This window comes from Streptomyces sp. PSU-S4-23 (assembly GCF_055632315.1).
On sequence record NZ_JBVMUU010000002.1, the window covers coordinates 8,151,496 to 8,379,155 of the forward strand.

Sequence of the window (227,660 nt, forward strand, 5' to 3'; positions counted from 1 at the left end):
GATCCGCACGTTCATGAAGTGGGGCGAGCAGCTTCCGGCCCGCTACGACCTGTCGTCGATCGGCATGCTCGGCAGCGTCGGGGAGCCCATCAACCCCGAGGCATGGCGCTGGTACCGCAAGCACATCGGCGGCGACCGCGTGCCGGTCGTGGACACCTGGTGGCAGACCGAGACCGGCGCCGTGATGATCGCGCCCCTTCCCGGAGCCGCGCCCGCCAAGCCCGGCTCGGCACAGGCACCGCTGCCGGGCGTCTCCGCCAAGGTCGTCGACGACCAGGGCCAGGAGGTCGGCCGGGGCGAGAGCGGCTACCTCGTGCTGGACCAGCCCTGGCCGGCGATGCTGCGCGGCATCTGGGGCGACGAGGACCGCTACCGCGAGACCTACTGGGCCCGCTTCGCCCACCGCGGCCACTACTTCGCCGGCGACGGCGCCCGCTACGACGAGGACGGCGACATCTGGCTGCTGGGCCGCGTGGACGACGTCATGAACGTCTCCGGGCACCGGATCTCCACCGCCGAGGTCGAGTCGGCGCTCGTGTCGCACCCCTCGGTGGCCGAGGCCGCGGTGGTGGGGGCCTCGGACCCGACGACCGGGCAGGCGATCGTGGCCTTCGTGATCCTGCGCGCGGGCGCCACCGACGGGGACGCGGCGGAGGTGACCGCGGCGCTGCGCGAGCACGTGGCCCGGGAGATCGGTCCGATCGCCAAGCCCGGCCGGATCCTGGTGGTCCCGGAACTGCCCAAGACGCGCTCCGGGAAGATCATGCGCAGGCTGCTGCGCGACGTGGCCGAGAACCGCGAGGTCGGCGATGTCACGACGCTCGCCGACGCCTCCGTGATGGATCTGATCAACGCCGGGCTCACCGGCCGCCCCCCGCGGGCCGACTGACCTCGGCCGGCCGCCGGACACGGAGGACGGGAAGAGGAAGGGGAAGGGGAAGGGGAAGGAAACATGGGACAGCGCGGTCTGCTGTCCGGCCGGGTCGCGCTCCTCACCGGGGCGGACCCCGCCGGGACGATGAAGAAGGTGCTCCTGGCACAGGGCGCCCGGGTGGCTGTGGCGGGCGCGACAGCCGACCTCACCACCGCCACCTCCTCCTCCGATCCCGAAGGCCGGGTGCTGGCCGTCCCCTGCCGCCCCGATGATCCGGCCGCGGTGGGCCGGGCGGTCGGCACCGTCGTCCGCCGCCTGGGGCGGCTCGACCACCTGGTGAACCTGGTGGCCGTTCCGCCCCGGCCCCGGCCGCTGATCGAACTGGACCCGCTGAGCCTGCGCGACGACCTGCAGCGGGACCTCGTCACACCCCTGACCTGGATCCAGCACGCCCACCGGCGGTGGATGGCCCACCACGGCGGCACGGTGGTCACCGCCGCGACGGACGTGGTCCGGGACGGGGCGCGGGGCACCGCCCTGGCCGCGCTGACCGAACTGACCGAATGGCTGGCGGCCGAGCTGGCGCCGCGCGTCGACGTCCATGCCGTCGTGCCCAGCCCGTCGCTCGACGGGGCCCGGTACCGGGCGCACCTCGCCGACGCGCTGCCCGGGCTGCTGACCCACGCCGCGTGCTCCGGGGCGCCGGGCGGAAGGGCCCCCGGCGAGCCCGTGCTCGGCCCGGTCCTCGTCCTGTCCGACCGCTGCACACCGCCGCGCCGGGCCGCCTGACCGGGGGCGAGGCGGCCGGCCCGCCGCCTGCCGGGCGGCAAACCACCGACCGCCGCCCGGCACGGCACGCACCCGGTCGGCCCTCCCGGAGCGGGCATGGACCCCGCATCTCCACCAAACCCGGAGGCCGACCGCCCGGCCCCGTGTCCGGAACGCGTAGATCGCCGGCAAGCGTGTCGATCGCGCACGGCAGGGGACTCGTGGGGCGTGTCGCCGTACGGAGGAGCCGATGACCCTCGACATCCGCCGGCCGCCCCCGCCGGGCCCGGCCTGGATCCCGCCGGGCGTGTACGCCCCGCAGCAGGACACGTGGCTGCTGGCCAGGGCCATGCGCCGTGAGGGGATCACCCCCGGCACCGACGTCCTGGACCTGTGCACCGGCAGCGGGGTCCTGGCACTGGAGGCCGCACGGCTCGGCGCGCGCGTCACCGCGGTCGACATCTCCTGGCGGGCGGTGCTCACCACCCGGGTGAACGCCCTGCTCAGCCGGCAGAGCATGAGCGTCCGCCACGGCGACCTCGCATCGGCCGTGCCGGGACACTCCTTCGACCTGGTGGTCAGCAATCCGCCGTACGTACCGTCCCCCGGCCGCGGATCCCCGCGCGGTGCCGCGCGCGCCTGGGACGCCGGCTGGGACGGCCGCCTGCTGCTGGACCGCGTCTGCGATGCCGCGGCGGCTCTGCTGCGCCCCCGGGGCGCCCTGCTGATGGTGCACTCCGGGCTGTGCGGGGTGCAGGACACCCTGGCCCGGCTCTCCGGGGCGGGGCTCAGCCCCACGGTCACGGACCGCGTCCTGATCCCTTTCGGCCAGGTGCTGAGGTCCCGGCTGTCCTGGCTGCGGCAGCGCGGTCTGCCCGCCGACGACATGCTGGAGGAGCTGGTGGTCGTCCGTGCCGTACGAGCGTGAACGCGTCTGCCGCATCCGTGCCGACCGGGACGGCCCGTTGCTGGTCGAGGGGCCGGTGGAGGTCATCGGTCCGGACGGCGAGGCCGTCGTGTGCCGGCGGTTCGTCGTGGCGGTGTGCACCTGCCGCCGCAGCCGTACGTATCCCTGGTGCGACACCAGCCACCGGCGCCGCTGCAGGACGGGAGACGAGCGCAACCCGGCCCGGGAGGAGACGCGCGAGTGACCAGCAGCCGAGCCGAGCCACGCCGGGTGAGCCCGCCACCGCCCCTCGCCAGGGGGCCGCTGTCGGGTGCCGTGCTCGGCGCGCTGCGCGGCAGGGGCTGCCCGCCGTCACCCGCCCCGGCGGCGGACGGCGATCCCTACGGTGAGGACCTGCAGCTGGCGCTGTACGTGCTGTACGAACTGCACTACCAGGGGTTCGAGGGGGTCGAGGACGACCTGGAGTGGGATCCCGCGGTTCTCGCCCTCCGCCGTCCCCTGGAGGACCGGTTCCTGCACGCCCTGCGCGCCGACGTCCCCACCGACGCCGGCGCGCAGGAGGCGCTGGACGAACTGCAGGTCGAACCGGCCGACGACGTCGGCACCGGAGTCACCCACTTCCTGCGGAACGAGGGCCGGCTGGGCCATCTGCTGGAGTACGCCGCGCTGCGGTCGCTGTACCACCTCAAGGAGGCCGACCCGCACGCCTGGGTGATCCCCCGGCTGCACGGCAGGGCCAAGGCGGCGATGGCGGCCGTGGAGTTCGACGAGTTCGGGGCCGGACGGGCCGACGAGATCCACGCCGGCCTCTTCGCCGACCTCATGGAGGACCTGGGGCTCACCACGGCCTACGGGCACTACCTGGAGGCCGCCCCCGCGGAGATGCTCGCCACGGTCAACCTGATGTCCCTGTTCGGCCTGCACCGGAGCCTGCGCGGGGCCCTGGCGGGCCACTTCGCGGCCGTCGAGGTCACCTCGTCCCCGGGCTCGCGCCGGCTGGCCGAGGCGCTGCGCCGGGTCGGCGCGGGCGGAGCCGCCGCACGCTTCTACGACGAGCACGTGGTGGCGGACGCGGTGCACGAGCAGGTCGTACGCCACGACGTGGTCGGGGGCCTGCTGGAGAGCGAACCCGGCCTGGAGGGCGACGTCGTGTTCGGCATCCGGGCCACGGGCTTTCTCGAGGACCGGCTCGCCGCCCGCCTCCTGGATGCCTGGCGCGCCGGGCGCACCGCCCTGCGCACCCCGGTGCCGCCGCGCTGACGGCGGATGCACGTCCCGTACGCGGCGGGGAAGGCGGAGGAGCCGCGGGCCGGCGCCGTGCTCACCCGGACGGGTGTACCGCGGCGGCGCGCGAGTGTTTCGCCGAGCCGGGGTACCCGCCCCGCCGACCCGAAGGGCAATGCATGACGGCGAGCGGTCGGCGAGCACCGCAGAAGGAGGCGTTCCGTGGACCGGGACCGGGACGAACGGCCCGACGACGGCATGGACGGGGGGCGCCGGCCGTCCGCCCCGCCGGCGGCCGCGGCCCGCCGGCCCGGGGAACGGCTCGCCGACGCGGCGGACGCACGGCTGCCCGTACTGGACGGCGCCGGGCGGCTGCTGCGCAAGGCGTTCCCCGAGCACTGGTCGTTCCTGCTCGGGGAGATCGCGCTCTACAGCCTGCTCGTCCTCGTCCTGACCGGCGTGTGGCTGACCTTCTTCTTCCACCCGGAGATGCGCGAAGTCGTCTACGACGGGCGGTACGTGCCGCTACGGGGCGTCCGTATGTCGTCGGCCTTCGACTCGACCCTGCGCATCAGCTTCGATGTGCGCGGCGGCCTCCTGATCCGGCAGATGCACCACTGGGCGGCCCTGGTGTTCGTCGCCGCGATCGGCGTGCACCTGCTGCGGATCTTCTTCACGGGCGCCTTCCGCAGGCCCCGCGAGATCAACTGGGTCATCGGGGTCACCCTGTTCCTGATCTCCCTCGCCGAGGGCTTCGCGGGCTACTCGCTCCCCGACGACCTCCTCTCCGGCACGGGGCTGCGCATCGCGGAGGGCATCATGCTGTCCCTGCCGGTCGTGGGGACGTACGTGAGCATGTTCGCCTTCGGGTCGCAGTTCCCCGGAGAGGACTTCATCAGCCGCCTCTACGGCCTGCACATCCTCCTGCTGCCCGGGGCGCTGATCGGTCTGGTCACCGTGCACCTGATCCTCGTGTTCCACCTGAAGCACACTCAGTGGCGCGGACCGGGGAGGACCGGCGGGAATGTGGTGGGCAAGCCGCTCTACCCGCAGTTCACGGCCTCCTCGACGGGACTGGCCCTCACCGTCTTCGGCGTGACGGCGCTGCTCGGGGGCCTCGCCCAGATCAACCCGGTGTGGACGTACGGGCCCTACCGGCCGGACCAGGCGTCGACGGGCTCACAGCCCGACTGGTACGTCGGCTTCCTGGAGGGCGCGCTCAGGCTCGTACCGCCCTGGGAGACGAACGTCGCCGGGCACACGCTCATGTGGAACGTCCTGCTGCCGGCCGTCGTCCTGCCGGCCCTGCTGTTCCTCGTGCTGTACGCCTACCCGTTCGTCGAGCAGCGGCTGACCGGGGAGTGGCGTGAGGAACGCCACCAGTGCGACCGGCCGCGGGACCGTCCCGTGCGCACCGGGCTCGGTGCCGCCGGCATCACCTTCTACGGCGTCCTGCTGCTGGCCGGCGGCAACGACATCATCGCGGACACCTTCAAGGTCTCCCTGAACGCCCTGACTTGGATCCTGCGCGTCTGCCTGATCGTGGCTCCGGTCCTGGCCTTCCTGCTCACCCGGCGGCTGTGCCACGCCCTGCTGGCGGCGGAGCAGCAGCGCCTGACCGAGGGGGAGGAGACCGGGGAGGTCCGCCAGACCGTGGAAGGCGGCTACGAGAGCGGCCACCGGCCCGTCACCCGGTTCCCGCCCGGAGCGCCCAGGAAGCCGCTCACTCCCCACGAGTCGCGTACTGGAACGCCATCCCGAGAACGCCCCGGACCAGTACGCCGATGCCGATGAGGAACAGCCACAGCCCGTAGACCACCCCCGTGGCGGCGACGGCGAAACCCAGCGCCGTGATCACGGGCCAGGGGCTGTGCGCGGGGAAGAAGTCCAGGGGGCCGGCTCCGTCCGCCACTTCGGCGTCCGTACGGTCCTGGGGGCGGCGCCCCCGGCGCCGGTACTGCACCGCGCAGAAGAAGGACACCAGGGCGGCCATGCCGAAGGCGATGATCAGTACCGCCGTACCGGCCGGCTCGCCCGACCACGCCCCGTACAGCGCGGCGGAGGCCCCGAAGAAGAGGGCGACGCCGCCGAAGAGCAGTGCCTCGATCTTCACCGCAGTCCCTCCTCCAGAGAGTGCCGCACGGTCTCGGGGTGGTGCAGGTCGAAGGCCGGCGACTCGGACCGCACGCGCGGCAGCGCCACGAAGTTGTGGCGCGGCGGCGGGCAGGACGTCGCCCACTCGAGCGCGCGGCCGAATCCCCAGGGATCGTCCGACGTGACGCGTTCACCGTGCCGGGCGGTGTGCCAGACGTTGTACAGGAACGGCAGCGTGGAGATCCCGAGCAGGAACGCCCCCGCGGACGACAGCGTGTTGAGCAGGGTGAAGCCGTCGGCCGGGAGGTAGTCGGCGAAGCGGCGCGGCATGCCCTCCGCGCCCAGCCAGTGCTGCACCAGGAAGGTCAGCTGGAAGCCGGGGAATAACAGCCAGAAGTGCACTTTGCCCAGCCGCTCGTCCAGCATCTTCCCGGTGAACTTCGGCCACCAGAAGTAGAAGCCCGCGAACATTGCGAAGACCACGGTGCCGAAGAGCACATAGTGCAGATGCGCCACGATGAAGTACGAGTCGGTGACGTGGAAGTCGAGCGGCGGGGAGGCGATGAGGACGCCGCTGAGCCCGCCCAGGAGGAACGACACGAGGAATCCGAGCGCCCACAGCATCGGCGTCTCGAACGACAGGGACCCCCGGTGCATCGTGCCGATCCACGCGAAGAACTTGATCCCGGTCGGCACCGCGATCAGGAACGACGTCAGGGAGAAGAACGGCAGCAGCACGGCCCCGGTGGCGAACATATGGTGCGCCCACACCACCGCCGAGAGCATGGTGATCGCGATCGTCGCACCGATCATCGGCAGATAGCCGAACTGGGGCTTGCGCGAGAAGACCGGGATGATCTCCGACACGACCCCGAAGAACGGCAGCGCCACGATGTAGACCTCCGGGTGGCCGAAGAACCAGAACAGGTGCTGCCACAGCAGGGCGCCGCCGTTCGTGGCGTCGAAGATGTGCGCCCCGAACTTGCGGTCCGCCTCCAGGCCGAGCAGCGCCGCCGTGAGGACGGGGAACGCGGGCAGCACCAGGATCGAGGTGAACAGGACGTTCCAGGTGAAGATCGGCATCCGGAACATGGTCATGCCGGGGGCCCGCAGACACATGACCGTGGAGATGAAGTTGACCGCGCCGAGCGTCGTGGACACGCCCGTCACCACGAGGCCCATCACCCAGAGGTCGCCACCGGCGCCGGGGGAGTGGTACGCGCTGTTCAGCGGGGCGTAGGCGAACCAGCCGAACGACGCGGCCCCACCGGGCACCACGAATCCCGACACGACCATGAGCCCGCCGAAGAGGTACATCCAGTACGACAGGGCGTTCAGGCGCGGGAACGCCACGTCCGGGGCGCCGATCTGCAGGGGCATCACCGCGTTGGCGAACCCGGCGAACATGGGCGTCGCGAAGAGCAGCATCATCACCGTGCCGTGCACCGTGAACAGCTGGTTGTAGACGTCCTGGGACATGAACTGCAGCCCGGGACGGGCCAGCTCGGCCCGCATCCCGAGGGCCAGCAGACCGGCGAAGAGGAAGAAGCAGAAGGCCGTGACCATGTAGAGACGGCCGATCACCTTGTGATCGGTCGTCGTGCTCCAGCGCAGCAGCGCCCGGCCGAGCGAGGGCACCGGAGCGGTCTTCCGCCGGGCAGCGGGCGAGCCCTTCGCCAGTTCCGTCATCGTCCTCCTCCACGGGCCGTCGCCCCGCGCGGCCGTAGGTCCGTCGCGTGGGCCGGACGGCACGCGAGCGCAGCGCGGGTGCCCCGGCCGCGCCGCGGGAAACCGGTCCGGGCGAAGAGGGGGACGGGGAGCCGGTCCCCGGCGACGGCGCCGGTCCTGACCACGACCGTTCGCCGCGACGGTATCGCCGGGACCCCGTGGCCGACGTCGCGCCACGCCTGCCGCGGGAGGGTTCACCAGGGTGGGCCGGGGCGGACGCACGCGACTCGGAGAGCGCGGACCTCCGTGGCGTGTTCGTCCGACGGGCAGGGGTACCCGGCCGCCCATGACTACGATCTCCGTGGAAACGATCGCCTCGGATGCCGCCTGGGGCGTGCTCGGCGCCTTCGTCGGCGGCCTCGTCGTCGCCGGTGCTCTGGTGTGGGCCGTCCGGCTGGGCATCAGGGTGCGCCGCCGGGAACCGGCACCGCCGCGGCGCTCCGACCATCCGAGCGTGCCGCCCTCCGGACCGGTCGGGGCATCCCGGGAGATGAGGGAGCCGAACGAGGTGCCGCGCGCAGAGGACGAGAGCGCACGCCTCACCCCGCACGAGATCCACGCCGCCGGGAGCAAACGCAGCGAGAACCAGGACCGTCCCCGCTGGAGCCCCGGATCCGGCGGCTCGTTCGGCAGCGGCGGTTCCGGCGCGACCTGATCCGCCGGGCGGACCGGTCGCGGCACGGGAGGGTCAGGAACGCGGCCCGCGGACCCCCTCGGCGCGCTCGGCGGCGTGCTTCTCCCTGATACGGGCCGCTTCCCTGCGGACCCCGGCCTGGGTGGCGCGCTCCTTCTCCAGCCACTCGGGCGGGTTCTGCTTCAACGCCTCGATCTGCTCGGTGGTGAGCGGTTCCGTGACCCCGCCGCGTGCGAGGCCCGCGATCGACACGCCCAACTTCGCCGCGACCACGGGCCGGGGGTGCGGGCCGTTGCGTCGCAGCTCCCGCAGCCACTCGGGCGGATCGGCCTGGAGCTCGTTCAGTTCGGTGCGCGAGACGCCGCCCTCCTGGAACTCGGCGGGGGTGGCGGGGAGGTACACACCCAGCTTCTTCGCCGCGGTCGCGGGCTTCATCGTCTGGGTGGTCGGGTGGGACGTCATGCTGTCAAGACTATCGGCCGTGTCGGGGGCCTCCGACCACGCACGGTAACCTGGGGTGCGTGACAGGCTCGGCAGCATCCCCGTCGTTCCGGCTCGCCTACGTCCCCGGGGTGACGCCCGCCAAGTGGGTACGGATCTGGAACGAGCGCCTGCCCCACGTCCCACTGACGCTCGTTCAGGTACCGGCCGCCGAGGCGGCCCAGGCGCTGCGCGACGGAGCGGCGGACGCGGGGCTGGTGAGGTTGCCGGTCGACCGCACGCTCTTCAGCGCGATCCCCCTCTACACCGAGACGACGGTGGTCGTGGTCCCCAGGGACCACGTCGTGACCGCGGCGGACGAGGTGTCCGTCGGGGATCTCGCCGACGACGTGGTGTTCCACCCGCTCGACGACGTCCTCGGCTGGGACCGGCCGCCCGGGCGGCCCGCGTTCGAGCGCCCCGCCACCACGGCGGACGCCGTCGAACTCGTGGCGGCGGGTGTGGGCCTCCTCGCCGTCCCCCAGTCCCTGGCGCGGCTGCACCATCGCCGCGACCTCACCTACCGGCCGATCGTGGACGCCCCGCAGTCGAGCGTCGCGCTGTCGTGGCCGGAGGACGCGAGCACCGACCTGGTCGAGGACTTCATCGGGATCGTCCGCGGGCGGACGGTCAACAGCACACGGGGCCGCGCTTCCGCCCACACCGCCACCGCGCAGCCGCAGCGGGGGCGCCCGGACGCGGTGGACGGCCGGCGCAAGCCCGCGGCGGGGAAGACGACGGGCAAGAGCACGACGGGCACGGGCACGACGGGCAAGAGCACACGGAGCAGTTCGGGCGCCGCCAAGGGCGGCCGGCGCGGCAGGCCTCGCCGCCGGTCGTAGCCGCGCTCCGGCGAGCCGTGCGGGACGGTGGCCGCAGCCCCAGTCTGGAGATATCGGTTCCGGACCCGGAGGGCGAGATGAACACCATGCACGCGGTACGAGGACACCGGCGCGGCGGCCCGGAACAGCTGACCTACGAGGTCGCCCCGCGCCCGGTGCCGGGCGCGGGCGAGGTGCTGGTCGCCGTCCGTTCCGCCTCGATCACCCTGGGTGAGCTGGACTGGGATGCGACCTGGACCGATCGCTTGGACGGCAGCGGAAACCCCCGTGTGCCGGTCATCCCCTCCAAGGAGGTGTCCGGGGCCGTGGCCGAGGCGGGTCCCGGGGTGACGGACTGGGCCGTGGGCGACGAGGTGTACGGGCTGATCCCGTTCACCCGGGACGGGGCGGCCGCCGAGTTCACCGCCGTTCCCGCGGCCGTGCTCGCCGCCAAGCCCCCGCGGCTCGACCACGACCACGCGGCGGCGCTGCCGCTCGCCGGGCTGACGGCGTGGCAGGGCCTGGTCCGGCACGGTGGTCTGCGGCCGGGTTCCCGGGTGCTGGTGCACGGCGGCTCGGGTGGTGTCGGTTCCCTCGCGGTCCAGATCGCGGTGGCGCTGGGCGCCTCGGTCATCGCGACCGCCACCGCGGAGGGCGCCGACTTCGTCCGTGCCCTGGGGGCCGATCAGGTGGTCGACTACCGCCTGCAGCGCTTCGAGGACCACGTCAAGGACGTCGACCTGGTCCTCGACACGGTGGGCGGGGACACCCAGGAGCGCTCCTGGCGGGTGCTGCGCCCCGGCGGTGTCCTGGTGAGCATCGTGTCCCCGCCGGACCCCTCGAAGGAGGGGGGCGTGTTCTTCGTCGTCGAGCCCGACCGGGCCGGCCTGGAGGAGCTGTCCCGGCTGGTCGCCGAGGGCAGGCTGGTCCCGCGCGTGGACCGCGTGGTACCGCTGGAGCGGGCCGCGGAGGCGTACGCGGCCCTGGAGGAGAGGCACCGGCGCGGGAAGATCGTGATCGAGGTGTCGTGACCGCCGGGCCGCACGCAGGCCCGGCGCCTACGACGACGCGGCAGCCGAGTCCACCAGCCACGCGTAGGCCGCGCGCGCCGTGAACTCCTCCTGCCCGCCGCGCAGCAGCAGGTCCGCGGTCGCGAACGCCGGATCGCCGGCCTGTGCGGCCACGTACGGGATCGCGATGCACCTCATCCCGGCAGCGTGTGCGGCGGCGGCGCCCGGCGCCGCGTCCTCCAGCACCACACAGTGGGCGAAGGGCGCACCGAGGCGCCGGGCGGCCTCCAGGAAGACGTCCGGTGCCGGCTTGCCGTGCGCGACCTCGTCCGCCGAGACCGCCGCCGCGAACCAGGACGCGAGCCCCGTACCCGCCAGGATCGCCTCGATGGCCTCCGGCGACGAGCCCGAGGCCACCGCCATCGGGACCCCCTCTCCGGCCAGCAGTTCCACGAACTTCCGCATCTCCGGGTAGACCGGGGTGGAGGCGCGGGCCAGATCCAGGTAGCGGCGGTTCGTCCCGGCGAGCAACTCCTCCAGCGAGGCCTCGATGCGGTAGCGCTCCTTCCACAGTTCGAGCGTCTCCCGCGTGCTGATGCCCACGTAGCGCTGGTGCTCCGCCCAGGTGAAGCCCGTGATGCCGTGCTCGGCGAGGAGCTGCCGCCCCGCCTCGAAGTAGTTGGGCTCGCTGTCCACGAGGGTTCCGTCGAGATCGAAGATGACCGCGGTGGCGCCGAGGATGCTCATGAGGTCAAGGATGCCAAGGGGGGTGGCGGGCCCTGCCCCGGCGGCTCGCCCGGTCCGGCGGCACCGGTGCGGTCAGTTCGCGGCCGCGCGGCCGATCGACTCCACCAGCGGCAGCAGCCGGTACGGCACACGCTCACGCAGGGCCACCTCGGTCCGGGTGCGGACGACCCCGGGCAGGCTGATCAGCGTCTGGATGACGTCCTCGAGGTGGGCGTTGTCCCGGGCCACGACCCGGGTCATCAGATCGCCGCCCCCGGTGATCGAGAACGCCTCCACGATCTCCGGCACGGCCGCGAGGGCGTCGCCGACGTCGTCCAGGTGCCCCTGCGTGACCTCGATGTGCACGAACGCGAGGACGGGGTGCCCCAGCGCGGCGGGGGACAGCGAAGGGCCCGTGCCGGTGATCACACCGTCGCGCTCCAGACGGTCCAGCCGGGCCTGCAGCGTGCCGCGGGCGATGCCGAGGATGCGCGCGTACTCGCGCACACTGGTCCGCGGTTCCTGGAGCAGCAGCCGCAGGATGCGGGTGTCGAGTTCGTCGACGGCCATGGTCCGTTGGCCTCCCGTGCGTACTGACGGATCGTCTTCGACTGTACCAATGGCTCAGTCGAATATGCGTCGGTTGAGCCACTGCCTCCGAGATGCTTTCCTTGTGTCCATTGATGGCGCCGCGTAGCGCAGGACCGGTGAAGAAGCCGGAATCCGTGCCCGCGGCGCCATTCCCATGTCCTGGCGTGGTGATGACGACGTGAAGCGGGAGCGGACTGCCGACGGTGAAGAAGATGTTCAGGGCTCCGGATCCGGGGCTGTTGCGGCTGCGGGTCGCGCTGCGCGCTGTGCTCGGCATCGGCCTGGCCGTCACCGTGTGCGAGGCGGCGGGGCTGTCCCTGGCCGCCGCCGTCGCCGGAGGGCTCGCCGCGCTCCTCGCGCTGTTCACGGTCGCCGACCCGACCGTGCGGGGCCAGGCGGTCACCACCGTGCTGCTGCCCGTCGCCGGCCTGCCCGTCCTGGCGTTCGCGACCTGGCTGCACGACGTGCCCGTGGTGCGGGACACGGTCTGGCTCGCGGTGGTCTTCGCGGGTGTCCACGCCCGTCGCTGGGGGCCGCGGGGCAACGCACTCGGCATCTTCGCGTTCATGGGCTTCTTCACCGCGCAGTTCCTGCACGCCGCCCCCGGTCTGCTCCCGGAGCTGTCCGCGGCCGTGGTGCTGTCACTGGCCGCCGCGTCGGCCGTGCGGTTCGGCGTGTGGTGCGTCGAGCGCCGTACGCCCCCGCCCGCCGCGCCCGCCCCGCTCGACGGGAAGGGGCTCGCGCGGCCGGCCACCCGCCAGGCCCTCCAGGCGACCGCCGCCTGTGCCGTGGCGGTCGCGGCGGGCCAGCTGCTGTCGCAGGAGCGCTGGTACTGGGCCGTCGGCACCGTCTGGTGGATCTTCGTGAACACGGCCTCCCGCGGCGAGACCCTCGTACGCGGCTTCCGGCGCGTTCTCGGCACGGTGACCGGCATCGCCGCCGGACTCCTGATCGCCGTCCCGCTGCACGGGGCCCCGGTGCCCACGGCGGCGCTCGCCGCCGTCTGCGTGTTCGGCGTCTTCTACACGGCGGCGCCCTCCTACAGCTGGATGATCTTCTTCGTCACCGTCCTGGCGGGCCTGCTGTACGGCCTCCTGGGCGTCCTGCGCCCGGGCCTGCTCGGTCTGCGCCTCGCGGAGACGGGCGTCGGGGCACTCGCGGCCGTGCTCGCCGTCGCCTTCGTCCTGCCGATCACCACGCACGCGGTCACCGACCAGTGGGTGCGCCGGGCCGTGCAGGCGGTGCACGACTGCACCGCCGCCTCGACACGGCGGCTGGCGGGCGACGCGGAGGCGGACCCGGCGTCCCGGGCGGCGGAGCTCGACGCGCTTCTGACGCGGGTGGGGCAGGCCCTCGCGCCGCTGGTGCATCCGCTCAGTCCGCTGCGGGCCCGCAAGGCGCGGGCCCGCAGCATCCTCGCGCTGCTGGACGTGTGCGCCCGGGAGACCCGCGGGCTGGCCGCCGTCGCCGCCGACCCGGAGGCATCGCACGACGCCCGTCTCACGGCCGCGTGCCGGCGCCTCGAGGCCGCGGTGGAGACCCTGCTCGGGGCGGTGCCCGAACGCGTCCTCACGGCCCCGGTGAGTGCCCCGGCGCACCACCCCGGCGCCGAGCGGGCCCTCACCCATCTCCACGGCCTCGAACGGGCGCTGGTCGCCCTGGCCGCACCTCTGTGCGCCGCGGTGCCGGCCCGAGCCTGACCTCTTTTGGTCTAGACCTGCGCTACCGTCGTCCCGGCATGCGTCGGCGAGAGGGGACGGCAGTGGCGGACGGCAGCGGGCGGCAGCGGCGGGCATACATCGGATCGTTCACGGCGGCGGGAGGGCACGGTGTCCTCGCGGCGGACGTGGACCCCGGCAGCGGCGCGCTCACCGTCCTCGGCGCCGCGGACGGCGTACCCGATCCGTCCTACCTCGCGGTGTCCGGGGACATGCTGTACGCGGTCAGCGAGACGGCGGACGGCGCGCTCGCCGCGTACCGCCTCGGCGGCGGCACACCCGAACTCGCCGGTGCGCCCGTCCCCGTCGGCGGCAGCGGGCCCACGCACCTGAGCGTGCACGCCGGCCACGTCCTGACCGCCAACTACGGCTCCGGCAGCATCACCGCCGTCCCGCTGCGGGGCGACGGCACCGTGGCGGACGCTCCCTCCGCCGTGCTCCGGCACCGCGGGTCGGGGCCGGTCCCGCAGCGCCAGCAGGGACCGCACACCCATCAGGTGCAGCCCGACCCGAGCGGGCGGTGGGTCGTCGGAGTCGACCTGGGCACGGACTCGGTCCTCGTGTGCGTGCTGGAGGGCGGTGCGTTGCGGCTGCACCGCGAGATCGCGCTGCGTCCCGGCGCCGGGCCGCGCCACCTGGCCTTCCACCCGGACGGGGACCGCGCCTACGTCCTCAACGAACTGACCCCGACCGTCACCGTCTGCCGCTGGGACGCCGGCAGCGGCGCCCTGGAGCCGGTCGCCGAGACGCCCGTGCTGCCGGACCCGCCTGCGGGCGACGCCTATCCCTCGGGGATCGCCGTCTCGCCCGACGGGCGCTTCGTGTGGACCGCCACGCGCGGCGCGGACGTGCTGTCCCTGCTCGCGGTCGAGGGCGACACGCTGAAGCCGGTCACCACGGTGCCGTGCGGAGGCGCCTGGCCGCGCGCGATCACCTTCTCGGACGGCTTCCTGTACGTCGCAAACGAACGCTCGGGCGATGTGACCTGGTTCGCCGTGGACCCCGGGACCGGGGTGCCGCGGCGGGGCGGATCGGTCCGGGCGCCGGCGGCTTCCTGTGTCGTCCTCGGCTGAACCGGACACCGGGGGACGGCTCCTGCCGCACCGCACCGGCGACCGCCTCCACACCCCGGCCCGGGAAGGCGAGGGCCCGCTCCGTCGGAGCGGGCCCTTGGGCGTACGGCAGCCCTCGGCAGTCCTCGTGCGGCTCAGCGGGTCGGCGGCTCAGCAGCTCAGCGGGTCGGCGTGCTCTGCGGCTGCTGCGGGGCGATGCCCAGCGCCGTCGTGTACTTGGCGAGCGCCAGCTTGCCGATCGCGGGGTAGGGGCCGAGGGGCTCGGCCGCGTCGCAGCCCGCCTCCTTGGCCGCCGCGGCCAGCAGTTCCGCGTCGAGTTCCGGGCCGATCAGGTAGGGCGCGAGCGCCAGTTGCTGGGAGCCCGAGGAGCGCAGTTGCTCCGCGACGTCCGTGATCGAGCCCTCCTGGTCCAGCGCCGCCGCCATCACCGGCACGGCGAGCCGCGCGGCCAGCAGCATGCCCGTGATCCCGGCCGCCTGCACGGCCTCCTCGCCGCCCACCGAGGCGAGGATGATGCCGTCCGCGGCCGTTGCCACGGTGAACAGCCGGGCACGGTCGGCGCGGGCCAGACCGGCCTCGGACAGGCGCACGTGCAGGGCCTCGGCGAGCAGCGGGTGCGGGCCGAGCGCATCGGTCAGATCGGCCGCGACACGGCTGTCCATGACGGCCTGGCGGATCCGGCGCAGCAGCGCGCTGTCCGGACCGGCCAGCAGCGGCACCACGACGGCGACGGGGCCCTCGGGCTCCTTCGTCTCCACGCCGGCGGCGACGGCCTGTTCGTAGCGCTCGGTGCGCTCCTCGGCCGCCTTGGTGAGAACGGACTGAAGGGAGGGGAACTCGGAGCCGTCCCCGTCCAGGTAGCCGATCCGGGCGTCGAGGCCGGGCAGCTCGGAACGAGCGATGCTCACGACCTCCTCGGCGAGGCTGCGCGTGGCGGTGCTGGGCGTGCCCGGCACCGCGAGGACGAGCGCGGGCGCGCCCTCGGGAGCCGCCACGGGTTCCGGGCGGCGGTGCCGGCCGGGCTGGCGGGGTCGCGGCATTCGTACTGGCAGGCCGGATGCGGGCCCAGTGGGGGAGCTCATGGCGCCGCATGCTACTGGCTTTCTGGGCTCCCTTGTTCGGTGAGGGTGCGGGTGAGCGGTATCCGTCCTGTTTTGTCTGATGAGTTACGTGCCGATGAGATGTGATCGGTACGGTCTGACCTTTCTGTCGTGCACCGGGAGCAACACCTCTCTCCCGGCAAGGGGGGTCACTCGCCCTTTTCGGGCATCACGCACAGCAGATGTCCGTCGCGCGGGAGTTCGAGCGTGTCGTTCGCGAGTGCGAGCGCGATGCGTACGGCGCCGTGCAGAGGGTCGCCCTCCGCGGGGGCCGTCCGGGCGTGCGGCAGGCATCGCGCCAACTCCTCGCGCAGCGGCGCCACGAGCACCTCTCCCATCCTGAACAGGCCGCCCGTGCAGGCGACCAGGGGCTCACCCGCGGCGGGGCACACGGCGGCCGCGGACTCGGCCATGTTCCGGGCCGCCGCGCGCAGGATTCCGGCCGCGACCGGGTCCTCGGCCGCGCAGCCGGCCACCTCCGGAGCGAACGAGGCGAGCACCGCGGGCCGGTCGGCGCGCGGGTAGACCTTCCCGGGCAGCCCGGCGACCGGCCCGAACACCGCCTCCGCCCGCCCCAGCAGGCGATCCGAACCGCCGGGCCGTCCGTCGCGGGCGCGCAGCGCCGCCTCCAGTCCCGCCCGGCCGATCCACGCGCCGCCCCCGCAGTCGCCCAGCAGATGGCCCCAGCCGTCCGCCCGGCGCCAGCTCCTGAGGTCCGTGCCGAGCGCGATCAGACCGGTGCCCGCGGCGATCACCGCTCCGGGACGCGCGCCGAGCGCGCCCGTGTAGGCGGTGACGGCATCCGCGGCCAGCGCCACCCTGCGCACGCCGAACTCACGGGCCAGCGCCAAAGGAAGCTCCGCTCGCAGGCGGTCGCCCAGTGAGGCGAGTCCGGCCGCCCCGATCGCGACCGCACACAGCCGGGGATCACCGGCGTCGCCCAGCAACCGCCGTGCCATCGGCAGCAGTTGCGCCAGCAGATGGCCGGCGTCGATGCCGCCGTCACCCGTGCGGACCGGTTCCCCGGACAGGGCCGGGGACGTCGCGGCCGAGGCCGGACCACCGCGCGGAGCGAGCACGACCCGCAGCCCGGAACCTCCGGAGTCCACGGCGAGGACGGCCTCCGGCACCCGCCCCGACGCCCCCGCCGCCGGGCCGTCCACGAGGCCCGGTCGCCTCACGGCAGTCGCCGGTCCACCGGCTGTGGCCCCTGCCGGATCAGCAGGTCGCCGTTCGAGGGCTGGGGCAGCCCCAGGTGACCCTGGCGGACTGGCTTGATCACTGGACGCAACAGGCTCCCCTCCCTCCCGGTGGCCGACTGCGCGATCCGCTGGACCGGCTGGACCGGCCCGATGACCTCGATGAGGAGGAAGAGTAGCGCCGAGGGCGGCGTCCGTGCGCGGGGCCTGCTGCGTTGTGCGGGACCCCGGTGTGTGCCAGTAGGGTGACGCGCTGTGGCACCACGACCCTTGCATGAACTTGTCGAAGCAGGCTGGGCGAAGGCTCTTGAACCCGCGGCCGAACGTATCGCTGCGATGGGGGACTTCCTCCGGGCCGAGATAGCGGCCGGCCGGACCTACCTTCCCTCCGGAGCGAATGTCCTGCGGGCCTTCCAGCAGCCCTTCGACGACGTCCGCGTCCTGATCGTCGGTCAGGATCCCTACCCCACCCCCGGGATGGCCATCGGGCTGAGTTTCGCGGTGGCGCCCGAGGTGCGTTCGCTGCCGGGCAGTCTGGAGAACATCTTCCGGGAGATGCACTCCGACCTGGGGCTGCCCAGGCCGTCCAACGGCGATCTGACGCCATGGACGCAGCAGGGCGTGCTGCTGCTCAACAGGGCGCTGACCACGGCCCCGCGCAAGCCGGGGGCGCACCGGGGCAAGGGCTGGGAGGAGGTCACCGAGCAGGCCATCCGGGCGCTGGCGGCGCGCGGCAAGCCGCTGGTGTCCATCCTGTGGGGGCGTGACGCGCGCAATCTGCGGCCGTTGCTCGGGGATCTCCCGGCGATCGAGTCCGCCCATCCGTCGCCGATGTCGGCGGACCGCGGTTTCTTCGGTTCGCGTCCGTTCAGCCGGGCCAACGACCTGCTGACCCGGCAGGGGGCGCAGCCGGTGGACTGGCGCCTGCCGTAGCGACGGCCTCCGCCGCGTCCGGGCCTCCTCGCCTCCTCGGCTGAGTACCGGCAGGTGTGATCACCGCCTGCACCCACGGCCGGTGGGCGCACGTCAGCTGCGCCCACCCTGCCGAGCCGCCGGGCTTGGCGCCGAGGTGTGTGCCACGAGCCAGTTGCCTGACGTCCTCAGTCGACACCCGCGGCATCGGCGCTTCGGCGGTCATTCTGGTGACATGTCCGGTCGGGAGCCCAATCCCCGTGCAGCGCGGCGCAGCTGACGGCGGATTTTTTTACCGGCTCAGTGGCTCAGTCACTGAGCCACCTCTTGTACTGATCGGTAGGTGTGCCCCATCCTCGGTACGCCGGTCGCCCGCCCAGCGCGCTGCGGCGGCAGTCAGTCCTGTGTGACGTTCGCCCTGCTCCGCTTACGGGAGGTCCCGTGTTTCCCTTGCGTCTTCGTGTCTCCGCGGCCGGCTGCGCGCTGGTTCTGGGAGCGTCGGCGGTGCTGCTCTCGAGCAGCACCGCCGTTGCGGCCCCGTCGAAGCCGGTCGTCCGCGAGAGCCCGGTCCGGGAGCCGATCCGCTCCGCAGGGGCCGCCGACGCGTCCGCGGGCCCGTTCGCCGAACCGGGTTTCGCCGCCGGCTGCACCTGGCACGAGTTCGGGGAGGGGGAGCAGCCGCCGTTGTGGCTGATGTTCACCGACCCGCTGTGCGTGGAGTACAGCAAGCGGGACATCACCGTCGACGACGGAGGGGCCCTGCGGTTCCTGGTGGCCGAACCCTCCCGGTTCGCCATCGCCATGCTGACCTGCCACTACTACCAGAAGGACCACTGGAGCGTGCAGTCCACCCACGGTGCGACGCCGTGGGTGGCGTGGGACGGTCAGTACTGGTGGGACAAGTCCGCGAGCCGGGCCGGAGCCCGCCTGACCAACTTCCGCATCGACGGACACACCGTGGGCATCGGGGACGCGGTCGCCGCCCTCGAACCGGTCTTCCCCGACGTCGCCCGCGCGCTGAGCGACTACGGTCAGGCCGCGGGCGAGACCGGACTGACCGTGTCCCTGCCGTACGACCTGCGCTGCGCACTGGCCGGGTGAGTCACCATGACCGGACCCGACCGCAGATCCATCCTCAAGGCACTGGTCGCCACGCTCGCAGGAGTGTCCGCCGGTGGTTTGGACACACCCGCGGCCGCCGCCGCATCCGAGAGCTGGACGACGCAGACCCTCGAGGCGTTCGCCGACACCCTGATCCCGGGCGAGCGCCGCTTTTCCGGTGACGTGGTGGTCGCCGGGGCGGTCACCGGCCCCGGTGCGGTGCAGGCCGGTGTCGTCGCCCTCCTCGAGTCGCCCGAACTGCCGGTGGCGCCGCTGCTGCCGGCGATCGCGGCGCTGCTGGACGCCCGCGCCGTCGCCTACGCCGCACTCCGGCTGATCTGGCTGTCACCGACGCACCCGCCTTTCGTGGGCCTGTCCTTCTCCGACCGCACCGCCCTGGTCGGCGGCCTGTTCGACCCAGACGACCCGGACCGGCCGATATGGCAGGTGATGAGTCTGCTGGTGGGGCTGGCGTTCGACACCGCCGGACAGCAGGACACCGTCGAGGCCCTCGGCCAGGGCCATCCCGGACTGACGTGGCTTCGTTTCCCCGGGCCGGACCCGGACGGCCTCTGGCGTTTCCCCGACTTCTCCTACGGCCGCCCGCTCGCGGAACTCCATCCGAACACGACCGCTTCCGGGAGCCCGGCATGACGGCGCAGACCACGGACGTCCTGGTGATCGGCAGCGGCTTCGGCGGCGCGATCCCGGCCTACTACCTCGCGGCGGGCGGAGCCCGCGTCACCGTTCTGGAGCGGGGCCCCCGTGCGGCCGCCGCCGACTTCACGCATTCGATGCGCCTGGGCACGTACAACAAGATCGTGGACGTGATCCGCGGCGACGGAGTCGCGGTGGTCGCCGGCAACTGCGTCGGCGGCGGGAGCGTCGTCTACTTCGCCGCCTCACTGCGCGCACCGTCCTTCGTCTTCGAGCGCCAGGGCAACCTCGGCCGCCGGCTGTGGCCGGCCGCCCTGACCCGGGCCGCCCTCGACCCCTGGTACGACCGGGTCGAGGAGGCGCTGCCGGTCACTCGGACCGACTGGCCGGACGTGTCCTATGCGGGCGGGGTCCTGGCCGCCGCCTGCCGGCGGGCCGGACACACCTGCAATCCCGTGCCGGTGGCGGTCGACACCACCGCCTGCACCAACTGCAACTGGATGCTCTCCGGCTGCCGCTTCGACGCCAAACGCTCCCTGCTGCTCAACTATCTGCCGGCGGCGGAGGCCCATGGCGCGGACATCCGCCCGCTGCACGAGGTGCAGACCATCACCCCGTCGCCGCTGTCCGGCCATCGCTACGCCGTCGGCTACACCGTCCTGGATCCCGACGACTACAGCTGCACCGCGCAGGCCGGCGTCATCCACGCCAAGGTCGTCGTCCTCGCCGCCGGCGCCGTGGGCACGCCCGTGATCCTCCAGCGCTCCGCTCCCCTCCTCGGGGGCATCCCGGCCGCCGTGGGGCGCTACTTCTCCGGCAACGGCGACCGCGTCAGCGTCGCCGACATCGTCGAGGACAAGGCGCGCTCCCTGCTGGGCCTGTCACGTCCCGACGGTTCCGCCTACCAGGGGCTGCCCGTGGGCCGGCCCATCACCGCCGCCACCTACGACCACCTGGACCCGACCGCCCCGGAGTACAGCCGCTTCACCCTCCAGCAGATCTACTTCCCCCCGCTGACCAACGTGCTGGCCCAGAGCGCCGGGTCACCCGCCTGGTTCGGCATCGAGAAGCGGAACATGCGGGCCCGGTGGCGCTCCTGGCTCACCCTGCTGGCCATGACCGAGGACGACAACGAAGGCACCTTCGGGGCCGTCCCGCTCACCGGCAGCTTCACCCGGCTGGCGCCCGGGCTCGGACTGGGCACGATGACCTACCAGCCCACCTCCCGTACCCGCCGGGCCTGGGACCGGGCCGACACCGCCCTGCGGGACATCCTGGAGAAGGACGGCCTCTCCCGGGTCCGCCCGTGGAGCGAGGACGTGTCCGGCACCGTCACGGCCCATCCGCTCGGCTCGGCGCGGATCGGCGACGATCCCGCCACCAGTGCGCTCACCGACGGCCACGAACTACGCGGCCACAGCGGGCTGTTCGTCACCGACGGCGCCGCCGTCCCCACCTCCCTCACCGTCAACCCCTCACTGACCATCGCGGCCCTGGCCGAACGCGCCGTCGCCACGATCGCCACCCGCGCCGCCGACGCCGGGGTCGCGCTCCGCCGCGACATCCCGCTGCCCGGCCGCTGACGGGGCCGTGGCCGGCAGCGGGACCAGCAGCGGGCCACTCACCCCTTCGCCGGGCGGTGAAAGGGCTGCGAAAGACCCGGCAGCACCCGATCCGTCCGCTCTTCCGCCTGAACGCAGATGCCGCCCCGCCGCTCAGCGGCGGGGCCGGCACCTGCGCGGGTGTCCGTCTCCCGCACGACCGTCCCGTCACGGGCCCCTGCCGGGACCCCACCCCGGACAACGGGGTGCGGGACGTGCGAACCACGACTTCGCGGCATATGAAGCCCATCACCGAAGGGATCGACATGGCAATCTCCCGTCGCAGGCTCCTGACGGCTGCCGGAGTGGCCGTGGTGGCCGCGGCCATCGACGTCGGAAGCCTGCGCGCCGTGGCCAGTGCCGCATCGCCGCCGCTCGGCACCGGTGCGGCGTTCGGGCTCACCACTCTGGACCAGACGGTGCAGATCGGCCCCGACCTGGGCATGGGGTACCACGGTGTGGCCGCCGGCCCCGGCGAACCGCACCTCATCCGCAACGACTTCGCCCTCACCACCACGCCGCAGGTCACCCGGTCGCTGATCGCCTTCGCCCAGATGTCCGACCTGCACATCGTCGACGACCAGTCCCCGCTGCGCGTCGAGTGCCTCGACCGGCTCGCCGACTACGGACCCCCGCACTACAACTCGTACCCGACCGAATCGGCGTACCGCGCGCACGAATTCCTTTCGACACAGACGACCGACGCGATGTGCCGAGCCGTCCGGCAGGTCCTCCGGAGTCCGCGGACCGGCACACCGCTGGCCTTCACCGTCGTCACGGGCGACGCGGTCGACAACTGCCAGTACAACGAGTCGCGGTGGTACATCGACCTGCTCGACGGCAACACGGTGCACCCGGACTCCGGTGACCTCACCACGGACGAGAGCGTGGCGAGCGGCCGGTTCGGGACGGACACCCACTACTGGCATCCGGAAGCACAGCAGACTCCGCCCGACAACAACGCACTCCACGGCTTTCCGATCGTGAGCGGTCTGCTGAAGGGCGCCCGCAGACCGTTCACGGCGACCGGGCTGGGCATGCCCTGGTACGCCGCCTACGGCAACCACGATGCGCTCGTCCAAGGCAACGTCCCGATCGACGTTCTCCCCTTCGACCCGCTCAAGAGCATCGCCACGGGCTCCACCAAACTGACGGAGATCGAGGGACTCCCGGACGTCTTCGACAACACCACGACGTACTACCTGAACCTGCTGAAGGACATCCTGACAGGCGAGTTCACCCTCCAGACCGCCCACGTGACAAAGGACCCGTCCCGGCGGCTGCTCACGCGGAGCGACTTCATCGCCGAGCACTTCGACACCACCGGTGCCCCGCGCGGGCACGGGTTCACATCCGGCAGCGACCGGGCCTACTATGCGATCCCCTCGGGACCGAACGACATGTTCCAGTTCCTGGTGCTGGACACGACCAACACCAGCGGCGGCGCCAACGGCGCCATCGACCAGGACCAGTGGAACTGGCTGAACGCCCAGCTCCAGGCCAACAGCTCACGCTACGAACTGGACGACTCCGACGGCAGCCGGGCCAGGACGGTCGTCAACCAGCCCGGGGTGACCGACAAATTCATCGTCATCTGCTGCCATCACACGCTCGGCTCCATGGACAACACGGACAGCGGGTCCCCGTACGGCGGCACGGAACTCCGCAACCTGCTGCTGCGCTTCCCCAACGTGATACTCATGGTCGACGGCCACACGCACACCAACAACATCTGGGCCCACAAGGCTTCCTGGCCGTCCGCCATCGGCAACGGCTTCTGGGAGGTGAACACGGCCTCGCACATCGACTGGCCCATCCAGAGCCGGATCTTCGAGATCGCCGAAGGCGATGGCATCCTGTCGATCTTCACGACCATGGTCGACTCCGACGCACCGCTGTCGTGCAACGGGGACACCAGCACCCCCGCCGCACTCGCCTCGTTGGGACGCGAACTGGCGGCCAACGACCTCCAGGCGGTGGCGGCCGGTATCGGCAAGCGCCGTGGAACAGCAGACGCCCGCAACACACAACTGCTCCTCCCCGCTCCCTTTTCCCTGCCCGCCGGACGCGGCACGCCGCTTCCGAGCGCCGGCTGGCCGGTGGTTCAGCAGGGGGCGAGCGGTGAGCGGGTCAGGACCGCGCAATACCTGCTCAGCGCCCGGGGGGCCGCGCTGAGCGTGGACGGCTCCTTCGGTCCGGCCACCGACAGCGCGGTGCGGTCCTTCCAGTCCAGCCGCGGTCTGTCCGCCGACGGGATCGTCGGACCCGCGACCTGGCGGGCCCTCGCCGTCGTGATGCAGCAGGGCAGCAGCGGGCCCGCGGTGACGGCGTTGCAGCGCCAGCTCAACGCCCACGGGGCCGCGCTGAGCGTGGACGGCTCCTTCGGTCCGGCCACCGACAGCGCGGTGCGGTCCTTCCAGTCCGCACACAGCCTGCCGGCCGACGGGGTCGTCGCGTCCACGACCTGGCAGACGCTGACCGCGCTGTGACGCGGACCGCCCACGGGACTGCCGACCGGCCGACGCCGACCCGCTGGTGCCGCGGGGCGGGAACGCGGCACTGCGCGGGCGGCTGACCGGGAACGGCGCGGTACCGTCGGCGGATGGCAGGTGCGCCCCGTGGCGATCTCCAGGCCCAGCCGGGTTCGACGATCTCATGCAGCGGTCGTGGTGCCAGGGGCGTCACTGAGTGCTGCCGGTGCGGAGCTGTTCACGGTCAGGCGTCGCCTCAGCCGATCACCGCCGCTCGTACGCACAGCACGTCCGGCAGATGGGAGGCGAGTTGCCGCCAGCTGTCGCCGTCGTCCGCCGACGCGTACACCTCGCCGTTGCGGTTGCCGAAGTACACGCCCGCGGGGTCCGCGTCGTCCGTGCACAGGGCGTCGCGCAGCACCGTGCCGTAGTGGTCCTCGCGCGGCAGGCCCGCCGTGAGCGCCTCCCACGTCGCGCCCGCGTCCGTCGTGCGGAAGACGCGGCACCGGCGGTCGGCCGGGACACGGTCCGAGTCCGCGGTGATCGGGAAGACGTACGCCGTGTCCCCGCGGTGCGGATGGGCGGCCACGGCGAACCCGAACGTCGACGGCAGCCCCTCACCGATGTCCGTCCAGTGGGCGCCCGCGTCGTCGCTTCGGTACACCCCCCAGTGGTTCTGCAGATACAGCCGGTCCGGGTTCGCCGCGTCCCGGGCGATCTTGTGCACGCACTGGCCGAACTCCGGGTTCGGGTCGGGCAGGAACACCGCGGAGACACCGGAGTTGGACGGCTCCCAGCTGGCACCCCCGTCCTGGGTCCGGAACACCCCGGCCGTCGACACAGCGACCGTCACCGCCTTCGGATCCCGCTTGTCGGTGAGTACGGTGTGCAGACCTTCGCCCCCGCCGCCCGGCACCCATTTGCCGCGCGTCGGATGCTCCCACAGGGGGCGGACGAGCTCGAAGCTCTCGCCCCGGTCCTCGGAGCGGTAGAGCGCGGCCGGTTCCGTGCCCGCGTACACCACGTCCGGCTCGGCGGCGGCCGGGTGCAACTGCCATACGCGCTCCAGCGAAGCGCCCGTGTCCTTGGGGAACCGGACGGCGGGCTGCGCCGGCTCGGTCCAGGTGCGGCCCAGGTCGTCGGAGTGGAAGACGGACGGTCCCCAGTGCGAGCTGTCCCCTCCGGCCAGCAGACGCGGGGTGCCGCCCCGGGTGTCGATGGCGACCGAGTAGACGGCTTGCGCGTTGAAGCACGGACCGTCGTCGAACTCCCAGGCGCCGCCCCGTCGTCGTGCGATGAACAGTCCCTTGCGAGTACCTACGGTGAGCAGTACGTCGGCCATGCCGACCACCTCCGAAACGCCGTTGTTCCAGACATGGGCCAGTCTGCACCCCGGCACTGACAGTCACCTCCGTGTGCGGTTTCCGTGCAGGTCGGCGCCGTGTTGCCGCGAGCTGGAGGGAGATGCCGCGGCGGGCCGGGCCGGCGGGCCGGGCCGGTGGGCCGGATCCCCGTGCGCCCGGACCCGGACGCACGGGGATCCGGCCGGTTGACGGACATCACGTGAGCACGGGCCCGCCGGCACGCGTATGGGAGGGCGGCCGGGCGTGTGCCCGCGTGAGGAGGATGGCATCGATGAGACGGCCGGCATCGGTGACGGCGTTCCGCGGCCCCGCGGTGTGGCTGTGGCGGTGGCGGCGCAATCCGCTGCGGCGCCGCAGCGATGTGCTGGAGGCGTGGCTCGTGCTCGCGGTCTGGGTCCTGATCGTGGTCGGCGGCGTGCTGACGGGACTGGCGGCGACCCACGCGGTGGAGCGCGGCATGGCCCGGGAGCGGGCCGAGTGGCGCCCGGTGGTGGCCCTGCTCAGCCAGGACGCGCCGCGGGCGGCCGCCGCGACGGTGCCCCGTCCGGCACGGGTGTGGGCGAAGGTGCGCTGGACCGGAACGGACGGCTCGCCCCACTCCGGCCTGGCCCGCGTCGCCGCCGGCAGCCCGACGGGCACGGCCGTCACCGTGTGGACCGACCGTGACGGGTTTCTGGTGTCACGGCCCGCGACCGCGTCCGAGGCCCGGACGCGCGCGGCCGCGGTCGGCGTGCTGGTGGGAGTGGGCGTGGCGGCGGTCCCCTTCGCGGGCGGGCGGATCGTTCGCGGCCGGCTGGAGCGGCGCCGCATGGCGCAGTGGGACGAGGCATGGGCGCGGTTCGGGCCGACGTGGGGGCACAAGACGGGCTGACGCGGTCGTGCGGGCCGCTCGCCCAGCGGGAACGACGGGCTTCCGGACACCCGGCCGGGCACCGGCCGCCGACGGCACCGGCGTGCGGCCGACGGCACCGGATCGACAGGCAACGGCACCGGCGTGCGGCCGACGGCACCGGATCGACAGGCAACGGCACCGGCGTGCGGCCGAAGGCACCGGCCGCCGAAGGCAGCGGCGTGCGACCGAAGGCACAATCGACGGGCGACGGCACCGGCTTGCGGCCGACGGCACGGGATCGACGGCCGACGACACCGCCCAGGACGTTCGGTCCCCGGCGGGGGCCGTTCGACCCCGTGCACGGCGTCGCGCCAGGCGCGAGTCTCGTCGAGGCGGGTCACCGCGGTGGTGGCCTCTCCGCCCGGGGCGACCGGGCGGCGGGCACCGCGGAGCGGCGGGCGTGTCCGGCATGGGGACGGACGCGCCCGTCGGGGCATCGGCGGACGCACTCCGGGGCGCAGCCCCATCCCTCACCACGCCACAGCCGCACGTGACCCGGACCCGGAGGCACCGACCCGCCCACGCCCTCCTCGGGCATCGGGCGGTCTCAGGCCCGCGGGCGTTCCGCCACCGGTGGCGCGGCCGCATCGCTCCGGGCCCGGCCGGCCGGATCCGCGTCCGGCGTCCACGCGGCCGTGAGCAGGGACGCGGTGGCGGCCGAGGTGTACAGGAACGCCGCGACCCACGCCCGCGCATACGCCTCCGGATCGGCCGCGCGCAGACGGCCGAGCGGATCGTGCCGCCGGTCCGCCGCGGTCCGCGCCAGGGCCCGAACGCAGTCGGCCCCCGTCACGAGGCCCACGGTCCGCAGCCGGCGCGGGAGGTCGCCGTCCCCGGCGACCGCGACGACGGCACGCCCGCCCGCGACCGCACGCTCCACGAGCCGCCCCACCAGGTCCAGCTCCGTGGGCAGCGCAGGGGGCGCGGCCGACCCCGCGACCGCCGTGCCGACGGGCGGCAGATGCGTCCGGTTGAGCCGGCGCAGGCCCAGATCCACGCGGAACGTCTCCCCGCCGGCGTCCCGCCAGGCCGCCGCCAGCACGCGTATGCCCTGCGGCCGGTCGGGCGCCGGACGGGCCACGACCCTCAGGCGCAGCCCGTGCGCGCCGGCGAGCAGCAGCAGGTTCTCGGCGTAGGGCAGTTCGGGGCGCTCGTCCGGGGCCAGGAGCCGCACGGTGGGGCCGTCGTCCACGGCGAACCCCTCCGGCGTCATCGTCCCGGAGAGGAAGAGCAGATCACCGCCCGCCGTCCGGTCCTGCGCGGGGAGGGCGGCCCACTCCAGCGCGGCGTTCAGCTGCCGGCCCGGGGAACGCCTCCACAGCGCGTCGAGCGGCTCCTCGTACCAGTCGGCGCCCGCCGCCCGTACCGAACGGACCGTCCCGCCACTGCCGATCCGGCCGTCCGGGGAAACGGTCGCGTCGGTGAGGATCGCACCGCCACCATCGCCCAGCTCGCGCAGGGTGAGGGCGCATCCACCGGGCAGGGAGGCGCCCGCCGCCTGCGGCACCCGGTCGGCGCCGCCGGGCGCGACGTCCGACAGGGAGTGGAGGCCGCCCTGCCGGGTGAGGGCGTACGCGACCGCTCCCGCGTACCCCGACGCCGTGACCACCGGTTCGGTGAACAGCCCGTACAGCCGCAGCGACCCGGGCGATGCGTAGGCGCGGCGTGCCGTTCCGACGACGGACCGGTCGGGCGCCGCGCCGAGCCGGTGCACCACCGTCAGCAACTCCGCGAGGTCCGCGGAGAGTTCCGAGAGGCGGAACGCCGGGTCCTGGGAGGTGGCCTCCCCGAGCCGTCGGGCGACGCGCACGGCCGCGGCCGAGGCCCGGTGCAGACCGGTGACCCGCGCGGAGTGAGCGGTGTGCAGCAGCGTGGTGCGGTGGACGGTGCCGCAGCCGGCGACTCCCGCGGCCAGCACGTCGCACGCGGCGGCGCACAGGGCCAGTGCCGCGGCGGACTGCTGCGGCGTCAGGAGCAGTGCCCCGGCGTCCCCGGCAGGTGCCGCAGCCCCCCTCGTGCCCGCGTCCCCGTCGGGCCCCGCTGCCCCGGGTTCCGCCGCCTCCGGTCCTGTCGTCCCCGGTGCCCCGGTCGCCGGTTCGCCCTCCGGCCCCGGAGGGTCAGGTTCCTCCGCCAGGGGCGCCAGCGTGAGGACCGCCGCCCGGTGCAGGCACGCCGGTGCCAGCAGACAGCCGCACACCGCCGCGTCGGCCGAGGCGACCACCCCCGACGTGGTGGTCAGCGTGACCGTGGTCGAGTCGTCGACATGGACCACCACGCCCGTGTCCGTGGCCCGCACCGTCCAGTTCGCCGCCTTGACCGCCGCGGCGTCGACGCGTTTGCGCAACCGCGTGGGCAGCAGCTCCAGGGCGGCGGCGGCCACGTCCGCCGTCACCGGGGGGAGCGCGGTCACCGGTGCCCACCTCCCATCCGTTCGCCCACCCAGCGGGCCAGTTCCAGCGGGCTGAGCGCCGCCACCGGCATGCCCGCGGCCACCAACCGCCCGGCCACACCGGCCGAGTAGCGTGGCCGCCCCCGGTCGTCCAGTGACGCGCAGCCGAGGACATGGCAGCCCGCGTCGACCAGCGCCCGGACCTCGCCCAGCAGCGGCCCGACGGGACCGCCCTCCTCGAAGTCGCTGATCACGACGACGAGAGTGCGGGAGGGAACGGTCACCAGCGAGCGCGCGTGCCGCAGCCCCCGCGCGATGCTCGTCCCGCCCCCGACCCGGACCTCCAGCAGCAGCCCGAGCGGATCGTCGACCCGGTCCGTGAGATCGATGACCTCGGTCGAGAACGCCACGAAGTGCGTGCTCAGCGTCGGCACCCCCGCCACCACGGACGCGGTCAGCGCCGCCCAGATCGTGGACGCCTCCATCGACCCGGACACGTCGACGACCAGCACCAGGCGCCAGTCCGCCGCCTTGCGGGCCCGGGTGCGGAACACGGGCCGTTCCGGCAGCACCGCCACGGCCCCCGTCGCCGGATCCCGGCGGGCGGTGGCGAGATTCGCCCGGACGGTACGCGCCAGGTCCAGCGGGCCCCCCGGTCTGCGGCTGGGGCGCGGATGGGCCAGACCGGTGAGCGCGGGCCGCAGCCGGGCGGCGAGCGCCTGCGTCAGCTCGCGCACCAGCCGCGCCACCAACGGCCGCAACCGGGCGAGCTGCTGCTCGGGCATGCCGCCCGCGTACGACAGGACCGTGCGCAGCAGTTCCACGGAGGGCCGTGCCGCCGCCGGGTCCATCTCCAGCAGGGCGTCGGCCCGCCCGGCGTCCGCCGCCGCGGCCAGCACCTCCTCGCGCACCCCCGGCCCGAACAGCGCCGCCAGCTCCTGGGACCAGCTGCGCACGTCCGGGTACGGCGGTGCGCCGCCCCCGCCCGCGCCGACGGCCTCCTCACCGCGGGAGCCCTCGCCCCTCCCGCTCCCGTACAACTCGTCCAGCGCCGAGGCGATCCGCCCCGCCCGCCCGGTCAGCTCCCGGGCCCGGCCCAGGAGGAGACGCCACCGCTCACCCGGGGCGAGACCCCCCGGCCCTGCGGGTGCTGCCGGTCCCGGCGCCCGCGGCGCGGCGGCGGCCGGTTCACGCTCCGCCGTCGCCGTCGCCGTCGCCGTCGCCGTCGCCGTCGCCGTCGCCGTCGCCGTCGCCGTCGCCGTCGCCGTCGCCCGGGCGTCCGGCCCCGGCCCCGGCGCCGGTGCACAGCCGGCTGCCGCCACAGGGCCGTCGGTGCCGGCTGCCGTCGCAGGCCGGCCGGTGCCCGCCACGGGTACGGCCCATCCGGCCGCCGCGAGCGCCTCGCGTCCCGCCAGATCCGCCGCGGCCATCAGGGCCAGCAATCCGGGCGCCGCGACCGGATCCGGCAACACGCCCACCGCGGCGCCGGTGCGGTCCTCCACGGCCGCCAGCATCCGTGAGCGCGCCGCCGGGGACAGGACGTCGAAGCCGGCGCGCAGGGCGGGGAGGCGGTCGAGGAAGGACCGGTCGTCGAGGGACTCGATCCGTTCCACGAGCGGGTCCAGCGCCTGCCCGGTCTCCAGCAGCGGGCCCGCCGCGAGCAGGGTGCCGCGCAGGAACTCCGCCAGATCCGTTCGGAGCTCCGGCGTCGCCGCCGCGTCCACCCGCGAGGCCAGCCGGGCGCCGAAGCCGGCGGCGTCCCGCTGTCCCAGCAGCACGCGCGCGGCGCCCGCGGCGCCCCGGATCGACGGGGTCCCCTCCGCGTCCAGCCGCGCCAGCGCATCGGCGAGGCGCAGCCCCCCGCCCGCCCCGTCGACCCGGGTGGCGAGGTCCACGAGGGCCCGCGCGTCGGCCGGATCGGCGGATCCCGCCAGACCGTCGAGCGCGCGCACCCCCGCCGCACCGAGCTGCTCGGAGGCCGCCCGCACACGCTCCGCCTCCCAGTCCGCGGGCAGCCCCGGCACATGCCCGGCGGCCAGGCGGTTCAGCAGATCGAGCCCGTCGAGCAGTTCGGGCAGGGTCCCGGTCGCGGGGAGGAGTTCGGCAACCTCCGGGAGGCGTTCGGCGGCGAGCGCCGGCAGGGCGCAACGGGCCGCGTCCGCGAGCCCGGCGATCACCTGGGCCGCGGTCGGTCCGCCGTCGCGCCGCTCGGTGGCCCGCCGCCGGCCGAGGACTCCGGCGGCGGCCTGCTCCAGGGTCACCCCGTGCACGCCGGCGACATCGAGCATCGCCGCGGTCGACGGCGTCCATCGGACGGCCCACCGGGTGGTGAGCGCGGACGACTCGCCCACCCCCGTGACGCCGGTCTCCTCGCCGTACGGGATACCGCAGACGGTCATGCGGCGCAGACAGACCTCGCGCCGCCGGTCCGGTGCGGAACGGAGTGGGTCGAGCCGGAGTTCGCGCCGGTCCGGGGCGGCGGGGGACGGCAGGGACAGCTCCGTGAGCAGTGCCTCGACCGCCGGGCCGAGGCCGGATCTCGGGGTCCCGGGCGCGAGACGGCCCTGCCGGTCGCCGACGAGGACGCGCTCCATGACGGTGGCCACCGTCCGGCCCCTGCCCAGGAGCTGCCCCTGGGTGAGGACGGTCTGCACCGCCTCGACCAGCTCTCCGCGCCCCGCGGCGGGCAGGCCGCGCAGCGCCGCGAGGTCCCGGGCGACCCGGACCACTTCCCGGGCGTCGGCGGGGCCGCTGGGATGCCCGGCGTCGCGCACCCCGGCACAGATCCGTACGGCCGTCCGGGTCAGCAGGTCCTCCAGCCGCTCCGGATCCCCGCCGGCCTGGAACACGCCGCGCTGCCACTCCGGGTCCCGGATGCCCGCCGGGTATCCGGAGCGTTCGTCGAGCAGGGCGTACGTGTACGGCACCAGGGACGTCGTCACACGGGGACCCGGCTCGCCGGCCCCGGGGGCCCCGGCGGGCGCGGAGGGCCGGGGCACGGCCGACGGAGGCTCCTCCGGGGCCGTCCCGGCGGCCCGGACGGCGACCGCCCCCGCCGCGCCCACCAGGGCCGGCGCGTGGAACGCACCGATGACCGCCGCCGTGCGCCGGCCCGGCCATTCGGCCAGCCGACGCCGCATGGCGGCCTCCCGGCGCAGATCGCGGGGACTCACCTGCCCGGTGTCGGTGCGCAGCGCCCAGCCGACGAGCAGGGCGGCCCGGCGCAGCTCCTCCGGTGCGGCGCCGGGCGCGCACGACTCGACGAGCCGTGCCCACAGGTCGTCCTCCGTGCGCCCGCCGGCTCGTGCACGCAGGGCCGCGGTCAGCCGTCCCGACGTGGAACGTGCCCCCTCCTCGTGGGCGGGCGGGCACACGGCCGGCCCGTCCGTCTCCCGCCGCGCGAGCGGCAGATCGAACGGAACCACGGGGACGCCGGCCTCCCGCGCCCACCGGATCGCCGCCAGCTCCGGAGAGAACTCGGCGAAGGGCAGGAACACGAGTCCGCCGTCCTCCCCGCTGCCCGCGAGCGCCACCGGCGGCACCGTCGCCGGATCCGCGAGATGCTCCAGCCACGGGGCGAAGTCCTCGGGCAGCTCCACGAACACCACCTCCGGAGCTGCCCCGGCCAGCATCGCCGGAACGGCGGCCGCCAGCGCGGGGGAGTGGTGCCGCACGCCGATCAGGAAGGGCGCACGGCACCGCGCCAGAGCCTCACCCGCCGCCGCGGGCGCCTCCACCGGGGGCGGGCACCCGTCTCCCGGCTCCGGGGCCGCGGAGCCGCCGTCAGCCGAGTTCATCGCGCAGCTCCCACAACGTCCGCCACAGCGCGGCCCCCTGCTCCGCGCGCCGTCGCACCGGACCGTCCCAGTAGCCCAGCAGCCGGGCGTGGTCGGCCGGGTCGTCCTTGCGGACCGTGCCGAGCAGATGCCCCGGCAGCGTGCGCACCACATCCCGGCCGTCGCCCAGATAGGCCGCGCCCAGTCCCATGGACGTGGCCACCTGCACCGCCTCCGCCGTCGACATCACCGTGGTGGGGCGCTCCACCTCCCAGCCCTCCGCGCTCCGCCCGGACCGAAGGTCACGGAACGCCGTGACCAGGGCCTGCAGGACCGTGTCGTCCACGGCGAATCCGGCCCCGGAACGCTCCAGCGCCGCGGTGGCCCGGCTGCGCACCAGCTCCGTCTCCGCGTCCAGGTCGTCGATCGGGCCGACCGTCTCGAAGTTGAAGCGGCGCTTGAGCGCGGCGGACATCTCGGACACGCCCCGGTCGCGCAGGTTGGCCGTGGCGATCAGGGTGAACCCGGGCACCGCGTGCACCACGCCGCCGTCCACCTCCTGGCCCGCCAGCTCGGGCACGGACACGCGCCGTTCGGACAGCAGCGAGACCAGCGCGTCCTGCACCTCGGGCAGACAGCGGGTGACCTCCTCGACCCGGGCCACCGCACCCCGTTCCATCGCGGTCAGCACGGGCGACGGCACCAGGGCCTCGCGGCTCGGGCCCTTGGCGAGCAGCATCGCGTAGTTCCAGCCGTAGCGGAGCTGGTCCTCCGTGGTGCCCGCGGTGCCCTGCACCGTGAGGGTGCTGGTGCCGCACACCGCGGCCGCCAGCAACTCGGACAGCATGGACTTGGCCGTGCCCGGCTCGCCGACCAGCAGCAGGCCGCGCTCCCCGGCGAGCGTCACCACACAGCGCTCGACAAGCCCCCGGTCTCCCACGAACTTCCGTGACACGACACAGCGCCGGCCGTCCGGGCCGGTCAGCTCCTCGCCGTCCGAACCGCACACGAACGTCACGACGGCACGCGGGGTGAGCCGCCAGCGGGGCGGCCGCGGCCCGTCGTCGTACGCCGCGAGGAATTCGAGTTCCCGCGCGTAACGGTCCTCGGGCAGCTCGATCTGCCGTGTGCTCATCGGTTGCCCCCGCTCCTGCCGCGCCGGCCGCCCCGCCCCGCGAACTCCTCGAACGCCGGCGCGTCCCCCTCGACGACCCTGCGCCAGGCCAGCGCGAACTGTTCGGGCACCGGGCGGTCCGGCACCACCACCACCCCGTGTCCCGGCGGCAGCAGCGGCGTCTTCCAGCTCTCGACGGGCAACTGCGGGGCCCTGGCCTCCAGCCAGCCGCCGGGCAGGAACTGCGAACGCCCGGCGCGGGCCCGCTTCGCCTCCACCACCAGCCCCGCGGCGGCCAGCTCTGCCCTGGCCTTCTTGAGGCGGGCCGGTTTCCAGCCGGTCCAGGCCGCCTGGTTGCGGTCCGTCGGATCGGGCAGCGCCAGCAGCATCAGGTAGATCCCCGCCGCGTCCTGCGACAGCCCGAACCGCTGCGCAGCCTCGGCGACCAGCTCCGGCGCGCTGCGCGTCGGGTCCTGCGCCGCACCGGGCGGGCCGTCCGCCGTGACCAGCGCGGTGAAGCCGTCGCTCAGCAGCGTCCGCAGCGCCCGCAGTTCCGGGGTCGGCCGGCCCACCGCGGCGAGCAGCTTCAGCGCGGGATGGTCGGAGCCGCCGTCCTCGGTCAGGACGGCCGAGGGCCGCACCCACACCGTGTCCCACCCGTGCGCCACCGGTGCGAGCACGATCGCCGAGCCGGCGCGCACCACACCGTCGGGGCCCGCGCCACCCTCTGGGGGCAGCCCGAACGCCTCCCGGATACGGCCCGACGCCGCGTTCCCGTCGAGGTCCCAGGTGACCTGGAGATCGAGCAGCAGCCCCGGGTCGGCGAGCCGCTCGCGCAGGAGGCCCGCCGTGCGCGGCAGCACGGGCCGCAGCGGATCCCCGTACGGCAGCCGGTAGGCGAGCCAGCCGAGCATGCCGACGTACGCGGCGAGGTCCCGGCCCGTCAGCAGCGCGCGCGGATCCGCCGCCTGGATGCCGTCGTCGAAACGCTGTTCGGTGCGCCCCGTCAGCTCCGGCCGCAGGGCGGGGTTGAGGACCGAGTCGAGTATCCGGCCGGGGCCGATCTCGGCGACCACCCGGGCGACCAGCTCGGGCGGAGCGGCCAGACGCTTCCCCCACCGTTCGATCCACAGCCCTGTCGGCGGCTCCAGGTCGAAGCCCTCGTCCCACAGCCGCCGCACGACGTCGGGATCACGGGGCAGCAGTGCCGCAACGCACATCTGCCGCTCGGCCAACGTCAGTTCGGCCAGAGCGCCGCGTGCCGCCTGTGCCTCCGCGCTCTTCGCGCCGAGCGGCCGCAGGAAGTCGGCCGACAGCAGGCCCTGCCTGCCGTACGCCGTGATTCCCGGCAGCCCGAGCAGCAGCAGGGCGCCCGTGACCGAGCCGATCCCGACCCGGTCGGCGAAGTCCCGTGCCTGTCCGGGCCGGTACGGAAGTGCGCCGCGCTCCCGTACGAGTGTCACGAGCCGGCGCAGCGACGGCGCCCACGCACCGTCGTCGGCGGTGCCCCGCACCTGCGCGTCGACGAGCGCGAGGCCCTCCCAGGGGCCGAAGGCACCGGCCGGGTCGTACTCCACGGCGTTCCAGTACGCGTCGTCGCCCTCGACCTTCTGGCAGGACAGGATCAGCAGCCGGCGCGCACCCTGGGCCACCAGCTCGCCGAGCCGCTCCGGTCGCTCGGAGCGCGACGCCTTCAGCTGCACCACCCGCAGCCGGCCGCGCGGATCGACGAGCACCGAGTCGCCGCCCACCGACAGCACCGCGTCGAGGAATTCGAGCAGGGCGGCGCGGTGCGCGTCGTCCGTCGCCGGAGAGGCGGCACGCAGCCCGAGCGCGACCATCCCCGGCCCGATCAGCGTCGGCCAGTCCACGCCCGTGCCCGCCTGCGGGACCTTGCCGGCCGGTGTGTCCGGACCGAACGCCCCCCGCAGCGCGCGGAAGTGGTCCATCACGGCGGTGGCCTGTTGCGGCCGTCCGTAGGAGTAGCCGTAGTAGTACTGCTGGCCGCACAGCGCCTGCATCGCCTCGCGCAGCACATGGTCGTGGGCGTGGCGCACGGTCTCCTCGGCGTCCTGCGGCGCCGTCGCGGCGCGCCGGGCCCGCTCGGCGAGCGTGGCGATCCGCCGTGCGCAGCGGGCGGCCTCCTCCACCAGCCCGGCCACACCCCGGGCCAGCCGCTCGTCCCGCACGGCGGGCAGCAGCCGCGCCACGGCCTGGGCCGGAGTCTCGCCGTCGCGGACGGCGTCCAGCAGCGCCGCGGCGTCCTCGTCGGTGAGGACCCGCAGCGCGGCGGAACCCCGCTCGTCGCGGGGACGCAGCGCATGCCAGTACCACACCGGCGGCACCAGGGGGGTACCGGCCGCGTGAGCGCCGCCCTGCCGGCCCTCCTGGAGGCGGGCCACGGCCACACCGTCCGCGTCGTACAGGTCGATGGACGTGTGGTTCCGGCGTGGCCGCAGGGGGTGCACGACGGCACCGCCCGGCAGCCGCAGGGGCGGCAGGGGGACGCCCTCGCCCGTGGCCGGGCTCCGCGTCCCGTCCACGGAACAGGCCGTCCACGTGCCGGACTTCTCGTCGTGCGTCACCCACCAGCCGAGCAGACCGTCCTTGCAGCCGAACGGCGAGCCCTCCAGACCGGGGCGCACCGGCAGCAGACGGCACTCGGACGGGGACAGGCGCACGCCCGGCCGGGTGCCGGCGAGTGCGGATTCGAAGAACGCCGGCACCGACGCCCGTCCGCGTTTCGCCGACGCCGGGTCGTACGCGTACCAGCTCCCCTCGTGCAGCACCCAGTGGGAGATGCCGTCCGAGGCCAGCTCGCGGCGCTGCTCCGCGAACGAGGTGTCCCCGGCGCGCACCGGGCGTCCGCCGAAGCAGCGGCCGCCGTCGGGCAGTTCCAGTGACACGGGTTCGTTGCCGTACCATCCGGCGGGCAGCCCGATCGGGGTGAACACATCGGCGGGCCGGCCGGACCAGGAGGCCCGCCGCTCCGGCCCGTACCCGGACGCGATCAGCCACTGCCCGTCCACGAACCGCACGGTGGGCTCGCCGTGGTGGGTTCCCTTGGACGGCAGGGTCAGCACCCGTGAGTCGAGGAGGGCGTCCGGGCCGACCAGCGCCACCTGGGTGCCGACGCGGACGATCAGCGCGGGCCAGGCGTCCGCGCACTGGTACCAGACGTCGCGCGGATGCGCGTGGGGCTGTCGCGTCGCGGGCGCGACCGTGCCGAAGGTGCCGAGGGCCTCCTCCAGCGCGGGCCAGCCCAGTTCGTCGAGGACGCCGGCGCGCAGCGTGCGGCCCAGCACCGGAGCCGGGTCGAAGCCGGTGATCCGGTCCACCGCGTCCGCCGCCGTGGCCAGCACCGCGGGAGCCGAGAAGCGGGTCACCCTGGTCAGCAGGTCGTCGAGGCCCGGCAGCCCCAGCGGGCGCATGACGTCCTCGGCGCGATCCGCCAGCCAGCCGGCCAGCGCGGTGCGGAGCACGGGGTGCGCGGCGAGCGGCTTCAGCCGGGCCGAGGGACCGGCCCCGGGCCCGTCCATGAGCGTGAGGCGCTCGACGCCCTTGCGGAGCAGGGGAATCAGCCGGGGGTCCGCCGCGACGGCCGCCAGGTCCCGGCGGCCCTCGCTGTCGTCGGCGAGCCAGTACTGCAGCTCCAGCTCGTCGGTCCTCGGATCGGGGCCGGCCACGGTGACGCCCGCCGCCAGCGCGGTGTCGAGCAGGTCGAGGTCGACCGCCGTGTGGTAGCCGGCCTCACGCAGCAGCCGCACCGGGCGGCCGTCGGCGATCAGCCGCGGCGCCAGCCGTTCCACCAGGGCGAGTTCCTGGGGCAGCCGCCTCTTCGGCCGCCAGCCGCGCTGCCGGTGCCTCGCCCACGCGGTCAGCCAGCCGGCCGCGTCCACCGTGCCGTCCAGCAGCAGATCGATCGCCCCGCACCGGTCCAGGAGCGCGAGCCACGCCGCGTCGAACTCCTCCTGGTGCTCGCCCGTCGTGGCCGGCAGCAGCGCGAGCAGCCGCTCCCCGACCGCACGGTCGTCGTGGGCCAGGTCGGCCAGCGTGGGCAGCGCGGCCTTCCAGAAGCTGCCCGCGGCGCGGTTCATGACACCGGAGTGGATGATCTCGGCGAGCAGCGCCCGCTCCTCGGCGCGGGCGTCGAGCCCCGCCGCCTTCGCCAGCCGGCGCAGGTCCTCCAGCATGCCCGCGTACGGGGCGATCCCGGCCGCGCAGCGCTGCAGCGACAGGGTCCGGAACTGCTCGTACGCATCCTCGCCCGACAGCCGGGCGGCCAGTCCCTTGGCGTGGTCGCGCAGCGCCTTGCCGCTCAGTGCACCGGCACCCGCGAACTCCAGGAACACCTCCCGCAGCCGCTCCTCGTCCACCGCGAGTGCGTGCCGCTGCTCGGCGGCGCGCGCCTTCCCGAAGAACGACGAGGCGTGCTGACGCGACTCGGCCGCCAGGAACAGCCGCGCCACCTGCTCGTAGTAGGTCGGCAGGAAGTGCGGCACGAGCGGTCCAGGCGCGCGCCGATCTCGTCGAAGCCGTCCTTCGCGTGTCCGGGTCTGGTGGCCACCAGGCGGGCCAGGCGCTCCATCTCCTTGACGACGGCGAGCGCGTGATGCCCGTTCGCCGGGTCGTTGACCAGCGCCCAGGCCGGAAAACCGAGCGACTGCCGCCTGACCCGGCCCACCGGCACCGGTGTCCCGGCCGTGAACCCCAGGTACTCCAGTGCGAGGTCCTCGGCCGCACCGGTCGCCTCCGGCACCAGCCGCACCACCGTGCGCCCCTCCAGCACCGGGTGCTCGTAGGACCGAGCGGTCAGCACGTCTCCGATGCTCTCGCCCAGCGGCAGGACACCGCCGGACGCCAGCAGTTCGTCCCCGCTCACAGTTCCCCCTCGTCGTCGTTCTTCACCACACGGCCCGCGTGCACCAGCGCGGCCATGCGCACGCCCTCCGACCAGGCCACCGGGCCCACTTCGCGCAGGTGCAGACGCCGTCCGTCGCCGCCGCGCCACTCCAGGCCGCCGGTGAGCGCCTCGAACTCCGGGTACTCATCGCCGAGCCAGTACGCCGCCTCCAGGGGGACGCCGGCGTCGATCAGCGGGCAGACCGCGTATCCGCCGCGCACGCGGTAGCCGTACGACGCCGCCCGTGCCGTCGCGTGCCGCAACTGGTCGAATCGCGCGTTGGCGTGGGCGCCCCACTCCTGGGCGTCGTCCGCCAGATCCTCCGGCTTCGCCCAGACCTCCCGGAACAGCTGGGCCACCCCCTGCTCGACCCCCAGGTCGGCCGCGAACTCCCGCAGGTCGTCGAGGTCTTCGAGGAGAACCGGGTGCGGTATCAGCACCCTCTCGCCGTCCAGCCGCACCGAATCGCCGTCCAGGTCCACGACACCCAGGCCCCGTTCGGGATCCGCTTCGCGCAGGAACCCGGCGCGTTCCATGTCGGCGCTGCCGTCGGCGTCGACGGGCGCTACCACCAGGTCGCGCAGGGCCGCCCGCCACGCCGTGTCGGGCCAGACCTGGGCGAGCAACCGCGCCGGCACCGGCAGGGACCGCACGAGCCAGGTGTCCGCCTGGGTGCGGCACTCCTGCTCATGCCGCTCCAGCCATTCCGCCAGCTGCCGCAGCCGGACGACCTCCGCGTCGTCCCGCAGCTTGGCGGGAACCTGCTTCAGCGCCCGCCCCGCGGCGTTCCGGCAGCGCACCTGCGCGCCGTCCAACGTGACGGCATACCCGTCCGATGTCTCGATCCAGCCCATGCCAAGAGCCCTCCCCGACGATCCTTCCGGCGATGGTGATCACAGTAGGGGAGGGGACTGACAACGCCTCGCGGGCGGCGGTGGAAGGGGCGCCGGCCTGGGGTCGGCCGGCCCGCGACGAGGGCGTCGCGGCAGGCGCGCAACGGCCGTTCGGCCATGAGGCGCCCCGGCCCGCCGTCACCGACGGCCCGCGCACGGCCGTCGCGGTGCGGCCGGTTCCCAGTGGTGCCCCGCGCGCGCCGCCGGCGTTCCTACGCCAGCGACAGGAAGAGCTTCTCCAGGCGCGCCCGCACCTGCTCGCGGTCCTCCGCCGGCTTCGTGTCGTCCTCGCCGTCGAGGAGGCACTGCTGCAGACCGGTCGCGATGATCGCGAAGCCGGCCCGGTCGAGGGCGCGCGACGCGGCGGCGAGCTGGGTGACCACGTCCTCGCAGTCGCGGCCTTCCTCGATCATCCGGATCACGCCGGATATCTGGCCCTGCGCACGGCGCAGTCGGTTCAGCACGGCTCGTAGCTCGGCGCCCGCGAGATCCAGGTCCACGCTCACTCCTCAGACATACCCCTCGGGGTAATCTACCCCGCTTCGGGGTATCAGCGACAATCAAGGATGACAGGGATGCCCGGCGGCGGGACAACCGGGCCGGGTGGGACCGCCGGCTCAGACCGAGCGGTGGTACTGCTCCGGAACCCGTACTCCGACGCCCAGTTCGCGGGCCGCGAGGCGGGCGAACGAAGGATTGCGCAGGAGTTCGCGGCCGAGGAACACCGCGTCCGCCTCGCCGCCGACCAGAATCTTCTCGGCCTGCCCGGCCTCGGTGATGAGCCCGACCGCGGCGACCGGCAGCGATGTCTCCGCCTTCACGCGGGCGGCGAAGGGGACCTGGTACCCGGGGCCCGCCGGGACGTGCACACCCGCGGCGTTGCCGCCGGTCGAGACATCGAGGAGGTCCACGCCGTGGGCCTGGAGATCGGCCGCGAAGCGGACGGTGTCGTCGGCCGTCCACCCGTTCTCGCCCAGCCAGTCGGTGGCGGAGACGCGGAAGAACAGCGGCTTGTCGTCCGGCCACACCTCCCGCACGGCGTCGACGACTTCGAGCGGGAAACGGGTGCGGTTCTCGTACGAGCCGCCGTAGGCGTCCGTGCGGTGGTTGGAGTGCGGGGAGAGGAACTCGTTGAGCAGGTAGCCGTGCGCGCCGTGGATCTCGACGACCTCGAAGCCCGCGGCCAGTGCGCGGCGGGCCGCGTCCGCGAACCGGCCCACGATGTCCCTGATGCCGTCCGCGGTCAGCTCGGTGGGCACGGGGTGCTCCGCCGTGAAGGAGAGCGGGCTGGGGGCGACCGGCTGCCACCCGTGGGCGTCCGGGCCGACGGGCGCACCGCCCTTCCAGGTGCGGTCGGTCGACGCCTTGCGGCCGCTGTGCGCGAGTTGGACCGCCGGCACCGTGCCCTGCTCCGTGAGGAAACGTGTGATCCGGCGGAACGCCTCGGCCTGTGCGTCGTTCCAGAGGCCCAGGTCGTAGGGGGAGATGCGGCCCTCGGGGGAGACGGCCGTCGCCTCGACGACGATCAGTCCGGTGCCGCCGGTCGCCCGCGCCGCGTAGTGCGCGAAGTGCCAGTCCCGGGGCGCGCCCGTTCCGGGGCCCTCCGGTGCCGCCGAGTACTGGCACATGGGAGGCATCCAGATGCGGTTCGGGATGGTCGTGTCGCGCAGGGTGAACGGCTCGAACAGCGTGCTCACGGCGGACTCCATTCGGTGCGGGGTCGACGGACGCTCGTACGATAGGCATCGTAGTACGGTGAATGTCAAACTACGACAGGTCTCGTACAATGAGGGAGCCCCCGGTTCACCTCCCGGACGCACTGGAGCCGTCGTGACCACAGCCGCCCCCGCCACCAGCAGCCGCGACCTTCCGCACCCGGCGCGCGACGAGATCCGCCTGGAGGCCGTGCTGCACGCGTTGTCCGACCCCGTGCGGCTCCAGATCGTGCGTGAGCTCGCCGCCGACGGCGACGAGCTCACCTGTTCGCAGTTCGGCCTGCCCGTCACCAAGTCCACGACCACGCACCACTTCCGGGTGCTGCGCGAGAGCGGCGTGATCCGGCAGACCTACCGGGGCACGGCCAAGATGAACGTCCTGCGCAGGGACGACCTAGACGGCCTCTTCCCGGGACTCCTCGACGCCCTGCTCGCCGCCGCCGCTCACCAGGCCGACCGCGCCGGAGGCCGCACCGGCGGCTGAACCCGCCTTCGAGGGAAGGTGGTTGAAGAGCAGGTTCAACACGATCGCGGTCAGGCACCCGGCGCTGATCCCGCTGTTCATCACCGTCTGGAACCAGTCGGGGAACTTCCCGTACACCGTCGGCACGCCGACCGGCAGCATGCCGACCGCCAGCGAGACGGCCACCACGGTCAGGTTGTGGTTGCCCTTGAAGTCCACCTGCGCCAGCGTGCGCAGCCCGGCGGCGGCGACCGTCCCGAACATCACCAGGCCGGCGCCGCCCAGCACCGGCGCCGGAACGGCCGCGACCACCGCGCCCAGCTTGGGCAGCAGGCCCAGGACCACGAGGATGCCCCCGGCGGCCGCCACGACCCAGCGGCTGCGCACCCGGGTCATGCCGACCAGGCCGACGTTCTGCGCGTACGCCGTGTACGGGAAGGTGTTGAAGACACCGCCGAGGACCGTGGAGAGCCCGTCGGCCCGCAGCCCGTCCGCGAGCGACCGCGGCTCGGCCCTCCGGCCGGTCATCTCGCCGACCGCGATCAGGTCACCGGTCGTCTCGGTCATCGTCACCAGGGCCACCACCAGCATCGAGGCGATCGCGGAGGCGTGGAAGACCGGCGTGCCGAAGTGGAAGGGCGTGCTGATCCCGGCCCAGTCGGCCTCCCGGACCCCGCCGAAGTCCGTGAACCCGGACGGCACCGCGACGGCGAGCCCCACCGCGATGCCGGTCAGCACCGCGATCCGGCTCAGGAAGGCCGGCGCGAACCGCTGCACTCCGAGCACCACCACCAGCACGAAGGCCGCCAGCGCCAGGTTCTTCGGCTCCCCGAAGTCCTTCGAACCCTGCCCGCCCGCGGCCCAGTTGCCCGCCACCGGCAGCAAGGAGACACCGATGATCAGGATCACCGTGCCCGTGACGAGCGGCGGGAAGAAGCGCAGCAGCCTGCCGAAGACCGGTGCCAGCAGCACGATCGCGAGACCCGCCACGATCACCGAGCCGTAGATCGCGGGAAGTCCGCCGCCGGTGGTGCCGATGAGCACCATGGGGGAGACGGCGGCGAACGTGCAGCCCTGCATGATCGGCAGCCGCACGCCGAAGCGCCAGAAGCCGACGCACTGGATGAGCGTGGCTATGCCGCACACCAGCAGGTCCGCGGTGATGAGATAGGCGAGGTCCGCGGCCGGCAGCCGCATGGCCCCGCCCACGATCAGGGGGACGGCCACCGCGCCCGCGTACATCGCGAGCACGTGCTGCAGTCCGAAGGCGGCCAGGTGGCGCAGGGGCGGGACCTCGTCGACGGGGTGCACGGGTGTCATGGTTGCCATGGGCGCTCCAGAGCGGTGCTGGGCAGGGGACGCGGGACAGCACGAGACCGTAGGAGGCTTGAACAGTTTGTTGATGTCGCGGGTGTTGCCGGTGTGTCACGGCGGCCGGGCGCACCCCGTTCCCGCGCTGCTCAGGACGGGCCGCCGCCGTGGGCCGCCGCCATGAGGGACTGCCAGTCGGGGATTTTGACGACCCGTCGGCCCAGCGAGGCCCCGAGCTCCGCCTCCGCCCGCTCGATCGCCAGCCATCCCGCCCACTCCACGGGTGCCAGGCCGTCCGCGCGCAGCGCACGGAGCGCGTCGTCGGGCACGTCACGTCGTACGAGTACCGGCGCGTCCGCCAGCAGCGACTCCGCCGTCTCCTTCGCGCAGGAGCGGTTCGTGCCGATGACACCCGTCGGTCCGCGCTTGATCCACCCCGCCACGTACTCGCCCGTCGAGACCGCCCCGTCGCGCAGCACCCGTCCCACCCGATGCGGCACGGTGCCGGTCTCCGGGTCGAACGGCATCCCCTCCAGCGGCACTCCGCGATAGCCGACCGAGCGCAGCACCAGCTGGGTCTCGATGTCCTCGTAGCGGCCGGTACCCCTCACTCCGCCGTGACCGTCCGGAACCGTCCGCTCGAAACGCGCCGCCGTGACGCGGCCTGTGCCCGGCCCGAGCGGGGAGGCTCCGTCATCGGCGAGCAGTCCGGCCGGGCGCAGGAAGAACCGCAGCCGGATCCGGCGCGGGGCGCCGCGCGGCGGTGTCGCGGCCCAGCCTCGCAGCACCTCGACGTTGCGGCGCTGGCCGGCCGGCAGCGCGGACGGATCGGTGTACGCGGGATCGAGCGCCAGCTCCTCCTCGTCCACGATGACGTCGGTGTCCGGCAGGGCGCCCAGCTCACGCAGTTCCTTGGTGGTGAAGCGGGCCTGCGAGGGGCCGCGCCGCCCCACCATGTGGATCTCCGTGACGCCGCTGGCGGCCAGTGCGGTGAGCGCCGCCTGCGGCATGTCGGTGGGGCTCAGCTCCGTCGCCCCGCGGGCCAGGATGCGGGTCACGTCGACCGCGACGTTCCCGACCCCGATCACCACGGCCTTGCGTGCGCCCAGCAGGAAGCCGTCGGCGCCGGCGTCCGGGTGCGCGCTGTACCACGACACGAACTCGGTCGCCGACCAGCTGCCGGGCAGTTCCTCGCCCGGGATGCCGAGACGCCGGTCGGTCGCGGCTCCCACGCAGTAGACCACGGCGTGGTACAGCTCGCGCAGCCGGGCGGGCGGCACCCCGCCGGTTCCCACGGGGACGCCGCCCAGGAACCGGACCCGCTCGTGCTCGAGGACCGTCCGCAGATTCCCCTGCAGCGACTTGATCTTCTCGTGGTCGGGCGCGACTCCGTACCGCACCAGCCCGTACGGGCACGGCAGCCGGTCGAGGACGTCGACGCGCACCTCGGGATCCTGCTGGACAAGGCTCTGGGCGGTGTAGACCCCGCTCGGCCCTGAACCGACGACGGCGACACGCAGCACGGCGGAACTCCCTCGGCGGAGGAGATCGCTTGATGCCTCCAGCATGGCACCGCACGCCGCAGGAAGGGAGAAGGGAGGAGCGGCGGGCGTGGCGCTGGGCCGACGGGGTGCGGCGCACGCCCTTCCCGTGCGTGGCTCGTCGCCGGGTGTGTGATCATTCGCTTACGTTGCGTATGTGCTGGAAGCGTCCTTTCGGGATTTTTCTGAGCGTTATCGATCGTATGGGGCCGTATCCGTATGGCCCGCATGGGAAGTGCAGGAGCGCGAGAACCACACGACGTGGTTCGCCGTGCGGCTGGACTTCCCCGACGGGGGCGGGGTCGACGTCCTCGCCGTGGTGGGCGGCGGATGCGTGGGGATCGAGGAGGTACGGGCCCAGCCGCCTCTGTCCCTCGACGACCTGGCGGCGCTCGCCGACTGGATCGAGAAGCCCTTGCTGGAGGCGTGCGGAGCGGCGGAGTGCCCGCCCCGCGAATCCGTGCCCGGCGAATCCGTGCCCGGCGAGTCCGTGCCCGGCGAGTCCGTGCCCGGCGAGTCCGCGCCCCGCGAGTCCGCGCCCCGCGAGCCGCCCGGGGATTCGCCGGGGTGCGCCCACCCCGCCCCGCCGTCCGCGCTCGAGGGGTGGCGCCTCGTCGCCGAGGAGTACCTGGCGGCCCAGGGGCAGGGCGCCGACCCGGTGCTCGCCGTGATGGCCGCGACGGGGCACAGCCGCCGCAGGTCGCTGAAACTGATCGGCGGCGCCCGCGACGCGGGAATGCTGACCCCCCGTCACGCACGGCCCTGAACACCGGCGCGGGCGCGGCGCCGACGCGAGCCGGCCGGCCCGTCACGGCAGGGCGCGCATCCTGCCGGTCTCGCTCCTCTGCCTCATCCCGGTCAAGGGCCGGGATTCCCGGCTCCTGGTCGGCGTACCACTACAACGGCTACGTCTACTCGAACGACATCGCCGGGGGCTCAGACCCAGCCGGACTACTTCGACTGACCGTTCCCCTGCGGGCGGCGGCTCTCCGTCGCGAAGAACCGCGACAGATCCGTGTCGGGTGCGCCGCCGGTCCCCTCGGGGCCCGGTGGCGCACCCATCGTCCAGTCGAGGCCGTACCGTTCGAACAGCTCGGCCCGCAGCACGGGCACCGGCATCGGAACGCCCGGCACCAGTGCCGCGTAGACCGCGCCCATCAGCAGTGCCCGCAGCATCGGATAGTCGCTGTCCGGGTCCGGCGACCCCAGCCGTGTGACCGTGTCCCGCAGCAGTTCCGCCAGCCGCTGCTGCTCGGGGCACTGCACGAAACCCTCGGCCTGCAGGATTCCGGCCATGTGCTGACGCATGAGGACCGTGTGATGGACGGTCAGGCCGAGGATCGCGTCGACGGCCCGTGCCATGCGCTCCCGGCCGTCCTCGGTGCGCGGCTCGCGCTCCAGCGCCTCTTCCAGGGTGCGGTGCATCAGGCGGTGCACGGCCGACTGCAGGAGCTGACGCTTCCCGGGGAAGTAGTACGACACCAGGCCCCGCGCGGAGCCGGCGCGGTCCGCGATGTCGCCGAGCGTCGTCGCGTCGTAACCGCGCTCGCCGACGAGCTCCACCGCAGCCTGCAGAAGCCGTTCGCGGGAACGCCGCCGCAATTCTTCATTGACCGAGGCGCTGCGGGGGGACATGCTGGACTCCTGCGTTGACTGGCTGCCAGCCAACTATACTCAACGCATCCCGGATCCCGTCCCGACGGGGCGGCTCCGGGTGGCGTCTGCCCTGGGCCACGCGGGGGATGGTCCAGGGCGGTCGCATGCCCGCGCGCAAGCCGGTCGGTCGACCGTGCGGCCTCGGGAGCGAGCCACGGCCGTGTGCGCGTCGGGCAGGCCCGGCGCAGGTGTCGCAGAGCCGCCGAACCGTCCCTAGAGTGGGCACGAGTCGGGAGGAGGCTGACCCCTATGGATCAAGACCAGATCCTGGCGAGGATCACGGCGATGGTGGACGAGGAGCACGCCTTGCGTGACGCGCTGTCGGCCGGCCGGATCGACAGCGAGACGGAGCACGAACGGCTCGCGCGGCTGGAACGCGCGCTGGACCAGTGCTGGGACCTGCTGCGTCAGCGACGCGCCAGGGCCGAGTTCGGTGGGAACCCCGACGACGCCCGGGTTCGCCCGTCGTCCCAGGTCGAGAACTACGAGGGCTGACCAACCGGGCCGACGGCCACAGGGGCCGGACAACCCGGCCGGCCGGTTCAGCCGAGCAGGTCCAGGACGGGACGGAGACCGTCCGGGCGCTCGGTGACCAGGCGGTGGTCGACGAAGTACACGGCACAGCCCAGGTCCGCCGCCCCGCCGTCGGCGCGGCGGTCGTCGCCGACCATCAGGACGTCCCGCGGGTCGACCCCGAGCGCCTCGCAGGCCACGGCGAACAGCCGTGTGTCGGGCTTCTGGATGCCGTGTTCGTACGACAGCACGTAGGCGTCGACGTACGGGTCCATGCCGTGGTCCCGGAAGACAGGGCGCAGATCCCAGCCGATGTTGCTGACCACGCCGACGGCCACCCCGCGCTCGCGCAGCGCGCCCAGCACCTCGGCGGTGTCGGGGTACGGCTGCCAGGCGGCGGGTGTCATATGGCGGTCGTAGAGGGCGTCGTGGAGTCCCGGGTCCGGTAGCCGCACCCGTCGCGAGAGACCGGTGTACGCGGCCCGGTGTGCCTCGGCGGTGCGGTCCCGGACCGCCCACAGCGCGGCGAGGTCGTCCGGCAGCGGTCCCGTGGGGAAGGCGCCGCCGGCCAGCGCGCCCGCCGACTCCAACTGCTGCGCCGCGCGGACCAGATCGGGCTCGGGCAGGGCGACGCCGCTCTCCGCCAGCACCGCACGCAGCCACGACTCGCTCGACTCGATGCGGAAGAGGGTCCCGGAGAAGTCGAAGAGCACGCCTTTGATCGCCATGGACCGATCCTTCGGGAGGCGTGCGGGCGGGTCAAGAACGCCCTTCCCGCCGATCCGCCGGCCGCCCTGGTCCCCGCCACCGCTCGTACGACGCCACCGCGAGCGTGACCAGCAGGGCGCCGAACAGCCAGCCGCCCACCACGTCCGACGGCCAGTGCACCCCGAGCCAGACACGGGTCAGCCCGACACCGAGGACGGAGACCACGGCAGCCGCGAGCGCCGTGCGCCACACGACGCCCCTGGCGCCGTGCCGGCGAAGGAGCCACAGCAGCAGGCCGCACACGACCGTCGCCGTCATGGCGTGACCGGAGGGGAAGGCCGCGTTGTGCGCGGAGTCGACGGGATCCGGCCAGACGGGGCGTCGCCGGCCGACGGCGGCCTTGAGGGACTGCTGCGCCAGCGCCCCCAGGGCGACGGCGCCCGCCACCCACAGGGCGAGCACCCGCGCCCGGTACCGCCACAGCAGCCAGAGCGCCGCGGCCCCACCCAGCATGCGCATGGTCGTCGGGTCCCACACCCAGTCCGTGAGGATGCGGAACGCGTGGGTGAGCCCGGGCTCGCCCACCGCGCGGCGGTGGGCGGCGCGCGCGACCCCGCCGTCCAGTGCCATGAGCGGGTGCCAGGAGACGGCGACCAGCACCAGGAGCACCACCGACGGCACGGTCAGTGCGGCGGCCGTGAGCGCCGCGGTCCGCGGGCTCGGCCGACGGGGTGGCGATTCCACGGGCGCGAGGTGCATACCGTGATCCTCGCCGACACGCGGGGCCCGGGGCCAGCCCGGTGCTCCCGGCGACTCCCGCGAGGGCGGCTGCCGCGGCCCCCGCTACCCCAGTGCGCGCAGCCCCGGCACGAACGTCACGAGTACGGGGATCGCCGGCACCAGCGCCGCGGTCGCCGTCAGCCGCAGCCGGTGCACCGCCGGCAGGCGGTTGGGGGGAGTGAGGAGGCGGTGGACACGCTCCGGGACGTTGGCCTCCGGAGTGGGGCAGGGGCCGAACACACCGCGGTCCTCGTTCAGTCCCACCAGCGCGAGCGCGGTCGTGAGCCGGCCGTGTCGGCGCGACGCCATGTCGTCGGCGGCGAGTTCCACCAGGCGGTGCATCTCGTCGCGGAACGCCGCGAAGACCGGCACCTGCGGAAAGCCGGTGGCGAGCGCCGCCGAGACGTGCAGCAGCCAGTGGTGCCGGGCCCGCGCGTGCCCCTGTTCGTGGGCGAGCACCGCGTCCAGCTGCCTGCCCTTGAGCCGGCGCAACGCGGCCGTCGTGATCACCAGCCGGGGCGTGGCGCCGGGCAGCCACCAGGCGTCGGGCCGCTCTCCCTCCAGGACCACCAGCCGGTCGCTGCCGGGCTCCTCACCGGGCAGCAGCGGGGCGCGTACGAGCAGTCCGGCCCGGCTGTGGCGGCGAAGGGCACGGGCCCGGGCGACCTCACGGACCAGCATCACCGCGCTCCAGGCCCCACCGCAGGCGAGCACCACCGCCGTCGCCGCGGCCCACGGGCTCCCGGTGCTGAACCCGTAGGCCTCCACGACCGAGTGCGGCGCGGGGGCGAACACATGGCCCCGCACGGCGGCCCAGGCGGCGGCCGCGCTCAACGTCATCGAGAGGGCGCAGGACACCAGGACGGCCGCCACCATGCACTGCCACACCCACAGCGCGACCACCGGTTCCCGGTCCAGCCACTGCGCCCGGGCGAGCAGCCGCGGAGTGAGCACGGCGGTCAAGGCGCCGAGCAGCAACAGTGCCGCGGGGACCATCATGAACAAAGCCTAAGAGCCGTGCGGTGCCATGGGATATGGAGGGATGAGGCAATGTGACGCACACCACGGTTTCGTACACCCCGGATCGGCGGCCGGGATGTCCTCGCCGCCCCCTCTCACAGTGCGAGCAGCATCGCCAGCATCCCCATGGCCATGGCCAGGCGGCACACACGCGCGAGTTCGGGCCGGTCGCCCCAGCCGACGGAGCGCGTGCCCGCAGTGGCCACCGCCGTGACCGGCACCAGCCGCATCCCCGACCACAGCACATACCCCGCGAAGTACAGCAGGAGCACCCCGGTGAGGGGCGGGACCCCGCCGTGCCCGTGGTGCCCGGGGGAGGCGGCCATCGCCACCGCCATGTAGACCATGGCCAGCGCGCCCACCAGGTGGTGCAGATGGTGGGCGCTGGTGCGCGCCGCCCACAGCGACCGCACCGCCGCGCCGCCGAAGACCGCCGCGTAGGCGATCCAGGCCCCGGGGGGCGGCGCCGCCACCGTCGCGGGCACGGCCATCAGCGCCATCCCGAAACCCATCACCGCCTCGCTGCCCGCGGTCCGCCGCTGTTCCTCGACACTGCTGCGCAGACGCAGCAGGCAGTAGGCGCCGGTCGCCGCGCACAGTGCGACGAGCAGCCAGCCGGGCGAAGCCGGTCCGTGCACCGCCCACCTCCCCCGCTCGACGGGCTCGAACGGTCGTAAACAGTCGTAAGGTGGACATGCCCTCCATCGGCGATGCGCAAGCGAGCGCACGGAGGTACGCGGCGGTACACGGGGGAGCACGGCGGCCGTGACCTGGGACGGTGGCCGCCCCAGAGATGTTTCACGAGTAAAACACCTGTTAATGTTTCCGCATGAGCAGTGCGATCCCGTCTCCGGTCTCCCGTGTGCGCCCCCTGCCCCTCTCCGGCCTTCTGCGGCTCGGCAGGCCCTCCGAGATCTGGTTCAAGCCCGCGCTGAGCGTGGTCGTGGCGGCCGCGCCGCCGAACCTGACGCTGGTCGCGCTGGGCCGTCTCGACCTGGCGGCCTACACGATGGCGGGTTCGCTCTGCGCCCTCTACGCGCACAACCGCCCGTACGCGGCCCGGGCGCGCACCCTCGTCCGGGTCGTCCTCGGCATGCTCGCCGGTCTCACCGTCGCCCTGGTCGCCGCGTCACTCACCACCGACGTGGTCGTGCTGGTGACCGTCGGAGCCGTGCTCGCGGCCTTCCACAAGACGCTCTGCGACGCCACCCGCATCGGGCCGCCCGGCAATGTGATCTTCACTTTCGTCAGTTCGGGATCCCTGTTCGCGCCGCAGACCCTCGGACAGGTGCCCGGCCATGTCGCGCTGGCCGCCGCGGCGGGGGCGTGGTCGTGGACCGTCGGCATGGCCCCCGGTCTGATGCGGCCGCACGGACCCGAGCGCCGCGCCACTGCCCACGCCCTGCGGTCGGCCGCCGGGTTCGCCGAGACCGGGCAGGCCGCTGCCCGTGCGGGCGCGGCGGCCGCCGTGCACACCGCCCGGCAGTCGCTGCGGTCCACCGGCCCCCGATCGGAGCACCGAGACGCCCTTGAGCGGCTCGTCATCCGCGCAGAGGCGGCGCTCGCGGCGCCCGACGACGCCGATCCCGCACGGCTGCGCGCCTGGGCCGGCGCCCTGCGCGGTACCGGGTCCGTTCCCCGGCCGGGCGACCTCGCCGGGGCCGGCGCGGGCGGCCCCGCCGGGTCCGGCGACGATCTCGTCGGCGCCGAGGCAGGATGCGACGGCCCGCCGCCGCCCCCGCTGCACCGCCGGCTGGGCCCCCTCGCCCCCCTCGCACTGCGCACCGCCCTGGGCTGCGTCCTCGCCGGCTACGCCGCACTCGCGCTGGGCGTCGGCCGCCCCTACTGGGCGCTGGTCACCGCCGCCTCCCTCCACCAGGCCAACGTCACCCTCACCTGGAGCCGCGGCGTCCAGCGCGTCATCGGCAACCTCACCGGCGTCCTGCTCTTCGCGGCCATCACCCCGCTCGCCCACCTCGGTCCCCTGGCCCTCGTGCTGTGCGGTCTCGCCCTCAACTTCGGCGCCGAGGCGCTGATCAGCCGCAACTACTGGCTCGGGAGTGTCTTCGTGACCCCGATGGCCCTGCTCATCACCGAGTTCGCCTGTTACCAGCAGGCCGGCGGGCTGATGGCCGACCGGGTCCTGGACACCCTCATCGGGGCGGGGGCCGGATTCGCCGCCGCGGTCGCCGTCACCAACCGACGCGCGGGCGACCGCGTCGAGCACGCCCTCACCGCCGTGGAGCGCGCCCGTCGGCACGCGGCCGAAGTGCTGGCCGCCGAGCACCGCCCGGCCGGCGCCCTGGAGGCCGCGCGTCGTGGTCTGGTCGCCGCCGTCGTGGACCTGCGCGCCGCGGCGGACACCGCGGCCGGCGAGTGGTGGCAGCGCGCCCTGCCGGCCGAGCGGGTGCTGCGCGCCGAACAGGCCGGACACCGTACGCTCGCCGCGACGGTACGACGGCGGCGACCCCACATCTCGGAAGGCACACACGTATGACGGCGGCGAAAGGGCGGGCGACGACGGGGAACGGCGCGGCCGGCCGGACGGCCGCGGGCGCCGGTGCGCAGGGGCGGGGCGAACGGAAGGCCGGGGTCAACGGGCCGGAGGGACAGGGGACACCGGCAGGCGCAGGCGCAGGCGCAGGTGTCGGGGCGGCGGCGGCCGCGGGGCGGGACGCCGGGGCGCGCGAACCGGCCGGGCGCACACCGGCGGGCGACATCGTCGCCGCCGTCGTACGCCAGTGGCGGACCGTGCGCCCCGACATCGACACCGGCCCCATGGAGGTCATCGGCCGCATCAACCGCTGCGCCGCCCTGCTGCAGCAGGCCGAGGACGCGCCCCTGCGCCGCGCCGGGCTGACCCGTGCCGAGTTCGACGTCCTGGGCACGCTGCGGCGCACGGGCCATGAGCTCACCCCCGGCGAGATCGCCCGCGAGACGTTCTCCTCCGGTGCCGCCGTCACCAAGCGACTCAAGCAGCTCACCGAACGCGGCCTGGTCGAGCGGCGCGGGGACGCCCGTGACCGCCGAGTCGCCCACGTCCGCCTCACCGGCGCGGGCCGCGACCTCGTCGACGGCGTCCTGCCCGAGCAACTGGCCTACGAGACCGCGGTCCTGTCCGGGCTCGACGGCGACGGGCAGCGCGAACTCGCCGCGCTGCTCGGCGAACTGCTCGTCCAGCTGGAGGGCCGGCTCGGCGCGCCCCGCCGCTGACGTGCGACCGGCCGGTACCGAACGGCGCGGCGCCCGGCACCGGCCCGGGCGGCCGCCCGGTGCCTCAGATGCCCGGGCGGTAGCGCAGGGGGTGGTCGGCCGGGACCTCCACCAGCACGATCTGTGTGCCGTCCGGGTCCCTGATCCACATCTCGATCAGCCCCCACGGCTCCCTGACGGGCGGCCTCAGGATGTCGACCCCGTTGCCCGCCAGCTCCTCGTGCGCGGCCGTCACGTCCGGGACCTGCAGCCAGAGCTTCAGCGCGGGCGACGGCGGGGCGTCACCGCGACCCGCCACCTCCAGGAAGCCACCGCCCAGGAAGTACACGACCCCGCGCTCGGGACCCGTACCGAACTCCCGGTAGACGGCGAGCCCCAGCTTTCCGCCGTAGAAGGCACGCGAGCGCTCCGGGTCGGTGGGTCGCAGGAGGGTGCGGCTGCTCAGTACGTGGACCATGCAGGCGCAGACTAGCGGGACGGTTACTCTCGCAGATGCCCGACTCGCGCCACAGAAGACGGAGAAGCACCCCATGGACAGCCTTGCCGGCGACCCCACCACCATGAACGGACTGACCTTCCGCGACGCCACCGAGGCGGACGTCGACGCGTTGGTCGCGCTGGTCGAGTCGGCATACCGCGGCGACTCCAGCCGGGCCGGCTGGACCACCGAGGCGGACATCCTGGAGGGGCAGCGCACCGATCCCGAGGGGGTGCTGGACGTCATCGAGGCGCCGGACAGCCGGCTGCTCACCGTCGAGCGCGACGGAGCGGTCATCGCCTGCTGCCAGCTCGAACACCGCGGCGACCACGCCTACTTCGGCATGTTCGCGGTCAGCCCGACGCTCCAGGGCGCGGGCCTCGGCAAGGTGATCATCGCCGAGGCGGAGCGGACGGCCCGTGCCACCTGGGGCGTGACGGAGATGCAGATGACCGTGATATCCGTCCGGGAGGATCTCATCGCCTGGTACGAGCGGCGCGGCTACCGCCGTACGGGCAGGATGAGCCCCTTCCCGTACGGCGACGAGCGCTTCGGCATTCCGCAGCGCGCCGACCTGCAGTTCGAGCTGCTGGTCAAGTCCCTGGTCTGAGGGACGCGGCACCCGGGCGGGCATCCGCCGGGGGCGGTTCCCCAGCGGTCACGCGGTGAAGCGGCCGGTGCGCTTGATCTCCGGGTAGTCGGTGGTCGCGCCGTCCAGCTCCAGCGCGCGCACCAGCCGCAGATGTTCCTGGGTGTTCACGACCCAGCCGATGACCCTCAGGTCCGCCTTGCGCGCGTGCTCGACGACCTCGAGGGTCAGCCGGCGGATGTTGAGGCAGACGGCGGTGGCACCCGCGTCCGCCGCGCGTTCCACGACATCGGTGCCGTAGCGGCCGGCGATCAGCGCGGTGCGCACGCCCGGCACCAGCCGGGCGACCTCGGCGAGCGCGGCGTCGTGGAAGGACGACACCTCGACCCGGCCGGCCAGGTCCCTGCGGCGCATCACGTCGGCCAGCGCCCGCGCCGCGGCCACGTCCTTGATCTCCGCCTGGAGCGGTGCCTTCACCGCGTCCAGGACCTCCTCGAAGACGGGGACCCGCTCACCACGGCCCGCGTCGAGCGCGCGCAGTTCGGCGAGGGTCTTCTCGGAGATGGGCCCGGTGCCGTCGGTCGTCCGGTCCACCTCGGCGTCGTGCATGATCACTAGGGCGCCGTCCTTGCTCAGATGCAGATCCAGCTCGATGACGTCGAGGCCCGCGCGCTCGGCGGCGACGAAGGACCGGAGGGTGTTCTCGGGTTCGACACCCATGACTCCGCGGTGACCGATGGTGAGGAAGTTCAAGGTTCAACTCGCTTCCGTCGACGGCGGCTCGGCTGTCGCGCGTGGCGCTCCCGTACCCGCGCGGCACGGCCGCAGCCTAGTGGCCCGGCTGCGCGCTGAACCCGCTCGTTCACGAGGCAATGGGCGTACGGCACGGGGCCGATCCGCGCCGGGCGGCCCGGTGCGCCTCACCTCCGGGTGGGCGCGTCGCGCGGGTGTTGACCCGAGGCTCGGGCGACCCGGGGCCCGCGTCGGGAACGCGCGCCTCCACCGACCGCCGGGCGGAGCCCGATGTCGTCGAACACGGGGCATGCGGCAGGAAAAAGAGCGGTGGAGGCGGGGGCATGCAGGAATATTTGCTGACCACCCCCTTGCTGGGGGAAACCTTCTGTGCTTACGGTGTCCTTACGCGAGGTTCTCCCGTGGAGGATGGGTTATGACGGAAATGCTTGTGCAGGTGGGTTCGGAGGAGCGGGTTCCTCCGCAGAGCAGGGTGGTGGACCATCCGGCTTGGCCCGTGCTCAAGGACGCCGTCGAACAGATCCGGCCGTGGCAGGCCGAGGACGGCTCGATCGACTTCGACGCCGAGGGTGCACCGGATCGCGTGGACGCCGAGTCCGCGGTGCGCCGCGCGGCGCGGGCCGTCGAGGAGCTGTCCCCGCTGCTGCCGCACGACGCCGCCTACCACGAGGCGCTCGTGAAGGATCTGCGCCGCTGGGCCGACGAGGGCTTCCAGGTGCCGGACTTCCTGGACTCGCTGATGGCCTTCCAGCCCGCCGCGATCCGCCGGGACGGCCTCCAGCACCTGGTCGTCTTCCCGATGTACACGCAGAACGGCAACGCCGACCGCAACCTCGAAGCGGTCGTCCTGCGCATGGTCTGGCCCGAGTGGCTCGCCGAACTGGAGGCCACCCGGTACGACAACCCGCTGTTCTGCGGCATCACCTTCGAGGACTTCACTGGGGGCTACGACACCAACTCGGCCGTCCTCTTCCCCGAGACCGTCGCCGTGCGCGAGACCCCCGAGAACTTCACCTGGGGTGCGATCTTCTGCGACCGCGAGGCCGCGCGCTTCCGCCGGGTCACCGAGGCCGCCGTCGGCATCCTCGGTCTCGACCTGCCCGAGGACATCGCGGAGATGGTCCACGACCAGGAGCGCTGCCAGCAGGCGTTCGTCCTGTGGGACATGATCCACGACCGCGCCCACAGCCACGGCGATCTGCCGTTCGACCCGTTCATGATCAAGCAGCGCCAGCCGTTCTGGATGTACGGCCTCGAGGAGCTGCGCTGCGACCTCACCGCCTTCAAGGAGGCCGTGCGGCTGGAGGCCGACGGCTTCCCGCAGGGCCGTGACGTGCAGTACGCGGTGCTCTTCGACCGCATGTTCCGCTTCCCGGTCACCGGTGAGCGCGTCCGCAACTACGACGGCCTCGGCGGCCAGTTGCTCTTCGCCTATCTGCACCGGCACGATGTCGTCCGGTGGACCGACAACAAGCTCTCCATCGACTGGCGGCGTGCCCCGCAGGCCACCAACCGGCTGTGCGACGCGATCGAGACGCTGTACCGGGAGGGCATCGACCGCCCCAAGCTCGTCCACTGGCTCAAGGCGTACGAACTGGTCTCCGCCTACCTCTCGCCGCACCCCGCCTCCCGCTGGGCCAAGGGCGCGGACGCCCTGGACCTGACGCAGCCGCCGCGCAAACTCGTGGACGACGTGCTTCCGGACGAGTTTCCGCTCAGCATGTTCTATGAGGCGCTCGCCAAGAAGCTCAAGAACGTGATTGCCTCGACGAAGGGCATCACCGCGGAGGCCGCCGAGCGAGCCGCCGCGTGAGCGCCCTGCGCACGAGCGACAGTGACGCTGCCCAGGAGGCGAGGAGCATGGGGAACGGGAACGGGGCACTGAGCGGCTCCGTGATCGCGGTGGCCGGCGCGGGCGGACCCGCCGGCCGGGCGACGCTGCTGCGGCTCGCCGAGGCGGGAGCAGTCGTCGTCGGGTCCGACAACAACCCCGAGCGGCTGGCGGAGTCCGTGGACGCGGCACGCTACGCGCACGGCGGGGCCACGGTCGTGGGGGAGAAGGTCGACCTGCTCGATCTGCAGTCGACCCGCGACTGGGCGGAGCACATCGAGAAGGAGTTCGGCCGGGTGGACGGCCTGGTCCACCTCGTCGGCGGCTGGCGTGGCGGCTCCGCGTTCACGCACACCGGCCTGTCCGACTGGGACCTGCTGGAGAGGCTGCTCATCCGCACCGTTCAGCACACCTCGCTCGCCTTCTTCGACGCGCTGCAGCGCAGCGACCGCGGACGGTACGTCCTGATCAGCGCCGCGGGCGCGTCCCGGCCGACCGCCGGGAACGCGGCGTACGCCGCCGCGAAGGCCGCGGCCGAGGCGTGGACCCTGGCCATGGCCGACGGCTTCCGCAAGACCGCGGGTGAGGGCGGCCCGACCTCCGCGGCCACCATTCTGGTGGTGAAGGCGTTGGTGCACGACGCGATGCGCGCCGAGCGTCCGCACGCGCAGTTCGCGGGTTTCACCGATGTCGAGGACCTGGCCGAGGCCATCGCCGGGGTCTGGGAGAAGTCCGCCGCCGAAGTGAACGGGAACCGCCTGTGGCTGACCGAGAAGCCGTGAACCCTCCGAAGACCGACGCGCGTCGGCATCACGACCCGGAGGCCCGCGGTTTCGCCAGCGACAACTACGCGGGCGCCCACCCGGAGGTGCTCGCCGCCCTGGCCCTGGCCAACGGTGGGCACCAGGTCGCGTACGGTGAGGACGTCTACACCGAGAACCTCCAGCGGATCGTCCGTGGGCACTTCGGCGCCACGGCGGAGGCGTTCCCGGTCTTCAACGGAACCGGTGCGAACGTCGTCGCGCTCCAGGCGGTCACCGACCGCTGGGGCGCGGTGATCTGCGCGGAGAGCGCGCACATCAACGTCGACGAGGGCGGCGCCCCCGAGCGCATGGGCGGGCTCAAACTGCTCACCGTGCCCACGCCCGACGGCAAGCTCACCCCCGAGCTGATCGACCGGCAGGCGTGGGGGTGGGAGGACGAACACCGCGCCATGCCGCAGGTCGTCTCGATCGCCCAGAGCACGGAGCTCGGTACCCTCTACACGCCCCAGGAGATTCGCGCGATCTGCGAGCACGCCCATGCCCGCGGTATGAAGGTGCACCTGGACGGCTCCCGGATAGCCAACGCCGCCGCCTCCCTCAACGTCCCGATGCGGACCTTCACCAACGCGGTCGGCGTGGACATCCTCTCCTTCGGCGGGACGAAGAACGGCGCGATCTTCGGGGAGGCGGTCGTCGTCATCAACCAGGACGCCGTGCGCCGCATGAAGCACCTGCGCAAGATGTCCATGCAGCTGGCCTCCAAGATGCGCTTCGTGTCGGTCCAGTTGGAGGCGCTGCTCGCCAAGGACCTGTGGCTGCGCAACGCACGCCATGCCAACGAGATGGCCCAGCGCCTCGCCGAGGGTGTCCGGGCCGTGCACGGGGTGGAGATCCTCTACCCGGTGCAGGCCAACGCCGTCTTCGCGCGACTGCCGCACGAGGTGAGCGAGCGCCTTCAGAAGCGCTTCCGGTTCTACTTCTGGGACGAGGCCGCGGGCGAGGTCCGCTGGATGTGCGCGTTCGACACGACCGAGGACGACGTGGACCGGTTCGTGGCGGCACTCAAGGAGGAGATGGCGAGGTAGCGCTCCGGCGATGCATAAGTATGCGGCTGATCGAAAAGTCATTGACTCTCGATCGGTCGCATTCCTATGCTCTGCCTCATGGAGCTGATCCAGCAAACCCCCGATCTGTCCGCTTATTTGGCTGCTGATGAGGTCATCGACCACCATCACCCGCTCGTGCGCGAGACGGCCGCGCGTCTCGCGGCCCAGGTGGCTGACTCGTATGCCTATGCGCAAGCCGCCTATGAGTTCGTGCGTGACGCCATTCCGCACTCCGACGACAGCGGCGACCTGCGGGTCACCTGGCGGGCCTCCGACGTCCTGGAGTGGTGCACCGGCGTCTGTTACGCGAAGGCGCACGCCCTGACGGCCCTTCTGCGGGCCGAGGACATCCCGGCGGCGCTGTGCTACCAGCGGCTCCGGCTCGACGGCGGCGGCCATGCCGTGCACGGTCTGGTCGCCGTGCGGTTCCACGGCGCCTGGCACCGGCAGGACCCCCGCGGCAACAAGCCCGGTGTCGACGCCCGGTTCTCCCTCCAGGGCGAGCGGCTCGCCTGGATCCCGGAGGAAAAGTTCAACGAGGTGGACTATCCGGTGCTGTACGCTGAACCGCATCCGGTCGTGGTGAACGTCCTCAAGGCCGCCCCCGACCGGCCTTCCCTCTGGAAGACGCTCCCCACCGCACTCTGAGGCAGACCATGACTCTCACCCTGACCGTGTCCGACGAGGTACGCGCCCTCGCGCCCGGCTTCACGCATGTCGCGATCGAGGCGGCCGGGCTCGTCAACGGTCCCAGCACCGGGGCCACCTCGGCACTGCTCGACGACGCCGCACGCCGGCTCGCCGCGCGCCTGGACGGGCGCGCCCCGCACGAGGACCCGCACATGGCGGCCTGGCGTGCGGTGTACTCGGCCTTCGGCGCCAAGCCGTCCCGCACCCGCAACTCCGCCGAGGCGCTCGCCAAGAGGGCCCTGTCGGATGCCGGCCTGCCCCGCGTCAACGTGCTCGTCGACGTCTACAACGCGATCAGCGTCGCCCATCTCATTCCGGTCGGCGGCGAGGACCTCCACCGCATCCAGGGCCGCATGCGGCTCGTACGGGCCACGGGTGAGGAGGACTTCGTGACCGTCGTCGCGGGTGAGGAGGCCGTCGAGCGTCCCGAGGCCGGTGAGGTGGTCTGGTGCGACGACGCCGGTGTGACCTGCCGCCGCTGGAACTGGCGGCAGGGTCCGCGCACCCGGCTCACCGAGGAGACCACCTCGGCGGTCTTCCTGCTGGAGGGCCTGACTCCGATGCCGGCCGCCGACGTCGAGAAGGCCGCCGCCGAACTCGCCGACCTGCTGGAGCGTTTCAGCCCCGGGGCCCGGATCGCCGTCCGCGACCCCGCCTGACCCGCCTCAGTGCGCCTCGGCCCCGCGCAGCTGCTCCGGGGTCGGCGCCGTGCCACCGAGGTGGGCCGGCATCCACCATGTGTCGTCCGGACCCTTGGGGCGTACGGGGTAGGCGCGTTGCGCGGCCTCCAGCAGCTCCTGGACGCGCTCGCGCAACTGGCGGGTGAGCGCGCCCGCGTAGCTGTCGCGGGACGCCTCGATGGCCTCGCCGACCCGGATCGTGACGGGGGTGTGGCTGCGCTTGAAGTTGCGCGGGTGCCCCTTCGTCCACAGCCGCTGCGTGCCCCACAGGGCCATCGGAACCAGCGGGACGCCTGCCTCCTGGGCCAGGCGCACGGCACCGGACTTGAAGCTCTTCAGGGTGAAGGACTGTGAGATGGTCGCCTCGGGGAAGACCCCGACGATTTCGCCCGACCTCAGCGAGTCCAGCGCGTGGGCGTACGCCGCCTCGCCCTGCTGGCGGTCCACCGGGATGTGCTTCATGGCGCGCATCAGGGGACCGGAGATCTTGTGCCGGAAGACGGACTCCTTGGCCATGAAGCGCACCAGACGCTTCTGCGGCAGCGCGGCCAGGCCGTCGAAGATGAAGTCCAGATAGCTGATGTGGTTGCTCACCAGGACCGCCCCGCCCGAGCGCGGGATGTTCTCCGAGCCCTTGCAGTCGATCTTCAGGTCCCACACCTTGAACATCGTGAGGGCGAGACCGATGACGGGACGGTAGACAAGCTCAGCCATGGGCGGGACGGACCCTTCTCTCTGCCTGGGAAGGGACTCCCGGCGGGAAGTTACGCAGCCGTAGGTTACGGCATCCCGCCGATCGTCCCCCATGACGGACGGGTGGGCCAGCCCTGGTGCGGGTGAACGGCGAGATCCTCGTCACGTCGGCCGAGCGGCCCACTTCCGCATTCTCCCCCCGGCCCCACCGCGCGCGTACCGCGACCCGCCGTACGGGCCGGCCCGGCCCACCCGCCGGGCGTCACCGGCCGGGAGTGTGAGGGGACGGGAATCCCCGGCGGCCGTCCCGTGCTGGAGTGTCCGGGAACGCGGGGACACCACACCGGCGGCGGAGCGGGAGAGGGCGGAGAGCGGGCATGCGCGGGCGCGACGACGGAAAGCGGCTCGGTGCGGCCGAGTTGGGGCAGGGACTCGGCGAACGGGCGACGCTGGTCCAGTTCTCCAGTGCCTTCTGCGCCCCCTGCCGGGCAACACGACGGGTTCTCGCCGAGGTGGCCGCCATGGTGCCCGGCGTCACCCATGTGGAGATCGACGCCGAGCAGCGGCTCGAACTCGTCCGCGCGCTGGGCGTCCTCAGGACCCCGACCGTGCTCGTCCTGGACGCGGACGGACGGATCGTGCGCCGCGCCACGGGGCAGCCCCGCAAGGCCGATGTGATCGCCGCCCTCGGCGAGGCGGTCTGACGTCCCCCGGGGCGAGGGCCGCGCCGCGCCGGCGGCGGGTGACACATCTCCCAGATGCCGGAACGCGCTTGACTGCGCGCACCACCTATCGTCAGCCTGACCGTATGCCCCCGGAACTCCTTCTTCTCGAGCGTGTCCACCTGGATCCGGCCCGCACCGCGAGTGCGTGTTGTCCGGCTCGCTGAACTCCCCGGATCCTCGTCACCTCCCGCAGAAGGACAGTTCCATGACGGCCATACCCGGCCTCGGTACTCCTCGGCTCGCCTCCCCGGACCTCTTGCGCTCCGCCTTCCGGCGGCATGCGGCCGGAGTCGCCGTGATCACCGCCCAGGGCGGCGGAGGCCCGGTCGGCTTCACCGCGACCTCCCTCACCTCCGTCTCCGCCGAGCCCCCGCTCGTCTCCTTCGGCATAGGCACCCGGTCCTCCTGCTGGCCGGTCGTCTCCGAGGCCGACCACATCGGGGTGCATGTGCTCGGTGAGCACCAGGAAGCCCTGGCCGGCACCTTCGCGCGCAGCGGCGCGGACCGCTTCGCGGCGCCCACCGGCTGGCGGGAGGGCCCCGAGGGCGTCCCCCTGCTGGACGGTGTGCTCGCCTGGCTCGTCTGCCGCGTGGTGACCCGGGTGCCCGCCGGAGACCATCGCGTCGTCATCGCCGAAGTCGTCGTGGGGGATCCCTCGGGGACGGGACGGCCGCTCCTCTACCACCAGGGGCGCTTCAACGGCCTGCGCGACTGAACTTACTGGTCGGTTACTGAGCGTTGCCAAGGTCACAGTTCAAAGCGCTTGCTTAGTGGGCATCCAGTGGGTGTACTGGCGAGTAATATTTCGGTCGGAGCGCGGGGTCGCCCCGACCGGGATCGGCCGCTTCAGGCGCCTATGCTGCCTGGAAGAAGGCAGCCCAGAAATGACGATGCAGTAGGAGAGCCGGCGTGAGCTTGAGGATCGTTGTCACTGTGAAGTACGTGCCCGACGCCACTGGCGACCGGCACTTCGCCGATGACCTGACCGTCGACCGGGACGACGTGGACGGGCTGCTCTCCGAGCTCGACGAGTACGCGGTCGAGCAGGCCCTGCAGATCGCCGAGAACGCCGACGACGCCGAGGTCACCGTGCTGACGGTGGGTCCGGAGGACGCCAAGGACGCGCTGCGCAAGGCCCTGTCGATGGGCGCCGACAAGGCGATCCACGTGGAGGACGACGACCTGCACGGCACCGACGCGATCGGTACCTCGCTGGTGCTGGCCAAGGCGATCGAGAAGGCCGGCTACGACCTCGTGGTCTCCGGCATGGCGTCGACGGACGGCACGATGGGCGTCGTGCCGGCGCTGCTGGCCGAGCGGCTGGGCGTGCCGCAGGTGACCCTCCTCTCGGAGGTCTCCGTCGAGGACGGCGTGGTCAAGGGCCGCCGCGACGGCGACGCCGCTTCCGAGCGGCTGGAGGCCTCCCTGCCGGCCGTCGTGTCGGTCACCGACCAGTCGGGCGAGGCCCGGTACCCGTCCTTCAAGGGCATCATGGCGGCCAAGAAGAAGCCGGTTCAGTCCTGGGACCTGGAGGACCTCGAGATCGAGGCCGAGGAGGTCGGTCTCGAGGGTGCGTGGACCGCGGTCGAGTCCGCGGCCGAGCGTCCGGCGCGTTCCGCGGGCACGATCGTCAAGGACGAGGGCGAGGGCGGCAAGCAGCTCGCTGAGTTCCTCGCGAGCCAGAAGTTCATCTAGGGCTCATCAGCCTGACCGCCCCCCAGATTCGTCATCCGCAAGGAGATCCATCCCATGGCTGAAGTTCTCGTCTACGTCGACCACGTGGACGGTGCCGTCCGCAAGCCCACCCTGGAGCTGCTGACCCTGGCCCGCCGTGTCGGCGAGCCGGTCGCCGTCGCGCTCGGCTCCGGTGCCGGGAACACCGCGTCCACGCTCGCCGAGCACGGCGCGGTGAAGGTCCTCACCCACGAGGCCACCGAGTACGCCGACTACCTGGTCGTGCCCAAGGTGGACGCGCTGCAGGCCGCCGTCGAGGCCGTCTCCCCGGCCGCCGTTCTCGTCCCGTCCTCCGCCGAGGGCAAGGAGATCGCCGCGCGGCTCGCGCTGCGCATCGGCTCGGGCATCATCACCGACGCCGTGGACCTGGAGGCCGGCGACGAGGGCCCGGTGGCCACGCAGTCGGCGTTCGCCGCGTCCTTCACCACCAAGTCCCGGGTGTCCAAGGGCACCCCGGTCATCACCGTCAAGCCGAACTCGGCGCCGGTGGAGTCCGCCCCCGCCGCGGGTGCGGTCGAGGCGCTGTCCGTGTCCTTCTCGGACCAGGCGACGGGCACCAAGGTCACCGCGCGGACGCCGCGCGAGTCGACGGGGCGTCCGGAGCTGACCGAGGCCGCGATCGTGGTCTCCGGTGGCCGCGGTGTCAACGGCGCGGAGAACTTCGCCGTCATCGAGGCGCTCGCCGACGAGCTCGGCGCGGCCGTCGGTGCCTCGCGCGCCGCGGTGGACGCGGGCTGGTACCCGCACACCAACCAGGTCGGCCAGACGGGCAAGTCCGTCTCGCCGCAGCTGTACATCGCCTCCGGCATCTCGGGCGCGATCCAGCACCGGGCCGGTATGCAGACGTCCAAGACGATCGTGGCGATCAACAAGGACGCCGAGGCGCCGATCTTCGACCTGGTCGACTACGGCGTGGTCGGTGACCTGTTCGACGTGGTTCCGCAGCTCACCGAGGAGATCAAGACCCGCAAGGGCTGAGCGGCTTCGCGTGCGGAGGGCCCCTGCGACCGTGTGACGGTCGCGGGGGCCTTTCCTCATCCCAGCGTCAGCGACGCCTGCACGGGGAGGTGGTCGCTGGGGTATCGGCCCTCCTGCGTGAAGGGGTTGACCGACGCCCAGTGGGCGGTCACGCCGGGCGTGGCCAGGATCCAGTCGATGCGATCGCCGTACGGTGTCGGCGGGTTGTAGTCGTGGAGGGTGCCGTACGGCGCGGTGCGTTCGGCGGCGGCGTCCCAGGTGTCGACGAGGCCGGCGCCCAGCAGGGTGTCGTAGACCGGGTTCTTGTGCGCCGGGGCGTTGAAGTCTCCGGTCACCACGAGGGGCAGGGAGCGGTCGAGCCCGGCGATCCGGTCGGCGATGAGCGAGGCGGCACGCGCGCGTGCGTACTGGCTCGCGTTGTCCAGGTGGGTGTTGAGGGCGTAGAACTCCCGCCGCGACTGACGCAGTTCACGGAAACGGACCCAGGTGACCATGCGGATGCGGGCGCCGCCCCAGGTGTTCGAGCCGATCAGACCGGGCGTGTCGGAGAGCCAGAAGTGGTCGTACTCCACCGGGGCGAGCCGGCGCGTGTCGTAGAAGACGCTGACGAACTCGTCGCGGCTGCCGCCCGCGCGGCCCGTGCCGATCCACTCGTAGTCCGGTCCCAGATCGGCCGCGATGTCGCGCACTTGGGCGTAGAGGCCCTCCTGGGTGCCGATGAGGTGCGGCCGCTCCCGGCGCAGCAGCGCCCGCATCACGGGGCGCCGGGCCGCCCAGTTGTGGGGTCCGCCGGTGCCCGCGCGGCGCAGGTTGAACGACATGACCTCGAGGTGGCGGTGGTGCCGGTCCGTGGCCGAGGCGCGCTGCAGGGGCAGCGCCGCGCTGGACAGAGGCAGGGTGACCGCGGCCGCCAGGGCGGTCCGCAGGCCCAGGCGGCGGGTGACTCGGCTGGGGTGGGGCACGGGGGGCTCCTTCGGTGACGGGTGCCGGACGGGCCGTGCGCGCCGCGGGGTGACAGAGCCGGATCAGATAGGCGTGAACATGGCAAAGGGTGACCGTTCCCCATGGAAGAGGAGGCGTGCCGTGTGCGCAAGGGGGTGTTGACCGGCGGTGAGCCTCTGGATAGCTTCGCTCAACGGATTGTTGATTCCGTGGGGCGGAAAGCGGGAGGGTGAGGCATGGGTCGAGCCCGGCAGGAGAGGGTGACAACGAGCCTCGCCGGCGCCGTCAGTGAGGAGATCAGTGCCTCACTCGCGCCGGTCGACGCGGAGTTGGAGCGCCGCTACCCCGGCGATCCCGGCAGCCGCCAGCCCGTCCACACGGTCTACGTGCCCGGTGACGTCTTCGCCGCCGGCACCATCCGCGACTGGGGAGACCGGGCCCTCGCCGCCCTCGACCGGCATGCTCCGGACGCCACCGCACTGGCCGCCGTGCTCGGCCTCGCGGACCGGCTCGCCGAGCCCGTCCACGACCGCGTCCGCGCCAAGCTGGAGCGCGAGCCCGTCGAGGACCTGCGCGTCGACTTCGAGGACGGCTACGGGCCGCGGCCCGACGCGGAGGAGGACCGGGCGGCGGCCCGCGCGGCCCGGCTGATCGCCGAGGCGTACGAGAGCGGCACGGCCGCCCCGTACATGGGCATCCGCATGAAGTGCATGGAGGCGCCGGTGCGCGACCGGGGCATCCGCACACTCGACGTCTTCCTGACGGGACTGATGGAGGCAGGCGGCCTCCCGGACGGGCTCGTGCTCACCCTGCCCAAGGTCACGTACGCGGAACAGGTCACCGCCATGGTGAGGCTGCTGGAGGAGTTCGAGAAGACCCACGGGCTCACGCCCGGGCGGATCGGCTTCGAGATCCAGATCGAGACCAGCCAGGCCATCCTCGCGGCCGACGGCACCGCGACCGTCGCGCGCATGATCCAGGCCGCCCGGGGGCGCGCCACCGGACTGCACTACGGCACCTTCGACTACAGCGCCTGCCTCGGCGTGTCCGCCGCCCACCAGGCCAGTGACCACCCGGCCGCCGATCACGCCAAGGCGGTCATGCAGGTGGCGGCGGCGGGCACCGGTGTACGTGTCTGCGACGGCTCCACGAACGTCCTGCCGGTCGGCCCGACGGACCGGGTGCACGACGCGTGGCGGCTGCACTACGGGCTCACCCGACGGGCCCTGGCCCGCGCCTACTATCAGGGCTGGGACATGCACCCCGGCCACCTCCCGACCCGATACGCGGCGGTGTTCGCCTTCTACCGCGAGGGTTTCGAGCAGACCGCGGCCCGCCTGGCCCGCTACACGGCCCGCGCCGGCGGCGACGTCATGGACGAGCCGGCGACCGCCAGAGCGCTGAGCGGCCATCTGCTGCGCGGACTGGACTGCGGCGCGCTCGACACCGCCGAGGTCGCCGGGGCCACCGGCCTGACCCGAGCGGGCCTGGAGCATCTGGCGGCACGGAGGCGGGGGGAGCCGGCGGTGCCGGCGTGAGGACGCGCACCGAACGGGCACGGCGTCACGCGCCGCGGCGTCCTGCGCCGCCCGGACGGCGGCCGGCCGGTGCCCGGCCGGGCATGCCGGGTCGGCCGGCGCAGGGCGTGAGGCGGTGCGGTGCCTCCGCCGCCGGGGCACCACCCGGGCGCCCCCTCGTGCGGGGCCCGCGCTTTTTCCACAGCGTTCCCAGGCCCGCGGTGCCCACCCCGTAATGTGGTCCCCACGCACGGGAAGGCCACAGGAACGGGGCAGGCGGTGTCTTCGGGGGAGAACGAGCGGGCGGACGGCGCGGGCGGACTTCTGGCCGGCCGCTACCGGATCGTGGCGCGGCTGGGACGCGGCGGTATGGGTGTCGTCTGGCGCGCCGTCGACGAGGTCCTCGACCGCGAGGTCGCCGTCAAGGAGCTGCGGACGTACTCCGACGCCGGCGGAACCGAGTTGGCGTCCCTGGGGCTGCGCATGCGGCGCGAGGCGCGCGCCGCGGCGCGGGTGCGCCACCCCGGGGTCATCGCCGTGCACGACGTGGCGCAGGTGGACGGCCGGCCACTGATCGTCATGGAGCTGATCGACGGACCGTCGCTCGACGACGTGCTGCGCGAGCGGGGCACCCTCGACCCCCGTGAGGCCGCCTCCATCGGCGCCGAGGTCATGGACGCGCTGGCGGCCGCACATCGCGTGGGTGTGCTGCACCGCGACGTGAAGCCGGGCAACATCCTGCTGGACCGCTCGGGCCGGGTCGTCCTCACCGACTTCGGCATCGCCACCATGGAGGACCCGGGCGACGGGTCGGCCACCCATCTGACCCGCAGTGGCGAACTCGTCGGCTCCCTGGACTACCTGGCGCCCGAGCGGGCCCAGGGCGACGACCCCGGCCCGGCCTCCGACGTCTGGTCCCTGGGCGCCACGCTGTACGCGGCGGTCGAGGGTTCCTCGCCCTTCCGCCGCACCTCCACCTGGTCCACGCTCAACGCCATCGTGATCGAGCCGCTCCCGGAGCCCGTGCGGGCGGGACCGCTGGGTCCCGTCCTGCGCCGCCTGATGGACAAGCGGCCCGAGTCCCGGCCGGACGCGGACCAGGCGCGCGAACTGCTGGAGGCCGTCGCCCACTCGCCCGGCGGGGACGTGCCGACGAGGGGGCTGCGCGTTCCCGGGACACGTCCGCGCGAGGCGACGGAGCGTGGCGTCGCGGTCCCACCACCGGGGTTCGGTCCGGCGGAGCGGGGGCCCGCCGGATTCGGGCCCCCCGTGGCGCCACCGGGCTATGGGCCGCCGCAGCAGGGAGCCGCCGGGTTCGGCCCTCCCGCCCCGGTGCCCCCAGCGGCCCCGGTGCCTCCTGCCCCGTCTCCGGACGCCACGGGGGCCGTGGCCGGGACGGACTCCGCGCCGCGCCGCCGCAGGGGCCGTGCCCTCCTCGCCGCTGCGGCCGTCATCGCCGTCGCTGCCGCGGCCGGCGTGACCGTGGCGGTGCTCGACGGCCCCGACGGCACGAAGGCCACGGCGCACGGCTCGTCCCCGCGCTCCGCCGACGCGGGCTCCTCTCCGGGCGCCACCCGGGCTTCCGTGGACCTGTCGGACGACCCGGTGCCCAGCGGCCGCGGCCCCACGAAGTCCGCGTCCCCGACGGGGGAGCCGACAGCCACGAGCGCGTCCCGGCCCGCACCCGGAGCGACCGCGACCCCGTCGAGGACGGCGGGCGCCGGCACGACCGGCGGAGGTTCGGGCGGCGGCTCCACGGGCGGCGGCTCCGGCGGCGGTTCGACCCCCGCCGCGGCGTGCACCGCGACAGGCGGCGGCAAGTACGACTGCCAGGTCTGGCGCACGGCCACGTCGTACACCGCTGCCGGCGCCGAGGCCGGTGTCCTCAACGCGGGCACCAACTATTTCTACTGCCAGCGGAACCTGGGCCGCCGGGAGACCTACGGCCAGTGGACCAACGTCTGGTGGGCGAAGACCGACGACGACAGCGGCAACACGAACGTCTACGTCAGCGACGTCTACATCAGGGGCGGCGACAACGACGCCCCGGTCCCCGGTCTCCCGGTCTGCTGACCTCGGGAGGAACCGGCGGTGACCGGTCGGGACTTCGCCCTTGCCGGTTTCCAGGACCGGCGAGGGCGAGAGGCTTCGCCCGGGCCGCCGCGCGGGACTCCGGCGCCGGGCGCGGCTCGCGGCGCGGGTGTTCCCCGTGCGGTGCCCGCGTGTGACGGCCCGCGTGTGCTGACACCCGGTGCGATGGCCCGCGTTCAGTCGGCCGGTGGCAGCTCGCCCGAGCCGCGGGTGATCAGCCGCGTCGGGAGCACGATGCGCTCCGGGGTGATGAGCGTGCCGTCGAGCTGGCGGAAGAGGCGTTCGGCCGCCGTGCGGCCGAGGGCGGCGGCGTCCTGGGCGACGACCGTGACCCCCGGCTTGAGAAGGTCGGCCAGCTCGATGTCGTCGAAGCCCACGAGAGCCACGGGGCGGTGGTGCCCGGCCAGGACGCGGACGACGGTGACGGTGACGCGGTTGTTCCCCGCGAAGATGGCGGTGACGGGGGCGGGGCCCGCGAGCATCTCCTCGGCGGCGCACCGCACCCGCTCCGGATCGGTGACGCCCAGGGACATCCAGGAGTCCTCGACCGGTATGCCGGCGTCCTCCATGGCGGTCCGGTAGCCCCGCAGCCGCTCGGCCGCGGTGTGGATGCGCGGCATGTCTCCGATGAAACCGATCCGGCGGTGGCCGTGCGCGATGAGGTGGGCGACCCCGTCGCGGGCGCCGCCGAAGCTGTCGGACAGCACCACGTCGGCGTCGATCCTCCCGGCGGGGCGGTCCACGAACACCGTGGCGACGCCCGCCTTGATCTCGGGTTCCAGATAGCGGTGGTCGTCACCGGCCGGGATGATCACCAGGCCGTCCACGCGTCGTGCGCACAGCGCCAGCACGAGCTCCTGCTCGCGGTCGGGGTCCTCCGCGCTGGAACCGTTGATCAGCAGGGCGCCGTGGGCCCGGGCGACCTCCTCGACGGCGCGGCTCAGCGGCCCGTAGAAGGGGTCCGCGAGGTCCTCCAGGACGAGGCCGATGCTCGCGGTGCGGCCCTTGCGCAGCACCCGCGCGCTGTCGTTGCGGCGGAAGCCCAGGGCGTCGATGGCCTCCTGCACCCGGCGCTCGGTGTCCGGGGTGACACCGGGCTCGCCGTTGACCACGCGGGAGACCGTCTTCAGTCCCACACCGGCGCGCGCTGCCACGTCCTTCATGGTGGGACGGTTGCCGTAGCGGTTCTCGGGCCGGCGGCCGGTCTGGGGCACGATGCGCTGTCCTGTCCTGTCGTCCACGGGGATGCGGCGGTCCACGGGGTTGTATGAGGATGTGGCGTCGAGCATAGAGCCTGGACAACGTTGTCAGATGCACGGGAGACTGTCCACCGCAATCTCCGGCCTGCGCCTTCCCCCAGAGGCGCCCCCTGCCCTTCCCCGGCCGGAGGCTCGGACCCCGCTGCGGCGCCGCCGGACGTCGGGGCCGCTACAACTCGGCATTGGGAGATCTGACACTGATGCACACCGACCTCGTGGCCGCGCTCGACATCGGCGGCACCAAGATCGCCGGAGCGCTGGTGGACGGCCACGGCCGGATCCTGGTGCGCGCGCAGCGCGCGACGCCCGCACAGGAGGACGGCGACACCGTGATGGGGGCCGTGGACGAAGTGATGGGGCAACTGACCCGCTCCTCCCTCTGGGGCAGGGCGCGTGCCGTCGGCATCGGCAGCGCGGGCCCGGTGGACGCCTCCACCGGCACGGTGAGCCCGGTCAACGTACCGGGCTGGCGTGACTACCCGCTGGTCGAGCGGGTCCGGGCGGCGACGGGCGGCCTGCCCGTGGAGCTGATCGGCGACGGAGTGGCCATCACGGCCGCCGAGCACTGGCAGGGCGCCGCCCGTGGCCACGACAACGCGCTGTGCATGGTGGTCTCCACGGGCGTCGGCGGCGGGCTGGTCCTGGGCGGGCGGCTGTATCCCGGTCCGACCGGCAACGCGGGCCACATCGGGCACATCAGCGTCGACCTGGACGGCGACCCCTGCCCGTGCGGTTCCCGCGGCTGCGTGGAGCGCATCGCGAGCGGGCCCAACATCGCGCGCCGTGCGCTGGAGGGCGGCTGGCAGCCGGGCCCCGACGGCGACACCTCGGCGGCCGCGGTGGCCGCCGCCGCCCGCGCGGGCGATTCGGTCGCCGTGGCGTCCTTCGAGCGGGCCGCCCAGGCGCTGGCCGCGGGCATCGCCGCGACCGCGACGCTCGTCGAGATCGACATCGCGGTCGTCGGCGGGGGAGTGGGCAAGGCCGGCGACATCCTCCTCGCGCCGCTGCGCAAGGCCCTGGCCGGCTACGCCACTCTCTCCTTCGTGCAGCGCCTGACCGTGGCGCCCGCACTGATGGGCACGGACGCGGGCCTGGTGGGCGCGGCCGCGGCGGCCCTGCGCGGCCGGGAGAGCACGCCGACGGCGAACGCCGCGACCTGAGCGACGCGGCCGGGCCACCGGAGGCAGGGCCGTGGGTGCACCCGGGCGGCGGTCGTGGGGGGTGTGTCCGGCGCGGCGGGCCGCCGCCTCGTGTCCGGGGACGTGCCCGGCAGGGGTGGCACCCGCGCAGGAGGCGTCCCCGGCGCGGGATCGCGCCGGGGACAGCGCGTCGACGCGCTCAGCAACTCAGCTTCGCCTCCGCCCAGTCGGCGTGGTCCGAGTCGATGCCGTCGCCCCCGTCGGTGACGACGAGGCGGACCACCTGGGCACCCGTCACGTCCGCGCTGAGCGGTTGCGCGGGCATCGCGTTGGTCAGCACCCCGGTGGAGGCGGCCTTCGTGCCGTCCGCCCACACCTCGAAGGCGACCGTGCCGGCTCCGCCCTTCTCGTCGTCCACGCCGACGTCCGCCGTGACCGTCTCGCACACCCCGCCCGTGAAGTACGCGATGTCGCTCTCGGCGTGCGCGCCGAGCCCCTTGGCGTAGACGACGCGCGGTCATGTTCGTTCGAGGCGGCGTTGTGAAGCGGGGCCGGCATCCGCGCAGCACCGTGCGTGACCCTCGGCGGATTCCGCAGTTGAACGGGGCATGAAGAAGCGCAGCATGCTCGCCATCGCCTCCCTCGCCACCGGCTTCGTCGTGGCCGCCGTCACTCCGTCCCACGCCGCCGACCACGAGGGGATCGGGGATCTGAACGTCAGGGACACCCTGAGCACCGTCGACCACACCCTCGGCCAGGACAGCCTCGCGATGGACGAGGACGTGTCGGGGCACAACGGCTGACGGCCGGCCGGGGCGATCCAGCCGGATGCGCCGCCCCGGCCGTCACCCGGCCGTCGTCGCCGCGCTTCGTGGCGAACGCGGTCCCGCGCGGCCCGGCGACACCACGAAGCGAAACGCCTCGCCCTCGGCGAGCCCGGACGGGTCCACGGCCGTCCGCCGGCCGATCGACCCGCCGGGCCCACCGGGCCCACCGGCGCGCGGCGGTGCGTCTTCGGGGCCGCCCGCCCGGGGGCCCGAACGTCGCCTCACGCGACAGTGGTGCCCCAGGGGTCAGCCGGCTCTCGCGGATCGGTCCAAGGCGTCACAGTAGGCGGAGAGCTGACCGGCTGCGTACAACTGGGCCGTTCCTCGGGACGTGAGGTCGCGCCGCCACCCCTCCAGCGTCCTGGCCAGCGCTTCGGGGCTGCCGGCGTCGCGGAGTTCTCCGAGGACGGTGGCGATGGCGCTCAGGCTCTGGCCTCCCCGGCGCAGCAGGTGCGCCAGTTCGGCGTCGCGCACGTCCCGTGCGAGGTACTGGCGGTACCCGGTGCGCGGGTCACGTCGCGGGGTGAGGACCCCGGCGCGTTCCCAGGTGCGCAGGGTGGCCGGGTCGAGCCCGAGACGGCGGGCGAGTTCACCGATGCTGTACGGCGCCCGGGCGCCGGTCGCCGCGTCCGGCGTGGCGGCTCCGAGATGCGAGAGCGCCGCTTCGACGGTTCGCAGCGTGCTGCGGTCGCGAGCCAGGAGGGCGTGCCCGTCGTCGACGCACTCCAGTGCCTCGTCGAGCCGGCCGCCGGTGACGGCACGCATGATGCGCCGGCTCGTCGAGTGGCCGAAGGCAGGGACGAGCGCCAGGTAGGCCGCGAGGCCGGCGGCATGGGTGGCGGTGTAGTCCCGGTACCCCGTCCGGCCACGGTGAGCGGGCGGGATGATGCCGGCGTCCTCGTAGTTGCGGACCGCCTGCGTGGACAGGCCGTGCCGACGAGCCAGGTCCACGGGCCGCACATGACCTCCGGTTGAGGGTTTCGACGCGGGTGGGCGGGTGAACGGGCGCAAAGTCTCCACCGGGCGTTCAAGGATACGATTCAGGGACATGGGACAGAGCACACACACCGTGTCCGGCGACTTCGACCTGACGATGGACGAACTGCGCGTTGTGGCCCGCTACGTGGTTCGGCACGCGGAGGACGTCCTGCCGGTCTTCGAGCAGGCTGTTCCCGGTGATCCGCGCCCCCGTGCGGCGGTCGAGGCGGCCTGGGCGTTCATCGACGGCGCAGACAGGACGAAAGTGCAGCGCGTCGCGTCCCTCGACGCTCATCGAGCCGCCAGGTGCGCACCCTCGGAAACCGCGCGGCTGGCCGCGCGATCCGCCGGCGACGCCGCATCGGCCGCGTATCTGCACCCCATCGCGCGGGCCGGTCAGGTCGGCCATATCCTGCGAGCCTCCGCGAGCGCTGCGCGCATCGGGGAGCTGGAGGCGGGCGGTGACCCCGCGATCGGGGATGCGCTGCTGGAGCGGTCGCGGCGGCGCGCGACACCGGTGCTCATCGATGTGCTCCGCCGCTACCCGCCCGCGCCGAGCGGCGGCAATCGGGTCACGCGGCTGATGAGCACCCTGGACCGTTCCCTGCGCCAGGTGGTTGACGGGTGTACGTCGTGATCCTGCCGAAGGTGCGGGACCCTCGCTTCGTGACGATCCGCCGTGGTGGGACCCTCACTGATGCGGATCACCGTCTCCTCGCTCTGTGGGCGGCCTCCTGTGCGGAGCACGTCCTCGGCCTGTTCGAGTCGGCCCGGCCCGGGGACCCGCGACCGCGCCAGGCGATCGAGCATGCCCGGGCCTGGGCGCGCGGCGAGGTCGGGATGATGCAGGCTCGCGCGGCGGGCGGACATGCGATGGGGGCGGCCAGGGACCTGCGTGGGGCGGCACGGCATGCCGCGTACGCCGCCGGCCAGGCCGGGGCCGTCGCCCACGTCGCCGCGCACGAACTCGGCGCGGCCGCCTACGCGATCAAGGCTGCGCGTGCCGCCGCACCGGAAACCCTGAGCGGGGCCGCGGGGCGACTCGAGTGCCGGTGGCAGCGCGACCAGCTCCCGGAGGAGATCCGCGACCTCGTGCTCGATGACCAGAGGTTGCGCAACGGCGTCTGCTGGTCGGTGTTCGACTGCTGAAGCCGAACACGGCCGTTGCCGACCGTCGTTCGCCGGTCGGCCGAACGTCCCCGCCTCGACGCCGGCGATCTTCCTGGCCGCCGCCGCGGCGCGCCGGCCGTCCCACGCGCCCTCATCAGCGCCGGGTTTCCGTGGCAGGCTGGAGCGGGCAAGCCACAGGGGGCCAACAGAAGAGGGGGAACCGTGATCGTCTGGATCAACGGTGCGTTCGGTGCGGGAAAGACGGCAACCGCACGGGAACTGATCGAACTGATCCCGAACAGCGCGCTCTTCGACCCCGAGGTCATCGGCGGAGCGCTCGCGCACCTGCTGCCGCCCAAACGCCTCGCCGAGGCCGGCGACTTCCAGGACCTGCCGATCTGGCGACGGCTCGTGATCGACACCGCCGCCGCGATGCTCGGCGAACTCGGCGGTGTCCTCGTGGTTCCGATGACCCTGCTGCGCCAGGAGTACCGCGACGAGATCTTCGGCGGTCTCGCCGCCCGGCGCATCCCCGTACGCCATGTGCTTCTCGCCCCGGCCGAAACGATCCTGCGCGAGCGGATAGCCGGCCGGGAGGTCCCGCCCGACCTCCCCGACGGGGAGATGCGGGTCCGCCAGTGGTCGTACGACCACATCGAGCCCTATCGCGCCGCCCTCGCCGCCTGGCTCGCCGCCGACGCGCACCCCGTGGACACCAGCGCCCTCACCCCGTACGAGACGGCCCTGAGGATCGCCGATGCCGTCCGCAGCGGCGACGTGCCCGTCTGCGACATCGTGCAGACCCCGGAACCCACCGCGGAGACCGTCGCCGCCGGTGTGCTCCTCTTCGACGAGCAGGACCGCGTGCTGCTCGTCGACCCCACCTACAAGGCCGGCTGGGAGTTCCCCGGCGGTGTCGTCGAACCCGGCGAGGCCCCCGCCCGCGCGGGTATGCGCGAGGTCGCCGAGGAGACCGGCGTCACGCTGGAGGAGGTCCCCCGGCTCCTCGTCGTGGACTGGGAGCCGCCCGCGCCGCCCGGCTACGGCGGCCTGCGCCTCCTCTTCGACGGCGGACGCCTCGACAGCGGCGAAGCCGGCCGCCTCCTGCTGCCCGGGCCCGAGCTGCGCGACTGGCGGTTCGTCACCGAGGAGGAAGCGGCCCATCTCCTTCCCCCCGTGCGCTACGCACGGCTCCGCTGGGCGCTGCGGGCCCGCGAACGAGGCGCGGCACTTTACCTGGAGGCGGGTGTACCGCACGGCTGGGCCGCACCCGAAAGCCCTGATGGCGCGTGAGATCGACGGTGTGTCCGACGCCGCCGGCATGGTCCCGGCTTTGCCCGGCATGTGTGGTTCCTAGAGACAAAGTACGCCGAATTGACGCCGGCCCGGTATGAATCGGGAACCGTGCGCAGGCTCCGAACCGCCTTACGGTAAGGGCGCAGCTCATCTCTCTGGCGGCCATCCGCCGCCCTGACAAGCCGGATCGACCTCCGGTCGAAGGAGGGACATGCGCGCACACTCATCGGCCCTCACCCGGGGCCTCGCGCTCGCCGCCGGGCTCACCCTGGCCCTGGCCGCCTGCAGCAGCAGCGGTGGAAACGGTTCCCACGCGAGCGGCTCAGCAGGACTCTCGTCCTGCGGGACCCAGGGCAAGGCCAACACCTGCAACTCCGGTGCCACCAAGTCCGGCGGCTCGTTCACCTACACGCTGGAGAAGAACATCCAGCAGTGGAACGTGCAGGACTCCAACGGCAACACCTTCGAGAACGGCGAGGCCCTCGGGGTCGTCCTGCCCCAGGTCTTCGTCCCCCAGCCCGACTTCACCGTCTCCCTCAACACCGACCTGGTGACCTCGGCGACCCAGACGAGCACCAGCCCGCAGACCTTCGTCTACAAGATCAACCCGAAGGCGTCGTGGAACGACGGCACGCCGATCACGGCCGACGACTTCGTCTACTACTGGCGCACCAACAACGGCAAGGACTGTCCGCCGCCTCCGGCGAGCGACTCCACGCAGACCAAGGGCTGTCTGCCGCAGAGCACCGCCGGCTACGACCGCATCAGGTCGGTCACCGGCTCCGACGGCGGCAAGACCGTCACCGTCGTGATGGACAAGCCGTTCTCCGACTGGAAGCAGCTGTTCGGCGCGGGCTACCCGCTGTACCCGGCGCACGTCGCCGAGAAGCTCTCCGGCGCCAAGGCCGGTGACGCCGCCCATATGACGGCCGCCCAGATGACGCAGGGCTGGCAGTACTTCCAGAAGACCCCGCCCAGCAAGTACCCGACGGCAGGCCCGTACCGGATGCAGGACTGGACGGACAACGACCACGCCACATACGTCCCCGACCCCAAGTGGTGGGGCGCGCACAAGCCGACCCTGCAACGGCTGGTCTTCAAGGTGATCACGGACGCCACGCAGGAGCCGACCGCTCTGCGCAACAACGAGGTGCAGGGGATCTACCCGCAGCCCGAGGTCGACCTGGTCAAGCAGATCAAGGACATCCCGAACGTCACGTACACCATCGGCTCCGGGCTGACCTGGGAGCACTTCGACCTCAACCTGCGCAATCCGGTGATCGGCAAGTACACGGCGCTGCGGCAGGCGATGTTCACGGCCATCAGCATCAAGGACATCGTGGCCAAGACGGTCGGCCAGTTCGATCCGAAGGTGAAGCAGCTCGGCAGCCACAACTACGTTCCCGGGCAGGCGGGTTACCAGGACCTGGTCACCGGTACGGGGCAGGGCTCGGGTGATCTCGCCAAGGCCAGGAAGTACCTGACCGACGCCGGGTTCGGCGGAGTCGGAACGGCGCTGAAGACCCCGGACGGCAAGACCGTCGGCCCCTTCAACTGCCGCTACACCACCGGCAACCAGATCCGGCAGAGCGAGTGCCAGATCCTGCAGAGCGACCTCGCGAGCCTCGGCATCAAGGTCACCATCAAGCCGATCGGCGCGGCCGACCTCGGCACGGTTCTCACCGGACACCAGTACGACATCATCGTCTTCGCCTGGGTCGCCTCCCCGTTCCCGAGCGCCAACGCGCAGCAGAACTGGGTCACCGGAGGCGGCGGCAACTACGGCGGGTACAGCAACAAGCAGGTCGACACGCTGGTCGCCGAGGCCGTGGGAGAGACCGACGCCGCCAAGGCGGCCACGCTCCTGAACCAGGCGGACACCATCATGGCGAAGGACGCCTACGTCCTGCCGCTGTACCAGAAGCCGACGTTCCTCGCGGTGCAGACCCGGTTCGTGAACATGCGGGACAACGCCACGAACGTGGGCCCGCCGTACAACACCGCCGAGTGGGGCCTGAAGAAGTAGCCCCGTCGAGCGGGGGCGCGAAGCGTCAGCCCGCTCCCCCGCACAGGTGCAAGAGCCCGGCCCCGGTGACTCCGGGGCCGGGCCGCCACCGGACGCCATCCCGCACCGGCCGGCATCCCGACGGCCTCCGAGAGAAGACCGCATGTTCGCCTACACCGTGCGCCGCATTCTCGTCTCCATACCCGTCCTGATCGTCTCGACGTTCATCGTGTTCCTCGTCGTCGTCAACTCCGGCGATCCCGTCGCCAACTTCGCCACATCACGCCAGCCCGCCCCGAGCAAGGCAGCCGTCGCCGCGTTCGCCCGGCACATCCACGCCGACCAACCGGTCGCCGAGCGCTACTGGAACTGGATCACGGGGGTCCTGCACGGCGACTTCGGCCCGTCCGTCCAGGCCAACCTGGACATCGGGCACGACCTGTTCACCCGCTTCCGGGTGACCGTCACCCTGGTCGCCGCCGCGATGGTCCTCGCCCTGCTGCTGGCCGTGCTGTTCGGCGTGTTCAGCGCGATCCGCCAGTACTCCGCCGCCGACTACCTCATCACCTTCCTCGGCTTCCTGTTCCTCGCCATGCCCGTGTTCTGGTTCGCCGTGCTGCTGAAACAGGCGGGGATCTGGTTCAACGAGAACACCGGGAGCCAGTTCCTCGGCACGATCGGCGAGAAGTCCCCGTACCTCGACGTCGACACCACCTGGAACCGGTTCAGCGACCGCGTCGGCCACCTGGTCCTGCCCACCGTCACCCTCGCCCTGGTCTCCTTCGCCTCCTGGACCCGCTACACCCGCGCCTCCATGCTGGAGGTGCTGGACAGCGACTACGTCCGGCTCGCCCGCGCCAAGGGGCTGCGCCGCGGCAAGGTCATGACCCGGCACGCCCTGCGCACCGCACTCATCCCGCTGACCACCGTCACCGCCCTCGACATCGCGATCATCCTCGGCGGCGCCGTGGTCACCGAGACGATCTTCCAGTGGCACGGCATGGGCGAGATGCTCGTCCAGGCGGCCACCACCGTCGACGTCTACCGGACGATGGCGTGGCTGCTGCTGTCCGCCGTGGTCGTCATCGGGTTCAACCTCGTCGCCGATCTGCTCTACGCCGTACTCGACCCGAGGATCCGCTATGACTGACATCGAGGCACCGGGGTCCGCGGGCACCCAACAGCCCCGTGCCGAGCACGAGTTCACCGTCAGGCAGCGCAGCCAGACCCATCTGGTCCTGCGCCGCTTCGTACGCCACCGTGCCGCGATGATCAGCCTGGTGGTCTTCGCGCTGATCGTGCTCTGGGCGTTCATCGGCCCGCACCTGTGGCACTACTCGTACCAGAAGTACACCTCCGACAACTCCCAGGCGCCCAGCTGGAAGCATCCGTTCGGCACCAACTCCTCCGGATACGACGCCTACGCCCAGGTCATGCGCGGCACCCAGACCTCACTCAAGATCGCCATCCTGATCGCGCTCGGCTCGACCCTGGCCGGCGCGGTCTGGGGCGCCGTCGCCGGGTTCTACCGGGGCATCGTCGACGCCGTCATGATGCGCATCGCCGATCTCGTGCTCACCCTGCCGCTGTTCGCCATCGCCCTGGTCATCTCCTCCCGCAGCGGCGGCTCCTGGTACTGGATCGCCCTCGTCATCGCCGGACTGACCTGGGCCTATGTCTCCCGGGTCGTGCGCTCCACCGTGCTGTCGCTGCGCGAGAAGGAGTTCGTCGAGGCGGCACGCGCGCTCGGAGCCTCCGATGCGCGGATCATCGTCCGGCATCTGCTGCCGAACGCCCTCGGCCCGATCATCGTCAACGCCACCGTACTGGTGGCCACCGGCATCCTCACCGAGACCGCCCTGTCCTTCCTCGGCTTCGGCGTCCAGCCGCCCGACACCTCCCTCGGCCTGCTCGTCGCCCAGGCGCAGACGGCGGTGGACACTCGCCCGTGGCTCTTCTACATCCCCGGCGCCTTCATCATCGCGATCGCCCTGACCATCAACTTCATCGGTGACGGGCTGCGCGACGCCTTCGATCCCCGGCAGCAAAGGGTGCGACAGTGACCACCACGAGCAGTGAGGGCGTCCGGACGGGCGCCGCCACGGACGCCGTCCTGGACGTCGACGGCCTCGGCGTGGAGTTCCCGACCGAGGACGGGATCGTGCGGGCCGTCCGCGGCGTCGGCTACCGCCTCGGCCGGGGCGAATCGCTCGGCATCGTCGGCGAGTCCGGGTCCGGCAAGTCCGTCACCGCCATGGCCGTGATGGGACTCCTGCCGACCGGCGCCCGGGTACGAGGCTCGGTGCGGTTCGAGGGAAACGAACTGCTCGGGCTGTCCGACGCGCGGCTGTCGGAGATCCGCGGCAGCGGTATCGCGATGATCTTCCAGGACCCGATGACCTCGCTCAACCCCGTCTACACCGTGGGCTACCAGATCATCGAGACCCTGCAACGGCACCACCCGGGCCTCAACGGCCGGGCGGCCCGCAGGCGCGCGGTCGAGCTGCTGGGCACGGTCGGCATCCCCGGCCCCGAACGCCGCGTCGACAGCTATCCGCACGAACTGTCGGGCGGCATGCGCCAGCGGGTGGTCATCGCCATCGCCATCGCCAACGACCCGGACGTCATCATCGCCGACGAGCCGACCACCGCCCTGGACGTCACCGTGCAGGCGCAGATCCTCGACGCCCTCGAAACGGCCCGTGAACGGACCGGAGCGGCCCTCGTCCTCATCACCCACGATCTCGGCGTGGTGGCCGGCCACACCGACCGGGTCGCCGTGATGTATGCGGGCCGTATCGTGGAGACGGGTTCGGTCGAGGACATCTTCTACACGCCGCGCATGCCCTACACCCTCGGCCTGCTCGGCTCGCTGCCCCGGCTGGACCGGGAGGAGGAGCGTCTCACCCCGATCAACGGATCGCCGCCCTCGCTGCTGAACCTGCCGCCCGGCTGCCCGTTCGCCCCCCGCTGCCCCCTGCGCCGCGACCTCTGCGACAGCGACGAGCCGCCGCTGCGCCCGGCCGGGCACGACGGCCACCTCAGCGCCTGCCACTTCGCCGACGACCTCGTCGGCACCGGCGCCGGGCAGGTCTTCGACACGGTGGGCGCCGACTCCGAGGCGCTGGCCCGCTTCGCCGACGCGACCCCCACCGGGACCCCCGAGGAGGACTCCCCATGAGCGCGCCCGCGCAGACCGCCGCCCCGCTGCCCCCGCTCCCCGGCCACGGCGGCAGCGGCGAGCCCGTCCTCCAGGTCCGCGACCTGGTCAAGCACTTCCCGGTCATGTCCCGCGGCGTGGTGCGCAGACGGGTGGGCGATGTGCACGCCGTCTGCGGGGTGTCCTTCGACCTGTACGGGAACGAGACCCTGGGCCTGGTCGGGGAGTCGGGCTCCGGCAAGACGACGGTCTCCCGCACGCTGCTGGGCCTGGAGAAGGCGACCTCGGGCCGGGTCCACTACCGGGGCCGCGACCTGACCGGCCTGAGCAGACGCCGGATGCGGCCACTGCGGCGCGAGTTGCAGATCGTCTTCCAGGACCCGTACGCCTCCCTGGACCCGCGGATCTCCGTGCACGAGATCGTCGCCGAACCCCTCCGCATCCACGGGCGGTACGGCCCCGGCGCGCCCGAGGAGGTGAGCGAACTGCTCCGCCTGGTCGGGCTCAACCCCGAACACGGCAACCGCTTCGCGCACGAGTTCTCCGGCGGCCAGCGCCAGCGCATCGGGATCGCCCGCGCGCTGGCGCTGCGCCCCGCAGTGATCGTCCTGGACGAACCGGTGTCGGCCCTGGACGTGTCGATCCAGGCGGGCATCCTCAACCTGCTGAAGGACCTGCAGGACGAACTCGGACTGTCCTTCCTCTTCGTGGCCCATGACCTGTCGGTGATGCGGCACGTGGCCGACCGGGTCGCCGTCATGTACCTGGGCCGCCTGGTGGAGATCGCCCCGGCGCGCGAGCTCTTCGCCCGGCCCGCGCACCCCTACACCCAGGCCCTCGTCTCGGCCATCCCGCTGCCCGACCCGCGCAAGGAACGGTCCAGGAAACGCATCGTGATCCAGGGCGACATACCGAGCCCGATCCGCCCCCCGAGCGGCTGCCGCTTCCGCACGCGCTGCCCCGTGTTCGCGAACCGGCTGACCGACAGCGCGCGCACGGCCTGCGTCGAACAGGTCCCGGAGCTGATCGACCGCGGCGCCGGCAACCCGGTCGCCTGCCACTACGCGGAGCGGGTGGAACTCCTGTAGGCCACCCGGAGCGCCTCGTACGGTGCGGTGTCGGCCGGCTCTCCTCCCGGAGCCGGCCGCTGAAGCCGGCCATGGCGGCGGTCAGGGACACGTACCGGGTGATGATCCCGGCGGCGGTGCGCGGGATGCCGCCCGGCCGCTCGCCCCACGGTGAGTGCCGCTGCGGTGTCGCTGCGGTGTCGCTGCGGGCGGCCACGCGCGCACGTGGGACATGGTCTCCATCGTCAGGGCCGGGCGGCGTACCTGTCCGCCGAAGCCCGGAGTGCGGCCGCGGCGCGCCCGACGACCGGATCGCCGTGGCCGAAGCAGGCCACGTCCGTGTCGAGGGTCGCCAGCCGGCGGAAGGAGGCGACGGCTTCGGTCCGGTCCAGATTGAACACACCGAGCATCACCGCGCCGTCGACCGGAGACGCGGCCACGGCGTCCCCGGCGAACAGCACACCGTGCTCCGGGAGATGCACAGCGACGCTGCCGTGCGTGTGTCCGGGGACGGGGACGACGCGGGCGCCGCCGCCGAAGCCGAGGACGTCGCCGCCGGACAGCTCCGTGACGCTCTTCGGGTGTACGACGCCGCCCCGGGGCAGACGCCTCGTCGCCTCCGCGTGAATCGGCCGCTCCCACTCCTCCAGGACCGGCGGGGGGCCCGGGGCCTCCCCCCGCACCATGGGCGCGTCCTCGTGATGGACCAGCACCTCGGCGCCGCTCAGTGCGGCGACCTCGCCCGCCCCACCCGCGTGGTCCTCGTGGAAGTGGGTGAGCACGATCCGCCGCACGGCCCCGGGAGACAGTCCGAGCGAGGCGATCGCCCGGGCGATCGCCTCACCGGAGCCCCGCGGCCCGGCGTCGATGAGCGTCAACTCGTCCGCCTCGCGCCAGAGATACGCCTGGCCGACCGGGAAACGCAGGAGGTGGAGACGGGGGAGCAGCTCGACGACGTCCATGGGACGACCCTAGGAGGCCCCTCGCCCGCCGGTGACGGGCCTTGGCTGTGGGCAGAGCGTGGGCAGAGCGTGGGCAGAGCGTCTCAGCCGGCCGCGTAGGCGCGCAGGAACAGGGCCACCGCCACCGACAGGCGCTCCAGCTCGTCGGGGGACACGCTCTCGTTGACCGCGTGGATCTGCGCCTCCGGCTCGCTCAGTCCGATGAGGAGGATCTCCGCCCGGGGATACAGCGACGCGAGGGTGTTGCACAGCGGGATGGAGCCGCCCTGGCCCGCGTGCTGCATCCGCCGGCCCGGATAGGCGACCGCCATCGCCTCCGCCATCGCCGTGTAGGCCGGGCTGGAGGTGTCCGCGCGGAACGCCTGCCCCTGCCCGACCTGCTCCGTGGTCACCCGGGCGCCCCACGGCGTGTGCGTCCGGAGGTGGGCCTCCAGCAGCTTGCTCGCCTCCGCCGCGTCCACCCCCGGCGGCACCCGCAGGCTGACCAGTGCGCGGGCGCTCGCCTGCACGGACGGGGTCGCGCCCACGACCGGCGGGCAGTCGATGCCGAGGACGGTCACGGCGGGGCGCGCCCAGAGGCGGTCGGCGACCGAGCCGGAACCGATCAGCTCGACCCCGTCGAGCACCTTGGCGTCGTCGCGGAACTGCCCTTCGTCGTACTCGAGGCCGTCCCACCGCGCCTCGCGGGCCAGCCCCTCCACGGTCGTCGAACCGTCCTCGTCCCGCAGCGAGTCCAGTACGCGGATGAGCGCGGCCAGCGCGTCGGGCGCGGCCCCGCCGAACTGGCCGGAGTGCAGGTTGCCTTCGAGGGTGTCGACCTGCACGCGGACGAGGGTCATGCCGCGGAGCGTCGAGGTGACGGTCGGCAGGCCGACGCGGAAGTTGCCCGTGTCGCCGATGACGACGGCGTCCGCCGCGAGCAGGTCCGGGTGCTCCTCGGCGTACCGCTCCAGACCGCCCGTGCCCTGTTCCTCCGAGCCCTCGACGATCACCTTGACGTGCACGGGCACGCCGCCGTTCGCCTTGAGCGCGCGCAATGCCAGCAGATGCATGATGAGGCCGCCCTTGCAGTCGGCCGCGCCGCGCCCGTACCAGCGCCCGTCGCGCTCGGTCAGCTCGAAGGGCGGAGTGGCCCACGCCGACTCGTCGAGCGGCGGCTGCACGTCGTAGTGCGCGTACAGCAGAACCGTCTTCGCGCCCTGCGGGCCGGGCAGATGCCCGTACACGGACTGCGTGCCGTCCGGGGTGTCGAGCACCGCCACGTCCTGGAAGCCCTCGGCGCGCAGCGTGCCGGCGACCCAGCGCGCGGCGCCCTCGCTCTCGCTCCTCGGGAACTGGTCGAAGTCCGCCACCGACTTGAAGGCCACCAGTTCGGTGAGCTCTTCCTTCGCCCGGGGTATCAGCGAGGCGACGGTCCCGGCGATCGGATTCGACGACATGGGCACGCTCCTTGTGGGTGCGACGGTGTACCGGTCAGTACTTCTGTGTGCAGGGTCCTGCGGGGTGGAGGCGCCTCCTGGTGTGCGGAGCGCGTACCGAGCCGATCCTCCCACAGCGGCCTGCGGCGATACCCGCCGTAGTATGCGGGAGACAGGTGCGGCAGGCGGCTTGATCGGGAGCAGTAGACCATCGTGAGCAGCGAGAACTCTTCGGCGGACGGCGTGCAGCGGGTGTGGGACGTGGTCGTGGTGGGCGCGGGGCCCGCGGGGGCCTCGGCCGCGTACGCGGCGGCGGTCGCGGGACGCAGCGTGCTGTTGCTGGAGAAGGCGGAACTGCCCCGCTACAAGACGTGCGGCGGCGGCATCATCGGTCCCTCACGCGATGCCCTGCCGCCCGGCTTCGAGCTGCCGTTGCGCGACCGGGTGTACGCGGTCACCTTCTCGAACAACGGTCGCTTCACCCGCACCCGCCGCTCCCGGCAGATGCTGTTCGGGCTGGTCAACCGCCCGGAGTTCGACCAGCAGCTCGTCGAGCACGCCCAGAAGGCCGGCGCGGAACTGCGTACGGGCGCGACGGTCTCGCGCGTCGAGCAGCACGGCTCGGCGGTGCCCGACCGGCGCACGGTCGCCGTTGTGCTGCAGGGCGGTGAGACGCTGCTGGCCCGGGCCGTGGTCGGCGCGGACGGCAGCGCCAGCCGGATAGGAGCGCACGTCGGCGTGAAGCTCGACCAGGTCGACCTGGGGCTGGAAGCGGAGATCCCGGTCCCCGAGACCGTCGCCGAGGACTGGCAGGGGCGGGTGCTCATCGACTGGGGACCGATGCCCGGCAGCTACGGCTGGGTCTTCCCCAAGGGGGACACGCTCACGGTGGGTGTGATCTGCGCCCGTGGTGAAGGCGCCGCGACCAAGAGGTACTTGGAGGACTTCATCGCCCGGCTCGGCCTCGCTGGCTTCGAACCGAGCATCTCGTCGGGGCACTTGACGCGCTGCCGTGCCGACGACTCTCCGCTGTCGCGGGGACGGGTGCTGGTGTGCGGGGACGCGGCGGGGCTGCTGGAGCCGTGGACCCGCGAGGGGATCTCGTTCGCGCTGCGGTCCGGACGGCTGGCGGGGGAGTGGGCGGTTCGGATCGCCGAGGCGCACGACGCCGTGGACACGCGCCGTCAGGCGCTGAACTACGCGTTCGCCGTCAAGGCCGGCCTGGGCGTCGAGATGAGCGTCGGCAAGCGCCTGCTGACCGTGTTCGAGCGCCGGCCCGGTCTCTTCCACGCGGCGCTGACCGGCTTCCGCCCCGCCTGGAAGGCGTTCAAGGACATCACCCAGGGCGCCACGACCCTGGGGGAGATCGTCCGTACCCGCCCCATCGCCCAGCGCGCCCTGTCCATGCTGGACCGCGGGGCCGCGGGCGACACGGTCAGCTCGTGACCGTGATGCGGAAGACGGGGTGGTCGGGGGCGATGCGGCGCAGGTCGGCGTCCGGCGAATCGGGACCGACTCCGTTGAAGAAGACCCCGACCTCGGCCTTCCAGCGCTTGAGATAGGCGCGCAGGAGCGGAACCTTGTCGTCGTCGGCGACCTCGGTGGCGGTGAACACGTCCACGTGCTTGCCCAGCCGCAGTTCGCCGCCGCCGGCCGCGCGCATGTTGTGGGTCCACTGGACATGGCCGCGCGGGGCGAGCAGATAGTCCTGGCCGTCCACCGTCAGCAGGTTGACGGGGGTGGTCCGCCACTGGCCGCTCTTGCGGCCGCGGACCGCCAGGACGCGGGAGCCCCAGACGCTGATGCCGCGGCGGGTCATCCAGGCCACGGCGCGGTTGAGGACGTTGACCGTGAACCAGCCGGGCTTCTGAACGTGCGTGGACATGGGAGCCGTCCTCCTGGCGGAAAAGTGTGAGCAGTGCTCTCGGTTGAGAGCAGTATGCGCGAGATCGGTGCTCCAAAGCAAGAGCGGTGCTCTCGATCGCGTGCGGCGCTCTCGGTTTCGGTGGCGGCGAGCGAACGGCGCGTGGGTGGTAGGTATGCGACGGGCTCTCGAGTAGGGCCTGGTGGGTGCTGGTGGTCGCCGGTGAGCGCCGCTCTTTTCGCAGAGCAGCGCTCTCCTTTGTGTGCACTGCTCCGATTTCATGTCACACTGCCTTCATGACCACAGTACGAGGAGCCCGCGCCCGCGCCCGGATCGAAGTCACCGCCGCCATCAAGGACGAGGCGCGCCGGCAGCTCGCCGCGGAAGGCGCCGCCAGGCTCTCGCTGCGGGCCGTCGCGCGCGAACTCGGCATGGTCTCCTCCGCGCTCTACCGCTACTTCCCCAGCCGCGACGACCTGCTCACCGCGCTGATCATCGACGCCTACGACTCACTCGGCGAGGCCGCCGAGACCGCGCACGCCAAGGCCGGAGACATCGCCCCCGCGCGGCGGTGGGTCACCGTGTGCGAGGCCGTGCGCGCGTGGGCGCTGACGCATCCGCACGAGTACGCGCTGATCTACGGCTCGCCCGTCCCCGGGTACTCCGCGCCCGAGACCACCATCCCGGCCGCGTCCCGCGTGGGGCTGCTTCTGATCGGCATCGTGCGTGACGCCCACCGGCGGCGGGGTGTGGCCCGTACCCCGTTGCCCGCCGAGTTGCAGCCCGAGGCCCGGCGCATGGCCGCCGACCTGGCGCCCGACCTGCCGCCGGAGGTGGTCACGGCCCTGGTCGCCTCCTGGGCGCAGCTGTACGGACTGGTCGGGTTCGAGCTGTTCGGGCAGTTCAACAGGGTGGTGGAGGACCGCGAGGCGTTCTTCCGGCACGCGGCGGCGCAACTCGCGCACGGCGTCGGCCTGGTGTTCTCCTAGCGCGCCGCCGGCCGCGTGGCCGTGGCGCACGCCGCGCGGGCGGGCACGGGCGTACTCCCCGGGGAGTATGTGTGATCACCTCGCCCGGGCGACGTCGGCCGCAGCCGGCAGCGTCTAGCGTGCAGTCCATGGAGGAGCAGCACACGGACGTGGCCCGGCGGTGGCCCGGGCCACCGTGGTGGAACCGGCGGCGCGACGAGCCCCACGGCTCCCGCCTCCCCTGGCGCTCCACGGTGCTGCTCACCGCCTTCGTGACCGTCGGCTCGCATGCCGCCGCGCACGATCAGCGGGGCGAGCGCGCCCACCTCGGCCTCGTCGCGCATCTGCTGCTCCTGGTGGCCTCGGGGGCCCTGCTGTGGCGGCAGCGGCATCCCGTGCCCGTCGTGTTCGTCACGACCGGGGCCGCGATGGTCTACCTGGGCGCCGGATATCCGTACGGCCCCGTCTTCCTCACCGTCGCCGTCGCCTGCTTCAGCGCCCTTGTCGCCGGGCACCGCACGGCCGTGTGGGCGGCCGGCGGGATGTTCTGGGCCGGGCACGTGCTGGTGTCGCACTGGCTGTACCGGTGGCTTCCGCCGCCCGGTGACCCGGCCGCCTCCTGGGGGCAGGAGCTGATCACCGCCACCTGGGTGGTGGCCGTCGTCGCGGTGGCGGAACTGGTGCGGATCCGGCGCGAGCAGTGGGCGCGCGAGCGGGCCGAACGGGCGCAGGCCGCGCGGCGGCGCGCGGACGAGGAGCGGCTGCGCATCGCCCGCGAACTCCACGACGTGCTGGCCCACAGCATCTCCGTGATCAACGTCCAGGCGGGCGTGGGCCTCGCGCTGCTCGACTCCGACCCGGAACAGGCGCGCACGGCGCTGGCCACCATCAAGGCGGCGAGCAAGGAGGCGCTCGGGGAGGTGCGCCAGGTCCTCGACACACTCCGGGCGCCCGGGGACGCGCCGCGTGCGCCCGCGCCCGGACTCGGGCGGCTGGGGGAACTCGTCGAGCAGGCGGCCGGCGCCGGGCTCACGGTCACGGTCGACGGGGCGGCGCCGAGGCTCGCGCCGGGTGCCGACCTCGCGGCGTTCCGTATCGTCCAGGAGGCCCTCACCAATGTCGTACGGCACTCCGGTTCGCGGCACGCGCGGGTGCGCGTCGACTGCGCGGACGGCGCGCTGCGCCTGTGTGTCGACGACGACGGGCCCCCGACGGGAGCCGACGCGGGCGGCAGCGGCAACGGCCTGGCCGGGATGCGGGAGCGGGCCGCGGCCTTCGGCGGCACCATCGAGGCGGGCCCGCGCCCCGGCGGCGGGTTCCGGGTGCTGGCCGTACTGCCGTTGACGGTGTCGTCCGAGGAGTCACCGGAGGACGGCAAGGACAGGAAGGAGGACCGGTGATCCGCGTACTGCTCGCCGATGACCAGTCCCTGGTCAGGGCCGGGTTCAAGGCGCTGCTCGACGCACAGCCGGACATCGGCGTGGCCGGGGAGGCCGCCGACGGCGGCGAGGCGCTGCGCAAGGTGCGCGAACTGCGGCCCGACGTCGTGCTGATGGACATCCGCATGCCGCTGGTCGACGGGCTCGTCGCGACCCGCGGCATCACCGGGGACCCGGCCCTGGAGGATGTGAAGGTGGTCATGCTCACCACCTTCGAGCTGGACGAGTACGTTTTCGAAGCGATCCGCTCCGGCGCCTCCGGTTTCCTCGTCAAGGACACCGAACCGGAGGAACTCCTGCGTGCCGTACGGGCGGTGGTCGCGGGGGACGCCCTGTTGTCACCGAGTGTGACCCGGCGGCTGATCGCCGAGTTCGCGGCCCGCTCGAAGGAGCCTGCGGCCGCCGCGTCGCTCGCCGAACTCACCGAGCGGGAACGGGAGGTGATGGCCCTGGTCGGCATGGGGCTGTCCAACGACGAGATCGCCCGGCGTCTGGTCGTCAGCCCGCTCACGGCCAAGACCCACGTCAGCCGCACCATGGTCAAGCTGGGCGCCCGCGACCGGGCCCAACTCGTGGTCCTGGCCTACGAGTCGGGGCTGGTGCGGCCGGGCTGGCTGGGCTGAGCCCCGGCGCCCCGCCCGAAGCGCACCAGCACGCTGATGACGCGGGCGGCGAAGAGCACGCAGGCCGCGGTGGTTGCCGAGGCGACCAGCGCATGCCGCGCTCCGTCCGACAGGTCGAAGGCGAAGGCGGGCCCCGCCACGGCCCCGAACGCCAGGGCCGCTGCGAACACCGCGCTGCACAGCGCGTATCCGATCTCGACGGTGAGGGCGTCCCGCTCGGCCTGAGTGCGCCGCCTGCGGGACGGGAGCGGACGTCCCGCGTGGTTCTCCATGCACCGAGTCAAACAGGCGTGTGCCCGGCGCGGCAACCGACCCGCCGGGCGCACTCAGTCGCGGACCGCCACCGGCTCCGCCTCCGTCTGCTCCCGAGGCGAGCGGGCGACCACCGCGCAGCCGCACCGATCAGCAGCATGCCCGGCAGGGCGCACTGAGCCGGAGCCGGCGCGGATGCCGGCCGGCTGGCGGACTCTCCCCGTGTGCTCAGGCCCAGACCACCGCGGACTTCTCGCGCCACAGGCCGGCGACCGAGGCGTCGCCTGTCACGCGCGGGAACGGCGCCCGGTTCCACAGCGACAGATACAGCTGGGCGAGGGGCCCGGTCACCTCGCAGTCCGCGTCCGCGGCATCGCCCGCTTCGGTCACGGGCGGCTCGGCCGACAGGCGTACGGTCCACACGGCGCCGTCGGCGTCCGTGGCCCGCACCCGCAGCACGCGCGGTTCCTCGCTGCGCACCCGGCTCCTGGAGCGGCCGTGGAAGCCGCGCAGCAGCTCCTCGATGCCGTCGGCCGCGAAGTCCGGGGCGATTGCGGTGGGTGTGCCGCCGCGCGCCGACTCCGCGTCGATCCGGTGCACGGCGGTCTCATGGGCCTGCCGCCGGGCCCAGAAGGCGAGCGGCGAGGGCGCCGGCAGGAAGTGCCAGCACTGTACGTCGGCCTCGGCGTGGGAGAGGGTACCGACGAGGTGGCGGTGGCCCTCTCGGAACCAGGCCACGAGTTCCGCGCCGTCCAGGTCCGGCAGGCCGCCGCCGGGGTGTGACGAGGTGCGCCGCTCGCCGACGAAGGCCGCCGCCCAGCGGTGCACCATACCCGTGTGCCGAAGCAGGTCCCGCACCTGCCACTCCGGGCAGGTCGGCACCGTGGCGTCGCACCCCGCCTCCTCGGCCGCGTCGGCCAGCAGCCGGCCGTCCCGGTCCAGGGCCTCGATGAACTCGGCGGTCTCCATGGGGTGAGTGTGCCGCATGGGGCGGCCGCGCAGGAGAGGGGGCGGGGGCCCGCGTGGATCAACGGTGCAGTACGTCCGGGCCCGCCGGCCACCGGGTGGTGGTGCCACGGTCGGTCTTGTCGGCCTGCTCCATCCGTGCGCACCCCCGCGCGGCTGCCGCAGGCGGGGTGCGGGATCCGGGAAGAGTAGGTGTTCCGGCCGGAGCTGCCCGGCACAGTCGTCGAAGGAGACCCCCGTGAGCGTCGGGCTGATCAACGGCCTCCCCGGCCACCCTCTCTTCGTCCACGGCGCGGTCGTGCTGGTTCCGCTGACGGCGCTGGCGCTCGTCCTCTGCGCCGTGTGGCCCGCGATGGCGCGCCGGCTCGGGTGGATGCTTCCCGCGCTGGGCCTGGTCGCACTCGCCCTGGTGGTGCTGACCACCGAATCCGGCGAGTGGCTGGAGGAGCGGGTGAAGGAGACCCCGCTGGTGGAGGATCATGCCGAGATGGGAGAGGGGCTGACCCCCTGGGTCATCGCCCTCGTGGTGCTCGCGGTCGTCGTGTGGTGGCTGGGCCGCGCCGCCAGCCGACGGCCCTACGGTGAGGATGCGGTCGGCGGTCCCGCCGGGGGAGGCCCCACCGGGGGCCGGGCCTCCACCACGGCCCGGCTGGCCGCTTCCGTTCCGGTGCGGATCGTGGTGGTGGTGCTGGCCCTGGCGGCGAGCGTCGGCGCGGTCGTCCAGGCGTACCGGATCGGCGACTCGGGGGCGAAGGCGGTCTGGGAGGGTAAGTTCTCGACGGGCGAGCCGGGCGAGAAGGGCTGATCACGGGCGGACGGCGGCCGCGCGGCGCACCCCGTGTCCGATCGCCGAGGCGAGGGCGGCCAGCGCCGCCACGCTCGTCAGCGCGGCGGGCAGCGAGTACCAGTCCGTCATGAACCCGATCGCGGGCGGGCCGAGGAGCATGCCGCCGTAGCCGAGCGTCGAGGCGACGGCGACCCCGCCGGGACCCGCGAGCGCGCCGGCCCGCTCCACGGCGATCGGGAAGATGTTGGCGAGGCCGAGACCGGTGACCGCGAAGCCGAGCAGTGCCGCCCACACCGACGGAGCGAGCGAGCCGAGCAGCATCCCGGCCGCCGCCGTGGCGCCGCCCGACACGACCGTGCGCATCGGCCCGAGCCGTTCCAGGAGGACCGTGCCGCCGAGCCGCCCCAGCGCCATGGCCAGTGCGAAGCAGGAATAGCCGGCCGCCGCCACACCCGGATGCGCCCCGAGGTCCTGTTCCAGGTACAGGGCCCCCCAGTCCGCCAGCGCACCCTCGCCGTACGCCGTGCAGAGCGCGATCAGCCCGAAGACCGTCACCAGACCCCGGGTACGGGGGTCCGGGCGGCGCGGTGCGCGCTCGCCGGGCGGCCGTACCCGGTCAGGGGGCGCCGACGGTCCCGGCGGCACCGGCGGCCTCAGGCGCAGGAGGCAGCGCCCGGCGACCGCGGTCACCGACAGGCCGAGGACGGTGAGCCCGAGGAGGTGCCGCAGGGGGGACACGGAGTTCGCGACCAGCCCGCCGAGCCCGGCGCCCGTCATGCCGCCCAGGCTGAACGCCGCGTGGAAGCCGGGCATGATCGGCCGCCGGAGCGCGGCGACGAGGTCGACGGCGGCGCTGTTGAAGGCGACGTTGATGCCGCCGTACGCCATGCCGAAGACCAGCAGCGCCGCGCCGAGTTCGGGAGCGGAACGGGTGAGCGGCGGCAGGGCGACGCTCAGGGACAGCAGGACGGCGCAGACCACGGTGACGGGATGGCTGCCGTGACGGCGGCACAGACGGCCGGTGAGCGTCATGGTGACCACGGCGCCCGCGGAGACGCAGAGGAGGGCGAGGCCGAGGGCGCCGGCGGAGGCGTTCGTCCGGTCCTTGATGGCGGGGATGCGAACGACCCAGCCGGCGAACACGAAGCCGTCGAGGGCGAAGAAGGCGGTCAGGGCGAGGCGGAGCCGGGTCAGGTCGCCGTCCGGCACGGCGCTGTGCGGGCGGACTTTGTTTATTGGCGGCACAAAACCAAGGTAGGGGCCGTCCTGGGACACGGCAAGGGAGTTGCCTGGCGCTCGGGGACGGCGCGGAGGCGGCGGCCGTGTCACGGCCCGAGGGCCGCATGTCCGAAGGACGGCCACGGCGGTGCCGGAGCGGCCGGTCTCGCCAGATGTACGGTCCCGCCGTGGACAGGCCGGTGGGCGGCCCTCAGCCCAAGGCCCGGTCGAGGTTGAACGCCGCGCTGATCAGCCCGAGGTGGGTGAACGCCTGTGGGAAGTTGCCCTGTTGCTCGCCGGTGGGGCTGATCTCCTCGGCGTACAGCCCCAGATGGTTGGCGTACGTCAGCATCTTCTCGAAGGCCAGCCGCGCCTCGTCGAGGCGGCCGGCGCGGACCAGTGCCTCGACGTACCAGAACGAACAGATGGAGAACGTCCCCTCGTCGCCCCGCACACCGTCCGGGCTCGACCTCGGGTCGTAGCGGTAGACCAGTGAGTCGGACACCAGCTCCCGGCCGAGGGAGTCCAGCGTGGACAGCCACTTGGGATCGGTGGGCGCGATGAACTTGGCCAGCGGCATCATGAGCACCGCCGCGTCGAGCACATCACCCTGCTCGTGCTGCACGAACGCCTGGCGCTCGGCGGACCAGCCCCGCTGCATGATCCGCCGGTAGACCGTGTCACGGCACTCCAGCCAGCGGACCAGATCGGCGGGCAGGCCGCGACGGCGCGCCATCCGGATGGCGCGCTCGATCGCCACCCAGCACATCAGCCGCGAGTACAGGAAGTTCTTGCGGCCGCCGCGCGTCTCCCAGACGCCCTCGTCGGGCTGGTCCCAGTGCGCGCAGACCCAGTCCACCAGCGCGCAGACGTGGTCCCACTGGTCGCTGGAGATCGGCTGCGCCCACTTGTCGTAGAGGTAGACCGAGTCGATGAGGGCGCCGTAGATGTCGAGTTGGAGCTGCTCGGCCGCCGCGTTGCCGATACGCACCGGCGCCGCCCCGCGATGGCCCTCCAGATGGTCGAGTTCGTGCTCGGGCAGGTCGGTGCGGCCGTCGATCCCGTACATGATCTGCAGCGGGCCGGACGGTCCTCCGTCTCCGGACGTGATGTGCCGGGTCACGAACGCCATGAACGCCTCCGCCTCGCCGGTGAAGCCCAGGCGCAGCAGGGCGTAGACGCAGAAGGCCGCGTCACGCACCCATACGTAGCGGTAGTCCCAGTTGCGTTCGCCGCCGAGCCGCTCGGGGAGGCTGGTCGTCGGCGCGGCGACGATCGCACCGGTCGGCGCATAGGTGAGCAGCTTCAGCGTGAGGGCGGAGCGGTGCACCATCTCCCGCCACCGGCCGCGGTAGCGCGAGGCGGACAGCCAGTTCCGCCAGTACGCCACCGTGGTGCAGAACTGCTGCTGCGCCTCCAGACGCGCGCACCTGCGCGGCCCGAGCTCCTCTCCGACCTGGTCCAGCGCGAAGACCGCCGACTCGCCCTCGGAGAGTTTGAAGTCCGCCCAGGTGTCCAGGTCGTCGCCTTCGAGGGCCACGGTGGCGGTCAGGGCCAGCGACAGGTCGGCGGACTCGAAGACCGCGACGTCGCCGAGCACCCGGACGGTGTGCGACCGGGTGCCGTAGTGGAACCGCGGGGCCACCCGCGCCCGGAACGGGATGGCGCCGCGCACGCACAGCACCCGCCGGATCAGCCGGTGGCGTTCGGCCTCCACCGACCCCGCGCCGACGGGCATGAAGTCCTGTACTTCGCCGACGCCGTCCTCGGTGAAGAACCGCGTGATCAGGACGTTGGTGTCGGGGAAGTAGAACTGCTTGGTGCGCGCCGGCACGGTCGCGCAGAGTTCGAAGCATCCGCCCCGGTCCGCGTCCAGGATCGAGGCGAAGACGCTGGGGGCGTCGAACGACGGGCAGCAGTACCAGTCGATGGTGCCGTTCGAACCGACCAGGGCCACGGTCCGCAGATCCCCGATCAGGCCGTGCTCGGCGATCGGCAGATACCGGGAGGCACCCCGCACGTACTGGTCGACCGGCGTCTCGGCCATCGCAGCCTCCCTGCCACCCGGCGTGCCACGGCGCCTCCCAGCTTAGGCGCAGCGGGCGAGGCCGCCACCGGGAGCGCGGCGGACGGCCCGGCTCCGTCAGACGAGGAGCACCCGCACGCCCGCCTCCTCGAACCGCCGGACCGTCTCCGCTTCCGCCGCCGCGTCCGTGACCAGCGTGTCCACCGACTCCACCGGGCAGATCCGGGCGAAGGCGCGCTGCCCCAGCTTGCTGGAGTCCGCGGCGACGACGACCCGCTCGGCGCGCTCGCACAGCAGACGGTTGATCGCGGCCTCCGCCTCGTCGTGCGCGGCCGCGCCGTGCGTGACGTCCAGGGCCACCACGCCGAGCACGGCCACGTCGACGGTGATCTGGCCGAGGACGCAGTCCGCGAGCGGGCCGATGAGCTCGTACGACTGCGGGCGCGCGACCCCGCCCGTCACCACGATCTTGAACTGGGGCCGCACGGCCAGCTCGTTGGCGATGTTCAGCGCATTGGTGACGACGGTGAGCGCGGGGGAGCCCGACGAGCCCGGCGCCAGGTCGCCGCGCACCGCCAGGGCCCGGGCCACCTCCGTGGTGGTCGTGCCTCCGGTGAGCCCCACCGCCTCGCCCGCTGCGATCAGGCCGGCGACCGCGGTGGCGATGCGCTGCTTCTCGGAGGCGTGGCGGGCCGTCTTGTAGCGCAGCGGAAGTTCGTAGGAGACGCCGTGCACCACCGCGCCGCCCCGGGTGCGCACCAGCATCTGCTGCTCGGCCAGCCGGTCGAAGTCGCGGCGGATCGTCGCGGCCGACACCTCCAGCTCGGCCGCCGCCTGCTCGACATCCAGCCGGCCGCGCTCGACGAGCAGTTCCAGCAGTGCCTTCCAGCGCGCGTCGCGCGACATCCGCACTCTCCGTTCCTCGGCCTCCGGGTGACCCTAGCGCACCGTATCTCCGATCGAATGCTTGATGGTGATCGGAAGCGGGCAATATCTTGCATGAACAAGCACAGCGGACGGTCCGGCATGACCTACGTCGCGGAGGGCGCGGTATGACCTACGTCGAGGACGAGCTGACCAGCCAGCCCGAGTGCTGGACCCGCGCGGCCGCGGGAGCGGCCGCGTACAAGGACGCGCTGCCCGCGGTGGGGGAGCGCGTGGCGGTCGTGGGATGCGGAACCTCGTACTTCATGGCGCAGTCCGCCGCCGTGCTGCGCGAGCGGGCCGGGCAGGGCGAGACGGACGCCTTCGCGGCCTCCGAGTTCCCGTACGGACGCGCCTACGACCGGGTGGTCGCCCTCACCCGGTCCGGCACCACCACCGAGGTCCTCGAACTCCTCGGACGGCTCGGCGGGCGGATCCGTACCACCGCGATCACCGCCGACCCGCACACGCCCGTGACGGACGTGGCCGACGACCCGGTCGTGCTCGAGTACGCCGACGAACGGTCCGTCGTCCAGACCCGGTTCGCCACCACCGCCCTCACCCTGCTCCGCGCCCACCTCGGACTGCACAGGGACGCCGTGGTCGCCGACGCCCGCACCGCTCTGGACCTCCCGCTGCCCGAAGGACTCGCCGGCTGCTCGCAGTTCACCTTCCTCGGCCGCGGCTGGACGGTCGGCCTCGCGCACGAGGCCGGGCTGAAGATGAGGGAGGCCGCGCAGGCGTGGACTGAGGCGTATCCGGCGATGGAGTACCGGCACGGCCCCATCAGCATCACCACCCGCGGGACCGCCGTCTGGATGCTCGGCGACGCGCCCGGGGGACTGGCCGGACAGGTGCGGGAGACCGGCGGGCTGTGGGTGGCCGGGCACCTCGACCCGCTCGCCGAACTCGTCCGCGTCCACCGGCTCGCGGCCGCCGTGGCCGTCGCACGCGGCCTCGACCCCGACCGGCCGCGCCATCTGACCCGTTCCGTGATCCTGAGCCCCACCGCCGACCACGCGGAGACCCCGTGAGCAGCGAGGACAGGAGAACGTGGACGAGTACGGGCCCCAGGGGCGGTCCGTGCTCGGTGAGAAGGAGGAGCCATGACCCTCGCAGCCACCGGTGAGCTGGTCGCCGCCGCCGCCGTGGCGGAGCGTGGTGCCGTCGCCGCGTTCAACATCATCACCCTGGAGCACATCGAGGCGGTGATCGCGGGCGCGGAGGCGGCGGACGCCCCGGTGGTGCTCCAAGTCAGCGAGAACACCGTCAAGTTCCGTCACGGGCGGCTGCTGCCGCTCGCCCGGGCCGCCGCTGCGGCCGCCGCACGCGCCGCCGTGCCGGTCGCCCTCCACCTCGACCACGTCCACAGCGGCGACCTGCTCCGGCAGGCGCCCGACGCCGGGTTCAGCTCCGTGATGTACGACGCCGCCCGGCTGCCCTACGAGGAGAACCTCGCCGCCACCCGCGCCGCGGCCGACTGGGCCCACGCCCAAGGGCTCTGGATCGAGGCCGAGTTGGGGCAGGTCGGCGGCAAGAACGGCGAACCGCCGCCCGACCCGCACGCCCCCGGCGCCCGGACCGATCCGGGGGAGGCGGCCTCCTTCGTGGCGGATGCGGGGGTGGACGCCCTGGCCGTCGCGGTCGGCAGCACCCATGCCATGACGACTCGCACGGCCGCACTCGACCACGGCCTGCTCAAGCGGCTGAGCGCCGCGCTCGACGTACCGCTCGTGCTGCACGGCTCGTCCGGGCTGCCGGACGGCGAACTGAGGGCGGCGGTCGCCGGCGGCATCGCGAAGGTCAACATCGGGACCGCCCTGAACGTCGCGATGACCGGCGCGGTCCGGGAGTCCCTCGCCGCGCGTCCCGAGGCGGTCGACGCGCGCGGATACCTCGGGGCCGGGCGGGATGCGATGGCCCGCACCGTGGCCCTCCTCATCACCGTGCTCCGGGACCGTGACGCACACTCGGCAGCGCACGTGTCCCCATGAGCCCACCCGGTACCGTCCGGCCGCCGCTATGTCCTGACGGCCTTCAGGACCACGAACTTCGCGTCGCTCGCGACCAGTTCGCACCTGCCGAAGAGATGGCGCAGCTTCACGTGGTAGCCCAGGTGGCGGTTGCCGACCACCCACAACTCGCCGCCCGGGCGCAGGACTCGCCGCGCCCCCGTGAACATGCGCCGGGCCGTGGCGTCCGTCGTCGCCTGGTGGGAGTGGAACGGCGGGTTGTTGAGCACGAGGTCGACGCTCGCGTCGGGCACCCCCGCCAGGCCGTCGCCCACGAGGAACTCCGCCGCCCCCCGCGCGTTGTCCCGGTAGGTCGCCGCCGCTGAGGCCACCGCCTGGTACGACTCGTCGACGAAGAGCACCTCGGCCTGCGGATCGGCCAGCGCGGCGGCCAGCCCGACGATCCCGTTGCCGCAGCCCAGGTCGACGACCCGTCCGCCGCCCGTGCCACGCGGCAGGTGCCGCAGGAAGAACCGGGTCCCGACGTCGAGGCGGTCCGCGCAGAAGACGCCCGCGTGGTTGGTGACGGTGCGACCGGACACCGGTCCGATGCCGTCGGGGAGCCGGTACCGGTACGGCCAGGGGTTCGTGCCCCGTTCGAGGCCCGGGTCCGGGGTGCAGAAGACGAGCCGTGCCTTCTGCTCGGCGAGCGAGGTGCGGGTGGGCCCGAGGATCCGCTCGAACAGCCTCAGCGTCGAGGTGTGGATCTCCTTGACCATGCCCGTGCCGATGACCACCGTGCCCTCGTGCACCCCGGGCGCCAGCCGGTGCAGCTGGTCCTCCAGCAGCGCGAGGCTCTTCGGGATCCGCACGAGGAGGACGTCGATCCGGGACGGCGGATCGTCCCGGGTGGTCAGGAGCCGTACGGCACCCGCCTCGACGCCGGCCCGCGCGAGGTTCGCACGGGTCGCCTCGCGGGCCAGGAACGAGTCGGTGATCTGCGTGGGACGGTGCGCCGCGAGCGCCGTGGTGAGCGCGCCCCACCGGTCGCCGACGACCACGACCTCGCCGCTGAGGGGGATTCCGCCGGCCGCGAGGTGCCGCAGCAGATACGCGTCGGACGCGTCCCAGGCGCGCAGGCGGTCACGGGGGTCCTCCGGGAAGCGGGTCAGCGTGTACGCGCCCCAGGGCGTGGTCAGAGGGTCGTTCATCGCCGTCCAGGCTAGCCGAGCCGCAGGTCGGCCCCGTCCCCGGCCGGAGGGCGCGGTCCCGCCGGCCCGGATCCGTGATGATGGGGTCATGGACGCCGAGCTGTTTCCGCGAGCCCGCAGACCGGCCGCACCCGGCGCGGTCCACGGGCGGGCCCGGGCGCGCCCCTTCCCGCACGTGGAGCCGTACGGCGGGGACCTGTTCGCCGGCGGCGCGGCCCCGGAGCCGATCATGGGAGACTCGCCCTCATGAACGGCAAGGCAGGCCCTCGGGCGGCAGGGGAAGGGAACACGCGCACGCGCCTGGACCGGGGGCGCGGCGCGCTCGGTCCCGCGCTGGAACTGGTCCACACCGGCCGTGCGCCGACGCGCGCCGTGCTCACCGCCGAGCTGGGTGTCACCCGCGCGACCGCCGGAGCGGTGGCCGCCGAACTGGAGGCACTGGGCCTGATCCGGGTCGACGCGCACCCGGGGGCCGCCGCCGGTGCGCAGGGACGGCCCTCGCACCGGCTCGCGGTCGCCGAGGACGGGCCCGTCGCGCTCGCGGCCCAGGTGCACGCGGACGGCTTCCGGGCCGCACTCGTGGGGCTCGGCGGCCGGATCGTCGCGACCGCGCCCCGCTGCGAGACCGTCGACGCCGACCCGGCGAAGGTGCTCGGCGCGGTGGTCGACGCGGGCGCCGAGTTGCTGCGCGAGACCGGCCGGCGCTGTGTGGGCGCGGGTCTCGCCGTGCCGTCCGCGGTCGCCGAGCCCGAGGGCCTCGCCCTGAACCCCCTCCACCTCGACTGGCCCGCGGGCGCGCCCGTCCGCGAGATATTCGCCGGGCGTGTGCGCGCCGCGGGCATCACCGGGCCCGCGTTCGCCGCCAACGACGTCAACCTGGCCGCACTCGCCGAGCACCGGCACGGCGCCGGCCGCGGGTCCCGGGATCTGCTGTGCGTGGCCACCGGACACCGGGGGGTGGGCGGCGCGCTGGTACTGGACGGGCGGCTGCACACCGGCAGTTCGGGGCTCGCGCTGGAGGTCGGGCACCTCACCGTCAACCCCGAGGGGCGCCCCTGCCACTGCGGCAGCCGCGGCTGCCTCGACGTGGAGGCGGACCCGCTGGCCCTGCTCGCGGCGGCGGGCCGCGAGGCCGGCCCCGAGGTCTCCCAGCTCCAGCAGGCCAACGACCTCATCCGCACGGGATACCGGACGGACCCGGACGTCCGTACCGCCGTCGGGACGCTGATCGACCGGCTGGGCCTCGGCCTCGCCGGGCTCGTCAACATCCTCAACCCGGACCGCATCATCCTCGGCGGACTGCACCGCACCCTGTTCGACGCCGACCCCGAGCGGCTGCGGGCCGTCGTCGCCGACCGCAGCCTGTGGGGCCGCAGCGGCGGCGTTCCGATCCTGGCCTGCACACTCGACCACAACAGCCTGGTCGGGGCGGCCGAGTTGGCGTGGCAGCCGGTGCTGGACGATCCGCTGGCGGCCCTCGCCTGAGCGGCGGGCCCCCGGCGATCGGGGCGCCCGTCGCGTGGTGCGCCTCGGCCGCCGCGGTCATCGTCCAGCGGGCGTGCGCGTCGAGGGCGTGGAAGCCGCCCGCGACAGCGGGGGGTGCGCATCGCCGAGGACCGTGCGGACACGGATCACCACTGCCGTCCTCGCGGCAGCCCGCCCCGCCCAGGGGCCGACACGTGCAGCACCTGGAAGACCTCCCCGGCGGCCTCCGGGGTGCCGTGGTCCCAGAGCGAGAAGTGCACCAGCTCCCAGCGGCGCGGATCGGCGGCCGCCGCCGCGAGCACCGCGCCGTCCTGCGCGGCGAGCCGCCCGGTCTCACGCACGGCGCCCTCCATGACGTCGGACAGCCGCACCCCCTCCGGCACCTGCTGCCGCCGCCGCACGGCGACGACGGCGGGCGAGCCGGCGGCGGCTCCCTCCTCGTACGCCAGCCCCGTCCACTGCTGGACCTCCGGACGACCGAAGTCGCTCACGAGCCCCTGGAAGGCGCCGCCCCACAGGAAGGAGTTCATGCCCTCCACGGTGTTCCACAGGTAGAACGGGGCGTACTGGTTGACCGGCGAGCCGTGCACACCCCGCTCGCGCATCAGGTAGACCTTGACGCCGAGGCCGCCCCAGTCGTCGAGGACATGCCCGACACGGGAGACGCGGCCGCGGATGACGCCCATGTCGTAGTCGGCGGGCAGGGTCAGCTCGTACTGCATGGCATGCAACGGATGCCTCCTCGGGCGGTGGTGTCGTCGGGGCCGGCGAGTGGGCTCCACTCGGTGCTCGTGCCGTCCTCGGTCGCCTCGCGGACCGCGAGGTGCGTCACGAAGGCGCGGGGACAGGTTCCGTGCCGGTGCCGGTGCCGGTGCCGGTGCCGTGCGCCGGGCTCGCGCCGTCTCGCGACGCGCACGCGGTACTCCTCAGGAAGCCGCTCGGAGAAGGGAGAGCAGGCCCCGCACCCCGGCGTCGAAGGCCGCCGGTGAACCCGAGGCGCGGGCCAGCACATAGCCGCCCTGGACGGTCGACAGGATCGTCGCCGCGATCTCCCCGGCAACCAGGGAGGGCGCGAACTGGCCCTGTTCCTTGCCCTCTTCGACGATTTCGGCGAGCCGCTCGCGCAGCCAGTCGATCGTCTCGTCCACGGGGCCGCGCAGATCGTCGCTCGCGACCACGTCCGGGTCCATCGTCAGCCGGCCGATGGGGCAGCCGCGCAGCACGTCACGCTCACGCCGCAGATACGCCTCGATCCGCTCGTACGGCGTTCCGGGCCCGCCGAGTACGCCCAGCGCGGTGGCGCGCATGTCCTCGGCGGTGCGGCGGATCGCGGCGAGCGCCAGGTCCGGCTTGCCCTTGAAGTGGTGGTACATGCTGCCTTGGCCGGCGCCCGCGCGCTCAAGGATCGCCTTGGGGCTCGTGCCCACGTAGCCGCGCTCCCACAGCAGTTCGCGGGTGGACTCGATCAGTCGCTCCGGGGTGCTCATGCCGGCACTGTACATACTAGTAGTTACAGATTCCAGCCTCGTGTCTCGTCGGGCCCGGGAGCGGCGGGTGGACGCCCGCCTGCTCCCGCTACTCCCGGCGGGGTATCCGCACTGCCGCCGGCCGTACGACGACACGCACCCCCTTCCGCCGCGAGTCTCGAGGTATCACCGCAGAACCGACCGAGGAGATGACCCGCGATGCAGACCCTGGCCCATTGGGGCGGCGGCCCCGGCCCCTGGATCCTGTTCCTCCCGCTGATCTGGGCGGCTGTCGTACTCGGCGCCGTGGCCGTCCTGCGCCGCGCCGGCTGGCGGGGCCGTGGCGCACCGTGGCGCGCGATGGACGGCCGTCCGGCGGGCGACTCGCCGATCGCCGTCCTCGGCCGCCGCTTCGCCTCCGGCGAGATCGACGAGGACGAGTACTGGCGCCGGCTCTCCGTCCTGGACGAGCAGTTCGGCCGTACGGGCAAGCGCGATGCCGCATGACCTTCCGCCCGTCACCCGCCGCCCCGGGCGCTCACGCCGGCGATCCCCGAACGCACCCGCGGATTCGGCCCGTCGGGGACCGTCGGGCCGCCGGCCGGAACCCCCGTCCCGGCTGCGGACCGTGCTCCGCCCGGAGCCGGTGCTCCTCGGGCGGCACCGCGAAGGCGGTGCCGGAGGCCGCGCCGGACGCCTCCGCCACCCCTCGGGGCGGCGGAGCGCGGCGGGCCTCACGACGGTGCCCCCGCCGGGCTGCCTCCGGCCCGGCGAGGGCCCGTCCGGTCCTCTTGTGCGGCAGGGTCACCGCCCGGTCAGCCGGCAACGGTGGACCGGGCGGGAGCGTGTTCCGCCGTGCGGTCGCCGACCGCGAGGGCGCGGGCCGGCGCTTCGAGGGGTTTCTCGTACGGCGTCAGGGCCGGCACCGGACGGGTGGGCGCCGACGCCGGTGCGGGGAGCGTGAACCAGACGACCTTGCCCGAGTCGCCGTCCGGGCGCGCCCCCCAGCTGTCGGCCACCGCCGCGACCATCGCCAGACCGCGTCCGCTGGTGGCCGTGCCGTCCGCCTCGCGCAGTTCGGGCAGGCGCGGGTCGTGATCGTGCACCGAGACGGTGAGCCGGTCGAGCAGCAACTCCATCTCCACGGTGCACGTCTTGTCGGGCCGGGCGTGCAGGTGGACGTTCGTCAACAGCTCCGTCACACCGAGCGCGGCCCGGTCGATCAGGGGATCGAGGTGCCAGTAGCGCAACTGCGCCGATACGATTCTGCGGACCTGGCCGATCCGCGACGGCAGGGCTTGGAGCTCCACCGTGCAGTGCCTGCTTGGCTGGCTGATCACGGCTGCGACTCCCCGAATTGAGTCCGGAAGACGACGGGATCGGATCCAGCAGGAGGGCTGGCCTGCGTGCCGCCTGCTGTGCGGCGGAGTACTCCGGCCGCTGGGTGCGGAACGGCTTCGTACGGGGGCCGCCCGCGGTCGTGACCGGCGGGCTGGTTCTTCAGCGTAATCGCCGGTAAACCGAGAGTGATGTGAGACCAGCGTGGCGCACCGGGTGACGTCCTGCAACTCGCGCCCACGCTCAGCCGTCGCGCCCGCCCGCCTTGCGGATCGCCTCGATGAACCGCCGCGCCGACGAGGGCCGCGGCCGTCCCGCAGCGGGGTCCCGGTCGCCGAGGGTCAGCGAATAGCGGGTGCCGTTGACATCGGCCAACGCCCGGTCCTCCGGCGCGAACCAGGGCTTCGACGCGCGCACGGCCCGCACCGGGGCACTGTCGATCTCGCTGCCGTAACTCGTGAGCAGCCGCAGCCTGCCGTCCCTGATGCGGACCTCTCCGGCCCGGGTGAGGGACCGCAGCCCCTTCCCGATCCGGACACCCGTGGCCGTGAACTCCGGCTCCGCCATCCTGCCCCGCCCCCTTGCGCATGCGGCCGTGCCCGTCCGGGATCCCGCGCGGGACGCGATCCGGCGTGGCCCCGACCGAGCCCGGTCGTGATCCAGTGTCCATCCCCGTACGGGCCGGTGGCGCGCGGTTGCCCGGAGGCACCGGCAGGCGGCCCATGCCGTGCAGTCTGCCCGCGGCCGACCGCTCGCACCAGTGCGCACGGCGGGCTCACGCGGGGCATCCGGCGCACTCGCGTGAATGCGCCCCCGCCGTTCCCCGCCCTGTGCCACAGGGTGCCTTTGAGTCGCCCAAAGATGCGTTTATGCAGGTGAGAAGCGTTTTGGAGGTGTCTATCATCGAGGCGTCCGACCGCGTGAACCGGCGTCGGCACCCCTCGGTAAGGAGCCCCCGCCGTGACCACCCCCCATATCGCCCGCCCCGGCGAGACCCTCGACGTCGACCGCAGTGACGCCGAGTACCGCGGCTGGCTCAAGGACGCCGTCCGCAAGATCCAGGGCGACGCCAACCGCTCGGCCGACACGCACCTGCTGCGGTTCCCGCTGCCCGAGCACTGGGGTGTCGACCTGTACCTGAAGGACGAGTCCACCCACCCCACCGGCAGTCTCAAGCACCGCCTCGCCCGGTCCCTGTTCCTGTACGGCCTGTGCAACGGCTGGATCCGGCCGGGGCGCCCGGTGATCGAGGCGTCCAGTGGTTCGACGGCCGTCTCCGAGGCGTACTTCGCCAAGCTCGTCGGCGTGCCCTTCATCGCGGTGATGCCGCGCACGACGAGTGCCGAGAAGTGCCGCCTCATCGAGTTCCACGGCGGACGGTGCCACTTCGTCGACGACCCGCGCAGGATGTACGAGGAGTCGGCCGCCCTCGCGGCGGAGACCGGCGGCCACTACATGGACCAGTTCACCTACGCCGAACGGGCCACGGACTGGCGCGGCAACAACAACATCGCCGAGTCCGTCTTCCGCCAGCTGGAGCTGGAGCGGTTCCCGCAGCCCGAGTGGATCGTCGCCACGGCCGGAACCGGCGGCACCTCGGCGACCATCGCCCGGTACGTCCGCTACATGCAGTACGACACCCGGGTCTGCGTGGCCGATCCGGAGAACTCGTGCTTCTTCGACGGGTGGACGGCCGGCGATCAGGACGTCACCTGCGACGGCGGCTCGCGCATCGAGGGCATCGGCCGGCCGCGGATGGAACCCAGTTTCCTGCCGGGCGCCGTCGACCGGATGATGAAGGTCCCGGACGCGGCCGCCGTCGCCGCGGTGCGGGCCCTGGAGGGGGCCATGGGCCGCAAGGCGGGCGGCTCGACCGGCACGGGACTGTGGAGCGCGCTGAAGATCGTCGCGGAGATGGTGGCCGGAGGGCGGACGGGCAGCGTGGTGACCCTGCTGTGCGATCCGGGCGACCGCTACCTGGACAAGTACTACTCCGACGCGTGGCTCGCCGGGCAGGGGCTCGACATCGCGCCCTACACCGCGGCGATCGAGTCCCTGCTGGCGACCGGGGTGTGGCCGGACTGAGGCCCGTCAGGCGTTCTGTGCGGCCAGCCGGCGGTCCAGCGCCGTCACCGCGCCGCGGAAGGCGCGCCCCAGACCCGTCCGCGCCGCCTTCAGCGCGAAACGGAACACCGCGGTCCCATCGCCCGCGAAGGTCCACTGCACCCGGGTGCCCGTGCCGGCGGGCGTGAGCCGCCACTCCTCCAGAAGAGCGTGCACGCCGGGCGCGTTCGTCTCGTCGACCCGGTACGCGTACACCTCGTTCGGCGTGGCCGCCACCACCGTCTCCCGGAAGCGGATGCCGCCCGTCAGGCGCACCTCGCGCCCGGCGCCCTCGTCGACGGGCCGGGCGGAGGCCACCGCGGCGAACCACTCGCTCCAGCCGGGAACGTCCTCGGCCAGGGCCCGGAAGACCACTTCGGGGGATGCCGCGACCTCGCGCGCGAACACCAGCCGCACGGGAGCTGACTGCGCGAAGTCGAGTCCCACCGGACGCAGACGGGGTGCCATGGACGGACAACCTCCTCGCGGGAAACGAACGTCCCCGGACGGAAGCGGTGCCGCCGGGCGGCGCCACCATAGCTGGCGAACCGTCAGATGTCTGCAGTGTCCCCGGGTTCCTCCCCGGCCACCACCAGCTGTCTGAGGTGCTCGCTGATCTCCTCCCGCGCCTCGGCCGGCAGCCCGGCATCGGTGACCAGCGTGTCCACCTGTTCCAGCGCGGCGAACGAACTCAGGCCCACCGTGCCCCACTTGGTGTGGTCCGCGACCACCACCACACGCCGTGCGGACTGCACCAGCCTCCGGTTGGTCTCGGCCTCCGCCAGGTTCGGCGTCGACAGGCCGGCCTCCGGCGATATCCCGTGCACACCGAGGAACAGCACATCGAAGTGGAGGGACGCGATCGCCTGGTCGGCCACCGGCCCCACCAGTGAGTCGGAGGGCGTGCGCACCCCGCCGGTCAGCACCACCGTCGCCGCGCCCTGCCGCTGGCCCGAGGTGCGCTGCGCCGAGTGGAAGACATCGGCCACCCGCACCGAGTTGGTGACGACGGTCAGATCCGGCACGTCCAGAAGGTGGTGGGCCAGCGCGTACGTCGTCGTGCCGCCGGACAGGGCGATCGCCGTGCCCGGCGCGACCAGCTCGGCCGCGGCCCGCGCGATGTCCTCCTTGGCCGTCAGCTCCATGCCCGACTTGGCCTCGAACCCCGGCTCGTGCGTGCTCGCCTCCACCACCGGCACCGCGCCGCCGTGCACCTTCTCCAGCACGCCCTGCCGGGCGAGCGCGTCGAGGTCGCGGCGGACCGTCATGTCGGAGACGCCGAGCTTGCGCGTCAGCTCGTTCACACGGACGCCGCCGCGCCGCCGCACCTCGTCCAGGATCAGGGCGCGTCGCTGCTCCGCGAGGAGGTTCTGATTCTCACTCACGTCCGCTCCGCTCCCTTTCGCCCGACCACGTCCGACACGCCACTCGCACCGGCTCCGACGAGGTCATTCTCCCGTCACCGGTGGCAGGACGTCTCATCCTCGCACGGGTCGCCGCCGCGGGCGCCACCCCCCGTGCCCGAGGGCCGCCATCCGCGGCCGGGCGCGCTCACCCGTATCGGGGAGATTCCGTGACAGCAGGTGTGCACGCCGGTGACAGCGGAGATCCTGTGCCTGCACACGACACACGGTACGCAGCGCGGGGGAAGAGCAGAACAGTGGAGCGTGCACGGGAAGCACAGGAACACGAGGGGGAGCCGGACGGCGCCGGCCGGCGGTCCGCGACGGCCGCCCCCGCCCTGGAACTCCTGGTCCACGGCGTGGGAGGCACCACGCCCGAGGAGATGCTGGGCGATCCGCGGACGGTCCGGATCACCGGCGACGGGACGGCCGCCGTGTACCGGCGGGCCGACGACGCCGACGCGGAGCGGCGCCCCGAGGACTACCGGGGCCGTCCCGTGCCCGAGGCGTACGTGTGGTGCAACCTCACGTCCGGAAACTCCGCGCGCGCCCTGTGGCTGTTGCTGCTGCCGTTCATGGTGGCCAACCTCGCGCACTGGATGCGCCCCACGACGACCGGCCGGCCGCGGACCGTCCGGCTCTACGGGCTGATCGTCCGGCTCCTGGGACTCAGCCTGACCGTGCTGCTGGTGGCGGCGGCCTGCGAGGTGGCCCTGGACCTGGGCGCCTGGCAGTGCGCGGGCACACACGCGTGCGCCGCGCGCCACCCGTGGCTCGGCTTCCTCTCACCCGCCGGCGCCGACGCCGGCTGGTGGAGCCCGCCGGGCCGGCGCCTCGCCCTGGCGTCGCTGGTGCCCATGGCGCTCACCCTCCTGCTCTGGTACCTCTCGCACCGCACCTGGAGCGCCTACGAGTCCCAGCAGCCGGTCTCCCGCACGGCCGAACCCGGCGAGGAGGAACACAGCACCGCGCTCGGCCGGCCCGGGTTCTGGTACGGGCGCCGGCTGGTGGCCCGGCTGCGCGCCGCGCACACCGCCGCGGGCCTCCTGACCGTCGCGGCCGCGCTCGGCAGCGCCGCCGCCCGCCACGACCGCCGCCATGGAGCGGTCGCGCTGCAGTCCCTGGGGTGGCTGGTGGTGTCGGCTCTCCTCGCCGGCGCGGTGGCTGTGGTCTGGGTGGTGTGCAGCCGGGGCCGCACCGAGCAGCGGCTCGACCGCGACCTCGACCGGAGGCTGGTGCGGTGGCTGCCCCGGGGGGCGCTCGCCGTGCTCCTCCTGACCATGGTGTACGCCGGCTGGTCGCGCCCCGGCTGGCGGTCGGCGGGCCGGCTGCCGGGCGACACGACGTTCGGCGCGCTAGCCCTCGTGCAGGGAGCCCTGGTCGTCGCGCTCGGCGTCGTCGCCCACGTCCTGCACCGTGCCCGTCCCGACACGCGCACCGCGATGCGCGGCCAGGCCGGGCCCGCCGTCGCCATGCTGGCCTGTGCGCTCGGCGGCGTGATGTCCGGCGGCGTGGCCCAGCGGGTCGCCGACTGGCTGGACGGCACCGGGCAGACCATGCCCGGCCCGCCCGTCGTGCTCACCTGGCAGGCGTCCACCATCCCGCCCCTGCTCCTCGTCCTGCTCGTCCTGTCCGGCTGGCTGGCCTGGCGCACCTGGCTGCTGCGGCGCGCCGAGACCGGAGCGGTCGAACGCGACCATCCGGGCGAGCCCGGCGACCCGGCCCGCACCCTGCGGATCGCGGGCACGCGCGCGATGGCCGCCCTCACCGACCGGGCGCCGCTCATCGTCGGCCTCATGTCCGCGGTGACGCTGGTGCTGGGCGCGGCGGCCCTGGTGGGGGCCTTCGCCGCCAACGACACGCCGGAAGGGGCGGCGCGCGGCACGGGCCCCCTCGTCCGGGGCGCCGCCGGGACTGCGCAGGGGCTCGGCTCCTGGCTGATCGGCGTGGGCTTCCTGCTCTTCGTCACCTGGGGCCGGCGCGCCTACAAGGACGCGTCCGCGCGCCGCACCATCGGCATCCTGTGGGACGTCGGCACGTTCTGGCCGCGCGCCGCACACCCCTTCGCCCCGCCCTGCTACGCCGAGCGTGCCGTGCCGGACCTGACCTGGCGCATGGCGGCCTGGACGGGCACCACCGGGGGGCGGCTGGTCCTGTCGGGCCACTCCCAGGGCAGCGTGCTGGCGGCGGCCGCGGCCTGGCAGCTGGGGCCCTCCGCCCGCAAGAGAGTGGCACTGCTGACCTACGGCTCGCCGCTGGAGCGGTTGTACGGGCGCTGGTTCCCGGCGTACTTCGGCCCGGCCTCGCTCAGCTCCCTGCACCGCGAGGTCGACTGCTGGCGCAATCTGTTCCGCCGCACCGATCCGATCGGCGGCCCCATCGCGCTGCCCGGCGACTGCGGCCCACAGGTGGACCGCGCACCGCTCAGGGACCCCCTCGCCTACGGCCGCACGAAAGCGCACCCGCTGCCGGCCCCGATCCTCGGGCACAGCGACTACCAGGCGGACCCGGCGTTCGCCGAGGAGCGCAGACGGCTGCTGGCACGGCTGCGGCCGGGGCTGCCGGGACCGCGGCCCGCGGACGCGCCCGCCGGAGCGGAGCCCGCGGAACCGGACACCGGGCCCGGGGAGGCGCGTCCAGGGCCGGGCACGTAGCCCGGGTGTGCCTCCCGCGCCGGGCGCCGCGGCCGCCGGGCCGCGGGCCCGAACGAACGGGCGGCTCAGGGCAGCTCCGGCAGATCCTCCGGGTAGAGCAGCGTCAGGTCGTCCGTGCTGGTCTCGGCCAACTGGGCGACCCGGCCGGCGTGCCGCTCCACCATCGCCTCGAACGTCTGGCGCGCCGTACGGCCGTTGCCGAACGCCGGTCCCTTCGGGATCGCGGTGAAGTACTTCAGCAGCGCCTCGCCGGTTCCCGGTCCCAGCCGGTACTCGTGCTCCTCGGCCTGCTGCTCCACGATCCGCAGCAGTTCCTCGGCGCCGTAGTCGCCGAAGGTGATGGTCCGTGAGAAGCGGGACGCCACCCCGGGGTTGACGGACAGGAACCGTTCCATCTCGGCCGTGTACCCCGCGACGATCACCACGACCGCTTCGCGGTGGTCCTCCATCAGCTTCACCAGCGTGTCGATCGCCTCACGCCCGAAGTCGCGCCCGGAGTCCTCCGGCGACAGCGCGTACGCCTCGTCGATGAACAGCACTCCGCCGCGCGCCCGGTCGAAGGCCTCCTGGGTGCGGATCGCGGTGGAGCCGATGTGCTCGCCCACCAGGTCGACCCGGGACACCTCGACGAGATGGCCCTTCTCCAGGACACCGAGGGAGGCCAGGATCTCGCCGTAGAGACGGGCGACCGTCGTCTTGCCGGTGCCGGGGGAGCCCGTGAACACGAGATGCCGTCGCACGGACGCCGCCTTCAGCCCAGCCTGCTGCCGGCGGCGCCCGACCTCGATCATGTCGGTGAGGGCGCGCACCTCGCGCTTGACGCTCTCCAGGCCCACCAGGGCGTCGAGTTCCCCGAGCACGTCCTCCGAGGTGCGCGCGGGCTCCCCGGGCTCCTGGGCGGCCGTGACGTAGGACTCCTGCTCGGTGCTGCGCTGACCGGGGATGGCGCCCAGCAGGCCGGAGGACACGCTCGCCGTCTGGACGGCGGCCTCCTGGGCCACCACGGGCCGCAGTCCGGCGCTCTCGTCGCTGGTGCAGTCCTCGACGACGGCGCCGCCGCCACCGGGCGCGTCCGGTCCGCCGTCCGCGAACTCGTAGCCCCCGCGTGCGCACCGCTCCGTACGGCACTTCCTGAGCGTGGCCCGGCAGCCGTCGATCACATGGAAGCCGTAGCCGCCGCTGCCCGTGACCCGGCAGTTCAGGAAGCTGCCCCGGGCACCCGCCGAGACGTAGAAGCCCGCCTCCGCCGGTGATGTCACCGTGCAGCGCTCGATGGTGGGGTCGGCGCCCTTGGTGACGATCACCCCCGTCTGGGTGCCGTCGACGGTGCATCCGGACAGCGTGCCGCCGCTGCCGTGGTCCCGGAACCAGGCGCCCGTCGCCGCGTCCCGGATCCGGCAGTCGTCGAGCTGGGCGGTGGCGCCGTCGCTCACCGACACCGCCGTGTTGCGCACCTGCGTGAGGTCGCTGTCCACGACGTCCGCGCGCGAACCGCGGTCGAGGACGAACAGCGCGTCCGGCACGTCGTGCACCCGGCAGGACTCGAGCAGGGCGGTCGCGCCGTCGCTGACCCACACCGCGGGGTAGTCACCGGTGCTGTCGAAGATCTCGCACTGGTTGGCGTCCACGCGGGTGCCCGGGTCCCACACCGACAGGCCATTGCGCCCGAACTGCCGCACCGTTGTGCGGGTCAGCGTGAGCACCGAGCGGGACCGCAGGTCGACCGCGTTCTCCGGGACGTCGTGGATGCGGCAGTCGGCGAGGGTCAGCACCGCGTCGGTGTCGAGCGTGACGCCGTCGGCGGTTGTGCGGTGGACGTCGCAGTCCGTCAGGTGCGCCGTGGCCCGCCCGGTGACCTGCACACCGGAGCCCCGGATCTCGTACACCTCGCAACCGACCGCCTCCAGCGCGGAGTTCTCGCCGGTCGCCGACAGGCCCGCACCGGAGGTGTGGTGCACACGGCAGCGTTCCAGCCGCGGGTGCGCGCCACCGCGGACCGCGATGCCCGACTGGGCCGCGGCCACGACCTCGCACTCCTCGAACACCCCGCCGCCTCCGTCCACGACGGCGATGCCGATGCCGGCCGGGTTGTCGACCGTGCAGCGCCGGACCGCGGGGCGGGCGCCGCCGCGGACCTCTATGCCGGCCGCGGACCGCGTCATGATGCGCAGGTCCGCCAGCTCCGGCGCGCCCTCCTCCACGAGCAGGGCGGGCGCGGCCGCGTCCTGGCCCTCGATGTGCAGGTCCTGGACCACGGCGGAGGCCCGCACGGTCAGCGGCACCCCGTCGATGGGCGCGATGCGCACGGAGCCGGCGGAGCCCTCGGGCCCGCGCAGCGTCACCGCCCGCTGGACGACGAGGTTCTCCCGGTAGGTGCCGGGAGCCACGGTGAGGACGTCCCCGTCCCCCGCGGCCTCCAGGGCGGCGGCGAGCGACGCGTACTCACCCGTGCGGCGCCGCCACCGCGATGTGCCGGTGTGCGTCACCTGGACCGTGCCCTGTGCCATGGCGCTGCTGTGCCCCCACCTCGGTGCTCACGCGGGTTCTCGTGAAGAAGCCGGACAGCCGATCGGCCCGGCCGGTCCACCGTAGCGTGCGCGGACGTGCCCGGTTGACCGGAGTCGGAAGGCCGTCAACTGCCCGTGCCGGTCCGGCCCCAGTCGGGGCCGGCCCTGTCCCATGCCTGGTCCCACCGCGCGTACCGGCGGCGCACCATGCGCCAGACGATCAGCCGGCGGCCGCCTTCGATGAGCCCCGCGGCCATCGCGGCCACACCGAAACCGGCCAGCACGGCATGGGTCGTCGCGGTGGCGCCGTCCAGCGGGCGGGCCACTATTCGGCCGTGGTCGTCGGTCCAGAGCCTGAAGTGGTCCCCCGGGTGGGGGGATCTGAGGCCGGCCAGGACCGGGCCGTGCCGCGTGGTGCCGTCCGGCGCGGTCCAGTCGGCGAGCACACGGCTGTGGGCGTCCCGCGCCGAGGAGGACTCGGGATCCGGGTCCAGCGGGCCACCCGCCAGCTTCTTGACGACGGTGGCCGCCACCAGGTGGCGGGTGCGCCACTGGTCCCGGACCGACCGCTGCAGGGAGTCGTCGGCGGCCGACCCGACCACGTACCCGGCGACGGGCGCGGCGACGAGGATCAGCAGCAGCGCGACGAGCGCCACCCAGGACTCGACCAGATCGGTCGTACGGCGCAGCGGATTGTGCCGCCAGCGCCACAGACCGCCGATTGCGCGCACCGTCCCGCACCCCCTTCCGCGTCCGTGACAACCCCCGCACCCGGCCGTTCACGCCCCAGGACGGCGAAGAGGGCGCGACATCACCCTTCTTCCGTCCCACGGGCCTCTCGTGAACTTCTCACCTCCCCACAACGACCGTGCACGGCCCGCGGGTTCCCCTGGGGGTGCCGCATCACGGATCTTTCTCGGCCAGACCGGGGAAGGGGCTCTGGTCCGGAACATGGCGGGGAGCCGGGGAGCCGGGGAGCCGGGGAGCCGGGGAGCCGGGGAGCCGGGGAGCCGGGGAAAGGGACGCGGCGCGACACGGTCACCGGACCGGCCGGAGGGCCGGAGCGGGTCCGCTGCCGCTCCGGTCGAGGACCGTGACCCGATCGCCGACGCGGACGGTGCCGGGTGTCTCCGGCACCAGGTTCTGCCCGAAGACCAGCCGTCCGCCGAAGCGGCGGTGGCGGCCCAGGGAGCGCAGCGGCTCCTGGCCGCGCGCGCCGGTGGCCTGGTCCGTGGTGGTCACGACGCAGCGTCCGCACATCGTGGCGACCCGGAGGACGACCTCGCCGACGGCGATCCGCTTCCAGCCGTCCTCCGCCCACGACGCGGTGCCGTCCACCACGAGATTGGGCCGGAACCGGTTCATGGGCAGCGGCCCCTCATGGGGGTGGTCGCCCCGCGCGATCAGGGAGTTGAGCGCGTCCAGGGACGCCACCGTGGTGAGCAGCAGCGGGTAGCCGTCGGCCAGGCTCACGGTTTCGCCGGGGCGTCCGTAGGCCGGGTCGACGGGGCGGCGGACGGCGGGGTCGTCGAGATGGACGAGGGTCACGTCCTCGCCGAGGTAGGCGCTGAACCAGGCACTCGCCCCGGAGCCGGCGGGGACCGTCTCGATCTCCTCCCCCGCCCACGTGGCGGTGGTCGTACCGGCCGGCCCGGGTACGGCGACGGTCAGCGGCTCCAGGCCGGGTGCGGACACACGGACCCCGCCGCCGGGCAGAAGCTCGGCGGCGGCCAACGCCAGGCGTGGACGCTCCCGTTGGGTGACGATCCTGCCCGCCGCGTCGATCAGCGCCCAGCGCCGGTCCCCGTCCAGCCCCCATGGCTCCACCACGGCCTCGCGGGGGGACTGGCCCCGCAGCGCTTTGACCGGGTGAACGTGGATCGAGCGCAGCACTGGAGTCGGCATGAGGCCATCGTGTCATCCGGCACCGACGGCCCCATGCCGTGCGGCGGATCAGTATCCGCGGTACTGCTGCCCGTTGTTGTACGGGTCCTGGTACGGCGCCGGGGCCGGGCGCGGCGCCGCTGGGCGCATCGCCTCGTACCCCGTGCCCGTGGCCATCGGGCGTGGCGGCTGCATCTGCTGGGGACCCGGGTAGCCGCGCGGGCCCGCCTGCTGCGGGATGTACGCGGTCGGGGCCTGCTGCAGCGGCGCGGGCTGGGGAGCCTGCGGGTAGCCGTAGGAGGGGGCCTGGTGGGAGGGGCCGGCGGGCAGCGCGGGCAGCGCCGACGGCAGTGCGGGCAGATTGCTGCCCGGCGTCTCATAGGCGGAGGGAACCCGGATCGGAGCGATCTGCGGAGTGCCCCGCTCGGCGACGAGCGAGTCGTAGATCGGAGTGTCCGGGAAGGGCGACGCGGAGTAGTAGCCGCCGCCATAAGTGGAGCGGGGGGAGGTCATGCCACATAAGTTAAGCCCACGATGTGCTGGTTGGGGAGACCGATAAGAGGGTTGTTTTCCGTGTCCTGGGTGACGTGGGATCCCCAATGCGAGCGAACTCGGCAAAAAAGGGCAGCAAACGGGGTCTGGATCGTGTAAAGGCCGAGTTCCGGGAGGGTTACCGGGGGTTGAGCGGAGGGATGAGCGGCGGACTTCCGGTATCGGTCATGGGAGTTCGGCGCCCGGGGGAATAGGTTGGCCGGAACGGATGCAACGGACCGCCGGGCCTCGTTCCCGGCACGGCGACACCTGATGGGGGCGGACATGTCAATGCCGAAAGGGTCGAATCTTCAGGTGCCGACGACGGCACTGCGCGTCGAATTGGGCTGGCGTTCCGGGCCGGGTGTGCCCGACGCGGACGCCTCGGCGCTGCTGCTGGTCGCCGGGAGGGTCCGCGACGACGGCGACTTCGTCTTCTACAACCAGGCCGCGCACCCCTCGGGCGCCGTCCGCCACGAGGGCAAGCGGGACGTGGGCGGCCAGGTGACGGACTCACTCCTCGTGGACCTCGCGCGTCTGGAGCCGACGATCGAGACCGTGGTGCTCGCGGCCTCCGCCGACGGCGGCACCTTCGGGCAGGTGCCCGGTCTGTCCATCCGTGTGCTCGACGCGCAGCGGGGCACCGAGGTCGCACGCTTCGACCCCGCCGCGACCGTCGAGACCGCGTTCGTGCTCGGCGAGTTCTACCGCCGCCAGGGAGCCTGGAAGTTCCGCGCGGTGGGACAGGGCTACAGCAGTGGACTGGAGGGCCTGGCCACGGACTACGGGATCACGGTGGACGAGCCGCAGCACGCGGCGCCCCCGTCCGCGCCCGTCACCCGTGTCGACTGGCCGGCGCCGCCGGTCACCGTGTCTCCGCCGCCCGCGCCGCCCGCGCCGCCCGTCCCCGCACCCGCGCCGCCGCCCGCCGGCCCGTACGGCACCCCGCCAGCCGCCGGCCCCTACGGCACCCCGCCGCCCGCCGGCCCGTACGGTGCCACTCCGCCCGCCGGCCCTCACGGTGCACCGCCCCCCAACGGCCCGTACGCCGCCACCCCGCCGCCCACCGTCAGCCTCAGCAAGGTCACGCTCACCAAACAGGCCCCCTCGGTCTCGCTGGCCAAGCAGGGCGGCACATCCGGTGCCCTGCGCGTGAACCTCAACTGGCAGATGCGCAAACAGTTCTCGGGATGGGGCAGGAAGCGCGGCCGGGCGGTGGCCGTGCACGCGGACCTCGACCTGGACCTGTGCGCCCTGTACGAGCTGTCCGACGGCAGGAAGGGCGTCGTCCAGGCGCTCGGCAACGCCTTCGGCGCACTGCACCAGCCCCCGTACATCCACCTCGACGGCGACGACCGGACCGGCGCCGTCGAGACCGGCGAGAACCTCACCGTCAACCTCGACCACAAGCAGAGCTTCCGGCGCATCCTCATCTTCGTGACGATCTACGAAGGCGCCCGGTCCTTCGCCGACCTGCACGCCACGGTCACGCTCCAGCCGCAGCACGGCGCGCCCATCGAGTTCTTCCTCGACGAGTGCACGGTGCCCTCGACCGTGTGCGCGCTCGCCCTCATCACCAGCACCGGCGGCGACCTGGTCGTCCAGCGCGAGGCCCGCTACCTGGTCCCGGAGCGCGGCGTCAGCCCGCAGCGCACCGTCGACCACGCCTACGGGTGGGGCATGAACTGGACCCCCGGCAGGAAGTGACCCCGCCGCTCACCGTTCGTCGAGGGCGGCGTCCGGACGTGCGTAGGTGCGGCCCTTCCAGGCCGCACCGCGCCCCCTGTAGTGCTGTACCGCCGAATCGACCGTCATGAGGAGGTACAGGGCCGCGGTCACCGGCAGCAACGGCGCCAGCCACAGCGGCTGGCGGTAGTAGCGCAGCATGGGGACGTACGTCGCCGTCATCACCACTTTCGCGAGCCCGCCGAGCACCATCGCCGCGACGTCGTCCGTGACGAGCCCCGCGACCAGCGCCACGGACGGCACCAGGTAGACGAGGACGAGCCCGAGCACCGTCCCGGCGAGCAGCAGCGGACTGTGCCGGAGCTGGGCATAGGCACTGCGCGAGACCATCCGCCACAGGTCGTGCAGCCGTGGATACGGGCGCACGCTGTCGACCCGGTCGGCCAGCCCGAGCCAGATGCGCCCGCCGCCGTCCTTGACCGCCCGCGCGAGCGCCACGTCGTCGATGACGGCGCCCCGGACGGCGTCGGGGATCCGCGCCCGCTCGGCGGCGTCGGCGCGCAGCAGCACGCAGCCGCCCGCCGCGGCCGCCGTCCGCGATCCTTCCCGCGCGACCCGGCGGAACGGATACAGCTGGGAGAAGAAGTACACGAAGGCGGGTACGACGAGCCGCTCCCACATGCTCTCCACCCGCAGCCGGGCCATCTGCGAGACGAGATCGAAACCGCCGGTGCGCGCCGCCGCCACCAAGGAACGCAAGGTGTCGGGCGCGTGCGCGATGTCGGCGTCCGTCAGGAGCAGATACTCGGGTGCCCGCGCGCGGGCCAGTCCGATTCCGTGGCGCACGGCCCACAGCTTGCCGGTCCACCCCGCGGGGGGCTCGCCCGGAGAGCCGACCGTCAGCGGCAGTCCGCCGTGCCGGCCGGCCAGTTCACGGGCCAGCTCCCCGGTGCCGTCCGAACTGCCGTCGTCGATGAGGAAGACCTCGGCGTGCCCCGGATACTCCTGGGCCAGCAACGAGGGAAGACTCCGCGGGAGTACGGCGGCCTCGTCCCGCGCCGGTACGACGACGCAGACGGACGGCCACGTCTGCGGGTCCCGGCGGGGCGGCAGCCGCAGATCCGTACGCCAGAAGAACCCCTGGCCCAGCAGCAGCCACAACCAGGCGGCCAGTGACACGGCGGTGATCCACACAAGGGCACTCACCCGTCGAAGTCTGCCCCACCACGGGGCCCGTCGGGGCTCATCGTCTATCGTTGCCGGGTGAAGATCGCGCTGATGGACTCCGGAATCGGACTGCTGCCGGCCGCCGCGGCGGTGCGGCGTCTGCGGCCTGACGCAGATCTCGTGCTCTCCCTGGACCCCGACGGCATGCCCTGGGGGCCGCGGACTCCCGAGGACCTCACACGGCGCGCCCTGGACGTCGCCGAGGCAGCCGCGGCACACGAGCCCGACGTGCTGATCGTCGGCTGCAACACGGCGTCCGTGCACGCCCTGCCCGCCCTGCGCGCCCTCCTGGAGCCGACCGTGCCCGTCATCGGCACCGTCCCGGCGATCAAGCCGGCCGCGGCGGGCGGCGGTCCGGTCGCGATCTGGGCGACACCGGCCACCACCGGCAGTCCCTACCAGCGCGGTCTGATCCGGGACTTCGCGGACGGAGTCGAGGTCACCGAGGTCCCGTGCCCCGGACTCGCCGACGCGGTGGAGCAGGCGGACGAGGCGGCCATCGACGCGGCCGTCGCGGCGGCCGCGGCACGCACTCCGGCCGAGGTCACGACCCTCGTCCTGGGCTGCACCCACTACGAACTGGTCGCCGAGCGCATCCGCGCCGCCGTCCAGCAGCCGGGCCGCCCCCCGCTCGTCCTGCACGGCTCCGCCGGTGCCGTGGCGGCGCAGGCGCTGCGCCGGATCGGGGCGGGCCCCGCGCCGGAGGCCCCCCGGGGCGCGGGGGTGACGGTGCTGCTCAGCGGGCGCGGGGGTCAGCTGCCCGCCGCGGCGCTGGCGTACGGCGAGGGCAGGCTTCTGCGGACGGCCCTCGATGTGAGGTGAGTCATCGTCCGGCCGGGGTGGCCGCCGCGCAACCGGGTGCCCACGCTCCGGAACCTGGGTACGCTCAAGACATGAGGGACCTCCCCCACGGTGACACGGCCACGCCCCCCGACATCTGGACGGGGCGGGCGACCAACCGCCTCCAGTGGCTTCTGTCCCTCGCCGGTGCGGCCTTCATGGCTCTCGGCATCGAACTGGCCGTCGACTCCGCCTGGACCTCCGGCATCGCGCCGCTCGTCATGTCCGTGGTGGGCTGCATCGCGGCCGGGCTGCTGGTCCTCTTCGGCACGCTCGCTTTCGTGCACGTCGCGGTGAAGGTCGACCACGAGTGCCTCGAGGTGCGCTGCGGCCACATCGGTGTGCCGCGCCGCCGCATCCCCCTCGCACATGTGGCCCGCGCGGAATTCGTCCCCCGGGTCACCCCGCGCCAGTGGGGCGGCTGGGGCTACCGCTGGCGGCCGGAGAAGGGCACCGCCGTCGTCGTGCGGCGGGGTGAGGGCGTCGCCCTGCGCCTCTGGGACGGCCACACCTTCACGATCACCGTGGACAACGCCGAGACGGCGGTACGCGTCATCCGCGCCCGGCTGCGGTCGAGCCTGCCCGGCGCCACGCACTGAGACGCGCGGGAGGGCGACGCGCCGTCTCGGCGCGGTCCCGGGCGGTGGCTCACGGCTGCGACGGCCCGCTCCGCTTCCGCTGCCCCTCGTCCCTGAGCGGGCGTGCCGTCGCGATCCCGGCCAGCACCCCGGCCCCCACCGTCACCGTCGTGAAACTCAGCGCGTTGCCGACCGACGCGATCACCGCCAGCGCGGTCAGGGCGGCGCCCGCAGTGAGGGCGATCGGTGTGGGCCGCGACGTGCGCCACAGCGCGTACAGGACCCAGCAGAAGACCGCCACGAGCAGTGCCACCCCGGTCAGCCCCTGTTCGGCGGCCTGCTGCAGGGGCGCGGAGTGGGGCTTGCTGTCGGGCGGGAGCGACTGGGCGGCCGTGGGGCTCAGTTCACCGAAGCGCCCGGGCCCCGCGCCGAGCGCCGGATCCCGGACGGTGAGGGTGAGCGCGTCGTGCCAGAGCCGTACCCGGTGCCGGCTGAACTGGTCCTCCAGCACGGTCCTCAGGCCCTGCGGCAGGGCGCCTTCGGCAACCGCCCAGGTCGTCCCCGTCGCCAGGGCCGCCACCAGGGCGAGCACGGTCAGAGCCGGGCCGCGGCGACGCGCCCGTCCGGCGGCGAGCGAGCACAGCAGCACGCCGGCGCACGCGGCGAGGCCCGTGAGGGAGCCGAGCGCCGCCGCGATCACCGCGAAGGCCGCGGCCGACAGTCGCAGCACCAGGCGGTATCCCGGGGCTCCGGCTGCCCACGCGGCGCAGCATGCCGCCCCTGACGAGAGCGCCAGCAGGGCGGCGGTCGCACCGGTGTGCCCGAGCGGGGCGGCGAACTGCGGGCCCGCCGTGATGTGCGGCGCGGCGAGCGCGAGTCCGAGGCCGGTGAAGGCACCGACGGCCGGGGCGGCGACCGGCAGCAGCGCGCCCAGGATCCGCCCCGACGCGTAGCCGGCGGCGACCGCGAGCACCGCGAGCAGCACGCCCTCGGGCCGGCCGCCGTGTGCGGCGGCCGTGATCAGCGCCCAGGCCGCACACGCGCCGAGCATCAGGACGCCCGTCGTGTCCGAAACGTTTCGTCTGTCGTCTTCCGTGTCCCCGGCCCCCGCCGTGGATGCCGTCCGCGTGCTTTCCACCCCGCCGCCCCCCTGTGACGGGCCCCGACGCTCGTGCCGTATCCGGCCGCACGTCAGAGGCTCGGGCACACGGTAACGGGTGATGCGCCGGTTTGTGGACGAGTTGCGCGGGAACCTTTCCCGGCCGCCGCGGCCGTCACGCGGGGATGCGGCCGGCGCGGGCTCCCCGCACGGCGGCCGTGTTCACCGCCGCGCCTCGGTACCAGGCGGGGGAGTGTGCGCTCGCAGATGGTCGAGCAGCAGGCGGTTGAGCGTCTCGGGTGCCTCCTCGGGTACCCAGTGGCTGACGCCCTGGAGGGTCTCGAAGCGGTACGGTCCGTCGACCCACTGCCGTGTCTGCCGCGCGGCCGCCGGCCCGAACGCGCTGTCCTCGGTGCTCCAGACGTACAGCGTGGGCACCTCGATGGCGCCGATCGCACGGTCGGGGCGGCCGGCCCGGTACCAGTTCAGCGCCGCGGTGAGGGCGCCCGGCCGGGACAGGTGCCGTATGTACGCCTCGACGGCGGCCTGCGGGACCTTTCCGGAGTAGCAGGCGCGAAGCTCCCCGGCACCGTCCGCGAGCATGTGCTCCTCGGTCGCGGGCGTCTCGCGCCAGTCGATCATGTAGCGCGACCGCTCGCGCTGGTCCCGGTCGGTGCGCAGGGCGGTGGCCAGCGCGCCGGGATGCGGGGTCGAGACCACCGTCAGGGTCCGTACGCGGCCGGGGTGGGCGTCGGCGGTCCACCACGCCACCGCGCCTCCCCAGTCATGGCCGACCAGGTCGAACGACGCCCAGCCCAGTTCCTCCGCGATGGCGGCCACGTCGTCGACCAGGACGTCGACGCGGTAGTCCTCGGGCCGCTCGGGGCGGACCCCGGGGGAGTAGCCGCGCTGGTCGGGTGCCACCACCCGGTGGCCGTGCGCGGCCAGCGCCGCGATCTGGCGTTCCCACGCCCGCCCCGTCTGCGGGAAGCCGTGCAGCAACAGCACCGGACGGCCCCCGACCGGACCCGCCGCGATCGCGTCGAACACGCCCGCGGCGGTGGAGATGCTCAGCTCGTTCACGATCCGCCCTTCGATACCGACTGGTCGGTCAGCCTTCAGTCGCCGGCGTGGATTGTCAAGGCCGAGGCGCGACGGCCGTCCGGGGCCGGAGAGTCCCGTGGAACCCCGGCGCCCTCATATGTGAAGCGCCGTGAGGCTTATGAGGAGATGAGCCGCCGGGAGCTTCCCCGGCGCACTTCCGCCGTGCACAGTCAAGAGCCGCCGAGGAGGCCTGGGGGCGCACCCGGTGCCGGGGGCGCCGCCGTCCTGCTCCGCGGCGCACACGGGGTACTCCGCTTCGCCGTCGGGAGGACAGTTGATGGGAGCCCACCACCGCCCGCAGCCGCAGGAGACCGCCGCCGGGCCCGGCGGCCCCGGGCGCCGGACCTTCCTGGGCTATCTGGTGGCCGCCTCGACGCTGACCGCCGCAGCCCGGCTGGGCGAGGACATCCTCGCCCCCGCGGACGCGGCCGCGGTGGTGCCCTCCGTGCCGGGCCCGGCCGAGATCTACGACCTCAACGACATGCTCACCCACGCCACCCTGCCCACCGCGAACCTGATCACGGTCCGGATCGGCACCGACGGCACCGCCTCCTTCGCCCTGCCGCGGGCCGAGGTCGGGCAGGGCATCACCACGTCCAGCGCCATGCTCATCGCGGAGGAACTGGACCTGCCGCTGGAGCGGGTCCGTGTCTCGCTCGCCGACGCACGGCCCGAGCTGGTGTTCAATCAGCTCACCGGCGGCTCGAACACCACGATCTCCACCTTCACGCCGATCCGGGTCGCGGCCGCCGTCGCCCGCGGCCGGCTCCTGCAGGCGGCGGCCCTGGAACTGGGAGAGGCGATCGGCACCCTGACCGCAAAGGTGGGGAGCATCACCTCCAGCGCGAGCGGCCGGAGCCTCACCTACGGCGAACTGGCCGAGAAGGCAGCCGCACTGACGACGACCCAGGTCGCCGTCACCCTCAAGGAGCCGTCCGAGTTCACGGTCATCGGGACCGCGCGGCGGCGCATCGACGCGCTTGAGGCGGTCACCGGACGCAAGAAGTTCGCGATGGACCTGCATGTGCCGGGCGCCCTGCCGGCCATGGTGTGCAGGCCGCCGACGATCAACGGCACGGTCCGCTCGGTGGAGAACCTGGACGAGGTACGGGTGCTGCCCGGCATCACCGACGTCGTGCCGGTCTCCACGGGCGTCGCCGTCCGCGGCCGTACCTTCGGGCAGTGCATCGACGCCGTCCGCGCCCTGAGGGTCACCTGGAATCCGGGCACCGCCGAGGGCCGGTCCGACGCCACGATCCGAGACGAGCTCCGCGCGGCCGAACTCCCGCTCCCCGCCCTCGATCTGCTCACCAGGTCCGTCGACGCGCGCTTCACCTTCCACTTCGCCAGCAACAGTGCGCTGGAGACCAACTGCGCCATCGCCGACGTCCGGGAGGACTCCGCCGAGATCTGGGCGAGCCTGAAGTCACCGATCACCGCGCGGGAGCAGATCGCGGTGAAGCTGGGGCTGCCGCCCGCCGCGGTCTCGGTCCACGTGACCGAGGGCGGTGGCTCCTTCGGGCGGAAGCTGTTCTACGACGCGGCCGCCGAGGCCGCGGAGATCTCCCGGGCGATGGGCAAGCCGGTCAAGCTGATGTGGCACCGCACCGACGACTTCCGGCAGGGCCGCGTCCATCCCATGTCGACCTCGAGGGTCCGGGCCGGCTACGCGCTCGGCGAGGTGCTCACCTACGATCAGCGCCACACCTCCATAGCCACCGACTTCGGCCATGGCGTCGGCGAGATCATCACCTCCGAGGCCGCGCGGCTGCCCGTGGGCGACCTCACGTTCTCCGAGACCATCTTCACGCTGACCCAGCAGACGCCCTACGACTTCGGGGTCGTCACCCAGCTCCTCAGCGAGACCGACAAGGGCTTCAACACCGGTTCCATGCGCAACATCTACTCGCCCAATGTGCGGTGCGCGCAGGAGCTGGTGGTGGACGAGCTGGCGAAACGGATGCGCAAGGACGCCTATCTGTTCCGCCGCTCCTTCCTGAAGGACGAGCGGGCCCGGGCCGTCCTGGACAAGGCCGCGGAGGTTGGCCGCTGGGGCCGGAGCATGCCCGCTGGCACGGCGCAGGGCATCGCGCTCCACCCCGAGTACCACGCCTACGTGGCGGTGCTCGCCGAGATCGACTGCCGGCCGGAGACCACGGGCCGCACGATCCGCGACGCGTACACCGGACCCCGTGTCACCAAGGTCGTCTGCGCCGTCGACGTGGGGCTCGCCGTCAACCCCCGCGGACTGGAGGCCCAGATGATGGGAGGCATCATGGACGGCATCGCCATCACGCTCAGCTCCGGCCTCCACCTGGACAACGGGCACTATCTGGAAGGCAGTTGGGACAACTACTTCTACACGCGCCAGTGGAACACGCCGCCGGAGCTGGAGATCGTCGTCATGCCGCCGACCACCGGAACACCCGGCGGCGCCGGGGAACTGGCCGTGGCGGGAGCGATGGCGGCGGTGGCCTGCGCCTACGGCCGAGCCACCGGCACGATGCCGACGGTCTTCCCGGTCAACCACGGTGGCCCGCTCGGCTTCGACCCGCTCCCGACCACCCCGCCGGTCCCCGCGTCCCCCACCGACGGCCTGAGCCGCGCCTTCTAGGAGCCCACGTGCCCGAACACACCTTCATCCTCAACGGCACGACCGTGACCGTGGACATCGAGGACGACGTACGGCTGCTGTGGGTGCTGCGCGACGTCCTGGGCATCACCGGACCGAAGTACGGCTGCGGGCTCGGTGTGTGCCAGGCCTGCACCAGCCACATCAACGGCAAGGCGTTCAACCCCTGTTCGGTGCCGGTGAAGGACATCGGGCCGGACGACGAGATCACCACCATCGAGGGCCTGCCCGCAACCGTCGGCAGGCCGCTGCACCCGATGCAGGAGGCGTGGCTGGAGTACGACGTCGCCCAGTGCGGCTACTGCCAGCCGGGTCAGATCATGACCGCCGTCGCGAAGGTCCGCCAGGCCCGGGAGGAAGGGCGCGAGATCGGCGAGGCCGACCTGGACGAGATCCGCAACGTCTGCCGCTGCGGAACGTACCACCGCATACGAGAGGCGATCCTGGCCGCGGCGAAGAAGCAGTGAGGCGGGGCAGGGGGCGGCGCCGCGCGCTGCCTCGCCTCAGCCGCACCACGCGCTGACGCTCCCTGTTCCCCCTGCGGGGCGCCGGCCGGAACGGCATGCGGTGAGACGGCCTGCCGGCTTCCGCCGGCGGCTGCCGCATGCCGTTCCCGTACCGGCTCCCGGCTCCGCGGCGCGCCCGTCCGGGATTCCCTGTGCATTAATTGACCGTGGATTGCGAATTCTTGACCGGGCGTTTCCTTCGTTTTTCCAACGGCCTTGGAGTCGTGATGTTTATGGGGCCGAGAGGGCGGCATGCGGCCTGCCGCCGCTGGTCCGGCGACCGGCCCGGGGCATCCGGTCACCCCCATCGATCTGGTGGCTGACCAGCGACAACAGTGCTTCGGTGGGGGCGGTCGGCGTCGTGGGCAGGGGAACCGCGGCCACTTTCCTGTAAGAAGACTATGAGTCCCATTGACGTGAACCCGTCACTGCTGATTTGCTTCTCCGCGTCTGACAGCACATCACACGAACCACCAGCGAAAACGCAGCGGGAATTAACTCGCCGCCTTTCACTTCCGTCCCGTCCAGGACGAGAGTTCCACGCGGAATGCAACACCGTGGGTGGGTTCCCCAGTTGCCGGGCGTACCGCCCGTGCAGCCACCCCGGTACCGGCGCGGCCTCTCGTCCTGTCCTGCGGCGGAACCGGCACCGGCGCAGACGGCCGGAGCCGTATGCCTGCCGTGATGTGCCTCGTAGACGCCCCACGCAGTCGACCTCCGCCGGACCACGGCGGGGTCTGTACGCAGAAAGGATCCCATCACCCATGGGAGATCCCCACATCCGCGGCGCGGTCCGAGCGACCCTGACCGGTCTTGCGTCGCTGTCCCTTCTCACCGGTGTGGCACTGGCCTCCATACCCCAGGCGGAAGCCGCCACCCAGGCCGCGGGCCAGACCGCGAGAGCAAACCCCTACAGCCCGTCCTACCAGCACCCGTACCGGCACGGCGCCGTACCGACCATCCAGCGGCACGCCAAGATGAAGTCCTGGGCGGCCCAGCACCCCGCCGCCGCAGCGGCGACCGGGCCGGAGACACTCTCCTACGGCGGCGGCGTCGACGGCATCGGCGTCCAGAGCGGCCACTCCAAGGTCTACCTGGTCTTCTACGGCTCCCAGTGGGGCACGCAGGGCACCGACGGCAACGGCGACGCCACGTTCTCCGGTGACCCGGACGGCGCTGCTCCAGTCGCCCAGGAGATGTTCAAGGACATCGGTACCGGCAATGAGCGGTGGTCCGCCGACCTCACCCAGTGGTGCGACGGGCCCAACGTGTCGGCGGGCGCCACCAGCTGCCCGTCCAACGCGAACTTCATCCCGTACCAGAGCGGCGGCGTCCTGTCCGGCGTGTGGTACGACAACTCGGCCGCGTCCCCGAGTGCCGCGACCGGGCACCAGCTGGGCGCCGAGGCCGTCAAGGCGGCCGGTCACTTCGGCAACACCACCGCCGCGTCGAACCGCGACGCCTACTACGTCGTCCTGTCGCCCCACAACACCAACCCGGACAGCTACCAGGGCAACTACTGCGCCTGGCACGACTGGAACGGCGACACCACCCTGACCGGCGGTGCGGTGTCCTCCTCCTACGGCGACATCGCGTTCAGCAACCAGCCGTACAACATGGACTCCGGCGCCGGCTGCGGCGTGGGCTTCGTCAACTCGCCCGGAACGCTCGACGGGTGGACCATGACGCTGGGCCACGAGTGGCAGGAGATGATGTCGGACCAGAACCCGGCCGGCGGCTGGACCAACCAGACCGGCAGCTCGTACAACGGCCAGGAGAACGCCGACGAATGCGCCTGGCTCTCGCCCGGCACCACGGGCGGGGCGGCCAACGTCACCATGGGCACCGGCACCTTCGCCGAGCAGGCGAGCTGGTCGAACGACACCAACGCCTGCGCCATGTCGCACGCGATCGTCGGCGGCGGCGGCGGTGGCGGAGGCACCCTCACCAACGGCACCTTCGAGACCGGAAGCCTGTCGAGCTGGACCACCAGCGGCACCACCTCCGCCAGCACCTCGGCGGCGCACAGCGGCAGCTACGGCGCACTGGTCGGCTCGAGCAGCCCGACCAGCACCTCCTCGGTCTCCCAGAGCTTCACGGCGCCGTCCGGCACCAGCAAGGTCTCCTTCTGGTACAACGTCACCTGCCCGGACACGGTGACCTACGACTGGGCCACGGCCACGCTCCAGGACACCACGGCCGGCACCACCACGACGCTGCTCGCCAAGACCTGCACCCAGGGTGCGGGCTGGAAGCAGGTCTCCGGCACGGTGACCGCGGGCCACAACTACACCCTCACGCTCACCAACAAGGACGACAACTACGCGGGTGACGCGACGTACACCTACTACGACGACGTGACCGTCTCCTGACCCCCGCACGTCGTACGGTGGGGGCGGGTCACCGGCCCGCCCCCACCGCCGTCCTTCCGGCCCGTCCGGGTGGCATCAACAGGAGGGCCCATGCCCCGTTCACCGGTCCGCCACCGCCCCGCCCGGTGCGCGCTGCGCGCCGGGCTCGCCGCCGTGGCCGCAGCCGCCGCGACGGGTGTCCTGGGCGGCTGTTCGTCCGGTCCCGCCGGACCGCCGGCCTCCCCGCCGTCGTCGAGCCGTCCCGCCCCGGCGGCCTCGGCCACACCCTCCTCCGGGCCGGTCGTCCTCGACGAACGGGCACGGGGGACCACGGTCCGCGTGCCCACCGGCACACGCGTCGTGGTGCGCCTGCACAGCACCTACTGGTCGACCCCCGCCGGCTCGGACCCGCGGGTCCTGGCCCCCGCCGGGGCCGGAACCACCCCGGCCGGCACCTGCCGGCCCGGTGCCGGCTGCGGCGTCTCCTCCGCGGAGTTCACCGCCCGCCGGTCCGGCACCGCGCTCGTCACCGCCCGACGGGACTCGTGCGGCGAGGCGATGCGCTGTCCGCCGGGCCAGGGACGCTACGAGGTCACCGTGGCCGTCACCCCGTAGCCCGGTGATCGCGCAGGGGGAGCGGGGCGCGCGGCGGTGGGGCCGACGCCGGGATCCGCTCCAGGACGCCGCCCGCGAACACGTCGTACAGCGGCAGCGTCTCCAGATGGACGTAGCCGATGTGGCAGTCGCACACGGAGCGGGGACAGGGACGCGGGCCCAGCGCCCGGCGGTACGTGCCGTCGTAGAGATTGCCCAGTTCGGCGCGGACGAAGTGGCAGCGGCGGACCGTACCGTCACCGTCGACGGAGATCACGGACTCGCCGGTGCGGCAGGGCAGGCCCGCGCTCGTGTGCGGGTACCGGCTGTAGGGGAAGAGCGGGTCCAGCGCCGTCCACCGGTCGGCCTGCGCGTCGTCGTAGGTGTGGCCCTCGGCGGCGTTGACCCACAGATACACATGCTCCGGCAGGTCGGCGCGCAGCCGTCGGGCCGCTTCGAGGTGTTCCGGCAGCCCGACGATGCCGACACTGAAGCGGACCTGGCGGTCGGCCAGTTCCCGGCACCTGGCCAGGAAGCGGTCGTACGGGGTCTGACCCGGGTGGTACGTGCACCACAGGGCCAGGGTGCCGAGGTCGGCGTCGGCGAGCCAGTCGGTGCGGCAGCTGAGGTTGGTCTGTATGGCGACGCGACGGACATGGGGGCGATGGGACAGCTCGGCCAGGGCACGCCGGTACCAGGAGCGCACCAGGCCCTCTCCCCAGGGGGTGAAGAGGACCGAGAGCCGGTCGGTGGTCCGGGCCGCGGCCCAGTCTGTGAATCTCTCCAGGCAGGCACGGTCGGTGCGGAGCTGCTCCCGGCTGTCGCGGCGCTTGGCGAAGGGGCAGTACGGGCAGTCGTAGTCGCACGAGGCCAGCGGGCCCCGGTACAGGAGGGTCAGGTCCATGTGACGTGGCCTCACTTCCTCTCGTAGGCGGCCATGGCGTCCCGCACGGCCGGTGAGAACAGCTCAGGACCGATCGCGTCGGAATGGGCCAGGCCCTCGGGGGTCAGCCGCAGGGCCGGGGCGTGCGGGTCCGCGTCCTCCAGCCAGCCCCTCTCGGCGAACCGGGTCAGTTCGCGTCCGAAGTCGTCGGCCGGTGCGCGGCCGCCGAAACGGGCGCGGTAGCCGGCGACGTCGAGGCCCTCGGCCTGCAGGAGCGACTGCAGCAGATGGCGGCGTCTGGCCTCGTCCGCGTCGATGCGCCGTCCGTACTCGGCGTGGGCGAAGTCGCTGCCCGGGCGGGAGACGTAGTCGTCGATGATGGAGCGGATCTCGTGCATGCCGACCGCGTAGTCGAACGAGTAGTGCAGCCCCGCGGTGTACGAACGGGCGCCGCAGCCCAGGCCGATCATGCCGTCGGTCTGGCACGCGTAGTCGTCCGCCCCCTGCGGCGGTGCGTCCGCGCGGCGGAACATCCGCATGGACTGCTGGCCGTAGCCATGGGCGACGAGATGGTCGCGGCCCAGGCGGTACAGGCGCAGGCGCTGCTCGTCCCAGGCCGGGTCGGCGTCGCCGACGCGGCGGCCGAGGCCGGTCAGGGGCCGGACGTAGAGGGGGTAGAGGTACACCTCCTCGGGGCTCCAGGCCAGGGCGGCGTCCAGCGACCGCAGCCAGGTCTCCGCGGTCTGTCCGTCGATGCCGTAGATCAGGTCGATGTTGAGCACCGGGATCCGGGCGTCACGGATACGGCCCAGGGCGGCCTCGACGTCGGCCCGCCGCTGCGGCCGTACGGCCGCACGGGCCTCGGCGTCGTCGAAGCTCTGCACCCCGAGGCTCACCCGGGTGGCCCCGCGTGCGGCCAGCACCTCCAGCCGGTCGGCGGTGGCCGTGGCGGGCGAGGCCTCCACCGACAGCGGGACGGCCCGCAGGTCGGCGCCCATGCGGTGTTCCGCGATGTCGCACAGCCGCTCGAGTTCGGCGGCGGTGAGGAAGGTGGGCGTGCCGCCGCCGAAGGCCGCCGTGGCGAACCGCACCGGCCCGCGTGCGCCCAGCGCCTCCCGCACGGCAGCCGCCTGCCGGTCCAGGGCGTCCAGGTAGGCGCCGGTCAGCCCGTCGGCGGCGCCGATACGGGTGAACAGGTTGCAGAATCCGCAGCGGACCTCGCAGAACGGGATGTGCAGGTAGAGGGAGAGGGCGTCCTTGGGCTCCCCGGCCCACAGTGTGCTCAGGAGCGGGCGGTCCGGGAGCTTGCGGTAGGCGGTCTTGTGCGGGTAGGCGTACACATAGCTCTGGTAGGGGCGCACCGGCGGCAGGCGGTCGCCGTGCGGGTGCGGGCCGGTCGCGGTGGCGGTGGTCATCGGGCGGCCTCGGCGGGAACGGGCGAACGCTCCAGGAAGAAGTGGGCGTAGGGCACGGTCCACACGGACGGGTGACCGATGCGGTGACCGGTGTAGCCGTCGTCGCCGTACGCGGTGCCGTGGTCGGAGCAGACGATGGCGAAGCAGCGGCGCCTGCGGCTCATGGCGGCGAACAGCCGGCCGATGTGCCGGTCGACGTACTCCAGGGCGGCGGCATGCGTCGCGCGGGAGTCGCCGTCCTCGCGTGTCGCGCCGGGCAGATGGAACCAGTTGGGCTGGTGCAGGGCGGCGACGTTGACGAAGAGGAACAGGCGCCGCTCGTGCGGCAGCCGGCGCACCACCCGCTCCGCGCAGGCGACCTGCGACTCGAACGAGGTGGGCGAGGCGACCCCGAACTCCGGCTCCCAGTGGGACTCCTGGAACAGCCCGGGGAGCACCGAGCCGAGGGGGCCCTGCTTGTTGAAGAAGCCGACCCCGCCGATGCACACGGTGTGGTAGCCCGCCTCGGCCAGGCCGGAGACCAGGTCCGGGGTGTCATAGACATATGTGCGCTCGGCCGTGGTCTCGCTGCCCGCGAAGGCCGCCGCGAACAGGCGCGGGTGCGGGCCCGGCGCGGCGGGCGTGGGCAGGAACCCGGCGAAGATCGCCTGGTGGGAGGCGTAGGTGAAACTGCCGGGAGCGTGCCGCTCCTCCCAGCGTCCGCCCGGCAGACGGCGGGCCAGATGCGGTGTGCGTCCGGCCGCGGCCAGGTCGGCGGCGACGTCGTGGCGCAGGGTGTCGAGGGTGACCACGAGGATGTCGTGGCTGCCGACGATCTCGTTCATGTCCGGCTCGCCCGCCGCAGGGAGGGACCCGGGCACACCGGGACCACCGCGCGGGGCGTGCGGCAAGGGCGTCGGCTCAGGCGCTGACATGGATGTTTCCCGTTCTGTGCTGGTGGTGCGGATCGGTCCGGCGGGCGCACGGGACGGTGCCGGGCGCAGCGGCGGTGGTGCCGCGCAGGACGGCGGCCACCTGGGCCGCGTAGGTGTCGAGCCCTTCCGCTCCGCTGCCCGGCAGTCCCGTCAGCCGGGGCAGCAGGTCGCCGAAGGCGTTGACCTCACCGACCGCGACCCGGCGCCAGCCGACGGCGGGCAGCAGGTCGACACCGACGCACAGGGTGCGCGGGAAGCAGGCCGCGGCCCGCTCGCAGACGGCGAGGACTTCGGCCCAGCGGCCGCCCGCGGTCTCGACGGCCTCCCGAGCGGCGTCGAGGTCGCCGCGGCGGCCGCCGAGGTGGAGGTTGGTCAGGGGCGAGGCGCTGGTGCGTACCACCGCGTGGGTGGCGCGGCCGTCCACGACGACGATCCGCAGGTCCGCGGCACGGCCCCGCTGGGACGCCTTGGGCAGCCAGCGCTCCAGGTGCAGGCCGTCGGGGGCCAGTGCGTCCACGATCGCCGCGATGTGCTCCTCCCGTTCGTACCGGCGTACCGCGAGGGAGTTGAACAGACGCCCGTCCGGGGCGAGTTCGACGGAGGTGGTGGCCCGGACCCGGCCGCCGCCGGACGACTCGACGGCCAGGACGCCGGACGCCGAGGAGCCGTGCGCGGGCTTGACGAACAGCCGCGGCATCCGGTGCTCGCGCATCAGGGCGCGTACGTCGTCCCAGCCGCGCACCGCCGCGCCCTCGGGCCCCGACGTGGGCGACTCGGGTACCGGCACCCCGGCCGCGGCGAGGACGGCATGGCAGCGCCGCTTGTCGAACAGCACCGCCAGGTCGTCCACGTCGTCGAGGCGGACTCCTCCCCGCAGGCCGCGCAGCGCCGTCATGAAGCGGGCGTACCAGCGGGCCGAGCCCTCGACCCTGGTGGGGTCGGGTACGCCGCGCAGCAACAGGTCGACGACGGGGTTCTCGCCGGGCGAGTCGACCCGGACGACCTCCCCGTCGTCGAAGCCGGCTCCGCCCGAACGCAGCACCCGCTCCCACGGGACGACGCGGGGCGCGGGCAGGCCGGCCGCGCGCACGGCCTCACCGAACAGGGCCACCCTGCGGTTCTCCGGGTTGCCGACGACCGCGAAACGCACGCGCGGGCCGCCGCGATCGCTGTCGTCGTCCCTGTCCGTGTCCCCGTCCGTGTGCTTGTCCCTCGGTGCCGTGGCACCGGGGCCCGTGTCACTCGCCGACGGCGACATAGCGGTGCACCGTGCCGTCGTCGTCCTGGTCCTCGTCGGCGTCGTCCGGATCGAGGTCCACATCGACGCCCGCGGGTTCGAGCGTCTCCCGTATGCGCCGCTGGAGGGGCTCGCTGATGTAGTGGTGATGCAGGTCGAGCGACGTCAGATGCGTCAGCGGCTGGCCCGCGAGCAGCGCGGCGGCGCCCTCGTCGCTCAGGGTGCCCATGGACAGGTCCAGCACGTCCAGCCGGGCGACCACCGGGGCGGCCGCGACCGCCGCGGCGACGTCGTCCTGGATCTCACTGTTGCGCAGGGCCAGGTGGCGCAGGCGCGGAAGCCGCGCACCGGACAGGATCGGTTCCAGGTCGGATGCCTCGCTGTCGGCGCCGTACCAGGAGGTGCCCAGCCACAGGTCGAGGTGTTCCAGCGCGGGCAGTTCGCTGCCGCCGATGCCGCGCACGACGCCCACGGGCAGACCGCCGGTCTCCACGGTCAGTTTGCGCAGCCCGTCGTGGCGCAGCGCGGAGAAACCCAGCCCCGTTCCCCCGCGCACGCTGAACTCCTCCAACTCCGGGAAACCGGCCAGGAGTCCGGAGACATCCGTCTGATGGATCCAGGAGATCTCACACTCCTCGAAGACGATGTCGCCGAGGAACAGCGCGCGGAGCGCGGGCAACCGGTCACGTGCCGCCAGCAGGGACTCGACCACGGCGGTCGGCGCCGTGTCGTACGCCTCCTTCCAGGCGCCGACGATGAGGGCGCGCACCCGCGTCGTGTCGACCGCGGAGCAGAAACGGGCGAACGCGTCCTCCCACTCCTCGTCGGCGTCGTATACGTCGCTGGTGACGCGCCAGGCCACGGCGCCGGCTTCGGGCAGCTCCGCCGTCACGTCGGGGCCGGGGAAAGTGAAGGCGGGGAGGCCGTACAGCTCCTCCAGGTGGCTGCCGATGGTCATGCGGACTGCTCCTGACGTGCGGTGGATACGGTTCGGGGTGGTGCCGGGCGCGGCGCTCCCGGACGCCGCGTGCGGCGCCGTCCGCGACGCGTGCAGCAGTTCTAGCAACAGCCACTGACAGTGCGCGGGGCGGGGCATCGTTCCGGACCGCTGTCAGTGGCGGCTCGTACTGTCTCGGTATGGCTGCGGTGCGCGGTGCGCCGAGCCGGAGGGGAGAACCGTGTACCGGCAGGGAGACGTGCTGATCGTGCCCGTCGCGGACGAGGCGGTACCGCCCCATGTTCCGCACGCGCAGAAGGAGCCGCGTGACCCGCGGGGCCGGCTCGTGCTGGCCCTGGGAGAGGTCACCGGCCATGCCCACGCGGTCGTCGGACCGGGTGAACTCGTGCGTGAGCCGGGGCCGTTCGGGCCGCTGCTGCTGCACCTGCCCGAGGGCGGGCGGGTCGTCCACGAGGAGCACGCGGCGATACCCCTGCCGAAGGGGTGGTACCGGGTGATCCGGCAGCGGGAGTACGTCCCGGGGTCCGTGCGGATCGTGGCCGACTGACGGCGCGGTGATCGGCTGGGTGGCGCAACAGACGAGACGAAGGGGGAGTTGACGATGTCCATGGCTCTGGAGGCGACCGGGGTGGCGACGGCCGGCGGATCCGGCGGCGACGGGGACGGGGTCCGCCCGGACACGGTGCGGCAGTGGCGGGAGTGCGCGGCGGCCGTCCGGCCCGCGGACCGGGCCACGGCGGAGGCCGGTATACGGCTGGCGTACCGGCGGGCCGGGCTGGCGGAGCCGGACCGCGTGGTCTGGGCGGGGTCGCCGAGGGAAGGCGTGACGCTGGTGCGGGGACTGGCCGACCCGGGACCGAGCGTGCGTGAGGCGGTGCGGACAGCACCGTGGGCGGCCGAACGGCGCCGTGTACACGAGGAGTTGGGCGCGGCGGGCTGGTCGGAGCACTGGTCGGCGACCGGTGGCCGGCTGTGGGACGCCACGCAGGCACTGGTCGACCGGATCCGCAGGGGCGTGCTCGACGACCTCGCCGCCGACGACCCCGGCACTGTGACCGAGGTCCGGCTGATCCTGCTGGACGCGGTACTCGGACAGCACGATGCTCCCTGGCTGGCCGCCCTCGCCGCCGACGGGCCGCCGCTCGACGGCCTGGCGCAGGTGTGCCGCAGCGCCGGCTGGTGGTGGCCGTTCGAGAAGGTGGCGGTGGTGTGCGAACGTCCCGTGGCCCTGCACCGCGACGAGGCCGGCCGGCTCGACCACGGCGGCGGGCCCGCTCTGGCCTTCCCCGACGGCTTCGCCCTGTACGCCTGGCGTGGCATGCCGGTGCCGCCCGCCTTCCTGGCGACGCTCCCCTCGCTGACACCGGAGCGGATACGGGCCGAGGAGAACGCCGAGTTGCGGCGCGTCATGCTCGAGTACTACGGCTACGACCGCTACTTGAGCGACTCCGGTGCCCGGCCCGTCCACCGGGACGAGACCGGCACCCTCTGGCGCATCGAACTGTCCGGGGACGAGCCGGTGGTGATGGTGGAGGTCCTCAACTCGACCCCGGAACCCGACGGCACCCACCGCACCTACTGGCTCCGCGTACCCCCCACGACACGGGAGGCCAGAGAGGGGGTCGCGTGGACGTTCGGCCTGCGCCCCGAGGTGTACGCACCCGTACGGGAGACATGACCGGGAGGTACGGCACCCGGCCAGCCCCGCCGGCGGTCACCGGCCCCGGTTCGCGTCGTCCGGGATGAGCTGCTCGGTCCAGATGCACTTGCCCGATTCGGTGTAGCGGGTGCCCCAGCGATGGGAGAGGGCGGCGACGAGCTGGAGACCACGGCCTCCCTCGTCGGTGGCGCCGGCGCGGCGGACATGGGGGGTGGTCAGACTGGAGTCGGAGACCTCGCAGATGAGGGTGCGGCTGCGGAGCAGCCGCAGCTGGATGGGGCCCTTGGCGTGGCGGATGACGTTGCCGATGAGTTCGCTGGCGAGCAGTTCGGTGGTCATGGTGAGCTCGTCCAGACCCCACACGCCCAGCCGCTCGCGGATGAGCCGGCGGGCCTGGCCGGCGGCGACGGGGTCGTCGGGAAGGCTCCAGAGGGCGATGTCCTCGGGCCTGAGGCGGTGCACACGGGTCATCAGCAGGACCGCGTCATCGTCCGAGCTGCCCTCGGGGAGCAGGGCGGCGGTGACCAGGTCGCTGAGGGCGTCGAGGTCTTCCTGCTGGCCGGAACCGGTGGTGGACAGGGCGTGGGCGAGGCGGCCCATGCCGAGATCGAGGTCCCGGTTGACCCCTCCGACCAGGCCGTCGGTGTAGAGGACCAGCACGCCACCGTCGGTCAGGCGGCAGCTGGCGGTGATGAACGGCGGGACCGCGGACCCGAGGGGCGGGTTGGGGGCGGTGGGGAAGAAGGAGACGGTGCCGTCGGGAAGGACGGCGGCGGGCGGCGGATGGCCCGCGTTGGCGTAGCAGAACTCCCCGGTGACGGGGTCGTAGATGCCGTACACGCAGGTGGCGAAGCGGTCGTTGCCCAGGTCGCCGACGATGTCGTTGAGGCGGGCCAGCAGGTCCTCGGGGGGCAGTTCGAGGTGGGCGAGGGTGCGCACCGCCGTACGCAGGCGTCCCATGGCGGCGGCTTCGGGCAGCCCGTGGCCCATGACGTCGCCGACGACCAGGGCGACCCGGTCCGCGGACAGGGGGATGACGTCGTACCAGTCGCCGCCGATCTCGGCCCCCTGTCCGGCGGGCAGATAGCGGGCGGCGGCGGTGACCGCGGGCAGCGAGGGCAGTTCCCGGGGGAGCAGGCCGCGCTGGAGCTCGCGGGCGCGGGTGGTGGCCGAGTCGTACAGCCGGGCCCGCCCCAGGGCCTGGGCGACCAGGCCGCTCACGGCGTTCAGCAGCGTGTGATCGTCCTCGTCGAAGCTGCGTGACCCGGTCCACGAGATGGTGAGGCCGCCGATGGGGTGGCCCGAGACGATCAGCGGCAGGAAGGCCAGGGTCTCCTGCGGCATACCGGCCGCGAAGTCGGCCAGCTTCGGGTAGCGGGTGGCGAAGTCCTTCTGCGTCGTGGTGAACACCGGGGCGCGGGTCTGGATCGCCTCGCCCACGGGAGTGGCGGCGGTCGGCGTGGTGGGCGGCGGGCCGTGGAAGCGTTCCAGGGGGCCGGGCGGAAAGCGGTTCAGGAAATCGGGTGGAAGTCCGACGGAGCCGACGACGCCGAGGTGGCCGTCCTCCACTGCCGTGATCAGCATTCCGGTGGCGTCGAAGAACGGCAGCGCCGTCTCGGCGACGGCGTTCACCACGTCCTGGGCGGTGACCGTCTCGGTGAGGGTCCGGGTGATCGCGGAGACGAAGGAGGCCCGCTCGGCGGCGGCCCGGTCGGCTTCCTCACGCCGGTGTTTCTCCGTGACGTCGGTGATGTAGAGGGCGAGCCCGTCGGGGCTGGGGATGAGCCGCAGATGGCTCCAGCGACCGTCGGCCGGCAGCGGCGCGTCGTGTTCGGCGGGCCCGCCCGCGGCGGCGGCCTCGCGGCACCAGCCCGCAAGGCGTGGTACCCCGCACACGGCCGGTACCTCCCACAGGAACCGGCCCAGCAGGCACTGGGCGGGGCCGAGCACGCGCTCGGCCGCCGCGTTGACGAACCGGATCCGCCCGTCACTCGTGGCGGATAGGAACCCGTCGCTCATGTGCAGCAGGGCACGGCCCACCGACTCCAGCGAGGCGTGGGCCTCGGTGACGTTCCAGGCGACCCCGGCCATGCCGGCCGGTTCCCCGCCCTCCCCGGAGACGGTGTGGCCGCGGCTGCGCATCCAGGAGTAGCCGCCGTCCGTGCCACGCACTCGGTACTCGATGTCGAACAGACCGCGGGCGCGGATGGTCCGGTCGGCCTCCGCCACCACCCAGGACAGGTCGTCGGGGTGAATGTGGGTGGCCAGGGATTCGATCGTGTAGGCGAAGTCTCCGCGGTCGATGCCCATCGCGTCGAGCAGGTCCGCGTCCACTTTCATGTCCCCGCTGCGCAGATCCCACTCCCAGTTCCCTCCGGCCGCGGACTCGGGCACTCTGTCCCGGCCCGGTCCCGACTCCTGCAGCAGCGCGGGCAGCACGCCTTCCGGGCCGGGCGGTGCCAGCCGCAGCCGACTCCCCGCCCACCGGGCCACCTCCAGGAGGAACGTCTGCTGGGCGGCTACGGGTGCGCGGTGGCCGGACACGAGGACGGACAGGGTGCCGAGGGTGCCTTCCGGGCCGGGAATCGGCACCGCTGCCACCCCGGCGTCCGGTGGGACTCCGGGGGCAGGGGGGACGGTGGGCGCGCGGCGGCCGAACGCCTGCTCGGGCACGGCGGCCGCGGGTGAGAAGGCGGCCGTGTTCCGCTGTGTGGCCCGGGCGGGGGCCGCCGGGCCGTCCTCGGAGATGTTCTCCCAGAGCCGGGTGTACGCCGGGGGCAGGCCGCTGCTCGCCACCAGCCGCAGCCCTCGGGTGATGTCCCGCACGCGTATGTGGGCCATGCCGCCCAGCGCTCCGAGCTCGGCCGTCGCCTGCTGCAGGGCGAACTGCAGCATCTGGGCGTCCCCCAGATGGTCGTCCATGGCATCGAGGAGGCGCAGCCGGTCGGCCCGAACGCGATCAGGCCCTTCCCGGAGGTCTTCGCGATGTGCGGCTTGCGCGGCCATGCTGGACTCCCGATCGGTCCTCTCCCGACACGCCAGGCACGCTCACCCGGCGACCAAGGATCCCGGCCGGTCGGTGATCACCGGGCATGTCTGGGACATACTTCACCATAACGTCGTATCCAGGGCGGGTGCGAACAGCGTGGGGCCTCCCCCGGGGGGCCTCCCCGGGGCCTTCGCGGACGAGGACGTGCTGCTCGACCTGCGCCGTACACGGCCTGGCACCCTCCTCGTGCCGTGGTGCACTCGCCGGCTAGGGGGCGACCGGGTCCCGGCCGTCCACCAGGCCCAGGCGGAAGAGGCTCTCGGCGGTGTCGACGATGGTTGTCGCCGCGTCGCGCGGCGCCCAGCCCAGCACGGAGCGCGCCTTGCCGGTGTCCAGACGGGGAACCTCGCCCAGCCGGCCGGCCGTCTCCCGCAGCGCGGGGTCGGTGCGGGCCGCCTCACGGACCTGCTCGGCGCTCAGTTCCACGGTCGGCACACGTGCGGCCCGTTCACCGAGGCCGTCGGCCAGTATGCGGGCCATCTGCAGGAAACTGATCGCCTCGCCGCTGCCGGCCAGGAAACGCTCGCCGGCCGCGGCGGGGTGCGTCATGGCGCGCAGGTGCAGTTCGGCGACGTCGCGGACGTCCACCACACCGAAGTACACGGGCGGGACGGCCGGTACAGCCCCCTCCAGCATCGCCTTGACGAAGCCGATCGAGGCGGAGAGCCGGGGGCCGAGCACGGGCCCGAAGATCCCGCTCGGATTGACGACCGCCAGTTCCAGGCCGTCCCCTTCGGCGGCGACGAAGTCCCAGGCCGCCCGTTCGGCGATGGTCTTGGACCTGACGTAGGCGCTGTTGTCGTCGGCCGGGTCGGTCCAGTCGGTCTCGTCGTACCTGCCGCTCGCCTTGCGGCTGTAACCCACCGCGGCGAACGACGAGGTCAGCACCACGCGCCGCACACCGCCCCGCCGCGCGGACCGCAGCACCCGCAGTGCGCCGTCCCGCGCCGGGACGATCACATCGTCGTCATGGGCGGGCCGGCCGCCGGGGAACGGCGACGCCACATGCAGGACGTGGGCGCAGCCCGCGACCGCGTCGTCCCACCCGTCGTCCGCCGCCAGGTCGGCGTGGACGATCTCCAGCCTCCCGTCCGGGTCGACACCGTCGACCTCCAGCGCGGCCCGCACGTCCGCCGCGCGGTCGGGCGACCGCACCGTGGTGCGCACCCGGTGGCCCTCCCGCAGCAGGAGGGCTACCGAGTGCGATCCCAGGTACCCATTGCCGCCGGTCACCAGAACAAGATCATTGTCAGCTTGCTGTTTCACGTCGTTCCCACGTATGTCGATGAGTCTTCAGCGGAGCTCGCGCATGACCGGCACGATCTCCTCCACCGCACGGCGTTCGGCCGCCGTGTCGCCGCGCTCACGCGCGTCCCACAGATCGGCCTTGAGCTGCAGATAGCGCAGCCGGACCCGCATGCGCTCCATCTCCTGGGCGACCCGGTCGGCGTTGCGCCGGAACAGCTCGCGCAGCTGTCCGGCCGACCCGTCCTCCTCGGCCAGATGCCGGAGGTAGGCCCGCATGTCCTGCACGCTCACCCCGGTCGCCCGCAGACACCCGAGCGCCTCGATGGTCTCCACCGCGGTGGCGCTGTAGCGGCGGTGACCACTGCTCTCGTCCCGGTCCACCGGGTCGATGAGGCCGATCTTCTCGTAGTAGCGCAGTGTCGGCTCCGACAGACCGCTGAGCCTGGACACCTCCTGGATCGTCATCGGGGAGGCGTCCGCACCCCTCTGTGTCGCTGCCATGCAATCGAGTCTCGGACACTTCAAGCGCTTGAAGTCAAGCCGGCCGGGGCGCCGGACCGGCGGCGCTGTCGGGGCCATGGTCACGCGCCGTAGACTCCCCGGGTGACTGTCAGCACAACTTCCGTGGGCGAGCCGGAACTGCTCGAACCCGGCGTCGCACCCGCGCCTCGCGGTGCCCGCCGCATACGCAGCCTCGTTCCGGCCCTCGCCGCGTCGCTCTCCGGAGTGCTGCTCTACGTCAGTTTTCCGCCCCGTACCGTGTGGTGGCTGGCCCTCCCGGCCTTCGCCGTCTTCGGCTGGACGCTGCGCGACCGCACCTGGAGGGCGGCCCTCGGCCTCGGTTACCTGTTCGGCCTGGGCTTCCTGCTGCCGCTGCTGGTGTGGACCGGTGTCGAGGTCGGCTCCGGCCCGTGGCTCGCGCTCGTCGCGGTGGAGGCGGTCTTCGTCGCGCTCGTCGGCGCGGGCGTCGCGCTGGTGTCCCGGCTGCCCGCCTGGCCGGTGTGGGCAGCGGCGGTGTGGATCGCGGGAGAGGCGGCACGCGCGCGTGTGCCGTTCGGCGGCTTCCCGTGGGGGAAGATCGCCTTCGGGCAGGCGGACGGCGTGTTCCTGCCGCTCGCGGCGGTGGGCGGCACCCCCGTGCTCGGTTTCGCGGTCGTGCTGTGCGGGTTCGGGCTGTACGAGATCGTTCGCCTGGTCGTGGACGGCCGGCGCACCGGGGGCATGCCACGGCGCGGGGCGGCCGTCGCTGCGCTGCTGAGCGTCGCCGTTCCCGTGGCGGGCGCGGCCGCCGCGCGCACCCTGGTCAGCGACGAGGCGGAGAACGGCACCGCGACCGTCGCGGTCGTCCAGGGCAACGTGCCGCGCTCCGGACTCGAGTTCAACGCCCAGCGGCGCGCGGTTCTCGACCACCACGCGCGCGAGACCGAGCGCCTGGCCGCGAAGGTCAGGGCCGGCACGGTCCCGCGGCCCGACCTCGTACTGTGGCCCGAGAACTCCTCCGACATCGACCCGTTCGCCAACCCGGACGCCGCCGCCGTGATCAGCCGGGCCGCGAGGGCGATCGGCGTGCCCGTGTCGGTCGGCGGTGTCGTCGAGCGCGACGGCAGGCTCTACAACGAGCAGATCCTGTGGGACCCCCGGAAGGGACCCGTCGACACCTACGACAAGCGGCAGGTGCAGCCCTTCGGCGAGTACCTCCCGCTGCGCTCGCTGCTCGGTGTCATCAACAAGAACTGGACGTCGATGGTCCGCCAGGACTTCAGCCGCGGGCACAAGCCCGGCGTGTTCACCATGGCGGACGCCAAGGTGGGTCTCGTCACCTGCTACGAGGCCGCCTTCGACTGGACGGTGCGCACGACCGTGACCGACGGCGCGCAGCTGATCTCGGTGCCCAGCAACAACGCGACCTTCGACCGCAGCGAGATGACCTACCAGCAGCTCGCCATGTCGCGCGTCCGGGCGGTGGAGCACAGCCGTACCGTCACCGTGCCGGTGACCAGCGGCGTCAGCGCCGTCATCATGCCGGACGGGAGGATCACCCAGCGCACGGCGATGTTCGTGGCCGACTCCCTCGTCCAGAAGGTCCCGCTGCGCTCCTCCGAGACGCCCGCCACGCGGCTCGGCGTCCTGCCCGAGGAGGTCCTGGTGCTGGTCGCGGCGGGCGGCCTCGGCTGGGCGGTGTCAGCGTCGGTCCGCCGCCGTCGTGGGCGCGGTGCCGGGGACGTCCGTCTCGATGACGAGGGGGCCGTGGAACCGGCCCGCTAGGGTCGCCCCATGGCTACTCCCGAATTCATCCGAGCGGTCCGGGCCTTCGCCGGTCATCAGCTGCTGCTGCTCCCGGGTGTCACCGCCGTCGTCTTCGACGACGAGGGCCGAGTGCTGCTCGGGCGCCGCTCCGACACCGGCAGATGGTCGCTGATCGGCGGCATCCCGGAGCCGGGGGAGCAGCCGGCGGCCTGTGTCGTGCGAGAGGTGTACGAGGAGACGGCCGTACGGTGCGTCGCCGACCGGGTCGTCCTCGTCCAGGCGCTGGACCCGGTGACGTACCCGAACCGGGATCAGTGCCAGTACATGGACATCACCTTCCGCTGCCGGGCCGTCGGCGGCGAGGCGCGCGTCAACGACGACGAGTCGCTGGAGGTCGGCTGGTTCGCGGTGGACGCGCTGCCGGAGCTGCACCGGTTCGGACGGTTCCGGATCAAGCAGGCGCTCTTGGAAGCACCCACATGGTTCGACCCCACGAATCCACTATGAAGTATGGGTGGTGACCATATGTGGTGGGGCATGAGCGCTGCCTAGGGTCATCGCATGACCGTGCCCCCCTCCCACCCGAGCCCCCTCGCCGCCCCCCTCGACCTGGGCGGTCGCACCGCGCTCGTCACCGGCGCCGCCGGTGGCATCGGCCGCGCCTGCGCGCTGCGGCTGGCCGCCGCAGGCGCCAAGGTGAGAGCGGTCGACCGGGACGCCGCCGGGCTCGACGCCCTCGCCGGCGCGGCCCACGGCCTGCCGGGCACCGTCGAGCCGCACGTTCTGGACCTCACCGACCTGGACGCGGCCGAGCTCGCCGCCGCCGGCACCGACGTCCTGGTCAACAACGCCGGGCTCCAACTGGTGCGGCCGATCGAGGAGTACCCGCCCGACGTCTTCCACACCGTCCTGACCGTGATGCTGGAAGCCCCGTTCCGGCTCATGCGCGGGGCGCTGCCCCATATGTACGGGCAGGGCTGGGGCCGCATCGTCAACGTGTCGTCGGTCCACGGGCTGCGCGCCTCCGCCTTCAAGTCGGCGTACGTCGCCGCCAAGCACGGGCTCGAAGGGCTGTCGAAGACCGCCGCCCTGGAAGGAGCCCCCCACGGCGTCACATCGAACTGTGTGAACCCGGCCTATGTGCGTACCCCCCTGGTCGAGAAGCAGCTGGCCGACCAGGCGCGGGCGCACGGGATTCCCGAGGAGCGCGTGCTGTCCGAGGTGCTGCTCCAGGACAGCGCCGTCAAACGGCTGATCGAGCCGGAGGAGGTCGCCGAGGCGGTGGCCTACCTGTGCAGTCCGCAGGCGTCCTTCGTGACCGGTGCCTCGCTGGTCCTCGACGGTGGCTGGACCGCGCACTGAGCGGCGACGTCCCACGAGTTGTCCACAGGCCTGGCGGGCACGGCCCCGTCGTGGGCCATCCTGGGGGCATGTCTCGCGATCACGTACAGTCCGCGGAGCGCCCCGGCACCGGTGCCGAGGCGCCGTTCCTGGAACTCCTGGCCCGGGGCGCGTCGGCCGACGCATACGAGCAGCCGGTGCTGCTCGCCCGCGCCGAGGGCCTGCCCGCCGAGCGCATCGGCGCCCTGGAGGAGGCCAGACGGCTGGCGTTGCGCGTGCGCGCGGAGATGGAAGGCCGACGCCGCCGCGAGGCGGAGCTGTCCGCCCTTTTCGAGACCGCCCACGACCTGGCGGGGCTGCGTGACCTCGACGCCGTCCTGCCCGCGATCGTGCAGCGCGCCCGGTCGCTGCTGAGCACCGACGTGGCGTATCTGACCCTGCACGACGAGGCCGCGGGCGACACCTACATGAGGGTCACCGAGGGCTCGGTCGCCGCGCGCTTCCAGCAGCTCAGGCTCGGCATGGGGGAGGGGCTCGGCGGCCTCGTCGCCCAGACCGCCCGCCCCTACGTGACACCCGACTACTTCGAGGACGACCGCTTCCAGCACACCCGGACGATCGACACGGGCGTGCGCGACGAGGGGCTGGTGGCGATCCTCGGCGTGCCCCTGATGATCGGCCCTCAGGTCATCGGGGTCCTGTTCGCCGCGGACCGGCGGGCCCGGGTCTTCGAGCGGGAGGAGATCGCGCTCCTCGGCTCGTTCGCCGCCCTGGCCGCCGCGGCCATCGACACCGCGAACCTGCTCACCGAGACGCGTTCGGCCCTGGACCGGCTCGCCCGCGCCAACGAGATCATCCGCGACCGCAGCGCGGTGATCGAGCGTGCCTCGGAGGTCCACGACCGGCTCGCCGAACTTGTCCTGCGCGGCGGCGGCGTCCACGACGTGGCCGCCGCCGTCTCCCAGGTCCTCGACGGCACCGTCGAGTTCGCCGAGGCGGACTCCGCCCCGTCCTCGGCCCTGGAGGCGTCCCGCGCCGAGGGCCACGCCGTGCGGCACGGCCGCGACTGGGTCGCCGCCGTGGCGGCCGGCGGAGAACTGCTCGGCGCGCTGGTCCTGCGCGGACATCCCGGGCTCGACCCCGTGGACCAGCGCACGCTGGAGCGTGCGGCGACGGTCACCTCCCTGCTCCTGCTCGCCCGCCGCTCGGCGGCCGAGGCCGAGCAGCGCGTCCGCGGTGAGCTGCTGGACGACCTCCTCGACGTCCGCGACCGGGACCCGAGGCTGCTGCGCGAGCGGGCCGCCCGGCTGCGTGCCGATCTCGACGCCACCCATGTGGTGCTGGCCGCCCGCCTCGACACGGCGACCGGAGACGCCGCCCAGGAGGCGGACGCACGCAGGCGCCTGTGGTCCGCAGCCTCCCACCTCGCGGCCACCCGGCAGGGGCTCGCCGCCGCCCGCGACGGAGGCACGGTTCTGCTGCTGCCCCTCGACCCGGGCGACACGGCTACGGAGCTGGCCCGCCGCACCGCCCGCCAGCTCGGCACGGCCGTGCACGAGGAGGTCACCGTCGGCGCCTCCGCACCCGTGCGGGACCTCGCCGCCCGTCCGGACGCAGTCGCCGCGGCCTACGCCGAGGGACAGCGGTGCCTGGACGCCCTGCGCCTGCTGGGCCGCGCCGGGGACGGGGCCGCCGCCGACGACTTCGGTTTCCTCGGGCTGCTGCTCGCCGGGGACCGCGACATCGCCGGCTATGTACGGCGCACGATCGGCCAGGTCATCGCCTATGACGAACGGCGCGGCACCGATCTGGTCCGCACCCTCGACGCCTACTTCTCCTGCGGGATGAGCCCGGCGCGCACCAAGGACGAGCTGCACGTCCATGTGAACACGGTGGCGCAGCGCCTGGAGCGGGTGGGCCGGCTGCTCGGCGACGACTGGCAGAGCCCGGCCCGCGCCCTGGAGATACAACTGGCGTTGCGCCTGCACCGGCTGTCGGCGACGACCCGGCACTGACCGGGACGCCGTACCGGACCGGACGCCTGGCAGCCGGGGACGGGGCCTCGTGCTGCCCACCGGCGGGGACACCCGCCGCGACACGCGTGCCGGCCCCGTGCACGCACGCGCACGGGGCCACTCACGGACCGCGTCTCAGACGGTGCGCGCATCCGCCGCGTGCGCCCCCGCCGGTTCCGCGTCCGGCTCGGACTCCACCCGGGCCAGATCGCGGTGCCGGGTCTCCTCCGCGACGCCCACCGCGACCAGGGTCAGCACGGCCGCCGCGATCACGTACAGGGCGATCGGCGTCGAGCTGCCGTAGTCGGACAGCAGCGCGGTCGCGATCAGCGGGGCGGGCGCGCCGGCCGCCACCGAGGCGAACTGGGCGCCGATGGACGCACCCGAGTAGCGCATGCGGGTCGCGAACATCTCGGAGAAGAAGGCCGCCTGGGGCGCGTACATCGCCCCGTGCAGCACCAGACCGACCGTCACGGCGAGGACCAGGCTGCCGAAGCCGCCCGTGTCGATCAGCGAGAAGAAGGGGAACATCCACAGGCCGATCCCGGCCGCGCCCAGCAGATAGACGGGCCGGCGCCCGATCCGGTCGGAGAGCGCGCCCCACGCCGGGATCACGGCGAAGTGCACGGCGGAGGCGATCAGCACGGCGTTGAGGGCGGTCTGCTTGGAGACGTCGGCCTGCGTGGTGGCGTAGACGAGGATGAAGGCGGTGATCACGTAGTAGCTGATGTTCTCCGCCATGCGTGCGCCCATGGCCACCAGGACGTCCCGCCAGTGGTGGCGCAGCACGGAGACCAGTGGCAGCTTCTCCGCGGCGGCGTCCGTGGCCGCCTTGCGGGCCTCAGCCTGCTCCAGGGCCTGCTGGAACACGGGCGACTCGTCGACGGACAGACGGATCCACAGACCGACGACCACCAGCACGCCGGACAGGAGGAACGGGATGCGCCAGCCCCATGAGCCGAACGCGCTGTCCGAGAGGACGGCGGTCAGCAGCGACAGCACACCCGTGGCCAGGAGCTGCCCGGCGGGCGCGCCGGTCTGCGGCCAGGAGGCCCAGAAGCCGCGCCGCCGCGCGTCGCCGTGCTCCGACACGAGCAGGACGGCGCCGCCCCACTCGCCGCCGAGCGCGAAGCCCTGCACCAGGCGCAGTGTCGTGAGCAGGACCGGAGCGGCGGTGCCGACCGTCGCGTGGGTGGGCAGCAGACCGATCGCGAAGGTCGCCCCGCCCATCAGCAGCAGGCTCAGCACCAGCAGCTTCTTGCGCCCCAGCCGGTCGCCGTAGTGCCCGAAGACCAGCGCGCCGAGCGGACGCGCCGCGAACCCGACCGCGTAGGTGAGGAACGACAGCAGCGTGCCGACCAGCGGGTCGGAGCCCGGGAAGAACAGCTTGTTGAAGACGAGCGCGGCGGCGGATCCGTAGAGGAAGAAGTCGTACCACTCGATGGTGGTGCCGATGAGGCTGGCGGCGACGATGCGGGGCAGGTTCGCGGGGGCCGGGGACGTCGGTGGAGCGGGTGCTGCGGAGGCCATGTGCGCCACTTCCTCGTGTGCGGTGGGGACGGGTACGTGTCGGCACACGGTAGGAAGACGCAGGTCGGGCGCACATGTGGTGGAGCTATATAGTTCGCCAGCGGGGTGTAAGCGCAGCCCCTATATCGGCCTCCGGATGCGCGGTCGGCCGGCGGGGTCAGACCGGCAGCAGGCGGCTGATCAGTCCGCTGAGCTGCCGGGTGTTGCGGCACTCGTGCATCTCGACGAGTTCGGCGTAGGCGGGCGCGGCGGAGTCGCCGGTGCCCCACTGCGAGCGCGGCTCGGGGTTGAGCCAGTAGAGGCGGCGCGCCTGTGCGGAGAGCTGCCGCACGGCCGCCAGGTTGGGGTCGCTCATGTTCGTACGGGCGTCACCCAGGACGAACACGGTCGTCCTGGCTCCCACGGCGTCGGCGTACCGCCCGGTGAACTCGCCGAAGGCGACGCCGTAGTCGCTGCTGCCGTGCCAGCCCGTCAGCGTGGCCTCCGAGCGGATCCTGGCGCCCAGTCCCGCCGGATCGGCGGCGCCCGGTGCCAGCATCCCGGTCACCTCGTCGATCCGGTTCACGAAGGCGAACACCCGCACCTTGCTGAACTGGTCACGCAGCGCCTGCACCAGCAGCATCGTGAAGTCGGAGAATCCCGACACGGAGCCCGACACATCGCACAGCAGCACCAGCTCCGGCCGCACCGGGCGGCGCCGGCGCAGCACGGGACGCATCGGCACCCCGCCCGTCGACAGCGACCCGCGCAGCGTCCGCCGCAGATCGATGGTGCCGCGGGCGGCGCGCCGGCGGCGGGCGGCCAGCCGGGTGGCCAGTTTGCGCGCGAGCGGCTGCACAGTCCTGCGCAACTCGGCGAGCTGCGCCTTTCCCGCGTACAGGAAGTCGACCCGGTCTGCCGTACCGGCCACGGCCCTTCGCGCGATCTCGTCCCGGCCGCGCCGCTCGGCGACCCGGCGCCGGGCCTCCACCGCGACCTGTGCCCGGAAGAACTCGATGCGCCGACGGATCTCGTCGTCGAGCAGCCGGTCGGCGAACCCCGTCCCGCCGGCCTGGGCCCTGAGGGAGTCGCGTACGCGCGCCAGCAGCGTCTGCGGACGGATCCGGTCGAGCGTCTGGGACGACGACCAGCCGCCCGACCCCGCGGAGGACCCGTACCCGCCGAAGCCGTCCACCGCCTCGGCCGCCAACCGCGCCATCATCGCCCGGTCGTCGGCCGCGAGAGCGTCCGCGAGCCGGTCGCGCAGGCCCTCCCGGTCCGCGGAGCCCCCGGTGTCCGGTGCCCCGACGCGCAGCGGGAAGTACACCTCGAAGACCGGATCGAACACCCGCCGCTGCCCCGCGTTGTGCAGCAGTGCGGCTGCCAGCCCTTCGCGCAGCCGCTCCCGGTCCGCCAGGCCGAGCGCCTCCACCGTCCGCGCGGCGTCCACGGTCTCGCCGGTTCCGATCCGTAGGCCGTGCGAGCGCAGCGCGCCGACGAGCCCCGTCAGCCGCTCGCTGAGACCCGCCCCGGGCACTGCGGCGGTCATACGGCGTCCAGGTCGAGCTTGGCCGCGGCCTTGAGGATGTCGTCCTGATGCTTGAGGAGGACGCCGAGGCTGCCGCGTACGACGGTCTCGTCGAGGGTGCCGGCTCCGAGCGCGACCAGCGTGTGCGCCCAGTCGATGGTCTCGGCGACCGACGGGACCTTCCGCAGATCCATCGCACGCAGCGCCCCGACCACCCGTACCAGGGAATCGGCCAGCGCCTCGTCGAGGCCCGGCACCTTCAGACGGACGATGCTGCGTTCCAGCTCCGCCTCGGGGAAGCCGATGTGGAGGAAGAGGCAACGGCGGCGCAGCGCCTCGGACAGCTCGCGGCTCGCGTTCGACGTGAGGACCACGAAGGGACGGCTGGTCGCGGTGATCGTCCCCAGCTCCGGGACGGTGACCTGGAAGTCGCTGAGCACTTCGAGCAGCAGGCCCTCCACCTCGACGTCGGCCTTGTCGGTCTCGTCGATCAGCAGCACCTTCGGGTCGTCTCCGCGGATCGCGGTCAGCAGCGGACGCGGCAGCAGGAATTCCTCGCTGAAGATGTCCGTGCGCGTCTCGTCCCATGTCTCGTCACGGCCCGCGCTGATGCGCAGCAGTTGCTTGGCGTGGTTCCACTCGTACAGGGCCCGTGATTCGTCGACGCCTTCATAGCACTGCAGCCGCACCAGCCGGGCCCCGGCGACCTGCGCGACGGCCTTGGCGAGTTCCGTCTTGCCGACGCCGGCCGGGCCCTCCACCAGAAGGGGCTTGCCGAGCCGGTCGGCCAGGAAGACGGTCGTGGCGACGGCGGGCGAGGCCAGATAGCCGGTTTCGGCGAGACGGGCGGAGACGTCGTCGACGGATGTGAACAGCAACGGGGCCCCCAGCTGAAGCGTGGCGGAAGTCGGCGGGCCCATCTAAGCGCTTGTTCAGGGCGCGTGTCACGTGTGACGGCGCCCACGGAGAAGAAGCGGAAGGCCGTCTCCGCGCCGCATGCGCGAGCGTAGTCTTTTGTTGGCGCCCGGCACCCTTGACAGCGTGCGTACTGTTTCGCGACGTTTGAGCCTTGCCGAGCATTTCGGGACGCGGACAGCGCGTCACAGGGGGGAGCACCGTCCATGCGATCCATGAGCACTCGTCACCATGCCGTGCCGGCCTGCGCCGGCGCCGCCCGCAGGTTCCTCGCGGAGGGTGTGGAAGGGCGGTTGATGTGAGATGGACATCACCATCCACGGAGCCGGCGAGCTGAGCGACCCGCTTCGCCGGGCCTGGCACCAGGCCATGGACGCGTCGCCCGTATACGCCAACCCTTTCCTGGCACCGGAGTTCGCGCTCGGGATCGGCAGGTACCGCGCCGGGGCACGGGTGGCCGTCCTGCGCGAGGACGGCCGGCCCGTCGGGTTCTTCCCCTACGAGCGCAACGCCCTCGGCGTGGGCCGGGCCATCGGTCTCGGCCTGTCCGACTGCCAGGCCCTCGTACACGCCCCCGGCGTCTCCTGGGACGCCCAGGACCTGCTGCGGGCCTGCGGGTTGTCCATCTTCGAGTTCGACCACCTCGTCGCGGAGCAGGAGCCGTTCGGCAGACATGTCACGGGGACCTTCGCCTCACCGGTGATCGACGTGAAGCCGGGCGACGGCGACTACCCGCAGTGGCTGCGCGGCGCCTACCCGGGGCTGGCCAAGACGGTGCTGAAGAAGGAACGCCGTCTGGGGCGCGACCTGGGCGAGGTGCGGTTCGTCGCCGACGAGCGCGATCCGCGGGCGCTGCGCACACTCATGCGGTGGAAGTCCGCCCAGTACCGCCGGACGGGACGGATGGACCGGTTCTCCCGGCCGTGGATCGTCGGCCTGGTGGACCATCTGTTCCGTATCCGCGAGGAGCACTTCACCGGCGTGCTGTCGGTGCTGTACGCCGGCGACCGGCCGGTGGCCGCGCACTTCGGGCCGAGATCGAGCACGGTGCTCGCGGCCTGGTTCACCGCCTACGACCCGGAACTGCGCTACTACTCGCCCGGGCTGACGATGCACCTTCGGCTGGCCGAGGCGGCGGCCCGGCACGGCGTGACCCTCGTGGACCTCGGACGAGGCGACAAGGAGTACAAGGACTGGCTCAAGACCCGCGAACTGCGCGTGGGCGAAGGGTTCGTGGCCCGGCCCCATCCGGTGGCCGCGGCCTACCGGATGTGGCGCAGACCGGTGCGCGGCCTGCGCAACACCGTCCTGGCCCATCCGCGGCTGCGGGAACCGGCCGACCGGGTCCTGAAGACGGTCGGCACCCTGCGCACGTCGCACGGCGGCACGGACTCCGGCCGAGCGGGATCCTGCACCCGCTGAGCGGCACTGCGCAGGCGCCCCGTACCCGTACCCGTACCCTGCCGCGTCCGCGCCGCGCCCGCGTGCCGGTCTATGCCGATGCGGCGAGGCCGCTGCGATGGGCGAAGACGACGAGCTGGGCGCGGTCGCGGGCGCCGACCTTGACCATGGCGCGGTTCACATGCGTCTTCACGGTGGCCGGGCTGAGCACGAGCCGCCCGGCGATCTCGTCGTTGGACAGCCCGGTCGCCACGAGTGCGGTGATCTGCCGCTCCCGGTCGGTGAGCGCCTCCAGCCCGCGGCGGGCCCTGTCGTCCAGGGGCTCCGGAGTGCTGGGACCGGCGAGGAACCGGCTGATGAGGCTTCGGGTCGCGGCGGGGGACAGCAGCGCGTCGCCCCGGCTGACCGTACGGACCGCCTGCAGCAGTTCCTCCGCCTCGGCGCTCTTGCCCAGGAAGCCGCTGGCCCCGGCGCGCAGCGCCTCGAAGACGTACTCGTCGATCTCGAAGGTGGTCAGGATCAGGACCTTCACCCCGGCGAGGTCCTCGTCACCGGTGATCAGACGGGTCGCCGCGAGACCGTCGAGGACCGGCATCCGGATGTCCATCAGGACCAGGTCGGCCTGGGCGGCCTTGGCCAGCCGCACCGCTTCGCGTCCGTCGCCCGCCTCGCCGACGACCTCGATGTCCGGCGCCGGTTCGAGCAGGGACTTGAAGCCGGTGCGCACCAGGGGCTGATCGTCGGCGATGACTACGCGGATGGTCACGGGGCGGCCTCCGGAGTGAGGTCGAGGGGCTGGTAGGGCAGGTCCGCGGCCACCTGGAACGTGCCGTCCGGACGTGGACCGGCGGTGAAGCGCCCGCCGAGGGCGAGGACCCGTTCGCGCATGCCCACGATGCCGTGCCGGCCGGTCGGCACCCGGCCCGGGGGACGTGCGCGTCCCCCGGCCGCTCGCCCGCCCCCCAGGTCGTCGACGGTGATGCGCAGCTCCTGCCGGTCGTAGCGCAGGACGAGGCGCGCCTTCCGCCGGCCCGAGTGCTTGTACACGTTGGTGAGCGACTCCTGGATCACCCGGTACGCGGTGAGATCGGCCGCGGGCGCCAAGGGGACGACGGTGCCGTCGACGTGGCGGTCGACGTCCAGGCCGGAGGCGCGCAGCGCGGCGAGCAGTTCCTCCAGCCCGTCCAGTCCGGGGGCGGGTATCGCGGTGGGTGCGACGGCGTCCCCCGGTTGCCTCAGCAGGCTCACCGTGTCGCGCAGTTCCCCCAGCGCCCTGCGGCTGGCGGACTTCACATGGCCGAGCGCCTCGCGGGCCGCCGTGGCGTCGCCGTCGAGCGCCTGCCCGGCGACGTTGGACTGCACGCTGATGAGCGCCAGATGGTGCCCGACGCTGTCGTGCAGGTCGCGGGCGATGCGCAGCCGCTCCTCGGTGACCCGGCGCTGTGCGTCCCGCTCGCGCTCGCGTTCCGCGCGCTCCGCGCGCCCCTCGACCTCGGCGAGGTAGGCGCGGCGGTTGCGGGAGGAGTCGCCCGCCGCGATCGCCAGACCTCCGAGCGCGATGAACGCCAGGTTCTGCGGGCCCAGCAGCGCCGGCTTGTGCGCCGCGTGGAGGAGGGCGAGCGCGGCCACCGCGGACGCCCCCAGGATCAGGCCGCGCCGGCGCTCCACGAGGTCGGCGACCGTGTAGAGGGCGATCAGCGGGGCCAGCAGGACCAGCACCCCGCCGGTGCCGCGGTTCTGGGCGAGGAACACCTCCGCGGCCCCCGCGCTGACCGCCAGGGTCTCCAGCGGGCGACGGCGCCGGGCGGCCAGCACCCCGCAGGCGAGGGCGACGTACCCGAGCGCCACGGTGCGGTTGCCCACGGCGGCGGCGGAACGCCCGGCGAACGTCGTCACCGCCGTGGCGGCGAAGACGGCACAGGCGATCGCCGCGTCCGCCAGATGCGCATGCCGGCGGACCGCGCCACGCAGGTGGCCGATGGCATTCATGCCTTCACGATAGGCGGGCGCGCCCGGCCCGCCGTCGGCCGTGCGCGGCAGCCCGGCCTACTCCGGGCGCGGTAGACGGCGGCGCCGGCCACTGCGTACGCGGTGGCCGAGGTTGCCGTGCCGGGGCGACGACACGCCACCCACGGGTCGGGGACGGTGGTCGCGGCGCCTGGGGGGGCGCCGCGACCACCTCATCGACACCGACGAAAAGGGGAGAACCCCGATGCACCCGATCTTTACGCCGGTCCCGCACCGGAGGACGTCATGAACGCCGGCGTCACCGTCGACGGCCTGACCAAGCGGTACGGCGCGGTGACCGCCGTCGACGGACTGACCTTCGAGGTCGAGCCGGGCGTGGTGACCGGGTTCCTCGGCCCCAACGGGGCAGGCAAGACCACCACACTGCGCATGCTCCTGGGCCTGGTGCGGCCCACCGCGGGCAGGGCCCTGATCGACGGTCTCCGCTACGCCGAACTGGACGCGCCGAGAAGGGCCGTGGGCGCGGTGCTGGAGGCGACCGGGTTCCATCCCGGCCGGCGCGGACGCGACCACCTGCGGATCCTCGCCCGGGCCGGCGGAATCCCTCGTGCACGCGTTGAGGAGGTACTGGACCGGGTCGGGCTGGCCGAGGCCGCGCACCGGCGGGTGGGCGGTTACTCCCTCGGCATGCGGCAACGGCTCGGTCTGGCCGGCGCCCTGCTCGGCGACCCGGGCGTGCTCGTCCTGGACGAACCCGCCAACGGCCTGGACCCGGCGGGCATGGCCGAACTGCGGGAGCTGCTGCGCGACCTGGCCGGCGAGGGTCGCACCGTCCTGATGTCCAGCCATGTGCTGAGCGAGGTGGAGCAGACCGTGGACCGCGTGGTCATCGTCGCGGGCGGCACGCTGCGCTACGCGGGCCCGCTGGCCGAACTGACCGGAGCGAAGGGGGAGACGCTCGAAGCGGCGTTCCTCCGGCTGACGTCCACCCGGGATTCCGACCCCGTGCCCGGCGCCGCGACCGCGCCGGCCCGCGGCTGAGCGCGAGGAGCGAGCACCATGAACACCCTGATCCGTACCGAGGTACTGAAACTGCGCACCGTCCGCAGCCCGTGGCTGCTGCTGGCGGCCTCTCCGCTGCTGGTCGCCGCGGGCGTCAGCGGCCTCGTGGTCTCCGGCAAGGACGTGCACGACCCGGCCATGCAGAGCCAGGCGCTCGCCCACGTGGGCGTGGCCTCGCTCTTCACGCTGGTCTTCGGGATCCTCGCGGTCGCCGGGGAGTACCGGCACAGGACGATCACCGACACCTACCTGAGCACCCCTTCCCGCGGCCGTGTCGTCGGCGCGAAGCTGCTGGTCCACGCCGTCTTCGGTGCCCTCTCCGGCGTGGTGAGCGGCCTCGTGGGCCTGCTCGTCGCCGCGGCCTGGTGGGCGGGCAAGGACGTGGCCTTCGCATGGGCGGACTCGTCGATGTGGACCACGATCGGCGGCGGCATCGCCTGGAACGCCGCGTTCGCCGCCATCGGCGTCGGAGTAGGGGCGCTCATCCGTGGCGTCGTCGGCGCGGTCGCCGCCGCGCTGGCGTGGGTCGCCCTGGTCGAGGGCATCGTCGGTCAGCTGATCGGCGACCTGGCCCGCTGGCTGCCCTTCAACGCCGGCCAGGCGCTCGGCGCCGGAGCCAAGGCCATCGGGTCCCAGGACCTGCTGCCGCGCTGGGGCGGCGGCACCGTCCTCGCGGTCTACACGCTTGTCTTCGCGGTCCTCGCCGTCACCACGTCCATGCGACGCGACGTGTCCTGACCACCGGGACCTTCGCGGACACCGCTCCCCGGTGCACCACGTGCACCGGGGGCCGGGAGCGACCGCAGCCGTTCCCCGTCCCCGGCGTCCGGGGCGTCCGGCGTCCGGTGTCCGCCCTGTGCGGATGCACAATCGCGTGGCCCGATCCCGCGTCACCGTTCCATCGACCCCGCCGCAACGGCTCGCGCACACTGCCGGGAAACATCGGGTCGCCCAAGGAGCACAGCCATGAGGACATACAGCGGGCACTTCATCGACGGGACGTGGACGCAGCCGCGGAACGCCGACGTGATCGAGGTCGTCAACCCCGCGGACGAGCGCGTGATCGGCTCGATCCCGGCCGGTACGCCCGAGGACGTCGACCGGGCCGTGCGCGCGGCCGCCCGGGCGTTCGAGGAGTGGTCCAGGGCGACTCCCGAGGTCCGCGCGGACTATCTGCGGCGGATCCACGAGGCGCTGGAGGAGCGTGCGGAGGACATCGCGCGCCTGGTGGCGAGCGAGGTCGGCACCCCCGTCCAGGAGAGCCGCGTCCTGCAGTCCGGACTGCCCGTGTTCACCTTCGGCCACGCCGCCGAACTGGCGACCGGTTTCGACTTCGGGCCGGAGGAGATCGGCAACTCCCACGTCGTGCGCGAGCCCGTCGGCGTCGTCGGCTGCATCACGCCGTGGAACTTCCCGCTGCACCAGGTCTCCCTGAAGGTGGCGCTCGCGCTGGCCGCGGGCTGCACCGTCGTGCTCAAGCCCTCCGAGGTGGCCCCGCTGTCGGCCATGCTCCTGGCGGAGATCGCCGAGTCCGTGGGGCTGCCCGCCGGAGTGTTCAACGTGGTGACCGGATACGGCCCGGTGGTGGGCGAGGCACTGGTGGCCCACCCCGACGTGGCGATGGTCTCCTTCACCGGATCGACCCGGGCCGGCCGGCGTGTGGCGGCTCTCGCGGCGGAGACCGTCAAGAAGGTGGCGCTCGAACTCGGCGGCAAGTCCCCCAACATCATCCTGGACGACGCCGACCTGGAGGCCGCGGTCACCGACGGTGTGGCAAAGTGCTACCTCAACTCCGGTCAGACCTGCATCGCCCTCACCCGCATGCTCGTCCCGCGGGAGAGGCTGGAGGAGGCCGGGCGGATCGCCGCCCAGGTGGCACGCGGCTACCGTGTCGGCGACCCACAGGACGAGGAGACGCAGATCGGCCCCATGGTCTCCGACGTCCAGCTCAAGCGCGTACGCGACTACATCGCGGCCGGGATCGCCGAGGGGGCGACCCTGCTCACGGGAGGCCCCGACGCGCCGCACGAGGGGCCCGGCTACTTCGTGGCCCCCACCGTCTTCAGCGACGTGACCAACGACATGACCATCGCCCGCGAGGAGATCTTCGGGCCCGTGCTGTCGATCCTTCCCTACGACTCCGAGGAGGATGCCGTCGCCATCGCCAACGACACGCCCTACGGTCTCGCCGGCGCCGTCTGGTCGGGCGACCCCGAGCGGGCACGGGCCGTCGCCCGCCGGATCCGGGCCGGGATGGTCGACGTGAACGGCGGCGCGTTCAACCCCCTCGCCCCGTTCGGCGGTTACAAGCAGTCCGGCGTGGGGCGGGAGGCCGGGCGCCTGGGCTTCGAGGAGTTCCTGGAGACCAAGGCCATCCAGCACTGACCGCCCGCCGAACGCCGCCCGCCGGACGCCGCCCGCCGCCCGCCTGACGCAGGAGCGCCGTCCGCGGGCTGCCGGCCGCCCGAGAGAGGACACACCATGTACGACTACATCATCGTGGGCGCGGGATCCGCGGGCTGCGTGCTCGCCGCCAGGCTCAGCGAGGACCCGGACGTGCGCGTCCTGCTCGTGGAGGCCGGCCCGGCCGACGACGCGCAGGAGATCCACGTTCCGGCCGCCTTCGCGAAGCTGTTCCGCAGTAAGTACGACTGGGACTACCTGACGGAACCCGAGCCGGGTCTCGACGGACGCCGGCGCTATCTGCCGCGCGGCCGCATGCTCGGCGGCTCCTCGTCGATGAACGCCATGATCTACATCCGCGGCAACCGCCGCGACTACGACGCCTGGGCCGCCGCCGGAGCCAAGGGGTGGGGCTGGGACGACGTCCTGCCGTACTTCCTGCGCTCCGAGGACCATCACGGCGGAGCCTCCGCATGGCACGGCGCCGGCGGCCCGCTCCCGGTCAGCCCCGGACGGTCCCGCAGCCCCCTCGTCGACGCCTTCGTGGCTGCGGCGCGCCAGGCGGGGCACCCGTTCAACCCCGACTTCAACGGTCCCGAGCAGGACGGCGTCGGCTACTACGAGCTGACCCAGCGCGACGGCATGCGGTGCAGCACGGCCGTCGCCTACCTGCGGCCCGCCGTGGAACGCCCCAACCTCTCCGTGCTCACCGGAGCGCAGTGCACCAGGATCCTCTTCGACGGGGAACGCGCCGTCGGCGTCGAGCTGGACGAGGGCGGGCCGGCACGGGAGATCCGGTGCGAGCGGGAGGTGATCCTCTCGGCGGGCGCCTACAACTCACCGCAGCTGCTCATGCTCTCCGGCATCGGCGTCGCCGACGACCTCGCGGCCCTCGGCATCACACCCAGGGCCGACCTGCCGGTGGGCGAGAACCTGCAGGACCATCCGCACCTGGCCGTGGTCCACCTCACCGGCACCGAGTCCCTGCTCACCGCGGAGACGCCGGAGAACGTACGGCTGCTGGAGAGCGAAGGGCGCGGGCCCCTCACCTCGAACGTCGGTGAGGGCGGCGGGTTCTTCCGGACCACCGGCGGTCTCGACGCCCCCGACGTGCAGATCCACGCCGTGCCGGCGATGTTCCACCAGGAGGGGTTGGGAGCGGCCACCGACCACGCCTTCCACATCGGCGCGGTACTGCTCGCCCCCACCAGCCGCGGAAAGGTCCTGCTGCGGTCGGCGCTGCCCAGTGCCAAGCCGCGCATCCTGCACAACTACCTGGCCACCGAGGAGGACCGGGCCGCGGCGGTACGCGCCCTGCGGCTGGTGCGGGACATCGCCGGACGGCCCGCCCTGCGGGAGCACCGCCGGTCGGACTTCCTGACACCCGCGTCCGACGGCGACGCCGACCTGCTGGCGTACGCACGGCGCGAACTGCAGACCCTGTACCACCCCACGAGCACCTGCGCGATCGGCCCCGTCGTCGACCCCGAGCTGCGGGTGCACGGTGTGTCGGGGCTGCGGGTGGTGGACGCCTCGGTCATGCCGACCGTCGTCCGGGGCAACACCAACGCGCCCACGATCATGATCGCGGAGCGCGCCGCGGACCTCATCCGCGGAACGGTGGCCACCGCCTGACGCCGGCGGCCCCTCGTCACCGCCCCCTCGTGTGGTTACTCTGCCAGTGGCCCGGCCGGGACCGGGCCACTGGCCCGTCGTGGTGGGACCCTCCGCGCGGCGGTCCCGCTCACCTCGCTGCGGGAGCCCGAATGACTGCCACCTCTCACGACGACGGCGTACGCGCCGACGACCGTCTGCGCGGCTTGATCGATGTGCTGTTGCCGGGAATCGACCGGTTCGCCGACGTGCTCACCCGCCGGATCACGGAGGAGGAGGACGCCTATCGCGATCACGGCCAGGTGAAGTACGGCCAGCTGCGCGCCTCCTGTGCCGACAATCTGCACTCCATGGTCAGCCAGCTGGGCCGGGACGCCCTCGATCTGCGCGTTCCGCAGGACACCGGCCGTTTCAAGGCCGAGCACGAGGTGCCGCTGTCGGCGGTGACCCACGCCTACCGGCTCGCCGGGCGCTTCCTGTGGGAGTGCGCCCTGGCCGAGGCGGGAGACGCCGTCACCCGGGAGATGCCGCACGTCGCCACCGCGGTCTGGTCGGTCAGTGACGCCTTCACCGATGCGGTGGCGGTGGCCTACCGCGAGGCCATGTCCGAAAGGGCCCACCGGGACCGGCAGGTCAGGAGCCTGCTGCTGGCCGCGCTGCTCGACGGCAGGCTGGACGAGGGCGCGCACCTGTGGGAGTGCGCGGACGCGCTGCGGCTGCCGCAGCGCGGCGTCTTCGCGGTGGTCAGCGCCGAGAGAAGGGCCGGCGGCGGTGCGGCGGACGAGGACGCGCTGCACGACGTGGAGGGCGCACTGCGTGCCCTCGGTATCTGGTCGGTCTGGCGCCTGGAGGACGACGCCCAGGTGGGGCTGCTCTCGCTGCGGTCCCCACGGAGCCTTGCGCAGGCCATGGACCTCATGCGCAGGCGCGGCGCCGGACGGGTGGGGGTGAGCACCCTCTTCCACGGACTGGAGCAGGCGCCGGGCGCCTACCGCCAGGCGCGTCTGGCCTGCGCCTGTGTCGAGCCGGGCGTTCGCGACGTGGCCTCCTACGGTGACGCGCCGGTACGGCTGATGGTGGTGAGCGCCCCCGACTCCGCCCAGCACGCGGTGCGCGAGGTGCTCAGTCCCGTTCTCGGCCTTCCGGCCCACGAACGGGACGTGCTGCTGGAGACGCTGAGCCGGTGGTTCGACTCGGGCGGGTCCGCCACCGAGACCGCCGCGCGGATGTACTGCCACCGCAACACCGTGACCCACCGGCTGCGGCGGGTGCAGGAACTCACCGGGCGTTCGGCCGCCGACCCGGTGGGGGCGAGCGAGATCCACCTGGCGCTGGAGGCGCACCGGCTGCTGACGGGGCCTCGGCCCACGGGGCCCGCCGATCCGGCCGATCCGGCCGGTCCCGCCGGTCCGTGAGACGCGGGCGTTCCGGGACATGGGCGTCCCCCCGTCCGTGAGGACGGGGGGACGCCGGACGCCCATGCCGGTGACGGCGTTCAGGGGATCGGTACATCACCCGCCGCGTACCCGTGCTGCGAGACGGATCCGGTACCCGCTCCCAGCAGGACCCGGGCCTCCACATCCGCGTACGCGGCACCGCCCCGTTCCCTCCCGTCGAGGACGGAGCCCAGCCAGCCGAGCAGGAAGCCGAGCGGGACGGACACCACCGCCGGGTTGCTGAGGGGGAAGACGGCGAAGTCCATGTCCGGCAGCAACGCGGCCGGATCTCCGGACAGGGCGGGGGAGAGCAGCACCAGCAGCACCGAGGACAGCAGTCCCCCGTAGATGCTCCAGAGCGCTCCCCTGGTGGTGAAGCCCTTCCAGTACAGGTGGTACAGCAGCGCCGGCAGGATCGCGGAGGCGGCGACGGCGAAGGCCAGACCCACCAGGAACGAGATGTTCTGGCCCTGCGCGTACATGGACAGCCCCGTCGCGGTGAGCCCGATCAGCAGCACACCGCCCCTGGCGACCAGGAGTTCACTCTTCTCCGAGGCCCTGCCGCCCCTCAGCCCGACCTGGTAGAGGTCGTGCGCCAGCGCGGTCGACGCGGCCAGCACGATCCCGGCGACCACCGCGAGGATGGTGGTGAAGGCGACACAGGAGATCAGGGTGAGCAGGAACGCGCCGCCGAGCGACTCGGCCAGCAGCAGGACGGCGGAGTTGCCCGTGGGGCTGTCGGCCGCGATGGCCCCCCGTCCGAGCAGCGCCACCGCGCCGAAGCCCAGCACACCGGCCGCCAGGCAGAACGCCACCGTCAGCCCGGTCGCCCAGGTGACCGATCCACGGGCCGCCCGTGCCGTGGGCACCGCCCTGAGCCGCATGAGCAGGTGCGGCAGCCCCGCGGCTCCCAGCAGCACCGCCAGTTGCATGCTCAGCGAGTCGAGCCGGCCCACACCGTCGTCGCCGTAGCGGATACCGGGCCGCAGGAAGTCGGCGCCCAGACCGCTGTGGCTGGCCGCCCGGCTCAGCAGGGCGGCGGGGTTCCAGCCGTAGCGGGACATGACGAGGAGGGCCAGGTACCCGCCCCCGCCGAGCAGCACCACGGCCTTGACCAGTTGCACGGCCGTGGTCGCCCGCATGCCGCCGATCACCACGTAGATCACCATGAGGATGCCGAGCGCCCCCACCATGATCTGCCGTGCGCCGATGCTGTCCAGGCCCAGGATCGGGGCGGCGAGCGCCCCGGCGCCGACCAGTTGGGCGATCACGTACACCAGGGAGATGACGAGGGTGGCGGTTCCCGCGGCCAGATGCACGGACCGGGGACGCAGACGCCGCCCCAGGCTGTCGCCGATCGTGTAGCGCCCGGTGCTGTGGAAGGGCTCGGCGATCAGCAGGAGCATGACGACCCAGGCGACGATCGGTCCCAGGAGGTAGGGGATGCCGTCGTACCCCGCCAGCGCGACCACGCCGGGGGAACCGAGCAGGGTGGCGGCCGACATGTAGTCGCCGAAGAGGGCCAGACCGTTGCGCGCCGGGGTGAGCCGGCCGTCGCTGACGTAGAAGTCGCCCGGGGTGACCCGGTCCGTCGTCACCCACAGGGCCAGGAACAGAGCGCTGGTCACGAAGACGGCGAAGACCACGAACACGGGGAACGCGCCGGAGGCTCCCAGAGACACGGCAAGGCTCATCGCGCCTCACCCCGCTCGTCGAGCCGGTCCCGCAACTGCGAGCGGTCGGGGTCGAGCCGGGTCCTGGCATGGCGGGTGTACCACCGGACCGCCCAGACGGTGGTGACGCACTGCAGGAGGCTCAGGGCCAGACCGGTGTTCAGCGGTCCCGCGATCGGTACGGCCATGACGCCGCGCGCCTCGCTGGCCAGCAGGCCGTTCAGCAGGTAGAGCGCGATCACGGCGCCCGTGACGGTGAAGACCGGGCGCCGGTGTGCCGCCCGCAGACGCAGCAGGGCCGGTTCGGTCTGGAGCCGCTCGGCGACGGGCGGGGCCGTGGCCCGGTGTGCGGCGGGGCGGTCAGGGGGCACCGGCCCCCACGACGGGCCGGGACCCGGCCGGTGGCCGGGTCCCCTCGACGGCCCCTGTCCCTGCCAGGGACCGTCGCCGTGCCAGTGGCCCGACCCTTGTCCGGGACCGTCGCCGTGCCAGTGGCCCGACCCTTGTCCGGGACCGTCGCCGTGCCAGTGGCCCGACCCTTGTCCGGGACCGTCGCCGTGCCAGTGGCCCGACCCTTGCCCGGAACCGTCGCCGTGCCAGGGACCGGACCCCTGACCGGACCCCTGACCGGACCCCTGACCGGACCCCTGACCGGACCCCTGACCGGAACCGTCGCCGTGCCAAGGACCCGCACCCAGCCCAGGACCGGACCCCCGCCGGGGGTCGGGTCTGCGTCGCGGGGGCGGTGGTGGCGGGAACGCCGGGCTCATGACGTCCCTCCCAGCCGTTCCGCGCGGGCGGTGCCGGCCGGGTCGCGAGCGAGCTCCCGTGCCATGCGATGGGCCCAGCGGCGCCGTTCGCCCTGCCGGCGGCCGCCCGACGCGGCCTCCTCGCACAGCGCTCGGGTGTACCGGCCGGCCAGCTCGTGCCGTCCGCCGACGCGTTCGACGGTCTCGGCGATGGCTTGGAGCAACTCCGCGTCGGAATACAGGGACTCGTGATCGAGCCGGCTCAGATACAGGGCCGACACCGACTGAGGATCCCCTTCGGAGGGCAGGGTCATGCGGCTCATGACAGTTCCTCGGGCAGGTGGATGGATGGTCCCGGACGGAGCGCCGCTCACGAGATGACGTCGACGGCCAGCTCCCCGTCCGCGTACTGCTTGCGCAGCGTCTTCTTGTCGAACTTGCCGACGGACGTCTTGGGCACCGCGCCGAGAAGCGCCCAGCGCTCCGGCACCTGCCAGGCGGCCACCTTGCCGGCGAGGAACCGCCGCAGTTCGTCGTGCGTGACCCCGCTGCCGTCCCGGAGCACGACCGTGGCCAGGGGACGCTCCCCCCATTTGTCGTCCGGGACCGCGACGACGCAGGCCTCGGCCACCGCAGGGTGCGCCATGAGGTGGTTCTCCAGCTCGACGGACGAGATCCACTCCCCACCGGACTTGATCACGTCCTTGACCCGGTCGGTGAGGGTGAGGAAGCCGTCGGCGCTGATGGTTCCGACGTCACCGGTGCGCAGCCAGCCGTCGTGGAACTTCTCCGGGTCGTCGTCGAGGTGGTACGAGCCGGTGATCCAGGGACCGCGCACCTCCAGCTCGCCGACGCTCCGCCCGTCCCAGGGCAGAACGGCACCGTCCTGGCCGATGAGCCGGGCCTCCACCGGCGCCGGGAAGCGTCCCTGGCTGAGGCGGTAGCGCCAGGCGTCCTCCGCGTCGGCGCCCTCGGGGGCGCGGGCCAGGGCGCCCAGCGGCGAGACCTCGGTCATTCCCCACGCGTGCAGCAGCCGGATCCCCAACTCGTCCTCGTAGGCCCGCATCAGTGAGGGCGGGCAGGACGAGCCGCCGACGACGGCCTCCCGGAGGCTGGAGATGTCGGCCTCGGGGTGCTGCCGGACGTGGTCGGCCAGTCCCTGCCACACCGTGGGCACACCCGCGCCCTTGTTGGGGCGGGAGGCGGCGATGAACCGGGCGAGCGGTGCGGGTGCCAGGAACCGGTCCGGCATGGCGAGCGAGGCCCCGGTGAGGAAGGCCGCGTACGGCAGGCCCCATGCCTGGGCGTGGAACTGCGGGACGATGGCGAGCAGGCGGTCCGCGGCGGAGATGTTCATGAGGTCCGGCAGACTGATGCCCAGCGAGTGCAGGTACAGCGAGCGGTGGCTGTAGACGACGCCCTTGGGGTTGCCCGTCGTGCCGGAGGTGTAGCACATGGCCGCCGCCTGGTTCTCGTCCAGGTCCGGCCAGTCGTACGTCCCGGGCCGGTCCGCCAGCAGCCGCCCGTAGTCGTGGACGGCCACCGGACCGCCGTCGGGCAGAAGAGAGGAATCCGCCTCGCCGTTGACGATGACGTGCCGCACCGTGCGCATGCCGGGCAGCAGCGCGGTGAAGACGGGCAGCAGGGAACCGTCGACGATGACGACCGTGTCTTCGGCGTGGTCGGCGATATAGGTGAGCTGCTCGGGGAAGAGGCGGATGTTCAGGGGGTGGATCACGGCGCCCATGGCGGGCACGGCCAGGTACGCCTCCAGGTGCTCCTGGTTGTTCCACATGAAGGTGGCCACCCGGTCACCGGGGCGCACGCCGAGGCCGGCCAGGGCGTGGGCGAGCGCGGCGGCGTTGCGGCCGACCGTTGCGTAGTCGGCGCTGCGGGTGCCGCCGCCGGTGGCGGTGACGACCTCACTGCCGCTGTGCAGCGTCATGCCGTTCTCCAGCAGCCTGCGGACGAGCAGGGGCACGGCCTGCATGGTGCTGGGGATGACCTGGGGGCTGGGCATGTGCGTGGGTGTTCCTTCGGTGTCGGCGTCGGTGAGCGGCTCCGTCACGTCACCGACCGTTGCGGCTCTTGCCGCGATCCTGGGCCCCTCCGTCGGGTGCGGGTAGCTCCAGGGGGAGGTATGAGTTCGGAGGTCTCCGTTCGGAGATGGTCACCGCCGTGGCGACGGGGGAGGATGCGGAAGCGGAGCGCACCTGTCGCTTCTGGTCCGCCGGCGGGAGACGACCTACCATGACGAACGTGTCAGACGGGAGCCGGGACCGGCCGTTGCCTGGCGTCCTGTTCGAGCTCACCGAGGGATACGGCGAGATCATCGCGCTGCTCGACCAGTCCGCCGCCATGCGCCGCATCGTGGACGACGTGCCCGAGCTGAGCGGGGTCGACGTCGCGTGGGTGGGGGAACCGGACGGCGCCGACCGGCTGGTGCTCGGGCATGTCGTGCATGCCCGCACGCCCGCGGTGGACGGTCTGGTCGTGTCCGCCGGGTGCGGGCTGGGCGGGCAGGTCATGCTCCGGCGCCGCCCCCTGTGGGTCAGTGACTACCGGCGCTCCGACACCATCACCCACCACTTCAACGCCCAGGCGGAGACGGAGGGCCTCGGCGCGATGATCGCGGTCCCCGTCATCCATGACGACCGGCTGCTGGGCGTCCTGTACGGCTCGAACCGGGAGACCTCCGTGTTCAGTGACCGGACGACCCAGGCGCTGGAACAGGCGGCGAGCCGGGCCGCGGCCGCCGCCGTCGTGGCGGAGCGTGCCCGTCACGCGGCCGAGGTGGCGGTGCACGAAGAACGGCGCCGGCTCGCGCTGGACCTGCACGACACGGTGGGGGCCATGCTGTTCACCCTGGGGACCGGCATCCGCACGCTGGCCGAGGAACTGCCGGCCGGGGACGCCGTGTCGGCGCGTCTGGGAGACCTGGAGGAGCAGGCGATCCAGGCGGCCGCCGCGTTGCGCGTGTCGCTGCACGCGCTGCACGCGCCGCCGGAGGAGGTCGCGCTCGGCGTCGCGCTGCGTGCCGACTGCAAGGCCTTCCAGCAGCGCACCGGCGTGATCGCCCGGCTGATCATGGTGACCGAGGTGCCGGGACTGCCCGCGGTCCGGATCAAGGCACTGACCGACGCGGCGCGGGAGGCACTGCTCAACGTCGAGAAGCATGCGCGCGCCCGCTCCGTCGTGATGAGCGTGTTCAGGCAGTCCGGGGGTGTGTGCGTGACCATCGCCGACGACGGGGCCGGTCTGCCCTCCGAGGACGCCTCGCACCGCGGCATCGGCCTGTCCACCATGTCGGAGCGACTGGAACGCGTCGGCGGCCGGGTCAGCGTCGGCGGCAACGAGGACGGCGGCGTGACCGTCCAGGCGTGGGTGCCGGCGTGAACGAACCGACGGTACGCGTCCTGGTCGTGGACGACCACCCCATCGTCCGTGACGGTGTCGCCCTGGCGCTGGGCAACGCCTCCTGGATCACGGTCTCCGGATACGCGAGTTCGGGCCGGGACGCGATCAGTGAGACGGAGCGGCTGGTGCCCGACGTGGTCCTGCTGGACCTGCGCCTGCCCGACATGCTCGCCCCCGAGGTCGTCCGCGAGCTGCGGACCCGCGTACCCGGTGTCAAAGTCGTGATCTTCACCGCCTATCCCGAGCATGCCGCTCTGGAGGACGCGCTGAACGCCGGGGCGCACGCGGTGGTCGTGAAGGACGCCGAGAGGTCGGACCTGGTGGACGTCGTCCGCCGGGTCCATGCCGGGGAACGGGTGGTGCGCACCAGCCCGGACAACCTCCTCAGCGCGCTGCTGAACCGGAAGCTCAAGGACAGCGGCCTCACCCGCCGCGAGTACGAGATCCTGCGCCGGGTGGCGATGGGCGAGACGAACCAGGAGATCGCGGACGTGCTCGGTCTGACCCGGAACACCGTCAAGACCTATATCCAGCGGACGCTGGAGAAGCTGGGTGCCCGCAACCGGGTGGAGGCCCTGGCGCGGGCGAGCGAGCGCGGGATCCTCTAGCGGCCCCACCGGCACCGGCCCGCCGGGCGGCTGACGCCGCGGCGGGCCCGGCCACGGGCGAGGGGCTCCGGGGTGACCGGCGGCCTACCGGGCTGCGCCGTCGCGCGGGGAGACGACGAGTGCCGCACCCAGCCCCGTCAGGAGTGCGCCCAGGCCGGTGACCAGCGACGTCACTTCCCATGCCTGGTAGGCGGACATGAGGGAGGCGCGCAGCGTCTCGCCCATGAACGCGGTCTGGCGGAGGTCGGACAGCTTCTCGTCGTCCCCGGCGGCGTGCAGTTCCGCGGTGATCTCGGAGTAGGTGCGGCCGTCGGTCGCACGGGCCAGGCTCCCCTTGATCATTTCCGCGAAGACGCGGGCCTGGGGTCCGGTCTCGACGGGCCGGCCGGCAAGATCGGCGAGGTGGGCGGGAAGTCCGCGCCGCGGAAAGAAGATCTTCTGGGCGGTCAGCTCCGCGCGGATGTCCTTGCGGCCGCCGCGGCCGCGCCACAGCATCACCGGCCCGGCGGCCAGCATGGCCGCGCCCACCGCCTTGAGCAGGGCGTCGGCTCCGCGGTTCGTCACTGTCATGGGTGTTCTTCCTCGGGTGGGGACAGGGGCTGTCCGGCTCGTCGAAGGCTGGGGGAGGCGATGACCGCTCGTGGCGCCGCCCGGGGGCGCCGGCCCGGGTGCGCGGACCGGAGCGCATGGACGGGCGGGGGTCCTTCTCACCCGCGGCCCGGAGGCGGTGATCCGTGCCGTCCGCAGGCGCAGAGGCGCCGGACGCCGGACGCCTGCGTCCACCTCGCCGCGCGGCGGCACGACGTCGTGTTCGTCGCGGCGGCCCGGCAGACCGGGGCGGCCACGGCATCGTGCCGCCATCTGGAGCGGGACGGACACCACCGTGCCGGTCCTCGTCCGGCGGCCGGCCGGAGCCACCGCCCTCGCGCGTTGTCGCCGTTCCCCATGGGACCGAACCGTAGAGCAGCCCGTCGCGGCGGGACCCGGCCGAAGCGCCCACGTCGTACGGCCGACCGGCCCTATCTCCTGTGGTGTCCCGCGGTACCGGTGGCCCCGGACGCCGTCCCGCACGGACGGTCCCCGCCCCGCCAGGGACCAAGGTCCCGGATGCCGGGGCCGAACGGCCCACCCCATACGGGAGGAACGGCCCGGACAGCGGGAAGGCGGTGAGGTTAGCCTCGCCTTGCTTGTATGCGGCTTGTCTGCGGCGCCCGGCCGGTTCGTCCGGGCACACGGTGAGGGAGGCAGGAATGCGTGGAGGCGGCACGGACGCCGGGGAGACCGCCGGCCCACCGGCGACGGCGGCCCCCGCCGGCCGGGTACGGCCCCTGGCCGATCTGCCGCCCGGCGCCCGGGCCGTCGTGGTCGCCGTGGTCGACGCGGACCCGGGACGGACGACCGCGACGGTCCGCCGGCTGGGCGATCTCGGATTCACGCCCGGCTCGGTGGTGGAGGTGGTGCGCCGGGCACCGTTGCGCGACCCGGTCGTCTACCGGGTCAAGGACTACGAGGTGTGCCTGCGCCGCACCGAGGCCGCGTGGGTGCACACGATCGAGACGGACCGATGACCGCGGGCTGCCACGGCGCCGTCGAGCCGGGGGACATCGCGGCGGAGGAGTGCCGGATCGCCCTGGTCGGCAGCCCCAACTCCGGCAAGAGCAGCATCTTCAACGGTCTGACCGGCCTGAACACCAAGACCGGCAACTATCCGGGAGTGACTGTCTCCCGGTTCGTGGGCACCTGCCGAACCGGAGCGGGCGGATGCCTGGTCGAGGACCTGCCCGGCACGTACAGCCTGACCCCCCTCAGCCCGGACGAACAGGTCGCGGTCGACGTGCTCGACGGCCGGACGGAGCACACCGCCCGCCCGGACGCGCTGCTCGTCGTGGTGGACGCCACCACGCTGCGGCGGTCCCTGGGCCTGGTCGCACAGGTCCTGGCACGCGGCCTGCCGGCCTGCGTCGTGGTCACGTTCATGGACGAACTGACGCAACGCCAGGGGCACCTGGACATAGACGCGTTCGCGCAGGCCCTCGGCGTGCCCGTGGTGCCGGTGATCGGTCACCGCGGGCGCGGGCTGGAGCAGCTGCGCGACCGGCTCACCACCTGGCAGACCTGGGCGTCCCCGCCCCTCGCGCCGCCCACCGAGCCGGGCGAGCGGGACGCCTGGGCGGAGTCGGTGCTCGCCTTCGCGGATTACCGGGCGCCCGAGGTGCATCGGGTCACCCGGCGCATCGACGGGATCCTGCTGCATCCGCTGTGGGGCACGGTCGTGTTCTTCGCGGTGATGGTGCTCTTCTTCCAGACCGTGTTCACCCTCGCCGCGCCGCTCCAGGGCTCTGTCGAGGCCCTGTTCGGATGGCTGTCGGGCCTGGTCAGGGAGCACGTGGGCAACCGGTGGCTGTCCGGCCTGCTCGGCGACGCCCTCATCGGCGGCGTCGGCGGCGTGCTGGTCTTCGTCCCGCAGATCCTCCTGCTGTTCCTCTTGCTCGCTCTGTTCGAGGGCGTCGGCTACATGTCGCGGGCCGCCTTCCTCATGGACCGGGTGATGGCCCGTGCCGGTCTGGAAGGCCGTGCCTTCGTGGCGCTGCTGTCGTCGTTCGCCTGCGCGGTCCCCGGCATCATGGCCACCCGTACCCTGCCCTCCGCCAAGGACCGTCTGGCGACCATGATGGCCGCCCCGCTGGTGACCTGCTCGGCGCGGCTGCCGGTCTACGTCCTGCTCATCGGCCTGCTGGTCGACCCCTCGGACCACGTCGGGCCGTTCGGCGCACAGGGCCTGATCATGTTCGGCCTGTATCTGCTCGGCGCCGTCTCGGCGATGGCGGCCGCCTGGGTGTTCAAGAAGATCGGGGACCTCCGCGGCCCGCTGGTGCCGTTCTTCATGGAGATGCCGCCCTACCGGCTGCCCGCGCCGCGCGCGGTGCTGATCGCCATGGGCTCCTCCGTACGCGCCTTCCTGCGCAAGTGCACGACCGTCATCGTGGCCACCAGCATCGGGTTGTGGCTGCTGCTGAACCTGCCGCTGCACTCGGCGGCGCAGATGCGCGCCGACGGGGTCGACACCTCCAGCCACGTCGCCGTGACCGCGTACACCGTCGACCACAGCTACGCCGCGGACCTCGGCCGGCTGGTCGGCCCCGTCTTCGACCCGCTGGGCTTCGACTGGCGCATCAACGTCGGTGTGCTGTCGGCCCAGTCGGCCCGGGAGACCTTCGTCGCCACCCTCGGGCAGGTCGCGGCCGCCGAGGACCCGGTGCAGCCGAAGCAGGCGCTGCGGACCATGACGTACCCCGACGGACCGCGGGCCGGGCAGCCCGTCTTCACCGCGCCGACCATCGCCGCGCTGCTGGTCTACTTCTCGTACGCGCTGCAGTGCACGGCCACCGTCGCCGTCATACGACGGGAGACCGGCACCTGGAAGTGGCCGGCGATCGCCTTCACCTACCTGACCGCGGTGGCCTGGCTCATGGCCTACGCGGTCCGCACGGTCACGGCCGCGCTGGGCGGGTGAGCAACGGATGGTTCCCCTTCACCCGCAGCACGTTCCCGGCCGGCCCGACCGGCTGCGCTGGGTCGTCCCGGCCGGCGCGCTTCCCCGCACCGGTCCGCTGGGGAGGGTTCCCGCCCCCTTGGCCGCGCTGCTCGCCGACGGCACCCTCGCCTCCGTCACGGCGGAGCCCGCCGCCCTCGTCACCACCCTCGGCCGGGGCCGTTCCTGGCCGGGCGAGGGTGCCCGGGTCCGCACCGCGCTCCACGCCGCCCTCGACGACCGCGCCGGATGGACCCCGGCCGTGGACGACGACGCGGCGGGCACCGATGACGCGGGCACCGATGACGCGGGCGACGACCGCGCGGACGACGACGCGCGCCTGTACCGCACCGCGAGCGAGCTCCTGGCCGGTGCGGTCGGCCAGTTCGCCCTCTCCCACGGCGGCGTCATCGAACTGGTCGGGGTCCGCGGGGGTGTGGTCACCGTCCGGCTCGCCGGGGCCTGCCGCGGCTGCCCGGCCGCCCGGATCACCCTGCACCAGCGCCTGGAACGGCAGCTGCGCCGTCGCTGCCCCGACCTGGTGGCCGTGAAGGACGCCGGGGCCCCGCGGACCTGACGCAGAGGTCCGCTTATTAGACAGCGCGTCATATTACTGAACCGTAACCTTCCTGGTGCTACCCGGGGTAACGCCTGCGCGGATACTTTTCAGGCGAACCACTTCCAGGCGGCGCGGCCACACCCCGGCGGGACGACCGGGTGACTCGCGCCGCCACGCCTCTGTGCCCGAGCCGGCTCCCACGGACCGGGCGCGGAAGACGCTCCCCGCCCGTCGCTCCCCAGGAGGTTCGCCATGCCCGCACGCAGACGGGTCCTCGCCACCGCAGTGGCCGCTGCCGCCTGCCTCGGCGCCCAAGCGCTCTCGGGCACCGCCGCCACCGCGGCGGACACCGTCGTGTCCCGCGGTGTCACCATCCCCGCGTTCTACAACCCGCCGGCCACACTGCCCGCCGCGAACGGCGCCGTCGTCCGTAGCGAACCCCTCCCGCTGGCCCTGAGCCTGCCCGGCATCAACGGGCAGCTGCCGGGCCGGGCGACCCGGCTGATGTACAAGTCCACCGACGCGAACGGGCAGCCGGTGGCGGTCACCGGCGCCTACATCGAACCCACGGCCGACTGGACGGGCGGCGGGCCCCGCCCCCTGGTCGTGGTGGCGCCCGGCACGATGGGACAGGGGGACCAGTGCGCCGCGTCGCTGGGCCTCGAACACCCGGTGCTCCTCAACGGCCAGACGATGTCCGTCGGTTACGAGGACGTGTCGATCTACCGTCTTCTCTCCTCCGGTGTCGCGGTGGTCGTCAGCGACTACGTCGGGCTCGGCGCGACCGACCGGCTGCACACCTACGTCAACCGGGTCGACGAGGCGCACGCCGTGCTGGACGCCGCCCGTGCCGCTCGCTCGCTCGGCGGGGCCTCGGTCACCTCCGCCTCCCGGGTGGGACTCTACGGCTACAGCCAGGGCGGCGGCGCGACGGCCGCCGCGGCCGAACTCCAGCCCTCCTACGCCCCCGACGTCACCCTGTCCGGGACGTACTCCGGTGCGCCGCCCGCCGATCTGACTGAGGTCACCAAGGCCATCGACGGCAGTGAACTGGCCGGGGCCCTGGGCTGGTCGCTCAACGGGTTCCTGCAGTCCGACCCGTCCCTGCGGCCCATCGCGGACGCGCACCTCAACGCCGCGGGCAAGGCGGCCCTCGCCGATCTGTCGACCATGTGCGTCGGCGACGCCCTGCTCGGCTACGGGTTCTCGCGCAGTACGAAGTGGACGACCGACGGGACATCCCTCAGCGACATCATCGCCGCCACACCCGCACTCCAGGCGTTTCTCGACGAACAGCGCATCGGCCTGCTGAAGCCGGCCGGGCCCGTGCGGGTCGCGACCGGCGTCAGCGACAATCTCGTTCCCCACGCGCAGGCCCGCCGCCTCGCCGTCGACTGGTGCCGCAAGGGCGCCGACGTCACGTACAAGGCGGTCGTCCTGCCGGATGTCGGCAGCGCCCTGCTCAACCACTTCGCGCCGCTGCTGACGGACCAGGGCGACGCCGTCTCGTGGCTGACCGGCCGGCTGTCCGGCAAGCCGGCCACCTCCAACTGCTGGAGCATGCCGGTACAGCCCTGACCGGCGGTACCCGCCGGCCTGAGGCGGGCGCGGTGCCGCCGGCCGGCAGGCCCGGCCGGCGGCACCACGAGCGGTACGCCCCTGCCTCAGACCGCCGGGGCCGGATAGGTCGGGTACTCCGCCCCGGAGACGTACTGGACGACGCGGATGACCTGGCAGGAGTAGCCGAACTCGTTGTCGTACCAGAGGTAGAGGATCGCGTTGTCGCCCTCGACCTTGGTGGCGCCCGCGTCGACGATCGAGGCGTGGCGCGAGCCGATGAAGTCGCTGGAGACCGCGTCAGGGGCGCTGATGAAGTCGATCTGGCGCCTGAGCGGCGAGGTCAGCGACACCTCACGCAGATAGTCGAGGACCTCCTCGCGGGTCGTCTCGCGCCCGAGCTGCAGGTTGAGGATCGCGATCGAGACGTCCGGCACCGGGACACGGATCGAGCTGCCGGTGATCTTCGCGTTGAGGTCCGGCAGCGCCTTGGCGACGGCGGAGGCGGCACCGGTCTCGGTGATGACCATGTTGAGCGGCGCCGAGCGGCCGCGGCGGTCGGACTTGTGGTAGTTGTCCAGCAGGTTCTGGTCGTTGGTGAACGAGTGGACCGTCTCCACGTGGCCGCGCAGGACGCCGTACTCGTCCGCCATCGCCTTCAGCGGCGGGACGATCGCGTTGGTGGTGCAGGACGCACACGACAGGATCTGCTCGTCGGGCTTGACGGTGTCGTGGTTGACGCCGTGGACGATGTTGGGGACGTCGCCCTTGCCCGGCGCGGTCAGGACGACCTTGTCGATGCCGGGGCGCAGATGCTTCGACAGGCCCTCGCGGTCGCGCCACTTGCCGGTGTTGTCGATGAGGATGGCGTCCTTGATGCCGTACGCCGTGTAGTCCACCGACGTCGGGTCGTCGGAGTAGATCACCTTGATCTCATGGCCGTTGGCGACGATCGTGCTGTTCGCCTCGTCGACGGTGATCGTGCCGTGGAACTGACCGTGGATCGAGTCGCGGCGCAGCAGCGAGGCCCGCTTGACCAGGTCCTGGCCGGCGGCCTGGCGGACGACGATGGCGCGCAGCCGCAGGCCGTTGCCCGAACCGGCCTTCTCGATGAGCAGACGGGCGAGGAGCCGGCCGATGCGGCCGAACCCGTAGAGGACGACATCACGCGACTCGCGGCTCTCGATCTTGTTGGCGCCCGTCGCGCCGGCCACGGCCTCGGCGGTGAACGCCTCCACCGACAGACCGCGGTCGTCGGTCCTGTACGTCGCCGCGAGCATGCCGATGTCGATCTGGGAGGGGCCGAGGTCCAGCGTGGTGAGGGCCTGGAGGAACGGCATGGTCTCGGTGACCGACAGTTCCTCCCCGGCGATCTGCCGGGCGAACCGGTGGGTTTTGAGGATGCTGACCACCGACTTGTTCACCAAGGAGCGGCTGTGGAGCAGGACCGTGACGTCCCGCTCCCTGTGCAGCTTCCCGATGATCGGGATCATCGACTCCGCGGTCTCCTCGCGGTACTTCCAGTTGGTGAACGAGTCCTCGTAGACAGTCACAGGTTTATCTTTCGAGCTAGGCGGTGCTCACATGCTAGCTCCCTGCTGGTCCGGGTCTTGAGACGGGCTCCCCGAGGGCCCGTGCCCCGCGGCGAGTGAGGGGAGGAGACTGTGAGCGTTGTCACGGTTGATGCGACGGCGCTGCTCCTCGTCGAGGGCCGGGTCGTTGTCGAGCGACGGCGCGGTGACGCCGGTGACCAGGTGGGACGGGGTGGGGGGCCAGTCGCTGCCGTAGAGGATCCGGGAGGAACCCACGGCGGACAGCAGGGTCGGCGTGGCCGACGGCGACATGGGCCCGGCCGTGTCGTAGTAGAACCGGTGCAGGTAGTCGCGGACCCGCGCCGGTTCCACCTTCGGCGTCAGGCAGTGGGCGAAGAGTTCGACGCGGCTCGCGATGTAGGGGAGGAAGCCGCCTCCGTGCGGCAGGATGAACGTGAGATTCGGGTAGCGGTCCAGGGTCCCGTTCACGATGAGACTGATGGCCGCCTGGGTGGTGTCCATCAGGAAGTCGCACAGGAACGGCGGGACGCCGTCGAGTCCTCCCCCGCCTCCGGGCACCTCCATCGGGTGTGTGCTGATCACGGCCGAGCGTTCGTCGAGTTCCGCCAGGATCCTCCCGTGGGAGGGATGGCCCAGATGGACGCCTCCGACGCTCGTCCGGACGCTGACCCCGACCGCCCCGAGCTCGTCCATTCCGTAACCGACCGACCAGGCCGACAGGTCGGGGCTCTCCAGGAAGACCGGGGTGTAGAACGCAAAGCGATCGGGGTGGCCGGCGACGAGGTCGCCGGCGGAGCGCAGGGCGACGCGGGCGCTCTCCTTGCGCGCCTTCGGGTCCCGGAGCCTTCCCAGCATGGCGACGGTCAGCACGCTGGTCCGGATGCCCGCGCCGTCCATCACCGCGAGAGCCGTGTCGAGGTCCCACCGGGTCCAGGGCGGCAGGTTCCGGCGCTGGACGATGTCGTTCCGCTCGGCCCAGTCGAGCCATTCCGGTGCGGTGTAGTGATGGTGGACGTCCACTCGCGCCCGGCGCGCATCGCCGTCCGCCGGCGCGTCGTTGTCCCTGTCGGCCCCCGGGGCCGCCTCCGCGGTCGTCTGCAGCGGTGCCATGGTCAGCGCCCGAGAATCCGCAGCAGAACGTCGGTCAGCGACCTCTCCATGTCCGAGGGCTCGTCATCGGTCCGCCATGCGACGAAGCCGTCCGGCCGCACGAGGACCGCGCCCTCCGGTGTCGTGCCGTGCACCGACGACCACTCCGGACCGTCGCCGGTGTCCAGGTCGTATCCCGCGCCGCCGCCGATGGTGTAGGAGTCGAGGGGCACATCGAGCTTCGCACCCACGCTCCGGGCGGCGGCGCGCCAGCCGGGGCGCTCACAGAGCAGGACGAACGACCGCTCGTACAGATCGATGGTGGACACGGTCGCCCCGTCGCGGGCGACCCACATGTGCGGCGCACGCGTACCGGGCTCGGCGCTCAACCGCAGTCGGTCCGGGATGAGGGGCTCGTCCGCGGGCGCGCCGATCACCGCCGCCGAGACATAGCGGTAGCCCAGCGCTGTGGTCATCAGGTCGGTGGCCTCGTTCGACGCCGACCTCGCCGTGTAGCCGGGGTGCTGTTCCCGGGCCGCCTGCTCCGTGGCGCGCGCGCTCGTCGCCTGCGCCACCGGCCGGCGTTCGGCCTCGTAACTGTCCAGCAGGGCGGGGTCCGCCCAGCCGCGCAGCACCGCGGCGATCTTCCAGGCGAGATTGTGCGCGTCCTGGATACCGGTGTTGGAGCCGAACGCGCCCGTCGGCGGCATTTCGTGGGCGGAATCGCCCATGAGGAACACCCGTCCGTCGCGATAGCTGTTCGCCACGCGGTCCGCAGCGTGCCAGGGGGCCTTTCCGGTGACCTCGACATCCAGGTCGCGCACTCCGGCCGCCGCCCGGATGTGCTCGACGCACCGGTCGTCGGTGAAGTGGTCCAGTGTCTGGCCGCGCTCGGGGAACCACGGCAGATGGAAGACCCACTGCTCCTCGTTGTCCACGGGCAGCAGGACCCCCTCGCCGTCCGGGTCGGTGACGTAGCAGACCACGAAGAGCTGCTCTCCCGCCACCTCGCGCAGCAGCTTGCTGCGGAAGGTGATGCTGATGTTGTGGAACAGATCTCCCGATCCCGAGTGCTCGATACCGAGCCGCTGGCGCACAGGGCTGCGGGGGCCGTCGGCGGCGAAGAGGTAGTCCGCCGTCACCGTGGAGATCTCACCGGAATCCCTGGCCTGGACGACGGCCCGCACGCCGTGGGCGTCCTGTGTGAACGACAGCAGCTCCGTGCTGAAGCGCACGTCCCCGCCCAGGTCACGGGCACCCTGCAGCAGTACGGGTTCCAGGTCGTTCTGACTGCAGGCGCACCGGACCGTCGAACAGAGGTCGGCCTCGGGCGGCCGGCCCGTGATCCGTGCCGAAAGCCATCGCCGGCTCCCGCCGCGCAGGGTGTCCACCTGAAGAATTCCATGGTTCTTCGACAGGGTGGCCGCGGCTTTCCGGATCTGCGGTTCGAGCCCCGCGGTCCGGAAGAGTTCCATGGTCCGCATGTTGTTGCCGCGGCCACGCGGATGTGCCGACGTGGCCGCATGGCGTTCGACGACACGGTGCCGGATGCCGAGACGTCCGAGGAAAACGGATGCGGACAAGCCTACGAGCGAGCCCCCTACGACCAGGACGGGCACGTAGTCGTCGCCGCGTTCATTCATGGGGTGTTCTCCTCTGCGGTCAGCAGCCTTGCGAGGAAGCGGCCCGGGCTGCCATGGCTGGGTCCCTGTCCTTTTGCCACGCGGTGCCGGGCCATATCCGGCAGTCACCCGAACAGCGAGCCAACTTTCAGCCCGACCACCATCGCGGTACTACGGCGGCCGACGCCCGGCCCGTCCCGCACCGTCGATCGGGTGAATCGCGTTTGTGGCCGGGACCCGGCCGGGGAATGAGTGACCGAACCTCAGGCATCGCTGTCCCGTGGCCGCGACGCGAACCCCTCAGAAAGGCGGGAAAATGACTCAGCTCGACGAACGGGACGGCGTGGAATCGACGGAGCAGGCGATCGCGGCGGCATCGCGCGGCTCGGCCGCCTACCGCGCCGATCCCCATCCGGTGTACGCGCGCCTGCGCGAGTCGGCCCCCGTGTGCCGCCTGTCTCCGCCGCACGGCGTGGACACCTACCTGATCACGCGGTACGACGACGCCAAGGCCGCCCTGACGGATCCGCGCATCAGCAAGGACATGTACGCGGCCATGGACGCCTACCACACCATCTTCGGTGACTCGTCCATCGCCCTGGACGACAACATGCTCTTCGCGGACCCGCCCAAACACACCCGGCTGCGCCGCATCGTCAACAGTGCGTTCAGTCCCCGCCGTATCGAATCCCTGCGCCCCCGCATCCAGGAGATCGCCGACGAACTGCTGGGAAGCTGCTCCACGAGTGCCCCCATCGACCTGCTGTCGTCGTTCGCCTTCCCGCTCCCGCTCATCGTGATCTGCGAACTCCTGGGAATTCCCGAGGGCGAGCGGGCGGACATGCAGAAATGGTGCGCCGTGGTGGCGCGCACGGGATTCAGCAAAGAGGACAAGGAGAAACTGGCGCTGGCCGAAGGGGCGCTGCGGGAGTATTTCGTGGAACTCATCGCGCGCAGGCGCCGGGAACCGACGGACGATCTTCTGGGCGCGCTCATCCGGACCCAGGACGAGCAGGGGGCCATGACCGACGGCGAGCTGCTGTCGACCCTGTGGGTGCTGCTCTTCGCCGGCCACAAGACGACGGCGTACCTCATCGGCAACGCCGTGTTCAACCTGTTGACCCATCGCGATCAGCTCCAGGCGGTCCTGGCGGAGCCGGAACTCCTGCCGAACGCGATCGAGGAGATCATCCGCTACGAGGGCTCCGTCGAGAACGCGACGTTCCGGCACGCGCTTGAGGACATCACGCTCAGGGACACCACCATCCCCAAGGGCTCACTCGTCCAGGTGTCGGTGGCTTCCGCCAACCGGGACCCGGAGAGGTTCGCCTCACCCGACACCTTCGACGTGCGGAGGCAGGGACTGCAGAGTTCCCACCTCGGCTTCGGCAGCGGTCCCCACTACTGCCTCGGCGCGCCCCTGGCCAGGATGGAGATGCGGATCGCGTTGACCACGCTCTTCGAGAGGTTCCCCGCCATCGATCTCGCCGTTTCCCCGGACGAGGCGGAGTGGCTGAAGGTGCCCTTCCCCGCCTTCCGGGGACTGGAGAGGCTTCCGGTCGCCCTGGAGCCGTCGCGGACGCCCCTCCGCTGATCAGCCGATCGCCGGACTGGGCGTCGGGGAGACGGTGTTCACGTTCAGGTCGGGTCGGGGGGTGAGGACCACGACCGGCGCGCCGGGTGCGGGCGGTGGCGGGGTGAGCTGCTCATTGGGAAGCTTCGGCGGGGTGGTCTGCTGGAAGAGGACCTGGTCGAAGTTGACCACCCCGGTCTTCTCCAGCACCGTGATGTGGTCGAGGACGGTGTCGTTGGCCAGGTCGGCGAGCTGACGCACAAGGGTGTTTTTGGTGGTGGCGCGGATCTTGGCGATGGTCGGGAAGATCTGACCGTGGGTCACGCGCATGATGTTGGCGGCCGTGGTGTCGAACTCCCTGCCGGAGGCGGCCTGCGAGGTCGCCACGAACTGCTGCTGCTGCGGGGTGGCCTGGTTGGGCAGGGTGATACCCAGCTCCGGGGCGATCTTGCGGCACAGCTCGTCGAGTCCGGCGTGACCGACGACCAGGTGTTTGCCGGCCTCCTTCATCTCCGGCGTCGAGCCCTTCGCCATGGCCAGTTCGCCGAGCGGGTACTCCCACAGCCCGGCCGAGCGGACCTTGACGACGAAGTCGCGGTCGGCCTCGGTCAGGGGGCCGTAACGGGTGCTGGCGATGACGAGGTTCGGGGAGCCGGACGTGGTCTGGACGCCGAGCATGGCGGGGTAGGCGAGGGCGATGAGGGTCAGGCCCAGCGCACCGACGACGACGGCTGTTCCTCCCGCTGCGCGCGAGACGGGCATAGTGCCTCCCGAGGTGTGGAGCGTGTGTGCCAGGAGATACGGATGTATCCGGTGGATCGATCATTGCCCGGGGTAAAACTTGCACGCGACTATGTGGTGTGCGTCACACGGTGACGGTGTGGCCACCGCTTCGTCCGTGTCCGGCCGTGCCCCCGGCGGCCTTGCCCCTGGGGCGAGCCGACGGCCGTGCCACTGCCCTGTGCCGTGTGCATGGTGCCGCTTCCACCCCGGGCGCCGGGCGGTGGTCGGCCGTCGGCTCGGTTCCCCCGCTTGAGGATGGCACAGCCCGGCGCCGGTGGTTCGGGGGAATGCCCGGACGCGTGACTCCGCTTGGGGCAGCGCCCGGTGACAGGTGCGCGGGCGCCGGTGCCGGCACGGTCATGGGAAGGGAAAATCTGTTCCGATCATTCGCCTGGGCAGGCAGTTCGGCGCGATAGAAAGGAGCCATGCCGGAGCGTGAAACCCTCATGACGGGCATGGACGACGTGGACGCGGTCACGCGCGCGGTGCTGACCGCGTCACGGTTGCTGGTCGCGGTCTCCGCTCGTTCGCTGGCCGCGGTCGAGGACCGGGTCACCCTGCCCCAGTTCCGGATGCTGGTGGTGCTGTCGATGCGCGGCGCCACGAAGCTGGTCGCTCTGGCGGACCTGCTGCAGGTGGCGCCGTCGACGGCGATGCGCATGGTGGACCGACTGATCGCCGCCGGGCTGGCCGACCGTCAGGTCAACCCGGACAACCGCCGTGAGACCCTGCTGCGGCTGACCGACGAGGGGCGGCGGACGGTCGTGGACGTCACCGCGCGGCGCCGTGCCGAGATCGCCGCGATCGTCGAGCGGCTGGGTCCCGGGCAACGGGCCGCGCTGGTCGAGGCGTTGACCGCGTTCAACGAGGCGGGCGGGGAGCCACCGGTCCCGGTCTCGAACGCCCTGGGGGCCCATCCGCTGGGCTGGACCGATACCGGCCGCCCCTGAGGGGAGCACGGCGGACGGTCCTGGTGCCGGACACCGGCAGTCCGTCCGGCACCGGGAGCGGAGGGGAGCCGAGCCGCCCGGTAGGTGGCGCCTGGGGCGAGCAAGGGGGCGGAGGGTGTTCCGGGGCGCGCTGCGCGCCGATTCCCCGTCGGACCGGGCCGTCGGCCCGGCGCGGCTGCGGTCTACCGGGTCAGTGTGCACAGCGCCGCACTGAGACCGCCCGCGCCGGCCAGAAGCGCGCAGGCGAAGGCGGCGTGGGTCTTGAGCAGGGCGCGCCGGAGGACGGCGTAGCGGGCTTCGTACTCCTCTCGCAGTTCTCCGGCGCGCCGCGTGATGGTGGTCAGTATCTGGCGTGTGACGTCGAGGCGTTGGCCGATGTAGTGGCGTGTGAGGTCTTCGGCCTGCTCCGTGGTCAGCCAGGGGAGCCGTGCGCAGAGGGACTCGGCCTCCCGGTGTGCGGTGTCGTACTCGGCGCGGGCGAGGAGGTAGCCCTCGACCTCGGCGGCGAGTGCGCGTCCCTGGTCCGAGGGGGCTCTGTCGTCCGGGCCGCCCGTCACGGCAGGTTTCCCTCGCGCCCCCGGCTCTCGGTCACGCCGCTCTCGCCGGCGTACTCGCGGTAGCCGATCTCGGCCACGTCGGGATGGTGCAGCTCGAAGGCGGGGGACTCGGAGCGGATCCGGGGCAGGGTGGTGAAGTTGTGCCGCGGCGGTGGGCAGGAGGTCGCCCACTCCAGCGAACGTCCGTATCCCCAGGGGTCGTCGACCTCGACGCGTTTGCCGTACTTGGCGGTCTTCCACACGTTGTACAGGAACGGCAGGGTGGACAGGCCGAGCAGGAAGGAGCCGATGCTCGAGACGGTGTTCAGCGCGGTGAAGCCGTCGGCCGAGAGGTAGTCGGCGTAGCGGCGGGGCATGCCTTCGACACCGAGCCAGTGCTGGATGAGGAAGGTGAGCTGGAAGCCGATGAAGACGGTCCAGAAGTGGATCTTGCCCAGCCGTTCGTCGAGCATCTTGCCGGTCATCTTCGGCCACCAGAAGTGGTACGCGGCGAACGTCGCGAACACGATCGTGCCGAAGAGCGTGTAGTGGAAGTGGGCGACCACGAAGTAGCCGTCGGTGACGTGCCAGTCCATCGGCGGCGAGGCGAGGAAGATTCCGGTCAGCCCGCCGAAGAGGAAGGTGACCAGGAAGCCCATCGTCCACAGCATGGGCGTCTCGAAGGACAGCGAGCCCCGCCACAGGGTGCCGATCCAGTTGAAGAACTTCACACCGGTGGGTACGGCGATCATGAAGGAGAGGAAGGAGAAGAACGGCAGCAGGACGGCGCCGGTGGCGAACATATGGTGGGCCCACACGCTCATGGACAGGCCCGTGATGGTGATCGTCGCGCCGACCAGGCCCATGTAGCCGAAGATCGGCTTGCGTGAGAAGACCGGGATGATCTCGCTGACCACGCCGAAGAACGGCAGTGCCAGGACGTAGACCTCCGGGTGGCCGAAGAACCAGAACAGGTGCTGGAACAGGATCGGTCCGCCGTTCTCGGGGTTGTAGATCTGGGCGCCGAACCGGCGGTCGAACTCCAGGGCCAGCAGGGTCGCCGCGAGCGGGGGGAAGACGAGCACGATCAGGACCGAGGTCAGCAGGGCGTTCCAGGTGAAGATCGGCATGCGGAACATCGTCAGACCGGGCGCGCGCATGCACAGGATCGTGGTCAGGAAGTTGACCGCGCCGAGAATGGTGCCGACCCCGGAGAACCCGAGCCCCAGGATCCACAGGTCGCCGCCGAGCTGCGGCGTGTGGATGTGGCCGCTGAGCGGGGTGTAGGCCGTCCAGCCGAAGTCGGCGGCCCCCTGCGGGGTGAGGAAGCCGCTGAGCGCGATCAGGCTGCCGAAGAGGAACATCCAGTAGCCGAGCATGTTCAGCCGGGGGAACGCCACGTCGGGCGCCCCGATCTGCAGGGGCATCACCACGTTGGTGAACCCGACGAACGTCGGCGTCGCGAACAGCAGCAGCATCACCGTGCCGTGCATCGTGAACAACTGGTTGTACTGCTCGTTGGACATGATCTGCAGGCCGGGCCGTGCCAGCTCCGCCCGCAGCATCAGCGCCATCACCCCGCCGGCCAGGAAGAACACGAACGCGGTGACCAGGTACATCTGCCCGATCTTCTTGTGGTCCGTCGTGGTCAGCCAGGACACGATGGCGTGGCCGGCCCTCCGACGTCCTTCGACCGGTGCGAGTGCGACCGGTTCCGTCTGTGTGGCCATCAAAAACCCCGAACCGTTGAAAAACGCCATGGATGGGAATTCATGCGGATAAAGATCCCGTAACCGGGCCTGGTGTGCACGCGCATGCGGCCAATTGGGTCTTCGTGTCGGGCCGCGGGGGAGGACGGCCGCCGCCGCGGCCCCGTGGCGGAGGCGGGCCCTCGGCCGGACGGGACGTCACGGGCCCCGGCCCGTCACTCGGCCCTGGTGCCGTGCTCCGCCAGCGGGCCCACCGCCAGCCCCGCCGCGCGGCAGCCGTCGACGATGCCGGGCAGCGCCCCCAGCGCCGCCCGCCAGCAGCCCGGGGCGGAGACCCGGTCGGAGTCGTGCAGCAGCAGGGTCCCCCCGCCGTGCAGGCCGGCGCCGACCAGGGCGCGCACGGACTCGGGCGTCGCCGCGGCACTCCAGTCCCTGGCCCAGGCGGTCCACAGGACGGGCCGCAGCCCGGTCCTGCGGGCCGCCGTCCACCGCGCCGTCGTGAGAATCCCGTACGGCGGGCGGTACCACTGCGGCCGACGCCCCCCGATCTCGTGGACCGCCCGGACCGCGCGGACGAGCCCCGCCCTCTCCCGGGCGGCGGCGGGCAGCCAGGGGCGGTCGTGGGCCCAGCCGTGCACCGCGAGTTCGTGCCCCCGCTCGGCGGTTTCGCGGGTCAGCGCCGGATGCCGTACGACGCTCTCGCCCAGCACGAAGAAGGTGGCCCGCACGCCGAGGTCGTCCAGCGCGTCGAGGAAACGCGGGGTCGACCCCGGATCGGGGCCGTCGTCGAACGTGAGAGCGACATGGTCGGGGCGGCCGACACCGGCGAGCCCCGGGAAGAGACGCAGCCGCGGGCCCGGCAGCCAGGTCAGGGCCGGGCCGATGTGCGCGGCCGTGACGGCGGCGAGCGGCGCCAGCGCGACGGCGGTCTGCCGGGCGCGACACAGGCACGGGGGGAGAGACACCGGGTCGTCCGCCTCCTTCTCGTCCCAAGTCCGTCCGTACGCCGCCCCACCGGCGTGTGTCACGACCGCTGCGGCGCCGGCTCCTGGGCGCCCGGACCCGGTCCGTCCGGTCCCGTCGGAGCGACGTCCCAGGTGCCGCTGACCGACAGGGCGCCGGCCAGCCCGATGCTCCCCGCCCCGATGAGCGCGACACCGACCACCTCGGGCAGCACGCGCACCCCGAGGGCGATCTGCTCGTCGAACAGCACCCCGCCGAGCACCACACTGGTCAGGGCGTCACCGAGGGTGAGAGCCGGCTGGGACGCCGTCAGGGTCCCGGCCCGCAGCGCCCCTTGCAACAGCAGGAAGCCGATCAGTCCGACGCCGACCGTGGCGTAGGGCGGCCACTGCGCCAGCACGCTGCCCGGCCCGTGTGCCAGCCGGCCCGTGACCTCCTTGAGCAGCGCGGCCGTGGCGGAGAACGACACGGCGGACGACAGCCCGAGCAGCGCGGCCCGCGGCGCGCCCCTCACCAGGAAGGACACCGCGGCGAGGGCGGCGATCACGCACAGCACCGTGCCTCCCGTCGGCAGCCAGCGCCCCGGCCACCCGGTGGACCGGCCGGTGGAGGGGGCGGCCGCGCCCAGGAAGAGGGCCAGGCCGGCGGCGAGCGCCGCGAACGCCAGCCAGGTCCGGCGGCTCGGACGGTGATGGAAGACCACACCGCCGACGGCGAGGGTGAACAGCAACTCACTGGCCTGCAGCGGCTGGACCACGGCCAGGCTGCCCGTGGCCAGCGCGGCCGCCTGCAGCACCGTGGTCAGCGCGAGCAGGCCCGCGCCCGCCACCCAGTGCGGTCGTCGCAGGACATGCGCCAGCCAGCGCACGGCGTGCCGCAGCCCGGGGCCGCCGGGTTCGGCCGCCGCCGCCCGCCGCTGCAGGACGGAGGCCGAGGCGTTGGTCAGCGCCGAGAGCAGCGCGAGGACGACGGTGAGGGCGCTCACCTGCCGCTCATCCGTACTTGGCGGCGAGCCGCCGGTACAGGGCGGGCGCTGCGCCGTGCACCCGCGCGGGCAGGCGCAGCCAGCCGGGGACGTAGACCTCGTCCCTGCCCCGGCGGACCGCGCACCAGACGGCGTCCGCCACGCGCTCGGGGGGCACGGGCCTCGGCCACGACCGCCGGTAGGGAACGCCCCGGCGCTCGAAGAACGGTGTGTCCACCACCCCTGCGACCACATGGGTGATTCCCACGCCCGTACCGCGCAGTTCGTACCGCAGGGCGTCGGAGAACGCGGCGAGCGCCGCCTTGGCGGCGGAGTACACGGCCTCGCCGCGGACGCTGACGACGCCCGCCAGCGATCCGACCAGCACCACGCGCCCGGAGCCGGCCGCGACCATGTGCGGCAGCAGATGCCGTACCAGGCGCACCGTGCTCAGCAGATCCACGTCGATCACGTCGTCGATCGCCGGCCGGGGCATGGCGCCGAAGTCGCCGGCCCAGCCGATCCCGGCGCAGGCCACCAGCAGGTCCACCCGGCCGGCGCGCCGGAGGGCGAACTCGGCCAGCCGCCGTTCGGCACCCGCGTGGGTGAGATCCGCGGGAAAGGCGGCGGCCGACGCCTGCTCGGCGACGCGCGCGAGTCGCGCCGTGTCACGCCCGTTGAGCACCAGGTGCCAGTCGTCCTCGGCGGCCAGCCGGCGCGCCACGGCGGCGCCGATGCCGGACGACGCGCCGGTCACCAGCGCTGTGCCCCGACGGGCGGCCCGGCCGGCGGGCGACCGGCGGTCGGCGGGGCCTGCGGCCGGGTCAGGGTCTCCTTCGGACAGCGCGGGCGTGGATCGAGCGCGGGAGGGAGCTTGGGACATGACGGCTGACCTCGGCTGCGAAGGCGAACCCCGGACGGCGGGCGGGATGCGGACGCTCCCGGGTTCGTACGGGAGGAGGCGGACGGGCGGGACCCGCTCGCCTCGGGTCTGTCGGAACGCAAAGTGGGCGGACGTTTCGGGGAGCACGGCAGGGACAATGGGTACCAATGTGAACATCTTCCCCTGTGTGTCCGCGTCGGGCGACGCGAGCGACCGGAACCCCGCCGCACGGTCCGCGCCGGGGGCGCGGCGGGTTCTGATCATCAGCGCGAGCATGGGGGCCGGACACGACACGGTGGCCGCCGAACTCGCGCGCCGCCTGCGGGAGCACGGCCACCGGACAGCGGTGGTGGACGTGCTGCGGCTGCTGCCGTACGGCCTGGGCGGCGGACTGCGCGCCTTCTACCAGGCGTCGGTACGGCACTTTCCCTGGGCCTACGGTGGCCTCTACCACGTGTTCCTCCGCCGCGGAACCGGCCGCCGCCCCAGCGGCGTCCCGCTGGCCCGGCTCGCCGCCGGCCGCCTCGCGCGTCTGGCGGACCGCACCGGTGCGGACCTCGTGGTCCCCGTCTTCCATCTCGCCGCGCAGCTGACGGGCGATCTCCGCTCCCGGGGGCTGCTCCGGGCGCCGAGCGCCGTCTTCCTCATCGACTTCGCCGTCCACCGGCAGTGGCTCCACCCCGGCAACGACCGCTACCTCTGCCTCACCGACGAAGCGGCGCGCGCGGTGCGCGAGGACATCGCCACGCCCGCCGACACGACCGGTCCGGTCGTGGCCCCCGCCTTCTCCGCACCCGCCCCCGGGGCGGAGCAGTGGTCACGGCGCTTCGCCCTCCACGGTCCCGGGCGCCCGCCCGTCCTGCTCTCCGCGGGCGCGTGGGGGGCCGGCTCCCGCCTCGCGGCGACCGCCGCCCTGCTGGCCGGGCGCGGCTTCCTCCCGGTGGTGCTGTGCGGCCGCAACGACCGGCTGCGCGGCCGGCTGCCCCAGCACCCGGGCGTCCTCACCCTGGGCTGGGTCGCCGACATGCCCGGCCTGATGCGTGCCGCCCGCGCCCTGGTGGACAACGCGGCCGGGCAGACCGCCGTCCAGGCCCTCGCCGCGGGTCTGCCGGTGGTGGGATACCGCCCGCTGCCCGGCCACGGCGCGGACGGCGTACGGCGGATGGCCGCCCTCGGCCTCTCCGACCTGGCCGCCGACGAGTCCGGCCTGCTCGGCGCGCTGGAGCGGCTCACCGCACCCGGTCCCGACCGGGAACGCCGGGTCCGCCAAGGCCGGGCGCTCTTCCGCGACGACCTGATGACGCGGCTGGCCCAGCTCCTCGAAGCGGCCGGTCCATGACCCTCCCCGCCGTTTACTGGGACGGCCCGCGGGTCACCCGGTGGTGACGGCAGGGACATGTCCCGAGGAGTGGCGTCATGACGCTGGTGGCCGCACTGGACGAGTGCCGCATCGACGGTGTCGACGTTCACGCCTTCGAGGTCCCCACGGACGGCCCGGACGGCAAGGAGCAGGACGGCACCCTGGAATGGGAGTCCACGACCCTCGTCCTGGTACGGGTGCACGGCGGCGGGAGGACCGGGCTGGGGTACACGTACGGAGACGTGTCGGTCGCCTCGTTCATCTGCTCGCAACTGGTCCCGCTGCTGCGCGGGGACCGCGCCTGCCCGCCGCCGGCCTTGTGGCGGCGGATGGGCGAGCGGATCCGCAACGCCGGGCGCCCCGGAGTCGGCTTCATGGCGCTGTCCGCGGTGGACGTGGCCCTGTGGGACCTCAAGGCCAGGCTGCTGGGACTCCCGTTGATCCATGTGCTCCCGGCCCACCACGACAGGGTCCCGGTCTACGGAAGCGGGGGCTTCACGAACTACCCGCTCGACCGCCTCGCCGGCCAGGCCGCCGGATGGGCCGGCCAGGGCATCACCCGGGTGAAGCTGAAGACCTCGCGGGAGCCCGAACGTGATCCGCAGCGGCTGACCGCCGTGCGCGAGGCGGTCGGTGACGGGACGGAGGTCTTCACCGACGCCAACGGCGCGCTCGGCCGCAAGGAGGCGCTCTACTGGGCGCGCAGGTTCCACGACGAGTGGGACGTGCGGTGGTTCGAGGAACCCGTCAGCTCCGCGGACCTGACGGGCCTGCGGCTGCTGCGCGAACGGGGGCCGGAGCGGGTGGACATCGCCGCGGGCGAGTACGCCTTCACCCTGCGGGACTTCGTCAGCCTCGCGGACGGCCCCGCGGTGGACTGCCTCCAGGCGGACGTCACCCGCTGCGGCGGGATCACGGGGGTGCTGGAGGTCGCGGGCCTGTCCGCGGCACAGCACCTCGACCTGTCCGCGCACTGCGCCCCGGCCGTTTCCGCCCATGCCTTCTGCGCGGTGCGCCGGCTGCGGCACCTGGAGTACTTCCACGACCATGTGCGCGTCGAGCGCCTGCTGTTCGACGGCACCCTGTCGCCGGTCGGCGGCACACTGCGGCCCGACACCGGCCGTCCGGGGCTCGGCCTGGACGTCAAGTGGGCCGACGCGGAGCGCTACCGCGTGCAGGGAGCGCGACCGGCCTGAACGGGCGGGCACCGGGGGGCCGCTCCGGCGTGTCGTCGCTCCGGCCCGGCGCCGTCGCGGCGTGTCGTGCGGCCGGCCGTGGGCACTGGGAGACGATGGGGCTTCCCCGGACAGCCCCGACAGGCCGGGCCGGAGAGGGAGTGGCTGCATGGAGCGGCGGGTCACACGGGAAAAGGCCGGCGAGGCGGCCGACGCGCGACGCCGCGTCCCCCGTACCGACGCCGTCCTGGGCGACCCCCGCCTCGCGGAAGCGGCGCGCCGGCTGGGGCCGGGCGTGGTCAAGACGGCGGTCCGGCAGGCGCAGCAGCAGGCGCGCGACGGCACCATCCCACCGGAGCAGGTACGGGAGACGGCCCTCGCCCTGCTGCCGCCCACGGTCGGCGGACTGCGGCCGGTGATCAACGCCACCGGGGTACTGCTGCACACCAACCTCGGGCGGGCGCCGCTGTCCCCGGCGGCCCGCCGGGCCGTGCAGGAGGCGGCCGGGGCCACGGACGTCGAACTGGACCTGCCGACCGGCGCACGGGCCCGCCGCGGGCGCACCGCCCTGGCCGCGCTGTGCGGGCGTGTCCCGTCCGCCGGTGCCGCGCACGTCGTCAACAACGGCGCCGCCGCCCTGGTCCTGGCCGCCACCGCGCTCGCCGCGGGAAAGGACATCGTCATCAGCCGCGGCGAGATGGTCGAGATCGGGGACGGTTTCCGGCTGCCGGACCTGCTCGTCTCCACCGGGGCCCGGCTCCGCGAGGTCGGCACCACCAACCGCACGACGGCCGCCGACTACGCCGCCGCGATCGGCCCGGACACGGGTTTCGTGCTGAAGGTGCACCCCTCCAACTTCCGCATCACCGGGTTCACGCGTGCCGCCGGGACCGGTGAACTGGCGGCGCTGGGCGTGCCCGTGGTCGTCGACATCGGCTCCGGGCTGCTCGCCCCGCATCCGCTGCTGCCCGAAGAGCCCGATGCGGAGAGCCAGTTGACGGCGGGCGCCGCCCTCGTCACCGCCAGTGGGGACAAGCTCCTCGGCGGCCCCCAGTGCGGGCTGCTGCTCGGAGCGGAGCCCGTGGTCCGCACCGTGTCCCGCCATCCCCTGGCCCGCGCGCTGCGCGTGGACAAGCTGACCCTGGCCGCCCTGGAGGCGACCCTGACCGGCCCCGACACGCCGACCGCCGCCGCACTGGCCGCCGACCCGGCGGGGCTCGTGCGCCGCGCCGAAGGGCTCGCCTCGGCCCTCGGCGCGCACGGCATCGACGTACGTGCCGTCGGGAGCGCCGCCACGGTGGGCGGCGGCGGGGCCCCGGGCGTGACGCTGCCCAGCGCGGCCCTGTCCCTGCCGGAGCCGTACGCGGCCGCCCTGCGCACGGGCCACGTTCCCGTCGTCGGGCGTCTGGAGGCGGGGCGGTGCCTGCTCGATCTGCGGGCGGTGCCGCCGCGGGACGACGAACGGCTGGCCGAGGCCGTGCGCTCGGCCGCGGGGAGGTAGGCGCCGTGCGGGTGCTGGCCACCGCCGGGCACGTGGACCACGGCAAGTCCGCCCTGGTGCGGGCGCTGACCGGGATGGAACCCGACCGCTTCGAGGAGGAGCGGCGCAGGGGGCTGACCCTCGACCTCGGATTCGTATGGACCCGGCTCGGCCCCGACGGGAGCCATCTCGCCTTCGTGGACGTGCCGGGCCACGAGAGGTTCGTCCCCACCATGCTGGCCGGGGTCGGACCCGTCCCCGCCGTGCTGTTCGCGGTCGCCGCCGACCAGGGCTGGCAGCCGCAGTCGCAGGAGCACCTGGCGATCCTCGACGCGCTCGGGGTGCGGCACGCCGTGCTCGCGGTGACCCGCAGCGACCTGGCGGACCCCGCCCCCGTGCGCGCCGACGCCGTCGCACGCATGGCGGCCACCTCGCTCGGCCGGGTGCCGTCCGTCGCGGTGAGCGCGGTCACCGGCGCCGGGCTGGACGAACTGCGCACGCGGCTGGACCGGCTGGCCGGCTCGCTGCCCGACCCGCCGGCCGACGCGGACGTGCGGCTGTGGCTGGACCGCGCCTTCACGGTGCGCGGTCACGGCACCGTGGTGACGGGCACGCTCGGTGCGGGCACCCTGCGCGTCGGCGACCACCTGGTGACCGGGGACGGTTCGGCCGTGCTGCGGGTGCGCGGGCTGCAGTGCCTGCACGAGGAGCGGTCCGCCGTCAGCGGTGTGGCGCGCGTGGCCGTGAACGTGCACGGCCCCCGTGACGGCTTGCTGCGCCGGGGACAGGTGCTGCTGTCACCGGACCGCTGGCTGCGCACCGGCCTGATCGACGTCCGGGTCACCGGGGAGCCGGTCGGCGAGCTGCCCCGGACGGCCACCCTGCACATCGGCACGGCCGCCGTGCCGGTGACCGTCCGCCTGCTCGGTGAGGACACCGCCCGACTGACCCTCGTCCGGGAACTGCCCCTGCGCGTCGGGGACCGTGCGGTCCTGCGCGAGCCGGGCGGCCGGCGCACACCCTGCGGCGTCACCGTCCTGGACGTGCGCCCCCCACCGCTGACGCGACGAGGGGCCGGACGGGCCCGGGCGGCGGAGCTGGCGGCCATGACCGGCCGGCCCGACGGCGCGGCGGAACTCCGGCGGCGCGGCCTCGTACGCCGCTCGGAGCTGCTGGCGATGGGAGTGCCCCCACCCACCGCGCCCGTCACCGGGGACTGGCTGGCCGACGAGGCCCACTGGGCGGGACTGAGGGAGCGCCTGGCCGCCGAGGTGGAGCGCCACGCACAGCGGCACCCCCTGGAGCCCGGCCTGCCGGCCGAGGCGGCCCGCCGCCTGCTCGAACTGCCCGACCGGGCCCTGGTCGACGCGCTCGCCGAGACGCCGGGCACCGGGGAACTACGGTGCCGGCAGGGCCGGTTGTACGGTCCCGGCGGCGTCCGGCCGGCACTGCCGCCGACCGTCCGGGCAGCCGTCGGCGCCCTGCGGCGCGAGCTGGCACGGGCACCGTTCCAAGCGCCGGAAGCAGGTCGCCTCGGCGAACTGGGTCTCGACCGCAAGGCGGTGGCCGCCGCCGTCTCGGCGGGGGCACTGCTGAGGGTCGGCGACGGCATCCTGCTGCTGCCGGGCGCGGACGCCCGAGCCGTCGCCGTACTCGCCCGTCTGCCGCAGCCGTTCACCCTGAGCGAGGCACGGCGGGCCCTCGGCACCACACGCAGGGTGGCCGTGCCGCTGCTGGAGTACCTGGACGCCCACGGGCACACGGAACGCGTGGACGATCAGCGCCGCCGCTGCCGGACCGGTGTGAGGAGCGGAGGCGGACGGGAATCGAACCCGCCTGCCCGAGATCCTCGGGCACCTCGGTTTTGAAGACCGGGAGGGCCACCAGGCACCCACACGCCTCCACCACCCGCCAGGCTACCCAGAAGTCCCGGCACCATCCGCGACCCACCCAGGAGAGCCCGCATGACCTCGACGCGCGAAACGCCCGTACGGCTCACGCAGTTCGCCCACGGCGGCGGCTGCGCCTGCAAGATCCCGCCGGGTGAACTGGAGGACGTGCTCGGCGCGTTGTCCGCCGCGCTCCCGCCCACGACAGACTTCCCGCTTCTCGTCGGGGCGGCCACCGGCGACGACGCGGCCGTCGTCACGCTGCCCGGGCGGGACGGCGCGGCGGAGCGGGCGGTGGTGTCCACCGCCGACTTCTTCACCCCCGTCGTCGACGATCCCTACGACTGGGGGCGCATCGCCGCGGCCAACGCCCTGTCCGACGTGTACGCGATGGGCGGCCGTCCGGTCCTGGCCGTCAACCTCCTCGCCTGGCCCCGCGACGTCCTGCCGTTCGACCTGGCCCGCGAGGTGCTGCGCGGCGGACTGGACGTCGCCGCCGAGGCGGGCTGCCATGTGGGAGGCGGCCACAGCGTGGACGACCCCGAACCGAAGTACGGGATGGCCGTCACCGGCCTGGCCGACCCCTCCCGGCTGCTGCGCAACGACACCGGCCGCCCCGGCATGCCGCTGTCGCTCACCAAACCCCTCGGCCTGGGCGTGCTCAACAACCGCCACAAGGCCACCGGGGAGCGGTTCGGCCACGCCGTGGCCACGATGGCGGCCCTCAACCGGGACGCGGCCGCCGCGGCCCTGGCCGCCGGTGCGGTGTGCGCCACCGACGTGACCGGCTTCGGGTTCCTCGGCCACCTGCACAAGCTGGCCCGGGCGTCCGGGGTGACCGCCGTGGTCGACACCGCCGCCGTGCCCTACCTGGACGGGGCCCGGGAGGCGGTGCGAGCCGGGTACGTCAGCGGCGGCACCCGGCGCAACCTGGAGTGGGTGGCGACCAGCACGGACTTCGGGACCACCGACGCGGACACCCGGCTGCTCCTGGCCGATGCCCAGACCTCGGGCGGCCTGCTGGTGGCGGGGGAGGTGCCCGGGGCCCCGGTGGTGGGGGAACTCGTCGCGCGCGGACCGCACTCGGTCGTGCTCCGCTGACCCCGGCGGCCCGGCCCGCGCACGGCCGCGACCGGCGGGGTCAGGGTTCCGTGCCGGTGCGCTCGTCGATACCGGCGCGCGCCCGGTAGACGCGGACCAGCTCCACCGCCGCCGGGCCCCGGGGGCGGCGGCCCGGCCGGATGTCGACGGCGAACGCCTTGGCCTCCTGGATATGGGTGTTCGGGTCGAGCGACATGTGCAGCAGCTCGTTGGCGGCGTCGCCCGTGCTGTAGCCGTTCGGCCCCCAGTGGTAGGGCAGCCCCACCTGGTGCAGGGTGCGCCCGTGCACGGTCAGCGGCGGCACGCGGTCGGTGACCAGCACCCGTGCCTCGATCACGGCCCGGGCGCTGACGATCGTCGCCCATCCGGTGTGCTCCAGCCCCCGCTCGGCGGCGAGCCCGGGTGACACCTCGCAGAAGAACTCCGGCTGCAGCTCCGCCAGATAGGGCTGCCAGCGGGACATGCCGCCCGCGGTGTGGTGCTCGGTGAGCCGGTAGGTGGTGGCGACGTACGGGAACACCTCCGAGCCCGGCTCGGTGCCGCTGGGCTGGTAGCGGTTGTCCGGATGCGGTGGCAGCAACTGCCGCACCGGGTTGCGCTGCCGCCCGTACAGCAGGTTGGGGAAGGGCGAGTCCTGCGGCTCGTAGTGGGTGGGCAGCGGTCCGTCGGTGAGCCCGGCGGGCACGAACAGCCATGCCTTGCCGTCGGCCTGCATGATGAACGGGTCGGTGCCCGAGAGCGCCGCGGGCCCGGTCGCGTCCCGCGGGGCCCGGTGGCCGGGTGGCTTGTCCTTCGCGAAGTCGGGGACGTCGTGGCCCGTCCACCGCCCCTCCTCCGCGTCCCACCACACCAGCGCCTTGCGCTCGCTCCACGGCCTGCCGTCGGGGTCCGCCGAGGCGCGGTTGTAGAGGATGCGGCGGTTGGCCGGCCAGGCCCAGCCCCACTCGCTCGCGATCCAGTCCTGCCGCCCGCCGGGCTCGCGGCGAGCCGCCCGGTTGACGCCGTCGGCGTGGACCCCGCAGTAGATCCAGCAGCCGCAGGCGGTGGAACCGTCGTCCTTGAGCTGCTCGTAGGAGGCCAGCGGGTTCCCCTCGGCGTCGCGCCCGTTGATCTCGGCGAGGACGGCCTCCGCGTCCGGCTCCGCCGTCTCGCCCTGGGTGGGATAGTCCCAGGTGAGGTCGAGCACCGGCCGGTCCACCGGGTCGGTGGACCCGGCGAGCCTGTCCCGGATGATCCGCCCGAGGTGGAAGGTGAACCACAGGTCGCTGCGCGCCTCGCCCGGCGGTTCGACGGCCTGGTGGTGCCACTGCAGCAGGCGCTGGGTGTTGGTGAAGCTGCCGTCCTTCTCGGTGTGTGCGGCGGCCGGCAGGAAGAACACCTCGGTGCCGATGTCCTCCGTGCGCAGCTCTCCCGTCTCGATCTCCGGGCCGTCCTTCCACCAGGTGGCCGACTCGATCAGGGAGAAGTCCCGTACGACGAGCCAGTCCAGGCAGGCCATGCCCAGCCGCTGCATCTTCGAGTTGGCCGAGCCGACCGCGGGGTTCTCGCCCATGAGGAAGTACCCCTTGCAGGTTCCCTCCAGCTGGGCCATGACCGTTTCATAGGTGGAGTGGGATCCGGTCAGCCGCGGCAGGTAGTCGAAGCAGAAGTCGTTCTCCGCCGTCGCGGCCTTCCCCCAGTACGCCTTGAGCAGGCTCACCAGGTAGGCGCGCATGTTGCCCCAGTAGCCCTTGCGCGCGGCTTCCGCCTGCACGAACGCGTCCAGGTCCTCGTTCTTGTGCGCGTGCGGCATCGGGATGTAGCCGGGCAGCAGGTTGAAGAGGGTGGGGATGTCCGTCGACCCCTGGATGGAGGCGTGCCCGCGCAGCGCGAGGATGCCGCCGCCCGGCCGGCCGATGTTGCCGAGCAGGCTCTGCAGCACGGCGGCGCCGCGGATGTACTGCACGCCCACGGTGTGCTGGGTCCAGCCGACCGCGTAGGCGAAGGCCGTGGTCCGTTCCCGGCCGGAGTTGTCCGTGACGAGCTCGCACACCTGGCGGAACAGGTCCTGCGGCACCCCGCAGATCCGCTCGACCGTCTCGGGTGTGTAGCGGGCGTAGTGCCGCTTGAGCACCTGGAAGACGCAGCGCGGATGGGTCAGGGTCTCGTCCCGCTCGGGCTCGCCCTCGCCGAGGGCCGCGCCGCCCGCCCCGTGGGCCTCACCCCGCGCGGCCTCGGCCACCGAGCTGCCGCCGCCGGTGCGTTCCCCGTACTCCTGGTCGCGTGCGCCCGAGGCCGCCTGCACCTCCGTGCCCGCGTACTGCCAGCTGCTGTTGTCGTAGCTGCGGGTCTTGGGGTCGAGGCCGGAGAAGACGCCGTCGAGGTCCTCGGTGTCCCGGAAGTCCTCGCGCAGCACCACGGGAGCGTTGGTGTAGGCCACCACGTACTCGCGGAAGTACTTCCCGTTCTGCAGGACGTAGTTGATCAGCCCGCCGAGGAAGGCGATGTCCGAGCCGGCGCGCAGCGGCACGTGCAGGTCCGCCAGCGCACTGGTCCGGGTGAACCGCGGGTCGACGTGGATCACCTTCGCTCCGCGGGCCTTGGCCTCCATCACCCACTGGAACCCGACGGGATGACACTCGGCCATGTTCGAGCCCTGGATGACGATGCAGTCGGCGTTCTGCAGGTCCTGCTGGAAGGTGGTCGCGCCGCCGCGGCCGAACGAGGTTCCCAGACCGGGAACGGTGGAGGAGTGTCAAACGCGCGCCTGGTTCTCGATCTGAATGGCTCCCAGGGCCGTGAACAGCTTCTTGATCAGGTAGTTCTCTTCGTTGTCCAGCGTGGCCCCGCCCAGGCTGGCGATGCCGAGCGTGCGCCGGGTGCGGGTCCCGTCGACCTCCCACTGCCAGCCGGAGCGGCGCGCCGCGATCACCCGGTCGGCGATCATGTCCATCGCCGTGGCGAGGTCGAGGCGCTCCCACTCGGTGCCGTACGGCCGCCGGTACAGCACATGGTGCTCGCGGGCGCCGCCGGTGGTCAGCTGCAGGCTGGCCGAGCCCTTGGGGCACAGCCGGCCGCGCGAGATCGGCGAGTCCGGGTCGCCCTCGATCTGCGTGACCCGCCCGCCCTCGACGTACACGTTCTGGCCGCAGCCCACGGCGCAGTACGGGCACACCGACTTCACCACCCGGTCCGCGGTGGCGACCCGGGGGGTGAGCCGCTCGCTGGCCGGGCTCTTGGCGGCGGCGCCCCGGCCGAGCGGGTCCGTCCCCTTGAGCTGGCGGTAGACCGGCCAGGAGCCGATCCATGTGCGTACGCCCACGACGTGTGCCCTCCGTGCTGCTCGGTGCGGTCCGTCCGGTCGTTCACGGTGCCCTGAGCCGGGCCTCCGGGCCTCCGGTCGCCCGGAGCCCGGCGCTCACGGTCCTCCTGCGGCAGATTGTGCCGCGACCGGGCGGTCACGGCATCCTCGGACGCCTCTGCCCCGCCCGGAGTACCCGCCGCCCGGCCGGAGAAACCGGTGTCGTGCGCGCCCGCCTCAACGGCCTCGGGCCTCCAGCCGCTCCCGCTGCGGTACGACGGTGTACCCCGGATCCTTCGCGGAGGCCACTCCGGCGTGGAACACGGCGAACCGCAGCGCCGCGGAGCCCGTCAGCAGGGCCGCGCCGGCCGCCGCCGCCAGACGCCGGCTGCGTCGCCGGCCCGCGAACACCGTCAGCGCGGCGCCGCTCGCGGTGAGCGCCTCCGCACAGCGCAGCAGCGCGTGCGGCCTGCCCTGCTCGTAGGGCCCGGCCGTCAGGCCCATGCGTCGCTTCATCACCTGGAACGCGCCCAGTTCGAGGCCGGCCCCCAGCACCGCCATGCGGCGCGCGGGCCCCGCCTGCGCGACCGGGGCTGCGGCCAGGGCCAGTCCGGCCGCCGCGGTCGCGGCGGACCCCGCGAAGACGAACGGCATCTCCCGGTACCCGTCGTGCCAGGTGGGCACCGCGGTGTCGGAGAGCAGGACGGCCGTGTACGTGGCGACGGCCGGGCCGAGGACGGCGCCGGCCGCCGTGGCCGCGGCGCCGACGACGCGGTGGCGGCCCGCGACGTCGGTGGCGGCGGCCACCACCGTGAGCGGGGCGTAACCGGCCAGCAGCCACGACCCCGTGTTCATCGGGGAGGTCGGCTTCAGGATGCGGAGCATGTTGAGGAAACGGGCGGGGCGGCCGAGGTCGTGCACGAGGGCGGCCAGCGACACGGAGATCGCTCCCGCCGCGCCCAGCTTCGCCGTCCGTGCCAGGACCGGACGTCCGGTCGCCTGGCCTCCGGCGGCCAGCAGGGACGACGCGCCGGCGAGCCCTCCGAGGTACAGGTAGCCGGCGATGTCCAGGGCCCGCCAGGTCGGCTCGTTCAGGACCGGCCGGCCGTAGTACGAGGAGAAGCGGGCCTCCGGCACCACGGGCTGCTCGCCGCGTCCCCGGCGCCGCCGGCGGCGCCCGGTGCCTGCCCCCGTGACGGCGTCCCGCCCGGGCCGCGCCCCCTGCGTCCCGTCACGGGTGACGTCCGAACCGGGCATCACGGCCTCCCGGCGAAGCCGACGACGGCCATCGCGGCGAGCGCGGCGGCGGCCGCGGCCGCGTGCCGCCACATGTCCGGCAGATCCCGGGTGGTGACGACCGGGTCGGGCGGCAGACCGTAGACCTCCGGCTCGTCCAGCAGCAGGAAGAACGCGCCGTCGCCGCCGACACCGTCGTCGGGGCTCTCGCCGTACAGGCGGGCATCGGTGACGCCCGCCGCGTGCAACCGGTCGACGCGGGCCGCCGCCCGCCGCCGCAGCTCCTCCAGGGGGCCGAACTGGATGGACTCGGTGGGACACGCCTTCGCGCAGGCCGGGTCCAGGCCGACGCCGAGCCGGTCGTAGCACAAGGTGCACTTCCAGGCGCGCCCGTCGCCGCGGCGCTGGTCGATGACGCCGTACGGGCACGCGGGCACGCAGTAGCCGCAGCCGTTGCAGATGTCCTCCTGCACGACGACCGTGCCGAACTCGGTGCGGAACAGCGACCCGGTGGGACACACATCGAGGCAGGCCGCGTGCGTGCAGTGCTTGCAGACGTCCGAGGCCATCAGCCAGCGCAGCTCGGTGCGTCCGTCGGGCGCGACCGGCGAGACGGGGCCGGGGGAGGGCTGCGGGGCGCCCAGGCGCCGCGCGGCGTCGAACACGTCGACGTCCCGCCGGCCGGCGTCCGGCTCCCGCCCGTCCGGCGGCGTGCGCTGCTCGATGAAGGCCACGTGCCGCCAGGTGTCCGCGCCGAGCCGCTGGGTGTTGTCGTAGGACATGCCGGTCAGTTCGAGGCCGTCCTCGGGCACGGAGTTCCACTCTTTGCACGCCACTTCGCACGCCTTGCAGCCGATGCACACGGAGGTGTCCGTGAAGAAGCCCATGCGGGGCGGGGGTTCGGTGTGCCCGGCCGCCCCGCCCGCTTCCGCAGCACTGCCGTGGGCCATGACCGAACCTCCTCGCTCCGTGCCCGCCTTCCCACCGTCGCCTGTGCACGGCGAGCCACCCTCGGTGGTCCTTCGAGCCTGGCACGGGTGTCCCCGGGCCGCGCGCTCAAACAGGCGGGGCCTCGCCGCCGACGCGACCCGGCGCGGCTCGACGGGGTCCGGACCCTCGACCGGGCCGTCGGGGGTCAGGCGCCGACGTAGGCCGCGAGGTGCTCGCCGGTGAGGGTGGAGCGTGCGGCGACGAGGTCGGCGGGTGTGCCCTCGAAGACGATCCGGCCGCCGTCGTGGCCGGCACCGGGGCCGAGGTCGATGATCCAGTCGGCGTGCGCCATGACCGCCTGGTGGTGTTCGACGACGATGACCGACTTCCCGGAGTCGACGAGCCGGTCCAGCAGGGCGAGCAACTGCTCGACGTCGGCGAGGTGCAGGCCGGCGGTGGGCTCGTCGAGGACGTAGACGCCGCCCTTCTCGGCCATGTGGGTGGCCAGCTTGAGCCGCTGCCGCTCGCCGCCGGACAGCGTGGTGAGCGGCTGGCCGAGGGTGAGATAGCCGAGCCCGACGTCGGCGAGCCGGCCGAGGATCGTGTGCGCGGCCGGTGTGCGGGCCTCACCGGCGCCGAAGAACTCCTCGGCCTCGGTCACCGGCATCGCCAGCACCTCGCTGATGTCGCGGCCGCCGAGGTGGTGGTGGAGCACCGCTGCCTGGAACCGCTTCCCCTCGCAGTCCTCGCAGGTGGTGGCGACACCGGCCATCATCGCCAGGTCGGTGTAGACGACGCCGGCGCCGTTGCAGGTGGGGCAGGCGCCCTCGGAGTTGGAGCTGAACAGCGCCGGCTTCACGCCGTTGGCCTTCGCGAACGCCTTGCGGATCGGGTCGAGCAGTCCCGTGTAGGTCGCCGGGTTGCTCCGCCGGGAGCCGCGGATCGTGCCCTGGTCGACCGACACCACCCCCGCACCGGCGGGGATCGACCCGTGCACGAGCGAGCTCTTGCCGGAGCCGGCCACGCCGGTGACGACGGCGAGCACCCCGAGCGGGATGTCGACGTCGACGTCGCGCAGGTTGTTCGCCGTCGCGCCGTGGATCTCCAGCACGCCGGTGGGCTTGCGCACCGTCTCCTTCAGGCGTGCCCGGTCGTCGAAGTGGCGGCCGGTGAGGGTGCCGCCCGCCCGCAGCCCCTCGACGGTGCCCTCGAAGCAGACGGTGCCGCCCGCCGTGCCGGCGCCGGGGCCCAGGTCGACGACGTGGTCGGCGATCGCGATCACCTCCGGCTTGTGCTCCACGACGAGCACCGTGTTGCCCTTGTCCCGCAGCCGCAGCAGCAGCTCGTTCATCCGCTGGATGTCATGGGGGTGCAGGCCCGTGGTGGGCTCGTCGAAGACGTAGGTGACGTCGGTGAGCGAGGAGCCGAGATGGCGGATCATCTTGACGCGCTGCGCCTCGCCGCCCGACAGGGTGCCCGAGGGCCGGGCGAGCGCGAGGTAGCCGAGGCCGATCTCCGTGAACGAGTCGAGCGTCTGCTGCAGCGCCGCGAGCAGCGGCGCCACCGACGGCTCGTCGAGGCCGCGGACCCATTGGGCCAGGTCGCTGATCTGCATCGCGCAGGCGTCGGCGATGCTGACGCCCTCGATCTTCGACGACCTGGCCCCCTCGCTCAGCCGGGTGCCGCCGCAGTCGGGACAGGCGGTGAACGTGACCGCACGGTCCACGAACTCCCGGATGTGCGGCTGCATCGACTCCCGGTCCTTGGAGAGCATCGACTTCTGGATCCGCGGGATCAGCCCCTCGTAGGTCATGTTGATGCCCGCGATCTTCATCCGCGTCGGCTCGCGGTGCAGGAAGTCGTGCAGCTCCTGCGTGGTGTACGCGCGGATCGGCTTGTCCGGGTCGACGAGGCCCGACTCGCTGTAGAGCCGGTGGTTCCAGCCCCCCGACTTGTAGCCGGGGATGGTCATCGCGCCCTCGGCGAGCGACTTGGAGTCGTCGTAGAGCTGGGTGAGGTCGACGTCGGAGACCGTGCCGCGGCCTTCGCAGCGCGGGCACATGCCGCCGGTGATGCGGAAGCTGCGGCGCTCCTTCACCGTCTGTCCGCCGCGCTCCACGGTGACCGCGCCCGCTCCGCTGATCGAGGCGACATTGAAGGAGAACGCCTTGGGCGAGCCGATGTGCGGCCGCCCGAGCCGGCTGAAGAGGATGCGCAGCATCGCGTTGGCGTCGGTGACGGTGCCGACCGTGGAGCGGGGGTCGCCCCCGAGCCGCTGCTGGTCGACGACGATCGCGGTCGTCAGCCCGTCGAGGACGTCGACCTCGGGCCGCGCCAGCGTCGGCATGAAACCCTGTACGAACGCGCTGTAGGTCTCGTTGATCAGCCGCTGCGACTCCGCGGCGATCGTGTTGAACACCAGCGAGCTCTTGCCCGAGCCGGAGACGCCGGTGAACACCGTCAGCCGGCGCTTGGGGATCTCGATGCTGACGTCCTTGAGGTTGTTCTCGCGCGCGCCGTGCACGCGGATCAGATCGTGACTGTCCGCAGCGTGCGGCGCAGACGACCGCGTGTCCGTCCCCGTGGCCATGCTCATGCTCTCTCCTCAAGGGTGATGCCCGTGGCGGTCAGGCTATGTGCGGCTCGGTGATCGGCGCTTCTCGATTCCTGATCGGTTCCGGAAGATGCGAGAATCGACAGGGTCCGGATGGCATGGACGGCGCCGCCCGCGCACCCGGTGCGGCCGGATTCCCGTACGCCGGGGACGCCGTTCGTCCTCCGCGCGGTGGCCCCGCGTGCCCGCGCCGGGCCCCGGAGAAGGGAGCGATGCTGTGCGTTTCCCCAACCGCCGGCAGGCCGGCCGGGAGCTGGCCGCCAGGCTGCTGGAACGGGCGGCCGGCGGCGATCTCGCCGACGTGATCGTGCTCGCGCTGCCACGCGGCGGCGTTCCGGTCGGGGCGGAGATCGCCCGGGCCCTGAAGGTTCCGCTGGACGTGCTGGTCGTCTCCACGATCGGGGTGCCCGGTGCCCCGGAGATCGGCATCGGGGCACTCGTCGGCGAGGAACCGCCGCTGTTCGACCCGGTGGGTCTGGAGGCGATGCATCTGGACGAGCACAAGCTCGGCTCGGAGGTGGCGGGGGAACGGACCGCACTGCACCGGCGCGAAGGGCTCTACCGGGCCGGACGACCCGCTCCACGGGTCCGCGGGCGCAGCGTGGTGCTCGTCGCCGACGGGCTGACCACCGGCATCACCGCACGTGCGGCCCTGCGCCATCTGCGGCACCGGGAGCCCGGGCGCCTCGTCCTGGCCGTGCCGGTCTGCGGCCCCGGCGTCGCCGACGCGCTGCGCGCCGAAGCCGACGAGGTGATCTGCCTGCGCCGGCCGCCTCGTCTGAGGTCCGTGGGGGAGGGGTACGCGGAGTTCGAACCGGTCTCCGACCAGGAGGTGCTCGACGCGCTGCGGGAACTCCACCCGGCGGTGTGAGCGGCCTCTGGCCCGTCGCGCGCGTGGGCCGTTCGGGCGCGGGTACCCGCAGTGACCGGACGTCGGGACGTCCGGGCCGCGGGGAGACGACAGCCGCGGGGAGATGACAGTCGCGGGGAGATGAGAGCGATGATCTCCGAGATGGTGATGGTCCCGGCGGAACACGCCGTGCTCGCCGGCGACCTGGTCGTGCCCGCCCGGGTGCCTGCGGTGGTGGTGTTCGCACACGGCAGCGGCAGCTCCCGGCACAGTGTGGGCAACCGGGCGGTCGCGGCGGAACTGCACCGGGCGGGACTGGGCACCTTGCTCATGGACCTGCTCACCGAGCGCGAGGAGCGCGAGGACGCGGCGACGGCCGAGCACCGCTTCGACATCCCGCTGCTGAGCGGACGCCTGGTCGCCGCCGTCGACTGGCTGGCGCAGCAGCCGGAGACCGGGGGACTCCCGGTCGGTCTGCTCGGGGCCGACACCGGGGCGGCCGCCGCACTGGTGGCGGCCGCGGAGCGGCGGGACCGGGTGTGCGCGGTCGTCTCCCGGGGCGGGCGGCCGGACCTGGCGGGCGACGACCTGGACCGGGTCCGGGCACCGGTCCTCCTCGTCGTGGGAGGCGGCGACCAGACGGTCCTCGACCTCAACCGGGAGGCCGCCGCGAGGCTCTCGGCCCCGCACGAGCTCCATGTCGTGCCGGGTGCCACCCACCTCTTCCAGGAGCCCGGTGCCCTGGAGGAGGTGGCGGAGGCCGCCGGACGATGGATCCTGGCCCAGGGGAGGGCCGGATGACCCGGTGCCCCGGCCGCGACGGCACCCCGGGCCGGCGCCGCCGTCCGTGAGCATGAGGTGAACCCCGGAGGAAAACCCGGTGCCCTCCCTCCGTGTGGGATGTCCGGGCGTGCGCGGCTGTCTAGCATGAGGTGATCGCGCCCGGCACGCGGGCGTGATCGGCACGTTCGCACGTCGTCCGGGGGAGGCGCGGAAGGAATGCCGGTTCCCGGCCGCACATCACGGCGGGCCCGACTCTGGGCCGCCGGGGGACTCCTCCTCGCCGCCGCGCTCGTGGCGGCACTGCTCGCCGCGGCCCTCGGCGGCGGCCGCACCGGCGCCGGCGCGGCCGCAGGCGACGGGCTTCCGCACACCACCGTCGAGGTGTCGCCGAGCCGCTGTGGACGCGGCTGGGACAGGCCGGGCCCCGGGGTGCAGGTCTTCGACCTGCACAACACCTCCGACGGGCCCGCCGAGGTGTACCTGGAGGACCCGGGCAGCCGGCTGGTGTACGGCGAGGTGGAGGGGCTGGCCCCCGGCACGACACGGCAGTTGACGGTACGACTCGGCAAGGGGGAGTACGCCTTCGAGTGCGTGCCCGACGACGCCGACGCGGTCGTCGGGCCCACCGTGCGCCTCACCCGGGGGCACGGCGGCCCGGGGGCGGCCCCCGTCACCGAGCACGACCTGATCCCCCCGGCGATCGCCTACCAGACGTGGGTCGGCCGCGGCCTCGACGAGGTGGTGCGGGGGACCTCGCGGCTGCGGGACGCGATCGACCGCGGGGACCTCAGAGGGGCCCGTACCGCCTGGCTGCCGGCGCACCTCGCCTACGAGCGGCTCGGCGCGGCCTACGGTGCCTTCGGCGACGCCGGCGAGCGGATCGACAGGACGGACGCGGGACTGCCCCACGGCGTCCACGACCCGTCCTTCACGGGCTTCCACCGCATCGAGTACGGGCTGTGGCACGGCGAGCCGGCCCACTCCCTGCGCGCCCCGGCGGCCGCCCTCCTCAAGGACGCCGCCGCGCTGCGCCGCAGTTGGGCGCAGACCCGCATGGACCCGGCCCAACTCGGGCTGCGGGCCCACGAGATCCTGGAGGACACCCTGCGGTCCGAGCTGACCGGGCGCACCGACTACGGCAGCGGCAGCAGCCTCGCGACGGCCGGAGCCGACCTCGACGGCACGCGCGCCGTCCTGTCCCGGCTGCGTCCCCTGCTCACCACCCGGTACGCGGATCTGCCGCGCCTCGACGGGGCGGTGGCCCGGGCACGGCGCCTCCTGGACGGCTTCCGCCACGGCGGTCGCTGGACGCCCCTCGACCACCTGCGGCGCGCCCGGCGCGAACAACTCGACGCGGTCCTCGGCGACCTGGTGGAGCGGCTTGCCCCGGTGGCGACGCTGTGCGATCCGCGGAGGACGGCATGACGACGGCGCGCGGAACGGGCGGGGTCGGCCGACGCGGCTTCCTGCGCGGCGCGGCCCTGGCCGGGGCCGGGCTCGTGGCGGGGGGAGCGGCCGCCCCGGGCGCGGTGGACGGCGCGGGTGCGCCCGCCGCCGTGCCCTTCCACGGGCCCCACCAGCGTTCGGTGCTCGCCGCGCCGCACCGGGTCAGCGCGTTCACCGCGTTCGACGTGACCGCCCAGAACCGCGCGGAACTCACCGACCTCCTGCGCACCCTCACGGCCCGCGCCCGCTTCCTGGCCTCGGGCGGAACACCCGAGCCCGTCGGCATCACCGGGCCGCCCGCCGACTCCGGCGTCCTGGGCGCCCGCGTACCGTCCGGTGCGCTCGCGGTCACCGTCGGAGTCGGCGCCGCGCTCTTCGACGACCGCTTCGGCCTCGCCGCGCACCGCCCGCGCCGGCTCACGGCCATGCCGACCTTCCCCGACGACGACCTGCGCCCCGGGTGGTGCCACGGCGACCTCAGCCTCCACCTGCACGCCGAGGAACCGGACATCGTGCTGCACGCACTGCGCGACATCGCCCGGCACACCCGCGGCGGACTGCAGGTCCGCTGGCGCCTCGACGGCTTCACCAGCCCGCCCCGGCCCTCCGGAACCCCCCGCAATCTCATGGGATTCAAGGACGGCACGGCCAACCCCGACGTCACCAGCGCCCATGAGATGGACCGCCTGGTGTGGGTGGGCGGGGGCGCGGGCGAGCCGGACTGGGCGGTCGGGGGCAGCTACCAGGTCGTGCGGCTGATCCGCATGCTCGTGGAGTTCTGGGACCGGGTCTCCCTCGGCGAACAGGAGCGGATCTTCGGCCGGGCCCGCGAGTCGGGCGCGCCCCTCGACGGCGACGCCGAGCACGACGCACCGGACTACGCCGACGACCCCAAGGGCGAAGTCATCCCGCTGGACAGCCACATACGGCTGGCCAACCCGCGCACGGCGGACACCGCCGGCCAGCGGATCCTGCGCCGCGCCTACAACTACGACCGGGGCACGGACGTCAACGGCGACCTCGACATGGGCCTGCTGTTCTGCTGCTACCAGCAGGATCCGGTCCGTCAGTTCGAGGCCGTGCAGCGTCGCCTGGCAGGTGAGCCCCTCACCGACTACATCAAGCCGTTCGGCGGCGGCTACTTCTTCGCCCTGCCCGGCGTGCGGGACGCCGCCGACTGGTACGGACGCGCCCTCCTCGGCTGAACCTGTCCGGACAACTCGCCCGCCTCGTTGGTCAATACACGGTCAAGCTTTGGCCGCGCTTTCCTGACCCGGTGTTCACTGCGGGGTCATCATGGCTCCGCCCGGGCGCCGACCGCCCGGCGGAGCATCCTGATCCGTACCGCGCAAGACATCCGTGTCCGGAGGGTAACCAGCATGGGCAGCACAAGAAGACGAGCGGCGATACGGACTGTGGGGGCGTTCGTGGGCGCGGCCGCGCTCACGGTGCTCGGCGGCAACACGCCCACCTGGGCCGCCGCGTCCTTCGGGCAGCACCACGGCCATCCCTCGACGGCCACGCCGATCAAGCACGTGGTCGTCCTCTTCGGCGAGAACATCTCCTTCGACCACTACTTCGCGACCTATCCCAAGGCGGCGAACAGCGACGGCACCACGTTCACGGCGTCGAAGCGGACCCCGAAGGACATCGACACGCTCGCGCACGCGGGGCTGCTCACGAAGAACCCGAACCAGTACCCGCCCAAGCGGCTCGCCCCGTCGCAGGCCATGACCTGCGACCAGAACCACTCCTACGGGCCCGAGCAGTACGCCGCCGACGGCGGCAAGGCCGACAAGTACGTGGAGAACACCGAGGTCGGCAAGTGCAGCGGCGGCCTGTTCGGCGAGCCGGGCCTGGTGATGGACTACTACGACGGCAACACCGTCACCGCGCTGTGGAACTACGCCCAGCACTACTCCCTCAACGACCGCTCCTTCAGCTCGGTCTACGGCCCGTCCACGCCCGGCGCGCTCAACCTGGTCTCCGGTCAGACGCACGGCGTGGTCTCCACGGACCCCGCCTCCGGCACCGAGAACCCCAAGCAGACCTCGACGCCCGACCCGTACACCGTCAAGTCCCCCGACGCCCAGGGTGTCGGCACGGTCGTCAACGATCCGGACCCGGCGTACGACGACTGCTCCGGCAAGGACCACACCAGCAGCAACGCCCTCGCGGCGATGCAGGGCCGCAACATCGGTGATGTGCTGAACGCCCGGAACGTCAGCTGGGGTTGGTTCCAGGGCGGCTTCCGCCCGTCCGCCGCATGGGACGGCGAGCAGGGCCACTACGCCAAGTGCGACACCACGCACACCAACGTCGGCGGGGCCTCGGTCGTGGACTACAGCCCGCACCACTCGCCCTTCCAGTACTACAAGTCGACGTCCAACCCGCACCACCTGCCTCCGCGGAGCGTCGACGAGATCGGCCACGCCGGCCAGGCCAACCACAACTACGACCTGACCGACTTCGACGCCGCGCTCAAGGCGGGCAAGCTCCCCGCCGTCAGCTTCGTGAAGGCCGCCGCGTACCAGGACGGCCACGCCGCCTACTCCGACCCGATCGACGAGCAGCACTTCCTCGTCGACCGGATCAACGCGATCCAGAGCGCACCGCAGTGGAAGTCCACCGCCGTCGTCATCGCCTACGACGACTCCGACGGCTGGTACGACCACGCCTACGTCGCGCCGCGCAACGGCTCCACGGACACCTCGCTCGGCTCCAACGGCAAGGCCACCGACAGCCCGGCCTGCCAGGCCGGCCCGGCGGCGTCGGGCGGTTACGCGGACCGCTGCGGGCCCGGCACCCGTCAGCCGCTGCTCGTGGTGTCCCCGTACAGCAAGGTCGACAGGGTCGACCACACGCTGACCGACCAGTCCTCGATCATCCGCTTCATCGAGGACAACTGGCACACGGGCCGGATCGGTGACCACTCCTTCGACGCCACGGCCGGGTCGCTGTCGGGCATGTTCGACTTCCGGCACCCCAACAACAGGCAGGTCCTGCTGAACGCGGACGGCTCGGTCAGGTCGGTCGGCCCGGTGCGCCCGGTGAAGGCCGTGGCCACCGGCATCACCCCGGGCCCGGCGATGCAGAACACGGCGGCGGCCACGGACGCCTCCTCGTTCCCCGGTGTCCCGGTGGGCATCGCGGCGGGCGCCCTCGTGGCGGCCGGCGCCACGGGCACGTACCTCACCCTGCGCCGCAGGCAGCGCGGCACCGCCTGACTCGCGGACACGGCGGGCGGCGGCCCCGGGGGTACCCGGGGCCGCCGCCCGCCGTGGGCGTATCGCGGCGGGGCGGTGCCGGCCAGTGTGCCGCCGTCCGGCTCCACCATGGAGATCCGGCTCAACCGACCGGCGGATGAGCCTACTTGACGCTTTCCGGTGGGTACGCCACGGCATGGTGGCGTGTTCAATCATCTCTGTCGCGCACGGACGGCCCCACATCCCAGGAGGCACCCACCGTGATTGCCGTTCCCGAACCGGAACTCACCGAACGCGAACTGATCGAGCGGGCGATGGCGCTGCGGCCCCGTCTGCTCGAACGCCAGGAGGAGACCGAGCGGCTGACGCACTATCCCCAGGACACCCACGAGGCGTTCCTGCGGGCCGGCTTCTACCGCATGCTCCAGCCACGCCGCTACGGCGGCTACGAGTGCGGGCTGCCCGCCTTCTACCGCGTGGTCACCGAGGTCGCGCGCGGCTGCCCCTCCACCGGCTGGGCGCTGTCGCTGACGGCCGCGCACGTCCTCCAGGTCGCCTCCGTCTTCGACGAGCGGGCCCAGGACGAGGTCTTCGGCTCCGACGGGGACTTCAGAGCCGCCTCCACGGTGCTCCCGATCGGTGTGGCCCGGCCCGACGGCGACGGGCACGTCGTCCTCGACGGCACCTGGCCCTACTCCTCGGGCGCCCCGTACTCCACGCACTACGTCGGCCAGACGCTGCGCGCTCCGGAGAAGCCCGGAGACCCGCCCGGGCCGCTCGTCCTGTTCGTCGCGCCCCGCGCGATCTGGACCGTGGTCGACGACTGGCACGGCGTCCTCGGCCTGCGCGGCAGCGGGTCCAACAGCATCCGCATCGAGGAGGGGCGGCTGCCCGGGTACCTCACACGCGAGGCGAGCCTGCTCGATCTGCCCGTCGAGGGCGGCACACCCGGCTCCAAGCTGCACGGCAACCCCATGTACGCGGGCCGGGCGCCCAGTTTCTTCCACGGGGAGCTCGCCGCCATCATGATCGGCACGGCGTACGCGGCCGCCGACGAATACGCGCGCATCGTCGCCGAGCGCCCCCTGGCGGCCGACCCCGCGCGCACCCGCGCCCACCTGCCCGACTACCAGCGCCACCTCGGCGAGGCGCTCGCAGCGGTCCACACCGCCCAGGCGGCGCTGCAGCGGTGCGCCGAGGACTGGATGGAGACCTGCCGGCGCAACGTCTCCGGGGAGGCCCCCTTCACCACCGCCGAGGACAACCGGCTGGCGCTGGTCTTCCTGACCGCGGGGCGCATGGCCTGGGACGCGCTCCAGGGCATCCTCTTCCGCACGGCCGGCTCCCGGCACGCCCGTGACGGCGCCCGGATGCAGCGCTACTTCCGCGACGCGGCGACGTACTGGACGCACGTCGGGGCGTCGATGGCGGAGCCGCTGTACCGCCGCGTGGGCTGCGACCGGCTCGGACTGCCGTCGGACGGCATTCCCCTGATCGCCTGACCGCGTCCGGGCGGCCGGGTTCCGGGCGGCCGGGTTCCGGGCCGGGGAAAGATCCGGTACGGGCGGCATGATTGCCCCGGCCCCGGGCGGGTACGCGACGGGAGCCTGCCCGGAGCCGCCGGTTCCGGAGTGTGCCCGTCCGCCACGACCTGGGGATCTGACCATGGACATACCCAAGAACGACAGCCACTCGACCGCGGCTCAGGCGGCACTCACCACCCTCGCGGTGGACGCCGAGGACTCCGAGGCGCTGGACACGCTGGCCGGGAGCGACGTACTGGTGCCCGTGCCGGACGACGTGACCGAGGAGGACGCCACCGACCCGAACGCCGTGGCGCTGCCCGTCCTGGAGCAGCCGGACGGCGAGCAGGCGGTGCCCGTGTTCACCTCCGAGACGGAGATGACCGACCTGTTGCCGTTCGTCTCCCGCTATCGCCTCGTGCCGCTCGGCGCGCTCGCCGCCCAGTGGCCCACCGATGAGCTGCTGCTCACCATCGACGCGGCCTCGCCCCACGGGCTGACCCTCGACTCCGAGGGGGTCCGCACCCTGCTGGCCAGGCCGCAGGGGTGAGCACGGAAGGGTCCGTCCGGTGGGCGGACCCTTGTCCGGCGCGGGGCGGTTCAGGCCGGCGGGGGCTCCGCGACCAGCGTGCGGGACAGGACCTCGCGTTGCAGCGGGAGTACGCGGGTGTGCAGTTCGCGGCCCTTGCCGGTCAGGGCGACCCACACCCCGCGCCGGTCCTCCTCGCACACGGAACGCCGCACCAGGCCGTCCTTCTCCAGCCGGCCGATCAGCCGGGACAGGGCGCTCTGGCTCAGATGGACCCGCCCGGCGATGTTCTGCACCCGGCACTGGTCGCCCTCTGCGGGGGCCTCGGCGGCCAGGATGTCGAGCACCTCGAAGTCGCTGGCGCCGAGCCCGTGGGGGTGCAGCACACGGTCGATCTCGCACATGGTGCGCGCGTGCAGGGCCAGGATGTCCCGCCACTGCTCCTCGAGCCGGGCACCGGCCGTCTTCGCTGACATACCCGCACGGTAACAGAAGGCGGCATTTTTGTTTACCGTGCAACTAGTGTAGTGGTCAGTGAGACGCCCTACGCGGCGGGGTCCTGGGTGAGCCCCACGAGGTTGCCGTCCGGGTCCTTCACCGACGCGATCAGCTTGCCGCCGCCCACGTCCCGCACGTCCTGCAGCAGTTCGGCCCCCGCCTCCAGCAGGGCCGTGAGGCGGGCCCTGATGTCGGAGACGGTCCAGTACGGCACGGGGCCGGTCATTCCCGCGGCGTGCCCGTTCGGGTCGAGGCCCACGTCCTGTCCCGCGTCCCGGAAGCCGACGTAGTACGGCTCGTCCGCGTACGGTTCCACCTCCAGCAGCGCGCTGAACAGGGCCTTGGCCCGGGCGAGGTCCTTGACGGGGTAGATGATCGTTTTCAGGCCGGCGGTCATGGGGTGCTCCTCCGTGGTACGCGGTCCGGCGTCGTTCGCCGGCGGTTTCACGCTAGGGCGGGGGAGCGGGGTGTGGCTTCTCGAATCCTGACCGGTTGGATTCCGCCCACTCAGGATGCCGGCCGGGCCGCCGCCGGCCGGTGCGACGCGGGCCGGTGGAACGTGGGCCGGTGCGACGCGGGCCGAGCCGCCGGCTCAGGCCGACTCGCGTCTGACCAGCTCCGTCGGCAGGATCACCGCCGCCGGGTCCTCCCCGCCTATCTGCGCCAGCAGCACCCGCACCATCTCGTTGCTGATCCGGTCCCATGGCTGGCGGATGGTGGTGAGCGCGGGCCTCACCGCGGTCGCTGCGGGAGAGTCGTCGAACCCCCCGACCGCCACGTCCTCGGGGACCCGGCGGCCCGCCCGCTGGAGCGCGGTCAGCACGCCCTGCGCCATCAGGTCGGACGCCACGAACACCGCGTCCATGTCCGGCACCCGCGCCAGGAGCCGCTCGGCGCCCGCCTCGCCGCCGGCCCGGCTGTAGTCGCCCGGCACCACGAGCTTCTCGTCGATCTCGACGCCCGCCTCGGTGAGCACCTCCTTGTAGCCCGCGAGCCGCTCGACACCGCCCGGCGTGTCCAGCGGACCGGTGACGACACCGATCCGCCGCCGCCCCAACGACAGCAGATGGCGCACCATGTCCCGGGCGCCGTCCCGGTCGTCCGCAGCCACATAGCTCACCTTGGAGCCGAGCCCGAGGGGTTTGCCGCACGCGACCAGCGGCACGCCCGCCTCACGCAGTTCCTCGGCGACCGGGTCCCCGGAGTGGCTGGAGACCAGCAGCACCCCGTCGACGTGGCCCGCGGTGATGTACCGCGTGATGCGCCGCCGTTCGTCCTTGGTCCCGGCGAGCATCAGCAGGAGGGGGACGTCGTGCGCGGCCAGCGCCTGAGTGCAGCCGCGCAGCAGGACGTTGAAGTTGGGGTCCTCGAAGAACCTCTCCTGCGGTTCGGTCAGCAGGAAGCCGATCGAGTCCGAGCGGCCGGTGATCAGGGAGCGCGCGTGCCGGTTGACGACGTACCCCGTCTTGCGGATGGCGGCGTTGACCGCCTCCTGCGCGGACGGGCTCACATAGTGTCCGCCGTTGAGCACGCGCGAGACGGTCCCGCGTGAGACACCCGCCTCACGCGCGACGTCGTGGATCGTCGGCGGTCTGCGCCGGCCCCCCGGATTGTTCATGGTCATGACTTTACGGCTCCGGAGAGCAGATCGAGGCTCCAGAAGCGCTGGACGACGAGGAAGAGAGCGATCAGCGGGATGATCGCCAGCAGGGCGCCGGTGACGACCAGGGTGTAGAGCGCGGGCCGGCTGTTGCCCTGGGCGAGCAGGGTGAACAGGCCGAGCGTCATGGGGAACTTCTCGTCGTCGCTCAGCATGATGTACGGCAGCAGGAAGTTGTTCCAGATCGCCACGAACTGGAAGAGGAAGATCGTCACCAGGCCGGGCACCATCATCGGCAGGCCGATCCGCGCGAAGATCCGCCACTCCCCGGCCCCGTCCATCCGCCCTGCCTCCACCACATCGGCCGGCACGGCCGCGGCGGCGTAGATCCTCCCCAGGTAGACGCCGTACGGGGAGAGGACCAGCGGCAGCATCACGGAGGCGTAGGAGTCGGTGAGGTCCGCCTCGGCCAGCAGCAGGTACTGGGGTATGGCCAGGATCACGGGCGGCATCAGCACGCCCGCCAGCAGGATGTTGAAGACGGTCTCACGTCCGCGGAAGCGGTAGACGGCGAGGGCGTAGCCGGAGACGGCGGAGACCGCGGTCGACAGCAGCGCTCCCACCCCCGCGTACAGGGCCGAGTTGCCCATCCACTGCCAGTAGACGCCGTCGCGGTAGGCGTTGAGGTCCGCGAGGTTTCCGGCGAGACCCGTGCCCGGCAGGAGAGTGAAGGTGGAGAAGAGTTCCTCGCCCGACTTGGTGGCGGCCATGACCACCCAGGCGACGGGCAGCAGGCAGTACGCCGCGCCGAGCAGGAGCGCGACGGTGGGGACGAGGGCGATACGGCGGCGCGGCGACGGCCCCTGGGCGGTGCCGGGTGTGGCGCCGGCCGCGGGGGCCGCCTTCCGGACGGCGAGGGCACTCATCGGGCCTCCTCCTGCCGGGAACGGGCGTTCGCGACGCGCAGGAACCCGAAGGACAGGACGAGGGTGGCGACGGCGATGATCACGGCCTGGGCGGCCGCCGAGTAGATGTCGTTGTTGCCGAAGGCGTCCTGATAGACCTTCATCAGCGGACTCCAGGTGGTGGAGACGGAGTTGGTGAGCGGCCTGAGGGTGGTCGGCTCGGCGAAGACCTGGAGCGTCGCGATGATCGAGAAGAAGAAGGTGAGCACCAGCGAGGGAGCCACCATCGGGATCTTGACGCGCAGCGCGATCTGGAGCTGCGAGCAGCCGTCGAGCTTCGCCGCCTCGTACACCTCGGCCGGGATGGCCCGGAGCGATGTGTAGATGACGATCATGTTGAAGCCGGTGCCGCCCCAGACCGCGATGTTGGCCAGCGCGACGAACAGCGGCCCGCCGTCCAGCAGATCGGGCTGGGGCAGGCCCGCACGGTCGAGCAGGAAGAAGAAGGGGCTCACGCTCGGCAGGTACAGGAAGCCCCACAGCAGAGCCGCGATCACGCCGGGGATGGCGTAGGGAAGGAAGATCGCCAGCCGGGTGAAGGAGGTGAACCGCACCCGCTCGGTGTCCAGCATCAGGGCGAAGAGCAGCGCCGAGCCCAGCATCACGGGGACGACGATGGCGCCGTAGCCGAGAACGCGCAGCGCGCCGCCGACCAGTTCCGAGTCGGAGAGTGCGGCGGTGTAGTTGGACAGCCCCGTCCACACCTCGCGGCGGGCACCGGACCCCAGCCCCAGGCCCTTGACCTCGACCTTGCGGAGGCTGAGGTAGACCGCGTACCCGATGGGCAGGACGAAGAACAGCAGGAACAGCACGGCGGCGGGGAGAAGGAACGCGTACGGAGCACGCCGTACACGTCCGCTGACGGCGCGGGTGCGGGCGCGGGGCGCACGGCCGGAACCGCGCGCCCTCCCGCCGGTGTTGTCGTCGCTGGTGCCGGACATCACTCGGCGACCTCGAAGCCCTGCTTCTTCAGGTCGGCGACGGTGTCGTCCTGCATGGCGGCCAGTGCGCCGCCGAACGCGGCCGTGCTCTTGTCCTTGGCGGCCTTGCCGAAGGCGTCCCTGAAGGTGGTGTAGGCGACGTTGACGTTGGGGCCCCAGGCGGATGCCGCGGTGGTCTTCGCGATCTCGGCGGCCCTGGTGTAGAAGTCCGGCTGGTTGGAGAAGAAGGCCGGGGCCTTCGACAGGGCGCCACCGGTCTGGGCGGCGGTGGCGGCGGGGTAGATGCCGCCCTCCTTCACCATCGCGGCGAGCGCCTCCTCATCGGTGTTCAGCCAGGTGGCGAACCTGGCCGCGGCATCCTTGTGCCGAGAGTCGTTGGTGATGCCGGTGGAGGAGCCGCCCCAGCTGCCGGTCGTGCTCTCGCCCGCGCTCCACTGCGGCAGCGGGGCCATCGCCCACTTGCCCGCGGTGTCCGGGGCCGCGGTGGTCAGCACGCCGGGGGCCCAGACCGCGCTGACCCAGGCGATCTGCCCGCCGGTGTTGAGCGCCTTGTTCCAGGCCGGGGTGTACATCGGCTGGTTGTCGATCGCGCCCTCCTCGACGAGACCGCCCCAGAAGTCGGCGACCTTCCGCGTGGCCGCGTCGTCGATGCCGACCTTCCACTTCTCACCGGCGCTGGTCCACCACCTGGCGCCGGCCTGCTGGGCGAGGCCCGCGAACAGGCCCGGGTCGTTGGAGGAGAAGGTGGTCAGGGACTTGGAGGGGTCCTTCTTCCTGAGCTCGCGGGCGGTCCGGGCGAACTCGTCCCACGTGGTGGGGACGGTCAGGCCGTACTTCTTGAAGAGATCGGCGCGGTAGTAGAACATCAGCGGCCCCGAGTCCTGGGGGACCGCGTAGGCGCTGCCGGTGCCGAGGGTGACCTGCTGCCAGATGCCGGGGGCGAACTTGCCCCGGGCGTCCTTCACGTCCTTCGTGATGTCGGCGAGGACGTCATTGCTCACGAGGGTGGGGATGGCCTGGTACTCGGCCTGCACCAGGTCGGGAGCCTTCTTGGCCTTGGCCGCCGTGATGATCTTCGTGACCAGTTCGTCGCCGGAGGCCTGCTTCTTCACGGTGACCTGGATCTCCGGGTGCTTCTTGTTCCAGATCGCGGCGACCTTGTCCATGCCGGGCGCCCAGGCCCAGTAGGTCAGCGAGACGGGCCCGGAACCGCCCGCGTCCTTGTCCCCGGAACCCGAGCCGGAGCCGCAGGCAGTGAGTGCGGTGGCCCCGAGGGCCACGGAGATCGAGGCGGCCATGAGGCGTCGGCGCAACGTGAAGTGCATGAGCGTGTCTCCCCTGACGAGAGGGCCTGAAGGCATGGGATCGGCAGACCGGACATGAGCGGCTCGTGTCTGTGAGCGTTCACAGTAGAGAAACGTCCGGGACACTTGTCAATGGTTGTTGCTGTGCGGTTATGTTGGACTCACACCGCCGACGCTGTGTGTGCACGTTCCCAAATGATCGAGCAGCGGGAGTCTTCCATGCCGGACACCACCCCCAGGGGCCTCACCGGGCTCGCCTTCGGTGGGGACTACAACCCCGAGCAGTGGCCGGAGAGCGTCTGGCACGAGGACGTGCGGCTCATGCGCGAGGCGGGCGTGACGATGGTCAGCGTCGGGATCTTCTCCTGGGCGCTGCTGGAACCCTCACCCGGTGTCTTCGAGTTCGGCCGGCTGGACCGCGTCCTGGACCTGCTGCACGAGAACGGCATCCGCGTCGACCTCGGCACTCCCACGGTGGCGCCGCCCGCCTGGTTCTACCGGGCGCATCCCGACGCGCTGCCCGTGACGGCCGACGGCACCCGCTACGAGTTCGGGTCCCGCGGCGCGATCTGCCACAGCAACGCCGACTACCGGGCGGCCGCCGCGGCCATCACCACCCGGCTCGCGACGCGGTACGGCGACCACCCCGCGCTCGCGCTGTGGCACGTGCACAACGAGTACGGCGTCCCCGTCTCCGCCTGCTACTGCGACTCCTGCGCCGCGCACTTCCGCCGCTGGCTCGCGGACGCATACGGCACGGTCGACACGCTCAACGAGGCATGGGGCACGGCCTTCTGGGGCCAGCGCTACACGGACTTCGCCCAGATCAACCCGCCGCGCGCCACCCCCACGGTCGGCAACCCGGCCCAGGCGCTGGACTACAGGCGGTTCGCCGACGCCACCATGCGCGAGAACTTCGTGCGGGAACGGGACATCCTGCACCGCCACTCGCCGGGGGTCCCCGTCACCACCAACTTCATGACCGCGCTGAGCCAGTGCGACTCGATCGACTACTGGGCCTGGGGCCGCGAGGTCGACCTCGTCACCAACGACCACTACCTGATCACCGACGGCCGCCGCACCCACGTCAACCTCGCGATGGCCGCCGACCTCACCCGCTCCGTCGCGGGCGGCGCACCCTGGCTGCTGCTCGAGCACTCCACCTCGGGCGTCAGCTGGCAGCCCCGCAACCCCGCCAAGGCACCCGGCCAGATGGCCCGCAACTCCCTCGCCCACGTGGCCCGCGGATCCGACGGCGCCCTGTTCTTCCAGTGGCGGCAGTCCCGGCGCGGCGCCGAGAAGTTCCACTCCGCGATGCTGCCGCACGGCGGAACCGGCACCAGGGTGTGGCGCGAGGTCGTCGAACTCGGCGCCGGTCTCGGCTCGCTGGCCGCGGCCCGCGGTACCCGCACGCAGGCCGACGTGGCCGTGCTGTGGGACTGGCACTCCTGGTGGGCGCAGAACCTGCAGTGGCGCCCGAGTGAGGACCACGAAGCGCGCGAGCGCGCCGACGCCTTCTACGAGGCCCTCTACGACCACCACCTCACGGTCGACTTCGCCCATCCCGAAGCCGACTTGTCGGCCTATCCCCTTGTCGTCGTACCCGCGCTGTACCTGATGACGGAGGCGGCAGGCGACAACCTCAGGTCGTACGTCGACAACGGCGGCACCCTCCTCGTGTCGTACTTCTCCGGCATCGTCGACCAGCACGACGCGGTCCACGAGGGCCCCTGCCCGGGCGCCCTGCGGGACGTCCTGGGCCTGACCGTCGAGGAGTTCTCGCCACTGCTGGAGGACGAGCGGGTACGCGTCACCGGTCTCGACGGCAGCGAGCTGAGCGGCGACGTGTGGACCGAGTTCGTGGTCCCTCGCGGCGCCGAGACCCTCTGGACGTACGCGGACGGGCTCGCCGCCGGTCACCCCGCCATCACCCGGCACCGGCTCGGCGGGGGCTCCGCCTGGTACGTGTCGACCCGGCTCGCCGGGCGCGACCTCGCGGCACTGGTCGGCCGCGTCGCGGACGACGCGGGAATCGCGCCGCCCGCCGGCCTCGCGCAGGACGTCGAGGTGGTGCGCCGGGCAGGGGAGCCGGGCACGTTCCTGTTCGCGATCAACCACGCCGCGCACGACGCCAAGGTGCCGCTGGAGGCGCCCGGCACGGAACTGCTCACCGGCGAGCGCGCCGCGGGGCACCTCGCCGTGCCCGCGGGATCCGTCAGGGTCGTGCGGCTCGACGACTGACCCGCGCGCCGCACCGCCGCGGCCGCCCCCTCGTACTCCGGCCGGAAGTGGAGGCTCCGGCCGGTCCGGGTGGCGCCGTGCCCGCTCTACGGGCACGGCGCCACCGTCTCTCACCCGAATCGGGCCCCCACTGCGTCCAAGGGACGACGGCGGGCGGGCCGCCGGCGTGCCGTCTACGGCGCGTAGACCTGGTCCAGCCGGTGGATGGCGCCGTCGTCTCCGGTCTGGTACTTGAACACCAGACCGGAGTCGGGGTGCGCCTTGACCCAGTCGATCAGCTCCTGCACGCCGATCCGCCGGTTCTCGCTGCTGTCGGTGACGGGATTGGTGGCCGTGACGTACGCCGCCTGGTCGAGGGCCCAGCGGCTGTCCTCACCCGTGACCACGAACGGCACCCCGTCGCCGTCCGTCCCGGGGCATCCCCAGGCCCCGTGCTGGATCACGAGATTCACCTTCCCGGTGCTGCCGTCGAGTTCCTCGACGCGGTACAGGGCGAACTCGTCGGGATCGACGTGGTCCGGGTCCGGCGGTTCGCTGACACAGCCGGCGGACGGTGACGCGCCGCCCGTGGCCGGTGCGGCCGGCTTGGCCTTCGGCTTCCCGGCCGGAGTGCCGCCGCCGGCCGCGCCGGAGGACGAGGTGGCCGTGACGCCCGTGCTCGGCACCACGTCGGGCTTCGCGGAGGGCGTGCCGCCGGAGGCGGCCGAGGCGCTCGCACGCGGCGACGCGTGGGCACCGGCGGTGGCCCCGCCCTCCCGGCACCCGGCCAGCACGGCGGTCAGCGCCACGGCCGTGAGTGCGACGACGGCAGGTCTGAGGCGGTCGGTTTTCATCCGGGACGGTCCCCCCTTGTCGCGGGCGGCCCGGTCGGCCGCACCCCCGGGCCGGACCGTAACAACGCCCCCCGCCGCGCCGCAGCACCGCGACGGCCGGTGTCACAGAGCCGGGACACGGCGGTCACAGGGTGCGGATCATGTGACGACGGCGGCGCTCACTGCTCGCCGGCGCCCTCGTCCGCCCGGTACGTCTTGGTCCAGGTGGCCCCGCAGCGGCAGCGGGACATCTCGACCAGGTCCCCGTCCTCGCTCACACTCAGACCGTTCGCAACGCGAACGTGGACATGCTCACCCATAAGGCGTCTCCTCGGAACCGGCGGGCATCCATTGAACGAAACGCCGGGACGGTCACCCAGAGAGCGCCCACATACTGAGACGGGAGGACACGCCGCCGGAGGGAGACCGGGGCGGATGGGACCGACGCGGCCAACCCCTGGCGGCAGGCGTCGCCGGTTCCCGGGGAAACGGATCCGTCGGCGGCGGCGACGGCCGGGAGGCCCGGCAGGTGAACCCCGCTGCCCCCTGCGCCGTGTGCCGTCTGCGCGCTCAGCGCCGCCGCCCGGCCGCCCCCGCCTGCTCCCGCAGCTTCGCCGCCCGCTCACGGGGGTCGTACTTCGGTCCGACACCCTCCACCAGCACCACGTCGCCCTGGATGTGGTCGGTCCGCAGCCGCAGGATCTCCTGGTAGGCGGGGGAGGCGTACCACGCGCGGGCCTCGGCCAGGCCGGGGAACTCGATCAGCACCATGCTGCCGGGCCAGGTGCCCTCCACCACCTCGGCCGGCGGGCCGTGGATGACGAAGCGCCCGTGGAACGGGTCGAGGGTGGCCTGGATGCGCTCCAGGTACTCCAGGATGTCGGGGTGGTGACGACGACTGCGCAGATGCGCGAAGCCATAGGCGGACACGTCGGGCTCCTCCGCTCGCTCCTCCGCGGTCCCGTGCGGGACGACGCCCCGAACGTAGTCACGAGGGCCCGTGCACGGCGATTACCCCTGAGGTCATGGCCGCCGTCACCGACGCGGGCCGCGCCGGCTCCGCGGCACCGTCGCGTGGCCCTGAACCGGCCGCACCCAAACACGGACACGAGGACCGCCCCCCCGGCTGGCCGCCGCGAGGGAGGCGGGCGGCAAACCGGCTGGCGGCGGGCGATACCGGGCGCCGCAGGTGGGGCCGTACCGGCACTGCTGCCGCGGCCCCTCGTCGCGGGGCTGCCGGACCGCCTGCGCGAGCGGCGGGAGCCCCGACCCGGACGGGAGCCGAGGGACGTGTGAGGCGGCACGCCGACCGGGTGCGGACACGGTCGGCGGGACCCCCGGCCGTCAGGGGCCATGGGCGCTCGGCCGCTTCGTGCGGTTTCCCGGCCGGACCAGCACGGCGGTGCGCGGCCCGCGCCCTCGGCGTTACCCTGTTCCCCGGCCGCGATCATGTCTCGCGGCGCGGTGGTGGGGCCCGCCGTACCCGAACCGCGGCAGCGCCGCCGCCAACGGTCCCTACTTGCGATCGAGCCTGCCTCCGGCAGGGCCCCGGCGAGTAGGAGAAGTACTTCCATGAGCGTCCCGCACCCCAACAGCGTCGGCGAGCCAGGTGCCGCCACGCCCGTGGCCGAGCCCCGGCCGTCGCCCTGGCACGGTCAGGGCCCCGTCGTGGCGGTCGTCGCCCTCGGCGGCGGCGTCGGCGCCACGGCCCGTTACGCCGCCTCGCTGCTGTGGCCCGCGCCCACCGGCGGATTCCCCTGGGCGGTCTTCTGGGTCAATCTCGCCGGCTGTGCCGTGATCGGCGTCTTCATGGTCGTGATCACCGATGTGTGGGCGGCCCACCGGCTGGTGCGGCCGTTCTTCGGCACGGGCGTCCTCGGGGGCTTCACCACCTTCTCGACGTACGCCGTCGACATCCAGAGACTGATCGACGCGGACCATCCGCGCACCGCGCTCGCCTATCTGTTCGCGACCCTGCTCGGGGCCCTCGCGGCGGTCTGGCTCGCGGTGGCGGCGACCCGCCGTGCCCTGGCGTGGCGGCAGCGATGAACGAGACCTTCGACCGGCGGCCCGCGGAGGCGGCGATGACAGAACTGACCGGCAGGGCCCTGCGCCTGACCGTTTTCGTCGGTGAGAACGACACATGGCACCACAAGCCCCTGTACGCCGAGATCGTGCACCGCGCGCACGCCGCCGGACTGGCCGGCGCGAGCGTCTTCCGGGGCATCGAGGGCTTCGGCGCCTCCTCGCTGATCCACACCTCCCGGCTGCTGTCGCTGAGCGAGGACCTGCCGGTGGCAGTCATCGTCGTCGACGGCGAGGAACGCGTCCGCGCGTTCCTCCCGCAGCTCGACGAACTGGTCACCGAGGGGCTGGTGACCCTCGACGAGTGCGAGGTCATCAGGTACGTGGGACGGGGCGGTGCCCCGCACCGGGCACACGGGAAAGGTGAGAAGTCGTTGTGAACTGGCTGCTGGTGATCGCCGGTGCCATGGCGGGCGCGCCCCTGCGCTACCTCACCGACCGCGCGGTGCAGCTCAGGCACGACACGGTCTTCCCGTGGGGCACCCTGGTCGTGAACATCGCGGGCTGTTTCGTCCTCGGCCTGGTGACCGGTGCGGCCTCCGCCGGCCATGCCTCACCCCACCTGCAGCTTCTGCTCGGCACGGGGCTGTGCGGAGCGCTGACCACGTACTCGACCTTCTCCTACGAGACCCTTCGGCTGACCGAGACCGGGGCGGGGTTCTACGCTGCCGCCAACGTCGTCGCGAGCGTGACAGCCGGCCTCGGTGCTGCCTTTGCCGGGGTCCTGGCCGCCCGGGCTCTGTGACCCCGGTCGGCGGCTGTCACCGGCTCGTAGTAAAACCTTCTAGAGCACCACCGTCTACAGCACTGTCGACCAACTTCTCAGAACTGGATCCCATGAGCGCCATCAACGTCGGTCAGGCCGTCGTCCTCGGAGTCGTCGAGGGGGTGACCGAATTCCTCCCCGTGTCCTCGACCGGCCATCTCAAGATCGCCGAGGGGCTGATGGGGATCCCCGTCGACGACCAGGCCGTCGTCGGCTTCTCCGCCGTCATCCAGGTCGGCGCGATCGCGGCCGTGCTCGTGTACTTCTTCAAGGACATCGTGCGGATCGTCTCGGCGTGGTTCCGGGGTCTGCTCCACCGCGAGGAGCGGCAGAACCACGACTACAGGTTCGCCTGGTGGGTGATCGCCGCGACCGTCCCGATCGTCGTGGTGGGCCTGGCCGCCAAGCCGCTCATCGACGGCCCGCTCGCCTCGCTGTGGGTCGTGGCGGCGTCGCTGATCGTCGGCAGCGGTGTGATGTGGGCGGCGGACCAGATGGGCCGGCACAAGCGGGGTGAGGACGACACCTCGTTCAAGGACGCGATGCTCGTCGGTTCCTCGCAGATCCTCGCGCTGCTCTTCCCCGGCTTCTCCCGCTCCGGCGCCACGATGTCCACCGCGCTCATCCTCGACCTGGACCGTGTCGCCGCCACCCGCCTCTCCTTCTTCCTCGGCATCCCGGCCCTCACCGGCGCCGGCATCTACGAACTCAAGGACGCCCTGGGTACGGGGGCGGGCGCCGCGCCGCTCGCCGTCGGCACCATCGTCTCGTTCGTGGTCGCGTACGCCTCGATCGCCTGGCTGCTGAAGTTCGTCGCCAAGCACTCCTTCAACGCCTTCGTGATCTACCGGATCATCGTCGGCGTGGTGCTGCTGGGCCTGCTCTCGGCGGGCATGCTCGACTGAGGGCACCGCTCGCCCTCCGGGGTGCGAGGCCGGCCGCCGGGTCTCGCGCCCCCCGACGGTCTGCCGGCGCGCACCTTGACAGCTCCCTCCGGTCTCCCCGAGGATCGGCTCGTGAACCTGTCAGACAGCCAGACAGGTGGTCCGGGGGCCCGGCGTGTCAGCGCCATGGAGGCGGTCCTGGGCCACCTGCGCCACGCCATCGAGCACGGTGAGTACGCCGTCGGGGACAAACTCCCCTCCGAGGCGGAACTGTGCCGGACCCTCGAGGTCAGCCGCCCCGTGCTGCGCGAGGCCCTGCGCGCCCTGCAGACCATGGGCCTGACCGTCTCCCGGACCGGCAAAGGCACCTTCGTCGTCGCCGACACCGTCGAGGACCCCACCTTCGGCGACTACGCGGCCAGCGACCTGATGGAGGTGCGCCGCCACATCGAGATCCCGGTCGCCGGATACGCGGCCCTGCGCCGCACCCCGGAGAACCTCGACCGCCTGGCCCACCTCCTGGACCGGATGGAGCGGGAGACGGACACCACCGCGTGGGTCGCGATGGACACGCTCTTCCATCTCACCGTGGCCGAGGCCGCCCAGAACCCGGTGTTCCGCCGCGTGATCGAGGAGATCCGGGACGCGCTCGCGCGCCAGTCGGCCTTCCTCAACGAACTGGGCGGCCGGCGCGAACAGTCCAACCGCGAGCACCGGGCGATCGTCGAGGCACTGACCGACGGATGCGAGCACGACGCGGTCCAGGCCATGACCCACCACCTCGACCGCGTCCGGACGAGCCTCGGCGACATCGTGCGTCACCGGTCCGCGGACGGGCCCTCCGACGGCGGACCCGCGGCGTGAACGAGCGGTCGCCGAGCCCCCGTAAGTCCCTTGAGCCTCCCGAGGTGAAGGTGTGAACCACGCAGTGCTGAACGCACGTCCGGCATCGGGGGCGCCCGTGATCCGGGAGCCCCGCCACGTCCCCGTCGCCCACCTCATACGCGGCGGAATCGTCGAAGGCGTCCACTACGGCTCGGTCGTCGTCCTGGGCGCCGGCGGAAGGGCGGAGCTGCGGCTCGGTGACATCGAGGCCGCCTTCCACCCCCGCTCGGCACTCAAGCCGGTGCAGGCCGTCGCCATGGTGCGCGCCGGGCTGCCGCTCACCGGGGAACTGCTGTCGCTGGCCGCGGCCAGCCACTCCGGCGAGGAGCGGCACCTGGCGGGCGTCCGCCGGATCCTGGGGGCGGCCGGTGCCACCGAGGACGACCTGCGCAACGTGCCCGACCTGCCGTACGACCCGGCCGTGCGCGACGCCTGGGTGCGCGAGGGGCGCCCGCCGTCCCGGCTGGCCCAGAACTGCTCCGGCAAACACGCGGCCATGCTGTACACCTGCACGGTCAACGGCTGGCCGCTGGAGGACTACCTCGACCCCGCCCATCCGCTCCAGCGGGCCGTCGCCGGCACCGTCGAGGACCTGACCGGACAGGCGGTCGCCGGGGTGACCGTCGACGGCTGCGGCGCGCCCCTGTTCTCCGTGTCGCTGTACGGGCTGGCGCGCGCCGCGGCCCGGATCACCGCCGCACCGGCCGGCACCCCCGAGGCACGGGTGGCGGACGCGATGCGCGCCCACGCCGAGATGGCCTCCGGCTCCGGGCGTGACATCGCCGCGCTGATGCGGGCCGTGCCCGGGCTGCTGGCCAAGGACGGCTTCGAAGGGGTCCAGGTCGCCGCCCTGCCGGACGGCCGGGCCGTCGCCGTGAAGATCGCCGACGGGGCGGACCGGGCGCGCGTCCCGGTCGCGGCCGCGGCCCTGGCCCGCGCGGGGGTCGACCCGGCGGCGCTCGCCGCCTTCGCGGGCCAGCCGCTGCTCGGCGGGGGCGAGCCGGTCGGCCGCGTCCGGCCGGTCGGCGAGCTCGGCCCGCGCGGCCGGGCGTGCGCCTGACCGACCCGCTCACCTCCGGGAGGGAATCCGCACCCCCACGACCACGATCTTCGCGGTGCGCGGGCTTCTCCAAGGCCCCCGGCCGCCGCACGCCGTGCGTGGGGAGCCCCGGCCTCGACGAGCGCGGCAACGCGGAGTGACCCGGGCTGCGGCCCTGCACCTCCTCACCACGCTGACGGGCCTGTCGGTGTGCTGAGGCGCGGGCCGGGGCCTTCCCCGGGCACGTCGGCCACCCGGGCACGTCGGCCACCCGGGCACGCCGGCCACCCGGGCACGCCGGCCACCCGGGCACGCCGGCCACCCGCACACGCCGTCACACGCACACGCCGGTCACGCGCAGGCCGCCCCGGCGAGGGGCGGGCGTCGCCTCCCGGCCACTCCGCGTTGACACGCTGCGCGGGTGTTGGCCATGGCTTTTCCCGTCGATCTCCGCCGCTGCCAGGCCCTCGGTCTGGCCGGTACCGCCTTTCTCGCGCTGGGCGGTGAGACCGCCGGGGCGCTTCCGGCCGCGGACCTGGTCCCTCCCGACTCCGCGCGGGCCGCGCTCGGACTCGTGGGGGTGTACTTCGGTGTGGTCCTGCTGATCGCCGCGTGGGCGCTGCTCGGCCGGGTGGTGCGCGGGCCCGAACCACCCACCCCGCGCGCCCTGCTGCTGGTCCTGGCCGCCTGGGCGGCCCCTCTGCTGCTCGCGCCACCGCTGTTCAGCCGGGACGTGTACAGCTATCTCGCCCAGGGCGCCATGGTCGACGCCCACATCGACGTCTACACGCACGGACCCGCGCGGCTCGGCGGCCCGCTGGCCGCCGAGGTCGCGCCGGTGTGGCGGGACACCGCGGCCCCCTACGGGCCCGTCTTCCTCGCCGTCGCCTCCGGGCTGTCCGGCCTCACCCGGGGCCAACTGCCCGCCGGGCTCCTTGGCATGCGGCTGGTGGCACTCGGCGGCGTGGCCCTCATGGCGGCGGCGCTGCCGAGGCTGGCCCGGCAGTGCGGAGCCGATCCGGCCGCCGCGCTGTGGCTGGGCGCCCTCAACCCGCTGGTGCTGCTCCACCTGGTGGCCGGCGCCCACAACGACGCCATCATGCTCGGACTGCTCGGCGTCGGCCTGCTCGCCGCCCGCGGCCGGCTGCATCTGCTCGGTGTCGTCCTGGTCACCCTCGCCGCGCTGGTCAAGGTCCCCGCCGTACTGGGGCTGCCGGCCGTGATCGCGCTGCGGCGGCACGCCGGCTTCGCGCGGGCGGTGACCACGACGGCGGCCGCCGCGCTCGCCACCACGGTCGTGGCGACCGCCGTCACGGGCACGGGATACGGCTGGATAGCGGCCCTGAAGACCCCCGTCTCACCGCACAACTGGTCGCCCACCAGCGTCCTCGGCCGGATCACGGGAGACCTGCTGGACCGGCTCGGCAGCGGCCTCGCACCCTTCGCGGTCCCGGTCTGGCACGCGGCCGGACTCCTCGCGACCACGATCGCGGTCCTGTTCATCTGGCTGCGGCTGCGGCCCGCGCCGGTCTACGCGCTCGGCCTGAGCCTCGCCGCCGTCGCCGTCCTCGGCCCGGCGATCCGCCCCTGGTACGCCCTGTGGGGGCTGTTCCTCATCGCCGCCGCGGCCCCCAGCGCCTCCGTACGCCGGCGGGTGGCCGCCGCCACGGCCGTCCTCGCGCTCGCCGTGCTGCCCAGCGGTGGCCCGCCGGACCTCGCCCAGGTGGTCCTCGCCGTCTCCGGCGCGGTCCTCGCGGCGGTCGTGCTCTGGCAGGCGCACCAGGCCGCCCAGGCGCCGGTACCGGGACGGACCGCGTGAGACCACCCGGCACCGGGAGGGGACGGCTGGCCCTCGTCCTGTGCCTGGCCGCCGCCGTGGCCGTCTTCACCGCCACGGTGCCGCTGCTGCGCGGCTGGTTCGACCTGCGCGTCTACCACGGCACCGTGGACGCCTGGGTGCACCACGGGGGCCACATCTACGACTACCGGGTGCCGGGGACGGCGTACGGGTTCACCTACCCGCCGTTCGCCGCGCTCGGCATGCTGCCGATGGCGTTCGTCGGCCTGGACACGGCGATCCTGCTCACCCTGCTGCTCAACCTCGCCGCCGTCGCCGTCGTGCTGTGGATCCTCGCCGGCCGCGACCTCGGCCGCCACGGCTGGTTCGGCTGGTCCCTGGCCGCATGCGCGCTGGCGCTGTTCGAACCCGTCCGGGACACCTTCTCCTTCGGGCAGGTCAACCTCCTGCTGCTGGCCCTGGTGCTCGCCGACGCCCGGCTGCTGTCCACCGGGCGCGGGCGCTGGGCCGGTGCCGGCATCGGACTCGCCGCGGCCGTCAAGCTCACCCCCGCGCTCTTCGTCGGCCTGCTGCTGCTCGCCCGCCGATGGCGAGCCGCCGCGACGGCGACCGCCGTCGCCGCGGCCGCGACCGCGCTCGCGGCCTGGGCGGCGCCGGACGCCTCCCGCTTCTACTGGACGCACGCGCTCTGGGACACCGGCCGCGTCGGCCGCCTGGACTACGTCTCCAACCAGTCCCTGCAGGGCGTCCTCGCCCGGCTCACGGCACCGGCCGAGCCCGGCCGTGCCGCCTGGGAGGCCGCCGTCGCCCTGGTCCTCGCGGTGTGGCTGTGGCGCACGCACCGTGCGCTGCGGGGCGGCGACCTGCGGGCCGCCTTCGCCCTCACCGGGCTCGCCGCCTGCCTGGTCAGCCCGATCACCTGGGTGCACCATCTCGTGTGGCTGCTGCCGTCGTTCGCCGTGCTCGTGCACGCGCGCCGGCTGCGCATCGCCGGTGCCCTGTACGCGGTGCTGTGCAGCAGCGTGGTGTGGCTGTGGTTCGACGACCCGTCGGGGATCGACGGCTTCCTCGGCAGCAACACCTATGTGTGGATCACCCTGGGGCTGCTGCTGGGGCTGCCGGTGGGTCACCCGCGTGTCGGCCCGCCGCCCCTGCGACGCCTCGTGAACGCCACCGCGCCCGCGCCCACCGCGGCCGCCACCGCGAGCGTCCCGGTGGTCTCCGGCCAGCCGGGTCCGTCGTCCCCGGCCGCCGCCCTGACGGCGGGGGCCGTTCGCGCCGAGGACCGCTCCGGCGGCAGCGAGCCGACCGGCCGGACGCGTCCCACGGCGGCGAATCCCCAGTCGAGCAGCGAGCGGGCCTCCTCGTAGACCCGGAAGCCGCCGCGTTCCTGCGGGTTCATCACCGTCACCAGGAGGGTGCGCCCGCCGCGGCGCGCCGCGGTCACGAGGGTGTTGCCCGCGTTGCTGGTGTAGCCGTTCTTGATGCCGAGCAGCCCCGGATAGGCCGCCACGCCGTCGGCGCCCGTCAGCAGCCGGTTGGTGTTCACGATCTCGTACGATCCGCTGTTGCCGGGGAAGCTCGACGCGACGGTGGCGCAGTAGCGGGCGAAGTCCGGATCGCGCAGCCCGGCCCGGCCGAACACGGCGAGGTCGTACGCCGACGACACCTGGCCCGGAGCGTCGTACCCGTCCGGCGAGACGACATGGGTGTCGAGGGCGCCCAGCGCCCGGGCCTTGGCCTGCATCTGACGGACCGTGGTCTCCACGCCGCCGTTGAGCGAGGCCAGCACATGCACGGCGTCGTTGCCGGAGTGCAGGAACACACCCTTCCACAGATCGCTCACCCGGTAGGTCTGCCCCTCGCTGACCCCGACGAGGCTGCTGCCGGCTCCGATACCCCTCAGCTCCCCTCCCGTGACGGTGTGCCGGGTGCCGCCGGGCAGTTTCGGCAGCACGGTGAGCGCGAAGAGCGTCTTGAGGGTGCTGGCGGGCGGCAGGGGGAGGTGCGCGTCGTGCGCGGCGAGCACCTCGCCGGTGCCGGCGTCGGCGACCAGCCACGACAGCGCCGACACGTCCGGGACCTCGGGTGCACCCCCGCGCGGCAGCACATGGGTCCCGGGCCCGTACAGGAGCGGCGGCTGGGAGGCCGTGGGCCGTGGAGCGCCCGGGTCGGTACGCGCGCGGGCGGCGGCAGGCTGCGGGGCGAGGGCCAGCGCGCCGACCGCGCAGAGGGCGCAGCAGGAGACGGCGGCACGGGATGGGAATCCGATGGTCATATGGATCACGGTAGGAACGGAGGCCGTGTACGCCCGGATTCCTTGGACCGATGGGGCGGACGTGCACCCGGATGCCGCACAACGCCGGGTCCGGCGGGTCATCCGGACGGCAGCGTGGGCCGGATGTGGCGCAGGAAGGCCGCGTTGTCGGGCGTGGCCCGCATCCGTTCCAGCACGGTCTCCAGGTTCGCCTGCCCGTCGCGCGACTGCAGGGCGCGGCGCAGTCCGCGTACCGCTGTCAACTCCGCCGCCGGCAGCAGGAGTTCCTCGCGGCGGGTGCCGGACGGGGTGATGTCGACGGCGGGGAAGACGCGGCGTGCGGCCAGCGCGCGGTCGAGGCGGAGCTCCATGTTGCCGGTGCCCTTGAGCTCCTCGAAGAAGAAGTCGTCGGCGCGCGATCCGGTCTCGACCAGAGCGGTGGCGAGGATGGTGAGCGAACCGCCCTCCTCGGTCAGGCGCGCGGCGCCGAACAGCCGCTTCGGGCCCTGCAGGGCGGTCGCGTCGACGCCGCCGCTGAGGGTGCGGCCGCCGGCGGCGGCCGCGTTGTTGTGCGCCCGGCACAGCCGGGTCAGCGAGTCGAGCAGGACGACGACGTCCTGCCCCTGCTCGACGAGCCGCCTGGCCCGCTCGACGACCAGGTCGGCGAGCGCGATGTGCTGTTTCGGGGTGCGGTCGAACGTGGAGGCGTACACCTCGCCGCGCACCGAGCGCCGCATGTCCGTGACTTCCTCGGGCCGCTCGTCGAGCAGCACCACCATCAGGTGGCACTCGGGGTGGTTGCCGGCGACCGCTGCGGCGATCTGCTGGAGCAGGACGGTCTTGCCGGTCTTGGGCGGGGCGACGATCAGCCCGCGCTGGCCCTTGCCGACGGGCGCGACCAGGTCGATGAGCCGCCCGGACAGGCCCGCGGCGCGATGTTCGAGCCGCAGCCGCTCACGCGGATGCAGCGGGGTCAGGTCCCGGAAGTGCGGACGGCCGCGCAGCTCGTCGGGCGTGCGCCCGTTGATCCGCTCGACCTCGGCGAGGGAGCGCTGCCCGCCGCGGGCGCCGACGAGGGTGTCGCCCTTGCGCAGCCCGTGGCGGCGGACGAGCGCCGGGGGGACCTGGAGGTCGGCGGGCGAGGCCAGGCAGCTCTCGGCCCGCAGGTGCCCCTTTCCGCTCCCGTCGATGTCGAGGACACCGGTGACGAGCTGGGGCGGGAGTTCCTGCTGTACAGGGGGGTGTTCGAGGGTGGTGGTCATGGGCGGTCCTTTCGGAGGCGGAACGCGGGGAAGGAAAGGGAGGAGAGGCCGGGAGGCGGCATGGTCACGCCTCGGTACGGCGGGGAGCATCACCTCGGGTACGGCGGGAACACGCTGCTCGCGAGGTGTTGCCGGGAAGCTGACGCACCGGCCGGAAACGGCGGGAGGATCAGCGAACTGGGGAAGAACTGGCACCGGCGCCCGACAGGGGGCGTACACAGGTGCTGACAGCACTGTAGCACCCGCCGCAGGGGGCGGGGGTGATGAGCGGACACGCGGCCGCCGGATGAATGGTCAACGCATCGGCGACGCCGTGCATTCCCCGGGGCGCCGAAGGCCGGGAGGAACGCGGCTGCGACCTTCGCATGCCCGTCTCCGGCAGGAACCTCGGCCAGGGGTGTCGATTCGGCGCAGCACCGTTCGTCGGTGGGGTGTAGGAAGCTCATGAGGACCGGGAGGAACCATGAAATACATGCTGCTCGTCTGCGGCGACGACACCGCCGACGCCTCCGGCATGGCGCCCGTCGAACCCTGGGTCGAGGAGCACGGCGTCCGCCGCGGCGTCCGTCTGTACGGACACCGGCTGCGGCTGCCCGCCGAGGCGGTCACCGTGCGCGTGCGCGACGGCGAAGTACTGTGCACCGACGGGCCGTTCGCCGAGACGAAGGAGTACGTCGCCGGGTTCGACGTCCTCGAGTGCGCCAGCCTGGAAGAGGCCGTGGAGGTCGCCGCGCGGCATCCCGTGGCGACGATCGGGGCCATGGAGGTGCGCCCCTTCTGGGACGAGGGGGACGAGGGCGCCGAGGCCGCGGTCCGCCAACTCGACGCGGAGCTGACGGAGGCCGCCCGTGAGCGGGACGTCGACCGGCTGATGGCCTGCTACGCGCTGGACGTCGAGGCGTTCCACCCGACGAGCGGTGCCGGGCGGTCGGGAGTCGGCGCACTCCGCAAGACCGTCGAGGCATGGTTCGCCGCCCTCACCGGCCCGGTGCGGCGCGAGGTTCTCGCGTTCCGTCTGCACCCGGGCGAGGGCACCGCCTTCGGCCACGCACTCGTCCGGATCCGCGGCACCCACGTGAGCGGTGAGCCGCTGGACCGCGTGGTCCGGGTGACCACGGGCTACCGTGACGCCGGTTTCCGGTGGCTGATCGCCCATGAACACGTCTCGGTCCCGCCCACCGCCGACACCACCAAGGAGCGGTCATGAAATACGCCCTGTTCATCTGCACCCCCGTCGGCGGCGAGGAGCTGAGCCCCGAAGAGATCGCCGACGACCCGCGCTTCACCGCCTACATCGAGGAGGTGCGCAGCCGCGACGTCGTCAAGGGCGGTGCCCGCCTGCGGCCGTCCGCCGACGCCACCACCGTGCGCGTCCACGGCGACGAGGTGCTGCTCAGCGACGGCCCGTTCGCGGAGACCAAGGAGTACATCGCGGGCATCGACTTCATCGAGGTCGCCGACCTCGACGAGGCCATCGCCCTCGCCTCCCGGCATCCTGCCGCACTGGGGGGCGGCTCGGTCGAGGTGCGGCCGGTCTGGGAGTGAACGACACGGACGCCGTAGAGAAGGCGGTCGCCGCCGCCTTCCGGGAGGAGTGGGGCCAGGTCGTCGCCACCCTGATCAGGACGACCGGCGACTGGGACCTCGCCGAGGAGTGCGCTCAGGACGCCTTCACGCAGGCCCTCGACCGGTGGCGGCGCGACGGTGTGCCGCGCCGCCCCGGCGCCTGGCTGACCACGACGGCCCGCAACCGCGCCCTCGACGTGCTGCGCCGTGAGGCGGTGGGAGCGCAGAAACTCCGGGAGGCAGCGGTGCTCGGGCGCCACGAGGAGCCCTACGACGACAGCGGGGTGCACGACGACCGGCTGCGGCTCATCTTCACCTGCTGCCATCCGGCGCTGCCCATCGAGGCTAGGGTCGCGCTGACGCTCCGCACCCTCGCGGGGCTGACCACGCCCGAGATCGCGCGGGCGTTCCTCGTCCCGGAGACGACGATGGCGCAGCGCCTCGTCCGCGCCAAGCGGAAGATCCGCAACGCCGGCATCCCCTACCGGGTGCCGCCCGCGCACCTCCTGCCGGAGCGCACGGCGGGTGTGCTCGGGGTGATCTACCTGCTCTTCAACGAGGGCTACGCGGCCACCGCGGGGGCCGACCTGGTGCGCACGGACCTGTGCGCGGAGGCCCTGCGGCTGGCCCGTGTCCTCGCCCGGCTGATGCCGGACGAGCCGGAGGTCCTGGGCCTGCTGGCGCTCCTGCTGCTGCACGACGCGCGGCGGGCGGCCCGGATCGACGCGGCCGGTGACGCGGTGACCCTGGAGGACCAGGACCGCACGGCCTGGGACCGGGCCGCGATCGACGAGGGAACCGTGCTGCTGGAGACCGCGCTGCGCCGCGGCCGCCCGGGCCCCTACCAGATCCAGGCGGCCATCGCGGCCTGCCACACGACGGCGGCCACGGCCGCGGAGACCGACTGGGCCGACATCGCCGCGCTGTACGGCGAGCTCCGGCGCCACCTTCCCTCACCCGTCGTCCGGCTGAACCACGCGGTCGCCGTGGGCATGGCCGAGGGCCCCGAGGCCGGCCTGGCGCTCGTGGCGGAGCTGGAGCGGGAAGGGGGCCTCGCCGGCTACCACCTGCTCCCCGCCACCCGTGCCGACCTGCTGCGCCGCATGGGCCGCCGGGAGGAGGCCGCGGAGGCGTACGACCGTGCGCTGGAGCTGGTGGAGAACGATGCGGAGCGGCGATTCCTGGAGCGCCGGCTCGCGGAGTGTCGATCGGTGTGACGGCCGATCGTCGGTGGGGCGGCAGCACCCCGACGACATGACACCGGAGTCCTCATGACCACCGCTCGCACCCTCGCCCGGCGCGCAGGCAAGGCCGTCGCCCGCATCGTCCGCCTCCACCCCCGTCCGCACCGCGCGCCCGACACGGCGAAGTCCCCCGTGGCGGAGCCCGATACGGCGGAGCCCGACGCGGCGGAGCCCGCCCCGTCGACGCCCGGCATCTGGCTCGCGGGCATCCGGCTCAGAGGCTGACCTGCCGGCCGTCCAGCGCGTTCGTGATCGCCTGCACCCCGCCGTGCGCCGCGTAGCCGCCGTCCACCGTGATCTCCGCGCCGTTGACGTACGCCGACTCGTCGGACAGCAGGTACACCACCAGCGGGGCCACCTCCTCCGCGCCGCCCGCGCGGCCCAGCGGCGTCATCGCCAGGTGGGCCCGGACGAACACCGGGTTCGCGGCCGCCATCAGCGGGGTCTCGATGTACCCGGGGTGGGTCGCGTTCGTACGGATCCCCCGCGGTCCCAGCTCCAGGGCGGCCACCTCCGACAGGCCCCGCAGCGCCCACTTGCTGGTCGTGTACGCGGCCGCGTGGTGGGCCGTCAGACCGGCGACCGAGCCCACGTTCACGATCGACGCGCCGACGGGCATCACCGGCGCGAGCGCCTGGATGCCCAGCAGCGGGCCGGTGGTGTTGACCGCGATCGCCCGCTTCCAGTCGGCGAGCGCGACCTCGCTGAGCCGCGCCCGCATCGAGCGTGACCACCTCTACCACCTCGCGGGCCGCCCGGTGCGGGCACGGCCGCCTCGCACGTACACCCCGGCATGCTCGATCTGCTCGGTCGTCTGACGTCGACACCCGCGCAGGTCATCACCGATCAGATCTGCGGGCAGCCGCCGCCCGGAGGGATGCCAAGGACGCCGAGGCCAATGCGATGATCGGTTCGCTGCTCGACGTCTCCCGTGAATTCGCCGAGCTGTGGGCCGACCACGACGTGGCGTTCCGGCGGGACGACCGCAAGCGCCTCGTCCACCCCGCACTCGGCCTGATCGAGGTCAACTGCCTCAACCTGTTCAGCGAGGACGGCCGGCAGCGGCTGCTCTGGTTCACCCCCGAGGTCGGCACCGACAGCGCCGGTCTGCTCGACCTGCTCACAGTCGTCGGTACCCAGGACATCACCGCTCCGACACGCTGAGGGCCTCACCCGGTACGGCACCGACGGCCGGCCCGATCCCCCGACCGAGTGCGGGCGGGCCGCCCGACGACCGCATCCGGCCAGGTGTCACCGCCTTGCCACCGGGCCCTGTCGTCACATTCCGGTCCGCCGTGCGACGCGATGCACGCTCCCCCAGCTCTTCGAGCGGGGGTATCCCCACTCGCCGCGCCGGGGCCAGACCGCGGTGCCCGCACGACGCCGCGCGGCCCGCCCCGCGCGGCCCGCCCATCGGGTGGACGACGGGAATGCGACGACAGGGCCTAGAAGGCTCATGAAGATCTTGGTGTTCTGGCCCCGCCGCGTGAGCGGTGGGGCCAGACTCGTTTTGTGGTGATGGGGGAATGGGCCGGGGAGACGGTCGGGCCGGATGTGTGGGAGACCTGCCGGGAGTTGATCCCGGCAGGGAGTGTGTTCGCGTTCCTGGCCGAGCACCGTGGTGCGCTGTTCCCGGCG

At 73.2% G+C, this 227,660-nt stretch carries 200 protein-coding genes, 1 tRNA gene and 6 pseudogenes (2 of these 207 only partly in view); 111 read left to right on the forward strand and 96 right to left on the reverse strand.

All coding sequences use genetic code 11. The features are described 5' to 3' along the window. The 6 genes from acs to qcrB form a co-directional block, all read left to right on the forward strand. On the forward strand, positions 1–889 hold the 3' portion of the coding sequence (gene acs, locus ACZ79I_RS36825; RefSeq protein ID WP_471503660.1) for an acetate--CoA ligase. 1,061 nt of this gene lie to the left of the window's left edge; 889 of the gene's 1,950 nt are visible here — the last part of the coding sequence; its start codon lies off the left edge, out of view; it ends in the stop codon at positions 887–889. A gap of 63 nt (positions 890–952) precedes the next feature. Next, positions 953–1,663, forward strand: coding sequence for an SDR family oxidoreductase (locus ACZ79I_RS36830; protein ID WP_471503662.1), 711 nt, complete (start codon positions 953–955; stop codon positions 1,661–1,663). Between the two features lie 229 nt (positions 1,664–1,892). Further along, a complete protein-coding gene (locus ACZ79I_RS36835; protein WP_471503664.1) occupies positions 1,893–2,570 on the forward strand; it encodes a HemK2/MTQ2 family protein methyltransferase in 678 nt (225 codons plus the stop codon). Next, positions 2,554–2,793, forward strand: coding sequence for a CDGSH iron-sulfur domain-containing protein (locus tag ACZ79I_RS36840; RefSeq protein ID WP_471503666.1), 240 nt, complete (start codon positions 2,554–2,556; stop codon positions 2,791–2,793). Before ACZ79I_RS36835 ends, ACZ79I_RS36840 begins: the two co-directional genes overlap by 17 nt. Then, positions 2,790–3,809: an iron-containing redox enzyme family protein gene (locus tag ACZ79I_RS36845; RefSeq protein WP_471503668.1), complete on the forward strand. Its 1,020-nt coding sequence runs from the start codon at positions 2,790–2,792 to the stop codon at positions 3,807–3,809. Before ACZ79I_RS36840 ends, ACZ79I_RS36845 begins: the two co-directional genes overlap by 4 nt. 222 nt (positions 3,810–4,031) lie before the next feature. After that, positions 4,032–5,567 (forward strand): cytochrome bc1 complex cytochrome b subunit, encoded by a 1,536-nt coding sequence (gene qcrB / locus ACZ79I_RS36850; protein WP_471505459.1) that lies wholly within the window; start codon positions 4,032–4,034, stop codon positions 5,565–5,567. On the opposite strand, the gene ctaF is transcribed toward qcrB, so the two are convergent. Both ctaF and ctaD (ACZ79I_RS36860) read right to left on the reverse strand, forming a co-directional pair. Further along, the gene (gene ctaF / locus ACZ79I_RS36855; protein ID WP_471503670.1) at positions 5,497–5,886 is read right to left on the reverse strand and encodes an aa3-type cytochrome oxidase subunit IV; all 390 of its coding nucleotides are present in this window, start codon (positions 5,884–5,886) and stop codon (positions 5,497–5,499) included. The two genes, qcrB and ctaF, sit on opposite strands and share 71 nt — an antisense overlap. After that, entirely contained in the window at positions 5,883–7,556 is a 1,674-nt protein-coding gene (ctaD, locus tag ACZ79I_RS36860; RefSeq protein ID WP_471503672.1) for an aa3-type cytochrome oxidase subunit I, read from the reverse strand. The genes ctaF and ctaD (ACZ79I_RS36860) overlap by 4 nt, the downstream gene beginning before the upstream one ends. 325 nt (positions 7,557–7,881) lie before the next feature. Here ctaD (ACZ79I_RS36860) and ACZ79I_RS36865 point away from each other — a divergent pair, with 325 nt between their 5' ends. Beyond that, the gene (locus ACZ79I_RS36865; protein ID WP_471503674.1) at positions 7,882–8,250 is read left to right on the forward strand and encodes a DUF6479 family protein; all 369 of its coding nucleotides are present in this window, start codon (positions 7,882–7,884) and stop codon (positions 8,248–8,250) included. 33 nt (positions 8,251–8,283) lie between these two features. Here ACZ79I_RS36865 and ACZ79I_RS36870 read toward each other — a convergent pair whose 3' ends face one another. After that, positions 8,284–8,691 (reverse strand): DUF5997 family protein, encoded by a 408-nt coding sequence (locus ACZ79I_RS36870; protein WP_471503676.1) that lies wholly within the window; start codon positions 8,689–8,691, stop codon positions 8,284–8,286. Positions 8,692–8,750: 59 nt separating this feature from the next. Here ACZ79I_RS36870 and ACZ79I_RS36875 point away from each other — a divergent pair, with 59 nt between their 5' ends. Together ACZ79I_RS36875 and ACZ79I_RS36880 are read left to right on the forward strand one after the other, a co-directional pair. After that, a complete protein-coding gene (locus ACZ79I_RS36875) occupies positions 8,751–9,551 on the forward strand; it encodes a LysR substrate-binding domain-containing protein (RefSeq protein ID WP_471503678.1) in 801 nt (266 codons plus the stop codon). Positions 9,552–9,628: 77 nt separating this feature from the next. Then, a complete protein-coding gene (locus tag ACZ79I_RS36880) occupies positions 9,629–10,561 on the forward strand; it encodes an NADP-dependent oxidoreductase (protein ID WP_471503679.1) in 933 nt (310 codons plus the stop codon). Positions 10,562–10,588: 27 nt separating this feature from the next. Here the strand turns inward: ACZ79I_RS36880 and ACZ79I_RS36885 are convergent, their stop codons facing one another. After that, on the reverse strand, positions 10,589–11,287 hold the full coding sequence (locus ACZ79I_RS36885) for an HAD family hydrolase (RefSeq protein ID WP_471503681.1): 699 nt from the start codon (positions 11,285–11,287) through the stop codon (positions 10,589–10,591). 72 nt (positions 11,288–11,359) lie between these two features. Continuing rightward, on the reverse strand, positions 11,360–11,836 hold the full coding sequence (locus ACZ79I_RS36890) for an Lrp/AsnC family transcriptional regulator (RefSeq protein WP_471503683.1): 477 nt from the start codon (positions 11,834–11,836) through the stop codon (positions 11,360–11,362). 233 nt (positions 11,837–12,069) lie between these two features. Here ACZ79I_RS36890 and ACZ79I_RS36895 point away from each other — a divergent pair, with 233 nt between their 5' ends. Continuing rightward, a complete protein-coding gene (locus ACZ79I_RS36895; protein ID WP_471503685.1) occupies positions 12,070–13,557 on the forward strand; it encodes an FUSC family protein in 1,488 nt (495 codons plus the stop codon). Positions 13,558–13,619: 62 nt separating this feature from the next. Beyond that, the gene (locus ACZ79I_RS36900; protein WP_471503687.1) at positions 13,620–14,648 is read left to right on the forward strand and encodes a lactonase family protein; all 1,029 of its coding nucleotides are present in this window, start codon (positions 13,620–13,622) and stop codon (positions 14,646–14,648) included. Positions 14,649–14,806: 158 nt separating this feature from the next. Here ACZ79I_RS36900 and ACZ79I_RS36905 read toward each other — a convergent pair whose 3' ends face one another. Both ACZ79I_RS36905 and ACZ79I_RS36910 read right to left on the reverse strand, forming a co-directional pair. Beyond that, the gene (locus ACZ79I_RS36905; protein WP_471503689.1) at positions 14,807–15,730 is read right to left on the reverse strand and encodes a sirohydrochlorin chelatase; all 924 of its coding nucleotides are present in this window, start codon (positions 15,728–15,730) and stop codon (positions 14,807–14,809) included. Between the two features lie 167 nt (positions 15,731–15,897). Further along, positions 15,898–16,929, reverse strand: coding sequence for an N-acetylglucosamine kinase (locus ACZ79I_RS36910; RefSeq protein WP_471503691.1), 1,032 nt, complete (start codon positions 16,927–16,929; stop codon positions 15,898–15,900). Positions 16,930–17,202: 273 nt separating this feature from the next. Between ACZ79I_RS36910 and ACZ79I_RS36915 the strand changes: the two genes are divergently transcribed. The 5 genes from ACZ79I_RS36915 to ACZ79I_RS36935 all read left to right on the forward strand — a co-directional run bounded on the left by ACZ79I_RS36915 (position 17,203) and on the right by ACZ79I_RS36935 (position 23,707). Next, entirely contained in the window at positions 17,203–17,880 is a 678-nt protein-coding gene (locus ACZ79I_RS36915) for a uracil-DNA glycosylase (protein ID WP_471503693.1), read from the forward strand. A 483-nt stretch (positions 17,881–18,363) separates the two neighbouring features. Further along, positions 18,364–18,960, forward strand: coding sequence for a hypothetical protein (locus ACZ79I_RS36920; protein ID WP_471503694.1), 597 nt, complete (start codon positions 18,364–18,366; stop codon positions 18,958–18,960). A gap of 6 nt (positions 18,961–18,966) precedes the next feature. Continuing rightward, complete coding sequence (locus tag ACZ79I_RS36925) at positions 18,967–19,614, forward strand: DUF5987 family protein (RefSeq protein WP_471503696.1); 648 nt, start codon at positions 18,967–18,969, stop codon at positions 19,612–19,614. Then, on the forward strand, positions 19,611–21,200 hold the full coding sequence (locus ACZ79I_RS36930) for an FAD-dependent oxidoreductase (protein ID WP_471503698.1): 1,590 nt from the start codon (positions 19,611–19,613) through the stop codon (positions 21,198–21,200). Before ACZ79I_RS36925 ends, ACZ79I_RS36930 begins: the two co-directional genes overlap by 4 nt. Positions 21,201–21,484: 284 nt before the next feature. Next, the gene (locus ACZ79I_RS36935; RefSeq protein WP_471503700.1) at positions 21,485–23,707 is read left to right on the forward strand and encodes a TIGR03767 family metallophosphoesterase; all 2,223 of its coding nucleotides are present in this window, start codon (positions 21,485–21,487) and stop codon (positions 23,705–23,707) included. 238 nt (positions 23,708–23,945) lie between these two features. Here ACZ79I_RS36935 and ACZ79I_RS36940 read toward each other — a convergent pair whose 3' ends face one another. Beyond that, entirely contained in the window at positions 23,946–25,088 is a 1,143-nt protein-coding gene (locus tag ACZ79I_RS36940) for a WD40/YVTN/BNR-like repeat-containing protein (protein WP_471503701.1), read from the reverse strand. Positions 25,089–25,324: 236 nt separating this feature from the next. On the opposite strand from ACZ79I_RS36940, the gene ACZ79I_RS36945 reads away from it, so the two are divergent. Beyond that, a complete protein-coding gene (locus ACZ79I_RS36945; protein ID WP_471503703.1) occupies positions 25,325–25,924 on the forward strand; it encodes an Rv1733c family protein in 600 nt (199 codons plus the stop codon). A gap of 568 nt (positions 25,925–26,492) precedes the next feature. Here ACZ79I_RS36945 and ACZ79I_RS36950 read toward each other — a convergent pair. The 7 genes from ACZ79I_RS36950 to ACZ79I_RS36980 all read right to left on the reverse strand — a co-directional run bounded on the left by ACZ79I_RS36950 (position 26,493) and on the right by ACZ79I_RS36980 (position 40,717). After that, positions 26,493–28,355 (reverse strand): hypothetical protein, encoded by a 1,863-nt coding sequence (locus tag ACZ79I_RS36950; protein ID WP_471503705.1) that lies wholly within the window; start codon positions 28,353–28,355, stop codon positions 26,493–26,495. Further along, complete coding sequence (locus ACZ79I_RS36955) at positions 28,352–32,131, reverse strand: vWA domain-containing protein (RefSeq protein WP_471503707.1); 3,780 nt, start codon at positions 32,129–32,131, stop codon at positions 28,352–28,354. The genes ACZ79I_RS36950 and ACZ79I_RS36955 overlap by 4 nt, the downstream gene beginning before the upstream one ends. Then, positions 32,118–33,245: an ATP-binding protein gene (locus ACZ79I_RS36960; protein WP_471503709.1), complete on the reverse strand. Its 1,128-nt coding sequence runs from the start codon at positions 33,243–33,245 to the stop codon at positions 32,118–32,120. The genes ACZ79I_RS36955 and ACZ79I_RS36960 overlap by 14 nt, the downstream gene beginning before the upstream one ends. Continuing rightward, positions 33,242–37,726 carry a hypothetical protein gene (locus tag ACZ79I_RS36965; RefSeq protein ID WP_471503711.1) on the reverse strand — a complete coding sequence of 1,495 codons (4,485 nt, stop codon included), beginning with the start codon at positions 37,724–37,726 and terminating at the stop codon, positions 33,242–33,244. Before ACZ79I_RS36965 ends, ACZ79I_RS36960 begins: the two co-directional genes overlap by 4 nt. 376 nt (positions 37,727–38,102) lie before the next feature. After that, on the reverse strand, positions 38,103–38,981 hold the full coding sequence (locus ACZ79I_RS36970; RefSeq protein WP_471503713.1) for a DUF4132 domain-containing protein: 879 nt from the start codon (positions 38,979–38,981) through the stop codon (positions 38,103–38,105). A 251-nt stretch (positions 38,982–39,232) separates the two neighbouring features. Beyond that, positions 39,233–39,520 carry a metal-sensitive transcriptional regulator gene (locus tag ACZ79I_RS36975; protein WP_471503715.1) on the reverse strand — a complete coding sequence of 96 codons (288 nt, stop codon included), beginning with the start codon at positions 39,518–39,520 and terminating at the stop codon, positions 39,233–39,235. A 117-nt stretch (positions 39,521–39,637) separates the two neighbouring features. Next, complete coding sequence (locus ACZ79I_RS36980; RefSeq protein ID WP_471503717.1) at positions 39,638–40,717, reverse strand: NADH:flavin oxidoreductase/NADH oxidase; 1,080 nt, start codon at positions 40,715–40,717, stop codon at positions 39,638–39,640. A 133-nt stretch (positions 40,718–40,850) separates the two neighbouring features. Here ACZ79I_RS36980 and ACZ79I_RS36985 point away from each other — a divergent pair, with 133 nt between their 5' ends. Then, entirely contained in the window at positions 40,851–41,219 is a 369-nt protein-coding gene (locus ACZ79I_RS36985) for an ArsR/SmtB family transcription factor (protein WP_471503719.1), read from the forward strand. On the opposite strand, the gene ACZ79I_RS36990 is transcribed toward ACZ79I_RS36985, so the two are convergent. After that, entirely contained in the window at positions 41,130–42,527 is a 1,398-nt protein-coding gene (locus ACZ79I_RS36990; RefSeq protein ID WP_471503721.1) for a nucleobase:cation symporter-2 family protein, read from the reverse strand. The genes ACZ79I_RS36985 and ACZ79I_RS36990 overlap by 90 nt on opposite strands. Before the next feature lie 131 nt (positions 42,528–42,658). Continuing rightward, positions 42,659–44,032: an FAD-dependent oxidoreductase gene (locus ACZ79I_RS36995; protein WP_471503723.1), complete on the reverse strand. Its 1,374-nt coding sequence runs from the start codon at positions 44,030–44,032 to the stop codon at positions 42,659–42,661. A gap of 175 nt (positions 44,033–44,207) precedes the next feature. Here ACZ79I_RS36995 and ACZ79I_RS37000 point away from each other — a divergent pair, with 175 nt between their 5' ends. Further along, the gene (locus tag ACZ79I_RS37000) at positions 44,208–44,816 is read left to right on the forward strand and encodes a DUF6214 family protein (RefSeq protein WP_471503725.1); all 609 of its coding nucleotides are present in this window, start codon (positions 44,208–44,210) and stop codon (positions 44,814–44,816) included. 185 nt (positions 44,817–45,001) lie between these two features. Here ACZ79I_RS37000 and ACZ79I_RS37005 read toward each other — a convergent pair whose 3' ends face one another. Continuing rightward, positions 45,002–45,685 (reverse strand): TetR/AcrR family transcriptional regulator, encoded by a 684-nt coding sequence (locus tag ACZ79I_RS37005; protein ID WP_471503727.1) that lies wholly within the window; start codon positions 45,683–45,685, stop codon positions 45,002–45,004. Positions 45,686–45,955: 270 nt separating this feature from the next. On the opposite strand from ACZ79I_RS37005, the gene ACZ79I_RS37010 reads away from it, so the two are divergent. Next, entirely contained in the window at positions 45,956–46,201 is a 246-nt protein-coding gene (locus ACZ79I_RS37010; protein ID WP_381079106.1) for a DUF2630 family protein, read from the forward strand. 47 nt (positions 46,202–46,248) lie between these two features. Here the strand turns inward: ACZ79I_RS37010 and ACZ79I_RS37015 are convergent, their stop codons facing one another. From ACZ79I_RS37015 to ACZ79I_RS37030, 4 genes are all read right to left on the reverse strand, one after another. Then, a complete protein-coding gene (locus tag ACZ79I_RS37015; protein ID WP_471503729.1) occupies positions 46,249–46,947 on the reverse strand; it encodes an HAD family hydrolase in 699 nt (232 codons plus the stop codon). Between the two features lie 31 nt (positions 46,948–46,978). Then, entirely contained in the window at positions 46,979–47,686 is a 708-nt protein-coding gene (locus tag ACZ79I_RS37020) for a phosphatase PAP2 family protein (RefSeq protein ID WP_471503732.1), read from the reverse strand. An 84-nt stretch (positions 47,687–47,770) separates the two neighbouring features. Further along, entirely contained in the window at positions 47,771–48,706 is a 936-nt protein-coding gene (locus tag ACZ79I_RS37025; RefSeq protein WP_471503734.1) for a M56 family metallopeptidase, read from the reverse strand. Positions 48,707–48,822: 116 nt separating this feature from the next. Continuing rightward, a complete protein-coding gene (locus tag ACZ79I_RS37030) occupies positions 48,823–49,365 on the reverse strand; it encodes a DUF5134 domain-containing protein (RefSeq protein ID WP_471503737.1) in 543 nt (180 codons plus the stop codon). Between the two features lie 191 nt (positions 49,366–49,556). Here ACZ79I_RS37030 and ACZ79I_RS37035 point away from each other — a divergent pair, with 191 nt between their 5' ends. Then, positions 49,557–51,224: an FUSC family protein gene (locus ACZ79I_RS37035; RefSeq protein WP_471503740.1), complete on the forward strand. Its 1,668-nt coding sequence runs from the start codon at positions 49,557–49,559 to the stop codon at positions 51,222–51,224. Continuing rightward, positions 51,221–51,940, forward strand: coding sequence for a MarR family winged helix-turn-helix transcriptional regulator (locus tag ACZ79I_RS37040; RefSeq protein WP_471503742.1), 720 nt, complete (start codon positions 51,221–51,223; stop codon positions 51,938–51,940). Before ACZ79I_RS37035 ends, ACZ79I_RS37040 begins: the two co-directional genes overlap by 4 nt. A 64-nt stretch (positions 51,941–52,004) precedes the next feature. On the opposite strand, the gene ACZ79I_RS37045 is transcribed toward ACZ79I_RS37040, so the two are convergent. After that, positions 52,005–52,397: a VOC family protein gene (locus ACZ79I_RS37045; protein WP_471503744.1), complete on the reverse strand. Its 393-nt coding sequence runs from the start codon at positions 52,395–52,397 to the stop codon at positions 52,005–52,007. Between the two features lie 73 nt (positions 52,398–52,470). Between ACZ79I_RS37045 and ACZ79I_RS37050 the strand changes: the two genes are divergently transcribed. After that, complete coding sequence (locus tag ACZ79I_RS37050) at positions 52,471–53,028, forward strand: GNAT family N-acetyltransferase (protein WP_471503746.1); 558 nt, start codon at positions 52,471–52,473, stop codon at positions 53,026–53,028. A gap of 48 nt (positions 53,029–53,076) precedes the next feature. Here the strand turns inward: ACZ79I_RS37050 and ACZ79I_RS37055 are convergent, their stop codons facing one another. Then, positions 53,077–53,760: a glycerophosphodiester phosphodiesterase gene (locus tag ACZ79I_RS37055; protein WP_471503749.1), complete on the reverse strand. Its 684-nt coding sequence runs from the start codon at positions 53,758–53,760 to the stop codon at positions 53,077–53,079. 415 nt (positions 53,761–54,175) lie between these two features. On the opposite strand from ACZ79I_RS37055, the gene ACZ79I_RS37060 reads away from it, so the two are divergent. The 5 genes from ACZ79I_RS37060 to ACZ79I_RS37080 all read left to right on the forward strand — a co-directional run bounded on the left by ACZ79I_RS37060 (position 54,176) and on the right by ACZ79I_RS37080 (position 58,810). Then, positions 54,176–55,573 carry a DUF6421 family protein gene (locus ACZ79I_RS37060; protein ID WP_471503751.1) on the forward strand — a complete coding sequence of 466 codons (1,398 nt, stop codon included), beginning with the start codon at positions 54,176–54,178 and terminating at the stop codon, positions 55,571–55,573. A 47-nt stretch (positions 55,574–55,620) separates the two neighbouring features. Further along, positions 55,621–56,373 carry an SDR family NAD(P)-dependent oxidoreductase gene (locus ACZ79I_RS37065; protein ID WP_471503753.1) on the forward strand — a complete coding sequence of 251 codons (753 nt, stop codon included), beginning with the start codon at positions 55,621–55,623 and terminating at the stop codon, positions 56,371–56,373. Further along, a complete protein-coding gene (locus ACZ79I_RS37070) occupies positions 56,370–57,440 on the forward strand; it encodes a threonine aldolase family protein (RefSeq protein ID WP_471503755.1) in 1,071 nt (356 codons plus the stop codon). The genes ACZ79I_RS37065 and ACZ79I_RS37070 overlap by 4 nt, the downstream gene beginning before the upstream one ends. 78 nt (positions 57,441–57,518) lie before the next feature. Next, a complete protein-coding gene (locus tag ACZ79I_RS37075) occupies positions 57,519–58,109 on the forward strand; it encodes a transglutaminase-like domain-containing protein (protein WP_471503757.1) in 591 nt (196 codons plus the stop codon). Positions 58,110–58,117: 8 nt separating this feature from the next. Further along, a complete protein-coding gene (locus ACZ79I_RS37080; protein ID WP_471503760.1) occupies positions 58,118–58,810 on the forward strand; it encodes a B3/B4 domain-containing protein in 693 nt (230 codons plus the stop codon). A 6-nt stretch (positions 58,811–58,816) separates the two neighbouring features. Here the strand turns inward: ACZ79I_RS37080 and ACZ79I_RS37085 are convergent, their stop codons facing one another. Further along, positions 58,817–59,545, reverse strand: a complete 729-nt coding sequence (locus ACZ79I_RS37085) for a lysophospholipid acyltransferase family protein (RefSeq protein WP_471503763.1) — start codon at positions 59,543–59,545, stop codon at positions 58,817–58,819. 356 nt (positions 59,546–59,901) lie between these two features. Here ACZ79I_RS37085 and ACZ79I_RS37090 point away from each other — a divergent pair, with 356 nt between their 5' ends. From ACZ79I_RS37090 to ACZ79I_RS37105, 4 genes are all read left to right on the forward strand, one after another. After that, entirely contained in the window at positions 59,902–60,228 is a 327-nt protein-coding gene (locus ACZ79I_RS37090; protein ID WP_381079074.1) for a TlpA family protein disulfide reductase, read from the forward strand. A 226-nt stretch (positions 60,229–60,454) separates the two neighbouring features. Next, entirely contained in the window at positions 60,455–60,964 is a 510-nt protein-coding gene (locus tag ACZ79I_RS37095) for a flavin reductase family protein (RefSeq protein ID WP_471503767.1), read from the forward strand. A gap of 194 nt (positions 60,965–61,158) precedes the next feature. Further along, positions 61,159–61,944: an electron transfer flavoprotein subunit beta/FixA family protein gene (locus tag ACZ79I_RS37100; protein WP_381079070.1), complete on the forward strand. Its 786-nt coding sequence runs from the start codon at positions 61,159–61,161 to the stop codon at positions 61,942–61,944. A gap of 54 nt (positions 61,945–61,998) precedes the next feature. Further along, positions 61,999–62,961 carry an electron transfer flavoprotein subunit alpha/FixB family protein gene (locus tag ACZ79I_RS37105; protein WP_471503769.1) on the forward strand — a complete coding sequence of 321 codons (963 nt, stop codon included), beginning with the start codon at positions 61,999–62,001 and terminating at the stop codon, positions 62,959–62,961. A 56-nt stretch (positions 62,962–63,017) separates the two neighbouring features. Here ACZ79I_RS37105 and ACZ79I_RS37110 read toward each other — a convergent pair whose 3' ends face one another. Further along, positions 63,018–63,923, reverse strand: coding sequence for an endonuclease/exonuclease/phosphatase family protein (locus ACZ79I_RS37110; RefSeq protein ID WP_471503771.1), 906 nt, complete (start codon positions 63,921–63,923; stop codon positions 63,018–63,020). A 216-nt stretch (positions 63,924–64,139) separates the two neighbouring features. Between ACZ79I_RS37110 and ACZ79I_RS37115 the strand changes: the two genes are divergently transcribed. After that, positions 64,140–65,441, forward strand: a complete 1,302-nt coding sequence (locus ACZ79I_RS37115) for a DUF6986 family protein (RefSeq protein ID WP_471503773.1) — start codon at positions 64,140–64,142, stop codon at positions 65,439–65,441. A 258-nt stretch (positions 65,442–65,699) separates the two neighbouring features. Then, complete coding sequence (locus ACZ79I_RS37120; protein ID WP_471503775.1) at positions 65,700–67,493, forward strand: serine/threonine-protein kinase; 1,794 nt, start codon at positions 65,700–65,702, stop codon at positions 67,491–67,493. A 194-nt stretch (positions 67,494–67,687) separates the two neighbouring features. Here ACZ79I_RS37120 and ACZ79I_RS37125 read toward each other — a convergent pair whose 3' ends face one another. Then, complete coding sequence (locus ACZ79I_RS37125; RefSeq protein ID WP_471503777.1) at positions 67,688–68,800, reverse strand: LacI family DNA-binding transcriptional regulator; 1,113 nt, start codon at positions 68,798–68,800, stop codon at positions 67,688–67,690. A 170-nt stretch (positions 68,801–68,970) separates the two neighbouring features. Between ACZ79I_RS37125 and ACZ79I_RS37130 the strand changes: the two genes are divergently transcribed. After that, complete coding sequence (locus tag ACZ79I_RS37130) at positions 68,971–69,930, forward strand: ROK family protein (RefSeq protein ID WP_471505462.1); 960 nt, start codon at positions 68,971–68,973, stop codon at positions 69,928–69,930. A gap of 178 nt (positions 69,931–70,108) precedes the next feature. Here the strand turns inward: ACZ79I_RS37130 and ACZ79I_RS37135 are convergent. Beyond that, positions 70,109–70,420: pseudogene (locus tag ACZ79I_RS37135) on the reverse strand (NPCBM/NEW2 domain-containing protein); the annotation flags it as partial. A 97-nt stretch (positions 70,421–70,517) separates the two neighbouring features. On the opposite strand from ACZ79I_RS37135, the gene ACZ79I_RS37140 reads away from it, so the two are divergent. Further along, entirely contained in the window at positions 70,518–70,712 is a 195-nt protein-coding gene (locus tag ACZ79I_RS37140; RefSeq protein ID WP_471503779.1) for a hypothetical protein, read from the forward strand. A 270-nt stretch (positions 70,713–70,982) separates the two neighbouring features. Here the strand turns inward: ACZ79I_RS37140 and ACZ79I_RS37145 are convergent, their stop codons facing one another. After that, positions 70,983–71,687 (reverse strand): MerR family transcriptional regulator, encoded by a 705-nt coding sequence (locus ACZ79I_RS37145; protein ID WP_471503781.1) that lies wholly within the window; start codon positions 71,685–71,687, stop codon positions 70,983–70,985. A 97-nt stretch (positions 71,688–71,784) separates the two neighbouring features. On the opposite strand from ACZ79I_RS37145, the gene ACZ79I_RS37150 reads away from it, so the two are divergent. From ACZ79I_RS37150 to ACZ79I_RS37185, 8 genes are all read left to right on the forward strand, one after another. Then, positions 71,785–72,351 carry a putative immunity protein gene (locus ACZ79I_RS37150; RefSeq protein WP_471503783.1) on the forward strand — a complete coding sequence of 189 codons (567 nt, stop codon included), beginning with the start codon at positions 71,785–71,787 and terminating at the stop codon, positions 72,349–72,351. After that, positions 72,348–72,863, forward strand: coding sequence for a putative immunity protein (locus ACZ79I_RS37155; RefSeq protein ID WP_471505464.1), 516 nt, complete (start codon positions 72,348–72,350; stop codon positions 72,861–72,863). Before ACZ79I_RS37150 ends, ACZ79I_RS37155 begins: the two co-directional genes overlap by 4 nt. 183 nt (positions 72,864–73,046) lie before the next feature. Beyond that, a complete protein-coding gene (locus tag ACZ79I_RS37160; RefSeq protein ID WP_471503785.1) occupies positions 73,047–74,117 on the forward strand; it encodes an NUDIX hydrolase in 1,071 nt (356 codons plus the stop codon). Between the two features lie 214 nt (positions 74,118–74,331). Next, entirely contained in the window at positions 74,332–76,146 is a 1,815-nt protein-coding gene (locus ACZ79I_RS37165; protein ID WP_471503787.1) for an ABC transporter family substrate-binding protein, read from the forward strand. Between the two features lie 142 nt (positions 76,147–76,288). After that, on the forward strand, positions 76,289–77,275 hold the full coding sequence (locus ACZ79I_RS37170; protein WP_471503789.1) for an ABC transporter permease: 987 nt from the start codon (positions 76,289–76,291) through the stop codon (positions 77,273–77,275). Beyond that, positions 77,268–78,188: an ABC transporter permease gene (locus ACZ79I_RS37175; protein WP_471503791.1), complete on the forward strand. Its 921-nt coding sequence runs from the start codon at positions 77,268–77,270 to the stop codon at positions 78,186–78,188. The genes ACZ79I_RS37170 and ACZ79I_RS37175 overlap by 8 nt, the downstream gene beginning before the upstream one ends. After that, positions 78,185–79,306 carry an ABC transporter ATP-binding protein gene (locus tag ACZ79I_RS37180; RefSeq protein WP_471503793.1) on the forward strand — a complete coding sequence of 374 codons (1,122 nt, stop codon included), beginning with the start codon at positions 78,185–78,187 and terminating at the stop codon, positions 79,304–79,306. Before ACZ79I_RS37175 ends, ACZ79I_RS37180 begins: the two co-directional genes overlap by 4 nt. Then, the gene (locus tag ACZ79I_RS37185; RefSeq protein WP_471503795.1) at positions 79,303–80,373 is read left to right on the forward strand and encodes an ABC transporter ATP-binding protein; all 1,071 of its coding nucleotides are present in this window, start codon (positions 79,303–79,305) and stop codon (positions 80,371–80,373) included. Before ACZ79I_RS37180 ends, ACZ79I_RS37185 begins: the two co-directional genes overlap by 4 nt. A gap of 224 nt (positions 80,374–80,597) precedes the next feature. On the opposite strand, the gene ACZ79I_RS37190 is transcribed toward ACZ79I_RS37185, so the two are convergent. Next, entirely contained in the window at positions 80,598–81,314 is a 717-nt protein-coding gene (locus tag ACZ79I_RS37190; protein ID WP_471503797.1) for an MBL fold metallo-hydrolase, read from the reverse strand. 83 nt (positions 81,315–81,397) lie between these two features. After that, positions 81,398–82,753: a M20/M25/M40 family metallo-hydrolase gene (locus ACZ79I_RS37195; protein WP_471503799.1), complete on the reverse strand. Its 1,356-nt coding sequence runs from the start codon at positions 82,751–82,753 to the stop codon at positions 81,398–81,400. A 192-nt stretch (positions 82,754–82,945) separates the two neighbouring features. Between ACZ79I_RS37195 and ACZ79I_RS37200 the strand changes: the two genes are divergently transcribed. After that, positions 82,946–84,178: a geranylgeranyl reductase family protein gene (locus tag ACZ79I_RS37200; RefSeq protein WP_471503801.1), complete on the forward strand. Its 1,233-nt coding sequence runs from the start codon at positions 82,946–82,948 to the stop codon at positions 84,176–84,178. Here ACZ79I_RS37200 and ACZ79I_RS37205 read toward each other — a convergent pair. Continuing rightward, positions 84,168–84,617 carry a nitroreductase family deazaflavin-dependent oxidoreductase gene (locus ACZ79I_RS37205; RefSeq protein WP_471503803.1) on the reverse strand — a complete coding sequence of 150 codons (450 nt, stop codon included), beginning with the start codon at positions 84,615–84,617 and terminating at the stop codon, positions 84,168–84,170. The two genes, ACZ79I_RS37200 and ACZ79I_RS37205, sit on opposite strands and share 11 nt — an antisense overlap. A 275-nt stretch (positions 84,618–84,892) precedes the next feature. On the opposite strand from ACZ79I_RS37205, the gene ACZ79I_RS37210 reads away from it, so the two are divergent. From ACZ79I_RS37210 to ACZ79I_RS37220, 3 genes are all read left to right on the forward strand, one after another. Continuing rightward, positions 84,893–85,585, forward strand: coding sequence for a TetR/AcrR family transcriptional regulator (locus tag ACZ79I_RS37210; protein WP_471503805.1), 693 nt, complete (start codon positions 84,893–84,895; stop codon positions 85,583–85,585). 128 nt (positions 85,586–85,713) lie between these two features. Continuing rightward, entirely contained in the window at positions 85,714–86,964 is a 1,251-nt protein-coding gene (locus tag ACZ79I_RS37215) for a sensor histidine kinase (protein ID WP_471503808.1), read from the forward strand. Then, on the forward strand, positions 86,961–87,626 hold the full coding sequence (locus ACZ79I_RS37220) for a response regulator (protein ID WP_471503810.1): 666 nt from the start codon (positions 86,961–86,963) through the stop codon (positions 87,624–87,626). The genes ACZ79I_RS37215 and ACZ79I_RS37220 overlap by 4 nt, the downstream gene beginning before the upstream one ends. On the opposite strand, the gene ACZ79I_RS37225 is transcribed toward ACZ79I_RS37220, so the two are convergent. Both ACZ79I_RS37225 and ACZ79I_RS37230 read right to left on the reverse strand, forming a co-directional pair. Beyond that, positions 87,587–87,898, reverse strand: coding sequence for a DUF6332 family protein (locus tag ACZ79I_RS37225; protein WP_471503812.1), 312 nt, complete (start codon positions 87,896–87,898; stop codon positions 87,587–87,589). The genes ACZ79I_RS37220 and ACZ79I_RS37225 overlap by 40 nt on opposite strands. Before the next feature lie 208 nt (positions 87,899–88,106). Further along, positions 88,107–88,847 carry a maleylpyruvate isomerase family mycothiol-dependent enzyme gene (locus ACZ79I_RS37230; RefSeq protein WP_471503814.1) on the reverse strand — a complete coding sequence of 247 codons (741 nt, stop codon included), beginning with the start codon at positions 88,845–88,847 and terminating at the stop codon, positions 88,107–88,109. 235 nt (positions 88,848–89,082) lie between these two features. On the opposite strand from ACZ79I_RS37230, the gene ACZ79I_RS37235 reads away from it, so the two are divergent. After that, positions 89,083–89,649 (forward strand): DUF2231 domain-containing protein, encoded by a 567-nt coding sequence (locus ACZ79I_RS37235; RefSeq protein ID WP_471503816.1) that lies wholly within the window; start codon positions 89,083–89,085, stop codon positions 89,647–89,649. Here the strand turns inward: ACZ79I_RS37235 and ACZ79I_RS37240 are convergent, their stop codons facing one another. The 3 genes from ACZ79I_RS37240 to ACZ79I_RS37250 form a co-directional block, all read right to left on the reverse strand. Next, positions 89,650–90,840 carry an MFS transporter gene (locus ACZ79I_RS37240; protein WP_471505466.1) on the reverse strand — a complete coding sequence of 397 codons (1,191 nt, stop codon included), beginning with the start codon at positions 90,838–90,840 and terminating at the stop codon, positions 89,650–89,652. It lies immediately after the preceding gene. Between the two features lie 220 nt (positions 90,841–91,060). Beyond that, complete coding sequence (locus tag ACZ79I_RS37245; RefSeq protein WP_471503818.1) at positions 91,061–92,896, reverse strand: glycoside hydrolase family 15 protein; 1,836 nt, start codon at positions 92,894–92,896, stop codon at positions 91,061–91,063. A 96-nt stretch (positions 92,897–92,992) separates the two neighbouring features. After that, a complete protein-coding gene (locus ACZ79I_RS37250; RefSeq protein WP_471503820.1) occupies positions 92,993–93,781 on the reverse strand; it encodes a DeoR/GlpR family DNA-binding transcription regulator in 789 nt (262 codons plus the stop codon). Between the two features lie 146 nt (positions 93,782–93,927). Between ACZ79I_RS37250 and ACZ79I_RS37255 the strand changes: the two genes are divergently transcribed. Continuing rightward, entirely contained in the window at positions 93,928–94,833 is a 906-nt protein-coding gene (locus ACZ79I_RS37255) for an SIS domain-containing protein (protein ID WP_471503823.1), read from the forward strand. Between the two features lie 72 nt (positions 94,834–94,905). Beyond that, entirely contained in the window at positions 94,906–95,793 is an 888-nt protein-coding gene (locus ACZ79I_RS37260) for a class II fructose-bisphosphate aldolase (protein ID WP_471503825.1), read from the forward strand. Between the two features lie 26 nt (positions 95,794–95,819). Here ACZ79I_RS37260 and ACZ79I_RS37265 read toward each other — a convergent pair whose 3' ends face one another. After that, positions 95,820–96,962, reverse strand: coding sequence for a methyltransferase (locus ACZ79I_RS37265; RefSeq protein ID WP_471503827.1), 1,143 nt, complete (start codon positions 96,960–96,962; stop codon positions 95,820–95,822). A gap of 88 nt (positions 96,963–97,050) precedes the next feature. Here ACZ79I_RS37265 and ACZ79I_RS37270 point away from each other — a divergent pair, with 88 nt between their 5' ends. Together ACZ79I_RS37270 and ACZ79I_RS37275 are read left to right on the forward strand one after the other, a co-directional pair. Continuing rightward, positions 97,051–97,212 carry a hypothetical protein gene (locus tag ACZ79I_RS37270; protein WP_471503829.1) on the forward strand — a complete coding sequence of 54 codons (162 nt, stop codon included), beginning with the start codon at positions 97,051–97,053 and terminating at the stop codon, positions 97,210–97,212. Next, positions 97,209–98,447 (forward strand): ROK family protein, encoded by a 1,239-nt coding sequence (locus tag ACZ79I_RS37275; RefSeq protein ID WP_471503831.1) that lies wholly within the window; start codon positions 97,209–97,211, stop codon positions 98,445–98,447. Before ACZ79I_RS37270 ends, ACZ79I_RS37275 begins: the two co-directional genes overlap by 4 nt. Before the next feature lie 13 nt (positions 98,448–98,460). On the opposite strand, the pseudogene ACZ79I_RS37280 reads toward ACZ79I_RS37275, so the two are convergent. From ACZ79I_RS37280 to ACZ79I_RS37290, 3 genes and pseudogenes are all read right to left on the reverse strand, one after another. Continuing rightward, a pseudogene (locus tag ACZ79I_RS37280) lies at positions 98,461–98,553 on the reverse strand (phosphotriesterase family protein); the annotation flags it as partial. Positions 98,554–98,593: 40 nt separating this feature from the next. Further along, the gene (locus ACZ79I_RS37285) at positions 98,594–99,178 is read right to left on the reverse strand and encodes a DUF4865 family protein (RefSeq protein ID WP_471503833.1); all 585 of its coding nucleotides are present in this window, start codon (positions 99,176–99,178) and stop codon (positions 98,594–98,596) included. Positions 99,179–99,373: 195 nt separating this feature from the next. Next, complete coding sequence (locus ACZ79I_RS37290; protein ID WP_471503835.1) at positions 99,374–99,934, reverse strand: TetR/AcrR family transcriptional regulator; 561 nt, start codon at positions 99,932–99,934, stop codon at positions 99,374–99,376. Positions 99,935–100,132: 198 nt separating this feature from the next. Between ACZ79I_RS37290 and ACZ79I_RS37295 the strand changes: the two genes are divergently transcribed. Then, positions 100,133–100,420: an SHOCT domain-containing protein gene (locus tag ACZ79I_RS37295; RefSeq protein WP_471503837.1), complete on the forward strand. Its 288-nt coding sequence runs from the start codon at positions 100,133–100,135 to the stop codon at positions 100,418–100,420. Between the two features lie 308 nt (positions 100,421–100,728). Here ACZ79I_RS37295 and ACZ79I_RS37300 read toward each other — a convergent pair whose 3' ends face one another. Then, a complete protein-coding gene (locus tag ACZ79I_RS37300; RefSeq protein ID WP_471503839.1) occupies positions 100,729–101,253 on the reverse strand; it encodes an ATP-binding protein in 525 nt (174 codons plus the stop codon). Between the two features lie 241 nt (positions 101,254–101,494). Then, positions 101,495–101,818 carry a hypothetical protein gene (locus ACZ79I_RS37305; protein ID WP_471503841.1) on the reverse strand — a complete coding sequence of 108 codons (324 nt, stop codon included), beginning with the start codon at positions 101,816–101,818 and terminating at the stop codon, positions 101,495–101,497. A gap of 393 nt (positions 101,819–102,211) precedes the next feature. Here ACZ79I_RS37305 and ACZ79I_RS37310 point away from each other — a divergent pair, with 393 nt between their 5' ends. After that, the gene (locus ACZ79I_RS37310; protein ID WP_471503843.1) at positions 102,212–103,336 is read left to right on the forward strand and encodes a PLP-dependent cysteine synthase family protein; all 1,125 of its coding nucleotides are present in this window, start codon (positions 102,212–102,214) and stop codon (positions 103,334–103,336) included. A 6-nt stretch (positions 103,337–103,342) separates the two neighbouring features. Here the strand turns inward: ACZ79I_RS37310 and ACZ79I_RS37315 are convergent, their stop codons facing one another. Together ACZ79I_RS37315 and ACZ79I_RS37320 are read right to left on the reverse strand one after the other, a co-directional pair. Next, positions 103,343–103,822, reverse strand: coding sequence for an SRPBCC family protein (locus ACZ79I_RS37315; protein WP_471503845.1), 480 nt, complete (start codon positions 103,820–103,822; stop codon positions 103,343–103,345). Between the two features lie 83 nt (positions 103,823–103,905). Further along, complete coding sequence (locus tag ACZ79I_RS37320; RefSeq protein ID WP_471503847.1) at positions 103,906–104,739, reverse strand: DeoR/GlpR family DNA-binding transcription regulator; 834 nt, start codon at positions 104,737–104,739, stop codon at positions 103,906–103,908. A gap of 275 nt (positions 104,740–105,014) precedes the next feature. Here ACZ79I_RS37320 and ACZ79I_RS37325 point away from each other — a divergent pair, with 275 nt between their 5' ends. Then, positions 105,015–107,411: a hypothetical protein gene (locus ACZ79I_RS37325; RefSeq protein ID WP_471503849.1), complete on the forward strand. Its 2,397-nt coding sequence runs from the start codon at positions 105,015–105,017 to the stop codon at positions 107,409–107,411. 65 nt (positions 107,412–107,476) lie between these two features. On the opposite strand, the gene ACZ79I_RS37330 is transcribed toward ACZ79I_RS37325, so the two are convergent. From ACZ79I_RS37330 to ACZ79I_RS37345, 4 genes are all read right to left on the reverse strand, one after another. Then, positions 107,477–109,918 (reverse strand): right-handed parallel beta-helix repeat-containing protein, encoded by a 2,442-nt coding sequence (locus ACZ79I_RS37330; RefSeq protein WP_471503851.1) that lies wholly within the window; start codon positions 109,916–109,918, stop codon positions 107,477–107,479. A gap of 125 nt (positions 109,919–110,043) precedes the next feature. Further along, positions 110,044–110,649: an Rv1733c family protein gene (locus ACZ79I_RS37335; RefSeq protein ID WP_471503853.1), complete on the reverse strand. Its 606-nt coding sequence runs from the start codon at positions 110,647–110,649 to the stop codon at positions 110,044–110,046. 307 nt (positions 110,650–110,956) lie between these two features. Beyond that, positions 110,957–111,823, reverse strand: coding sequence for an MOSC domain-containing protein (locus ACZ79I_RS37340; protein WP_471503855.1), 867 nt, complete (start codon positions 111,821–111,823; stop codon positions 110,957–110,959). A 48-nt stretch (positions 111,824–111,871) separates the two neighbouring features. Then, entirely contained in the window at positions 111,872–112,315 is a 444-nt protein-coding gene (locus tag ACZ79I_RS37345; protein WP_381087980.1) for a DUF6643 family protein, read from the reverse strand. A 309-nt stretch (positions 112,316–112,624) separates the two neighbouring features. Between ACZ79I_RS37345 and ACZ79I_RS37350 the strand changes: the two genes are divergently transcribed. Beyond that, positions 112,625–114,040 carry a TerD family protein gene (locus tag ACZ79I_RS37350; protein ID WP_471505469.1) on the forward strand — a complete coding sequence of 472 codons (1,416 nt, stop codon included), beginning with the start codon at positions 112,625–112,627 and terminating at the stop codon, positions 114,038–114,040. Positions 114,041–114,049: 9 nt separating this feature from the next. On the opposite strand, the gene ACZ79I_RS37355 is transcribed toward ACZ79I_RS37350, so the two are convergent. Next, the gene (locus ACZ79I_RS37355) at positions 114,050–115,225 is read right to left on the reverse strand and encodes a glycosyltransferase (RefSeq protein ID WP_471503857.1); all 1,176 of its coding nucleotides are present in this window, start codon (positions 115,223–115,225) and stop codon (positions 114,050–114,052) included. Positions 115,226–115,282: 57 nt separating this feature from the next. Here ACZ79I_RS37355 and ACZ79I_RS37360 point away from each other — a divergent pair, with 57 nt between their 5' ends. Then, entirely contained in the window at positions 115,283–116,068 is a 786-nt protein-coding gene (locus ACZ79I_RS37360; protein WP_471503859.1) for a glutamate racemase, read from the forward strand. 71 nt (positions 116,069–116,139) lie between these two features. Continuing rightward, positions 116,140–116,685, forward strand: coding sequence for a hypothetical protein (locus ACZ79I_RS37365; protein WP_471503861.1), 546 nt, complete (start codon positions 116,140–116,142; stop codon positions 116,683–116,685). A 49-nt stretch (positions 116,686–116,734) separates the two neighbouring features. On the opposite strand, the gene ACZ79I_RS37370 is transcribed toward ACZ79I_RS37365, so the two are convergent. After that, the gene (locus tag ACZ79I_RS37370; protein WP_471503863.1) at positions 116,735–117,715 is read right to left on the reverse strand and encodes an O-antigen ligase family protein; all 981 of its coding nucleotides are present in this window, start codon (positions 117,713–117,715) and stop codon (positions 116,735–116,737) included. 270 nt (positions 117,716–117,985) lie between these two features. Then, the gene (locus ACZ79I_RS37375; RefSeq protein ID WP_471505471.1) at positions 117,986–118,837 is read right to left on the reverse strand and encodes an alpha/beta fold hydrolase; all 852 of its coding nucleotides are present in this window, start codon (positions 118,835–118,837) and stop codon (positions 117,986–117,988) included. 307 nt (positions 118,838–119,144) lie between these two features. On the opposite strand from ACZ79I_RS37375, the gene ACZ79I_RS37380 reads away from it, so the two are divergent. The 4 genes from ACZ79I_RS37380 to ACZ79I_RS37395 all read left to right on the forward strand — a co-directional run bounded on the left by ACZ79I_RS37380 (position 119,145) and on the right by ACZ79I_RS37395 (position 124,971). Then, positions 119,145–121,481: a molybdopterin cofactor-binding domain-containing protein gene (locus ACZ79I_RS37380; RefSeq protein WP_471503865.1), complete on the forward strand. Its 2,337-nt coding sequence runs from the start codon at positions 119,145–119,147 to the stop codon at positions 121,479–121,481. Positions 121,482–121,489: 8 nt separating this feature from the next. Then, positions 121,490–121,966 (forward strand): (2Fe-2S)-binding protein, encoded by a 477-nt coding sequence (locus ACZ79I_RS37385; protein WP_471503867.1) that lies wholly within the window; start codon positions 121,490–121,492, stop codon positions 121,964–121,966. 803 nt (positions 121,967–122,769) lie between these two features. Then, on the forward strand, positions 122,770–124,377 hold the full coding sequence (locus ACZ79I_RS37390) for a hypothetical protein (protein ID WP_471503869.1): 1,608 nt from the start codon (positions 122,770–122,772) through the stop codon (positions 124,375–124,377). A gap of 90 nt (positions 124,378–124,467) precedes the next feature. After that, a complete protein-coding gene (locus tag ACZ79I_RS37395; RefSeq protein WP_471503871.1) occupies positions 124,468–124,971 on the forward strand; it encodes a hypothetical protein in 504 nt (167 codons plus the stop codon). Here ACZ79I_RS37395 and ACZ79I_RS37400 read toward each other — a convergent pair. The 5 genes from ACZ79I_RS37400 to ACZ79I_RS37420 all read right to left on the reverse strand — a co-directional run bounded on the left by ACZ79I_RS37400 (position 124,961) and on the right by ACZ79I_RS37420 (position 130,357). Then, positions 124,961–125,854 (reverse strand): STM4011 family radical SAM protein, encoded by an 894-nt coding sequence (locus ACZ79I_RS37400; RefSeq protein ID WP_471503873.1) that lies wholly within the window; start codon positions 125,852–125,854, stop codon positions 124,961–124,963. The two genes, ACZ79I_RS37395 and ACZ79I_RS37400, sit on opposite strands and share 11 nt — an antisense overlap. A gap of 11 nt (positions 125,855–125,865) precedes the next feature. Continuing rightward, positions 125,866–127,248, reverse strand: a complete 1,383-nt coding sequence (locus tag ACZ79I_RS37405; protein ID WP_471503875.1) for an STM4012 family radical SAM protein — start codon at positions 127,246–127,248, stop codon at positions 125,866–125,868. After that, positions 127,245–128,072, reverse strand: a complete 828-nt coding sequence (locus ACZ79I_RS37410) for an STM4013/SEN3800 family hydrolase (protein WP_471503877.1) — start codon at positions 128,070–128,072, stop codon at positions 127,245–127,247. The genes ACZ79I_RS37405 and ACZ79I_RS37410 overlap by 4 nt, the downstream gene beginning before the upstream one ends. Positions 128,073–128,148: 76 nt before the next feature. Next, the gene (locus ACZ79I_RS37415) at positions 128,149–129,420 is read right to left on the reverse strand and encodes an STM4014 family protein (protein WP_471503879.1); all 1,272 of its coding nucleotides are present in this window, start codon (positions 129,418–129,420) and stop codon (positions 128,149–128,151) included. Next, entirely contained in the window at positions 129,401–130,357 is a 957-nt protein-coding gene (locus ACZ79I_RS37420; protein WP_471503881.1) for an STM4015 family protein, read from the reverse strand. Before ACZ79I_RS37420 ends, ACZ79I_RS37415 begins: the two co-directional genes overlap by 20 nt. Before the next feature lie 220 nt (positions 130,358–130,577). Here ACZ79I_RS37420 and ACZ79I_RS37425 point away from each other — a divergent pair, with 220 nt between their 5' ends. Both ACZ79I_RS37425 and ACZ79I_RS37430 read left to right on the forward strand, forming a co-directional pair. Beyond that, positions 130,578–130,904, forward strand: a complete 327-nt coding sequence (locus ACZ79I_RS37425) for a hypothetical protein (protein ID WP_471503883.1) — start codon at positions 130,578–130,580, stop codon at positions 130,902–130,904. A 54-nt stretch (positions 130,905–130,958) separates the two neighbouring features. Then, a complete protein-coding gene (locus tag ACZ79I_RS37430) occupies positions 130,959–132,035 on the forward strand; it encodes a DUF6745 domain-containing protein (protein WP_471503885.1) in 1,077 nt (358 codons plus the stop codon). A 36-nt stretch (positions 132,036–132,071) separates the two neighbouring features. Here the strand turns inward: ACZ79I_RS37430 and ACZ79I_RS37435 are convergent, their stop codons facing one another. From ACZ79I_RS37435 to ACZ79I_RS37445, 3 genes are all read right to left on the reverse strand, one after another. After that, positions 132,072–134,939, reverse strand: coding sequence for a SpoIIE family protein phosphatase (locus ACZ79I_RS37435; protein WP_471503887.1), 2,868 nt, complete (start codon positions 134,937–134,939; stop codon positions 132,072–132,074). Positions 134,940–135,273: 334 nt separating this feature from the next. Beyond that, entirely contained in the window at positions 135,274–136,299 is a 1,026-nt protein-coding gene (locus ACZ79I_RS37440; protein ID WP_471503889.1) for an SDR family oxidoreductase, read from the reverse strand. A gap of 60 nt (positions 136,300–136,359) precedes the next feature. Then, on the reverse strand, positions 136,360–136,815 hold the full coding sequence (locus tag ACZ79I_RS37445; RefSeq protein WP_471503891.1) for a MerR family transcriptional regulator: 456 nt from the start codon (positions 136,813–136,815) through the stop codon (positions 136,360–136,362). A 102-nt stretch (positions 136,816–136,917) separates the two neighbouring features. Between ACZ79I_RS37445 and lnt the strand changes: the two genes are divergently transcribed. From lnt to ACZ79I_RS37465, 4 genes are all read left to right on the forward strand, one after another. Further along, a complete protein-coding gene (gene lnt, locus ACZ79I_RS37450; RefSeq protein ID WP_471503893.1) occupies positions 136,918–138,579 on the forward strand; it encodes an apolipoprotein N-acyltransferase in 1,662 nt (553 codons plus the stop codon). A gap of 9 nt (positions 138,580–138,588) precedes the next feature. Further along, positions 138,589–139,068 carry an NUDIX hydrolase gene (locus ACZ79I_RS37455; protein WP_381088034.1) on the forward strand — a complete coding sequence of 160 codons (480 nt, stop codon included), beginning with the start codon at positions 138,589–138,591 and terminating at the stop codon, positions 139,066–139,068. Between the two features lie 54 nt (positions 139,069–139,122). After that, positions 139,123–139,923 carry a 3-hydroxybutyrate dehydrogenase gene (locus tag ACZ79I_RS37460; protein WP_471503895.1) on the forward strand — a complete coding sequence of 267 codons (801 nt, stop codon included), beginning with the start codon at positions 139,123–139,125 and terminating at the stop codon, positions 139,921–139,923. A gap of 68 nt (positions 139,924–139,991) precedes the next feature. After that, on the forward strand, positions 139,992–141,917 hold the full coding sequence (locus ACZ79I_RS37465) for a helix-turn-helix domain-containing protein (RefSeq protein WP_471503897.1): 1,926 nt from the start codon (positions 139,992–139,994) through the stop codon (positions 141,915–141,917). A 135-nt stretch (positions 141,918–142,052) separates the two neighbouring features. On the opposite strand, the gene ACZ79I_RS37470 is transcribed toward ACZ79I_RS37465, so the two are convergent. The 3 genes from ACZ79I_RS37470 to ACZ79I_RS37480 all read right to left on the reverse strand — a co-directional run bounded on the left by ACZ79I_RS37470 (position 142,053) and on the right by ACZ79I_RS37480 (position 145,829). Continuing rightward, the gene (locus tag ACZ79I_RS37470; protein ID WP_471503900.1) at positions 142,053–143,447 is read right to left on the reverse strand and encodes an MFS transporter; all 1,395 of its coding nucleotides are present in this window, start codon (positions 143,445–143,447) and stop codon (positions 142,053–142,055) included. Positions 143,448–143,604: 157 nt separating this feature from the next. Further along, positions 143,605–144,975, reverse strand: a complete 1,371-nt coding sequence (locus tag ACZ79I_RS37475) for a VWA domain-containing protein (RefSeq protein ID WP_471503902.1) — start codon at positions 144,973–144,975, stop codon at positions 143,605–143,607. Further along, positions 144,972–145,829: an AAA family ATPase gene (locus tag ACZ79I_RS37480; RefSeq protein ID WP_471505473.1), complete on the reverse strand. Its 858-nt coding sequence runs from the start codon at positions 145,827–145,829 to the stop codon at positions 144,972–144,974. The genes ACZ79I_RS37475 and ACZ79I_RS37480 overlap by 4 nt, the downstream gene beginning before the upstream one ends. A 343-nt stretch (positions 145,830–146,172) precedes the next feature. On the opposite strand from ACZ79I_RS37480, the gene ACZ79I_RS37485 reads away from it, so the two are divergent. Beyond that, complete coding sequence (locus tag ACZ79I_RS37485; RefSeq protein ID WP_471503904.1) at positions 146,173–147,291, forward strand: GNAT family N-acetyltransferase; 1,119 nt, start codon at positions 146,173–146,175, stop codon at positions 147,289–147,291. Between the two features lie 70 nt (positions 147,292–147,361). Here the strand turns inward: ACZ79I_RS37485 and ACZ79I_RS37490 are convergent, their stop codons facing one another. Beyond that, positions 147,362–148,036 carry a response regulator transcription factor gene (locus tag ACZ79I_RS37490; protein WP_471503906.1) on the reverse strand — a complete coding sequence of 225 codons (675 nt, stop codon included), beginning with the start codon at positions 148,034–148,036 and terminating at the stop codon, positions 147,362–147,364. After that, on the reverse strand, positions 148,033–149,259 hold the full coding sequence (locus ACZ79I_RS37495) for a sensor histidine kinase (protein ID WP_471503909.1): 1,227 nt from the start codon (positions 149,257–149,259) through the stop codon (positions 148,033–148,035). Before ACZ79I_RS37495 ends, ACZ79I_RS37490 begins: the two co-directional genes overlap by 4 nt. A 264-nt stretch (positions 149,260–149,523) precedes the next feature. Here ACZ79I_RS37495 and ACZ79I_RS37500 point away from each other — a divergent pair, with 264 nt between their 5' ends. The 5 genes from ACZ79I_RS37500 (at position 149,524) to ACZ79I_RS37520 (ending at position 155,732) form a co-directional block, all read left to right on the forward strand. Next, positions 149,524–150,279 (forward strand): ABC transporter ATP-binding protein, encoded by a 756-nt coding sequence (locus tag ACZ79I_RS37500; protein WP_471503911.1) that lies wholly within the window; start codon positions 149,524–149,526, stop codon positions 150,277–150,279. A gap of 18 nt (positions 150,280–150,297) precedes the next feature. Then, positions 150,298–151,038 carry an ABC transporter permease gene (locus tag ACZ79I_RS37505; protein ID WP_471503913.1) on the forward strand — a complete coding sequence of 247 codons (741 nt, stop codon included), beginning with the start codon at positions 150,298–150,300 and terminating at the stop codon, positions 151,036–151,038. A gap of 228 nt (positions 151,039–151,266) precedes the next feature. Continuing rightward, complete coding sequence (locus ACZ79I_RS37510) at positions 151,267–152,685, forward strand: aldehyde dehydrogenase family protein (RefSeq protein ID WP_471503915.1); 1,419 nt, start codon at positions 151,267–151,269, stop codon at positions 152,683–152,685. A 96-nt stretch (positions 152,686–152,781) separates the two neighbouring features. Beyond that, positions 152,782–154,338, forward strand: a complete 1,557-nt coding sequence (locus ACZ79I_RS37515) for a GMC family oxidoreductase (RefSeq protein ID WP_471503917.1) — start codon at positions 152,782–152,784, stop codon at positions 154,336–154,338. Positions 154,339–154,469: 131 nt separating this feature from the next. Beyond that, on the forward strand, positions 154,470–155,732 hold the full coding sequence (locus ACZ79I_RS37520; RefSeq protein WP_471503919.1) for a PucR family transcriptional regulator: 1,263 nt from the start codon (positions 154,470–154,472) through the stop codon (positions 155,730–155,732). 80 nt (positions 155,733–155,812) lie between these two features. Here ACZ79I_RS37520 and ACZ79I_RS37525 read toward each other — a convergent pair whose 3' ends face one another. From ACZ79I_RS37525 to ACZ79I_RS37540, 4 genes are all read right to left on the reverse strand, one after another. Continuing rightward, positions 155,813–157,447, reverse strand: coding sequence for a solute symporter family protein (locus ACZ79I_RS37525; protein ID WP_471503922.1), 1,635 nt, complete (start codon positions 157,445–157,447; stop codon positions 155,813–155,815). Beyond that, positions 157,444–157,797 carry a DUF485 domain-containing protein gene (locus ACZ79I_RS37530; RefSeq protein ID WP_471503924.1) on the reverse strand — a complete coding sequence of 118 codons (354 nt, stop codon included), beginning with the start codon at positions 157,795–157,797 and terminating at the stop codon, positions 157,444–157,446. The genes ACZ79I_RS37525 and ACZ79I_RS37530 overlap by 4 nt, the downstream gene beginning before the upstream one ends. 395 nt (positions 157,798–158,192) lie before the next feature. Next, positions 158,193–158,498, reverse strand: coding sequence for a hypothetical protein (locus ACZ79I_RS37535; protein ID WP_471503926.1), 306 nt, complete (start codon positions 158,496–158,498; stop codon positions 158,193–158,195). Between the two features lie 47 nt (positions 158,499–158,545). Next, positions 158,546–160,195 (reverse strand): long-chain fatty acid--CoA ligase, encoded by a 1,650-nt coding sequence (locus ACZ79I_RS37540; protein ID WP_471505476.1) that lies wholly within the window; start codon positions 160,193–160,195, stop codon positions 158,546–158,548. Positions 160,196–160,434: 239 nt separating this feature from the next. On the opposite strand from ACZ79I_RS37540, the gene ACZ79I_RS37545 reads away from it, so the two are divergent. Beyond that, complete coding sequence (locus ACZ79I_RS37545) at positions 160,435–161,571, forward strand: GAF domain-containing sensor histidine kinase (protein WP_471503928.1); 1,137 nt, start codon at positions 160,435–160,437, stop codon at positions 161,569–161,571. Next, positions 161,568–162,200 (forward strand): response regulator, encoded by a 633-nt coding sequence (locus tag ACZ79I_RS37550; protein WP_471503930.1) that lies wholly within the window; start codon positions 161,568–161,570, stop codon positions 162,198–162,200. The genes ACZ79I_RS37545 and ACZ79I_RS37550 overlap by 4 nt, the downstream gene beginning before the upstream one ends. Before the next feature lie 84 nt (positions 162,201–162,284). On the opposite strand, the gene ACZ79I_RS37555 is transcribed toward ACZ79I_RS37550, so the two are convergent. Next, positions 162,285–162,770, reverse strand: coding sequence for a hypothetical protein (locus ACZ79I_RS37555; protein ID WP_471503932.1), 486 nt, complete (start codon positions 162,768–162,770; stop codon positions 162,285–162,287). A gap of 680 nt (positions 162,771–163,450) precedes the next feature. Here ACZ79I_RS37555 and ACZ79I_RS37560 point away from each other — a divergent pair. From ACZ79I_RS37560 to ACZ79I_RS37575, 4 genes are all read left to right on the forward strand, one after another. Continuing rightward, positions 163,451–163,768, forward strand: coding sequence for a FeoA family protein (locus ACZ79I_RS37560; protein ID WP_471503934.1), 318 nt, complete (start codon positions 163,451–163,453; stop codon positions 163,766–163,768). Further along, positions 163,765–165,714 (forward strand): ferrous iron transporter B, encoded by a 1,950-nt coding sequence (gene feoB, locus ACZ79I_RS37565; RefSeq protein ID WP_471503936.1) that lies wholly within the window; start codon positions 163,765–163,767, stop codon positions 165,712–165,714. The genes ACZ79I_RS37560 and feoB overlap by 4 nt, the downstream gene beginning before the upstream one ends. Positions 165,715–165,721: 7 nt before the next feature. Further along, a complete protein-coding gene (locus ACZ79I_RS37570; RefSeq protein WP_471503938.1) occupies positions 165,722–166,309 on the forward strand; it encodes a NifU family protein in 588 nt (195 codons plus the stop codon). 234 nt (positions 166,310–166,543) lie between these two features. Beyond that, positions 166,544–167,869, forward strand: coding sequence for a lipase family protein (locus tag ACZ79I_RS37575; protein ID WP_471503941.1), 1,326 nt, complete (start codon positions 166,544–166,546; stop codon positions 167,867–167,869). Between the two features lie 86 nt (positions 167,870–167,955). Here ACZ79I_RS37575 and ACZ79I_RS37580 read toward each other — a convergent pair whose 3' ends face one another. The 3 genes from ACZ79I_RS37580 to ACZ79I_RS37590 are packed head-to-tail and all read right to left on the reverse strand — an operon-like array spanning position 167,956 to position 172,133. Beyond that, on the reverse strand, positions 167,956–169,401 hold the full coding sequence (locus tag ACZ79I_RS37580) for a glyceraldehyde-3-phosphate dehydrogenase (RefSeq protein ID WP_471503943.1): 1,446 nt from the start codon (positions 169,399–169,401) through the stop codon (positions 167,956–167,958). A 27-nt stretch (positions 169,402–169,428) separates the two neighbouring features. After that, positions 169,429–170,511 (reverse strand): amidohydrolase family protein, encoded by a 1,083-nt coding sequence (locus ACZ79I_RS37585; RefSeq protein WP_471503945.1) that lies wholly within the window; start codon positions 170,509–170,511, stop codon positions 169,429–169,431. A 2-nt stretch (positions 170,512–170,513) separates the two neighbouring features. Then, positions 170,514–172,133 (reverse strand): FAD-dependent monooxygenase, encoded by a 1,620-nt coding sequence (locus ACZ79I_RS37590; protein WP_471503948.1) that lies wholly within the window; start codon positions 172,131–172,133, stop codon positions 170,514–170,516. Between the two features lie 295 nt (positions 172,134–172,428). Between ACZ79I_RS37590 and ACZ79I_RS37595 the strand changes: the two genes are divergently transcribed. Continuing rightward, positions 172,429–173,706 carry a cytochrome P450 family protein gene (locus ACZ79I_RS37595; RefSeq protein WP_471503950.1) on the forward strand — a complete coding sequence of 426 codons (1,278 nt, stop codon included), beginning with the start codon at positions 172,429–172,431 and terminating at the stop codon, positions 173,704–173,706. Here the strand turns inward: ACZ79I_RS37595 and ACZ79I_RS37600 are convergent, their stop codons facing one another. After that, a complete protein-coding gene (locus ACZ79I_RS37600) occupies positions 173,707–174,447 on the reverse strand; it encodes a DUF4142 domain-containing protein (protein WP_471503952.1) in 741 nt (246 codons plus the stop codon). A gap of 446 nt (positions 174,448–174,893) precedes the next feature. Between ACZ79I_RS37600 and ACZ79I_RS37605 the strand changes: the two genes are divergently transcribed. Next, complete coding sequence (locus ACZ79I_RS37605; RefSeq protein WP_471503954.1) at positions 174,894–175,418, forward strand: MarR family winged helix-turn-helix transcriptional regulator; 525 nt, start codon at positions 174,894–174,896, stop codon at positions 175,416–175,418. 182 nt (positions 175,419–175,600) lie between these two features. Here ACZ79I_RS37605 and ACZ79I_RS37610 read toward each other — a convergent pair whose 3' ends face one another. The 5 genes from ACZ79I_RS37610 to ACZ79I_RS37630 all read right to left on the reverse strand — a co-directional run bounded on the left by ACZ79I_RS37610 (position 175,601) and on the right by ACZ79I_RS37630 (position 180,473). Continuing rightward, positions 175,601–175,975, reverse strand: coding sequence for a hypothetical protein (locus tag ACZ79I_RS37610; protein ID WP_471503956.1), 375 nt, complete (start codon positions 175,973–175,975; stop codon positions 175,601–175,603). Further along, the gene (gene ctaD / locus ACZ79I_RS37615) at positions 175,972–177,684 is read right to left on the reverse strand and encodes an aa3-type cytochrome oxidase subunit I (RefSeq protein WP_471503958.1); all 1,713 of its coding nucleotides are present in this window, start codon (positions 177,682–177,684) and stop codon (positions 175,972–175,974) included. Before ctaD (ACZ79I_RS37615) ends, ACZ79I_RS37610 begins: the two co-directional genes overlap by 4 nt. A 194-nt stretch (positions 177,685–177,878) precedes the next feature. Beyond that, the gene (locus tag ACZ79I_RS37620) at positions 177,879–178,628 is read right to left on the reverse strand and encodes a polysaccharide deacetylase family protein (protein WP_471503960.1); all 750 of its coding nucleotides are present in this window, start codon (positions 178,626–178,628) and stop codon (positions 177,879–177,881) included. Positions 178,629–178,687: 59 nt separating this feature from the next. Then, positions 178,688–179,611 (reverse strand): DMT family transporter, encoded by a 924-nt coding sequence (locus ACZ79I_RS37625; protein WP_471503962.1) that lies wholly within the window; start codon positions 179,609–179,611, stop codon positions 178,688–178,690. A 7-nt stretch (positions 179,612–179,618) separates the two neighbouring features. Continuing rightward, a complete protein-coding gene (locus ACZ79I_RS37630) occupies positions 179,619–180,473 on the reverse strand; it encodes an SDR family NAD(P)-dependent oxidoreductase (protein WP_471503964.1) in 855 nt (284 codons plus the stop codon). Positions 180,474–180,630: 157 nt separating this feature from the next. On the opposite strand from ACZ79I_RS37630, the gene ACZ79I_RS37635 reads away from it, so the two are divergent. The 4 genes and pseudogenes from ACZ79I_RS37635 to ACZ79I_RS37650 all read left to right on the forward strand — a co-directional run. Beyond that, on the forward strand, positions 180,631–181,812 hold the full coding sequence (locus ACZ79I_RS37635) for an MGDG synthase family glycosyltransferase (RefSeq protein WP_471503966.1): 1,182 nt from the start codon (positions 180,631–180,633) through the stop codon (positions 181,810–181,812). A gap of 77 nt (positions 181,813–181,889) precedes the next feature. Further along, complete coding sequence (locus ACZ79I_RS37640; RefSeq protein WP_471503968.1) at positions 181,890–183,029, forward strand: enolase C-terminal domain-like protein; 1,140 nt, start codon at positions 181,890–181,892, stop codon at positions 183,027–183,029. Between the two features lie 148 nt (positions 183,030–183,177). Continuing rightward, positions 183,178–184,509, forward strand: coding sequence for an L-seryl-tRNA(Sec) selenium transferase (gene selA / locus ACZ79I_RS37645; RefSeq protein ID WP_471503970.1), 1,332 nt, complete (start codon positions 183,178–183,180; stop codon positions 184,507–184,509). Positions 184,510–184,520: 11 nt separating this feature from the next. Next, a pseudogene (locus tag ACZ79I_RS37650) lies at positions 184,521–184,991 on the forward strand (GTP-binding protein); the annotation flags it as partial. 294 nt (positions 184,992–185,285) lie between these two features. Here ACZ79I_RS37650 and ACZ79I_RS37655 read toward each other — a convergent pair. Then, entirely contained in the window at positions 185,286–185,771 is a 486-nt protein-coding gene (locus ACZ79I_RS37655) for a hypothetical protein (protein WP_471503972.1), read from the reverse strand. Here ACZ79I_RS37655 and ACZ79I_RS37660 point away from each other — a divergent pair. Continuing rightward, positions 185,667–186,215 (forward strand): annotated as a pseudogene (locus tag ACZ79I_RS37660) (selenocysteine-specific translation elongation factor); the annotation flags it as partial. The gene ACZ79I_RS37655 and the pseudogene ACZ79I_RS37660 sit on opposite strands and share 105 nt — an antisense overlap. 83 nt (positions 186,216–186,298) lie before the next feature. Here ACZ79I_RS37660 and ACZ79I_RS37665 read toward each other — a convergent pair. Continuing rightward, a tRNA-Sec gene (locus ACZ79I_RS37665) sits at positions 186,299–186,391 on the reverse strand. A 61-nt stretch (positions 186,392–186,452) separates the two neighbouring features. Here ACZ79I_RS37665 and selD point away from each other — a divergent pair. Beyond that, a complete protein-coding gene (gene selD / locus ACZ79I_RS37670) occupies positions 186,453–187,478 on the forward strand; it encodes a selenide, water dikinase SelD (protein WP_471503974.1) in 1,026 nt (341 codons plus the stop codon). Between the two features lie 40 nt (positions 187,479–187,518). On the opposite strand, the gene fdh is transcribed toward selD, so the two are convergent. From fdh to ACZ79I_RS37690, 4 genes are all read right to left on the reverse strand, one after another. Further along, positions 187,519–190,779 carry a formate dehydrogenase gene (gene fdh, locus ACZ79I_RS37675; protein WP_471503976.1) on the reverse strand — a complete coding sequence of 1,087 codons (3,261 nt, stop codon included), beginning with the start codon at positions 190,777–190,779 and terminating at the stop codon, positions 187,519–187,521. A 216-nt stretch (positions 190,780–190,995) separates the two neighbouring features. Then, positions 190,996–192,015 (reverse strand): NrfD/PsrC family molybdoenzyme membrane anchor subunit, encoded by a 1,020-nt coding sequence (gene nrfD / locus ACZ79I_RS37680; protein ID WP_471503978.1) that lies wholly within the window; start codon positions 192,013–192,015, stop codon positions 190,996–190,998. Further along, the gene (locus ACZ79I_RS37685) at positions 192,015–192,944 is read right to left on the reverse strand and encodes a 4Fe-4S dicluster domain-containing protein (protein WP_471503980.1); all 930 of its coding nucleotides are present in this window, start codon (positions 192,942–192,944) and stop codon (positions 192,015–192,017) included. The genes nrfD and ACZ79I_RS37685 overlap by 1 nt, the downstream gene beginning before the upstream one ends. Before the next feature lie 185 nt (positions 192,945–193,129). After that, complete coding sequence (locus ACZ79I_RS37690; RefSeq protein ID WP_471503982.1) at positions 193,130–195,520, reverse strand: ATP-binding cassette domain-containing protein; 2,391 nt, start codon at positions 195,518–195,520, stop codon at positions 193,130–193,132. Between the two features lie 235 nt (positions 195,521–195,755). On the opposite strand from ACZ79I_RS37690, the gene ACZ79I_RS37695 reads away from it, so the two are divergent. The 7 genes from ACZ79I_RS37695 to ACZ79I_RS37725 all read left to right on the forward strand — a co-directional run bounded on the left by ACZ79I_RS37695 (position 195,756) and on the right by ACZ79I_RS37725 (position 203,896). After that, a complete protein-coding gene (locus ACZ79I_RS37695) occupies positions 195,756–196,409 on the forward strand; it encodes a phosphoribosyltransferase (protein ID WP_471503984.1) in 654 nt (217 codons plus the stop codon). A gap of 129 nt (positions 196,410–196,538) precedes the next feature. Beyond that, positions 196,539–197,189, forward strand: a complete 651-nt coding sequence (locus ACZ79I_RS37700) for a dienelactone hydrolase family protein (RefSeq protein ID WP_471503986.1) — start codon at positions 196,539–196,541, stop codon at positions 197,187–197,189. A gap of 198 nt (positions 197,190–197,387) precedes the next feature. Next, the gene (locus ACZ79I_RS37705) at positions 197,388–198,596 is read left to right on the forward strand and encodes an EfeM/EfeO family lipoprotein (protein ID WP_471503988.1); all 1,209 of its coding nucleotides are present in this window, start codon (positions 197,388–197,390) and stop codon (positions 198,594–198,596) included. After that, positions 198,593–199,822, forward strand: a complete 1,230-nt coding sequence (gene efeB / locus ACZ79I_RS37710) for an iron uptake transporter deferrochelatase/peroxidase subunit (RefSeq protein ID WP_471503990.1) — start codon at positions 198,593–198,595, stop codon at positions 199,820–199,822. Before ACZ79I_RS37705 ends, efeB begins: the two co-directional genes overlap by 4 nt. A gap of 174 nt (positions 199,823–199,996) precedes the next feature. Beyond that, a complete protein-coding gene (locus ACZ79I_RS37715) occupies positions 199,997–201,844 on the forward strand; it encodes a phospholipase C (protein WP_471503992.1) in 1,848 nt (615 codons plus the stop codon). 239 nt (positions 201,845–202,083) lie between these two features. Further along, positions 202,084–203,325 carry an acyl-CoA dehydrogenase family protein gene (locus ACZ79I_RS37720; protein WP_471503994.1) on the forward strand — a complete coding sequence of 414 codons (1,242 nt, stop codon included), beginning with the start codon at positions 202,084–202,086 and terminating at the stop codon, positions 203,323–203,325. A gap of 163 nt (positions 203,326–203,488) precedes the next feature. Next, complete coding sequence (locus ACZ79I_RS37725) at positions 203,489–203,896, forward strand: SseB family protein (protein ID WP_471503996.1); 408 nt, start codon at positions 203,489–203,491, stop codon at positions 203,894–203,896. Positions 203,897–203,946: 50 nt separating this feature from the next. Here ACZ79I_RS37725 and ACZ79I_RS37730 read toward each other — a convergent pair whose 3' ends face one another. The 6 genes from ACZ79I_RS37730 to ACZ79I_RS37755 form a co-directional block, all read right to left on the reverse strand. Then, positions 203,947–204,351, reverse strand: a complete 405-nt coding sequence (locus ACZ79I_RS37730) for a MarR family winged helix-turn-helix transcriptional regulator (RefSeq protein WP_471503998.1) — start codon at positions 204,349–204,351, stop codon at positions 203,947–203,949. A gap of 68 nt (positions 204,352–204,419) precedes the next feature. Then, on the reverse strand, positions 204,420–204,770 hold the full coding sequence (locus ACZ79I_RS37735; RefSeq protein ID WP_471504000.1) for a VOC family protein: 351 nt from the start codon (positions 204,768–204,770) through the stop codon (positions 204,420–204,422). A 195-nt stretch (positions 204,771–204,965) separates the two neighbouring features. Then, positions 204,966–205,997 carry a LacI family DNA-binding transcriptional regulator gene (locus ACZ79I_RS37740; RefSeq protein WP_471504002.1) on the reverse strand — a complete coding sequence of 344 codons (1,032 nt, stop codon included), beginning with the start codon at positions 205,995–205,997 and terminating at the stop codon, positions 204,966–204,968. Next, positions 205,994–206,899 carry a carbohydrate ABC transporter permease gene (locus ACZ79I_RS37745; protein WP_471504004.1) on the reverse strand — a complete coding sequence of 302 codons (906 nt, stop codon included), beginning with the start codon at positions 206,897–206,899 and terminating at the stop codon, positions 205,994–205,996. The genes ACZ79I_RS37740 and ACZ79I_RS37745 overlap by 4 nt, the downstream gene beginning before the upstream one ends. Then, a complete protein-coding gene (locus tag ACZ79I_RS37750) occupies positions 206,896–207,879 on the reverse strand; it encodes a carbohydrate ABC transporter permease (protein ID WP_471504006.1) in 984 nt (327 codons plus the stop codon). Before ACZ79I_RS37750 ends, ACZ79I_RS37745 begins: the two co-directional genes overlap by 4 nt. Further along, complete coding sequence (locus ACZ79I_RS37755; RefSeq protein WP_471504008.1) at positions 207,879–209,204, reverse strand: ABC transporter substrate-binding protein; 1,326 nt, start codon at positions 209,202–209,204, stop codon at positions 207,879–207,881. The genes ACZ79I_RS37750 and ACZ79I_RS37755 overlap by 1 nt, the downstream gene beginning before the upstream one ends. Before the next feature lie 198 nt (positions 209,205–209,402). Between ACZ79I_RS37755 and ACZ79I_RS37760 the strand changes: the two genes are divergently transcribed. Beyond that, positions 209,403–211,424: a beta-galactosidase gene (locus ACZ79I_RS37760; protein WP_471504010.1), complete on the forward strand. Its 2,022-nt coding sequence runs from the start codon at positions 209,403–209,405 to the stop codon at positions 211,422–211,424. 173 nt (positions 211,425–211,597) lie between these two features. Here ACZ79I_RS37760 and ACZ79I_RS37765 read toward each other — a convergent pair whose 3' ends face one another. Continuing rightward, complete coding sequence (locus ACZ79I_RS37765) at positions 211,598–212,257, reverse strand: hypothetical protein (protein ID WP_471504012.1); 660 nt, start codon at positions 212,255–212,257, stop codon at positions 211,598–211,600. Between the two features lie 549 nt (positions 212,258–212,806). After that, positions 212,807–213,166, reverse strand: coding sequence for a DUF1330 domain-containing protein (locus tag ACZ79I_RS37770; RefSeq protein WP_471504014.1), 360 nt, complete (start codon positions 213,164–213,166; stop codon positions 212,807–212,809). 642 nt (positions 213,167–213,808) lie between these two features. Between ACZ79I_RS37770 and crcB (ACZ79I_RS37775) the strand changes: the two genes are divergently transcribed. The 8 genes from crcB (ACZ79I_RS37775) (at position 213,809) to ACZ79I_RS37810 (ending at position 221,063) form a co-directional block, all read left to right on the forward strand. Beyond that, positions 213,809–214,285: a fluoride efflux transporter CrcB gene (crcB, locus tag ACZ79I_RS37775; RefSeq protein ID WP_471504016.1), complete on the forward strand. Its 477-nt coding sequence runs from the start codon at positions 213,809–213,811 to the stop codon at positions 214,283–214,285. Between the two features lie 35 nt (positions 214,286–214,320). Further along, on the forward strand, positions 214,321–214,701 hold the full coding sequence (locus tag ACZ79I_RS37780; RefSeq protein ID WP_471505480.1) for a DUF190 domain-containing protein: 381 nt from the start codon (positions 214,321–214,323) through the stop codon (positions 214,699–214,701). After that, positions 214,698–215,066 (forward strand): fluoride efflux transporter CrcB, encoded by a 369-nt coding sequence (gene crcB / locus ACZ79I_RS37785; RefSeq protein ID WP_471504018.1) that lies wholly within the window; start codon positions 214,698–214,700, stop codon positions 215,064–215,066. The genes ACZ79I_RS37780 and crcB (ACZ79I_RS37785) overlap by 4 nt, the downstream gene beginning before the upstream one ends. A 92-nt stretch (positions 215,067–215,158) precedes the next feature. Next, the gene (locus ACZ79I_RS37790) at positions 215,159–215,992 is read left to right on the forward strand and encodes an undecaprenyl-diphosphate phosphatase (RefSeq protein WP_471504020.1); all 834 of its coding nucleotides are present in this window, start codon (positions 215,159–215,161) and stop codon (positions 215,990–215,992) included. Between the two features lie 111 nt (positions 215,993–216,103). Next, positions 216,104–216,835, forward strand: coding sequence for a FadR/GntR family transcriptional regulator (locus tag ACZ79I_RS37795; RefSeq protein ID WP_471504022.1), 732 nt, complete (start codon positions 216,104–216,106; stop codon positions 216,833–216,835). Positions 216,836–216,887: 52 nt separating this feature from the next. Continuing rightward, positions 216,888–217,916 (forward strand): asparaginase, encoded by a 1,029-nt coding sequence (locus ACZ79I_RS37800; protein ID WP_471504024.1) that lies wholly within the window; start codon positions 216,888–216,890, stop codon positions 217,914–217,916. Positions 217,917–218,325: 409 nt separating this feature from the next. Then, positions 218,326–219,714, forward strand: a complete 1,389-nt coding sequence (gene mptB, locus ACZ79I_RS37805) for a polyprenol phosphomannose-dependent alpha 1,6 mannosyltransferase MptB (RefSeq protein ID WP_471504026.1) — start codon at positions 218,326–218,328, stop codon at positions 219,712–219,714. Next, complete coding sequence (locus ACZ79I_RS37810) at positions 219,711–221,063, forward strand: glycosyltransferase 87 family protein (protein ID WP_471504028.1); 1,353 nt, start codon at positions 219,711–219,713, stop codon at positions 221,061–221,063. Before mptB ends, ACZ79I_RS37810 begins: the two co-directional genes overlap by 4 nt. Positions 221,064–221,098: 35 nt before the next feature. Here the strand turns inward: ACZ79I_RS37810 and ACZ79I_RS37815 are convergent. Together ACZ79I_RS37815 and rho are read right to left on the reverse strand one after the other, a co-directional pair. After that, positions 221,099–222,073 (reverse strand): annotated as a pseudogene (locus ACZ79I_RS37815) (D-alanyl-D-alanine carboxypeptidase family protein); the annotation flags it as partial. Then, positions 222,070–223,302: a transcription termination factor Rho gene (gene rho, locus ACZ79I_RS37820; RefSeq protein ID WP_471504030.1), complete on the reverse strand. Its 1,233-nt coding sequence runs from the start codon at positions 223,300–223,302 to the stop codon at positions 222,070–222,072. The gene rho and the pseudogene ACZ79I_RS37815, both read right to left, overlap by 4 nt. Positions 223,303–223,675: 373 nt before the next feature. Between rho and ACZ79I_RS37825 the strand changes: the two genes are divergently transcribed. Genes ACZ79I_RS37825 through ACZ79I_RS37840 form a run of 4 tightly spaced genes read left to right on the forward strand, consistent with a single transcriptional unit; the run spans position 223,676 to position 226,247 of the window. Then, the gene (locus tag ACZ79I_RS37825; RefSeq protein ID WP_471504032.1) at positions 223,676–224,419 is read left to right on the forward strand and encodes a nuclear transport factor 2 family protein; all 744 of its coding nucleotides are present in this window, start codon (positions 223,676–223,678) and stop codon (positions 224,417–224,419) included. Then, entirely contained in the window at positions 224,416–224,757 is a 342-nt protein-coding gene (locus ACZ79I_RS37830; protein ID WP_471504034.1) for a YciI family protein, read from the forward strand. The genes ACZ79I_RS37825 and ACZ79I_RS37830 overlap by 4 nt, the downstream gene beginning before the upstream one ends. Then, a complete protein-coding gene (locus ACZ79I_RS37835; RefSeq protein ID WP_471504036.1) occupies positions 224,754–225,995 on the forward strand; it encodes an RNA polymerase sigma factor in 1,242 nt (413 codons plus the stop codon). Before ACZ79I_RS37830 ends, ACZ79I_RS37835 begins: the two co-directional genes overlap by 4 nt. 54 nt (positions 225,996–226,049) lie before the next feature. Further along, positions 226,050–226,247 carry a hypothetical protein gene (locus ACZ79I_RS37840; RefSeq protein WP_471504038.1) on the forward strand — a complete coding sequence of 66 codons (198 nt, stop codon included), beginning with the start codon at positions 226,050–226,052 and terminating at the stop codon, positions 226,245–226,247. On the opposite strand, the pseudogene ACZ79I_RS37845 reads toward ACZ79I_RS37840, so the two are convergent. Beyond that, positions 226,237–226,743, reverse strand: a pseudogene (locus ACZ79I_RS37845) (SDR family NAD(P)-dependent oxidoreductase); the annotation flags it as partial. The gene ACZ79I_RS37840 and the pseudogene ACZ79I_RS37845 sit on opposite strands and share 11 nt — an antisense overlap. Before the next feature lie 5 nt (positions 226,744–226,748). Here ACZ79I_RS37845 and ACZ79I_RS37850 point away from each other — a divergent pair. Together ACZ79I_RS37850 and ACZ79I_RS37855 are read left to right on the forward strand one after the other, a co-directional pair. Then, positions 226,749–227,186, forward strand: coding sequence for an MmyB family transcriptional regulator (locus tag ACZ79I_RS37850; protein WP_471504040.1), 438 nt, complete (start codon positions 226,749–226,751; stop codon positions 227,184–227,186). Positions 227,187–227,540: 354 nt separating this feature from the next. Continuing rightward, positions 227,541–227,660, forward strand: the beginning of a protein-coding gene (locus ACZ79I_RS37855; protein WP_471504790.1) for an IS1182 family transposase. Its footprint extends 1,461 nt past the window's final position; 120 of the gene's 1,581 nt are visible here — the first part of the coding sequence; its start codon is at positions 227,541–227,543; its stop codon lies beyond the right edge, outside the window.

Bases quoted from the DNA above. Each gene is read 5' to 3' on its own strand.
- ACZ79I_RS37330 (WP_471503851.1), bottom strand. From the start codon at position 109,918: ATGGCACAGGGCACGGTCCAGGTGACGCACACCGGCACATCGCGGTGG.
- ACZ79I_RS37040 (WP_471503742.1), top strand. From the start codon at position 51,221: ATGACGGCGGCGAAAGGGCGGGCGACGACGGGGAACGGCGCGGCCGGC.
- ACZ79I_RS37295 (WP_471503837.1), top strand. From the start codon at position 100,133: ATGCAGACCCTGGCCCATTGGGGCGGCGGCCCCGGCCCCTGGATCCTG.
- ACZ79I_RS36880 (WP_471503679.1), top strand. From the start codon at position 9,629: ATGAACACCATGCACGCGGTACGAGGACACCGGCGCGGCGGCCCGGAA.
- ACZ79I_RS36970 (WP_471503713.1), bottom strand. From the start codon at position 38,981: ATGGGCTGGATCGAGACATCGGACGGGTATGCCGTCACGTTGGACGGC.
- efeB (WP_471503990.1), top strand. From the start codon at position 198,593: ATGACGACGGCGCGCGGAACGGGCGGGGTCGGCCGACGCGGCTTCCTG.
- ACZ79I_RS37505 (WP_471503913.1), top strand. From the start codon at position 150,298: ATGAACACCCTGATCCGTACCGAGGTACTGAAACTGCGCACCGTCCGC.
- ACZ79I_RS36835 (WP_471503664.1), top strand. From the start codon at position 1,893: ATGACCCTCGACATCCGCCGGCCGCCCCCGCCGGGCCCGGCCTGGATC.
- ACZ79I_RS37215 (WP_471503808.1), top strand. From the start codon at position 85,714: ATGGAGGAGCAGCACACGGACGTGGCCCGGCGGTGGCCCGGGCCACCG.
- ACZ79I_RS37485 (WP_471503904.1), top strand. From the start codon at position 146,173: ATGGACATCACCATCCACGGAGCCGGCGAGCTGAGCGACCCGCTTCGC.
- selA (WP_471503970.1), top strand. From the start codon at position 183,178: ATGGAGCGGCGGGTCACACGGGAAAAGGCCGGCGAGGCGGCCGACGCG.
- ACZ79I_RS37005 (WP_471503727.1), bottom strand. From the start codon at position 45,685: ATGTCCCCCCGCAGCGCCTCGGTCAATGAAGAATTGCGGCGGCGTTCC.
- selD (WP_471503974.1), top strand. From the start codon at position 186,453: ATGACCTCGACGCGCGAAACGCCCGTACGGCTCACGCAGTTCGCCCAC.
- ACZ79I_RS36885 (WP_471503681.1), bottom strand. From the start codon at position 11,287: ATGAGCATCCTCGGCGCCACCGCGGTCATCTTCGATCTCGACGGAACC.
- ACZ79I_RS37765 (WP_471504012.1), bottom strand. From the start codon at position 212,257: ATGAAAACCGACCGCCTCAGACCTGCCGTCGTCGCACTCACGGCCGTG.
- ACZ79I_RS37380 (WP_471503865.1), top strand. From the start codon at position 119,145: ATGGGAGCCCACCACCGCCCGCAGCCGCAGGAGACCGCCGCCGGGCCC.
- ACZ79I_RS37265 (WP_471503827.1), bottom strand. From the start codon at position 96,962: ATGAACGACCCTCTGACCACGCCCTGGGGCGCGTACACGCTGACCCGC.
- ACZ79I_RS37015 (WP_471503729.1), bottom strand. From the start codon at position 46,947: ATGGCGATCAAAGGCGTGCTCTTCGACTTCTCCGGGACCCTCTTCCGC.
- ACZ79I_RS37635 (WP_471503966.1), top strand. From the start codon at position 180,631: ATGGGTACCAATGTGAACATCTTCCCCTGTGTGTCCGCGTCGGGCGAC.
- ACZ79I_RS37230 (WP_471503814.1), bottom strand. From the start codon at position 88,847: ATGGAGACCGCCGAGTTCATCGAGGCCCTGGACCGGGACGGCCGGCTG.
- ACZ79I_RS37460 (WP_471503895.1), top strand. From the start codon at position 139,123: ATGACCGTGCCCCCCTCCCACCCGAGCCCCCTCGCCGCCCCCCTCGAC.
- ACZ79I_RS37390 (WP_471503869.1), top strand. From the start codon at position 122,770: ATGGGAGATCCCCACATCCGCGGCGCGGTCCGAGCGACCCTGACCGGT.
- qcrB (WP_471505459.1), top strand. From the start codon at position 4,032: ATGGACGGGGGGCGCCGGCCGTCCGCCCCGCCGGCGGCCGCGGCCCGC.
- crcB (WP_471504016.1), top strand. From the start codon at position 213,809: ATGAGCGTCCCGCACCCCAACAGCGTCGGCGAGCCAGGTGCCGCCACG.
- ACZ79I_RS37445 (WP_471503891.1), bottom strand. From the start codon at position 136,815: ATGGCAGCGACACAGAGGGGTGCGGACGCCTCCCCGATGACGATCCAG.
- ACZ79I_RS37085 (WP_471503763.1), bottom strand. From the start codon at position 59,545: ATGGCTGAGCTTGTCTACCGTCCCGTCATCGGTCTCGCCCTCACGATG.
- ACZ79I_RS37470 (WP_471503900.1), bottom strand. From the start codon at position 143,447: ATGGCCTCCGCAGCACCCGCTCCACCGACGTCCCCGGCCCCCGCGAAC.
- ACZ79I_RS36945 (WP_471503703.1), top strand. From the start codon at position 25,325: ATGAGACGGCCGGCATCGGTGACGGCGTTCCGCGGCCCCGCGGTGTGG.
- ACZ79I_RS36935 (WP_471503700.1), top strand. From the start codon at position 21,485: ATGGCAATCTCCCGTCGCAGGCTCCTGACGGCTGCCGGAGTGGCCGTG.
- ACZ79I_RS37090 (WP_381079074.1), top strand. From the start codon at position 59,902: ATGCGCGGGCGCGACGACGGAAAGCGGCTCGGTGCGGCCGAGTTGGGG.
- ACZ79I_RS37020 (WP_471503732.1), bottom strand. From the start codon at position 47,686: ATGCACCTCGCGCCCGTGGAATCGCCACCCCGTCGGCCGAGCCCGCGG.
- mptB (WP_471504026.1), top strand. From the start codon at position 218,326: ATGGCTTTTCCCGTCGATCTCCGCCGCTGCCAGGCCCTCGGTCTGGCC.
- ACZ79I_RS37555 (WP_471503932.1), bottom strand. From the start codon at position 162,770: ATGACAGTGACGAACCGCGGAGCCGACGCCCTGCTCAAGGCGGTGGGC.
- ACZ79I_RS37430 (WP_471503885.1), top strand. From the start codon at position 130,959: ATGTCCATGGCTCTGGAGGCGACCGGGGTGGCGACGGCCGGCGGATCC.
- ACZ79I_RS37125 (WP_471503777.1), bottom strand. From the start codon at position 68,800: ATGCTCGACGCCACATCCTCATACAACCCCGTGGACCGCCGCATCCCC.
- ACZ79I_RS37255 (WP_471503823.1), top strand. From the start codon at position 93,928: ATGACCTACGTCGAGGACGAGCTGACCAGCCAGCCCGAGTGCTGGACC.
- ACZ79I_RS36865 (WP_471503674.1), top strand. From the start codon at position 7,882: ATGACTACGATCTCCGTGGAAACGATCGCCTCGGATGCCGCCTGGGGC.
- ACZ79I_RS37075 (WP_471503757.1), top strand. From the start codon at position 57,519: ATGGAGCTGATCCAGCAAACCCCCGATCTGTCCGCTTATTTGGCTGCT.
- ACZ79I_RS37370 (WP_471503863.1), bottom strand. From the start codon at position 117,715: ATGCTCGGCGCGTGTGCGGCCTGGGCGCTGATCACGGCCGCCGCACAC.
- ACZ79I_RS37060 (WP_471503751.1), top strand. From the start codon at position 54,176: ATGACGGAAATGCTTGTGCAGGTGGGTTCGGAGGAGCGGGTTCCTCCG.
- ACZ79I_RS37830 (WP_471504034.1), top strand. From the start codon at position 224,416: ATGAAATACGCCCTGTTCATCTGCACCCCCGTCGGCGGCGAGGAGCTG.
- ACZ79I_RS37590 (WP_471503948.1), bottom strand. From the start codon at position 172,133: ATGAATGAACGCGGCGACGACTACGTGCCCGTCCTGGTCGTAGGGGGC.
- ACZ79I_RS37520 (WP_471503919.1), top strand. From the start codon at position 154,470: ATGACTGCCACCTCTCACGACGACGGCGTACGCGCCGACGACCGTCTG.
- ACZ79I_RS37225 (WP_471503812.1), bottom strand. From the start codon at position 87,898: ATGGAGAACCACGCGGGACGTCCGCTCCCGTCCCGCAGGCGGCGCACT.
- ACZ79I_RS37195 (WP_471503799.1), bottom strand. From the start codon at position 82,753: ATGTCGTCGAATCCGATCGCCGGGACCGTCGCCTCGCTGATACCCCGG.
- rho (WP_471504030.1), bottom strand. From the start codon at position 223,302: ATGCTCCCCGCCGTACCGAGGCGTGACCATGCCGCCTCCCGGCCTCTC.
- ACZ79I_RS37495 (WP_471503909.1), bottom strand. From the start codon at position 149,259: ATGAATGCCATCGGCCACCTGCGTGGCGCGGTCCGCCGGCATGCGCAT.
- ctaD (WP_471503672.1), bottom strand. From the start codon at position 7,556: ATGACGGAACTGGCGAAGGGCTCGCCCGCTGCCCGGCGGAAGACCGCT.
- ACZ79I_RS37755 (WP_471504008.1), bottom strand. From the start codon at position 209,204: ATGCACTTCACGTTGCGCCGACGCCTCATGGCCGCCTCGATCTCCGTG.
- ctaD (WP_471503958.1), bottom strand. From the start codon at position 177,684: ATGGCCACACAGACGGAACCGGTCGCACTCGCACCGGTCGAAGGACGT.
- ACZ79I_RS37250 (WP_471503820.1), bottom strand. From the start codon at position 93,781: ATGTCGCGCGACGCGCGCTGGAAGGCACTGCTGGAACTGCTCGTCGAG.
- ACZ79I_RS37630 (WP_471503964.1), bottom strand. From the start codon at position 180,473: ATGTCCCAAGCTCCCTCCCGCGCTCGATCCACGCCCGCGCTGTCCGAA.
- ACZ79I_RS36930 (WP_471503698.1), top strand. From the start codon at position 19,611: ATGACGGCGCAGACCACGGACGTCCTGGTGATCGGCAGCGGCTTCGGC.
- ACZ79I_RS37500 (WP_471503911.1), top strand. From the start codon at position 149,524: ATGAACGCCGGCGTCACCGTCGACGGCCTGACCAAGCGGTACGGCGCG.
- ACZ79I_RS36830 (WP_471503662.1), top strand. From the start codon at position 953: ATGGGACAGCGCGGTCTGCTGTCCGGCCGGGTCGCGCTCCTCACCGGG.
- ACZ79I_RS37760 (WP_471504010.1), top strand. From the start codon at position 209,403: ATGCCGGACACCACCCCCAGGGGCCTCACCGGGCTCGCCTTCGGTGGG.
- ACZ79I_RS37790 (WP_471504020.1), top strand. From the start codon at position 215,159: ATGAGCGCCATCAACGTCGGTCAGGCCGTCGTCCTCGGAGTCGTCGAG.
- ACZ79I_RS37395 (WP_471503871.1), top strand. From the start codon at position 124,468: ATGCCCCGTTCACCGGTCCGCCACCGCCCCGCCCGGTGCGCGCTGCGC.
- ACZ79I_RS37305 (WP_471503841.1), bottom strand. From the start codon at position 101,818: ATGGCGGAGCCGGAGTTCACGGCCACGGGTGTCCGGATCGGGAAGGGG.
- ACZ79I_RS37010 (WP_381079106.1), top strand. From the start codon at position 45,956: ATGGATCAAGACCAGATCCTGGCGAGGATCACGGCGATGGTGGACGAG.
- ACZ79I_RS37035 (WP_471503740.1), top strand. From the start codon at position 49,557: ATGAGCAGTGCGATCCCGTCTCCGGTCTCCCGTGTGCGCCCCCTGCCC.
- ACZ79I_RS36895 (WP_471503685.1), top strand. From the start codon at position 12,070: ATGTTCAGGGCTCCGGATCCGGGGCTGTTGCGGCTGCGGGTCGCGCTG.
- ACZ79I_RS37740 (WP_471504002.1), bottom strand. From the start codon at position 205,997: ATGACCATGAACAATCCGGGGGGCCGGCGCAGACCGCCGACGATCCAC.
- ACZ79I_RS37685 (WP_471503980.1), bottom strand. From the start codon at position 192,944: ATGGCCCACGGCAGTGCTGCGGAAGCGGGCGGGGCGGCCGGGCACACC.
- ACZ79I_RS36990 (WP_471503721.1), bottom strand. From the start codon at position 42,527: ATGGCAACCATGACACCCGTGCACCCCGTCGACGAGGTCCCGCCCCTG.
- ACZ79I_RS37345 (WP_381087980.1), bottom strand. From the start codon at position 112,315: ATGACCTCCCCCCGCTCCACTTATGGCGGCGGCTACTACTCCGCGTCG.
- ACZ79I_RS37465 (WP_471503897.1), top strand. From the start codon at position 139,992: ATGTCTCGCGATCACGTACAGTCCGCGGAGCGCCCCGGCACCGGTGCC.
- ACZ79I_RS37105 (WP_471503769.1), top strand. From the start codon at position 61,999: ATGGCTGAAGTTCTCGTCTACGTCGACCACGTGGACGGTGCCGTCCGC.
- ACZ79I_RS37715 (WP_471503992.1), top strand. From the start codon at position 199,997: ATGGGCAGCACAAGAAGACGAGCGGCGATACGGACTGTGGGGGCGTTC.
- ACZ79I_RS37165 (WP_471503787.1), top strand. From the start codon at position 74,332: ATGCGCGCACACTCATCGGCCCTCACCCGGGGCCTCGCGCTCGCCGCC.
- ACZ79I_RS37690 (WP_471503982.1), bottom strand. From the start codon at position 195,520: ATGAGCATGGCCACGGGGACGGACACGCGGTCGTCTGCGCCGCACGCT.
- ACZ79I_RS37365 (WP_471503861.1), top strand. From the start codon at position 116,140: ATGAGGGACCTCCCCCACGGTGACACGGCCACGCCCCCCGACATCTGG.
- ACZ79I_RS37140 (WP_471503779.1), top strand. From the start codon at position 70,518: ATGAAGAAGCGCAGCATGCTCGCCATCGCCTCCCTCGCCACCGGCTTC.
- ACZ79I_RS36905 (WP_471503689.1), bottom strand. From the start codon at position 15,730: ATGAGCTCCCCCACTGGGCCCGCATCCGGCCTGCCAGTACGAATGCCG.
- ACZ79I_RS37340 (WP_471503855.1), bottom strand. From the start codon at position 111,823: ATGCCGACTCCAGTGCTGCGCTCGATCCACGTTCACCCGGTCAAAGCG.
- ACZ79I_RS37170 (WP_471503789.1), top strand. From the start codon at position 76,289: ATGTTCGCCTACACCGTGCGCCGCATTCTCGTCTCCATACCCGTCCTG.
- ACZ79I_RS37640 (WP_471503968.1), top strand. From the start codon at position 181,890: ATGACGCTGGTGGCCGCACTGGACGAGTGCCGCATCGACGGTGTCGAC.
- ACZ79I_RS37245 (WP_471503818.1), bottom strand. From the start codon at position 92,896: ATGGCCGAGACGCCGGTCGACCAGTACGTGCGGGGTGCCTCCCGGTAT.
- ACZ79I_RS37260 (WP_471503825.1), top strand. From the start codon at position 94,906: ATGACCCTCGCAGCCACCGGTGAGCTGGTCGCCGCCGCCGCCGTGGCG.
- ACZ79I_RS37045 (WP_471503744.1), bottom strand. From the start codon at position 52,397: ATGGTCCACGTACTGAGCAGCCGCACCCTCCTGCGACCCACCGACCCG.
- ACZ79I_RS37455 (WP_381088034.1), top strand. From the start codon at position 138,589: ATGGCTACTCCCGAATTCATCCGAGCGGTCCGGGCCTTCGCCGGTCAT.
- nrfD (WP_471503978.1), bottom strand. From the start codon at position 192,015: ATGCCCGGTTCGGACGTCACCCGTGACGGGACGCAGGGGGCGCGGCCC.
- ACZ79I_RS37025 (WP_471503734.1), bottom strand. From the start codon at position 48,706: ATGATGGTCCCCGCGGCACTGTTGCTGCTCGGCGCCTTGACCGCCGTG.
- feoB (WP_471503936.1), top strand. From the start codon at position 163,765: ATGACCGCGGGCTGCCACGGCGCCGTCGAGCCGGGGGACATCGCGGCG.
- ACZ79I_RS37595 (WP_471503950.1), top strand. From the start codon at position 172,429: ATGACTCAGCTCGACGAACGGGACGGCGTGGAATCGACGGAGCAGGCG.
- ACZ79I_RS37080 (WP_471503760.1), top strand. From the start codon at position 58,118: ATGACTCTCACCCTGACCGTGTCCGACGAGGTACGCGCCCTCGCGCCC.
- ACZ79I_RS37405 (WP_471503875.1), bottom strand. From the start codon at position 127,248: ATGACCACCGCCACCGCGACCGGCCCGCACCCGCACGGCGACCGCCTG.
- ACZ79I_RS37540 (WP_471505476.1), bottom strand. From the start codon at position 160,195: ATGCCCAGCCCCCAGGTCATCCCCAGCACCATGCAGGCCGTGCCCCTG.
- ACZ79I_RS37130 (WP_471505462.1), top strand. From the start codon at position 68,971: ATGCACACCGACCTCGTGGCCGCGCTCGACATCGGCGGCACCAAGATC.
- ACZ79I_RS37585 (WP_471503945.1), bottom strand. From the start codon at position 170,511: ATGGCACCGCTGCAGACGACCGCGGAGGCGGCCCCGGGGGCCGACAGG.
- ACZ79I_RS37175 (WP_471503791.1), top strand. From the start codon at position 77,268: ATGACTGACATCGAGGCACCGGGGTCCGCGGGCACCCAACAGCCCCGT.
- ACZ79I_RS37560 (WP_471503934.1), top strand. From the start codon at position 163,451: ATGCGTGGAGGCGGCACGGACGCCGGGGAGACCGCCGGCCCACCGGCG.
- ACZ79I_RS37600 (WP_471503952.1), bottom strand. From the start codon at position 174,447: ATGCCCGTCTCGCGCGCAGCGGGAGGAACAGCCGTCGTCGTCGGTGCG.
- ACZ79I_RS37190 (WP_471503797.1), bottom strand. From the start codon at position 81,314: ATGGACGTCGTCGAGCTGCTCCCCCGTCTCCACCTCCTGCGTTTCCCG.
- ACZ79I_RS37705 (WP_471503988.1), top strand. From the start codon at position 197,388: ATGCCGGTTCCCGGCCGCACATCACGGCGGGCCCGACTCTGGGCCGCC.
- ACZ79I_RS37065 (WP_471503753.1), top strand. From the start codon at position 55,621: ATGGGGAACGGGAACGGGGCACTGAGCGGCTCCGTGATCGCGGTGGCC.
- ACZ79I_RS37735 (WP_471504000.1), bottom strand. From the start codon at position 204,770: ATGACCGCCGGCCTGAAAACGATCATCTACCCCGTCAAGGACCTCGCC.
- ACZ79I_RS37515 (WP_471503917.1), top strand. From the start codon at position 152,782: ATGTACGACTACATCATCGTGGGCGCGGGATCCGCGGGCTGCGTGCTC.
- ACZ79I_RS36890 (WP_471503683.1), bottom strand. From the start codon at position 11,836: ATGGCCGTCGACGAACTCGACACCCGCATCCTGCGGCTGCTGCTCCAG.
- ACZ79I_RS36925 (WP_471503696.1), top strand. From the start codon at position 18,967: ATGACCGGACCCGACCGCAGATCCATCCTCAAGGCACTGGTCGCCACG.
- ACZ79I_RS37475 (WP_471503902.1), bottom strand. From the start codon at position 144,975: ATGACCGCCGCAGTGCCCGGGGCGGGTCTCAGCGAGCGGCTGACGGGG.
- ACZ79I_RS37205 (WP_471503803.1), bottom strand. From the start codon at position 84,617: ATGTCCACGCACGTTCAGAAGCCCGGCTGGTTCACGGTCAACGTCCTC.
- ACZ79I_RS37150 (WP_471503783.1), top strand. From the start codon at position 71,785: ATGGGACAGAGCACACACACCGTGTCCGGCGACTTCGACCTGACGATG.
- ACZ79I_RS37435 (WP_471503887.1), bottom strand. From the start codon at position 134,939: ATGGACGACCATCTGGGGGACGCCCAGATGCTGCAGTTCGCCCTGCAG.
- ACZ79I_RS37185 (WP_471503795.1), top strand. From the start codon at position 79,303: ATGAGCGCGCCCGCGCAGACCGCCGCCCCGCTGCCCCCGCTCCCCGGC.
- ACZ79I_RS37725 (WP_471503996.1), top strand. From the start codon at position 203,489: ATGGACATACCCAAGAACGACAGCCACTCGACCGCGGCTCAGGCGGCA.
- ACZ79I_RS37825 (WP_471504032.1), top strand. From the start codon at position 223,676: ATGAAATACATGCTGCTCGTCTGCGGCGACGACACCGCCGACGCCTCC.
- ACZ79I_RS36955 (WP_471503707.1), bottom strand. From the start codon at position 32,131: ATGAACTCGGCTGACGGCGGCTCCGCGGCCCCGGAGCCGGGAGACGGG.
- ACZ79I_RS37745 (WP_471504004.1), bottom strand. From the start codon at position 206,899: ATGAGTGCCCTCGCCGTCCGGAAGGCGGCCCCCGCGGCCGGCGCCACA.
- ACZ79I_RS37290 (WP_471503835.1), bottom strand. From the start codon at position 99,934: ATGAGCACCCCGGAGCGACTGATCGAGTCCACCCGCGAACTGCTGTGG.
- ACZ79I_RS36870 (WP_471503676.1), bottom strand. From the start codon at position 8,691: ATGACGTCCCACCCGACCACCCAGACGATGAAGCCCGCGACCGCGGCG.
- ACZ79I_RS37410 (WP_471503877.1), bottom strand. From the start codon at position 128,072: ATGAACGAGATCGTCGGCAGCCACGACATCCTCGTGGTCACCCTCGAC.
- ACZ79I_RS37605 (WP_471503954.1), top strand. From the start codon at position 174,894: ATGCCGGAGCGTGAAACCCTCATGACGGGCATGGACGACGTGGACGCG.
- ACZ79I_RS37415 (WP_471503879.1), bottom strand. From the start codon at position 129,420: ATGTCGCCGTCGGCGAGTGACACGGGCCCCGGTGCCACGGCACCGAGG.
- ACZ79I_RS37570 (WP_471503938.1), top strand. From the start codon at position 165,722: ATGGTTCCCCTTCACCCGCAGCACGTTCCCGGCCGGCCCGACCGGCTG.
- ACZ79I_RS37420 (WP_471503881.1), bottom strand. From the start codon at position 130,357: ATGACCATCGGCAGCCACCTGGAGGAGCTGTACGGCCTCCCCGCCTTC.
- ACZ79I_RS37400 (WP_471503873.1), bottom strand. From the start codon at position 125,854: ATGGACCTGACCCTCCTGTACCGGGGCCCGCTGGCCTCGTGCGACTAC.
- ACZ79I_RS37315 (WP_471503845.1), bottom strand. From the start codon at position 103,822: ATGGCACCCCGTCTGCGTCCGGTGGGACTCGACTTCGCGCAGTCAGCT.
- ACZ79I_RS37095 (WP_471503767.1), top strand. From the start codon at position 60,455: ATGACGGCCATACCCGGCCTCGGTACTCCTCGGCTCGCCTCCCCGGAC.
- ACZ79I_RS37575 (WP_471503941.1), top strand. From the start codon at position 166,544: ATGCCCGCACGCAGACGGGTCCTCGCCACCGCAGTGGCCGCTGCCGCC.
- ACZ79I_RS37050 (WP_471503746.1), top strand. From the start codon at position 52,471: ATGGACAGCCTTGCCGGCGACCCCACCACCATGAACGGACTGACCTTC.
- ACZ79I_RS37275 (WP_471503831.1), top strand. From the start codon at position 97,209: ATGAACGGCAAGGCAGGCCCTCGGGCGGCAGGGGAAGGGAACACGCGC.
- ACZ79I_RS37780 (WP_471505480.1), top strand. From the start codon at position 214,321: ATGACAGAACTGACCGGCAGGGCCCTGCGCCTGACCGTTTTCGTCGGT.
- ACZ79I_RS37750 (WP_471504006.1), bottom strand. From the start codon at position 207,879: ATGTCCGGCACCAGCGACGACAACACCGGCGGGAGGGCGCGCGGTTCC.
- ACZ79I_RS37350 (WP_471505469.1), top strand. From the start codon at position 112,625: ATGCCGAAAGGGTCGAATCTTCAGGTGCCGACGACGGCACTGCGCGTC.
- ACZ79I_RS37700 (WP_471503986.1), top strand. From the start codon at position 196,539: ATGATCTCCGAGATGGTGATGGTCCCGGCGGAACACGCCGTGCTCGCC.
- ACZ79I_RS37730 (WP_471503998.1), bottom strand. From the start codon at position 204,351: ATGTCAGCGAAGACGGCCGGTGCCCGGCTCGAGGAGCAGTGGCGGGAC.
- ACZ79I_RS37525 (WP_471503922.1), bottom strand. From the start codon at position 157,447: ATGAGCCTTGCCGTGTCTCTGGGAGCCTCCGGCGCGTTCCCCGTGTTC.
- ACZ79I_RS36960 (WP_471503709.1), bottom strand. From the start codon at position 33,245: ATGAGCACACGGCAGATCGAGCTGCCCGAGGACCGTTACGCGCGGGAA.
- ACZ79I_RS37840 (WP_471504038.1), top strand. From the start codon at position 226,050: ATGACCACCGCTCGCACCCTCGCCCGGCGCGCAGGCAAGGCCGTCGCC.
- ACZ79I_RS37535 (WP_471503926.1), bottom strand. From the start codon at position 158,498: ATGAGCCGCATGACCCTGCCCTCCGAAGGGGATCCTCAGTCGGTGTCG.
- ACZ79I_RS37270 (WP_471503829.1), top strand. From the start codon at position 97,051: ATGGACGCCGAGCTGTTTCCGCGAGCCCGCAGACCGGCCGCACCCGGC.
- ACZ79I_RS37115 (WP_471503773.1), top strand. From the start codon at position 64,140: ATGGGTCGAGCCCGGCAGGAGAGGGTGACAACGAGCCTCGCCGGCGCC.
- ACZ79I_RS37210 (WP_471503805.1), top strand. From the start codon at position 84,893: ATGACCACAGTACGAGGAGCCCGCGCCCGCGCCCGGATCGAAGTCACC.
- ACZ79I_RS37510 (WP_471503915.1), top strand. From the start codon at position 151,267: ATGAGGACATACAGCGGGCACTTCATCGACGGGACGTGGACGCAGCCG.